Below are 230686 nucleotides of genomic sequence, written 5' to 3' on the forward strand. Positions count from 1 at the left end.
ATAAAAGAGGAACAACCCATGGCAAAGGCCAAGTTTGAAAGAAACAAACCACACGTCAACGTAGGAACCATTGGACACGTTGACCACGGAAAAACAACCCTAACAGCAGCCATCGCAACCGTAGCTGCAAAACACTTTGGTGGTGAAGCAAAAGACTACGCCTCAATTGACAGTGCACCAGAAGAAAAAGCACGTGGTATCACCATTAACACCAGTCACATCGAATATGACACCGAAGCACGTCACTACGCACACGTAGACTGCCCAGGACACGCTGACTACGTTAAAAACATGATTACCGGTGCTGCCCAGATGGACGGTGCAATCTTAGTTGTATCAGCAACAGACGGCCCAATGCCACAAACACGTGAGCACATCCTACTATCACGTCAGGTTGGCGTACCATACATCATGGTATTCATGAACAAATGTGACATGGTAGATGACGAAGAACTACTAGAACTAGTAGAAATGGAAGTACGTGAATTACTAAGTGACTACGACTTCCCAGGTGACGACACCCCAATCATCAAAGGATCTGCCCTAGAAGCCCTAAACGGCTCAGACGGACAATATGGCGAACCAGCAGTAGTAGAACTACTAGAAACCCTAGACAGCTACATCCCAGAGCCAGAGCGTGACATCGACAAAGACTTCCTAATGCCGATTGAAGACGTATTCTCAATCTCAGGACGTGGAACGGTCGTAACAGGACGTGTAGAATCAGGCATCATCAAAGTAGGTGACGAAATCGAAATCGTTGGTATCAAACCTACCACCAAAACAACCTGTACTGGTGTAGAAATGTTCCGCAAACTGCTAGACGAAGGTCGTGCAGGTGAGAACTGTGGTGTACTACTACGTGGTACCAAACGTGAAGACGTACAACGTGGACAAGTATTGGCTAAACCAGGCTCAATCACCCCACACACCAAATTTGACGCAGAAGTATACGTACTAAGCAAAGAAGAAGGTGGACGTCACACGCCATTCCTAAATGGCTACCGTCCACAGTTCTACTTCCGTACCACAGACGTAACAGGTGCTATCACCCTACAAGAAGGCACAGAAATGGTAATGCCAGGTGATAACGTAGAAATGAGCGTAGAGCTAATCCACCCAATCGCGATGGACAAAGGCTTACGTTTCGCTATTCGTGAAGGTGGTCGTACTGTAGGTGCTGGTGTTGTTTCTACAGTAAAAGACTAAGCTGTTAGTAATACACAGTGACTATTAGGCTGTTAAAGCCTAAGATAAAAACCGCATCATTAGTGTGATGCGGTTTTTTTATGCTTTTTTTATTTATTTTGAAGTAAGATTAGAGCGATGATAATCAAAAATATTAAGCAGCTAAATACAGATGAGTTAATGCAAGTATGTCAACAGATTGCAGAGATTGAATTAGAGGTACAGCCAATAGATGCTTGGAGTGCTTCGTTAATCTTAGAGACATTGCGTGAGGCAATGAATCATGGTGTCGTTATTTATAAAGATCAGCAAATCGTTTGTTACTGTTTATATAATTATCTATTTGAAACAGCAGAGATTTTACGTATTGGTACAAAGCCTTATTACCAGAGAAAAGGGTTGGCATCGCAGTTATTGGTACAAATTAAACATAAGTTACAGGTTGTATCTGTAGAGCGTTTATTATTAGAAGTACGAGAAGATAACAGTGGTGCATTAGCTTTATATCATAATTTGGGCTTTAAAGAGATACATAGACGAAAGGGTTACTATCAATCAGCTTTGACAAAAGGTGTCGATGCAATTGTGATGCAGTGTTGTCTTTAATCAGACATGTTTTTTGATTGAGTTTTGTTTTTAATGGGTGTTGTATTTAATATTTCTAGTATTGTGTCACTGTCTGGTGTCTGTTCAAAGTATTGCCATTGTTGATTAATAAACAGCTCAATAGGATAGAAGTCGGCTTTATAACGCATTTTTTTAACACTTGGTATCCAGTAGCCCAAATATAGGTATTGTAGCTGTAGAGCCTTTGCCAGTTCGATTTGTTGTAAGATGCTATAAATCCCTAGGCTACGTTGTTGATAGGTCATTTGGGTTTCAAAGAAGGTATAGACACTTGATAAACCATTGTTAAGTCTGTCAGTAACGGCGACAGCAATTAGTTGTCCAGAGGATTCACGAAATTCAATAAAAAAAGTATCAGTAATGCTATGACATAAGAATTTTTCAAAAGTATGTAGACTCGGGGGGTACATATCACCGTCAGCATGTCGCTCTGTGATGTAGGTGCCATATAAGGAGAAATGTTCTGATGTTGCATGTGAGCTGGGGATAGTGTTTGTGATGACATCAGGATTACGTTTTAAGACTTTTCGAAAGCGGCGGCTCATTTTGAAATGTTGTAAAGGAATGCGTGTCGGAATACATTGGCGACAGTGCATACATTCAGGACGATATATGATGTCACCACTACGTCTATAGCCCTGCTCAACAAGGTGGCTGTAAAGTGAGTTTTCGATATGATCGTGTGTATCTATAGCCACATAGGATAATCTGGCTGCTCTATCTGGTAAGTAGCTACATAGGTGTAGTGGAGAGGTTTGAAAAAAAGTGCTATCAACGTTACGAGCGTGATGTACTGTCATAAATATGCTATCTATCAATGCTGAGAAAGCATGGTTGAAGCAGAGCAATGCTGTGTGTAGGAATCATATAACTGCTTGACCAGATAGTGTTTAAGTTGGTTTTGCTGCCAACTGCTAGTTTGATGATGGATCTGTGTATTAAGATATTGTAAAAACTGAATGCGTGGCATGGTGGTTGCCCCTAAGCTGAGTAGGTGTTCATTAGGCAACTGACAATCAATGAGAGCAACTTCTGTTTGTTGGCATAGATAGTTAAGTCCCCAAAATGCTATTTTTGAGGCGTTCGTTTGTCGATGAAACATAGATTCACCAAAAAACATCGAACCAATTTTTAGCCCATAGAGTCCACCAATGAGTTGTTGCTCATTATTCCATATTTCAATACTATGCGCAAAACCAAGCTGATGTAGCTTGTTGTAAGCGTCTATCATCTCATCGTGAATCCATGTGTCATTGGTATAACTGCGAGGTAGACTACAGGCATGAATGACTTCATCAAAGGCTTGGTTAACAGTAATGCGCCATGTGCTTTTTCGTGCTTGTTTTTGTAAAGATTTGCTTGGCTTGTACTCTTGGGGACTAATGACACAACGAGGCTCAGGACACCACCATGCGATGGGTTCGTCCTCATTAAACCATGGAAATAGTCCTTGTGAGTAGGCGGTAATTAGGGTGGCAGGGCTTAGGTCTGCCCCAACGGCTATCAATCCTGTACCATTTTGGTCTGCTTGGATAGGGTCGGGGAATAGGAAGTGGCATTGGTTGAGTAGCGTATGTAAGTTTAGAGTCATAAGTTTTACTTTGATAAAAAATGTATGCTGCTATGCTATCATTTTTTGGTCATTTTGTTTCTCTTTACTGGTTTGTAAGGGTCATAAAAATTACCAATAAAGGTCAGGTCGTTATATTTTTTATTAGGGTCTGTTTCATGAAAAACTGCCAAACAATAGTAGTATAAGGAGTTGCCTTCAGTAATGCCTTTTTCTTTGGCGGCTTTTACAATTTGCTCATTTGTTTTTTTTGAATTTGTACCGACTTCTTTTACCAAATCTTCAACTGGGATAATCTCATGATTTACTGTGCCATAAGCTGCAAACCAGTCCGTATCTATAAAATTTATGCCAAAATCCTTAAAGGCTGGGCAGTTAGAATCGGGGTCTTCTAACCCTTCTGTATATTCATTAAATTCATCTATGGTTTTATGAGAAGTTCCCATCCAAACGGCTATCATGTCTTTTTTTTCTTCAATCATACTATTTTCCTATATATTGGCTATTGGCATTATTAGTTGTGATTGTATTTTGTCATTTAATCAAAATAAAGAACATAATAAAAAAATTGGCAAGATTGTTATCTTAACCAATTTTTGGTGTTGTATTATCTATACTTGGTTAGGGCCTGTTGAACTTTTACCCCGTTAGGTTGATATCTACAAGGGATACAGCTACTTTTTACTTTCATGTAAAAACTGGTTACATTTGCTTTATTCTGCGTTAATGAACTGGTTAATATCTAGATATTACCTGCGTTCATTGCCTTGACTAAGTCAGATTTTCCTCAATTTTTCCTATGAAGATGAATGTTCAACAGACCCTAGTTAGATAATCATTTTATTTGCTATTTAGTGCTAATGCGTCCAGATATTTTTCAGCATCAAGTGCTGCCATACAGCCTGTACCTGCTGAGGTGATGGCTTGGCGATAAACATGGTCAGCAACATCACCTGCCGCAAATACACCTTCAATGCTGGTTTGGGTGGCATTGCCAGATAGCCCACTATTGACAATGATATAGCCATCTTTCATGTCTAGTTGGTCGTTAAATAGCTCGGTATTGGGTTTGTGTCCGATGGCGATAAAGACACCATGAATGTCTAACTGTTTGCTGCTGCCATCTTGGGTAGATTCAATGATAACGCCATTAACGCCCATATCATCACCCACAACTTCTTTAACAGTATGATTCCATTCTATTTTTACATTGCCATTTTTGGCTTTTTCAAGTAGTTGATCTTGTAATATTTTCTCTGAACGTAGGCTATCACGGCGGTGAATAAGGGTGACTTCACTGGCGATATTGGATAGATATAATGCTTCTTCAACAGCGGTGTTACCACCACCCACGACAGCAACTTTTTGGTCTTTATAGAAGAATCCATCACAAGTAGCACAGGCAGATACGCCTAATCCTTTGAATTTTTCTTCAGATTCTAATCCCAAGTATTGAGCAGATGCACCTGTGGCGATGATAAGAGCATCACAAGTATAGGTATTATTATTGCCTTGTAGTTTAAATGGACGTTCAGTGAGTGTGACACTGTTAATATGATCATAGACCAGCTCTGTACCAAAGCGCTCAGCATGGGCTTTCATACGCTCCATTAGGTCTGGTCCTGTTAGACCATGAGCGTCACCTGGCCAGTTATCAACTTCTGTGGTGGTGGTCAGTTGTCCGCCGACTTGCATCCCTGTGACGATAATAGGGTTTAGATTAGCACGGGCTGCATAGACAGCGGCGGCATAACCAGCAGGTCCTGAGCCTAAAATAATAAGTTTTTCATGGCGTGGTGTTGTTGCGGTATTATCAGACATAAATTATCCTTGTTGTTCATTGTGTCAAGTTTTAGTAACGGTAGTCGTAATATGGGGCTACTTACTGTTAAGTACAATAAGGGTTAATCAATATAATATCAAATGAGATATAGTTAAGATGATGTTGAGCTTTATTGACTGTGTTGGTTGGTAATTGGTTTGTTAGGTAGCTAATAAGACTCGGTAAGCATCTATATTCATTGTAAAATAAGAAATATTTATGATGGAGCATATCAGTATTCTTTATAGAGTGAGCAGATATAAGAAGGTTGGCAGTGTTGTTTGATTGATTCGACTATTTAGCCATACTCGCTTGATGACAAAGTTGCAAAAGTCAGTGATATGGGATATATCGCTGAGTTTAGTTGTTTGTTAGTGGTATTGATGTCTTAGAATGTTATGTAACTCAAATTCAGTTATAGCCCTAGATTTGCTATGATAGCAGGTTACAATAAATTATTAACTTATGAGTTAGGGTAGAGGCAATGTCTTCACAGCGGATACAGTATGCCAAACAAGGTGTTTTTACATTATTGGCAATATTTTTGGCAGCATATATTTTTGTTATCTTGCTGACATATACACCAAATGACCCTAGCTGGTCACATATTAGTAGCGATATGATGTCAGTTAATAATATGGGGGGTGTGACGGGTGCATGGATTGCTGATTTACTTTATACGTTTTTGGGGATGTCAGCTTGGTTGTTATTGGTTTTTATTGCATACGAAGCCATACAAATCTGGTGGCAACGTCAGCAACCAATATGGATATTGCGCATGCTGGCCTATACTTTTTTACTATTGTCTGGCAGTGCTTTATGTGTCTTGGGAAGTAGTTTTCTCGGTATGACAGGGCAATCAGAGCTATTATCTACTGCACAAGCAGTTGCTTTGAATTTACAAGCAGGCGGTGTGATTGGGTATGAAGTTGCCATTCGATTGGCGCATTTATTGACATCCAAAGGTGCATTGGTATTTGCTTTGCTCTTTTTTTTAATCACCATAACTTTTGTGTTTAATATACGCTGGATTGCATTTTTTAGACATTTATTTGGTTTATCGTGGTTGGGCAGTGGTGTTAAAGATAATGCTAACCATGAGCAAGGCTCATACACTAAGATGGGGGATAGTAATACAGAAAATGAGCTGATTGATGAGGATATGCCAGAAGGAAAGTATGGTCAGCTATCTTTGAAGCTCCCTGAGCCTAGTGACTCATCAGAGGCAGTAACACGTCGGACAGAAGTTAAAGATGTCTTGGGTGAGTTTTTGGCAAAGTCTGGGTTACGTGATGCTATTGTTAAGTTTCATGAAGAAGAGGCGGAGCAGTTGCAAGAAAAAAGTGCCAACCCATTAGACTCCCAGCCAGCAGTAAAACAAAAACCATCAGTGGACAGTCCATCTACTCAGCCAGCGTCACAAGAAGGCTCTCAACAGAAGATTGAGCCAAGTTTTGCATGGAATGACCATCAAGTGATTGATGAGCTATTGGTTACAGAAAATCAGGTAGCTGATGTTGAGTCAACTATTGATGAGTCGCAGCAAGTTCAAGCTTATCATGATGAGCCAGCAAAAGATTCGCATCTGTCTTCTACTCCAGTACAAGTAGCATCAACAGATAATGAGAAATGGCATAATACACAAGAAAAAATGACAGATCGGCGATTACAGATCATTATGCCAGAGGAGCAACTCTCTGGGTATGGGGAAGTTGTGGGTGAGGAAGATGGTAGTGAGCTACAAGAGTTGGATCTGACGCCAACAAATACTCCTCCTGCTGACCCAACACAAGCACCACGTGTAATGGATGATGAAATAGCAGATACACAGAAGCCTTCAGTACGATTTGCTGTGCCAGAGGGTGATGCAAGTAATCACATTGTGGATATGGTGCCAGAGGAAGAATATCACCACTTACCAGAAGTTTCAGATGATGAGGCATTTTTTGGGCGTTCTCGTGCCATGCAAACCGCAAAATACCGTGCGCAGTTAACACCGATTCCTGAATTGTCGATATTGGATAAGCCTGATCCTGACCGCAAACCAAGCTATACTGTGGCAGAGCTTGAGCAACTATCTGAGCTTTTAGAGATTAAACTACAAGAGTTTAATGTGAAAGCGGAGGTGGTGAATGCTATCCCTGGTCCTGTGGTTACTCGTTTTGAGGTAGAGCTGGCCGCTGGTGTTAAAGCCAGTAAAGTAACAGGTATTTCACGAGACTTGGCACGCTCATTGTCGATGGCATCGTTGCGTGTGGTCGAAGTGATTCCGGGTAAACCTTATATTGGTATCGAAGTACCCAATAAAAAACGGGAGATGGTACGTTTAATTGAGCTATTGGATACTGAGAAATATAAAGATCCACATGCTCAAATTAGCATGGCAATGGGAAAAGATATTGGTGGTAAGCCTATTATTACTGACTTAGCAAAAGCACCTCATATGTTGGTAGCAGGTACAACAGGTTCGGGGAAGTCTGTATTGGTTAATGCCATGTTACTGTCGATGCTGTTGAAATATAAGCCAGACGAACTACGTATGATTTTGATTGACCCTAAACAGCTAGAGCTTGCTAACTACAATGATATTCCTCATTTATTGACGCCTGTGGTTACAGATATGAATGAGGCGGCAAGTAGTCTGTCATGGTGTGTGGCAGAGATGGAGCGTCGATATCAGTTGATGAGTTTGTTAAAGGTGCGCAAATTAGGTGAGTTTAACAAAAAAGTAGTGGCGGCGGAAAAGGCAGGACGACCTATTATCGATCCATTATGGCGCCCTAATGATAGTGTGAGTATGGATAAAGCACCAAAACTTAAAACCTTACCTCTGATAGTCATTGTTGCTGATGAGTTTGCCGATATGATTATGCAGGTTGGTAAGCAAGCTGAGGAGTTAATCACACGCTTGGCTCAAAAATCACGAGCAGCAGGGATTCATTTAATGCTAGCGACACAGCGTCCTTCAGTGGATGTCATTACAGGGCTTATCAAAGCCAATATTCCTGTTCGTGCTGCGTTACGAGTTAACTCAAAAGTAGATTCTCGTACTATTTTAGATAGTGGCGGTGCAGAAGACATGCTTGGTAATGGTGATATGCTGTTTTTAGGCCCAGGACAGATTGAGCCAGATCGGGTGCATGGTGCCTATGTCAGTGATGAGGAAGTCAATCGAGTGTGTGATGCTTGGCGTGAGCGTGGTGCACCAGATTACATTGATAATATGGCAAGTAACTTTGAGTTGACCAGCCCAAGTAGTAGCTCTGGAAATACCTCTGGTGAGGATGATGACCTTTATGATGAGGCTGTGGCTTTTGTTATGGAGACTCGTAAAGTGTCTGCTTCTAGTATCCAGCGCAAGTTTAGTATTGGCTACAATCGAGCAGCACGTATTGTAGATTCAATGGAAGAGGCAGGGTTGGTTAGCTCAATGGGAAAAAGTGGTAAACGCGAGTTGTTGATTTAGCTGTTTTTATAGGGCTGAGGGTTACTAAGAAAGTCTGCCCCACTTACTCTTACTGAATGCTGAGCTACAAATTAACTAAGGGTTTTAGTTGTTGTAACAGTAAGTGGTGACAGATAATGTATTATAAATAGAAGTTTCTTCTAGTTAACACGAGTCTGGTAATCACCTGTACGTGTGTCTACACGCACGATTTCATTTTGTTGTACAAACAATGGAACACGAACAACCGCACCTGTCTCAAGTTTGGCAGGTTTGCCACCACCACCAGATGTATCACCACGAACACCAGGGTCTGTTTCAATGATTTCTAGCTCAACAAAGTTAGGCGCAGTTACAGATAGTGGAACGCCATTAAATAAAGTAATGGTACATAATGCATTGCTATTTTCTTTTAACCATTGAGCTGCATCACCCATAGCATTTTTGTCAGCTTGTAGCTGTTCAAATGTTTCAGGGTGCATGAAGTGCCAAAACTCACCATCATTGTATAGATAGTTCATTTCAGTGTCGATGACATCAGCACCTTCTAAACTGTCGCCTGATTTGAAAGTTTGTTCTAGCACTTTACCTGTGCGTAGGTTACGTAATTTAACACGGTTAAAGGCTTGACCTTTACCTGGTTTAACAAACTCATTTTCGATGATGGCGCAAGGGTTGCCATCTAGCATTACTTTTAAGCCTGCTTTAAATTCGTTGGTCGAATAACTTGCCACGTTGTACTCCTATTGATAAAAATGCCATATTAAGGTTGCTCATGATAAACCATTTGCCAGCACAAAAAAACCTATCAAATACTCGATTACCTGTTATCAATCAAACTGGGCAAAGTTGGCAACGGCAACTGGCAGATAGTATTGATGATATTGATGAGCTACTAGATATTTTACAGCTATCTGCACTTAAAGCTAGCTTATATTTACCAAAGCAATTTGGACTACGTGTGCCACGTGGATTTGTAAATAAAATGCGTATAGGTGATGCTCATGATCCGTTGTTACAGCAAGTATTGCCTAGAATGCAAGAACAAGTCACTGTGACAGGATATGTCACAGACCCTCTAGCAGAAAATAGTGCCAATCCTATACAAGGACTGTTGCACAAATATCGGTCACGTATATTGGTAACTGTGACTGGTGCATGTGCCATTCATTGCCGTTATTGTTTTCGTCAACACTTTGACTATCAAAGCAACATTCCCAGCAAGCAACAGATGGCAGAAATACATGACTATATTTTGGCACATCCGGAGGTGAATGAGATTATTTTAAGTGGTGGTGATCCGCTTAGCGTATCAAACCGTCGTTTAATAGAGCAACTAAAGGTATTTGAGAGTTTGCCACAGATTACTACCATACGTCTACATACTCGATTGCCAATCGTCATTCCTGAACGTTTAGATGAAGTTTTGCTGGCTTATTTATCTCATAGCCGTTGCAAAATAGTCATGGTATTACACACCAACCATGCAAATGAGGTAGATACTCATACAGCCAATTATTTATCTGAGGCAAAGCAGGCAGGTATTATCTTGTTAAATCAAGCAGTTTTATTGAAAGGAATAAATGATACACTGCAGGCACAGACTGAGCTAAGTCATAAATTATTTAGTGTCGGTATATTGCCTTATTATTTACATATCTTAGATAAGGTATCTGGAGCAGCGCATTTTGATATACCAAAGTATCAAGCAGTCAAGTTATATTGGCAAATGCTGGAAGAATTACCAGGATATTTAGTACCAAAGCTGGTACAAGAGTTGCCTGATCAACCATTTAAAACCCCAGTTGATTTATATCAAAGTAGATGAGTATTTGCTGAACTTTGATTTTTCATTGACAAAAGTTTGGTGAGAAGTTTGGTGAGAAGTTTGAATAACTCATATGGTAGCCATGGCAGTGAATAGCCGATAAATCTACGAAAAAACGGTATGGATGGTATGGTGTTTGTAGTGATGTATTGATTAAAGTAGAGTGTGGTAAGTTGTTAGAGCTTTTTAGCTGATTGTATATGACAGTAAGATACCACTTTAATAGCCACTGTAAGTATTGAAGTGGTGGAGTCAGATTGTAACAGACCCTAGCTATTATTAGCAAAGATTCATCTTCATAGAGTCGTAGCTCTCAAGGATGTGCTTACATCGATTTACCTTCATATATTGGCTTGTTTAACTCAGTTTAGGTGAGTATAGTTTGTTTACCTTCACAGCATAATTAGACATTTATCGTGTATCGTGTGAAAATTATTGGTTTAATTAAGAGAAATACCCATGATCTTATACAATTTTGTTTGGACTTTTCATGCCACTATTTCCTAAATGAACTGCGTTTTGATGTGCCATGGTGTGATAAACAAATATAGAAAAAGACATTCATTGATATATATTTAAAGGTCGGATATGACAACACAAAGCACCCTAAATCTATTGGTAGTTGATGATAACCAGCTTTATGCAGAGCGTATCGTTGCTTTGTTATCTCACTACTATGATGAGGTAAACTTAGGGTTTTTAGATGATAAAGAAGAGTTGTTGCGCTTATTGCGACACTCATGGGATGTTTTGATTTTTGGTAAAGCTTATGATATGGGCTTTACAGATATTGTTGGTATTATTCAAGAACAAGGGATTGATCTGCCTTTAATCTGTTTACTTAATGAAAATATTGCTGCGACTAGTATTAATGAAGAGGGTATGCCAGCAACCATAGATGAAAAAATGGTAAAAGCATTATTAGCAGATAATGAAGCTCAGGTAGTGATTGCAACTTGTATGTTACATAGTAGTTTGGAAGTTCGCCGACAAATGGCTGGATTGAAATATGTACTGTCTGAAGCAGAACAACGTGCCAATATTTTGATTAAAAATTCAAAAAGTGCTGTTGCATATATTGACCAAGGTATACATATCTTTGCCAATGAGCCTTATTTGAAGCTCTTTGGCTTTAGCAATATGGATGAGTTGATGGGTATACCTGTGATTGACCTCATTGCAGGTGGTGAAAATATTAAGGCTTTTAAGCAGTTTTTGCGCCGCTTTGATAAAGGTAATCGGGATAAAGTTGAGTTTAACTTTGAAAGCCGTCGCAAAGATGGTAGTACATTTGAAGCAACACTACAGCTGGCAGCAGCAACTTTTGAAGGAGAGCCAGTGACACAAGTAATTATCCAGCAAAGTGGCGAGGATAATGCTGAAATGGCAAGAAAGCTAGCAGCAGCTGAACGTCGAGATAATTTGACAGGTTTGTTAAACCGTCGAGGGTTTGAAGAAAGGTTTGCCCAAGTTTATGTAGAAGCTAAAGCGGGTAAGACGAATGCAGCATTGCTTTATATCAGCCTTGATGGTATTGGCAAAATCAACTCTAACCTTGGTTTGCAAGGGGTTGATGAGACAGTGAAACAAGTCGGCTATGTGCTTGATGAGACTTTAGATTCAGGGGAGGTTAGTCGTTTTAGTGATAGTAACTTTACCGTACTCTTCCCAGATATTATCCAAAGCAAGTTACTTGAGCAGGCAGAAGCTGTTCGACAAAAAATCAGTGATATGTTAATCGAGATTGGTACTCGAACAGTGACTACGACAGTAACTATTGGTATGGTTATTGTAGATAATACCTCTCCTGATATGAGTGTGTTGATTGATAGAGCAATGGATGCTAGAGAGCAGGCATTTAAGGATAGTGGTAAGGAAGGCAATGCAATTCATTTATATGATCCTAGTCAGCATGCCAGTGAAGATGAAATGGTACTGGCAGAATATTTGCAAAGTGCCTTAACCAATAGTCAGTTTAAGCTCTTATATCAGCCAATTTATGATATTGAGACCGATTCTAGTCATTTCTTTGAGGTTTATTTACGTTTACCTTTGGCAGATGGTACATTGATGACGCCAGATAAGTTCCTTCCTGTGGCGAAAAAATATAACCTGATGGATAAGATTGACCGCTGGGTATTGATTAATACTTGTAAGCAGTTGAGTATCGTACGTAAGCAAATACCCGATGCCAAAGCCTTGGTGCAGTTAACCAGTCAATCATTAGCAAGTAAACAAATAGCAGGTGTGATTAGTCAGTTATTAAAAGCTGTTGGAGGACAAGATGGTGTCTTAACAGTCCAATTTAATGAGCAAGAGCTGGTTGATCATATGGCTGTTGCTAAAAAGCAGTTTTCTATGCTAAAACAAGTTGGGTGTCAAGTCGCAATCCATCACTTTGGCTCAACTGCTAAGACTATTGAAGTCATGGAGTTTGTGCAGCCATCTATGGTGCGCCTTGCTCGCAGCTATGTGAAGAATCTTGGTGATGCAAATAATGTCGAAACTGTTAAATCTCTAATCGCTAAAGTCAATGAACGTTCAACGCCTGCTTTGATGCCTTATATTGAGGATGCTGCTGCGATGTCTGCTGCTTGGAGTGTGGGAGCACGTTATTTACAAGGTTACTATTTGCAAGAGCCATCAGAGAAAATGATGGTGCAGGAGGGTGAGGCAACTTAGTTGATGTGCGTTAATTTATTTTAACGATACTGTTTTAATTGGTTGTTGTCAGTGCTTTATAGGATCTTATTCACTATAATAGCAGGTTAACGTATGTTTGCGTCATAACCTGTTAATAAGATACTACCATGATACAAGATAGCCAGTTGCACCCAACAGCCAAATATCATTTTCAAATCAAGTCTTTACTATTCAACTTCTTACAAAAACAATATTCAACGCTCTTTTTAGTGGCTATATTTTTAGGGATGGCGACTCTATCTGGTTGTGAGCGACAACCACCAGATGAGCGTGCGCCAGTGATATTGCCTGTCTCTCAGTTAGGTAATGCTGAAAATGGCCGTCAACTTTATCATGACTTGTGTGATAAGTGCCATAAGCTGACACCTGGTGTCAATGGAAAAGGTCCACAATTATTGCGAATTTATGGTGCTCCTGCTGGTGCATTGGCTGATTATAAATATAGTGATGAGATAAAAAACTCTGGTTGGGTCTGGGATGAGCAGACTCTTGATAAGTATATTGCTGATGCACAAGAGGCACTACCTGGAAATCGTATGCGTACAGATGGTGTGACAGATGCAACAGAACGTGCTGATATTATTACTTATTTATCTACGATACGAGGTGGAAGTGATGGTGAGTAAAGGTATGTTATGTTAAAATAATAAATTAGGTGATATGTTTAAAGCCTATGTGTGTTATAGAAAAATTTAATAAGTGAATTTTATAAATATTATTTTTGTCTTCTTCTTTGTTTTATAGATAAGTGCCATTAATATTTTGACACTTATCTTTCTTTTTATTATCTGTTTATAAATTTTTTATACATTTAAAGTAATTAAATAAAAGTATTTTAATGATGACAAATTCTATTCGTGTTGATTCGCCCATATCTTCTGATATTAGCCAAAAAACTCAAAGCCTATTAGCTAAGTTAAATGAGATTATTTTAGATAAGTCTCATGTGACCAAGCTGGCACTGACTTGTATCTTAGCAAATGGACATTTGTTGTTACAGGATTTGCCGGGGATGGGTAAAACGACACTGGCTCATGGATTGGCAAATTTATTGGGGTTGCAGTTTAATCGTGTGCAGTTTACCAATGATATGTTGCCTGCAGATATTTTAGGTATGAGTTTGTATCATCAAGCAGAGCATCGGTTTGAGTTTCGTCAAGGACCTATTTTTACACAATTGCTTTTAGCTGATGAGATTAATCGCTCTAGTCCAAAAACACAAAGTGCGTTATTAGAGGCAATGGAAGAAAGACAGGTAACACATGATAGTGAGACTTATGCACTACCTGAGCCTTTTTTTGTGATTGCTACTCAAAATCCAACGCAACAGTCAGGTGTATATCCTCTACCAGAGTCACAGTTGGACCGCTTTTTGATGTGCTTGTCTTTAGGTTATCCTTCAGAGAAGGCGGAGCGAGCACTATTGGCAGGTGAGAATAGACGAGATTTGTTGCAACAGCTATCCGCTATCATGAATAGTGCAGATGTGATACAAGCACAACAGGATGTGAAAACTGTTTTTGTGGCTGATGTGGTGATTGATTATATTTTAAAGCTGGTAGAGACAACACGACAAAGTCAAGAATATCATGGTTTGTCTCCTCGAGCAGTGTTAGCCATTAAGCATGCGTCACAAGCACACGCATATGTTTCAGGTAATATGGAAGTGACGCCAGAAGATGTACAGGCAATTTTCCCTGCAGTTGCAGATCATCGGTTGGGACAGCGATTTATTCCGTTTAATCAGTCAGGTCATAAAATACAACAAACACTGGCTGAGCAGGTGCTGACTAAAACGCCTGTCTTGTCGTCATGACTTTAGCCATTACTCTATTCGTGGTAGAAGTGTTGTAAAAGAAGAAGTTCATTAGCCATGTTTTTCTTCTCAATGGTACTTATTTAACTATATTTAATTATGCCTTTATTTTCTCCCATCACTCGTCCATTTGCTTCAAGATTACAGCGATTTTTTGCAAATCGTGCACCTCATAGTGACCATACAACACTGACCTTACGTAATGTATATATCTTTTTTAGCCGAGAGGGGATGCTCTTTGCTTTATTATTGTTGATTACATTTATTATGGGGGTCAATTATGGTAATAACTTGGTATTGGGGCTGTTCTTTTATTTGATAAGCATTTGGGTAATTAGCTTACATGTGACTTTTGCGCATGTGTCAGGATTGCAGGTTAAGTTAAGAGATATTCAGATGGCAGGTGTGGGTGAGCCTATCTGGGTTACATTAGAAGTTATTAATGATAAGTCCAAGCCTGCTCGGCAAATACAGCTAGAGTTTGATAAAAAGCAGACCATGTCTGTAGAGGAAGGGGCAAGTAAGCAGGTTTTGGCAACGGTAGAAGGGACGACGTTGGTGCGTTTAGCAGTTGCTAGCAATCAACGAGGTCGTTTTGAGCTACCTCGTCTGGTCGTTAGTACGGTGTATCCATTGGGTATTATGCGGGCATGGTCTTATGTTTATTTAGCATCGCCAGCTTGGGTGTATCCAAGGTCATTGCCATTTGAGTGGACGGAGGCAACAAGGGCATTGAGTGATGATGAGAGTGACTGGAGTGCTTATGGTATCAAAGGGCAGAATGATTTTGATACTTTAGATGAATATGTGGCAGGTGAGTCTTTGGCTCGGGTATCATGGGCGCATGTGGCACGAGGTCAGGGAATGTTGACAAAGCAGTTTGCAGATTCAGTAGGTCAAGAAGTGTGCCTAAATTATGCAGATATGCCAGCGATACAACATGAGGATAAGCTATCTCAGTTAGCTTATGCGGTACAAAAGTTTGGGCAGTCTGGTGAGCCTTTTATGATGCTATTACCCAATGAGTCTGCATCATCTCCAGAGGTGCAGTTGGGTCAGGGTGAGCATTATGCACAAGCATGTTTACTAAGGTTGGCAAAAACACCATGAGTTTATTTCAATCCCACTCGGATACTCATCAGCACACTGCCTTATCAAGTGCAAACAACAGCTTTATGACAAAAAATAGCGTCAGTGCAACTGATGGTTTTGAGCGATTGGCTCAGGGTATAACATCGACACCAGCCCAAGATTCTATGGTTTTAGAGTCACCAAAACGATGGTGGCAAAAGCTATTGGGCTTACCTGCTTATTATTGGGTATTAATGGCACAAGTTGTGGTGATTGTTCCTCATGTGAGTCATTTACCTATTTGGCTGATTGTTTATGCGTTATTTGTTATTGTTGCGCAACTGCCAAGAGTAAAGGCGTTACGCTTTGCAAAAAAACGTCTATATCAAGTGGCACAGATATTAGGATTCATAGCAGGCGTTGCTGGATTGTGGCTGAGTTATCAGACAGCCTTTGGTGTAGATGTTGGCGTGGCATTTTTGGTGCTGTGTTTGGTCAGTAAGCTATGGGAGATGTATCAGCGTAGAGATGCTTATATTGTATTAAATTTATCATTTTTTGTGCTGGCATCTTTGTTTTTGATGGACCAAGGTTTGTTAACTACTGCTGAGGTGGTTGTTGGCACATTATGGCTATTGTTTGCATTCATTTCGTTGAATGATGATGGTAATTTATTGGGCAGTGGCCGTTTGCGTAGCTTGGGGTTATTGGCTGGTCAGGCCATTCCTTTATTGATTATTTTATTTTTATTTTTTCCAAGATTGCCTCCCTTATGGTCATTACAGTTGTCTGGACAGCAAGCGACAACGGGTGTAAGTGACAGTATGTCTCCGGGTGATTTTGCCAATTTAAGCCAATCCACGGAGTTGGCATTTCGAGTTGAGTTTGGTACTCAGCCTCCAGCTCAATCACAGATGTATTGGCGAGGGCTAGTATTTAGTGACTTTGATGGGGTAACATGGACACCAAACGCTAATATTCAAACTTGGTGGTCGGGTGATAAGCCGTTATGGTTACAACAAGCATGGCAAACCATACCCAAGAGAGAGCAAGCAGATGCAACCAGCTATCAAGTCATTTTAGAGCCAACCCAAAGAAATTGGTTATATGGTTTGGATTATCCTTATCCAAATCAACGGGGAACAAGTTTAACTTCAAATTTTACATTGCGCTCTTTTCGTCCAGTTGTTCAGCAGTTACGTTATCAGGTACAACGCTATCCACAGATGCGGATAGATACAACGCTATCAGAGCAGGCACGTCAGATTAATTTAAGCATACCTAGTGAAGGTAATAGACGTAGTCAAGAGTGGGCAAAGCAGATGTTTGCGGATGCAGGTAGAGACCCTATACGTTACATAAATGCTATTCAAAACTGGATTGGTAATACTGAGTTTCGCTATACTTTATCACCCCCAGCGTTGCAACAAAATCGTATTGATGAGTTTTTGTTTGAGACAAAAGCTGGGTTTTGTGAGCATTATGCCTCTAGTTTTACTTATTTAATGCGTGCTGTTGGTGTGCCTGCGCGTGTTGTTGCTGGTTATCAAGGTGGTGAGTTAGGGCGTGATGGTAATAGTTGGGAAGTACGGCAAATGGATGCACATGCGTGGAGCGAAGTTTGGCTAGAAGGTCAAGGCTGGGTGCGCATCGACCCAACTGCTTTTGTTGCGCCTGAACGGGTCGAGCAAGGAATGAATGCTTTAACATCTCAGCAAGGCGCTACCATGTTTGGCACAGGGGCAGGTGCGCAAATTAGCTATCAGCAGTTTAGAATGCTTCAAACATTACGCCGTCTGTCTGACCAAGCCAGTTATTATTGGCAAAGAGATGTGGTTGGTTATGACCAAGATAAGCAAAGTAATGCATTGCTACGCTGGTTTAATATTGCCAATATGATGCAACAACTATTATGGATGATAACAGCTTTACTACTGGTGATAGCAACCATTGTCTTTTTAATTTGGTACCGTAGACGTAAAATCTGGAACCCTGTAGATTTACCCTTGGTACAGTTATCAAAACGAGTTGCAAAAGCAGACCCTCAGCTTGCGTATCAGTCTAATGAAGGTATGCTGGCGTGGTTAAGCCGGCTTGAAGAAGTGGCAGATAGTACGGAAGCAAAGCAAGCAGTTATCTTACTAAAACAGGATTATCGCCGTTTGCGTTATGGAAAGTTGAGCAGTATGGATACATCCAGTCAAGCCTATCAACAGGCACTCAAACAGTTACAATATCATGCCAAACAGATTCGTTAAGTGACTGATGTTAAGGCGTGCTTAGGTGGCATATTAAATTATAATCAATTGGATTTAGCAGATGTTTTCATTCTTTATTAGCATGTTTATTACCATGACTATCATGTGGATACTGTTTAAATTTATGTATCCTAAACCACCCAAAGCATTTTTTCCAAAAGAAGGTGATATCACAACACTAAGGTTGTGTAGCTATTGCGGACATGCGCTGGCGCAATATCGAGGTATTGTAGAAAAAAAGCCAGCTTCTTTATTGCCAGAAACTGCACCCATATCATCACTAGAGGAACAGTCGTCGTTCGTTCCTGATACTTCTTCTCAAAAATTGGTGTCTACTGATGATGATAAAGATGCAACAGATACCCCTATAGAGGTATGGGATGAGTGGTTCTTCTGTAATGAGGAACATCAACAAGACTTTCACGCTGGGAAAGTCTATAAGAGGTAGGTTTTAAAAGAAGACCACTCTATAGCTAGATACATTTATATTCTATACCACTATCAAGTTATAACATGGCTTTGGCATCTCTAATCAGTTTATCAATTAGTGATTCAGCCACTTTATCTTGATTATCTTGTGACTTTTTTGCAGTCTCATTGGCATGAATCTTTTCATATAGATTTAGGCAACAAAGTACCAACAAGTTTTCATGGCTAAGCTGGGGCGCCTGTTTGCGTAGGTCTAAGATAAAGTCATTAATATAATTGGTGGCATCTTTTAGCTCTTTTTCTTCATTGGCTGGACAGTTAATAGTATAAGTTTTACCAGATATCATAATATCAACTTTTTTAATGCTGGTATCTATAGAAGATGCGTTTGTATTGATATCATTTTGGGCTTTTGTTTGCTGTGTTTTATCCATGAGTATAATGTACCTGTTTTAATCAATCCGCTTAATCATTGGTTGGATGGCTGTATTTAATGATGCTGATGTTACTCTGCAAGTTATGAGGTTGCTTGATCAATCTTAGTTAGTTGTTTCAACGCAGATTTGGTATGTTCAGCAGCCCGACGGTTTTTTGCTTGTAGTTCTTCATTAAGCTGGGTGAGTTCTTCTATCTGCTGTTGCAACTTATCTTGCTCTTCACCAATCATATGATGTGCTTCTGCCAGTGTTTGATAGCGTGCATCTAGCTCAGCCAGTTTTTTTTGTAGAGCATTACGCTCTGTCTGTAACTGTTCATGCTCAGTTTGCAGTTGCTTATTTTTTCCTTCTGCTTCATCTAGTTTAGCTTTAAGTCCGTTAAACTCATTGATATCAGTAATGGGCTTATTTTGTAGCTTTTTTAGCTCAGCAAGGTGAGTTTGATATTGCTGGTATACCTCTGATAAGGTCTTTTCTAGCGTTTTTAATTTCTCAATCATAGGGTGTCACTTATGGTTAAATCAGTTTTTGGTGAGTGTGTTGGTGCAATGGGCAATTGTCGGTAACATTGATATATTTAGGGTCTGTTGAACATCCCCCCATTGAGTTAGTAATTATAAGGGGTACAGCTATATTTTACTTTCATGTATCAATTGGTTAGATTTTTCCTATGAAGATAAAAGCTCAATAGACTCCTAAAATAAATATTATCATGCCATGTATGCTTTAATAATGCCATATCTGCCCATATTATATCTATAATAAGTTGTTAAAACGTATGTTTCTAGATGTTGTCTGCTAATAAAATTCAAAATTAGTCAGTTTATTCTTGTATTATCTAATGATTTTTTATGATATGGCAATTCTAGGATTCTTTATATTAACGTTTAATTTGGTTTGCTAATTAACAAACACCTAATAGGACTTTGGCATGAATGATAATATCTCTGGCTGGAATGACTGGTCATCAGCGTTTGCTGATTGGACAGATATTAGTATTAGTGAGTTACATGGTTTGATGACAGGTATTATGACAGTTTGTCATGCGCCTGATATGGCAGGTTGGCAGGCTTTATTTTCGGAGTTAAGTCTATCTGAGCCAGATGAGTCAGCATTAACGCTATTAACTGAGGAGGCAGAAGATACTTCTTTTCAGCTGAAAGATAAAGATGATGCTTATGCGTATACCCCTCTTGTACCTGATGATGAGCATGATTTGTATGAACGGGTTTTGGCACTGAAAAACTGGTCAAGTGGTTTTATGACAGGGTTTGGTATGACCAGCAGTACATTAAGTAGTGAAGAAAATGAGATGCTGGCGGATTTAAGTAAGATTGCTAGTATTCGCATTAATCCTGATGATGAGTTTGACGGTGGTGAAGAAGCTTATCTACATTTGTATGAGTTTGCTCGTATGATACCTGTGAGTTTAGCAACCCGTCAGCGTAAACATGTAAAAGAGTTGCCACTGATTGCAGGCTTACCTCTTGATGCCAAAACAGCAACAGAAGTTGCACAGGAACGTGAACAGATGCGTGAGCAGGAGCGTGTGAATAAGCCGATTCCCCCTGTGGTTGATGCTATGAATAGTCATCGTCCTTCTTAGTTCAGAGTTGATGTTTATATTTATATGAAGGCTATACAGTGACATGAGGGTTGATTGGGTATTTGCTCAGTCATTTATAAGGAGATATTGATGAGTCTAAATGTTGTGCACGACTTTCCACGTACAAGTGTCGCATGGCTTCAGCGTTTAATTGGGTTTGATACGGTGAGTAGTCGCTCAAATTTAGTCCTGATTGAGGATGTGCAGGCATTTTGTCGTCATTTAGGACTACAGCCAGTATTGACCCATAATGAAGCTCAAACAAAAGCCAATTTGTTTGTCACTGTACCAGCAACTGCAAATGGTGAAGCAGAATATAGTGGTGGCGTTGTGCTGTCGGGACATACCGATGTTGTGCCAGTAGAAGGGCAGGTATGGTCATCAAACCCCTTTATTGCTGAGGTAAGAGACGGCAAATTATATGGGCGTGGTGCTTGTGATATGAAAGGCTTTATTGCTTGTGCATTGACTTTATTGCCACAGGCAGTGAAGTTAGCAGACGATAAAAAGCTACAGAAGCCATTACACCTTGCATTATCCTTTGATGAAGAAGTGGGTTGTTTGGGTGCACCACTGATTTTGGATGATTTAGCGATGCGTGGCATTGTGCCTGAATATTGTATTGTTGGTGAGCCAAGTGAAATGCAAATGGTGGTGGCACATAAAGGCATTAGTGTTTATCGTTGCTCAGTACATGGTAAGTCGGTACATTCCTCGTTAACCCCACAAGGCGTCAATGCTATCAGTTATGCCAGTCGTTTGATTGGCTTTATTGATGAGTTGGCAAAGTCACTTAGTGAGCGTGATGATTGTGACCACTATTTTGATGTGCCGTTTTCTACTTTATCAGTTGGTACGATACAGGGTGGTACAGCGACTAATATTGTGCCGAATTTGTGTGAATTTACCTTTGATTATCGTAACTTACCACACATGGGGCAAGATGCAATTGTTAAGCCAATTAAACAAAAAATTGCTCACTTAAATCAGCAAATGCAAGCGATTGACCCCAATACTGGCATTGAGTTGAGACAACTTGAAGATGTGCCTGCAATGACAGATGCACAAAGTGCAGAGTTGCAAAAGTTAGTGGCAGGATTGGTGCATGATGATGCGGTTAATAAAGTGGCGTATGCGACAGAGGCTGGGCAGTTTACTAATGCAGGTATTGCAACGGTCATCTGTGGTCCGGGAAGTATTGAGCAGGCACATAAGGCAGATGAGTTTGTGAGTCTTGAGCAGTTGCAACGATGTGATGAGTTTTTGAAGCAATTACTACTTACTATGCAGTATTAAGCTGGAAGATGTGTATCAGTTAGCATACTTTAAAAAAAATATGCTATTGCATTAATCACAACACTTTAAAAAGTTTAGGTTCAACCTTTTCTACTAGCCATACGCCATTTTCTGCCTGATAAAAGGTGATGCCATCATCTGCCATTTGTTTGGCATCAATCTGTAAAATTACCACTTTGCCATAGCGTTGACCAACGTTATGGGCAGTGTCTTTGTCAGCCGATAAATGAACATATTGCCGAGATTTAGGTAATAATCCTTGTTGTAAAATAGGCTCTAAAAAGCGACTGGCAGTGCCATGATATAAAATATCAGGGGGCTGTTTTGCGGTATAACTGCGTTGTACGGTACGTTTGGAGTGTCCCTGTACGGCTCGAATATATTGCTCATCATCGGATAGGGCAAAGCGTTGTTTATTATCATTGGCAACGATGGTTTTGATAATATCAATGCTAAGATGATGATTAAATTGGCGACTTTGATGGGTGTTATTGATAAGCTCATTAATATTTGCCCAACCCTCACTGTCTAAGGTAATACCAATACTATCAGGATGATGACGCAGAATATAACTTAAGAATTTACTATAGTTGGTTAAGCTTTTTTGGTTCATAGTTTTTATGTTTGTCTACTCAATTAATTTTATTATAGCTTTTTAATAGCATTTGTATTTTAGCATTGTTGCTATCTTATATCATTAGACAATAAAAAATAGCCATCAAGTGGATTGATGGCTATCTTAATTTAAGTAAGTTATCTTAAGTCAGTTATCAAGCGTGATATTGCTTTTTATGACTTAATAAACTTTAGCTACGCAGCGCTTTATCAGACTTAGTGGTATCCACTGCTACCTTACTTGGTTTGAGAGGCTTAGGCATACTGACCAGTGCCTCTTTTAATACCTCATCAATGGTAGCAACTGGTTGAATAATCAGACCTTCTTTGACATTATCTGGTATTTCAACCAAGTCACGCTCATTACTCTCAGGAATTAATACCCGTTTAATGCCACCACGGTGGGCTGCCAGAAGTTTCTCTTTTAGCCCACCAATACGTAGCACTTTGCCTCGTAAAGTAACTTCACCTGTCATGGCAATATCAGGGTGAATGGCGATGCCAGTCATTGCTGAGACCAAAGCAGTGGTCAAGGCGATACCCGCAGAAGGACCATCTTTTGGAGTGGCACCCTCTGGCATATGCACATGCACGTCTGTATTTTTAAAGGTCTCATAGTCAATACCCAATGCTTGACCACGTGCGCGCACCACACTCATGGCGGCTCGGATAGACTCTTTCATCACATCGCCAAGTGAGCCAGTATAGACAAACTCACCTTTACCTTGCATAGTGACAGCTTCGATGGTTAGTAGCTCACCACCGACTTGTGTCCAAGCCAGTCCAGTAATACGACCAACTTCTGGCTCTTTTTCTGCCAAACCAAAGTCGTATTTATGAACCCCGAGGTAGTCATCAATATTGTCCTCATTGACGACAGTAGTTTCGATTTTAACTTTTTTCGATGGTTTTACACCGTAAGTTTCGACTGACTCTCGAACCACTTTACGGCAAATTTTATTGACTTCACGCTCGAGATTACGCACCCCAGCTTCACGAGTATAACGCTGGACGATACTGTGTAGGGCTTCTGGTACGATTTCAATCTCGTTCTCTTTTAGACCATTTTGCTTAATCGCTTTAGGTACTAAGTATTTTTGAGCGATATTAACTTTTTCATCTTCGGTATAACCGGGTAGACGAATGACTTCCATACGGTCAAGCAGGGCAGGTGGTATGTCCATGCTGTTTGCCGTACAGATAAACATGACTTGTGATAAGTCCAAGTCCATATCTAGGTAATGGTCGTTAAAACTATTATTCTGTGATGGATCAAGTACTTCTAGCAAAGCAGAAGCTGGGTCACCACGGAAGTCTTGTGCCATTTTATCGATTTCATCAAGCAAAAAGAGCGGGTTTTTGACTTCAACTTTTGCCAAAGACTGTACGATTTTACCCGGCATAGCACCGATATAAGTACGGCGATGCCCACGAATTTCTGCTTCATCACGTACACCACCCAGCGCCATACGTACAAATTTACGTCCGGTAGCACGGGCAATGGATTCACCCAATGAGGTTTTACCCACACCCGGGGGACCAACCAAGCATAAAATCGGACCTCGTAGCTTTTTCACTCGAGATTGTACCGCTAAGTATTCCAAAATGCGGTCTTTGACGTCTTTTAGCCCATAGTGGTCTTCATCAAGTACGGTTTTAGCTTTGTCTAGCTTAATCGAAACTTTGCTGGTAGTGTTCCATGGGGTATCTAATATCCACTCGATATAGTTACGTACCACAGAAGATTCTGAGGAAGCAGGTGGCATCATGCGTAGCTTTTTAAATTCTTGCTCGGCTTTTTTACGTACGTCATCTGGTAAATCTGCCTCTTTAAGGCGTTGCTCTAGCTCGCTAATGTCATCATCTGCATCAAATGCACCATCATTTAAATCAGACAGCTCATTTTTGATGGCTTTCATTTTCTCATTTAAGAAATATTCACGCTGATTGTTTTCCATTTGCTGACGCACAGCATCTTGGATTTCTTGCTCAATAGATTGTTCAGCACTTTGTTTTACCAAGTATTCTGTGAGGGTGTTGATATGAGCGGGTATATCATCCACTTCTAAAAACTGCTGTTTGACTTCCAAGTCCATAGAGACGCGGGTGGAGATAAAATATAACAGCTCAAGTAGGTCTTCGATACGCTCAGCAACACGGGTTAGCTCACGAGAGTTGCGTAGTCGTGCATCCGCATAGGTGGCAAATAGACTGATCAATGTTTTTAGTGCATTGGTCTGCTGTGCCTCATCTAAAGGCATGCTCATATCTGCACGGCTAAAATCTGCGGTTAATAGCTCTTCATGATTATGAACTTGATCAAGATGAGCGCGGTATTCACCTTCAATAAGTACTTTGATACAACCATCATCACTATCATGAGGCATGGTGCTGACAATGCGACAAATTGTCCCGTATTGATATAAATTCTCTTGGTCGATGTCTTCTGTTAAAGAGTCTTTTTGGGCAACAACCAGTACCCGATCGTTGTACTCTGCTTGTGCCAGTTCAACGGCTTTAACGGAAGGAGTACGTCCAACAAATAGGGCAATTTGCATATGTGGATAGACGACCACATCACGCAGTGCTAACAATGGTAGGTGCGTTGGGTCTTTTTCATCATTTTGAGTGCTTATTGCATCAGTATCGATATTAATATCAATGTCCATATTATCTATATCTACTGGAGTTACGGTGTCAGATTTACTCATATAATTTTTCCTCATTAAAACTAAACCCCCAGTCAACATAGACATAGAGTAGATAAGGCTGGGAGCTGAGTTTATGGTGTCTATCCTTGTAAATGGTGTTTGATTATAAAATTACAAGACAATGAACGGAGAAGTTAGGCGAAATACATTAAAAAATCAGGTAATATATACAGTTTGTTTTCAGTATGATTGCTAAGTGTAAAAATGATTATATAACTATTTTTACAGTGTCATTGTATTTTACACAACAATTAATTTTAGTTGAGTAGCAATGTGGTTGAAATTTATTAACTTTTTTAGATAACTTGCAAGAGAAATAGGGCAAAAGTGATGATAAATGCAGTATTACTGGCAGTCGTAGTGATGTTAGGGCTATCTTTGGCTCGAGTACATGTGGTGTTAAGTCTACTGATTGGGGCTGTGGTTGGTGGTTTGGTCGGCGGTCTGGGCTTAGAGGCAACTTTAACCTCTTTTCAAGATGGCATTAAAAATGGGGCAGAAATTGCTCTATCTTATGCATTGCTTGGTGCATTTGCAGTGGCGATTGCTCATTCTGGCTTACCACAGTCATTAGCCAATGGCGTGATTAATCGTATGAATGGGCAGGCAGGGCAAGGCTCTCAAGGCATCTCGGTGAAGTGGTTATTGTTTGCAGGATTGGTATTAATGAGCTGTTTTAGTCAAAATATCATTCCTATTCACATTGCTTTTATTCCACTGATTGTACCGCCATTATTATTGGTATTTAACCGTTTGCAAGTGGATAGACGCTTGCTGGCATGTTTGATGACCTTTGGTTTGGTCAATACTTATATGTTCCTGCCGTATGGGTTTGGGGATATTTACCTTAACCAAATCATGCTAAAAAATGTCGCTGATTCTGGGCTTGATATTGCTAATATTTCAGTAATAAAAGCGATGGCAATTCCTGCTTTGGGCATGGTGTGTGGCTTATTAATCGCCGTATTTATTAGCTATCGTAAGCCCCGCCAATATAAAAATATTGACATTGATCAGCAAGCCCAAGATGAGCTGATTGCCAGTGATAGCTTGAGCCAAACGGCAAATAATGCCCAGCCACAAAGTAAAATGAAAACATTGGTTGCGTTGGGTGCGATTATCACTGCTTTTGTAGTACAGTTATATACCGATTCGTTGTTGTTAGGCTCACTATTTGGGTTTGGTGTGTTTATGGCGACTGGCGTGGTGAAGTGGCGTGAGGCAGATAGCGTATTTAATGAAGGCATCAAACTAATGGCGATGATTGGCTTTATTATGATTACTGCTCAAGGTTTTGCTGAAGTGATGAAAGCCACTGACCAAATTCAGCCATTGGTAGATGGGGCAGCAGCTATGTTTGCAGGCTCAAAAGCGATGGCTGCTTTGGTGATGCTATTAATCGGCTTGGTGGTGACTATGGGGATTGGCTCGTCATTTTCTACCATTCCGATTATTGCCGCTATTTATGTGCCATTGTGTATTTCTCTTGGCTTTTCACCACTGGCAACAGTTGCGATTATTGGTACAGCAGGGGCATTAGGTGATGCAGGCTCACCAGCTTCAGATTCAACCTTAGGGCCTACATCTGGTTTGGCAGTTGATGGTCAACATGACCATATCAAAGATACCGTGATTCCGACCTTTATCCACTATAATATTCCACTGCTGATTTTTGGTTGGATAGCAGCGATGGTGCTGTAGTTTAGGTTTTGTTGAAGTATTAAAGTTTTTAGCGTTTGTTATGGTGATTGTCATGAGCATATTGAATGATTCGATATGCTCTTTTTTATTTTCATTTTTCAGGGGAGACGATGATAGATAAAGACCAAAAGTTTATAAAATATGGTAAAAATAGCAACAATAAGTAGGATAGCAACCCATGCCAGTTGCCAAAGAATAAAAGTACTAATCGGTGGTGGTGCATGTATGCTAAATATACTGACTAAATAAAGATAACTAATAGCAATAATTAGCAACGGTAATAGTTTCCATGTATTTATCAAAACCACCTTATGCCACTGGGTGTTATTAGCCCATCTAATGGCACATCCCACGGCTGGCGTGCTAGCTTTTCTACCACCTGAAAATCATAACACCAGCCAATTTTTAATGGTTTTTTTAAGCCCAATCTGTAAGTATCAGCAAGTGTTGTATCATAGTAGCCACCACCCATACCCATACGATTGCCTTGCTTATCAGCCACTACCAAAGGACAAAAAATCACATCTAATTGCTTTGCCCAAATCAGCTTGCGACTATAAATTTGTGGCATACCCAGTGAATGTGGATAAGTCGCTAAATTACATAATTTATGCCGATGAATGGGAGCAAATCGCATACGCTTATCATGGTTGTTTCGTGTGTTTCCGAATGTACCGACAACGGGTAAATAAGCTTGATAGCCTAAGTGGTAGCACCAATCCAAAATTACTTGTGTGGGCAACTCACCAAAATTATCATAATAAACTGCCACTTTTGCTTTTTTGGGTAAACGTGGGTGCAATGTAGGTAGATATAAACTGGCAAGTTTCGCAAAGTGTTGGCGTTGTTGCTGGCTTAACTGACGGCGGTGTTGGGTAAACATTCGCCGTGGCGGATTACTGAGTTTACTGGTCGCGTCATCTTTTGTGGGAGATAAAAAGCTTTGCATAGTATCCTTGATGATTGTATAAAATATAAGTTATCGTGGGATATTTAAAATAGTTTATTGATACGCCTAGAAACACTCTATTAAAGAAAAAAATATAGAGTCATGCTATCATAAAACGGTTTTATTACCGTATTCGAGGAGTAGATAAAATATTCCTTAAAATACAACAAGCTGTTTAATGTTTAATAAAAGTTACATCCAAACAATAAGGAGACATAATGTCGACTCGTACCGAAAAAGATACCATGGGTAATGTGGAAGTTCCTAGCGATGCTTATTGGGGTGCACAAACCCAGCGTAGCCGTGAAAACTTTAAAATTGGTGGTGAAACCTTACCACGCCCAATGATTGAGGCAATGGCACTGGTTAAAAAAGCGGCTGCCATTACCAATGCTAGTCTAGGTCGTATTGAAGAGAGCCAACGTGACCTTATCGTACAAGCTGCTGATGAAGTGATTAATGGCGGTTTGACTGACCAATTCCCCTTAGTAGTATGGCAAACTGGCTCAGGCACACAGTCTAATATGAATATGAACGAAGTGCTTGCTAATCGTGCCAACGAAATCGCTGGCAATGAGCGTGGCACATACAAGCCCATTCACCCAAATGACCATGTAAACCACGCTCAGTCAACTAACGACAGCTTTCCAACGGCTATTCGTGTTGCGGCTGCTCGCCAAATTAACAGCCTACTTATCCCTGCGGTCAAAGCTTTGCGTGATACTTTAGACAAAAAAGCTAAAGAATTTGACAGCATTGTTAAAATTGGACGTACTCACTTACAAGACGCTACGCCACTGACTTTGGGTCAAGAGTTTAGCGGTTATGTCAGCCAACTTGACCATGCTTTAACCCGTATTGATAATGCCTTACAAGGTTTGTATGAGCTACCTTTAGGTGGTACAGCAGTCGGTACAGGGCTAAACTCGCACCCTGAGTATGCCGTCAAAGCTGCTGAGCAGTTATCAACATTGACTGGCTTGCCATTTGTTACTGCCCCAAATAAATTTGAAGCATTGGCAGCACGTGATGCTGAAGTATTTGCCTCTGGTGCATTAAAAACTTTAGCCGCTAGCTTAAACAAAATTGCTAATGATATCCGCTGGCTAGCTTCTGGTCCTCGCTGCGGTATTGGTGAGATTAAAATCCCAGAAAATGAACCGGGTTCGTCTATCATGCCGGGTAAAGTGAACCCAACACAGTCTGAAGCAATGACCATGGTTGTTGCGCAAGTGATGGGTAATGACACCACTATTAGTGTGGCAGGTGCCTCAGGTAACTTTGAGCTAAACGTCTTTAAGCCAGTGATTGCCTATAACTTATTGCAATCTATCAAGTTACTCGGTGATGCGTGTAACAGCTTTAATGATAACTGTGCAGTGGGTATCGAGCCTGTCAAAGAAAAAATCGACCACTACCTACACAACTCATTGATGTTAGTAACTGCACTTAACCGTCATGTGGGCTATGAAAATGCGGCGAAAATCGCCAAAACAGCCTATAAAGAGGACAAAACGCTTAAACAAGTTGCGGTTGAGCTTGGTTTAATGACTGAAGCTGAGTTTGATGAATGGGTAACTCCAGAAGATATGGTGAACCCTAAATAACTAACTAGTAATTAACTAATAAGTTATGTTGTAAAAATATGACAGCATACAAACTTTGTTGATACTCTAAAAAACTAAAAAGCCCTGATAAATGCAGGGCTTTTTATTAACTTGGTTTTTTATTTATTTAAAACTATAGTCAAAGAATGATTAAACCGCTATGGTGTTAACTGTGTTTATTGTATAAATATACCATCTGTATTTGGTCACCTTATATCTGTTTTACTACTTTTTGACTATAGCTTTAAAAATCGATATGAAATGAAAGGATTTACAATGAATGAGAAAGTGCTATTAGTTGACTTTGAAAAATATGGCAAACTTGCTGTAGATATGTCAGTGAAAATAGCCATTGCCATTATTATATTTCTTATTGGTAAATGGGTAGTTGAAAGACTGGTAAAAATAGCTGATGGAATGATGCAGCGTAGTCATCTTGATGACACCATGGCACGCTTTTTAAGTAATATATTATATGGTGTGTTGCTGGTTTTGGTTGGTATGGCTGCACTAAATGAGATAGGAGTCAATACTACTTCTGCGGTTGCTATTTTAGGGGGTGCAACGGTTGCCGTTGGTATTTCACTCAAAGATCAACTATCTAACTTTGCTGCTGGTGTGGTCATTGTTGTTTTTCGTCCGTTTAGTCGTGGTGACTATATTGAAGTCAATGATACCAAAGGTACTGTTGAGATTATCAATATCCTACATACCCGTTTAATTACCCCAAATAATCATGAGCTTATCATACCCAATAGTAAGATATCGACTACTGAAGTAATCAACTATACTTCCATACCCAACCGTCGTGTTGATGTAGTGGTTGGTATTGGCTATAGTGATGACATTAAAACGGCAAAAGAAATCATGCTAAAAATTGCCCAAGAGCATGAGTTGGTATTTAAAGACCCTGAGCCGATTGTTCGGGTAACTAATTTGGGTGATAGCTCGGTTGATTTAACCATGAATGTTTGGACGACTAATGATGACTGGTGGAAGGCAAACTGTGACTTACTAGAAAAAATCAAATATGCACTTGATGAACAAGGTATTGAAATCCCATTCCCACAACGTAGTGTGCATGTGGTGGGATTAGAAGATATGGTAAAGCAATTACAGGTATCGTCAGCAACTCCTGTGGAGTTGCAAAAGGAACAAGGGGGAGATTACTCATAAGGATTTGGCAATCCAAGTTTTGCCAAAATTTCAATCTCAAAGCCTTCCATCTCATCTTGCTCGGCTTGTCCTAGTTCATGGTCAAAGCCGAGTAGATGTAAAATCCCATGTACCAATAAATGGGTTAAATGTTGTTTGATGGTTTTGCCCTGTTCCTCAGCTTGCGTCACTAATACATCATGGCAAATAATCAACTCACCAAGTGGTAGCTCAGGCATCACCTCTATTAAAGAGGTGGGCAGTTCACTGGGGTACGATAGAATATTGGTGGCGTAATCTTTGCCCCGAGCATCCAAATTTAGCTGTCTGCCTTCCTCTGTATCTGTGATATAAATATCTAACGCTTTATCTTTACTTTGCCATGTTTGGCTATCAACATCCTCATAATAAGGCAACATTAACCCTGAATACATCAGCTCAGAGATATATGCCAATGTAGTTTGAGCAATGGGGGTAAGCAAGTCATCTGTGTAGTATTGTGTTATTAAATCTTGTGTCATTAAATCATCATCAATGCCATCAATGTGGCTGACACTGATGGCAAGCGCTGGCTGTGGCATTGATTTTGATATGGATTGTTGTGATGGTCGTAAAGGTGTATTCATAAAACTTACTTTATATCGCTCTCAGCTTGTTTACGTGCTTGCTCTTCTAAGCGTGCTTGTTTACGTGCTTCTTTTAATGCTTCTTGCTCTTCATCATAGACATCATAAGCCTCAACAATTTTTTGCACCAGTTGATGACGTACCACATCTTTTGAATCAAACTTAGTGATATGAATTTCTTCAATTTTCCCCAAGATTTGTAATGCTTGGGCTAAGCCAGATTTATGACCTCGTGGCAAATCAACCTGAGTAATATCACCTGTAATCACTGCTCTTGAGCCAAAGCCTAAGCGGGTTAAAAACATCTTCATTTGCTCTGGAGTGGTATTTTGTGCTTCATCCAAAATGACAAATGAGTTATTTAATGTACGACCACGCATATAGGCAAGTGGGGCAACTTCGATGATTTGTCGTTCAAGTAATTTGCCCACTTTTTCAAACCCAAGCATTTCGTAAAGAGCATCATATAAAGGACGCAAATAAGGGTCAATTTTTTGGGTTAAATCACCGGGTAAAAAGCCTAATTTTTCGCCTGCTTCTACCGCAGGACGTACCAGCAAAATCCGCTCGATTTCATTACGCTCAAGCATATCAACGGCACAAGCAACGGCAAGGTAAGTTTTACCTGTGCCCGCAGGACCGACCCCAAATGAGACATCAGAAGTTAAAATGCGTTTGACATAATTTTGTTGATTGCCTCCACGAGGCACAATTTTACCCTTGCGAGTGCGTAACGTTGTAGGCGTATAGTCTTTAGGCTCAGCTTGTTGAGTTTCTGGCTGTGCAGATTCATTTTGTTGCTCAGACTCTTGCACTCGTGACATGCTAGATTGAATAATTAAATGCAACTCTTCTGGGCTGATATGTTTGGCAGTTTGTGCTTCATCAGCAAGTTTGTTTAAGATGCGCTCACCACGTTCAATGGCTGTCAAATCACCAGTAAGAGTAAAGTTATGTTGGCGTTGATTAATGTTAATGTCTAAACGGTCTTGAATGTATTTGAGGTGGTTATTGTATTCGCCTAGTAGTGTTTTTAACTGTGAGGCAGTTAGAAAGTCAAGGGAGACATGACGGCTAATAGTAGTATCAGTCAAGTGAGATTCCTTTTATATGATAAATTGAGTTATTTAAATAAAACGTTGGTTATCCAAGTTGGTTTTAAGCTTTATGTAAGTTCAATGCTAGGGGCTGATTAATACAATATGATTAAATGGTGATGATATTTTGGTGATGTTAGGGTCTGTTGAACATTCACCACGTTAAGCTAGTATTGATAAGGGATACAACTATTTTTTACTTTTGTGTAAAAATTGGCTGAATTTGTCTTCTGATGTTAATAAGCAGTGCGTTAATGAACTTGTTAATATCCTGCTGTTATTAACAAAAGCTACCTGCGCTCATTGCCTTGACTAAGTCACTGTTTATTAAAATCAGTATCTCAATTTTTCCTACAAAGTTGAATATTCAACAGACCCTAAGGTTAAACCAGTTGTGCTACAAAAAATTATCAATCTTCTGTGGCAATATGTATTTCATATCATCATTTGTATGATGATTTGTCAACAGAAGTGATAGGGTATTTTTTATTATGGTTGTTTGTATTAAAAATTCAAGCAGGCTTTATCATAACTTCGGTCGTTTTTTGTAAAAGCAGGTGTGCAGTGGTTGGTGTATGATATGTTTAAGGTTAATCTATCATCTAAGTTTGTGATATGACAAATAGGTGTGCCAATCACTATCTAATAAACTGTTTAGATGATTTCACCCACTCTAAAGCCATGATAAAAGTTAGGTAATATACTTATGGAAGCTGTAGAAAAAAATCAAGCTAATTTTCAGACAAAGCAAGCAGATACAATAACAGAAAGCATCACCCAACAAAACGTTCTTATCGTTGGTGGTGGGCATGTGGGTTTATCGTTTGCCTTACTACTGGCACATCATGGCATTGCCAGTACTTTATTAGAAAAAAATCGCTATCCACAGATTAGCCCAGACGATGATAGTCATCGTGAGCAGTATTTGGACTGTCGTAATACCGCCCTATCTCGTAGAACGGTGCAAATTTATCAACAAATTGGCTTATGGCAAGACTTACAAAGCCATGCTTGCCGTATTGATAGTGTACAAATTAGTGAACAAGGCAGTTTTGGTTCGGCACAATTAAAAAGGGAAGAGGAAGGGGTAGAAAGTTTTGGGCAAGTGATGGAAAATGCGTGGCTTGGTCGCAAATTGCTATTGGCAGTACAAGCAAGCCCTTTAATTACCCTCATTGATGGAGCAACTGTTACCGCCATTACACAAAATCCTAGCCAAAAAGAGGTGACTTTAACCTATACACAAGCTGATAAGCAAACCGATACTCAAAATAATCATAGCGATAGCCAAGCTCAGCAATTAACTGCCAGTATGTTGGTGGCATGTGATGGGCGAGATTCGCTGTGTCGGCAGTTATTGGGCATTGGTACAGATGATTATGACTATCAGCAGACTGGTATTGTGGGCGTGGTACAAACTGACAAACCGCATGAGCATATTGCCATCGAACGCTTTAGCCCCGCAGGACCTTTGGCAGTATTACCATTGACTGATAGAGGCGGTGATGGCAACTTACCCACGCAGGCAGGTTATCGGCGGTCGGTGGTGTGGGTATGCCCTAAAGGTGAGGAACAACGCTATCTGGACGATGATGAATATTTTTTGCAAACCCTACAAAAGGCATTTGGGCAACGGGCGGGGCGGTTTATGGCGACAGGCAAGCGAGGGGCATATCCACTTACCCGAGTGTTGGCAAAAAGCCAAGTACAAGGTCGTTGTGTGATTATGGGTAACTCGGCTCATACCTTGCACCCTGTGGCAGGGCAAGGCTTTAACTTATGTATGCGTGATGCTGATGTATTGGCAAAAATGCTGGCAAGACAAGTCATGCAAGGGGAGGATATTGGTGATAGCCGTATGTTGGCACGTTATGAGCAAGCCCGCAAAAAAGACCAAAAACGGGTCATTCGTTTTTGTGATGCGGTGGTGCATGGCTTTACCAATCCCAACCCTGCGGTAAAAATCGCTCGCAACTTGGCATTAATTGCCTTTGATAAACTGCCCAATGTGAAGCCATTGGTTGCCAGTTATGCGATGGGGTTAAAATCTTAGGATTGGTTTTGTATTGAGTGAAATTATAAGAAAAAGGAGCAGTTATGATTTATACAGCGATAGTCAAAGATGGTGGCGTTTTTATTCCCAATATAGAGTCGTTACTTAAAGACAATATCAACGCTAAAAATATTGAGGAAGGTCAGAAAATTAACCTGCATATTTTGCAAGTAACTGAATGTGAGGAAAATGTATCCTCTCAGGATAATATCTCCTCTACTGAACAAAACAGCCCAAACGATAAAACAAAATATAGCCTTGAGCAAGGAGCAGGATTATTTAAACGGTATGGGATTGAAGTTGATATTGAAGATATAGAATATCAGCAAGAAAATCGACAGCAAGCAGTAGTAGAAATGGCAGGACTGCTTAAAGACCATGCTAACCCTGAATTAATGGATTTAGAGGAAACAGCCATTGATATAACTTTTAGCCAATAACATACTTTATGGTAAATCTATCCAATCATTTGATAAAAAAGTAAATAACTATCTAAAAAGACAAAATCCATGACTGACTTTCAAACAACCAAGCCAACCAAACTCAACTCAACCCTTATCATCGGTGGAGGCATTGTCGGAGCGACATTGGCTCTTAAATTGCTACAAGCCAACCTCCCTGTGACCTTGATTGACGCTCGCCCTGCCTTAACCCCTGAGGATTGGCAACGCAAGTTTGCTAAACGAGATGCAAGGGTTTATGCCCTAAGCCTTGCTAGTATTGAGCTATTAAAGCAAGTGGGAGCATGGCAACTTATCAGCCAATCTGCCCGCAAAGCCGACTATTATCAAATGCAGGTTTGGCAACAAGATGGCATGGGAGAGCTAAAATTTGCTGATGAGCATAGCCCAACATTACTTGGCAGTATGGTTGAGCCGTTGGTGATTGAACACGCTTTATATCAACGTTTATACCAATATCAAGACAGCGACTTATTAACTTTAGTTTCAGGGCATAAAGTCACCCAAATGGACTGGTGTGGGCAAAAAATAGGTTATCAAATTACTTTAGATAATCAGCAATGTTATCAAGGCAAATTGTTGGTTGGAGCAGACGGGCGAGGTTCGTTTGTGCGTCAGCAGGCAGGTATTGACTTGGCACATCTGGACTATCAACAAATCGCTATTTGTTGTGCCATTCAAACCGAGAAACCCCATCGAGCCACTGCCCGACAAGCCATGTTACCCACTGGCACACTGGCACTGCTACCGCTTGCCGACATTACTGATGAAGATAAAGCCAATCCGCAACATTGGCAATCGGTGGTTTGGACATTGCCAAAAAATCGTGCCTTAGAATTATTGCAAGATGGGGATAAAGAACGCCTAATTGCTCAAGAATTAGCGTCTGCCAGTGGTTATGAGCTTGGACACATTCAGCAAATTGAATCCATCGCCAGCTTTCCGCTCACTGCTCAACAAGCTGAGCGGTATATTGCAGATAACTTGGTATTGATTGGTGATTCGGCTCATGGTGTACACCCATTAGCAGGGCAGGGGCTAAATTTGGGTATGCTTGATGTGCAGGCATTGTTTGATGGTTTGATGGCAGATTATCAGCGTAGTGGCGGTAAGATTTGGGGACATCGGCAAACACTACAACGTTATGAGCGAGAACGTCGCCCGCATAACAGCATGATGATGCATAGCTTTTCATTGATTAATTGGTTATTTGCAGGAGATTTTGCCCGTTTGCGTCCTGTACAACAGTTACGAAGTGTGGGCGTGCATCAAGTAAGCCAAAATAAATGGCTGATGAAACAGTTAGCCAAAAAAGCCAGTGGGGTTTAAATAAGTAAGGCTTAATTTTCTACCCCGCCAATGCTGAAAAAACGACCATTAATACTGGCGCAACAATATTAATAATAAAACCAAAGCTAATGGCAAGTGGCACTACTGCCAACCCACCTGACTGCTGAATGACAGGTAAGGTAAAATCCAAACTGGTTGCCCCGCCTAATCCCACAGAAGCTGAGGGATAATGGCGCATAAATACTGGGATAAATAACAGGGCAAAAAACTCCCGTATTAAGTCATTAAATAACGCCACACTACCCCAAATTGCTCCAAAGCTATCTGTCATTACAATGGCTGATAGTGAATACCAACCAAAGCCAGAGGCTAATGCCAAACCTTGAAAAATAGAGACCTCAGTAAAGATGGCTGAAAATATCAGCCCAGAGCAAAGTACGGCACCAGTAAAAATAAGGCTGGTTTGTACCCCTCGTTTATTAACCAATACTTGCTTTAGGGTTACACCAGAGCCTTTTAAGGCAATGCCAACCAATAGAATTAATAACATCAGTAAGGCTGTCATGGATTTATCGGGGGGCAAATATGCGGTGGGAAGTAGCTTACCCAAACCTAAGCCAATAAGTACGCAACTAACTTGAATCAGACTGCCTCGAATACTCACTTTTTGCTTAGGTACTTGACTGGTTTTATGAGCGTGCCAAGGCGATAAGCGGTCAAAGAGCATGAGAGCCAGTAACCCTGAGCCGATGGTTAAAACAGCAAGGACGGCAACATATAGTCCGATATTTGCCAGTTGTGAGCTAAGCCCTTGCACTTGTGCCAGCTCAATCCCAACGAGGGTCAATATGATAAATACCAGATACGACAACAGTTTGTCAGAAAGTTGCGTCAGTTTGGGATTGCTGGGTAAGGCAAAGCCAATAAATAATGGGGTTAGTACCAATATTAGAGTCATTAGGCTTTGCATGTATTCATATATCCAGTATTAGAGTGTGTAATGGTAAAAATGTTGGTTTAAACTGTCAAAACAGCAGTAGATTTTATCATAAAATCGGAGTTAACCTATGGTAGCATTGCTTTGGGTAATGAGTGAGATTTTTCAGCCTGATAGCATCAGGTATGATAAAATCGCCATTTTTTTACGGCGAGGTAGTCTGTATGGATACCGAAATTATCAAAATTATATTGGCATTTGTGGTGCTAATAAACCCTTTTAGTGCATTGACACTATTTCTAGATTTGACTCGTGGTTACTCCATGCCAAGTCGACGTAAGGTAGCACAGATTTCTTGTCTAGCGATTTTTGTGACCATTGCCTTTTTTACCATTGCCGGTGAGACATTGCTAAAGGTTTTGGGTATTTCAATTGGCTCATTCCAAGTGGCGGGTGGTATTTTGGTCTTTTTGATTGCCATTAATATGATGAATGGTGAAGGTAACCCAGTGAAGCCTGACCAAGATAACTTTGATGTTGAGCATGTGCACGAAGTCATTCCCAGTACGGCATCAGCAGTTGTACCATTAGCTATTCCAATGATGATAGGACCAGGTGGTATCTCAACTGTGATTATTTACTCATCACAAATATCTGGGTTATGGCGTGTCAGTGCGGTGATTATTGCTGGTTTTTGTATCAGTATCTTTTGTTATCTTTGTTTGATGGCAGCAGGGCGCATCAGTCGCTTCTTAGGGGATACTGGACTTAATATCATGAGCCGTATTATGGGGATGTTGCTGGCAGCAGTGTCGATTGAGATTATCGTCAGTGGTCTAAGAACAATATTTCCCAGTTTGCTATAAACCCAAATATTAAACAAAAACCATCTATTTTTCAGAGCTTAGCCGTACCATAAGTGCCAAGCCAGATAAATCATTAAACATCCTACCAGTGCATCTAAAATATTCCATGCTTTGGGCTTGGCAAATAGTGGTGATAATAGCCGTGCGCCATAGCCTAAAGCAAAAAAGAACATCACGGACGCACTGATAGCCCCAATTGTAAATAATATTTTATTATCTGCTCCTGTAGAAACCATACCAACCAATACCAACGTGTCTAAATAGACATGTGGGTTTAGCCATGTAAAGCCGAAGCATAATAATAAGGATTTTTTAAGGCTACTGACGACTTGTCCATCTGCCATTAGTGCATGTGATTTTGTGATACTGGCATATAAACTTTGTAAGCCATACACCAATAAAAATATAGCACCACCAGCTTTAGCAAATGTTACCAGATTGGGATAGCGAGCAGTAATCGCCCCAAAGCCTGCAACCCCTGCTGAGATAAGCAAGGCATCAGATATTGCACAAAACAGACAAATTGCAAAGACATGCTCACGCTTTAATCCTTGCTTGAGAACAAACGCATTTTGTGAGCCAATAGCAAGTATAAGGGAAAAACTCAGCGCCCATCCAGAGATAAAGTCCGTTGGTATCATTCTGTTACTCAATCAAAAAGATAAAGTTGTTAAGATAAGATATGCAAAGCTGTTAAGCAAGTGATACAGTGATACTTTATCCTGATAATATCAGTCATTATTAGTAAGAAAACTATTGTAAAATGTAGTAATGCCCAAAACTATGGATATTATAAGTATATAAGTATGTACTAAAAGGGGATATATGGTCGTTAGTCTTAATAGAATCTTAAAGTCTTTTGGGCAGTCAGTGAGTGATGAGCAGACTGCTACTGGTAGTCATATGACACAAAGACCAGAGCTTGATTTACCACCCATCCACTATCCGAGTACAGACTCCACTTCTACAGATACAGATATACATAACAAATCTTATCAACATACATTAGACGATGAACGAGCAAATACAGAGCGAGAAAATCAGACACTCAGAGCGCAACGAGTAAGTGATGCTGTCGCACAGGTTAATAATACCCAGTCGCCAACCCCTTTGACTGACCGCTATTTGTTATTACAAAAAAACCGTCGTTATCCACATCGTCCACCTTTTGATCCAGATACACTATGGACACTAAAACATGGAAAATGCCCAATTATGACAGAGTTAATCGATGTGGTAGATGAATCTACATTAAATGCGATGCCAATTGAAGCTGTTGCAATTCTTGATCGTATCAATCAAAAGTTACGTCGTTATCGTGAGTGGTCGCATGAGCTGAATGAAGCACAGGAAGACTGGGTTTGTGAAAAGCAATTTGTAATTGATAAATTAATCCGTGAAAGTATTCCAGAAGCACTACATCATTATGAGCAGTTGCTTCGGTTTAGCCCCTATCGTACTAAGAATAATAAGGTGCAGGGCAATATGACTGCGGGTGATATGTTAACTGATTTATTTTTAGAAATTGACTATGAGTTAGATGAGCTATTAGATGAATTGCATCAAACAGTTGTTAATCGTTTAGCATCGACTCATCGTTATGTTAAAAGTCGTACACAAAGCTAATAGCTGGTAGCAGTGAGTGCCTTTATTCAACGTGAACAATAGACAGTAGTAATCAACGGTAACTTGTAAGGAAAAAATATGAGTCAAATGACAGCGATATTTTTGATGGTGGTTTTATATGGCATCTTGCCTGTTGCTGGCTTGTATTTTGGTTATCGCGGGTTTAAAAAATTAACAGCACCAAAAATGCTGGCATATAAAGCCATGCCTCAATTGGGTTATATTCCTGAAAAAAGTTTGCCAGATGACATCAAACTGACCTTAGAGCAGATAAATCAAAAAGGTGAAAAATTATGCCTTATCTATGGTGATACCAATAATGATGGGGTGATTGATGATAAAGATACAGTAAGTGAAACCTATATCATGATAAAAAATATCATGGATAAACATATTCCCGAAGCCATTGCTGATTATCGCCGTTTAAATGATTTGGATGAAACCCGCACTAATACTAAAAAAATTAAACACTCTAATGTGACAGGTCGACAAGCGTTATTAGAAGTGTTAAATACAGTCAATACTCAGTTTGATGATTTGCTAGAGGCTTCATATCACCAAGACGGACAAAAACTTTTAGTAACCAATCGTTATTTACAACAGCGTTTTGATAATCGAAGCTAAAAACCTGTTTTCACAAGATGCAATATCGTGCAATATCGGATTTTACACAAAAGTAAAATATAGCTATATTCCTTGTAACTATTAGTTTGGTGAAATAAATGTATAACAGAGCCTATGGATATAGGCTCTAAAAGGAAAAAAGAGCGGGAGAAATAGGACAGGTTTACGGAGTAATTAACAGTCTATGTTGCTATTGACAAGTGCGGGTGTATTAACAGCTGGCGTGGTATGGTATTTAGGCAGAAAAGGCTGGCACGCATTCCATCATAGCGTTGGTATTCGTGTCGGGCAAGTGACATATATTGATGATACTCATGCCAGACAGCCTTATATCTTGCCACCTTTAAGCATATTAACCATTGATTCGCAATATTTGCAATACCTGCCTATAGAAATACTGGCACAATTACAGCGTATCGACAGTAAAACGCAAGCATATCAATCTGCTCAGCAAGGACTTGATATCAAGATAAATGAACGGGCTTTATCGGTTGACACTGTGACAGAAGAAGCATTTGTGTTACAAAAGCTGATTTATGAGCGTTTGCCAGAAGTGCTTGCCAGACATCATGCCATTGCCCATCAACAGGCACTACTGGCAATAAATACAGCAATAACAAATAATGTCTCAACAAAAAAGGCTGTGCCAGAGCAACAGCCTAGTAATCAAAAAAATCCTCAAAATAGCCTTTTAGAAGCATTAAATATTGTGCAGTCACTCTTGACTCGTATTGAAAACCTTTTAGATAAGTTAATGAGCCAATTTGAGCAAGCACAACTACACAACCTAAAAGCCATGCAACGTTATCTTGATAGCCGTGATGAAGGATAGTCTTTAGTCGCTATGTTTTGCTAACGGCTTTTATGTGCAGTACGACCACGGCGAGCTTTTAGTGGTTTTTTCTGAATACGTTCTTTTTTGCGCTTGGCGGCACCTTGTAGTCCTGTGCCTTGGCGAGGGCGCAAGTTAACTAAATCAGTCAGGTCATGAATCTCTTTTTTATCCAGCTCAATAAAACGCCCTGTGCGTAGCTCTTTGGGAAGGCTGACTGAGCCATAGCGAGTACGAAGTAATCGGCTAACCTTGAGTTCTTGTGATTCAAACAAACGGCGCACTTCTCGGTTGCGTCCTTCTTTTAGCTTAACGTGATACCACTTATTGACACCGCTACCACCGCCTTCTTGAATATCATCAAATTTTGCCAGACCATCTTCAAGCTCAACACCTGCTGTCAGTTTACTGGCTATCTCAGGGGTCACATCACCGAGTACACGTACCGCATATTCACGTACAATCTCATTTGATGGATGCATTAAGCGGTGCGCCAGCTCGCCATCATTGGTAAATAATAACAGCCCTGTCGAGTTAATATCTAAGCGTCCGACCATCACCCAGCGGTCATGGGTAAGTTTAGGTAGACGGTCAAAGACGGTGGGACGACCCTCTGGGTCATTGGCAGAGCAGATTTCCCCTTCAGGTTTGTAATAAGCCAATACACGGCGACGTTTTTCTTTTTCGGGTTTATATTTAATCAGTCGACCATCCACTCGGATTTCATCGCCATGACTGACTCTGTCACCGATGGTGGCAGGGGTGCTATTAATAGAGACGCGCCCAGATTTGATGACCTCTTCCATCTGTCTTCTTGAGCCAAGCCCCATACGAGCAAGGGCTTTTTGCAGTTTTTCTGTGCCTGCTGTACTGGTTGGGGAAGTATTGCTCTCAGCGTTAGGATTGGAGTTTGGGTTGGGATGGGAATTGTTACTGTGTTCAGACATTTAAGTTTCCTTGAGTCGGTTGGGATACATTTCGCAATGTATACAAAATACAATTATGGTAGGACTATTCTACGCTAATTTACACAGGTTTAGTATGGCTATTGTTTTATATAGTCTGATTACTATTAAGCCACAACAGCGTTAACCTTACTCGATGTATGATATCTACTGTATTTTCACTCGCTTGCCTTGTGGGGTGGGTGTTCGATAATAGTTAGTCATCTTCAACTATATTTTTAATCAGTTTTTTGTATGCCTAGGACAATTTTTTGACTAAGCAATATCTAAGTTTCTAATTGTATTCATTGATAACTTCTGCCAAAGTAGTGATTGTTATTACATTTAGAGTTTATATAATATAGCAATACCAATGATAAATTTACATAAAGTAAAAATAGGAGAATAGAAATGAAAGGGAAAGTATTAAGCTTTTATACCCAGCAAAATCAAGGTTTTATCATGGGTGAGGATGGTCATAAGTATTCATTTTTTGGTACTGGCTGGCAAGAAAATGAAGTACCAAAAGGTGGCGACCAAGTTGAGTTTGTGGTGGATGCCACGGGGCAAGCCATTAATATTGTATATGCTACGTTAGCAACACCTGTGAATCTATTTAAGTCACAGCAAGAAGAACGATATTCAGATGCCTCAGAGAGAAATGCTACTTTAGGTAATGTCTATGCCTCACCAACCTCTCAGGTGTCACCCACTTATAACTCTGCTCAAGATGCCTTATATGCTGAAGAAGAAGGCTATAACTTGATTGATTGGACAAAAAAGTGTCTACAAAATTATGCTAACTTTAATGGACGGGCTAGACGTCAAGAATACTGGTTCTTCTACTTGGCGCAGGTGATTATTAACTTTGTTTTGGGTATGATTTTGGGGATATTGAGTGGGGTGATCGGTGCAGATATGTCATGGGTTGTTAATATTATTGGTCTAGCATTTGCATTACCTACATTTGCAGTAGGGGCAAGACGATTGCATGATATTGGTAAATCTGGGTGGTGGCAATTGTTATGGTTGGTTCTAATCATTGGCTGGATACCATTGATAATTTGGCTGGCTACTGACACCAAGCCTGAACATAACAAATGGGGTGCACCAGCCAGACGCGTTTAGTGAAGAGTTTCTTGCTGTTTCATAATAGTTTCTTGCTATTTAATAGTACTTTGAAAAGAAAACCATCTTGTAAGAAAGATGGTTTTTTATTTTTACATGAAAGTAGAAAGTAGCTGTATCTGTTGTAAATATCAGCTTAACGGGGTGAAACTTCAGATAATGCAGGCAATTCGGGTAACTCATCCAAATTTGCCAATCCAAACGCATCTAAAAATTCATCTGTGGTATGCAGTAGGGCAGGGCGACCAATGGTATCTTTGTAGCCATCCTCTTTTATCCAACCTTTATCAAATAACTGCCGTAAAATATTACTCGATAGCGTCACTCCACGGATTTGCTCAATATCACTACGAGTGACAGGCTGTTTGTAAGCAATCACACTCAGTGTTTCAAGTAAGGCTTGGCTCAGGCTTTCTAAGCGTTGCGGAAATACTTGCTGAATTAAGGGGCTGTATTGATTGTCAATCTGTAAGCGATAGCCACTGGCAGTATTATTGAGCCTAAGCACGCCATGAGACAGACGTTGTTGTAATATTACCAAAGCGGTCTCTAGCTCTTGCTTGGATAAGGATAAATGTTTTTTAAGCTGACTGTCTGTTAATGGCGTTTCAGAAGTATGCAGTAATACTTCGATATGACGACTTAATTCTTCATAACGGGCATGAGATTGGGCAATTTCGGTGTGTTTCATAGGTTGGCTTATAGTTTAGTTCATAGTTTGGTTTTTTGATTTTACAAGTTTATCAATATCTAATAATAACTGACGGGCAGGGTAATATTTCCAGTTTTCAATTATCCTAAATTTTTGATTAGCAGTGGCATGCATGCTTCGATAATATATGTCCCAATAGCTTGCCATTCTACTTTTTTGTCTTTGCCAAAATACAGGGTTTTGCTGGATAAAGTCAGCAATTATATTTGGATGTTTTTGAATAAATGGGGCTGTGTCTAGTTGAACTTCCAATATATACTCACCCAGTAACCTGATGACAAAAGGAACAGCAATATCTGGATAATTGGTATCAGTCAGTAGGTTTAAATGCTTTTGTCGAACAAAGCCATCATAATGGCGAGTATATATACAGTGTATTATGGTTTGCTCAATCTCATTGAAATTTATCCACGAGATATTAGGTGAGGAATATTGTCGATAAAAAAGACAGAGTGTTTCACCTTGATAATAGACATACTCATTTTGTGAGTCAGAAGATGATGGTGAGCCATATTTACCAAGTTCATGTTTTATCAAATATTGCTCGACTTTTTTAGCAGATAAATGATATTGGCTTAAAAATGCAGTGGTTATCATATTGGTTTTACATATATTTTTGATTTTACGCTATCCACTTTAAAGTAAGTGTATTAAATGAGACTTCATGCACTTCGTTATTAGGTACCTCGTTGTCAGGTATTTCGGCAAATCCAATTAACTGCCGTTTCATCAGCTCAAGCACTGCCACAAAACTCACCACCACCCCCAATTTACCTTGAGTAGGGTCAAGAAAATCGCTAAATTTACCACTGCCTTGTTGTGCTAACTGACGGCTAATACTGGCAATACGGTCAGCCAGTGGCACAGGGTCAACTTTAACGGTGTGCATTTGATAATCGGGTTTAAGTTGCATTTTAAGCAAACTTTCTACCAAAATTTCTGGGGCATAATTGGATAGCTGTTTTGCCATCATCTCAGGGTTGGGCAGGCTTGCCAATGCCAAAAATACATCTCGCTCAAGGCGTACCAGTTTATCCAATCGTTGGCTGGCGGTTTTGATTTGGGCGTATTCCTCAAGGCGATGAATCAGCTCAGCTTTGGGGTCACGCTCATCTTCAGGTAGCTCAGGGGCAGGCAATAACAGTTCAGTTTTGATGGCAATCAAGGTCGATGCCATCAGTAAATAATCCCCTGCCAACTCAAAATGGTCAGCGTCAAGCTGTTGAATATAGCTTAAATACTGCTCGGTAATCGGTAAAATGGCGGTATCAGTGATATCAAAGTTATTCTTTTTGACTAAATATAATAAAAAATCCAAAGGTCCTGCAAACTGCTCTAACCAAATGGCAAACGCCTGCGGAGGAATATATAAATCCTCTGGCAGGCTTTCGATGGGGGTTTGGTAGATACGGATATCATGTGGTGTTTCGAGTGCGGTGATCATATATAGTTAACTTTGCCGTACAGCCATAAATAACCCTGCCCCAATATTCAATGTATTACATAGATAACGAGGGTCTTGTTTAAAAGTGGTTATAAAGTCTGCGACTTCATCTGCATGAGATATCACATTATCTACCACTAATATATGACTCACACTAAGAGCATGGTGTAAATACTCAATATAATGATGATAAAACTTACGCTCTGCATCCAAAAAAATAAGCTCAAAAGTTTGTTGATTTTGTTTTAAAAAGCTTTCAGCATCAATGACTTGCAAATCTACTTGATGCGATAAACCAACAGCTTGCAAATGTTGCCAAGCAATCTGGCTACGCTCACTATCAATATCTAATGAGATAAGTTGGGGTTGCAGATTTGTTTGTGAGTCTGACTGTGCAAGATTGTTTAACGCATAAGCCAACCATAAGGTAGAAAAACCTGTTGATGTGCCGATTTCTAGAACCCTAAAGGCTTGTTTGGCAATCACCAAACTGGCTAAAAATTTAGCAGATTCAGGCTCAAGGTGGCGATGGCGTGCCAGTCTGTCTGTTTGTTTATCATCAAACGCTTTATTTTTCTGATACATATTTTCGCAATAATGAATAAAGCGTTGGGTATCGAAGGATTGGTCAGAACTGGTTATGCTCATCGCCTTCTCATTATTTATAAGTAGCAAAATCTAGCTACTTCTTTAATTTTGCCAATGGTTTGATACCAATAGCTCGGCGGGCTTTATCGAGTTGCTTACGGCTATGACGACGCGCTTTTTCTGCCCCCATTAGCAAAATCTCTTCAAGCTCAGCAGGATTTGCCATGAGATGTTCATAACGCTCACGGAATGGGGCAATTTCACCATTAATCTTATTAAATAAAATTTCTTTTGCCTCACCCCAGCCAATACCTGCCTCAAAGCGGGTGCGTAGCTCGCTAATCTCATCAGCAGTAGCAAAGGCTTTATAAATCTCAAAGATGGTTGATTCGTCAGGATTTTTTGGCTCTTCAGGGGCTTGTGAATTGGTGACGATACGCATAATGGCTTTATGCAGTTGTTTTTCCCCGTTTACTTGTGGGTTTAGCTCGCCAAATAACGGAATGGTATTGCCATAACTTTTGCTCATCTTACGTCCATCAAGCCCCGTTAATAAAGGCATGTCATCATTGACCATCTCTTTAGGCAGGGTAAATAGCGACTTATATTTATGGTTAAATGTCCCTGCAATATCACGTGCCATTTCAAGATGTTGGATTTGGTCACGTCCAACAGGTACGTGAGTGGCATTAAACATCAAAATATCAGCCGCCATCAGCACTGGATAGCTAAATAATCCCATGGTAATACCGTGGTCGGGGTCAACATCATTTTTTTCCATATTAATATCAACAGAGGCTTTATAGGCATGCGCTCTATTCATCAAGCCTTTGGCACAAGAGCAGTTTAAAATCCATGCCAGTTCTGGAATCTCAGCGATGTCGGATTGACGATAAAATACCACTCGTTCTGGGTCTAGACCGCAGGCAAGCCATGTAGCGGCAATCATTTTGGTAGACTCATGAATTTGGGCAGGGTCAAAACATTTGATGATGCCATGGTAATCAGCTAAAAAGAAAAATGCTTCATCGTCGCTATTTTGTACGGATTGTATGGCAGGGCGAATGGCACCCACATAGTTACCTAAATGGGGAATGCCTGTGGTGGTAATGCCTGTTAAAATGCGTCTTTTTTCTGTTTGCTCATTTGCTTGTTGGCTGTCTAACGGCTGATTGCTCATAAATTCTCTCTATTTACTTTGTTAAAAAGGTAAAAATTAAAATAATCTTTTAGGGTGGATGGTCGCTTGCATGATAGTTTCTTTACTTTTTCGCCTAACAGACATTATAACAAACTCACTGATTAAGTCAGTCATAATAGCGTGTGCCATCTGCCTGATTTTTAAAACGGCGATGAAACCACATATATTGGGTTGGGTCGATACGAATAAGCCCTTCTAATAACTCATTAATTTTGTTTGCATCGGCGACTTCATCATCACTGGGGTAATCACTCAAAGCTGGAGTAATGGTAATGTGATAATGCGGGCGTTTGCCCCGAGGTAGGTTATCAGGGGTTTGCCGATAAAAATGCACTGCCATGACCGCAGGTGGGTTGTTTTTATCACCAAGTTTGGCAAGTCGGCGTGGGGCAGTAATGGTGGCGGCGGGTACACCAAAAAACTTTGCCATTACTCCATGTGTTAGCCCAAAATCTTGGTCAGGCGTGTACCAAATCACATGTCCTGCTTTGATACTTTTGACCAATTGACGCATGTTTTTATGGTCAATTTGAGTATCAAAAATATGACGGCGGGCATTGTAAATAAGCCATTCTAACAGGGCATTATTTTGTGGACGATAAACACAATCCACCGCAAAAAACTGCGTGCATAACCGACCACCCAAGTCTAACATGGTGTAATGGGCGCCAAGTAATAGCACAGCTTTGCCTTCATTTTGGGCATTAACCAAATGCTGTAAGCCAGAGATAGACATAGTACGGGTAAAAACATTGGGGCGAAACCATGCACACAGGGTCTCAAAAATACCAATACCTTGATTGACAAAAATTTGCTTTGCCATCAGTTCCCGTTCAACTTCAGGCTTTTCTGGAAAAGCCAACTTTAGGTTAATTTTAGTATCTTTTTGACGGCGTTTGCCTAAATGATAAAACAAAATTCCCAATTTTCTCCCAAGCCAAAATTGCCAACGTAAAGGCAGATAAATTAGGGGTAAAATTAGGGCAAGTAATAGCCAAATGCCCCAATATTTTGGGTGCAAAAACTGCCACTGGAAAGGTTGTTTTTCAGCGACATGAGTTTGCTTATGGTTGTCAGTAATACTGGGCATACCCTTTGGAATGGGTGGAGAAGGAGGGAGCTTAGTTTTGCCATGTTGCTGGCTGGTTTGTATAGATTGGGCAGGTGTGGACTGCTTAGGGTCAAACTGTTCAGGAGGCTTGATATTTGGTATTTTTGACATGGTAGTTCAAACTTAGTGACACAATCAATGATGCAGTATCATATATCATGGGGGCGATATTTGCGTTATACAAATTCAAACAGCCTTTGACTGTTAACTTGATACGCTAACATACAGGAGGTTATATATCGCCCTGATATAAAATATGGTCTCAATGCGCTTTAGTTTTGCTCGAGTTCATCCCAGCGCTCAAGTTTTTCCATTAATAGTTCATCAATTTCTGCCAGTCGCTCACTGGCTTTGGTGGCAGACTCTAAGTCTTCAGTAAACCATGAGCCGTCTGCCAGTTTATTTTGCAGTTGCTCTTGTTCAGCTTCTAGTTCAGCAATTTGTTGGGGTAGTGCGTCTAACTCTCGTTGTTCGTTATAACTGAGTTTTCTTTTGCTGGTGTTATTTTTATTTGGACTACTTTTATTAGTAGCATCTTTATTGGTGTTGGCTGAATTTGCCTTGTTTGTTGCGGTTTTTTTCTCTGTGGTTTGCTGTGCGGTTTCGTGTTGTTTTTGTCGAATATAATCTTGATAGCCACCAACATACTCTTGCACAGTGCCTCGACCTTCGTCATCAGTATCAAATACCCATGTTGAAGTGACCACATTATCCATAAATGCACGGTCATGACTAATAAGCAAAATTGTGCCGTTAAAGCTGGCGACGGATTCTTCTAACAGTTCTAATGTTGCCATATCAAGGTCATTGGTTGGCTCATCAAGCACCAAGACATTGGCAGGTTTGAGCAACTGTTTGGCAAGTAATACACGGTTACGCTCCCCACCTGATAAGGCTTTGACTGGGGTTCTGGCACGCTCTGGCGCAAATAAAAAGTCTTGCAAATAGCTCATAATGTGAGTTTTGCGTCCGCCAACCTCAATAAAATCTGAGCCTTCAGAGACATTTTGTGCCACGCTGGCTTCAAGGTCAAGTTGGTCACGTAGTTGGTCAAAAAAGGCAATTTGCAAATTTGTACCTAAGGTAACACTGCCTGTTTTAATCACCTCATCATCAGAGCGGTCTAAAATGGCATTAATTAAGGTAGTTTTACCGACCCCGTTTGCACCAATAATCCCGATTTTATCGCCACGGATAATGGTGGTGCTAAAATTATCTACCAGTACATGACCGTCATATTCAAGGTGCAGATTTTTTACCTTACACACCAGTTTGCCACTTTTTTCACCATCGCTCATGGTGATATTGACATTGCCAACCTGCTCACGGCGTTGTCGGCGTTCTTCTCGCAATGCTTTTAAGGCACGTACTCGCCCTTCATTACGGGTGCGTCTGGCTTTGATACCTTGGCGTATCCAAACTTCTTCTTCTGCCAGTTTTTTATCAAAGTTGGCATTATTTTTTTCTTCAGCAAGTAGCTGTTGTTCTTTTAGCTCTTGATAGCGGGCATAACCGCCAGCCCCTTGCGTCACATCATAACTAGAGAGTTTACCTCGGTCTAGCTCGACAATACGGGTTGCCAGCTTATCAACAAAAGCTCTATCATGGGTAACAAATAACAGGGTCAATCCTTGCCAATCTTTTAAAAACTGCTCTAGCCACTCAATGCTATCGACATCAAGGTGGTTAGTCGGTTCATCCAGAAGCAATAAATCAGGTTTGGTTACCAATGCCCGCGCCAATAACACTCGGCGTTTACGCCCCCCAGAAAGTGAAGATAAATCATCATCAGGATTTAGCCCCATATTGGTGAGTAGGGTAGTGGCTTCTCGTTGCAAATCCCAGCCATGTACCGCATCAATTTCATGTTGCAGTTCTGCCATTTTTTCACAGGCTTTCATATCGCCATTGCTACAGGCATCAACATTTTTTTCGTAGTCGATAAGTAGTTGAGCCGTTTTTTTGCTACCACCCATAACAATGTCTAAAATCCGTCCCTCACTTTCAGGCACATCTTGCTCTAGCATGGCAATACGGACACTGTTATTAATAATCACTTCACCACTATCTGGCTGTATATTGCCATTAATCAGCTTAAATAAGGTGGACTTTCCCTCACCATTACGTCCGATTAAACAGACACGCTCACCTGTATTGATGCTAAAATCAATACCATCTAAAATGGGTGCAACGCCAAATGCCAAGTGGATATCTTTTAAGTGGATTAAAGCCATAGAATGTATCTGTCTTATATGCGGTTAAAATTGTGTTGATTATAGCATGCTCTGTATTTAGAAAGCGCATTATAGGCGATTTGTTCCTACTACAATCTTTTTTTACAACAATATATTAGGTTATAAATGATGGATAATGATACATCAGAACAGCTCATTGCCTTGCAAATTAGTGTGGCACACTTAGAAGACACCATCGAACGACTAGATAATGTGATTGCACAGCAAGACAAGCACATACAAGCCATGCAACGACAATTACAACTGTTATATAAGCATATTGAAGCGAAGCGTGATGATGATGGTATTGCCCCATTTGATTTGTTGGCAGACCGTCCGCCACATTATTAGTTATGGGTTAGAATGAGTAGCAGAATAATGTATATTACTTTTTGGAATAAAAAATAACTTAGAGTTGTAAAAAAAGAAAAATGAGAATAATATTATAACGATATTGTTTTTATATGTAATATTCATTACTATATCAGGGTATCTATTGGAACAATGTAACCTTGCACCCCTGCAATATTTACTATTTACAGCAGGTTGCATCTTAATAATTTGGACGTTTGGAGTATTACACATGACATCCCCTATCTTCTCTTTAAAAACTTTGGCAGTTGCCATTACTTCTATTTCTGTGGCTGGTGTGGCGAGTGCTGCTGGTCTAGATCGCTCAGGACAGGATGTGTCAGCTTTTTTGCAAGATGGCACATATGCTGAGGCATCTTATACCTATATTGATGCGGATGTCACAGGGCATGATAACGCTTATTTGGGTATTGGTGATCTAAAAAAATATGATAAAGGCAATAAAATTGGTGACATTGCTGAGCCTTATGACTTTTTCCGTTATGGGGTAAAAACAGATATTAATGATACCTTTAGTGTCGGTGTCTTGTATGATGAGCCATTTGGTGCGGCCGCTGCTTATAGCGGTAAAAATAACTTTGTATCTGGTGATATAAATGATGCTAATGCATTGGTTAATCAGTTAACTGGCGGTAAGATTACTAGCGCTGCTCAATTGCCAACAGCTATTAGAAGTACTGTTGTTGGAGCGCAACAAGCAGCGGCGGCAGCAAAAACAGCTGCTGAAGGAGCGGCTGCGGCTCAACAAGCAGGTAATGCTGCTCAAGCAGGAGAGCTTGCCAAAAAAGCACAAGAATATAAAGCAAAAGCAGAAGAATTGCAGCAGCAAGCTAAAGGCTTAATCAGTGCAGGTGCAATTTCTGGTGGTATTATTTCTTCAGCAGGAGAAGGGACTAATGTTGAAGTACGTACTCATAATATTACAGGGTTACTTGGTGTAAAACTGGGTGCTGATAAAAACTTACAAGTATATGGTGGTCCAGCATTTCAGCGCTTGGAAGCAGATGTTAAGTTACGTGGTCCAGCCTACCTGACTTCAGCTGGTTATGACGCTCATGTTTCACCAAATGAAGCAGTAGGTTGGGTTGCTGGTGTGGCATATAGCAAACCAGAAATTGGTTTAAAAGCAGCGTTAACATATCGTTCTGAAATAGACCATACAGCTAATATTGCTGAAAATCTACCATCAGTTGCCTATTTACCTGACTCATACCAAGATAGTATTGCCAAAAATGCAGAAAAAAATGGTTTAGGCAGTATTGATATTACCACGCCTGAGTCATTTAACCTTGATTTTCAAACTGGCTTGAACCCAACTACCTTGGCAACGGCTAAGGTACGTTATGTGCCTTGGAGCAAGTTTGAGATTGTACCACCTTTATATAATGCTGCATCAAAAGTGCAACTACATAATGATGAGGGTTTACCTCTAGTGGGCTATGATAAAGATCAGTGGCAAGTAGAAGTTGGTATTGGTAAACGTTTAACACCAGCTTTGGCGGTTTCTGGTACAGTTGGTTGGGATAGTGGTGCGGGTAATCCGGTTACCTCTTTAGGACCAATTGAAGGTTACTATAGTGTCGGTGCAGGTGCAAAATATAACATCACACCAAATTGGGCAATCTCTGCTGGTGGTAAATATCTGATGTTTGGTGATGCTAAAGGTAAACTACCTAATGATAAAGTTGTCAGTAACTTTGAAGATAATAATGGCTATGCTGTTGGTGTGAAGTTATCTTATCAAGATAAATAAACCCAAGCTTTAAATCTTTAAAAGAAAGCTCAGCATAAGTTTATGCTGAGCTTTCTTTGTTTTTATAGGCTGTATAGCAAACAAGCTCGACACTGTAGCTTGTTTAGTAGCTCTTTGACTATATTTATATTTCTCAGACGATTTATATGACAGCCAAGTCTTTGACCATTAACTGTAACGACTGCTGACCATTCCACTCATTGATATCAAGCTCAAAGAGAATATGAACCCGTTGCGCTTGATAGCTCCAAATATTACTATCGTAGTTAAACCAAATTGCATCAATAGGATACTGCACGTGTGGGTACTGTAGTGATAGTTTAAGATGTTTATCCTTTAATATCCGATGTTGAATAACCGTAAAAACACCATCAAATATTGGGGGTGCAAACCCATTTCCCCAGATACTGGCATGCTTTAATATATCAACAAATGCCAGACTAAAGTCTTGTGGTTCAAGCTGTCCATCAGTAAGTTTTTGTTCCTCAAACAGCGTGTTATCCATCTTCTGCATGATGCTTTCAAATGCATCTGCAAAGGCTGTGAAATTTTTACGTTGGATACTTAACCCTGCTGCCATCGCATGACCACCAAAGTGGCTGATAAGTTCTGGGTTCTGTTCAGCAACCTGCTCAATAGCATCACGAATATGAATGCCAGTGATTGAACGTGCTGAGCCTTTAATGATATCTGTATCGCCTGTTTTTTTGGGGTCAGCGGGCGCAAAAATAATACTGGGGCGATAGTAAGTCTCTTTAAGTCGACCTGCAACAATACCAATGACGCCTTGATGCCAGTCATCTTGATAGAGTATAAGGCTCTTGCTAGCAATTTGCTGAGTATTTGTGGTTGTATCTATGGCTGACTCTGCGTTTGGTTGAGCTGATAGTGTCGATATGATGTTATCTGCTTGCTCACGCATGTCGCTTTCAACATGACGGCGGGTTTGATTGAGTTTATCAAGTTGATAGGCAAGCTGGCTGGCAAGTTTTGGGTCATCTGTGGTCAGGCACTCAATGCCAATGCGCATATTATCCATTCGTCCAGCCGCATTGATACGTGGACCAAGTACAAAACCAAAATCTTGAGCTGTTATTTTTTCTGGGTCACGTCCGGCTTGCTCTAGTAGCGCCGAGATACCAGCACAGCAACGTCCCGTACGAATAGCCTGTAATCCATGATGTACTAAAATGCGGTTGTTATGATCGAGCATGCCAACATCAGCAATTGTTCCTAATGCCACTAAGTCAAGATACTGACTAACTTGTGCGCTGGATTTACCAGATTGTCGGCGCTGTTTTGCCAATCTACCAAGCAGATAAAATGCGACTCCAACACCTACTAAAGACTTACTAGCAAAGTGACAGCCAAGCTGATTGGGATTGACAACCGCATCGGCTTTGGGTGTGGGCTTAGTCGTGAGGTGATGGTCAGTGATGATAACGTCAATACCTGCCATTTTGGCTTTATCCACACCTGCATGGCTAGAGATACCATTATCTACAGTGACAATCATATCTGGTTGATAATCGTCTATGGCAAGCTGAACAATCTCTGGAGTTAATCCATAGCCATATTTAAAGCGGTTAGGCACGACAAAGTCAACTTGTGCGCCCATTTGTGATAAAACCCTTAACATCAGTGCAGTGCTGGTTGCACCATCACAGTCAAAGTCACCGACGATTAAGATGCGTTTTTGCTCATCTATAGCGGTATCAAGTAAGTTAACAGCCGTATCTATACCTAATAACTCATCAGCACGCAGTAATGCTGTTAACTGGTGATCAAGCTCATCCCGATGTGTAATACCACGACCAATAAAAAGCCGTGCTAAGGTAGGAGATTCTTTGGCAAGTTCTGCCAAGGTGTCAGGTAGATTATCAGGAAATGTACCTGTATATCGTGGGGTTAAATTTAGCATGTGGGTATTGTACTGTGCTTATCATAATTTATAAATAGCACCTGTTGAATATTCACTGTATTAACCTAATATTAGTATAAGAGATTAGATGGTTATCAGGGTGAATAACTTTATTTGCGAGTCGTTTATGACGATTGTTTGTGATGATTAATTGTTATAACAACGACTGATACTAATTACTCTGATATTAAGTATTCAGTCATCAATAAGCTCAAGTGACTGATAACTTATATTAAACGAACATTAACGGCATTTTACAAAAAGCCTAAAAATGAGCGTATCTTTTCTCTCCTTCTTGTCATTTTCAATACAAAGCATGGGTTGTACAAATGCTAAGACGGAGTAGAATATGCGTCATGTTCGATCCTATTTTATAATTTGTTGTTAATTTTAGTTGTTTAGTCTACTTTAGAGGATATGTTATGAAAACCACACCAGATGTAGAAAAGTTACCAGAAACCATTGATCCAGACTTGGATTTGGAAAAAGTAAGAGCTGAATGTCGAGAGTTGGTAAAAAAACGTGCCAAATATTCGGCAGGGGTAGCCGTGATTCCTGTACCATTTTTAGATGTGGCTGTTGATGCTGGTATGTTGACCCAACTTTTACCTGAAATCAGTCATCGTTTTGGTTTGATTTCAGAGCGTGAAACAGCAATTGATTTAGAAACGAAAGAAGTTTATTGGAAAGAAATACGTGAACGTGCCGTTGAGTTTGCTGGTTTGATGGCAACTCGTGGTATTGTGAAAAAAACCATTCAAGGTTTTGGTGGTCGTATTGTTGCCAAACAAGTGACAAAGTTTGTACCACTTGGTGGTCAGATGGTAGCAGCATCTTTAGGATATATGATTTTCAAAAAGATTGCTTTTGACCACATTGAAGAGTGTTATAAATTAGCAAAAAATATTCAGCAAAAACAGCATGGTAAAAATGTATAAAACAGTTTGTTTAATGATGTTTAGCTGATATTTAAAGTTTAACAATTAACAAAAACCCTCTAAATTCAGATGATTTAGAGGGTTTTTTTAATGAGGGAATGTTTAACAGCCTCTAGTCTTATAGTAGATAGGTTAAGAGTAAGAAACTAATGGCTGACATCGCTGCTGCTGCTGGTAGGGTAATGACCCATGCTAGACCAATAGGTTTCATTAATGACCAGTTGGTATTACGGTTCACCATACCAATACCTAGAACCGCACCAACTAATGTATGAGTACTAGAGACAGGAAGTCCAAGTAAAGATGCGCCCATAACAACGGCAGCGGCGGATAGTTCCGCGGAAAATCCTGATGCTGGGTGCATTTCTGCTAAGTCTGTTCCAACGGTTTGAATGACCTCTTTACCCACAAACCAAAGTCCAACGACTAAGGCAATACCAAAGGTAACCATAACCGTACTAGGAACGGCAGCTTCAGTCGCAATGGCATTATTTCTGATAACATCCATGATGGCTGCAAATGGTCCAACTGCGTTGGCGATGTCATTTGCACCATGACTAAAGGCAAATCCTGAAGCAGTAAAGACCTGCATCCAGCTAAATAAAATAAAGGTGGTACGGGTTAGGTCTTCGGTTTGTTTACCACGCAGGCTCTTAATATAGATAAAGGTTGTTAGCCATATTAGCGCACCTACCATACTAATAATCAAAAAGCTATGTAGAGTAGATAGGGACATATCAATATTCTTTAGACCCTTAAACACGACCATAGCAGTCATCACCATACCACCAAAGGCTGCGATAAATGGTACCCATGTTTTTAGTGCTTTTAATGAGTCTAGGCTTGTGCGTTCATGCTCAATATCATAAAGATTCTGATAATAATCAGTCTCTAACTCGTCACGAGCGGTATCTGGGTGTTTGTATATTTCTTGGTCTCGAATCATTGAAGCGGTATAAGAAACTTGTAATGATTCTGAAAGCTGGTTAAAAAATACTTTATGACGTTTTTTCAGTGCTTTTTTGGCTGACTTAATCTCTGCTAGCTGTGCTTGTGCACGCTCATTATAGGTGAGGATATTAGATTTAATGAGCCCATATAGCATATAGGCAAGGATACCACCAAGTAACGGGGAGAGTACCCATGATACAGCAATTTCTCCTATTTTTGACCACTTAACAGTTGATAGTGCCAGCTCAGGGCCACCGATGTGTATGCCTAGTACAATTGAGCTTCCGACCACACCACCAATGATGGAGTGTGTGGTAGAAACAGGAAGCCCTTTTTTGGTGGCAAACAGTAGCCAAAATGCAGCAGCAATCAGTGCTGATAGCATGATATAGATGAATTGAGTCGGTTCAACTGTCATGCCACCTAGGTCGACGATACCCTTACGAATGGTATCGGTTACCTCACCCCCTGCTAAAATAGCACCAGAAACTTCAAAGATGGCTGCCACAGCAAGGGCTTGAGGAATGGTTAATGTCCCTGCACCAACGGATGTGCCAAATGAGTTGGCAACATCGTTACCGCCAATGTTAAATGCCATAAAGACACCAAACAGTGTCGCAATGACAAATAGAAGGACTTGTTGATGTAGTGTATAGCTAAGCCCCCAGTATAAGAAATATAGCGTCATGACTACTAATATAGATGCAAAAAATATATTGGCAGCAGTTGGCGTTATGGCGGACTGTGGGCTGGAGGTTGTAGAGATGGATTTTTTTTGCATAGTTATATACTGGTATTACGGTTTTTAGTTAAGCTCACGGCGGAGCTGTACGATGGCATGTTCTAGCACTTGTAGTCGAGCGGTACGTTTGTCATTAGTGGCAATCACATGCCAAGGTGCATGTTTACAGTGTGTTCGTGATAGCATGTCGGATGCAGCCTGTACATAGTCTTGCCATTTATCACGATTACGCCAGTCATCTTCTGTTAGCTTAAACTGCTTATGCGGTGTGTTCTGGCGTGCCTCAAAACGTTTGAGCTGTTCTTGCTTATCTATGGCAAGCCAATACTTAATAACAATATAGCCTGCATCATATAACTCTTGTTCAAAACGCATGATTTCATCATAAGCACGTTGCCATGCTGGCTCACTAGCAAAGCCTTCAACTCGCTCAACCAGCACGCGACCATACCAAGTTCGGTCAAAAATGGCAATACGGCTAAGATGGGTGAAATTGTCTTTGGGTAGTCTTGTCCAAAAGCGCCACAGATAAGGATGCTGTAGCTCAATATCGGTTGGTGCGGCGATATTATAAATCTGATATTCACGTGGGTCTAATGGTGAAACCAGACGCTTGATAGAGCCACCTTTACCAGCAGCATCCATACCCTCAAAGGCAAAGATGATATGTCTTTGTCGATTTGAGTTGTCATTACGAGTGCGCAATAGCTGGGCTAAGGTTGCTTGTTTTTCTGCCAGTTGCTCTAGGTATAGGCTTTTTTTCATATCTGGGTCATTGATATGAACCAGCTCATTTGGAATGTCTGCCCACTCAAAAGCGGTGGCTTGTCGCAGATGACCACTCACTTTATGGGCGCTATCTGGATGTTGACTACTGACAATTGCTTGCTGCATAGCTTGCAATACTTCATGCCCAAAAATACGAGATGCTTCTTTGTCGTCACTGCCATCAATGATGACCCAGTCATCTTGGGTGCTAAGTAACTCTCTGGCAACTTTATTAAACGTAGCCAATGCTTTTTTGTCAGCCCAGTCTAAGTGATATAGCCAATGTGGATCATCAATATCATCATTTAGACGAGTGTGAAGTGTTTTGGCATCAATATGAAACCAGCATTTAAGAATTTTTGTATGGTTATTACTAAGGTCGGACTCAAAGGCTTGTAGTTTATGGAGTTGCTTTTGTAAGTATTCGCGCCAGTTATTCCGATTAGGCAGATGCTTGGGCTTTTTCTTAGTAGTAGACTTGACCGCGCCAAGTGCGTATAAAACGGCATATAGCAAGTCTGCATACCAGTTACCAAAATAAGTTAAGACATTGCCATGACGTGGCAGATGGCAAGCATGGTTTTGCCACAGAGTCTCACTGGGTGAGGGTAACTCACTGATAGTAGCGGCTACCTTTAGCAAACGTGGGTCTACCCATTGGCGCAGTTGAGTGACAGCATGTCCTTTACTAGATAGCTCCATACCATTAACCAATACTAACAGTCCGGTTGGCTGACCCTCTAGGCGGGTTTGGCGTAGAGCATATTGCGCTTTGAGTAACGCAATACGCAGTGCGTTATCATCTAGACGAAACTGGCTGAGTGGGTCGGTTTGTATATCAAGACTGGCAAGGTTGGGAGTGCTATAATCAGCGCCTTTTTTAGAGGTGCTATTATGAGCTTTAGAGGTGTTGTTGTGAGTGTTAGAAGGCATAACTCTCCTCTTTATATCGTTATAATACAAGGGTGGATTATCATTGGCATGCTCTATCTATCAATTTTCTGGGTGCATATTAACATTTTATGACAGTGAACGAGTAGAAAACCTGATGAAAATTTGACTGTTTTGTATATAAAGTTGTCCAGAAGAGGAGAACTTTACACTTTAGCTATCTGATGATAACAGATTGGCATTTGTATTCTGTGTGGTTTTCTTTTACTGTGTCGGAGTATTTTGGAGCATTAGTAAAGGTTTATTGTGCATTAATAGATATTTAGTCTGCTCTATTATTTTGTTTTTATTATTTAGGATAAGTTTTATTATGTCTTCTTTGTCAGACTTACAAGTACACTTGAGTCATTTTTGGCAACTACCGTACCATCAAGATAGCGCTTTGGAGCAAAAATTAAATGACGTACAAGCATGGCAACGGCAACGGATGGCACACAGTCATGAAGCACTATTTTCTCAGCCCCAAAATCAGGCAATGGCACACTACTTTATGTACCAGCTTTATGGTGGTGAAGACTTTAAGACCCTTGCAACGCAGTTGGAACGTATTGTGCCAAAAGCACAGAAATTAGAAAAACTTGCGCCAGCATCAGCATTAGAAACAGGGACACTGGGTATTCAGGCGGCCATTACTGCCATTGAGCTGGATATGCACATTGCTCAGTGGCTCTTAGCTCATGACTTGACAGTAAATGAAGAAAATATGCTTAAGGCTTATCAGGGGGTGAATGAAGCACAAGAGCGGCAGGCACAGATTCATTCTTTAAAAGATATCTGCTATCGTATTGATAAATATTTAAACTCATTTATGCTCCAAAAAGCCTTTCAGTTGGCAAAAGGTACTGCATATAAATATAACTACCAGCCCCTTTATGACTTTATTGCATCAGGATTTTCTGCTATGAAGCCATTAAAAAGTGTCTCTGATTTTATTGAGCCATTTTGTGAGCGTGAGTTAGCAATCATTGAGCATGTGCATGAGCCAAACCCTGCGCAATATCAAGGCAAGGTAGACCCATTTGGTGTATGATAGAAGCATCAACTGATAATGGTTATAAAACATAAGTACAACTTAATACATATCGGCATATTTAAGCACTGATATTGTTTTTTATTTTAATAGGATAATGAGATGACAACGCTTCCTGATTCTACTACTCGTGATAGCGCCGCTGATGGCATACAAGATGGCTTAGTAAAAGAGAGCCTAAATAAGCAAGCAACTTTAAACACTCAAGTACAGCAACACATGGTACAACAAGAAATGCAATCAACTGTAAAATCAACAAAAGATAGTGAATTTACTAATATTAATGATTTACCTACAGGTACGCCACAAGGTCAACAACAAACACAAATGGGCGCTGGTGCATCATCTGTATCTCAAAGCAGTCAGGCACAGCATCGTTTTAACCCTCGTGATGATATTAACAATCCGCATACTCCAGATACCGATGGTTTAGAAGAGACCCATTTTGGCTTTCAAAAAGTGAAAAAAGCTGAAAAGCAAGCCCGTGTTGCGGATGTATTTTCGTCGGTAGCAAAAAAATACGACATTATGAATGACTTAATGTCGTTTGGTATTCATCGCTTGTGGAAGCGTTATGCCATCAGCTTATCTGGTGTGCGAGCAGGACAACAGGTTTTGGATATCGCCGGTGGTACAGGCGACTTGGCAAAAGTGTTTAGCCGTGAAGTTGGTCGCTCTGGACATGTGGTATTGTCTGATATTAATGAAGCCATGCTGGATGTTGGGCGTGAGCGCTTGATTAATGCTGGTTGTAATAATGTAGATTTTGTTTTAGCCAATGCTGAGACATTGACCCCATTTGCTGATGAGTCATTTGATTTAGTCACCATCAGTTTTGGTTTGCGTAATGTTACGGATAAAGATGCAGCACTACGAGCTATGTATCGGGTGTTAAAACCAGGTGGACGTTTGTTGGTGTTAGAGTTTTCTAAGCCTGTGTTTGAGCCATTGTCTAAAGCATATGATATTTATTCATTTACTGCCTTACCGTTGATGGGAAAATTAGTAGCCAATGATTCAGAGAGCTATCAATATTTGGCTGAATCTATTCGTATGCATCCTGACCAGAAAACTTTAAAGCAGATGATGGAAAATGCAGGATTTATTCAGTGTGATTATCACAATCTGACAGGTGGCATTGTGGCTGTGCATCGAGGATTTAAAAAATAGCCATCATTACTGACTTATTACAGGTAATTTTTTATGTTAACCGTCCTTATTTTAACAGGCATAGAAAAGCTGATTAATGTTGCCATAGCCAGTGATAAAATTACCCAAGCTGGGTTGCAGCCTTTATCTGGTAAGGTATTGCGTTTGAGCATGCAAGTGCCACAGCTTAACCTTGATGTACTGTTTAATGATGAGCATCTGCGCTTTGAGCCAGTGGCAAGTGCCAGCGTTTTTGAGCCAAAGGGTAGTGAGGTTTTGGCAGATGCTGATGCACATACATATGCTCAACAGTATCAGGCAGGTATTGGGAATGATACACCAGACTGTACCATTCGCGTAGTCAATGTAGCAGAGCTACTAAATTTAATGCGTGAGCCTGAAGGTAACCTGCCAATAGAAGGTGACTATAAGGTACTGATGCAGCTTAAACAGCTCATTGCAGGTTTTGACCCAGATATTTCAGGACAGCTTGAGCCACTCATTGGCGTGACACTTGCGAGCCAATTACACTTATTAATTACACAACTAAAAGGCAGCTTTAAACATACTGCAAAACATGCCTTTGATGATGTGGCAGATTGGGCCAATGATGTTGCTGGTAATGGCAAACCAGACCCAGAGCAGGTGGTAGAGCTAAATGACCTAAAACAACAGTTGCTTAAATTGCGTGCAGATGTGGAGCGAGAAAGCGCCCGTTTAGCCGCAATAAAAGCAGAGCAAGAAAAATTAAAAAAGACGGCTATGGATACACAATCTACAGACTTGAACCTTGAGAAATAATTAATCCAAAGCCTCTTAAGGCTATTAGGTCATAAAATTTTTAGAGTAATATTTACCCATGCTACTATCTCACCGCAAACGCTTGCTGACTTTATGGCGTATCGCTGCTAAATACCGCCTTGATACACACCTACCTGTCGAAGAAGTACCACAGCTTGTACCTGTGGCGAGACTGATTCGTCTGCACTATGCAGCATGGGGCAAACAGCCTCAGCCGAATGCTGTGAAGTTGTCTTTAGAAGAAATGGGAACGCTGTTTTTAAAGCTGGGACAGTTATTATCTACTCGTCGAGATTTAGTTCCTCCTGCCATTATTGAGCAACTGGTACAGTTACAGGATAAGGTAAAGCCTTTTAGTGCCAAGATTGCTATTGCTCAGATTGAAGACAAAAAATATGGCTTAGGGCAACCGACAAGTCAGTTATTTGCGCGTTTTGATAGCAAGCCTTTAGCTGCCGCTTCTATTGCACAAGTACATACAGCCGCTTTGCCTGATGGGCGAGAAGTGGTGGTAAAAGTTGTACGTCCAGATATTCGTAGTACCATCATTGCTGATTTTGAGCTGTTACGTGAGCTGGCACAGTGGGCATCAGCACGTATTGAAGCAGCCAGAGCAGTACGGATTATTGATATTGTCGAAGACTATCGGCAAGTCATGCTTAATGAGTTGGATTTGACCTTCGAGGCAGATAATACCACACAGATGCGTAATAACTTCTTAGGCTCTAGCCTGATGTATGTGCCAGAAGTATATGCTGTAAGCAAAAATGTGATGGTTATGGAGCGTATCGTTGGTGTACCAATCTCTCAAACACAGGTGTTTGATGAGCTGGGGTATGACCGTGCCGCTCTTGCTGAAAAGGGATTGACCATCTTTTTCACCCAAGTCTTTCGGGATAACTTCTTTCATGCCGACATGCATCCGGGTAATGTGTTTGTGGAAGTGGTTATGCCAGAGTTTTTGCAACAAAACCCACAGTTTACACCTCGCTATATTGGGCTAGATTGTGCCATCATGGGTGAGCTATCAAAGGCTGACCAAATGATAGTGGCACGCATGTTATTGTCGGTAATGAATAATAACTTTACCTCATTGGTAGATATTGTGAGTCGTGCTGGCTGGATTCCACCCAATACAGATAAGCATGCATTGACTCGCGATATGCGTCGCACAGTCTCACCCATGCTGGCAAAACCGATTAATGAGATTGATTTTGCGGGTATACTGATGCAGATTTTGGACATTGCCCGTCGTCATCATATGAGTATTCCGCCTCAGTTGATGCTCTTACTTAAAACATTAGTGCATGTAGAAGGTTTGGGTCGGGACTTATATCCACAGCTAGATATATGGTCTTTGGCAAAACCAATTCTAACCGCTTGGGTGAAAGAACAACTTGACCCAGTACGCAATATGCAACAACTTCGTGAGCAGATACCAGAGCTATTACTGGCAACCAGTGAGCTACCCCGACTGATAGACCAGTCTTTACAAAGTATGTCAGCGCAAGGTGCACGCCAAGATGAGCAGATGCGAGAGATTCAGCTTATCCGTGCTGATATGCTGAATGAACGTCGTCGGGACTGGTTTGCATTGTCTGGTTTTGCTGTGAGCATTGCTATTGCCACCCAAGTGGGTTGGTTTGCTCCTTTGTTTTATTTATTTGCCGTATTATTTGTGGTGTGGCGGATATTAGCTTGATAAGCTAAAAATAACTTTATTTACAACTTCCTAACAACTTATTAAAAGTAATAACACAGTGTTAATTTTTACTGCCACAGATTTTGTTACAGTCAAAACTGTATTTCAAAAGCAACTGTATTTCAAAAACAATAGTTGTAGTGTGTGGTAAATCGAAGCGTAACCTATGAGTTTTTCAATATCTCTATCTCTTATAATTCAGGTTTAGCTATCATTTAAATTAAGACTAGATAATAGGAAGGTTTGTTATGAGTGCCAACAACCATCTCCGTTCACAAAATCCAACCCAACAAAACGATGACAATAAACAGCCAGTTAACTTAATACTAGCCCCTTGCTTATTTATCGCCATATTTATTCCTCTACTTACCAATGCGAATGTGCCTGAGTCTATTCAAGTATCACTTGCCATTGTAACAACTGCTGTGCTTCTTGCCATATTATGTATAGCGTGGAGACAAGGTAAATTACGTCTGCCTGTTCTATTATCTTTCGTTGGTTTAGGCAGTGGCTTAATATTTTGGGTATTATTAGTAGAGTAAATAATAAATTTAACTTAAAACTTATCTAGCAAATCAACTCATGTAACTAATGATTCATGTAATTAACGATGTTTACGTCTTGCTACCAAATCAATTTCAGGGAATTTCCAATCATAACGAATTGCCAGCATACGCAAGGTAAAGATGGATAGCATGGTACAGATATCAATGAGCCAACTTGGCATGTCTAAGGCACGCATGATAAAAAATACGCCACCACCAAATAATGCTGCGGTGATATAAATCTCTTGTTGTAGTACCAGTGGTATCTCATTACATATCATGTCGCGGATGATACCACCAACAATAATCGTGATGACACCTAAAAGTAGTGCAACTGGAATATTTGTCCCCATGCTGAGCGCAACTTTGATACCAATTAAAGTAAATGCAGATAGGCCAATGGTATCAGATAGCTTTAAAAACCAATCAACATGGCGTGATTCAGGATGGAAAAAAACCTGAAATAAGATGGATGTGACAGTAATGACCATCAGATAGTTCATATCGACCATCCAAAACAGTGGGTGACGGTCTAAAATGACATCTCGCACGGTACCACCACCGATTGCTGTTACCATAGAAACCAGCAAACAGCCAAACACATCAAAGTTTTTGTGTTTAGCCAAAATTGTTCCTGAAACACTACAAGCAACGATACCAATCATATCAAATAAAAAAATAAGAGATTTTGGGTCAAAGGTGGTGGGTAGTGTTTTGGGTAAATGTTCTGTAAAGCGGTTGGCAAGTGCGGTGGGTAACGCACTATCAAAGACAACTGATTGACTGAGTGTATTGACTAATGTCTCTATTATTAATGTACCTAGCAACATGATAAAATCCAAAAGAAATCTGGTTTAGTCCACCAAGCGTATGGAAGGTAAATGCCAATCAAAACGTAAAGCCAGCACGCGAATGATAAAAATCACACCCAGCATTATAAAGTCATTTAACCCAGTATAAATCCCAAGATAATCTAACAATAAATACACCAGTGCGCCTGCCACACTTGCAGTGATATAAATTTCTCGTTGCAATACTAAAGGAATTTCATTACAAATAATATCACGCAGTAGACCCCCAATAATTGCTGTCCAAACACCCATCATAATGGCAATCATTGGTGAGGCATTCTGTGCTAAGGCAACCTTAAAGCCAATCACACTAAAGGCCGCTAATCCAACTGCATCAAACAGTTTTACGGCGGTATCAATCTTATGATAAAGATGAAAAAATACTTGCAAAATCAGTGAGGTAATGGTGATGACAATCACATAGTTGAGGTCAGTCATCCAAAATAGTGGATGTCTGTCTAGCGCCATATCTCGCAATGTGCCACCGCCGATGGCATTTGCCATAGAGACTAAAATACAGCCTGAAATATCAAAGCCCTTATGCTGTGCCAATAGTGTACCTGCGATGGCACAGGCAATGACGCCCATCATGTCAAATAGGTACAGCAGAGTGTCTGGGGTAAATAGAGAATCAAGCATTGGCATGAGTATGGTTATATGTCAAAAAAGGTGGGCTATGGTAGCAAAAAACTACCAGTAGAGTCGACTCAATTCAGCACAGTTATTTTTAGTTTCTTTTAAAGAATATTTACAGTGGACTATTTAAGTTGTTGTTGTCGCCATGCCAATAATGCTTGCACATCAGACTGGATACCAGCTTGTAATGCTGTGAGATTTGGATAGTTTTTTTCAGCATGTAAAAAGTGCAAAAAGCGAACGTTTAAACGCTTATGATATAGGTCGCCGCTAAAGTTTGGGAAATGTACTTCTAAGCGCCATTCATGAGACTGATTAATCGCAGGACGCACACCAATATTGGCTGCCCCAAATAGGCTATGCTCTCTTAGACCTGATATTCCTGTAAGCTCAGGTGATAGTGCCGCTTGGTCAAATCCTGATTTAATGACTTGATTGTTTTCATCAAGCATCACCACATCGACGCCATAGATACCATGCAGGGCAGGGTTGATACGGTTAAGGCTAATATTGGCTGTTGGATAATGCAGTGTGCGTCCAATTTGGTCACCAGAAATAACTTCCCCAGTCATATTATAGTCATAACCAAGTAAACGGTTCGCTGTTGCTAAGTCGCCTTGATGTAGGCACTGCCGAATCCGAGTTGAGCTGATACGTGCTTGCTCTGTATTTAGCTCACTATTATTGGTATGACTGGCATGGCTACTCTGGTCTGTAACGGTATGTAGATTGGTTACTGCCAAGCCATATTGACGTAAAAACTCACTGTCACCTGTACGGTCATGTCCAAAGCGAAAATCATCACCTAAAACCAATGCTTTCACATTTAGGCGCTGTACCAGAATATCTGCAAACTGTGTGGCAGATAACGAGCGAAACGCATCATCAAAACGGGCAATGACTAAGAAATCCACCCCAGACTCAGCCAAGCGCATTTGTTTCTCCATCAGTGTGGTCAAACGTGCAGGGGCGTTATTCGGGTTACCATTGAGCTTAGCAAAATATTCACGAGGCTGTGGCTCAAATATCATCACCATTGTGGCAAGCTGTTGTGGCTGGGCAATGGCTTTTAGCTTTGCTAGCATGGCTTGATGTCCCAGATGTACCCCGTCAAAGTTACCAATGGTTAAGGCACTGGCAGGTAGGGAGATGTTGGTATCAAGCGCATCAAGGTGATAAATTTTCATAGGCAATCAAGCGTGGTTGGCAAAAGTAAAAATTATAAATTGATAGGGGCTGTTGAAAAGCCCCTAACTTCTTATAGTGACAGTTTGTAGTCGTCGTCACAATATTGCTATGGTCGAATCTGAATCAGTCATTTTTGTCAGAATTATGACTGTATTTTGAGTCTGAATCTGCCATAGATGATGTTTTCAGGCGTCATTATAAAGTAAAATAAGCCATTACTGACAACTATTCAGCCAATCTGCAAATTAAGTCCAACCTTATGACTGCAAAACACGAAACAATACAAGCCAAAATACAAGTGACCAAGCACGGGACAATGCAACAGGTAGTACAAAAGATAGAGCAAAAATCAGCACAGGCACTGGCAATATTAACTGCTGACCATGATATCTATTGTGCAATGCCAGAAGATTTAGCAGATATTGTTTGCATTTATAACCAAAATATTGCCCAAAAACAGGCAACAGCAGATTTGCAACCAGTTAGCATTGCCCAACGGCAGGCGTGGTTTGATGCACATTATCTAGTTAACAATCGTCCTATTTTTGTGGTTAAGAATCATTCTGGAAAAATGGTTGCATGGGGAAGTTTTAGCAACCTATATGACCGTCCTGCCTATCATATCAGTAGTGAGATTAGTATTTATGTTGATAAGGATAGCCAGCGTCAGGGATTGGCAAAACAATTGGTTCTATGGATGCTTGCTATTGCACCTGAGCTGGGGATTCATAATGTGGTGGCATTGATTTTTGCGCATAATCAGCCCAGCATTCGCCTATTTCAAAGCTTAGGGTTTTCACAGTGGGGACAGATGCCCCAAGTCTGTGATATGCAAGGATTTTATGCTGATGTAATCATGCTAGGTAAAGCTGTTATCTCGCCAGTATAGTGAGAAACAGAGTGAGAGATTAACCTGAAATTTTCCATGTACCATGTTCTTTATGTAAGGTAAATGATGCATCATTTCCTTCTTCGTTATTTACAAGATAAAGTAACCCTGTCAGAGTCGCTTGCGTTTTATCCTCATTATAGGTGATGTTTTTTAACACAATCTGACGTACGGTCTGCTGAAAAGTAGGCTGGGTTTTTTCTAGCTCTTGTGCAAAGTTAGGAATACCCTGAACATCATAATACTGGGCGGCATCACTGGCTTTCCCATAATACAGCGTGTTAAGTGCCTGCATTAAGGTTGCTTCTGGTGTTCCTGCGATAAAGTCTGTATTTGACGTTACAGATGCGTTGCTATTTTCTGCATCTGGTGTATCTGTATTTGATTGGGCAATTTTATTGATAACAATATTGGGAGCATCTGCTGGAATGACGCTGGTATCAGCAGGAACAGCAATATTTGCATCAGCAACATCTTCACCTGCTTGTAAGGGTGCAGTTTGCTCAATATCAACTTTTGCCTCTTCAGCAACGTCTTGTGACTTGTTACAAGCTGTTAGCATTAGGGTTGCACAGAGGCTTAATGCTAAGGGTGCGATATAGAGTTTTTTATGGTTTATTTGCATGTTTGTCTCATTTAAAGATGGAATGGATAGGTAGCATCATATCAAATCCAAAGCAAGTGGTAAAATTAGCCATGGCGAAGCTGGCGTGGGCGGAATCCAGTTGCCAGTAAAGCAATACCATATACCGTCGCACCAAGGACACAAATAATCATTAATGCTCCTAAGCGATACCACTGCGCACCAGCGCTAGGGAAATAAGGCAACATAACATATAAGGCAATAATCATTGCCGTATTAGCAATGACAAATTGGATAAACATTTTTTTCCAATGTGATTCGAAACGGAAAATCCCACGCTTTTGTAAAAAGTAATATAGCAATCCTGCATTGACAAATGATGCACCCGTTGTTGCCAGTGCTAAACCGCCATGTAAAGGCAGTTTGATTAAATAAAATAACCCAATAAATAGTAAGCTAAATACAATATTGGCGAAGACAGAAGCGATGCCGACTTTGACTGGTGTTTTGGTATCTTGACGTGCAAAGAATGCTGGGGCAAAAATCTTAATCAGCATAAAGCCCAAAATGCCTCCAGACATACTGCGTAATGCCAGACCACTCATGGATGCATCACTGATGGTAAACTCTCCACGCATAAATAATGCCTGCATAAAGACATCTGATAGCATAAACATGGCAGTCGATGCAGGAATACCAACCAAAATAATCAATCGTGCAGCCCAGTCTAATGTTTTGCGAAACGAGCTATCATCACTTTGTGCATTACTGGCAGACAGACTGGGTAGAATCACTGTACCAATAGCAACACCAATCAGCCCAAGTGGCAACTCACTCATGCGCTCTGCTGTATAAAGCCATGTTACTGAGCCTCCCACCATTAATGAAGCCAACATGGTATTGAGTAGGAGGTTAATTTGTGTGACGGATACCCCAAAAATAGAGGGGAGCATAAGGCGTAAAATACGCTTAACACCATCGTGTTGGAAGTTGACTTTGGGTGCAACCAATAACTTGCGTTTCCAAAGCTGGGGCAGTTGAATCAATAACTGTAATAATCCCGAAACGGCCACCGCATAGCCTAGAGCCATAATGGGCTTGTCCATCATTGGTGCGACAATCAATGCACCACCAATCATACATAAATTGAGCAAGACAGGGGCGAAGGCAGGTGCAGCAAAGCTACCATAGCTCTGTAAAATACTACCAGCAAATGCCGTCATGGATATAAATAAAAGATAAGGGAAGGTTAGGCGCAATAGCTCACTGGCAGTTTCAAATTTTAGCGGGTCATCAGCAAATCCAGGGGCGAATAGAGTAATAACCCAAGGTGCAGCAAGAATGACTACAGCCGTCAGCATGGATAGTACCAGCATCAATACCCCAGATGTACGACTAATCAAAATCTGCACTTCTAATAGAGAAAATCGCTCTTTGTATTCAGAGAGAACAGGAACAAAGGCTTGGCTAAAAGCACCTTCTGCAAACAGTCGCCGTAAAAAGTTTGGAATCTTAAAAGCGACCAAAAAGGCATCCATTAAGCCACCAGCACCAAATACACCCAGTAGCACCATGTCACGTACCAGACCAAGGATACGAGAGAGCATGGTCATAACGCTGACCACCATTGTGGAGCGGAAAAGTCGACTGATTGCCATGAAGTATGAACACCTTAATTGGAAAAACTGAACAAATTATAGCACCAACCCAAATTGGTGATGATGGATTTGTAATGGATTTATGATGAAGTGATGTCTAATGGTTGGTTGTTTCTGTTGTCTGCATCAGTGAAGCAACCATCTGGCGTAGGGTTTGCCAGTCAAAAAACTCACCGGGGTCGGTTTTGCGGTTAGGGGCAATATCACTATGTCCAGTAAGATGACGGCGAGTTTGTGGATAGGCGTGATATATGGCGACAATGACTTGTGCCAACGCTTGATATTGCTCAGTGGTGAATGGCTGGAAATCTGAGCCTTCCATCTCAATACCAATACTATAATCATTGCATGCAGGGCGTCCTAGATAGCTTGAATGTCCCGCATGCCACGCACGTTCATCAAAATTGACAAACTGTGTGATTTGACCGTTACGCTCGATAAATAAATGAGCAGAAACTTCAATACCCTCAATACTTTTAAAATATGGATGGGCATCCCAGTCCAAGCTGTTGGTGAATAATGCTTTTACATAATGTTGTCCGTTGGTATCAGTTTGCGCAAAGCGGTCAGGGGGTAGGCTGATGTTATGAATGACAATGGTATTGATGGTAATATCATCAGGACGTTGGTTAAAATTTGGTGAAGCGAGCCAAGTGGCTGAATCCAGTCGTCCTTGCTCAATTCTCATGGCTGGCGTGCTTTGATGACTGCTATTATTATTCATAAGAAGGGTCTACTATCAATACTATCCGGCAATAAGCCTAGGTGAAAGTTGCCTAAGTTGCAAGTAGGAATTGCAAGTTTATCATCAATCTATTTTAACCTGATTGCATTGTATGTTGTGAATATCAGTTTTAAAATTAGATTTAGAAAAATGGTCTGTTAAAGAAAGATGCAACAAACTTTATATAAGCTATCAATACAAGCTGTTAATAAATAACCATCAATCTTGCCTGAGTGATTATGAAATATAAAGAAATAAAACCTAAGCAAAAACAAAATCAGCAAAGAATATATCATCAAAGAAAGAGCAGTATAACGCAATGGTTTCGTTTAGGATTGCTGGCTGGTGTGGGTGTCTTTATTGTAACGCTTAGCCATGCTCAGCCAGATAGTCCATCATCAGTAGAAAATGAGGCTTTATTATTTGATAAAGTCGATACAGCCCTTTCTGATGTCATGTCTAATGAACCATTATCTGATGCAAGCTCTTATGAAGCGCTTACTCAAAGGTTGAATGAAAGACTGAATGAAAAGCTGATACAAGCACAACAGCGACAGCTTGGTGCAGAGCCAACATGGCGACGATTATTGTATTTATCTACCTCGACAAATCAAAAAAAGGTACAACAGCAACAAGCCCAATTGGCAGAATTAACGCCCTCTTTTTTTGTAAGCTCACAAGGCATGTTAGCACCTCAGGAAGAATTAGAGGCAATGTTAACCCATATGTTTTCTGTGCAAGATATTCAGCGTGGTAATGACTCTGTCCAATGTCGCTTTCCTGCCAGAACTCAATGGCTACGCACACAGCTACAGATTAGCTCTGATGAGTTACCTCAAGCCGATTGCCAAGAGTTTAAAGCGTGGTTATCTCAGATACAGCCTTATCAATTATCTGTAGTATTTGCAGAAGAGTATCTGGATAATCCGGTTTCTAGCTTTGGGCATACAGTGATGCGTGTTGATAATGCTCAAAGTGCGCAAGACCATAGCACGGATGAAGGTGCACATGCGGTCAATTATACCGTTGGAGGTGACCCGAATGACCCCTTTGTTAAATATGCGATGAAGTCTTTTTATGGTGGGTATGCAGGCGTTTTTAGTGTTGAGCCATATAAAGATAAAATGGTGCAATATCATCAAAAAGAAGGGCGTGATACTTGGGAGTATGTCTTAAATCTAACCCCAGAAGAGAGCAGACAAGTGATGCGTCATGTTTGGGAAATTAAGGATTTATCTTTACCTTACTATTTTTTATCAAATAATTGTGCTTATGAATTATTACATTTGATAAACATTGTACGTCCAGAAACAGATTTAACGCAAGGCTTTAGCTTAGCAACCATTCCTGCTGATATTGTTCGACGTTTGGATGAGCAGAATTTAATTGTGGCAACACATTACCGTCCTGCCAATATGACAATCGCTCAAGCACAACAAAATTTAAATCACGACCACCAGCCAATGAGCAATCACAATAGCTTGCCTCCAAACAATTTACCTCCAAACAATCATAGCTCAAATACGGATAATGCCAAGCAGTCAGATAAACAGCAAATAAAGCCAGAAACGGTCACGTCTGTAATCACTTCTGCCATGTTAATTCCTGCTGACAATAATCCATTAGAGGCACATGAGCTAAAACGAGTTGATGTGGGCTTAGGGGTGCAAAATAGTCATCGTTATATGGATGTGGGCTTGCGTGCTGGCTATCATGATGCTTTAGATAGGTCACAAGGATATCCTCAATATTTTGACTATGAAGTATTAGGCGCTCGGGTACGGATGGGCTTAGATGATAGCCAGCATCAGCCATCTAAACAGCAAGGGCAGAAGCTACAGTTACAAGAGCTGACCTTGGTGCGTGGACGCTTGCTCAATCCTGTAAATGTGGTCAAAAATGGCAAGACATGGGGGCTACATATGCAGGCTCGCCAAGTCAGTGAAGGTGTTGGAGAAGTAGATTATAACCAGCATTTAGTAGGTAGTGTTGGCGTGGAGTATGGTTATTCTTTTGCCTATGGTCAGCCAAAGGTTGACTATCAGCAAGGTCAGATACAGCGTATTTCTGGAGAGCGTCCAGCCAATATTTGCTATGCCATGACTACGGCTGGAGCACAGGTTGGTAAGGGTCTGGCAAATGGTTTTCGTATTGGCACAGGTGCTTTAGTGGGTTGTCAACAGCACTGGGGAGAGAAAACACGTGCGCTGGCTGAGCTTTCTGCACCCTATTGGTATCATGGGCATCATGCGAAATCTGGCAGTAGTGGCTATTGGCAACCAACAGCAAGTCTTGGTGTGCAACATGACCTCAGTAAAAACTCTGCCATACGTCTTCAAGCCAATCATACTTGGCAACCTAATGATTTAAAAGATAATAGTGATATACAATTGGCATATTTACACTACTTTTTTTAATGGCTTGTAGGGGTTGCACAGTTACTAAGCATTTATCTATTTTCCATTATGGTTGAGTCTTTATGAATTTATGCAGAAATTTATTGATAAAAGGAATGAGGTATGTCTGATTTAGCACATTTTTTGGTGATTGGTCAGGGTGATATTGGTTTGGCTGTGACTAATAAACTGGCATCACTTGGAAAGCAAGTGACGGGCATGGCAAGAGGTGAGTCACAAGATTATCAGCGCCATCATAGAGCATCGTTTATACAGGCAGATGCCAAGCAGTTATGTGCCAGTCAAATTGCTAGTTTTAGCCATATTGCCATTGTGGTAACGCCTGATGAGTATAATGAGACTGCTTATAAAAATACCTATTTAGGCATTGCTGAGCATATTGCTGGACTGGCTGATGAGTTGCCAAACTTACAATATCTGATTTTTATTTCTTCCACAGGTGTTTATGGGCAGGATAATGGTGAATGGATAGATGAAACGGTATCACCACAGATACCAAGCCGAGGTGGCTCACAATATATATTGCAAGCAGAGCAGGTGTTGCAAAAGCATTTTAAAGAGCGGGCAGTAATCATACGTCCTAGTGGTATTTATGGTAAAGAGCGTCTGATGCGAGTTCGTAAAGCGCAACAGAAAGATAAACCAATCATGCCTCAGTGGGAATGGACAAATCGTATTTTGGATACAGATTTGGTGCAAATTATTACGGAAGTATTGTTACTTGCTAGTGATGACACCAAGGTGTGTCAACTTAAACCAGTTTATATTGCAACAGACTATGTACCAGTGACATCCTATGAGTTGAGCTGTTGGTTATGTCAGCAGTTAGCAACCCAGCCCCCTGAGCCAGAAGCGCAAGAGAATGAGTCGCATGCCCACCCTGTAATGTCAGGCAAGCGCTTACATAGCAATATCCCTTTGCCATGGTTACAATATCCTGACTGGCATGTTGGCTATCGTCATATACTGCAAAGTCTGGATATAAAACAGACATCCTAAATATGGTCAGTGATAAATATTTACATTGATAACAGTTAGGCACGGAAATGATGGCATAGCGCTTGTTGATAAAATGCTGAGTTTTGTTACACTAGAACGTCAAGCAAATAAAAAATAAGCGCTTTAAGGTATGCCACCAAGCTAGGTTGTGTTAGATTTCCAACAAGGGTGACTCAACCTCTGACTCTTATTATTGGTGTATCTTCAAAAAATAAAGGTAGCTACCCGTGCCAGCGAATAACTCAAATGATGATAAAGCCACGAGCAACCAATCTGTGCCATCACCAGCGTCACAGTCATTGAGTGTTGGTGGAAAAAATAGCACTGATAAGTATCGCAATAGGCAAAATAAAGCGCACAACATGCAGAGTGTTACTAATTTAACGACTTCTGCTTTAGCACATTCACAAAATTGCCAAGCGCAGTTGAAAGATAATCACACTACCCATTCTAAAACAACGCATTCTAAGTCAAAGCCATCTAGCATCATTCATCCAAACTTTGACCCAAAACAAACTCCGATTGACCCAGCACGTTCATTATTGGATACACCGCCACCAGTGACTGCTTATCACCGTCAAAAAGTATTCAGTCAGATTTGTGAGCAAATATCCCAAAACAAAGGCACGCTTGAGGTTGATAGACAGCCATATCATAAAATGCAGAATGTTAAACAGGACACTTCATCAAAGCAAAACCTATCAACATTGACAACACAGACAACACAATGCCTATCTCAATGGCAATTGATAGACTCACCTGCACTGGCTTCTTATTTGGAGTTATTACAAGCAGGTGGGCTGATGAAAGTGCCAGCCAGTTTTTATCACAATCCTGATGCTTCACAGGCAGACCCTTTATTACAGCCATTATATCCTTTATCAGCATTGGCATTATCTGTGGATATGGCGGATGTCAGTGCTATTTTGCAACAATACCCAATGTTGACACGCTATGGTATGGCTAAAACTTGTCCTTGCCCCAGCTCTGCAAAATTTGCTCGTCGTTTGGCTGAATATCACCAGCAAAGCAAAGGACAGCTTGAGCCAAGAGAGCTGGCAATGATGATGCCAGAGATGCTAAATGATATTTTTGCGCCAGATTGGGAAGTTATTCTTTATCCCGAGCGTTTTGATAATGGTATAGATAGTTTGGCGACTGATATTCTACCGTGCCGATTGGCGGTGCATGCCCTTAGTCAATGTGATACTCGAAAAACAATTAACCGCAGATTGTCTGCTCAGCAAATTTGCCAATATTTGCGTAGCTATTTACTGAGCCAGTGCCGTTTAAGTAAACATGATACCAGTCAGTATCGCCATATTCGTATATATGAAGGGCATGTCATTATGGCGGGTGTTTTTTTAGGTTGGCAGATACAGATAAGTAGTGATAATGAAGTTTATTTTGCAGTTTCTTCTCGTTCCAGTTTGTTTACCCGCTATCCAAATTTGACCGAATACTATATTAATGGTTGGTCATAGTTCATTGTCTTGATTCAGATATTGTTTATTTAAAGTGTGTCTTCTTAAAGTGTGTCCTTCAACTGTTCTCATAATAGAGGAATGTTTAGCAGACTCTATAATCCCCTTCTAAAATTCGCTAAAATAGCATGTCTCATTAAATAAATGACATCTGAAACCATAAATACCATCATCCTATTTGACCACTCTTAACAATACTCAATCATACTTAAAGGATACGTACCATGACAGCAACATCAACCCCAGCAACTTTTTCAGCCACTGCGTTTATTGAGCTGGCATTAGACAACCAAGTTTTACGATTTGGTGAGTATGTTTTGAAGTCTGGGCGAGTTAGTCCTTATTTTTTTAATGCAGGTCTACTAGCAACGGGGGAGATGTTGTCACTATTAGCAACAGGATATGCTGATGCACTAGCAAAACAAGTACAGGCATCTGCACCAGAGTCAAAATCAGAGTCAGAAGAGCCATTGGTGATTTTTGGAGCTGCGTATAAAGGCATTCCATTTGTTGCGGCGACAGCACAGGCACTATGGCAACAGCACGGTATTAATGCACAATGGGGATATAATCGTAAAGAGGTTAAAGACCACGGCGAGGGTGGCAGTTTAGTCGGTACGGACCTACAAGGTAAATCTGTGTGGGTCATTGATGATGTGATTACCGCAGGTACAGCGATGCGTGAAGTCGTTGGTATTTTATCGGAAGCAGGCGCTCGTATTGCTGGTATTCTGGTTGCCTTAGACCGCAAAGAGCGTGGTCAAAATGAGCTATCTGCCATTCAAGAACTGGCAAGTACATTAAATATTCCTGTGCAAGCATTGGTAGATATTGATGATATCATTGTGTATTTACAGGAAAAAGGTGAAGTAGAAAACCTACAAAAAATGCGTCAATATCGTGAGCAATATGGGGTTTAAAGGGGCAGTTAAACTCATTTGTTTAATCTATACTGCATTATCTATGTTATCTATTTTTAGGAAAGAGTATGTCGCAATCAGCCAATGTTAACACCAAAAGAGCGTTAAATATTTTGGTCATTATGGACCCCATTGAAAAAGTAAATTATAAAAAAGACACCACATTGGCGATGATGTGGGCTGCTCAGGATAGAGGGCATCGATTAGGCTACTGTCAAATTCATGATTTATGGTTAAATCAAGGTCAGTTGATGGTGGATGCACAAGCAGTCACAGTCAGTCGCAACCCTGATGAGTTTTATCAGCTTGATGAAGTGGTAACACAAGCAATTACTGACTACGATGTGATTTTAATGCGTAAAGATCCACCATTTGATATGCGCTTTATTTATAGCACTTATCTATTAGACCATGCCAAAGCTGTAGGGGTGTTGGTTGTCAATGACCCACAAGCGATTCGTGACTGTAATGAAAAGCTATTTGCGACTTGGTTTAGTCAGTATATGAGTCCAACGATTGTCACAAGTAAACAGGTGCATATTCGCCAGTTTATTGCTGAGCAAGGCGATGTGATAGTCAAGCCTCTAGATGGTATGGGTGGGACAGGTATTTTCCGTTTAACCAAAGACAGTCCAAATATTGGTGCAACACTAGAGATGCTGACGGAGCTGGAAACATTACCTATTATGGCTCAGCGCTATTTACCTGAAATCAAAGAGGGCGATAAGCGTATCTTGATTGTGGGTGGTCAGCCAGTTTCTTACTGTTTGGCTCGTATCCCAAGTCAGGGTGAAACTCGAGGAAATCTAGCAGCAGGTGGGCGTGGTGTTGCTATGCCATTAACGGAGCAAGAATTGGCAATTGCCCAAGCCGTTGCGCCAATATTACTAGAAAAAGGGTTATTATTTGTTGGGCTGGATGTGATTGGTAATCGTATTACAGAGATTAACGTAACCAGTCCAACTTGTGTTCGAGAGATTGACAACCAGTGTGGGACAGATATTGCCCAAGACTTTATTGCTGTAGTTGAGCAACAGTATGCGACAAAATATGGCAAAAATGCATGATTAGAGGTGATAGAGCCCAAAATCTAAAGAAAATATTATCGTGTTGTTTAGTCGTTAAAGTTGGCTATTCTCTATTCAGATAGAATCAATAAGATTTTGATACAAATGACCCGCATTATATAGCAATAGCAAGAATGATAATTTGCTATCATTCTGTTGTTTTTTATTTTATAAAAATAGGCAAATTATGAAAAACCCGCAAATATTGATGATGGCAGCAGGAACAGGAGGACATGTGTTCCCTGCGCTGGCGGTTGCTGATGAACTCACTCGCCGAGGAGCAACAGTACACTGGCTAGGTACACCAAATGGTATGGAAAATGATTTGGTGCGACCACATGGTTATGCGTTTCATGCTATCGAAATGCAAGGTCTGCGAGGAAAAGGTATTGGGCGCGTATTAAAAATGCCTTTTACCCTATCTTCAGCAACCATGGCTGCCATTAAAGTCATTAAAGCCAATCAGATAGATGTGGTGGTAGGCTTTGGTGGTTATGTGACGGCACCGGGTGGATTGGCAGCAAAAACGGCGGGTGTCCCACTTATTATTCATGAGCAAAATGCAATTGCTGGCATGAGCAATCGCTATCTTGCCAAAATAGCCAGTAAGGTGCTACAAGCATTTGAAAATACATTTGGTGATGCGACTTCTGGACAGAATCCAAAGCTAAAAACAGTGGGAAACCCTGTCCGTAAAGCCATTTGTGCAATTGAACCACCAGAGGTGCGTTATAATCTAAAAGATGACTCCCCTCTAAAATTGTTAGTAGTAGGTGGCTCATTGGGTGCTCAGGTGTTAAATGAAACCATTCCAGCCGCCTTGGCACTGATTGATAAGCCATTTGTAGTACGCCACCAGTGTGGTCGCAAAAATGTCGAAGCAACCACGACCAGTTATGCACCCATAATGGATAGTCATCATGATATTGAGGTTTTGCCCTTTATTGAAGATATGGCAGATGCGTATGCTTGGGCAGATATTATTGTATGTCGAGCGGGTGCATTGACAGTAACAGAAATTCAAAATGTGGGTTTGGCAGCGATTTTTGTTCCATTACCACATGCTGTTGATGACCATCAAACAGCGAATGCTCGTTATTTAGCAGTGGAAGATGCGGCTTATCTTGTGCCACAAAGCAAGTTTACTGCTAACTATCTACAAGAAATCTTGTTGGATTTGAATCGAGAAAAATGCTTGGAGATGGCAAAACGAGGCAAAGCCTTGGCAAATCCAGGAGCGACGATGGAAGTTGCTGACGAGATATATTCTGTGGTGATGGGTTAATGTTGATAAGTATTTTGCCAAAAATATCTTGTTAAAAACTGGAGCTGCATTGTTTTTACTAAATTGTATTTGTGAATTCAAGTTTTAACCCAATATCTAATTTAAGTTTAATAGTTTATTTGAGAGAGCGTGATGCCAAAGCCTGCCTTATCCAAACGTCTAATAGAAATTCCTGAAATGCGTCGTATTAACTGTATTCACTTTGTGGGTATTGGTGGTGCAGGTATGTGTGGCATTGCCGAGGTGATGAAGAATCAGGGCTATGCTGTGAGTGGTTCTGATATCAAGACCAGCCCTGTAACCCAGCGCCTAGAGAGTATCGGTATTAAAGTATATATTGGACATGACTCTAAAAATATTGCCAATGCTGATGTGGTTGTGGTGTCTTCAGCCATTGACCGTAGTAACCCTGAAGTGCAATCTGCACTGAAGGCTCGCCTGCCAGTGGTACGTCGTGCCGATATGCTAGGTGAGCTGATGCGTTATCGTCATGGTATTGCTGTCGCTGGTGCGCATGGGAAAACCACAACGACCAGCTTATTAACTATGATGATGACAGAAGCGGGTTTTGACCCTACTTATGTCATTGGCGGTAAGCTGAACGCATCTGGAAAAAATGCGTCATTGGGACAAAGCCGATTTTTAATCGCTGAGGCAGATGAGTCAGATGCTTCATTTTTATCACTGCGCCCCATGGCTGCAATTGTCACTAACATTGACCAAGACCATATGGAAACATATGAAAATAGCTTTGATAAACTAAAAGCAGCTTATATACAATTTTTACAGAATATGCCATTTTATGGTTTAGCAGTGGTTTGTGGTGATGATAAAGAGCTATATGCCATGATTGATGACATCGCTCGACCTGTGCAGACATTTGGCTTTTTACCACATAACAATGTGCAAGCAGTGGATGTGGAAGTGGAAGGCACAAAAACTCATTTCACCGTATTGCGCCGTGACCATGAGCCACTTAGGCTGACGCTGAATATTCCAGGGCAACATAACGTTTTAAATGCCCTAGCTGCCATCACCATGGCGACAGATGAGGGCGTTGATGATGCCGCTATTCAGCGTGCATTAGAAAAATTTGCTGGTGTGGGTAGACGCTTTGAGCAGCAAGCCTGTGTGGCAAAAGATGACGGTGATGTGTTATTAATTGATGACTATGGACATCATCCAAAAGAAGTGGAAGCAACGATAGAGGCGGCTAGACAAAGCTATCCTGAGCGTCGCTTAGTGATGCTGTTTCAACCACATCGTTATAGCCGCACTCGTGACTGCTTTGATGACTTTGTGTCTGTCCTCTCTAAAGTCGATGAACTATTGTTAATGGATGTTTATAGTGCTGGAGAATCACCGATTGTTGGTGCAGATACCAAGGCATTAGCTCGTAGTATTCGACTGCGTGGTGAAGTTGAGCCGATGCTGGTGGATAAAGATAATCTAGCACCTGTGATGCAAAGAATCATCAAAGCAGGTGATTTATTGATTACCCAAGGTGCGGGTAACGTTGGGCAAGTTTCACAAGAGCTGGCAGAGAATCAATTATATTTAATCTAGATTAAACCTAGTATGTTTTAGAGAATTATTATTATGAATCAAACGTCTGTATCTACTCAAAACTCTGACTCTGCCACCGCTATTGTCAGTCATGACCCCAGTGTATTCGGTAAAGTTGCTGTGGTTTATGGTGGTACAAGCAATGAACGCTTGGTGTCGCTAGATAGTGGTAGTGCTGTTTTAAAAGCATTGCAAGACTATGGCATTGATGCTGTGCACTTTGACCCTAAAGACCAAGATATCATGTCGCTGACTCAATACGACCGTGTGTTTAATGTTTTACATGGACGTGGTGGAGAAGATGGACAGTTGCAAGGTGTGTTACAGTGGCTAGGTATTCCACAAACTGGCTCTGGTGTATTGGCATCAGCCATTGGCATGGATAAGGTAAGAACCAAACAACTGTGGCATGGGTGTGGGCTTTCGACAGCACCATTTACTGTGTTGACAGCAGATACAGACTGGCAACAGGTTGTAAATACCTTAGGATTGCCAATTATGGTAAAACCTGTGCATGAAGGCTCAAGCATTGGTATGACCAAGGTAAACCATCTAGATGAGCTGCCCAGCGCTTTTGCAACAGCTGCCGCTTGTAGTGATGTGGTGATGGCAGAAAAGTGGATTACTGGGCGAGAATTTACCATTGTCATCATTGATGATGAAGCCTACCCAGTGATTCGACTAGAGCCAGCAGATATCACCAACTTTTATGATTTTGAAGCCAAATATAATCGCAATGATACAGGATATTATATCCCCTGTGGATTATCTGAAGAAGACGAATCCCATCTGCAAGCATTGAGTCTGGCTGCCTTTAAAGCCGTTGATGCCAAAGGTTGGGGACGTATAGATGCCATGCAAGATGAACAGGGAAATTTCTGGTTATTAGAAATTAATACCGTTCCGGGTATGACCAGCCACAGCCTTGTACCGATGGCAGCAAAAGCACGTGGTATGGATTTTCAGGCATTGTGTGTGCATATTTTGGCACAAACACTGGCTTAAATGATGGGTATGGACATGGCTGATTGAATGGCATCTTTTGGATGGAAAAGAAGTAGATTAGCTAGATTGCCTATGGTTTCTATCCCTTAATTATCACCACAAGCTAAAAATATTGTAAATTTGCGTAAATAAGTCTTGAAAACTCAAGAAAACTCTAGGGTTTTATTTTGAAATACGTTAACATTATCAGTTGACAGTTGTTATGCTTCTGCTAATGTATTTTGCAAGTATTTTTAGTTAATGAATCTATAATAACCATATGAATATTTTACTTATGGTGGATAGAATTTATTGCTACCCAATGTTTTATTTATCGAAATGTCGATATTTTATTGATAGAATTGTTTTATTGTCATTCTTCTTTATATTTGAGGAAAAGTCATGTCTCAAACCGTAGAACGTGTGTCGGAGTTAAGTTCAGACGGTGAAAATATATCAGAGACAGATGGTAAAGAAAATACTATGGAAGGTGATAATAAAACTCAAAAAAAGTTTTTGTTAACTTTTCTACCTTCTATCCTACAGACCAAAGCAAATTTAATGATAGCATTAATGATGCTGTGTATCATAGTAGTAGCTATTATTATGGTAGTAAAGAGCCTGTATGAAGTGCCACCTACACAATTGGTTGTTGACCATAGCAACTTAACTCCAGCGCAGTATCAAAGCCTAAATACAGCCATGCAGGGGCAAGAGGTTGGTAATTTTTTTACTACACAACTGCCTGAATTGCGTGATGCAGTAATGCAGTTGCCATGGGTAAATGAAGTAAGTATCCAAAGAGATTGGCATAAAGGTATTGTCGTTTCTGCTTTACCTCGTCAGCCAATCGCAAAGTTTGGTACGGAACGTTTAATTGATGCCAGTGGGCAAGTGTATGTACCAGCAGATAGTCAGATGCTTAAACAGCCAGAGTTTGTGAACCTGCAAGGAGATAGTGAGCAGTCTCCTTTAATTATGCAAATGATGCAACAGGTGAACACATGGTTTGCACCGGCTGGATTAGAAGTACAAGATGTAATTTTATCACCTCGTATGACATGGTTAATTCGATTTAATAACGGTTTAAGAGTTATTGTCGATAATGAAAATACTTATCAGAAGTTGTTTAATGCCAGTCAGATTTTACTCAATCAGCTTGCAGAAAAGCAGGATGAGATTCAGACTTTAGATTTGCGATATAAAAATGGCTTTGCGATTTCATGGAAGTCAGATATGCCTGCATCGTCATCAGGTTTTGGTATACGTGAAGACATTTTAGATGAGCAGGACACATATGTAGATGATGCTAATTTGGCTGATGACATAGATGCAACTTCTATAACGAATATTCCTGATTAATGGTCGATGGCAAGAGTCCGTTAACTAATCAACGATTTGCGCCATTGATACCATCAAGTAGTTTACAAGTAGTGTGTATATTGCTTGATGATGGTACGCTATTATCACAGCGTACTTTTTGTTTATTTGGTCTTCAATAAATTTAGTTTATTTTGCTATAAAAATGATGAAGTACACTATATTTAATTGTTGCCAGATAATTAAGAGAGCTTGTGTAGGCAACGTCATAAAATCAGATACAGCAAACGGTGAGAATAAATCTATCGTCATTCTGTTTCGGTTACCTGTATTATGTACTTTGTACAAGAAGTTATTGCAAAATAGATATTATAATAAGACTATAAAATTACATGATAAAACTTGAAGTTTTATAGTCTTATTATATTAGGATCTTTTGAATATCTACGGTATTAATTTAATATTTATATAGGATATTGTGATATTCTACTCTCGTATAAAATTGGCTACGCTAACTGATGCAAACTAGGTCGTGTGTTAATATCATATGCAGATATTATCTGTATACAAAAAATGATCTGTATGTATAGTATAGTTTTGATTGAAGCACAGCGTTAAAAAATAGTTAGTAGCACTTTTTTCTACGAAGATGAAATAGTCATAGGTTCTATATTATAGATAATACCTTCAACTTTCTGCATATGCTTCTTGGTTTTAGGATCTGTTGAACATTCATCTTCATAGGAAAAATTGAGATACTGATTTTAACAAGCAGTTCCTTAGTCAAGGCGATGAACGCAGGTAATATCTAGATATTAACCAGTTCATTAACGCAGAATAAGGTAAAGTTAGCCAATTTTTACATGAAAGTAAAAAGTAGATGTATCCCTTGCAGATATTAGTCTAACGGGGTGAATATTCAACAGACCCTATAAATTAAGATAGTTTTTACCATTTACGCCTAAGCGTTTTATTTCATTAGTGTTATATCATGAAAAATACAGAAAATCTTGTTGTTGTCCATCTTAGTGCGACTGCTATTTATGCAGTTATCGGGCAAGTAGTGTCTGTAGATGATATCCGTATTATGGGTGTGGGTCATGTAGAAAATGATGATTTTTTTTGCGGACAAATCATACACTGGGATAGGTTAAAGAAGTGTATCAAGCAGGCAATATATAATGCTGAAGAGATGGCAAATTGCCGTGTTCATTCAGTCTGGCTGACATTATCAACACCAGAGCTATTAAGTACAAATAGCTTTGGGACAGTTAAAATTGAAAATGAAACAGTAGAGCATAAAGATATTGTGCAGTGTTTGAGTCTTGCAAAAGAAGCAGATATGCCTAGTAACTATTATCTGATGCATCATTGCCAGCAGGGAATCATGGTCGACTCACAAGAGGCGATGGTTGATGATGCCATTGGTATGTATACCAAAGAAATATCAGTGATGTATCATTTAATGATGATGCCCGTGGCAAGTCGCCAAAATATCCAGCGCTTGATTCAGGCTTGTGATGTGAGTATTGACCATATGCTGTTTGATGCAGTTTCTACGGCAGAATACAGCTTAATGGATAATGAAAAAATACAGGGTGTTTGCCTAATTGATATTGGTGCAAGTACAACCAGTGTGTGTGTTTATCGTGAGAATAAACTGGTATTTACGCATTGTGTACCGTTAGGCAGTCATAATGTGACTATGGATATTTCTGCAGACTTAGAGCTATCAATGGCAGAGGCAGAAAAATTAAAAAAACGTCATGGTACAGTGGATATTCATAGTGTTGATGCCAGTAAGTTTATTATGATTCAACGACATGGAGTCGCTGATGAAATCACAATTAATAGCTTGCAATTGACCAGAATCATTGAAGCACGTTATGAGCATATTTTCCATGAAGTATTTGCTCAGCTTACTCAGGCAGGATTAGTTAGCTTCTTAGACCGTGGTGTTGTGTTATCTGGTGGTGGTAGTCAAATTAAAGGTATAGTGCCATTTGCCAAGCGTTTATTAGGTCTCTCTGTCTATATTACAAATACACACCCTGCGATTACTGCTTATAATCATTTTGATGATGAGAAAAAATTTAAAGATTTGACCGTGCAGATACAAAGTCGTAATTATCAAACAGCATTTGGTGCATTGCTATATAGTCAAAGTGAGCTGTTTCAATATAGTGAGAAAAGTTCACCAGATGCACTCAAACATAGTAAATTTGCTAAGATGAAAAATAGTGTTAATAATATCTTAAAGAGATTTTTATAATATGTTTTTCATTGACACTGTTGATAACATGGCGACCACAGCTCGTCTGTGTAATAATATGGGCAGTTTTTTATAGATAAGCTGATGTATAACCATTTGCTAACATTCTATCTATAAAGATAAATTTAGCCAATTTTGCATGAAAGTGAAAAATAGCTACGTCCCTTGTGGATATTAGCTTGATGGGGCGAATTTTAAACAGCTCCTACTCACTGAAAAAATTGACAGCAGTGAAAACCAAACAAAAAGCGATATAATAGGCACGGATTATATGAACATGTGTGGTTTTATTGCCAAAGATTTTTAAGAGTAGCATTTAAAAGAACAATGTAATTTATTTTAATTTAGTCAAGTATTATTGTATCGCGCGTGCATATAATACTATGACGACAGGAGAGTACTTATTATGTCGAAGTTTACCATGTCTGATGACAGTCAAATTGTCAATAATGGACAAGCACGTTTTACCGTCTTTGGTGTTGGTGGTGGTGGTGGTAATGCGGTAGAGCATATGATACGCCAAGGTGACATCAAACAGGGTGTTTCGTTTGTATGTGCAAATACAGACCGTCAGGCTCTTGACCGCTTAACTGCTGAACATAAGTTACAGCTTGGTGCAAAAACCAATAGAGGTCTGGGTGCGGGTGCTAATCCTGAAGTAGGGCGTGAAGCAGCAGAAAGTGAAGAAGAGGCAATTCGTAAACTGCTTGAAAACTCTGACATGGTATTTATCACCGCAGGTATGGGTGGTGGTACGGGTACAGGCGCAGCTCCAGTTGTTGCTCGTATTGCAAAAGAGATGGAAATCTTAACTGTCGCAGTTGTGACGACTCCATTTAGATTTGAAGGTGGCAAACGTATTAAAGCTGCCAAATCAGGCATTGAGCAGCTAACTAATTTTGTAGACTCTATCATTACTATCCCAAATGATAAGCTAATGAGTGTCTATGGTAATATCTCAATGCAAGATGCGTTTAGAAAAGCTGATGATGTGTTGTTGCAAGCAGTACAGAGTATCGCTGGGACGATTGAACGTCCTGGGGTTATTAATATTGACTTTAATGACGTGCGTACAGCCATGACGGCAAAAGGTCATGCGATGATGGGTATTGGTCGTGCCAGTGGTGATGACCGTGCAAGACAAGCAACAGAAAAAGCAATCCGCTCTCCATTATTAGATAACTTGCGTCTAGAAAATGCAAAAGGTTTGTTGATTAATGTCATTTCGTCAAACACATTATCTTTAGATGAAGTTGGACAAGTTAGTGAGATTGTTGAAAGTATTACAGACGTTGATGAAGGTAATATTTTCTACGGTTATGTTGTTGATGAAGATATGGGCGATGACTTGTATGTTACAGTTATTGCAACAGGTCTGACATTAGATGATGCACCAAAAGAAGAAGCAACGAAAAAAGTCCTATCTGCACATAGTAACCAAGCAGTTGATCCAAATACTCATACCAGTGCATTGAATAGTCAGAAAAAGTCACCTTCACAGCTGTTTCAAGATGGACTGAACAGACCTAGTTCACAGCCTAGTGAGGCACAGACAAAAGTTAGTATTCAAGACTACTTAAAGCGTCAGCAAAATCAGCAAAATCACTAGATGCGTATCTGTTCTACTAGAGCTTGGTGCTAAGGGTACTTCAGTACTGGTATTGGTAGAGGACTAGATTGATAATTTAGTTTATTTTGCATAGAATATTAAGTACGAATAATAATAAAGAAGACTAAGCTTGTAAGAGCTTGGTCTTTTTTATTGAGCATTCAGTAAATGTCTAAGCGTATTGAGATAAATTTGTCTTAGATATGGTATGAAACACAGGTAGCTTAATAAGTTATCAAAGTGGTGTATAAACAAATTGATTAACATGGAGTAAAGTAAGTTTCAGTAATTTTGAAATAAAGTGAAAAATTGTTATGCTCCTTGTAAATATTAACCTGATGGGGTGAATGTTTAGTAGAACCTAGATTGAATACAAAAATATCTGACGATAGATATTAATTTTCTTAACTGTTTTTTAGTATGGGTTCAATGTTATGCTTTGCATTATGTAACAAAGTATGTATAGTCAAAAATCTATTAAATGGCTATGGTGGTACTCTGTGTTCTACGAGTCATACTAACTACACTTAGTTGTCCTATCAACATTTATTATTTTTTGATGATATATATTTTTATTATTGAGAGACTTAAATCTTCAAGTTTGGTCGCTTTTCAAGCATTTAGATGATAAATATAAAGAGAAATCTTATGAAGCAAAGAACCTTAGCATCCTCTATTAGTGCTTCTGGCATAGGTCTGCATAGTGGTCAAGAGGTATTACTGGAGTTGCAACCTAGTGCTGTGAATTCTGGCATTGTTTTTGAGCGTTCAGATTTACCAGAATCTCCACAGATAAGAGCAGATGCACTGTTGGTTCATGATACATTGATGTCATCTAATCTGGTAGAAAATGGTGTCCGAATTGGAACAGTTGAGCATATATTAAGTGCCGTTGCGGGGTTAGGAATTGATAACTTAGTGATTCGGGTATCATCTGCAGAAATTCCTATTATGGATGGTAGTGCGGCACCTTTTATTGATTTATTGCGTCAGGCAGGTATTGAAGAGCAAAGCGCTGATAAAAAGTTTTTGCAGGTAGAAAAACCTATACGAGTGACAGATGGTGATAAATGGGCAGAGTTGCTTCCGTTTTATGGTTATCAGCTAAACTTTGAGATAGATTTTGACCATCCTGCATTTGATAAACGGTATCAGCAAGCTCGTTTAGATTTTTCTAGTGAGAACTTTGTGGAGCAACTCAGTGCAGCCCGTACATTTGGTTTTTTAGATGATATTGAACAGTTGCGTAAGCATAATCTAGCGTTGGGTGGTAGTATGGATAATGCTATCGTGATTGATGATAGTAAGATTATGAATGTTGAAGGGTTGCGTTTTAATGATGAGTTTGTCCGCCATAAGATATTAGATGCAGTTGGCGATTTATCTTTATGTGGTTACAGTCTGCTGGCTCAGTTTAATGCTTATAAATCAGGTCATGCACTCAATAATCAGTTAATACGCAAACTACTGTCTGATGAGAATAACTTCAAAATTGTAACAATTGATGACAAAGATAATTCTCCCATCACCTTTTGGCAGGCTTAAATAGCTGAATTTTTAGCTCAATTGGTATTTTTTTCTATTTATAAGAAACATTCAAGAAAGATATATTTTTAGAAGCTTTTACTCGTTTTTTAAATGATATTCACTTCTGTTTTTGGGGGATGTAGCAGTTACATTCTGTTCTAGCCCCCCAAATTAGATAAGTCTATTTCTCCCTTATTCTTTCCATATCTGCTTTAAAGATAATGTTCTCATCTTATCTTGATAACGTTACTTGGTGAAGCCCTCAAAATAAGCTTGAATTTTTACATAAAATTACATTGTAACAAAATTATGTGTCAGAATTTGCTAGCTTGATGAGAGCTTGTTTGAGTTTCTCATCCGAGGTGACATGGCTGGCTGTGTGTGCTATAGTCTTGCGTGCATTGGCGCTGAGGGCTTTATTACTAAGGTTTTTCGTAGTTTTATAATGAGGAAAATCGCTATGTAGTAAAGTGCTGTTTGTGTCAGTCAAGTGCTTGGTTGTCACTGTGTGAGTGACAATAACATTGATTGAGTTTAGTTGTTGAAATGTAATCGATTGAGACTGAATCAATGGTATAAGTGATGATGAAAGGTATTGCAAGTGATTGGCTGCTGTATGTGAGCCTACAGATAATGTGAGTATATTATCTGTGTAGTTTACAACCCATAGCGTTGCTAGGATTTCTTGTGGTAACCCATCCTCTAAAATTTCCTTAAACTCATTTGTATAGGTAGAGAGCGTTTCTATCTTATCTTGTAAGGTTTGAGGTAATCTTGCTCCTGCTGAGGCTTGTCTATCGGTCAAAGGTGCAAGTTGGTTTGGGGTTTTTCTTTTATGAATCATTTTGTGTTTGGTCATGTCAATATATTTAGCTTATGTGCTTTATCAATATTTAGTCAGTATTTGGTTAAGTTGATAGTTTGTTGAGCTTTGTATCATACATGATTTAGTATCACAAAACTTGATGTAGTCATGAAGTGAATTGTCGTATGACTGTATAGAATGCTTGTTAGCTAGGGCTGATGAGTGATGTTAAAGCGTTATGATTGGTGAGTAAAACGTTTTGTTGAATGAGTCTTTTTAGTTATATAACTATTATACTCTTTTCATTTTATCCAATGTAGTTATTTACTGTGGATACAGCACTTTTTACTCAGTACTTAATAAAATTTTAATAGTTTATTGTCATGCTGTTACCTATTTATAGGTTATTGTAGATTACAATGAGCATGAAGATGAAAGAATGGAAAGTATATGAAAAAATCACTGATAATATTGTCACTTTTTGGTTTAGGTGCTACCCATGCAAACGCATCAGTTGAAGAGTCATTTCCCGCTTATGCGCCTATTTATAGCACTGCCAATGATGATATTAGCGTTGCTAGTGATGATGAAATTAGTCAAGCCATTGAAAACCTAAGTGCACAAGCTCAGCAGAGAGAAGAGCGCTTAGCAGCATTATCAGAAAGATTGTCTCAACAGTCGCAATCGTCGTTTGGAACCTCAGCGAATCAACCTCGAACAAATCAATCTAGCGCAGTATTAGATAGAAATGCTGCTCCAGCCATTGCTGCTGCTAGAGCTGCTCGTGCTGCACATTCACGTAGTACAGGTCGTTGTGCTAGATATGTGCGTCAGGCACTACAGGCTGCTGGTTATGAATTTACACCTAATCCATCAGCATATCAGTATGCGACACGTGGTACATTAGCCAGTGCAGGTTTTGTTAAGGTGAGTAATGATACACCGCCACAAATTGGTGATGTTGTGGTATTTAACCGTTCTGCTAAGCATCGTCATGGACATATCCAGATTTATGATGGTACTGCTTGGGTCTCAGATTTTCGTCAACGTGATATTAACCCATACGGAAGCTCAAGCTACTCTTATACAACTTGGAGAGATGCACGCTATTTAGACAATGCGTCTAATAATGGTATTTATCTAGCGATGTCTGAATAATAGAGTAACTGATGTTAAGGGTTAACTAATCTATTAACAATATATTGCTAGGATGTTTTAAGAAAACCCCAGCCTTTATAAAAAGGCTGGGGTTTTTGTTTGCAATTATGCCTACTTGGTCTTTGTATATTGAGTTTTATAGTTTATGTTGGATGGGTGTCCATAATGAGTTGAGATGAAAGTCTGGTGGTGTAGCATGTTGGGGGGCAAAGTATAAATGTTGTTTGGTGTGCTGGTCTTGCAATATCAGTGCAGGTTGTATGCTAGAGAGACTGTCCCACAAATGCGATAACATATGGATATTGATAGATATATGTCGGTTTAGTGTATGCGGTTCTTCTGGATAGTGGGATGGCGTTTTGCCTTGCAGTAGGATTGGTCTAGGGTCTGCATTTATTTGTAATTCTGGCTTGTACTTATCGGCTAATAGGCAGCTTAGGTGGTTAGGGGGCATGCTATCAGGAGTTCGATAGTTATCGAAATGGTAAAGGGCATAATGGCCACTACTGGCTACGTTAAGCTCTAGATATTCGTTGTGGTGATGTGGGGTATTGTTTTTGTTGCCAGCAACAAAACACTCTAGACAAGTGCTTTGCCATAAGTAGTCTTTTGGTTGTGGATGTTTGCTGATTTTTTCCCAAATGAACCAAGGAAGTGTCTTTGGAGTTTTACACTCATTTAGGTGTATTTGATAATGTAGATTTAGGCGGTGTTGCTGTTGTTGTGAGGTATTAGCAGTCGTTGTAACAATATGAGCCTGTACACTAATCAATGGTAGTAGGCGCTGATGACGTTGCGCCCAGTGTTGAGAGTCTAAATCAGCTACCAGCGTCCATTGTCCAAGGGTTTGTAGCAGATAATAGGGGGTTGTTAGTTGGGTATCCACATCAGTCATCTATAATGAGTGTAAATTAGCAGGATGTATCACTATCTATGGTTATGTAATTATTCACTATAACGAATGAGGTTAGATAGTTTTGGGTTTGCGTTGGGATTACTTTTTAATAGCAATGCCATACGTCCAATGCTATGGATAAGTTGTGACTGCGTTGCTTGCGCCAGTTCATTGCCAAGTGCATCGCGCTCTTGTTTGCTTCCTGCTGGCATTTTAACTTTAATAAGCTCGTGGTCAGTAAGTGCACGTTCAACTTCTTGTAGTAAAGATTCAGTAATACCATTATTACCAATCATCACGATAGGCTTTAGGGCATGTCCAATACCTTTTAAACGACGTAGCTCAGCATTGTCAAGAGTTGCTTTGGATGTGGTGGTTTGAGTCATATCTATTCACTATTTAGAAACGAAAGCTCTATTATAAAGAATCTAGAGCTAACTTGCATTCGATAGTCAAATAATTATGTTACTTACTATGATGTGGTATGAGTTAGTCAGAGTTCCTTTTATATAGTGTTTATATGGCTTTTATATTGAAAGTTTACTTTAGGATTTTATCTGGATATATTTGCAGGATTATTTGTGGTTAATGTCACAGCCCAGTGTTGAAAAATGTTAAACTATTATCAATACAATGATATTGGGTCTGTTGAACGTTCATCTTCATAGGAAAAATTGAGATACTGATTTTAATAAATAGTGTCTTAGTCAAGGCAATGCACATAGGTAGCTCTTGTTAATAAAAGTAGGAATATTAACCAGTTTATTAACGCACTACTTATTAACATCAAAAGGCAAATTTAGCCAATTTTTATATGAAAGTATAAAAGAGCTGTATTTCTTGTAGGTATGAGCCTAATGGGGTGAAAGTTTAACAGACCTTAATAAAGAAAAATCAGATAAGACGGTGAGTTAGTCATCATGGCTAGTTTATCATCTAGCTATTAAGGTTAGTGTGATTAGTGGTATAGTTGGAGGTTGCAGTTGTGGCGACACGCATTAAGAATAAGAAACTTTCAAAAAGCAGTCGAGCATGGATGAAAGAGCATTTGGATGATCACTATGTTCAACTGGCTCAAAAAGAAGGTTATCGTGCGCGTGCTGCTTATAAGTTACTAGAGATTAATGATAAGACTGAGCTGATTAAAAAAGGCATGACAGTCGTTGATTTGGGTAGTGCACCTGGTAGCTGGTCGCAAGTTGCTGCTCAGCTAGTGGGTGATGATGGTACGTTGATTGCTTCTGATATTCTACCAATGGATACGCTTGAAAATGTTACTTTTATTCAAGGTGATTTTCGCGAAGCAGATGTTTTTGAGAAAATTATGGCAGAAGTAGGTAGCCGAGAAGTGGATGTTGTATTATCTGATATGGCACCAAATACTTCAGGTCATACGGCGGTAGATCAGCCACGTATGATGTATTTATGTGAGTTAGCAGTAGATTTTGCTTTGCAAGTGTTACCAGATGGTGGCTCATTAATTATGAAAGTGTTTCAAGGAGAAGGTGAGCAGGCGCTTAGAAAACAGATGCAGACACAGTTTCGTAAAGTGCGCAGTATCAAGCCTGCAGCATCTCGTCCACGTTCAAAAGAAATATTTTGGGTTGCAACTAAATAACATAGCAAGTACAAAATATTGATAGATTCTAAGATGAGTGAGCAATTAGAGGTTATAAATGTGCATTAAGTTGCCAAATTTACTTAACTTTACATCGTAGTTGCTTGAAGAATCTAATCTGTGACCTAATATCTGCTATAGTGGCTTAGCTTTATGTCCAACATTTAAAATGTATGATTAATAGTCATTGCAATGGTTTATAATTGTTGAGTTTATCAGCTAAGTTAACAGACTGAACATTAGATTACTTGTCAGATATTGACGATAACTAGTGATAAAATTTATAGATTTCTGTCTTTAGGTTTTTATCCTTGAGATTTTGTATAAACCACTATAACTTGGTAATACATCATCATAAGATGAGTTGTTATCAGTTAAGAGCTGTAAAGTAAGTAAGATAGTATAAGACCATTTAAATGGTAAATTTTTGAATATATCAAGTAAGGGATGGTATCACTTGTGAGTGACATGGTAAAAAATACCTTATTGTGGTTGGTTGTTATTGGCGTATTGGTGCTAGTATTTAGCAATTTTGATAGCCGTAATGATCCAGACATGCTCAACTACTCAGAGTTTGTGACCCAAGTTACCGAAAATCAGGTAAAAAGTGTCAAGATTGATGGTGAGCAAATCACAGGCGAAAAGAAAAATGGGTCTACTTTTGAGACAGTACGCCCAGCAGTAACAGATCCTGAGCTGATGCCTACTTTACGTGAGCATCAGGTAGAAGTACAGGGAGCCGCACCTGAGCGTCAGGGCATTATGATGCAATTATTAATTGCCAGCTTCCCTGTGCTTCTTATTATTGGCCTGTTCTTGTTCTTTATGCGTAATATGCAAGGCGGCGCTGGTGGACGTGCTGGTGGACCAATGAGCTTTGGTAAGTCAAAAGCAAAAATGCTATCTGAAGATCAGATTAAAGTAAACTTTAATGATGTGGCTGGTTGTGAAGAAGCTAAAGAAGAAGTGGTTGAGGTTGTTGACTTCTTACGTGACCCAGATCGTTTTACCAAGCTTGGTGCGATGATTCCTCGTGGTATTTTAATGGTAGGTCCTCCAGGTACAGGTAAAACTTTGCTTGCAAAAGCCATTGCTGGTGAAGCGAAAGTACCTTTCTTCTCTATCTCAGGCTCAGACTTTGTTGAGATGTTCGTTGGGGTTGGTGCTTCTCGTGTTCGTGATATGTTTGAACAAGCGAAGAAAAATGCACCTTGTATCATCTTTATTGATGAGATTGATGCAGTCGGTCGTCACCGTGGCTCAGGTATGGGTGGTGGTCATGATGAACGTGAGCAAACACTCAACCAGCTATTGGTAGAAATGGATGGTTTTGAGGGTAATGATGGTGTGATTGTCATTGCTGCGACCAACCGTGTGGATGTCTTGGATAAAGCCTTGTTGCGTCCAGGTCGTTTTGACCGTCAGGTTCATGTTGGTCTTCCTGATATTAAAGGACGTGAGCAAATTTTGGCAGTGCATTTAAGAAAATTGCCATCAACAGTTGGTGTTGATATCAATGCTCTTGCACGTGGTACGCCTGGCTTTAGTGGTGCACAGTTGGCAAACTTGGTCAACGAAGCAGCTCTATTTGCGGCGCGTCGTAACAAAGGCAGTGTTGATATGCACGACTTTGAAGATGCTAAAGATAAGCTATATATGGGTCCTGAGCGTAGGTCTATGGTACTTCGTGAAGAAGAGCGTCGTGCTACGGCATATCATGAAGCAGGACACGCATTAGTTGCAGAGATGCTACCAAATACAGCACCTGTACATAAGGTGACCATCATGCCTCGTGGATTTGCATTGGGTGTGACGTGGCAGCTTCCTGAGCATGACCAGACCAGTAAAGATAAAGCAGAGCTTTTAAATGAAATTGCGATTTTATTTGGTGGTCGAATTGCCGAGGAAGTATTTGTTAATCAGAAGTCGACTGGTGCATCTAATGACTTTGAACGGGCAACCAAGATGGCGCGTGCAATGGTAACCAAATATGGTATGTCAGATGCAATGGGTATCATGGTCTATGAAGATGATGACTCTTCTCAGGGCTATTTTAGTAGCTCATCACGTACCATTTCAGAAGCAACGCAACAGAAAGTAGATGAAGAAGTACGTCGAATCTTAGAAGAGCAGTATGATATTGCACGTGAGCTTATTGAAGCTAATCAAGACAAGATGCATGCAATGGTAGATGCACTGATGAAATGGGAAACCATTGACCGTGATCAGTTGCAGGATATCATGGCAGGACGTGATCCACGTGAGCCAAAAGTATATCAGTCTATTGATGTGACACCACAAAAAGTGTCTATTGATAAAGATACAACACCACCACCATTACCAGCTATGTGATAGTAATCTAGTAAGGTGATGCTGTTATATTACTCATCATAAACTGTTATATACATGTCTAATGTTAAAAGAGCCTTTCAGTTATAGAAGGGCTTTTTTATGGAAAAATATCAATGGATATAGCCCTGATGATATAACCCCTATGATTGTTAGGAGTTTAAGGAGTCAAAATGTCATTATTTAATAAATTACCACCCTATCAAGTCAGTTGGCAGGGGCGAGTTTTGGATTTGTCAGAGCCAAAGGTGATGGGGATTTTAAATGTTACACCAGACTCATTTTCTGATGGGGGTAAGTTTAATCAAGTAAAGACTGCATTGGCGCATTGTGAGCAAATGTTGCAGTCGGGTGTTGATATTATTGATATTGGGGCAGAGTCTACTCGTCCAAATGCGAAGCCAATATCTGTGCAAGAGCAACTAAATCGTATTATGCCTATTATTGGTGAAGTGCATCGTATGGTGGGTGATAAAGTATGGATATCAATTGATACCAGTAATCCTCAGGTTATCGAAGCGGCGGTAAATGCAGGAGCAGCAATTTGGAATGATGTCCGAGGGCTAAGAGAGCAAGGTGCTGCACAAATGGCTGCAAATTTACAGATTCCTGTTGTGCTGATGCACATGCGAGGTGAGCCTGATACGATGAACCAGTTGGCTCAGTATGATGATGTACTAGATGACGTGACAGAGGAGTTACAGAGTTGTATTGATAAGGCAAAGCAAGCGGGTGTGAGGCATGAAAATATCATTATTGACATGGGTTTTGGCTTTGCAAAAAACTATGAGCATCATTGCCAATTATTAACCCAATTACAGCATTTTAAAGCATTTGATTTACCAATATTATTTGGTATTTCTCGTAAGCGGTTTTTGGGAGAGGTCTTGAGTAAAAGTGGTGTGCCAGCATGGCAAGAACATACTGCACTAGAGCGTGATGCGGTCGGTATGGCTGCTGCCTTATTGGCTGTACAGCAAGGTGCAAGTATTGTGCGTACACATGATGTGGCGATGACCAAGCAGGCATTGGCACTGTGGTCACAGTTGTCGCAATCAGTATCTTAACTGTCATAAAAAAAATATTCTGACTAGAGGCTATTGAACATTGGAGACACAAAGCACTATTCCATAAGGGCTAAGAATATATTTTGGCAACATCTATAAACACAGTTATGTCCCTTATAAGCAGGGATTTAACGCATGAAAGTAAAAAATAGTTATATCCCTTGTAAATATTAGTCTAACGGGGTGAAAGTTCAACAGACCCTATAGGTTTATGAGATAATAAATAACACACAGTATTGCTATTAATAATGGAGAAGCATATGAGCCACATATCCCCTACGGATGAACAGCGTCGAATCATTTATCAAGCACGTCGAGGGTTGAAAGAGTTAGATTTTTATATTGACCCTTATGTCAAAAATCATTATTTGACTGCCAGTGCAGAAGAGCAAACTGCTTTTGCAAAACTATTGACTTATGAAGACCCAGATTTATTGAATTTCTTTATGGGGCAGGCAAAGCCTGAAGAGCCAGAAGTAGAGGAATTGGTTACTTTATTAAAGTCATATCAAAAGCCTGATAGTTAATAATGATAGAAGAAATGGATACACCCATAGCAGATAATGAATTAGTATTTGAAGAGGCAGAACAATATCATCGTATTGATACTCAAATAGCATCATTTAGTAGCTGGAAGTGGGGTTTTATTGCTTTATATCTTGCTACTTTGATAATGATTGCAGTATTAACTGATGTAACACTGTGGGTAATGTTAGTAATAATCGCTATGAGTGTGATTGCCTTGTTAGGTATGTTTTTGCGTCAGCCACGTTTGGTGCATTTAACATCACCTGTACTATATCATCGTCAAGGTTATCAAGGTGAGCATTGGCAGTTAGTATATGATAAAGCTGAGCATCATGAGCTATGGGAAGCTAAACTCTTACAATGCCGAGATTTTGGAAAATGTTTGATAGTTGAGTTTGCCGTCAGTCATCAACATGATGCACCAGTATCTATTAGTCTTTGGCAAGACCAAATAACCCCAATTTCGTGGCGTCGATTGAAAGCATTGGCTCGTTGGTGACAATTTGCCCCCTATAATAATAAAAATTTGCTATAGTGATATATAGGGTCATCACAATGTATAAATGTCTTTATTTATACAGTGATGCAAAGTTTATAACAAAGGAAATCTTATGAGTCTTTTAGGTAATTTAGTGACACAAGTTGCACGTAGCGCCATGGGTGCTGATGATAATGCACAAGCAACAAACAACCAGTCTTCAGGTGGTGGTCTTGGGGGAATGCTGGGTAGTGTTTTAGGGGGTGGTAATGCACAACAAAATAGCCAAGCCAGCTCTGGAATGGGTGATATCCTAGGCAGTGTTCTGGGTGGTGGCAACAGTGCAAATGGTGCTGGTGGTCTGGGTGCTGTTTTGGGCAGTGTTCTTGGTGGGCAGATGGCTAATAAAGCAGGTGGCGGTAAAGGCATGTTGCTAGCAGCCTTGATGCCCATCGTGTTAGGCTGGATTCAGCGTAACGGTGGATTGTCTGGTGCATTAGGAAAAATAAAAGAACTGGGTTTTGATAAACAAGTCAACTCTTGGATGAGTACACAAGAAAGCAATGAAACACTCAATCCTGATGAAGTAAATCGTTTGTTTGGTGAAGATGAAATTCGTCAAGTAGCAACCCAAACGGGTACTGATGAAAATGAAGTTAAGCAAGGTATTTCTGAATTATTACCTGAAGTCTTTAATCAGTTAACACCTAATGGTGACTTAGGTACAGAGCCTGAAGCCAACCAAGAAATTAATGAAATTTTGCAACAAATCTCTGGTGTATTGTCTAAATAACAGCCATTTTGGCTTTACCCATTAAGCACATCAAAAAGGTCATCTTCGGATGACCTTTTTATATGCCATTTAATTTCTTGCTACTTTTGGTAATGATAGGTATGAATACGCTATAATTCTTATTTGAATCTTAGTTTTTCATAGGGTAGGTCTGTTATGTTTTTGGCAATTGATACCGTTTTTGGACAATGTTCAGTGGCACTGATAAACACCGAAGGTGAGGTGTTAAGTATGGATACCAAAACGGGTAATCGTGAGCAAACTCAGCAAATACTACCAATGATAGATACGGCACTTAAAGAAGCAAATCTACCTTTAACTGAGCTACAAACCCTTATCTTTAACCGAGGTCCAGGGGCGTTTAGTGGTATTCGTATTAATACTGCTGTGGTACAAGCTTTATCTGTTGCACATGATATACCATGCGTGGGTGTCTCTAGCTTACAGGTCTTGGCACAAGCTGGTCATGAACAGCATCAGCTATCGCAATGTTATGCGGTGTTAGATGCCAGAATGCAGCAGGTATATTGTGCGCAATATCAAGAGAGTGCTGGAATGATGGTTCAGGTTGGGCAAAGTCAAGAGCGTTTGGTAGATTATGATAGCCATCTACCATGTGCAATAGCGATGGTTGGTAATGGGGCATCATTACTACAGGCTCAACCTAACCAAGTAATTTATGATGAGATACAGACAGATGCTGCTATCTTAGGACGATTGGGTCGCCTAGCATTTCTACAAAATGGTGGTGTGAGTGCAGAGCAAGCCCTGCCAGTATATTTACGCAACGATGCGTGGAAAACGCTAAAACAACAAAAGGCAAAGGCTTGATTCTTTAATCACTGAATGAATCACTGAAATTCGGGATAAGAAATTTCGATATTTTGGGCACAACCTAAGATTATTAAAAGCTATAAATAGTAATCTATGATAAATGTAGATTACAATCTATATAAAATATCTGGCTCAATAGGATGTGTTTAGAGAGCTGTTATAAATTATCCTAAAATCAAATATATATCATTTATAGGGTCTGTTGAACATTCATCTTCATAGGAAAAATTGAGAAGAATTTGACTTAGTCAAGGCAATGAACTTGTTAATATCGAGATATTAACAAGTTCATTAACGCAGAATAAGACAAATTTAGCCAATTTTTACATGAAAGTAAAAAATAGCTGTATTCCTTGTAGGTATTAGCCTAATGGGGTGAATGTTCAACAGACCCTAGTCAAAGAGTTATTAAACAAAGACTGCTTTGACTGTTTGACTATATCTTATCCCAAAATCTTATCCCAAACAGAGGTAAGCTATATCATTTTTGGTTGAGATGCAGCTACTTTCTTGGGAGAAATCACAAAGCCTACAATGGCCATGATGATTGTTGGTACAATCCAGCCCAGCCCTAAATCTGCCATTGGTAATAATGCCACAACCCCTTGCCATGGCAAATCAGTTGATACAATATTGGCTAATAAATCAGTAAATGCCAATATTGTTGCTGTTCCTACGCCAAATAAATATGTCCAATCACGGTTAGCAATCATTGGCTGTAATAAAGATAGCACCACAAGAGTAATGCTAATGGGGTATAAAAATACCAAAATTGGTACAGCCACTGCTAAAATACTATCCAATCCCAAATTCGAAAATACTGCCCCTGCTATGGTAAATATCAATACATAACGAGGATAGGATAACTTGGGATATAAGCGACTGGCAAAATTAGAACAGGCATTAATCAGTCCGATACATGTGGTCAAACATGCCAGCATCACAATCGTCCCAAATGCCAAATTACCCATATCTCCCATAAGCTGTGTGGCAGCAGTGGATAATAAAACTGCCCCATTATCATAGCCTTCAGGACGATACATTGCTGAGCCTATCCATGCCAAACAAAAATAAATTAGCCCCAAACACGCACCAGCAATCAATGAAGCTTTAATCATGATGCTTACGACTTTCTGATGTGATATGCCACGGTTTTGGGTAGCTTGATTGTTATTAATGACTGCATTGGCAAGCACTGTACCAAATGCCAAAGCAGCTAAAGCATCCATGGTGAAATAGCCTTCAATAATCCCTGCTGATAAGGGATTATGGGCAAACTGCTCAGTGGGTAGATGATTGCTGGGAGTTAAATTAAAAAATGCCAATCCACATAATAGGGTAATAATCAGCAGTAAAATAGGTGTTAAAAACTTACCAATCAGGTCTACCAAATGTCCAGAGTGCAGAGAGGCGAAATAGCAAATGCTAAAAAATACACCCACATAAATCATCAACCCGAAATTATCTGACAAATTAACCATATGGCGAAAGCCCATCTCATAACCGACATTGGCAGCACGTGGAATGCCATACATCGCCCCAATTGATAAATAAATCAAAATGGCAAAAATATAAGCAAAAATGGGGTGAACTCGCCGACCCAAGCCCAACAATCCATCATCTGATTTAGCAATAGCTATCAAAGTGAGCATGGGTAGAGCAATGGCTGTAACAATAAAGCCAATCACCGCAGGGGTAAAACTGTTTCCTGCATTCATGCCAAGCATGGGTGGAAAAATCAGATTACCTGCGCCAAAAAAGAACGACAACAGCATAAAGCCATAGAACAAAGCATGACTAGTCGAAGTATCCTGAGACTTATGAGAAGATGCACTCATCTTTAACTGCCCCTAATTGATTCATTTTAATGATAAAATTTAGGTATATACCATATAAAAAATAGTAATATTATACTTAACTTATCAAAAAATGTTATGCCAGTTTTGCCTTTAAGTAGTCAGATTTTTCAAAATCTTGCATCTTATCTAAACGAAGCAAGTCAACTAAAAAGATAATGTAATCAAACAAATATGGTCAGTGAGGTTATAAACGGATACAAGGCAACTGAGTGTAGGTCTTTGACTGTTTTAACTGTAAGGCTATAGAGAGTTAACCAGATAAATGGGCAATAAATTTTGAGCAATCAATAATGAGCAGTAGATAAAAAAGTAAAAAGCCATCATTTTACTGATGGCTTCTTGTTATGTGTGGCAGTGTAGGTTTGCTATGCTCTATAGTCTGCCTACTATACCAATCTAAACGACTAATCCAAACGTAACAACTCATTGACGGCTGTTTTTGCACGAGTTTGTGCGTCTACTTTTTTAACAATGACGGCACAATACAAGCTGTGTGAGCCATCTTTGGCAGGTAGGCTACCGGGAACAACGACTGAACCTGCTGGTACACGACCATAATGAATCTCACCTGTTTCACGGTCATAAATTTTGGTGGATTGACCAATATAGACACCCATTGAGATTACTGAGCCTTCTTCAACAATCACCCCTTCAACAATCTCAGAGCGAGCACCAATAAAGCAGTTATCCTCAATAATGGTTGGATTGGCTTGCAATGGCTCTAATACACCACCGATACCCACGCCACCTGATAGATGCACATTTTTACCAATTTGCGCACAAGAGCCAACTGTTGCCCAAGTATCAACCATCGCACCTTGGTCAACGTATGCCCCAATATTGACATAAGAGGGCATTAACACCGCACCACGAGCGATAAATGAACCTTTACGAGCCACCGCAGGCGGAACAACACGCACGCCAGCCTCAGCAAACTGCTCAGATGTCCAATCGGCAAACTTGGTAGGGACTTTGTCATAAAACTGCACAAACTCACCACTTGGCATTGGCTCATTATCACGTAGACGGAATGACAGTAATACTGCTTTTTTTGCCCATTGGTTAACGACCCACTCACCGTCCTTTTTTTCAGCAACTCTCAGGCTACCGTTATCCAACTGCTCAAGCACAGACTCAACTGCCTCACGTACGTCTTGTGGCATGGTGCTTGGACTATAATCAGCACGGTTTTCAAAGGCTTGTTCGATGGTATCTTGTAATGACATAAAAGTTCCTATAGTTTAACGATAAAAAAGTGACTTGATAATTACGGGGTTATTGTCGCTAATTCTAAGAAATTTGGCAAATCTCATTGTGTTAATAAGTGCTAAGCTCTTTAGAGTTTCTGACTTGTGATGGAAAGACTAAACAATGTTAGTTAATCGTAAAACCTTACTGTTACCCTTGTTAATAGAAGCCTAACGGGATGAATGTTTTATGGTCTTTGATAACCAATTTAATATATCTTGGTAAACCAATTGATGTTCAACTTCGTGTAATGGCTCATGACGCATATTGGGATACAGATAGTAGTCAATATGGGTAAAGCCTTGTTGTAGTAAGCGTTCGCTCAGTTGTCGAACACCATCACCCATATTTCCAATGGGGTCATCTTCACCACTGACAAACAGCATGGCAAAGTCTTTATCAATGGTTTGCGCCCACTGTTTGTGTAGCCCTCTATGCATCAGTTGCATCAGTGCCATAAAGCCATTATTGGTAAAATCAAAGCCACACAATGGGTCTGCTTCATACGCTTGACGTCCCTCTGAATTGGCACAGACCCATGCAAACTCTGAATCAGCCCGACTTTTACCCAGCTTAAAGTTCAGCACCCTATTCATAGTATTTGCAAAGACAATATTACGCTGTTTGGGTGCAATTTTATTGAGCATCTTTGTCATGGGTAAAAATACGGGTATTAAAGGGTCAAAATCACTCGTTCCCATTAAAATAGCCCCTGCAAACTCACTGGCATGATGCTGTAATACATTGCGTACAATAAACGACCCCATCGAATGTCCCATAATAAAATGTGGTACATCAGGATAATGAGCTTTTATGGCATCTGCCATGATAACCGTATCTTTAAGCAAGGCTTGCATTGGATAACTCGGTGCAAAATAGCCCAGTTCATCCATATTTTCTGCGGTTTTACCATGTCCTAAATGGTCATAAGTTGCTACCATAATGCCATGATTTGCTAAAAACTGTGCAAATTCTATATAGCGTCCACTATGTTCTGTCATACCGTGAGCGATTAATAAAGTAGCTTTGATATCGCTTTGGGGAATAAAAAAAGTATGGTGTAGGGTGTGTTTTTGATCGGCGGATAAAATGGTGGTAGTCATAGTACAATCCTGTGTATTATCAATGAGTAAATGGATAGGGACTCGTTAAATCAAGGTGGATTATTATATTATCAGTTATGCTTATCATGTTTACTGTGCTACAAAGATGATATTTACGTTTGGATTGAGCATCAATACATTAGTATTTCCTTGAACTAATGATAATGACAATATCAGGTAAAGCATTTATTGGTCAATAATCCATCTTAATTTTTTGTAGAGTTACTTTATTATTATTTTTAGAGTTAGAACGAAGCCACATTGCTATTGTCATATAAAAAAAGAATAAAAACTGAAAAAATATTATTGCTAATATTGACTTAACGAGTGTTAATAGTAAGGTTTGCCACCAAGATGGGGTAAATAAAGCCAATGATAATATCGAATGACCGTTCATAAGATAAAATGCAGTGACCATAATGAGTTTTGGTAATATAAATAAAGCAGTAATACCATATAAAATGACATGAAGTACAAAGAAAGTTGTTTGTATTAATGGAGGTTTAATTTTTTGTAAAAAACCATAAAATGAATTTGGCGTTTTAGGTTTAGATGGTGCTTGCCATTTAAAATATGATAAACAGTTTAGACATACTACTTGAGTGTATTTTGTAGCATCTGCATAAGTTCTAGTAACTGGGTCAAAGTTGCTTTTAGGGATATTTTTTGGACGTGGTATGTTATATTTCTCAAAAAATTTAAAATCCAAAACAAGCATAGAGGTTAAGTTAATCATTTGCTGGGAATGACAACAAGGACAGAAATAGATGGTTTCATAACTGGTAAAAATATCTTGATTGGCAGGTTGATTGATGGCGAGCTGACCATTAGCAATAACATAACCAAAAGGATATTTATCCATCTCAGCCAGCTTATCTATTCCTGCATAAACTGGCTTGTTATAATGAGTAAAAGAAAATAAATAATCTTGCTTTCCTTTTGCAGATATGCCTTTAATAATTAAATAAACAAATGATATTGCTATTATAAATGTAAAAAATAAAAATATGATATTGCCATTATTTGACCACTTCATATACAAGAACAGCAATAACATCATAAATGATAATAACCAGTATGTGGGTTTGGTTAAAACTTGCCATTGAAACTGAAAACCAGATTTTTGTGTTGACTTATCAGTATATGTATCAGTAGGTTTTAATAAAATACTTTGCTGACAATGCGGGCAAAACAAAACCCCCTTGCTATTGATGGGGGCAAAAAAGTGTTGACCACAATCGCGATGTGGACAATCATAACCAATATTAACAAGCCATCGCTTAAAAAAACTGCTATTTTTATTGTCTTTTTTTAGTTTATGTTGAGCACTATCGTGTTTTAGATTGTCCATATCATTTGTTTTATTATCCATCATATATTTAGTAGCAATAACTGATAGCTAGGTAGTGATTCTAATATACTATTTTGTAAATAAAAAATAAACTAATTTTAAATAATAACTATGTTTTTGTGTGGGGCTCATCTACTTCAATGATAGAATAAGATTAAACAATGGGAATTGAAGGTTATGGATTTAGCATTATTTGATTTTGATGGCACAATCACTGACAGTGATATGTTCACTAAATTTATCTTTTATGCCACCGAAAAACGTCGGCTCAATTCTGGTATATTCAAACTATTACCTGAGCTGATAGCTTGCAAACAGCGACTTACCCACAGCAGTCGCATTTATAGCAAAACGGTCGCCCATGCCTTTGCTGGCGTATCAGCAGATAAACTTGAGCAACAAGGTATCCGTTTTATGCGTATGGCGATACCCCTGATGATAACGAATTATTAAGCCTTGCCGACCATCGTTATTATCAGTATTTTTAGACATTATTTCCAACTTCAACTGCTTTTTACTACCATTTTTTAAACATTAATACAGGCACACTTTTATGAAAAAAATCTATCTGGTCAGACACGGGCAAAGCCATTCTAATGCAGGCGGTGAGGCGATGATTAATGCTGATATTCCGTTAACCGAACTGGGACAACATCAAGCTGAGCAGGTCGCTTATTGGTTGTATGAAACGCTGGGTGATAACATTGACTCTATTATGGTATCGAAGTTTTTACGTACCCATCAAACCGCCAAGCCGTTAGTAGACAAACTGGGTATTACCCCAACCATTGTTGAAGGCTTACAAGAGTTTGATTATTTAAGCTTTGCCAAAATTGATGGCACTACTTTGGAAGAGCGTCGTCAGATGGCAGAGGACTATTGGCTGACACATAGTCCTGATGAGATGCACGGTGGTGATGCTGAAACTTATCATAATTTTTGTGGTCGGGTTGAGCAAGTGTTGGCATATTTTCGCCAATTACCTACGGGTAATCATGTCGCCTTTACACATGGCTTATGGATTAGTATGCTGATTTGGCAGATTTTGGGACAGACCAAAGATGGTAATCGCACCATGCAAAAATTTGTGCAATTTGAGAGACCAATTCGTACAAAAAATTGTGAAGTGTTTTGTTTAACGCTATTAGATGACAATGATGTTATAAATGGCATTGATGCTATGAGTTTACCGCCAATGATTACCAAAGTGCGAAGCCTTAATTCGATAGATTGAGGCGAATATCACAATCATATATTTGCTTGGATATTATAATTGCCATTTATGTATACATGCCCGATTGTAACTCCCATAACTGTTTAAAAACACCTTCAGTATTTTTTAGATTGTCAGGGGTGTCATCTTGCACCAAAACGCCGTTATCCAATACCAACACTCTATCGACACCATTAATAGAGCCGAGTCGATGAGTAATCATAAAGCTGAGTTTGCCTTTTGAAAGCTGTTTGAAATCATCATAAAGTTTAACTTCGGCTTTTGGGTCTATTGCTGAGGTTGGCTCATCTAAAATAATCATCGAAGTATCAGCATGTAGACAACGCAAAATCGCCAGCCTTTGCCATTGACCCCCTGATAACTCAATACCATCATAAGACTTACCTATCAACGTATCCATAGATAAATCAGCAGGTAATCCTAGCTCATTTGTTATGTTATTTGGGTTTATCACCGAGTCGTGACTCAGTGTGATGTTCTCATTAATGCTCATATTAAACTTAAAAAAATCTTGAAACACCGCCCCAATACACTGACGTAACTCTGAAACTTTATATAAGCGGATATCACGACCATTAATAAGAATTTGCCCTTCGCTTACTTCCCAAAAGCGACAGATAAGATGCACCAGCGTGGATTTCCCTGCCCCATTATGACCAACAATGGCGATGGACTCGCCAATATTTGCCGAAAAACTTATGTTTTGTAGAATGTTTATTTGTGTATTAGGATATTTAAAACCAACATGCACAAACTCAATACGTTCTATGTGCTGTATGGATTGTGTCCCATCTTTGATATCAGATGAATAATCTAAAAAGGTAAAATACTTGTTAAAATAATCCAATATTTCATAAAGCATAGAGCCATGCTGTATCAGCCCTTGCATACGGTTATTTAAGATAAAGATGGACTGCAATAAAATAACGGCTGATGAAACGGTGATGGCGGATGCTTTATTTTGCTCATATAACGAAAATAAAATGACAGCAACCACAATAATACTAATAAACTGAAAAGGAATGGGTTTGGTGAAAATATTAAATTGTGCTTTTGTTAACTCGCCATAGACATTTTGAAAAGCTGTATTATATTTATCTATGATTAAGCCATAGGCATTAAATAGGTGAATGTCCTTTTGTGCCTATCGTGAAAAAGACAGTGAAGAAAAGTAATCCATCAAACGGCTGTGCTTACCTGTTTTCATCAGGGCTTGCCAACTAAATGAAGTCACTTGAAAGTTGATATAGGCAAGGGGAATAAAGGAGATTAAAACGGCAAAGGGAATCCACCATTTAATAGAAAATAACATAAACGACAATGCCAATACGGTGATGACTTCTCTGATGATGGTGACTAAGTTGACTGAAAAGTTAGTCGGTCGAAATTTTGATTGATTTTTTAGAACCGCCGTCGCATCTTGAATCTCTACATTGTCATAAGCGTGTAAGCCATAAAAAGAGGCATTTTTTTGCATGATTTGGCTGATGATGCGATTGGTTACCAGTTGATTGATGTGCGATTGCAGATAATTTACCAAAGGTGTGAGCAAGGTGGGTATCAGCATACTGACACCCCAAAGTGTGATGACAAAGATAATTGAGTTTTGGGTATTGGAAGTGTTAGCGTTGGTAATTTCAAACAAAGAAACAAGCTGAGCTGTAGTATAGACATTAATCGCAGGCATGATACCGATAATCAATAAACAAAGAGCCATTGCACTATTATATTTCGGGCAGGCAAAGAAAACCTCTTTGAACGATCTAAAAAATACACTGATTTTTTTACTCATATTTGATGGTATCCATGGGATATCTTAGAGATGCTCTATTCTATCTTTATATATCATAGATTTGGCAGATCACACTGTTCTTTATACTCTTTTACTATGATTTCTCTGTCAAAATATACCAAAGTCAGTATGAGTAAATAGATAGAAGTTGCTACAAGAAGGCTTGCACTAATATAGTTATACAAAAAATAAGGAATATCATAGCCATTTGTACCTTATATGACTAAAAGAAGAAAGCGGATGCAAAGTCATCGGACATCTCTGTCCATTTATATCATTGGTTAGGTGACTAAGCGGATATAAGCAGACGGTAGGATTGGAGACTGCTATAATGTGAGTCTTAATATATTTAAAACTTAATAATATTATTAATGGTTTTTAATTGTTTGCATGGTTTAAGGGGTGGTTATGTACGATGTGGTTCAGGATTATTATGGTAAGCAGTTGCAAAGTAGTGCCGATTTAAAGACGTCAGCCTGCTGTGATATTAGCCAGTTGCCTGCGTGGTTAAAGCCATTGCTGGGTAATATTCATGATGAAGTGCTTGCCCGTTATTATGGCTGTGGTTTGGTGTGTCCTGCACAGCTTGAGGGCTGTCGAGTGCTGGATTTGGGCTGTGGTACAGGGCGTGATGTGTATGCGTTGGCTCAGCTTGTCGGCGCAAGTGGTGAGGTGGTCGGTGTGGATATGACCCCTGAGCAGTTGGACATTGCCAAAGAATATCAAGCATATCATGCGGAAAAGTTTGGTTATGATAATGTGACTTTTTTGCAGGGCTATATTGAAAAGCTCGATGAATTAGGGCTTGAGGCGGGTAGCTTCGATGTGATTGTGTCCAATTGTGTGATTAATTTATCCCCTGATAAAGAGGCAGTGCTGGCAGGGGTTGAGCGTTTATTAAAGGACGGCGGTGAATTTTATTTTTCAGATGTTTATTCTGACCGCCGTATTCCTGAGAATTTGGTCAATGACCCTGTATTGTATGGTGAGTGCTTGAGTGGGGCATTATATTGGCAGGACTTTATAAGGCTTGCACACTTGGCAGGATTTGCTGACCCACGTTTGGTGGATACTCGTGAGCTTGAGATTACTGATAGTCAGCTTGCCAGTCGTTTGGGTAGTATTCGCTTTTTTTCCACCACTTATCGCTTATTTAAGTTGCCTAAACTTGAGCATGCTCAAGAGGATTATGGGCAAGCGGTGATGTATCAAGGAACAGTAACTCATTGTCCACAGTATTTTGTGTTAGATAATAAGTATCGTTTTGAGACAGGTCGGGCAGTTGTGGTATCTGGTAATACATTTAGTATATTGCAAGGCTCTCGTTTTGCTTCTCATTTTGATTTTTTTGGTAGTTTTTCTCGTCATTTTGGTTGTTTTGAACCAACTAATAAAATATCAGCATATGCTAGCTTAGCACCGTTTGTGTTAGGGGGTGTGCTAAATGGTGAGCAAACCATCAATGATGAGCCAGTTAGTGTGGTAGAGAAGGTAAAAGAAGGTGGCTGTTGTGGTACAGAGGTTAGTGTCTGTCAAACTGAAGGTACAGATGAAGGCGAAAGTGGTAGTGAGCTTGGTGAGGAGAGAGAAATGATTATTAATAATATAGATTTAAAAGATACAGGTTATGAAATTGTACAAGTATTTCCCCCCAAAGTTTTTTCAGTTGCGGAAATTTTAGAAGATATAGAAGAGAATGAGTATTCTCTTTTAGAAAACTATTATAAAGAAGGTTATGAGTTTATTCATTTTCAAGATGAAGAAGTGATTGTAAAAAATGCTCAAGATAAGCGTTTAAGAGTTTTTGGAAAGTATGATCAAGGTTTTTTTGCAACAGATAATGAAGGCTTGGTTTGGTTAACTCCCTTTAGTGAGTCGGTATATGATAGCCCAATTCTCATTAATTCATCATTAAAGAACTTTAGACGGTGTTATTGTTCATTATTATCCATACTTTTTTCGATTGGTGTCAATGGTATTGAAAATACTGAGCAGGTATTGAATGAGTTTAGGAATAATCTGACAAATATAGATCCCATGTCTATTTCATGTATTTTTTATAAAGACTATATTTATGCGATAGAAGAAGATGAAATGCCAGTTCGTTTCAAACCAATAACCTATGTGAAGGCAGGTAGACATTTTAGAGAAGCGTGATAGGTGTAGGGTTGTCTGAATATAAAGCAGTTTTTATTGGCTTTGTTTTGTCTTTATTGTGCGAGTATCCTTGGTTAAGACAGTAGCGTATCGGTGCTTTCAGCTTAACAAAGCTGAGCTTTACCCTTGTGAATGGCGATAATAGGCATCGTGCTGTTTTAGCCACCAGTTCATATTATCTTGACGCGTTTGTCGGAACTGCTCTAGTTTCTGCGTTGTCCATTGATGGCGATGACGCAGACTATCAAGTCCAAATAAAATAGGAACAGATGCCAAAATGCCCAGTCGCCATTTTGGCTTAGGTAACTCTAAGCCATCAGCAATATCATCACCGACTAAGGTACGTGTCACACTGGCATTGACCAGCTCAACAAACTGCCCTTTACGATTGTCTTCACCCATAATTTGGCTCGGTAAGTCATGCAATGCTTTTGCCAATGGTTTGCCCATGCTAAAGTCAAGCTGTTGAATGGATAGGTAAGTATAAATCCATTCCCACGCTTCAGCTTCATTTTTGGGTAAGCGGTGTAAATCTACCCCCATCCAATAACTGGCTAAATTCCATAAATGCAAGATGCCTTGTGCTTCTTCTTCATGAATCTTTGCACCCAGTAGGCGCAATCCTCGCATGATAAGTAATGAAAATTGTAAGTGCGTCGCCACCATATCGGTTTGATTAATGGGAATACCCCAATAAGCACTGTCCCAGTTGTTGTTTGTCTCACTTTTTGTATTGCGGGTCTGATTATTTGGAGGCATTTTCCCCATCAATAATGCTTGACGGACAATGGTATGAATTTGCCGTACTTTGATGGATTGTCGCCAGCCTTCTTGTCCAATGGCTAACACTGTATCTGCCCACTGTTGATGCTGGGTAGGATATTGATATTGACGAATGGCAGGATATTCAGACACGGCTAAGATATAAGCATACGTTCGCATCAGTCTTGGCAAGGCATCATGTGTCAATGCACCTGTGCGAATCAAAGGCAAGGATAAAGCAGGGATACTATAGCCTGCCATCAATGCTACATTACGCAATAGCCAAATCAACATCAAGGGATAACGGCGATAGGCAATCGCACCAACTTCGGCAAGTTTGGGGTCATACCATGTGGGATGCTGAGAAAATTGCTCAACCAATGCCAAAAAGTCCGCTTGTTCTGTTGAAGACTGTTGTAATGAGCTGGGCAGTTGGTCGTGTAAGATGGCATGTTGTAATGGTTTGTTAAAGTGAAAACCAGCAGATACTAAGCGGTCAGTGATGGGGTCAGCGACATCATAGCCTGTCACCATTTGCTGTAATAAAGCATCACGAATAACAAAGTTTTTTGGTAATAGATAACGACGAATACGTTTTAGTACCTGCAAATCAGCATGGTCACTAATCGCCGTCGTTCGCCCATGCCGTTGGTAATGATTCAATTGTGGTGATTTATTGGTTGATAAGGTGGGTTGCATGGACGAATTTTCCTGCCTTATTGAGTGTTGTATTTGTGTATTTTATTTATATGAATCAAATCAACTGGGTAAGTGGCTATTTTTATCAATGCTCACACTACATTGCTCACCAATAAAATGCTCTATCACTTTGATTTTGCCAATAATATGCTGGTTAAATTCTTCTAGCTCTCCACTTGGTACCCATAGCTCTTGATGCACGTCTTTATCACCTGCAAGCTGTACGGGGTAGCGTTTGGCAAACTCATCATCAATATCAAACTCAGTGACAAAGCCGACATAGCCAGACATGGCATCAACAGTATTCCACCGCTCAGCAATTTGGCGGGCATAAGTAATGTTTAACACAGGATAAAAAATAGGTTGCTGTGCTAAGCGAGGTGGAAAAGCATTAAAATCTGCTTCTATGATAAGCTGTAATTCTTTTAAACCAACTGGGCGATAGAGTTTCATAGATTGTCCTAATATTTATTTTAGATATTCATCATAATCAATGTCCTAAAAAAACACCAGCACAAAAAGTTTGTACTGGTGCTTTTATATTTGGTGAATATATCTACACAGTTGCATTGTAGAATTTATCTTTTAACAGTGTCACTAACAGCCAAATTTACCTTCTGCTTCTAACGCCCGTTTACTACGCACAGGTTTGGGGCAGTCTTCACCATAGTATTGGCGGTCAGCAAAGTAGCTTGAGCGTACCATCGGACCTGCCCAAATACTAAAGAAGCCAATCTTTTTCCCATAGTCCATATAGCGTTGGAACTCATCGGGATGCACATAGCGGTCAACTGGAGCGTGGCTTTTACTTGGAGCAAGATACTGCCCGATGGTAATCATATCAACATCATGCGCTTTTAGGTCGTCTAGTAAGGCGTAAACTTCTTCTTCAGTTTCACCCAAGCCCACCATAAACCCACATTTTGTGGCAATATCAGGACGGCGTGCTTTGTATTCTTTAAGCAATGTTAATGAGTGCTGATAGTCTGAACCGGGGCGGAAGGCTTTATATAAGCGAGGTACAGTCTCGATATTATGGTTAAACACATCAGGAGGTGTCTCGCATAATAGGTCTAATGCAATTTCCATGCGCCCACGAAAATCGGGTACTAAAATCTCAATCAAGCAGTTTGGGCTAAGTGCTTTTGACTCATTAATCACATCAACGAAATGCTGAGCGCCACCATCTTTTAAGTCATCTCTATCGACAGAAGTGATGACTGCATATTTTAACCCAAGCCCTTGAATGGTCTCAGCAGTATGGCGTGGTTCATCTTTGTCTAGCTCATTGGGGCGCCCATGTGCCACATCACAAAATGGGCAACGACGGGTACAAATATCACCCATAATCATAAAGGTCGCTGTCCCATCGCCAAAGCATTGGGGAAGGTTAGGGCAGGCGGCCTCTTCACAGACGGTATAGAGCTTTTGCTTACGCAACGTCTTTTTGATACGGTCAACTTCAGCAGGAGAAGACATTTTTACCCGTATCCAGTCAGGTTTCTTTGGTGCTTCTACGGTTGGAATGACCTTAATTGGAATACGTGCGACTTTATCATAGCCACGTAGCTTCTCACCTTTAACCGCCTTTTTGGGTTTAGGTTTTGCCTCTGGAATGTGCGTTTGTACACTTGGTATTCGGGTAGCTGTTTCACGCTTAATCGCAATGTCGCTCATAGGTAAAATATTCCTAACCCTCATATACTTTTAATATATGGGAGTTTATGACTTATTGATTTATTAGGTTTTATAGGGTCTGGTAAACCATTATCACAAGCTTCTTTTACATGAAAGTAACATATCAGCACTGATGACATTAAGAGTCGTCTATACAAAATAGCTATTCAGATAATCCTACTAGATTATTGATGCTGTGAATGTTTAACAGAAACTATTGGCTAGACTGCCTTTTAGCCACAAATGGGACAATTATAACAGATTTATGCTCAAGCGACATGGACAAATCTAGTCCACAGAATAGCCCTGCTCAATCTTAACGTTATGTTGTTTGCACCATATAAATAATGCAGATAAGTCATCAAAATCACGACTTAATAGTGAATAACCATTGTTATTGCGCTCTTGAGCAGTTTTGGGGTGTAGCTCAATGGTTACAAGATAATCATCCTTACTTGTTTTTGATTTTTTTAACTGAAGTAATACATTTTTTTGATATTTGGTGATTACCACTCTATCAATTTGTTGCGGTGTTAGCTTTGGTAAAAACGTTTGTTTTCTTCTTAGTTTTATGGATAACTCATCATTATTTAATTCAATGGAACTGATAAGACTGAAATAAAAAGGTAGGTAAATAATGGTAGAGATAATGATATAAATACCAATAGGCAGAAGAATACTACCAATATTATGATAAAGACTTTGAGTATTTAGCCCTGATAGTCCATTATTTTTGAAAAAATAAACAACCATAATAAATAATGTAATTAAATATATAATCAATATTTTTTTAATTATATTTATTATATTCTTGATAGAATGACCATTACTTTTTAAGATGGCGTTTTTAATGGTTTTATTTTCTAGCACTACTACTTCTCCTTAGAGATTAAGTCTTAATATCTAAACTTTGACTTAAAATTATTACAATAATTTTTTATAAATGATTTTCATTATTATTTGATAAGGATAACAATTTATTTTTAGTGACTACTATTTCAAAAATAAATGATGAATATGACTGGCTGTCACTACTTCATTACAGTTTTATAATTAACATTTTAGTAGTTTTGAGCTATATTAATAGGGATTTTTTAACCTATCCGGCACACTTAACGCAGGTAGTCATTCAGACAACTCACGCGGTGTGCTTATCATCAAACTTATGAGGACGACCATCGTGTTAGAAGCTTATCGCAAACATGTTGCAGAACGTGCAGAACTAGGGACAGTTCCACTGCCACTAAACGAACATCAAGTTGCTGAATTAGTTGAGCTTATTAAAAACCCACCTGAGGGTGAAGCTGACTTTTTGATGGACTTGTTAGAAAATCGCGTACCAGCTGGTGTTGACCAAGCGGCCTATGTAAAAGCGGCATTTTTAGCTGCGATTGTTAAAGGTGAAGCAACTTCACCATTAATTGATAAGAAAAAAGCAGTTGAAATCTTGGGTACAATGCAAGGTGGTTATAACGTGATGCCACTGGTCAATGCTTTGGATGACAAAGAGTTGGCTCAAGAAGCTGCTGAAGCATTAAAGAAAACCTTGTTGGTATTTGATGCCTTTAATGATGTGACTGAAAAAGCCGAAGCGGGTAATGATGTTGCAAAAGAAATTATCCAGTCATGGGCAGATGCAGAGTGGTTCTTAAGCCGTCCAGAAGTACCACAAAAACAAACTTACACAACCTTTAAAGTCACTGGTGAAACCAACACTGACGACTTGTCACCTGCGCAAGATGCGTGGAGTCGCCCAGATATTCCATTGCACTCACTTGCTATGCACAAAAACTCTCGTGACGGCATCACTGCTGATGAGGAAGGCGTACGTGGTCCAATGAAGCTGATTGATGAGCTAAAAGAAAAAGGCTATCCACTTGCTTATGTTGGTGATGTGGTTGGTACAGGCTCTAGCCGTAAATCAGCAACTAACTCAGTGCTTTGGTTAATGGGTGAAGATATTCCAAATGTACCAAACAAACGCGCTGGCGGTTTGGTATTGGGTGGTAAAATTGCCCCAATCTTCTTTAACACCATGGAAGACTCAGGCGCATTGCCAATCGAAAATGTCGATGTCAATGGTCTAGAGATGGGTGATGTGTTTGATATTTATCCCCATGATGGCAAAATCACTAAGCATGATTCTGATGAAGTATTGTCAACCTTTAAACTAAACTCACCAACTTTGTTGGATGAAGTACGTGCTGGTGGACGTATTCCATTAATCGTTGGTCGTGGTTTGACCAATCGTGCGCGTGAATATCTAGGCTTGGGTCACTCTGATGTATTTGCTAAGCCTGAGCAACCTGCTGATACAGGTAAAGGTTATACCTTGGCTCAAAAAATGGTTGGTAAAGCGTGTGGCTTAGAAGGTGTGCGTCCTGGTATGTACTGTGAGCCTAAGATGACTACTGTTGGTAGTCAGGATACTACTGGTCCGATGACTCGTGATGAGCTAAAAGACTTGGCATGTTTGGGCTTCCAAGCAGATTTGGTTATGCAGTCTTTCTGTCACACTGCGGCTTATCCAAAGCCAGTTGACGTAGAAACTCAGCACACTCTACCTGACTTTATCATGAACCGTGGTGGTGTTAGCTTACGCCCAGGTGATGGCATTATCCATAGCTGGTTAAACCGTATGTTGCTACCTGATACTGTCGGTACTGGTGGTGACTCACATACTCGTTTCCCAATGGGTATCTCATTCCCAGCCGGTTCTGGTTTGGTTGCATTTGCTGCGGCAACTGGTGTGATGCCACTTGACATGCCTGAGTCAGTACGTGTTCGCTTTGTTGGTGAGCGTCAGCCCGGTATTACGCTTCGTGATTTGGTACATGCTATCCCATTACAAGCCATTAAAGAAGGCTATTTAACTGTTGATAAGAAAGGCAAAATCAATGAGTTTAATGGTCGCATCCTTGAGATTGAAGGTTTAGAAGATTTAACCGTTGAGCAGGCGTTTGAGCTATCTGATGCTTCTGCTGAGCGTAGTGCTGCTGGCTGTACCATCACTTTGTCAGAAGAGTCAGTGAAAGAGTATCTAAACTCAAACATCACACTATTGAAGTGGATGATTTCTGAAGGTTATGGTGATGCTCGTACTATCAGCCGTCGTATCGAAGCGATGCAAGCTTGGTTAGAAAACCCAAGCCTAATGCGTGCTGATGAAGATGCAGAATATGTGGTGGATATGACCATCGACATGAGCGAAATCAAAGAGCCTATCCTATGCTGTCCAAATGACCCAGATGATGCTAAAACATTAGCAGATGTGGCGGGTGAGCATATTGATGAGGTATTTATTGGTTCATGTATGACTAACATTGGTCACTTCCGTGCCGCTGGTAAACTGCTTAAAGAAGTACCTGCAGGTAGCCTAAAAACTCGTCTATGGATTGCACCACCAACTAAGATGGATGCGCGCCAGTTGATGGAAGAAGGTTACTACAACGTTTATGCTCAAGCAGGTGCACGTACTGAAATGCCCGGCTGTTCACTATGTATGGGTAACCAAGCACGTATTGCACCGAAGTCGACAGCAGTATCAACGTCAACCCGTAACTTCCCGAACCGTCTAGGTCAAGGTGCAAACGTATTCTTAGCATCTGCTGAGCTTGCTTCTGTAGCTGCGGTATTGGGTAAACTACCTACCAATGAAGAATATCAGCAATATGCAGGTATGTTGAACAGTATGGGTGCAGAAGTTTATCGCTATATGAACTTTGACCGTATGGAAGAATATACCGAAGAAGCGGATAAGATTGATGTAGCACAGTTAGCATAAGTGCGTTAAGTTTTTATTAGCTTTTATTTGAATAGCTGTATTAAGCTCTTGTATCACCATGATGCGAGGGCTTTTTTAGTGTAGGGTATGAGTAATAAAAATATAGCGCAAAGGTTGATAGTTTCAGTGTACAATAAGACACTGTAAAAGTTTTGTGATAAATTATTTTGCTATCTACTATCTTGAGAGTAAAAGTAGTAATTAATAAGTCAGAAAGGACAGATATGACAAGTAGGAACAGATTTTCGATACGAAAAAATATTGCTCGTGGGAAACAAGTTGTCGGTATGTTTGGAACAATTGCCGGCGGTATGTCTACTGCTAGAAGAATAGGTGCGTTTAAGTCACCACCAAGAGAGATTTTGCCACGTTATATTCAGATATTTTGTCGTAAGATGGCAAATACATTTGGAGTGACTGTTGTCCAAGTAGAGCCTGTGCCACAGACACATGCTTTATGGGCATCAAACCATGTTTCATGGATGGATATTCCTGTTATGGGTAGTGTGACACCTGCCTTTTTTTTATCAAAATCTGAAATTGCCAACTGGCCAATATTTGGTAAATTAGCAACAGCTGCTGGTACGTTATTTATCCAACGTGGCTCAGGTGACTCTGGTACGATTAGTGAGCAGATGGCTGCATTTTTACGTGAAGGCTATTCTATTTTGTTTTTTCCAGAAGCAACAACTACAGATGGTAAACAAATTAAGCGAATCCATGGCAAGTTGTTACAGTCTGCTATTGATGCTAATAAACCAGTGCAACCTATTGTCGTTTGCTATGTTAATAAGCAAGGTGAGCTGGATGAGTCGATTCCATATTATGGCAAAATGACTATGGCAGAGAGTATTAAAAAAGTGATGGATAGTAGAGATACCACTGCCTATGTATTACCATTAGCGCCATTGGAGACACAAGGAAAAACAAAGTCTAAGTTGACTGATGAGCTACAACAACACATGCAGTCGGGATTGGAAGAGTTGCATCGTCGAGTGCTTAAAAGCAACTCATAGGTTGTATTGCTTAAAGCATAAGTCAGCATAAGTAAGATATAAAAAATCCCCCTAAGTAACTTCATATTTAGGGGGACTATTGCATGTAGACAGAGACGAAAAAGACATTATTTATATTGTTAATAGCCTAAGCTAAATTTTTAGTGCGCTCTCGTGTAGCTGTTGAACATACGCCACTTCATTTTTACTACCCAATACCACAGGAACTCGCTGATGAATATCATTTGGCTCGATGGTTAAAATACGATGTGTGGCATCGGTTGCAGCACCACCTGCTTGTTCAATCAGTAATGCCATGGGGTTGGCTTCATACATTAGGCGTAATTTACCTGCCTTTTTAGGGTCTTTATTGTCAAATGGATACATAAATACACCCCCACGGCATAAAATTCGATGTACATCACCGACCATGGCCGCGACCCAGCGTGTGTTAAAGTCTTTGCCTCGTGTGCCAGATTTGCCCGCTATTACTTCATCGATATATTGTTGCATCGGTTGTTGCCAGTGACGATAGTTTGAGCCATTAATCGCATACTCTTTAGTATCTGCATCAATCTGAACGTGATCTTTAATGAGTAGATAGGCATCTTTATCTGGGTCATAACCAAACATTGCGACGCCATTACCAGTGGTCACTGCCATCATGGTTGCAGGGCCATAAACCAGATAGCCGGCTGCCAGTTGCTTTTCACCGTTTTGTAAAAAGTCTGTATTGGTAATAGGTGAGCCTGAGCGTTGGTACGGTAGGATAGAAAAAATAGTACCCACTGCCATATTAATATCAATGTTTGATGAGCCATCTAATGGGTCAAATAGAACCAAGAGATTGCCAGATTGATTGGCAGGTGTGGCGTCATCGAGCTCTTCACTGGCAACACCTGCGCAGTGTGTGCATTGCGTTAGAGCATCTAGCAGTAAGTTGTTGGCAATAACATCTAGCTTTTTTTGGTCTTCACCTTGAACATTTTGATTACCTGCTTCTCCCAAAATATCAGCAAATGCACCACGTTGTAATAGTTTATTAATGGTTTTGCCCACTTCGGCAATGGTACAAATCACATCATTGACTGCTGTATTGCTAGAGTATTGCTTGAGGTAGTCTGCCAGTATCGTCATCGTTTATTCCTTAAAAATTTGCTTTACATGGTGGAGGAAAGTGCGGTTATCTTCCCAAAAGATTTATGGTGCAATATTAACATGAATTATGCTTTTTCTATTTGCATTGTCTATAATAGGTGAGAAAGATGAGATATGCTTGATGAATAGTCTCCACTATTCTTACCAAAAATCTATGAATAAAGAATGAGCGCTATGACAACAGAATCAATAGAAACACAAATGACGAATGTGTCAAATACACAGGATAAACCACAACATAAGATGGCATATAACGCTACATTGGTACAGCAAAAGCTCAATAGCTCTTTGAGTGAGCCGCAGCTAAATACGGATGGGCATTTACGTCACTTTTTAGGTGTGGAGGGATTAAATAAAGCACAGCTACAGGCAATTATCGCCAAAGCTGAGACTTTTTTTGATGAGCAAGGACAGCTTATTAATCGTCCTGAGCTTGAGGGCTGTACGGTGATGAACTTGTTTTTTGAGCCTTCAACACGTACTCGTACCACCTTTGAGGTCGCTGAAAAGCGTCTTGGGGCAAATGTCCTTAATATCGACATTGCTCGCTCCAGTACCAAAAAAGGTGAGAGTCTGCGCGATACTCTATGGAATTTGCAGGCAATGACAGCAGATATCTTTGTGGTACGTCATTCCGCTTCGGGTGCTGCACATTTTATGGCAACTGAAGTGACACCAGATATTGCTATTATCAATGGGGGTGATGGCTGGCATGCACATCCCACCCAAGGCATGCTTGATATGTTGACCATTCATCGGGAAGCATCAAAACCCTTTGAAGAGCTGTCAGTGGCGATTATTGGTGATATTAAACATTCACGAGTAGCTCGCTCTGATATTAGTGCGTTACAAACATTGGGGGTAACAGATATTCGAGTGATTGCTCCGCGCACCTTATTACCTAAAGGGATAGAGCGTTATGGAGTGAGTGTGTACGAGGATATTGATGCAGGCGTCGCTGACTGTGATGTTTTAATGGGTTTGCGTATTCAAAATGAGCGTATTGGCTCACCCTTACTTGCTTCATCCAGTGAGTACTACAAACATTATGGCATCACACCGGAGCGGGTAGCGAAAGCAAAACCAGATGCGTTGGTAATGCACCCTGGTCCGATGAACCGTGGTATCGAAATAGCTTCTAGTGTTGCTGATGGTGCGCAGTCAGTGATACTAAAACAGGTAAATAATGGTATTGCCATTCGTATGGCAGTATTATCATTGGCAATGCAAGGTCAACGAGAACATCAACAACAAAGAAAAAATCTACGTCAGCAGGGGGAGAAATAACAAATGCAATCGAATAGCACACTAAATAATCTATTACCAAGCCCATTTGATACTGCTGAAGTATTACAAAAAGTCGCGACAATACAGCAAGCAGATAGCAATACAGAGCAGTGGCTATTACCACCATTAGTCGACTTGTGTGCCAGACTGCGTGAGCCGGGTCAACAGCAACACGGCACACTGCAAACAGAAGGTAGAGCTGCCCGTGAAAATGGATTTTTGCATGTCGTTGTGCCACCAGATACTGACCCTGTATTAGAAAATGGCTCACTGTTAAAAGGTTTGCGTGAGCGGGCTTTACAAGATGGTGGAATTCATCTGCATGTTTTGGGAGCATTAACGGCTGGGTTATCAGGCGAGCGTCCAGCCAATGTGGCGGGTTTGCAACGTGGTGGTTGTATCGCTGTCTCTAATGCTGGCAGACCTTTTAGCAATGACTTGGTGATGCTACGTACATTAGAGTACGCTGCAACCTTTGGCTTAAAAGTATTTTTCTATCCCAATGAGCCAAGTCTATCCGCAGGTGGTGTGGCACATGAGGGCTATATTGCTTCATTTCATGGGTTGCAAGGTATTCCGTGGATAGCAGAAACAGTTGCCTTATCCAAACAGTTATTGATGGTAGAAGAGACGGGTATCTCAGCACATTTTAGCCAACTGACTTGTAAGTCTTCGGTTGATTTAATGCGCTGGGCAAAAGAAAATGGACTGCCTGTCACCTGTGATGTGGCGATGCATCAACTACATTTGACTGATGATAACCTTGAAGGCTTTAATGCCTTAGCTTATGTGATGCCACCACTGCGTAGTAACACAGACCAACAGGCATTGCGACAGGGGTTAAAAGAAGGAGTGATTGATGCGATTTGTAGTCATCATGAGCCATTAAACCTCAGTGCTAAGCAAGCTCCTTTTGCTGAAAGTACACCAGGGATTTCAAACTTTGATACCTTTATGGCATTAGGCTGTGCTTTAGTACGTGATGGTGTATTGACACCGACTGAGCTGGTTGAAAAAATTTGTATTAATCCTGCCAAAATTGCTGGCATTACTGAGCAGTATGAGCAGATAGGTGGTGCTGTATTGGTTGACCCTGAGTTATCATGGCAAGTATCTGAACAAGCAATGGTATCACATGGTAAAAATACGCCGTTTATTGGTCAAACATTGACTGGAAAAGTAGTGGAGACGTTTTTTGAGTAAGTCTTCAAACTCAGCATCCTCAAAACCTAATGATTCAAAATCAAGCGAATCAGAGCAGAAACAAATAGCTGAGTCCGAAAACAAGCGAAGCCTTGTTGTAGAATCAAGTACAGCAATGGCAATCAAAGATGAAGAAGATGGCGCTCAAGCCAGTAAATCTATCAAAATGGTTGCCATTTATGAGCTACTTAAAGGTGTGGGTGCATTGTTTGGTGCTGTGGCATTATGGCTATGGCACCAAAATATTAACTCATGGCTAATGAGTCTTTCGAATACTTGGCATTATTATTTTGGGCAGTTATTGCTCAATCAGGTCAATGAAGTGATTCATTTGGCAGAGAATGCAAGTCGTCATTGGTTGGCGGGTGTGGTACTGATTGTGGGCTATGCAAGTATTCGATTTTTAGAGGCTTATGGACTTTGGAAAGATAAAATCTGGGCGTATTGGTTTAGTGTGTTGGGCTATGGATTGTTTATTCCAATTGAGCTGTATTACCTAATAACAGGGGTATTTGACTGGTTTAAATTAGCCATTTTTGTTTTAAATGTTGTGATTGTTATTGTGGTTTATCGCAATATGAAACGTAAAGGGTTGATATAGTTTTTAGCTTCATTAAGCCATCTTTTATATCTTATAATCTTAGCTTTTTTATAGCTAGATATTCATTTATTTCTACGATATTTATAAGTAAACATTCATAATAAAAAACTTTAGTCTTTCCTTCTTAATTTTTGTAACTGTTAATGACTGTTATGTCACAGAATGTAAAATAATTGTATGTTTAATATACAATTATTTCAGTATAATATTGCCTCCTAAATAATATACAGATATTTATGCTTTTATTATCCTTTAACAACCTGTAATCAACCGTTTGTCTGTATTGCTGTTATTTAAATTGGAATCTTAAGAGTAAATAAAGTGAGTCTATCAATGCGATACCTAAAAAAACCAGTTTTACTTAGCACATTAATAACAATGAGTTTACTGACCTCAGCTTGTGGGGGTGGTGGTGCAGATACGCATCAAGATAAATCTATCAATCAGAATAAAGATAATAATAGTGGTGCTGTGGCTGAAACAGACCCTAAAACCGAAACAGACCCTAAAACCGAAACAAACCCTAAAACCGAAACAAACCCTAAAACTGAAACAGACCCTAAAACCGAAACAGACCCTAAAACTGAAACAGACCCTAAAACTGAAACAGACCCTAAAACTGAAACAGACCCTAAAACCGAAACAGACCCTAAAACTGAAACAAACCCTAAAACTGAAACAGACCCTAAAACTGAAACAGACCCTAAAACTGAAACAGACCCTAAAACCGAAACAGACCCTAAAACTGAAACAGACCCTAAAACTGAAACAGACCCTAAAACTGAAACAGACCCTAAAACTGAAACAGACCCTAAAACTGAAACAGACCCTAAAACTGAAACAAACCCTAAAACTGAGCTAAGTGCACAAGAAAAACAAACTTTGCGTATTAATCATGCCTTAAACACAGGTGATGCCACGGCCTTAGTACCTGAGCAAGATAATAAAGTGTTACTCAGTGAAGCACAAACATTGCTAAAAGTACAACAACAAAAATTACAGCACATACTTCGGCAGATTTTGACTCAAAAAGATGGGGTACCACTAAATCCAGCCTTACAGATTAGTAATAATAGTGTGCGTATCATTCCCCAAGATATCATACATACCGCACCTTTGATGCAGTCTGATGCAGGCTTACCAATGGCATCTATCTCCATTGCGGGTCAGGGTAGGGGACTAGGATATGGTATAGATATTCTTCATCATGTAACTAAAGAGGTAAGCTACCTCCCTCATCAGCCAATTTTGGACAATGCATTACGTTGGTTGTTGACAGGTGATGCTCATCAACGCCCACAAAAAGTGAAGATTGCCACGCAGGCTTATAATGCTGATTTTGTAAAATCATATTTGCAGTTTCATTTAAATACGCAAGTCGAGGTTTTGACCTGTCAGCCATTGGCAGAGGATAGTCAATGTTGGCAACAGGCAGATTTAATCGTTTTTGGTTCAGGTACCCCAGCGACTCAAGCGACCAGTGCAAGAGTTAAACAAATGATGGACAGTGGTAAGGCTGTATTGTATCTAGCAAGTAACTGGGCCAGTGGTAATAGTGCACAGGCAGTTGGAGCAGGAATGGGGCTTAGTGCCAGTGGTTATGGTGGTAACTATTGGGAGAAGGAAGAGAGTCGCCGTATCACCAGTGAGCGGACATTGGAAAATAGCCTAAGCATTGCTAATCGTAGCAGTGATTTGATTAAGTTGTTGCAAGCATTACAACAGCCCCAATTGATAACCACTACCGAATTTAATGGCAATCACCCTTGGATTATCAGTATTCAAAAAGCTCAACAGGTTCTTAACCGTATCAATGGTTCTGGTCAGTCTGTTTTTGCCAGTGGCAATGTGAATGACAACAAACTATGGCGGTATTTAACATTGTTGGCGGATAATTATCGTCATGACGTCACCTATACGGATACTCATAAAGCAAAAGATTTAGAGAGGTTTGTACATACCTATATTGCTGATTCTTGGTTGGATTTTAATCGTCAGCATGTAACTGCTTTGCCACAAGGGGCAGGTGACTATATGCCTGCAACTGCCAAAAATATACCAGTAAGTGATGAATGGGAGACCATTACTATAACCATTCCACAAACACATGGTATTACCTTGATTGGTCGAGCTAGTATTCCAAGCCATGCCGTTGAGATAGAGGTAGTTGGTGATGCAGGGGCAGACTTAAAAGTACAGACCAGCTTTCTGCGTCAAACAGGCTCACCATTTTCTGATAAAGGTTATACTCGACCACGTCGCCCTAATAGCATTGCTATCCCACTCAATAAAGAGCATTCCACTGTATTTAACTCACCTTTTGGTGGCCCTTTGATGCTAAATTATCATGGTGCAACAGCAGGTAGTAAGGTAACTTTGCGCATTAAAGGTAGTGCTAAATATGCACATATTGACTTTACTCAACCCGTATCTGATGCACAAATAAATGAAGCGATTACTGCATTACAGCGTCAAGATTTTGGTTGGAACACCTTTAAGTTTACCGGAGGTGAGATTCAGCAAATTACCCCATATGCGATAAAGGCAATCGGTCATAGTGATGCCCGTACTTATATTGACCATATTCGACAGGTGGTGTTTGATAGTAATCACATTGCTAATGGTTATAATAATATGCCTTTGGATACACAGACGATACAGCGTTGTCAGCAGTTAGGTTGGGATTGCCGTAGTGATGTGCATCGTGCGCCTAATGTCCAGCATTTTGTGGGTTGGATGGCACAGTGTGGTTATCTATGTTCAGGACAGCCTGTTGATGCTTATACTGGCGTCGGTACAGGCTGGGGTTGGGTACATGAGTTGGGACATAATACAGTACAACGTGTGCTAAATCTGACCTTCCCAAGTACCGAAACAGGTAAAACCATTGGTTGTGCAGTGGAGTGTGATAATAATCACTTAGCAGGCTTGAGCATGCTTAGAAAGTATGCTCTATTTGGTGAAGATGATAACGGTGGACGCTTTGCACATTGGACGATTTATCAGCAGGTTGCTAGCGCTCGAGCAAGTAATTTGACAGGTGAGGCACTTAGAGCCAAAGTTGAAAAAAATATTTGGGACGGCAATGGCTATGCCAATAATAGTGGTAAACTGGCATTTGCAGTGCAACAGTCGTTTTTATTTACGCAACTAAATCAGCATAAAGCTCAGCCTGATATACAGGGTGTATTTGAATATTTCCGTTTGTTAAATATCGGGACTCGTTTGCTTGGTCAGTTAGATATGAAGACAACAACAGCCGAGCAAAAAGCAAGTTTAGGTCTGGGTGCTTATGAAGATAAAAACATCAGTAATATTGACCTAAACTATATTTTAACCTCAAAGATAATTGGCTATGATATGAAGGCAGTATATGAGATGTATGGTTTACCCATCTCTAATAAAGCGCATCAATCTGTGGCAATGTTACAGTTAGCTGATGCACCGTTGAAATTTTATGCGCTACCCAAAAACCGAGCCAATCATCTTGATGAAGGACAATGGGTAACTCTACCTGCCACAGGTCATTTACCAGTTTATCCTTACTAATGGATGCTATAGTCAGCGAATTTATAAACTGATATAAGGCAGGCGAGTGCAGATAGTATGGTTGTATAGCAAATAAGGTCAAGACCATAGCTGTTTAGTCATACAGTGTTGATTGTTGCTTTTTGAGTATTGCCCTTTGAATATAGCTAAAATCGCTTAAATCCTTGATAAAACAAAGCCTCCTTATATATAAGGAGGCTTTGTTTTTATATTTTATTGCTATCTTTTATGAAATTTAACTGTTTATTGGTGCATTTGCGCCAATAAACCACGCATCTTTATCAATATCACGGCTTGCACTTGTAAATAAATCAGCCGTGTCTTCATCACCGGCTTCATTAGCTACTTCAATGGCCTTACGTAATGTTTCTGCAACTTTTTTGTAGCGATTGGTGAGCTCACGAACGTGTTGCGATACTTCAGTAATATCCGTAGGGTAATCTTCTAAAATAGAGTCTTTAACAACTCGGCTTGCAAGACCATTTGGCTGACCACCTAAGATAACGATACGTTCAGCGATGGTGTCAGAAATTTCACGTAGGCGATCTGTTGTTTCATCTAACAACTTATGGACACCAATAAAGCCTGTACCTTGTAAGTTCCAGTGGCATTGTTTGCCATCTAATGTTAAATCAATGACATTTGCCAAGTTAGCATTAAGTAACTCAACCATTTTTGTTGCTGTATCATTATCTAAGCCACTTGCGTAACGCTCTCTCATGTTATTTTCCTTTTTATATATTTATGTTTAAATCTTAATTGATATATTTTTCTCAATATCTTGAGTTTGGCAAAGAGTTTTGCTTAATAGTTACTTATCAATAAATACTTATTTAGCTTAACTCTTATTAATCATAGCAATTATTATTAATCAAAAAAATATCGGTTATTAGGTGTTTGATATACTTAATGTTGCTAATTGTAAGGCTTTATAAAAGCCTGACTAATTTATTGATTTTATGCGTTATTGATTTTAAGTAATATGTAGTAGATAACATTTCAGTTCTTTGCTTTATTGATATACATAGGGTTTATGGCATATCTGTATTTGTTTAAAAAGAGACAAAGATGAAAATTTTAACCAAATTAATGAACAAAATATGGCATTCCAATGCAGATAAACAGTCATCTGGTTTTGTTGACAAGCAAGGCAATATGCGTACCCAAGCAGAGCTTGAGCAGTGGATAAATGTAGAGTCAAAGCAGTGGCTCAAAGGCTTTGGCTATGAAATAAACTGGTATATGCTAAAAGAGGCAGAGTTGGTTGCGAAGGATATCAGCTTAGATGGGCTTGCCAATGCCATTAATATACAGCAACAACAGCCAATGTCATGGAATGACGGTGTGAGTCATGCCTATGATTTCTCACTACAAGATAGGCGTTGCCGAGTTTTTATTACTCCTGCCGTTGATGGTTGGATCTATATTATTAGCAGTGAGTCTGAACATTTGGATTTATTAGAAGATGTCTTGCCAACGGTAGATTTGGATTATTATGCCTTTGGCAGTTATCGGGTTTGTGGTGCAGTGGCGTGGCGACAAGTCAAATCAGGTAACACGATACGTTATTTTAGTTATGCCGATGGGGTGGTCTATCATAATGAAGGAGAGCAAACGGTAGAAGAGGCTAAATTAAACCTACTCAACCTATCTGGCTTAGATAATGAGCAAGCAGTTGATACTATGTTTGCTGAAGAGGAAAAAATTGACTCAAATACCCATGCAAATACTACAGCCACCATCAATTTCCCCGATGAAGAAGATGTCATGCGGTTGTGTGCAGCATGGACGGGTGAGGATATAAATAAGTTCGATGACTATCCCAGTAGTATCATCAGTGAGCAGGGAATCGCAGGATATCTATAGTCAACGAACTACTAAACAGCTACGGTGTTGCCCTCGTTTGCTGTACAACCGTACTATCTTCACTCGGTCGCCTTGTATCTGTTTTAGACTTCGTTGACTATATCGTAAGTTGTATATATTTATTAGCGTTATTGAGCGTCAGTTATTGGGCGGAACTGTTAATCAGCTAACTGTGCTGATTAACTATCTTAACTTAACTATGCCGACGTCTAATCACCCATTTAAAAATCAACTTGGCAACGATAATTACCACAAAAACAACAATGACAAATACCCACAGTCCATTGCCTTGCAGGTGCTGTTGATAAGCAGATGCCAGATAAGCAGATAGCCCCATTGCCATTAATAATGAGCCCCAACGGATAAAGGGTAGGGCTTTATTTTTGTGCTGTGGAAAGGTGAGGGCATAGTCGCTAGAAAAGCTATATAGCACCATTGCCAATATCCAAATAATGGCGAGAAATATATCCATAAGGTTGGTTTACTCTGGGTTATTTAGGTTGTTTGGGTTATACAGTGAGATATTTATTTGTTACGTCTTGCCAGCATGTTTTGAGCAAGTCTTCAGATGGCTGATGATACTCAATCATTTTGCTTAAAACAAAGTCGTCACTAGATTGCTGACTGGCTGTATTATAGCTGACCTTATTATAATATAGCATTGCCCCATTTTCTAATATGACCACAATTTCATTTTTATCTTGGTAAATATTTTGAATTTCAATTTTAATCAAGCTATCAATAAATTTTATAAAATGAGTATCTATATTGTTTATAAATTCTGAAAACAACAGTAAGTTTTTTAAAGCTTTATCTTTAATTCCATCTATATTATCAATTTCAATTTGTTGGTAAATTTTATTATCTGTAATGTTATCAATCATACAAATACGATAGCCAGAATAATAAAAATAATAGATGACTGATTGTGGTGAGGGAAGGTGTTTATCACAAAACATTTCATCACAATAGTCACCAAGGTGTGCTATATCCGTTTCTAAAAAATCAAAATAACCATTTCTAATAAATTCTGATATAACAAAGGACTGTCTAAAGTCGTGATTCATAAACTCATCTTTTTACTTTTTACCCTGCTGTTCACTCACAATCTCTTGTTGTACCGCTAAAATAAAATTATGACCAAAACGGCTAGGGTGGGTTTGGTCGCTGAGTTTATTTTGCAAAGACTGTCGCCAAAAAATCATCACCCCACCGAGCCAAAATAGAAAACTACCAATGGTAAACATCAACGCAGATAAATTATCAATCTGTGTTTGGTCAATCGGCATTTTATAATGTTGCAAATAAGGAATGGTGGCAAAAACAAACAATGCCGAGCCAACAATAAAGGTCACCAAAGTAAAATTAAATAACTGCAAATAAGTAAACGAAGGGGCAGAGGGCAGTTGTAATAAATTGGCACAACCACCAATCACAAATAAAATCGAACCAATAATAAAGCACCAAGACCCCAAAATAGCATCATCTATCTGTGATAAAAAACAAAAACTGCCAACGGTAAATAACACACTACCAAATACATAATTAATATTAGCCACTTTTTCGATAATGTCTGCTTTGCTATGGGTTGGGTGCAATCGCCAATAGGCTTGGGTTTCTAGCAAATCATGACCAGTGACAATCAAATACAAGATTGAGCCAATAATAAATAGCCAAACGCCAATATCCTGATAGTGACTAAATACAGGAAAAAACAGCACACTGCCTAAAACAAATAAAATACCGCCAATTTTATACATCCATGCACTAAACACCGTCCATGACAGGTTAAAAATACTGTTTCTATTATCTGATAGGCGTTCACGACTGGTGACTAGGTGGGGCATAGATTGTCCAAATTGGGTTTGCAAAATGATGTGAGTAGGGCAGATTTTTACTATAACTATAATAGTAGGTAGACTATAACATACAATCCATTATTTGCATTTCCCCTTTAAGCGATAACCTGCAACACCACTTTAAACCCCAGCCAAACACCCCCATATCTGATGAAACTCAATAAAAAAAGAATCCCAAATTATGCGTATGCCCGAACCCCGTTCCTCTCGTCAATTAAACCAACTTGCCAGCCAACTACAAAACGAAGCCGAAATCACTGGTGTCAACGCTTCAGGCACACAAATTGCGAGCCGAGCCTTTGAGATGGTCACCGATTTTGCACCCGCAGGCGACCAACCGCAAGCCATCGAAAAGCTAGTAAATGGTGTTGAGGCGGGCATGGACAATCAGCTATTGCTTGGGGTCACAGGCTCAGGCAAAACCTACACCATGGCAAAGGTTATTAGCCAATGCCAACGCCCAACCATCATCATGGCACACAACAAAACCTTAGCAGCCCAGCTTTATGGTGAATTTAAAGCCTTTTTCCCCAACAATGCAGTGGAATATTTTGTCAGTTATTATGACTACTATCAGCCCGAGGCTTACGTTGCTGCCAGTGATACCTTTATCGAAAAAGACAGTGCCATTAACGACCACATCGACCAAATGCGACTGTCTGCCACAAGGGCATTGCTAGAGCGTCGTGATGCCATTATTGTTGCCTCAGTGTCCTCCATTTATGGTTTGGGTGACCCCGAAAGCTACCTAAAAATGCTACTGCATATCGTGGTTGGTGACAGAGTTGACCGCACCGCGATGATAAAGCGACTGGTGGAGCTACAATATATCCGTAACGAACTGGACTTTGGGCGGGGTACTTATCGTTTACGCGGTGAACTACTCGACATCTATCCTGCTGAATCAGAACAGCTTGCCGTTCGTATCAGCATGTTTGACGATGAAATCGAGAAAATCACATGGTTTGACCCACTCACTGGTAAAAATGTGCGTAGTGTGCCACGTATTACCATCTATCCCAAATCACATTATGTTACCCCCCGAGAACGCCTAGAGGCTGCCAGCCATACCATTCGAGATGAGCTAGAAGAACGTCTGGAATATTTTCGAGACAATAACAAACTTATCGAGGCTCAACGTATCAAAGAGCGGACTCAATACGACCTTGAGATGATACAACAGCTTGGCTACTGTAACGGCATTGAAAACTACTCTCGCCACCTCTCAGGGCGACCTGCTGGCGAAGCACCACCCACCCTTTTTGACTATATTCCACCAGACGCCCTATTATTTATTGACGAATCGCATGTCACCGTACCGCAAATCGGAGCGATGTATAAAGGCGACCGCTCACGCAAAGAAAACCTGATTAATTATGGCTTTCGCCTGCCCAGTGCCATTGACAACCGCCCAATGAAATTTGAAGAATGGGAACGCATTCGTCCTGCCACCATCTTTGTTACCGCCACCCCTGCCCAATACGAGCTTGAGCAAAGCGAGCAAGTGGTCGAACAAGTGGTGCGACCCACAGGACTCATCGACCCTGAAATCGAAATCCGCCCCGTTCTTACCCAAGTCGATGACGTATTATCCGAGATTACCAAACGCCGAGAGTTGGACGAGCGGGTGCTTATCACCACCTTGACCAAACGCATGGCAGAGGATTTGACCAGCTACCTAAAAGAATACGACATCAAAGTCGCCTATCTACACTCAGACATCGACACTGTTGAGCGTATGCAAATCATTCACGAACTACGCACAGGCGTACATGACGTATTGGTCGGCATTAACCTATTGCGTGAAGGCTTGGACATGCCCGAAGTGTCACTGGTTGCCATTTTTGATGCGGACAAAGAAGGCTTTTTACGCTCAGAGCGCTCACTGATTCAGACCATTGGTCGAGCCGCCCGCCACATCAACGGTAAAGCCATTCTCTATGCTGACCGCATTACTCCAAGCATGGAAAAAGCCATCGAAGAAACCGACCGTCGCCGCGAAAAACAAATCGCCTTTAACCTAGAGCACAACATCACCCCCACCTCGGCAAGACGCAGTATCACCGACAAGATTGACACAGGCGAAGTTGAGGAAGAATTAAACGACAACCAGTCTATCCCCAGTAGCAGTGGCTTACCTGATGTTGATATTGAAATCTTGCGTAGCCCTGATTTACTTGCCAAAGAAATCAACCGTCTAGAAAAAGAAATGAAACAGCTATCGCGTGACTTAAAATTTGAAGAAGCAGCAAAAGTACGTGATAAAGTATTGGAGTTAAAAGAATATATAGTGCAGTGATGGGGTTTTCTAAGTTTTTATTTTAAGTAGCTAATCCCGCTTTCCGCTCATATCTACCCGACTAGGCGAGGCGGTGGCACGAGCTGATAGATTGCTGTTGCCTCGACACTCTCTCAGACTCTAGCCACGCAACTCGCCTAGCCGAGTAGGATAACCGCTACAATCGGGGCTAAAAAGCCTTGCCATACCAAAGCTCACGACTTATTAAACCTTAGTTAAGAGATAGTTATACAGGGAATGACAGTTATGGACTATCAACAACATTTGCCACAGATAGAGCGACTAAAAAGCAAACTTACGATAATTAGACAAAAGATTAATGACCATGACTATTCTTTTAGTAGTGATAAATATAGTCAAAAGAACTTGATGCAGACTCTGAAATTTACCTATCAGAAACATGGCTTTAAGCTAAATCCACCAGTATCTTTAGAAACCCTTCGTGCGTTTGAACAACAAGCAGGCATTAGTTTACCCAGCGAATATGGCGCATTTTTACATTATATGGGTAATGGTGGTGCAGGAGTGGGTTATGGTATCTATCCACTCGGTACACATTTGGATACTTATATTGATAATGGGTTGAATTATTTAAAAGTACCATCAAAACTCAATTCAACCTTTAATCAAGAGCTGTGGAGTCAAGAAGTTATTCCCTATATTTTTGTTGAAGACTTAGCAGACCAAGACTATACGACTCAAGATGTAATACATGAAAAAAGAATGGTTGAGTATTATTCTGGACTGATTTGTATTGCTACAGAAGGGTGTGGTAGTTGTTATGCATTAATCGTTTCAGGCTCATATTATGGTAAAGTGATTTATGCTCCATTTGATTATAATATTTGTCCTGATTTTGCTGAACAGGCAGATTTCTTAACATGGTATGAGACATGGTTAGATATATTTTTATAAGTTAATAAAACGACATTTAAGCCGAATATATCACAATCAACTTATCAATTAGATGACAGTAAGATGTAGTTAGCAAAGCGTAACCCAAAAAAATAATATTAATCATAGCAATAGGTATGTTATGCAGTTTTTAACACACCCGATAAGTACTAAAATTCTATACTATAGCGGTTAAATTTTTTACTCATGGTTATCCTTCTTTGGGAAGGATACCCTATTATTGGTTGTCTAAGTTTGCTATGCCCCTATAGACCGCGAAATACCTTTTACAAATTTAATTATCCATTCGATTCGTTACAAACGGATCGAATGGATCAAAAATCAAATGGATTAAATAAAATAGATTTTTCTGTATTTATCGCTTCATCTACAAATGATATTATTTTCTCTACCTCATCTTGAAATTTATTTTCCGAGGTCAAATAATTATTTAGATCTTGCTTTAACTCATATAATGAATCTCCAAAATATAGATCAAAATCAACATAACTAAGTTCAGATAGAATTGGATAAGTCGCAGAGTCTAATATAAAGAAAGATTCTGCAAGTGCTTTGTTAATTTTGAACTCTTTAATTCTTCTCATATTATCAGGACAATATCTATTCCTATCCCATAAGTAAACATAATACATAATAAACTCCTATCTAAAATATGTTCGTTCGACCAGGGAACGTATTTACTAAATCCACCAAAATCGTATCAATTATAAAAAGAAGTATGTTACACAGCTTCTAGTATGTTCTATAAATACTGTCAATAGAATTGACAAGAGAGAAGAAAGTTAGGTTAACTAATTTATATCATTTGTCTTTATTATTTTATTAACATTTATATATTATATAATGGTGAGTAGTATAAGTGCTATTTATTATATAGTATGCCTGCTATAAATCCACCACAGAGTTAACCTTTAGTCTCACTCTACATACTAAGTGTAATATCCTCATTTGGTGCCTTGTATCTATTTTAATATTCTTTGACTAGGGTCTGTTGAACATTCATCTTCATAGGATAAATTTAGTCAATTTTTACATGAAAGTAAAAAGTCGCTTTATCCCTTGTAGATATTAGCCTAACGGGGAAAGTTCAACAGACCCTATATTAAGCCCATCCCATATTTACCCCATCTTCTGTCATTAATCTGACATAAAATCGACTTATTTTTGTCATATATTTTCAGTAAATTGTTAAATCAACCTTATAAACAACAGTATTTCTGAATCAACATTAACATTAATATAGGTAGTCAATAGATGACAAAAAATACAACTTCTCAACCATCCAAACGACTTTTCCCCAAAGTGCTTTGTTCTTTATTTGTACCAGCCATGCTATTAACAGCATGTTCTAACTCAAGTTCCACCTCTGAAAACCAAACCACTGCCACCGATAATGATACACAAACCAGTGCAAGCAGTAGCTTAGCTGAGGGTCTAAGCGTTGAGCAACTCATCGAAAAAGCCAAATCAGAAGGAGAGGTTAACAGCTTGGGTATGCCAGATACTTGGGCAAACTGGAAAGAAACTTGGGAAGACTTAAATACCCAATATGGATTAAAACATCAAGATACGGACATGAGCTCAGCACAAGAAATTGCTAAGTTTTTGGCAGAAAAAGACAATGCAACGGCGGATATCGGTGATGTGGGCGCGACTTTTGCTCCTGTTGCAGTAGAAAAAGGAGTCACCCTTCCATATAAGCCAACCACTTGGGAGCAAGTGCCTGACTGGGCAAAAGACAATGACGGTAACTGGCTGATTGCCTATACAGGTACGATTGCATTTATCGCTGATAAGCAAAAAGTTGACAAAATTCCTACCAGTTGGGACGAGTTAAAGAATTCAAAATACAAAGTAACCATTGGTGATGTTTCAGTTGCCAGTCAAGCGGTCAATGGTGTATTAGCGGCTAACTATGCTTTAGGTGGTAATGAGGCAGATTTGACACCAGCATTGAATTACTTTGCTGACTTGGCAAAACAAAAACGCTTAGGTGTTGTTGATCCAACAGTTGCTAATCTTGAGAAAGGAGAGGTAGAAGTAGCTGTTGTTTGGGACTTTAATGGACTCAACTATCGTGACCAAATTGATAAAAGTCGTTTTGATGTTCTTATCCCAAGTGATGGCTCAGTAACTTCAGGCTACTCTACCATTATTAATAAATATGCTAAGCATCCTTATGCTGCCATGCTTGCTCGTGAGTTTATTTTGTCTGATAAAGGTCAGCTAAACCTAGCTCGTGGCTATGCTCGCCCTATTCGTATTGAGCATTTAGATGTTCCTGCTGATGTACAAGACAAACTATTACCACAGGCACAATACACCAATGCAAAACCTGTGACCGATGTGACAGCGTGGGAGAAAAGCTCTGCTCAATTACCACAATTATGGCAAGAGCAAGTGCTGATTCATCAATAACCAGCTAATAGCTATTACGTTGAGTAAGTGGTTGAGTAAGTGAAGTAGCGGTTATTAGCTGCAAACAAGTTAAAAAATAGTTGCTAATACAACAGGTATTGTTGGTGTTACTTCACTTCTCTGATGCTCATTCGCATAGTTTTATATGGCTCAGGGTCTGCTGAATATTCATTCACTCATTGGTTCAATAACGTCAATGGGGACAGTAAGATTCTACTTTTGTTTAAAAATTAACTCAATTTGTGTTATTCCTGTTGGTAATTATAAATGGCTGTATCTCATACAAATCATCAAACATCAGACACGGGGGTCATTTTAGTTGTCTTAGATGGTCTAAATGCCACCGTCGGTTTAGAGTGTATGGGCTTTTTGCAAGGATTATGTGAGGTGGGGCGAGGCAGTGCCTACACGTTATCTTGTGAGTTGCCTTCTATGTCTCGCCCCTTATACGAATGTATTTTGACTGGTATACGCCCGATTGATAGTGGTATTTATCATAATCAAATTGTGCGTCTAAGCACAGAGCAAAGTATCTTTCATTATGCGACACAAGCGGGAAAAACCACAGCGGCCGCCGCTTATCACTGGGTTAGTGAGCTTTATAACAAAGCACCATTTGTCGCTGCAACTGACCGTCATGTGGCGAATAAAAACCTACCCATTCAATATGGTCATTTTTATTATGCTGACCATTATCCCGATTCACATTTATTTGATGATGCCGAACACCTACGCTTGACTTATCAGCCAGATTTTATGTTGGTACATCCGATGAATATTGATGATACGGGGCATAAGCATGGGCTAGATAGTAGCCAATATCGCAATGCTGCCCGTATGGCAGATATGTATCTGTCTAATTATTTGACGGCTTGGTTAGATGCAGGTTATCAGGTATTGGTCACAGCTGATCATGGTATGAATAATGACTACAGTCATGGTGGGGTGTTGGCTGAAGAGCGACTCGTCCCTTTGTATGTCTTTGGTGATGCTTTTTCACATGCCGATAGTATTCATATTAGCCAAACCCAAATTTGTGGCACGATTTGCAATATTTTAGGCGTGGCACATGACAAGCCCGTCTGTCAGGAGATATTACAATGACAATGGACTTATTAGACTCGCAAGCCCTATCGACCATCACAAAAACACCCAAACAGCCAAAACCAGCCAAAGCCAAACCACATATGGCTGTATTGTCCTCTTATCTGGTATTGTTGCCTTTTTTTATTTTGGTGGTTTTGTTTTTGCTAGCACCACTTGGCTGGGTCGTTATTAATGCGTTTAAAGATGATACAGGGGGCTATACTTTTGCGTATATGTCACGCATTTTTAGCAATGCGTTTTATATGCAGTCCATTAGCAATTCGCTAAAGCTTAGCCTTTATAGTAGCGTTCTCGGTTTATTGATTGGGCTACAAGGTGCGTATTCTTTATATAGTATTAGAGATAGTCGGCTGGGTAGGGCACTGGTATCGTTTAATAGCTTATTAAGCAACTTTAGTGGTGTGCCATTGGCATTTGCCATGATGATTGTCTTTGGTTCAAGTGGTGTGGTGACTTTGATTTTGTCACGCTTAGGTATTGATGATTTGGTTGATATCTATTCTTACCAAGGCATTATGCTCAGTTATGTTTATTTTCAAATTCCTTTGGCAATTTTACTGCTTTACCCTGCCATTGAGAGTCTAAAAAAGGACTGGCAGGAAAGTGCTTATTTGTTAGGGGCGTCATTTAGCCAGTATTTTCTCAAAGTAGGTCTGCCTGTGCTAGCACCAGCATTAATGGGGACGTTTATCATTTTGTTTGCCAATGCGTTGGGGGCGTATGCCACAGCTTATGCTCTCACCTCAGGTAGCTTGAATATCTTACCGATTCGTATTTCTTCATTAATTGCAGGGAATTTAACGCTTGAGCCAAATATGGCGGCGGCTTTGGCATTGATATTGGTTGTACTCATGGCGGTGATTACGGCTGTACATCAATACCTATTACATAAATATAAGCTATAACGTAGCCGTCATCATATCTAGGAGGTCGATATGCACAGCCAACCATCAAAAATGTTTCATACAACTTTGCTACTCATTTTGATGTTGATAATGATGATACCTGTGGTTGCCACTGCCATTTATGCGGTGTCAGGTGATTGGTCTCGTACCATATTGCCAGAGTCTTGGACGTTGCAGTGGCTTATCCAAATCTGGACAGAGCCTCGATTTTTGGTCGCTTGTTTATATTCAGTGTTGTTATGCACGCTGACTGCTATTGCCAGTATTGTGATTATTTTTCCTGTGGTATTGGCAGTACATACCACACACCCACACTTAGAGAAGTGGGTCAGCTTAATATTGATATTGCCTTTTACTCTACCGCCTGTGGTTGCCTCAATTGGGGTATTACAGCTGTATTCAGGCATTTTAAGCAGTAAGATTGGGACGTTTTTTATTTTATCAGGCTGTTATTTTACCATTGCCTTACCGTTTGTTTATCGCTCATTAGACAATAATTTACGAGCCATCGGGGTCAAAGACTTATTGGAGTCATCTGCCTTATTAGGGGCAAATAAATGGCAAACAATTTGGCATGTGTTGATACCCAATTTAAAACGTGGCTTTATTGTGGCATTTTTTATCTCTATCGCATTTTTAATTGGGGAGTTTGTCTTTATCAATATCTTGGCAGGCGGGCATTTCGAGACCATTCAAACTTATTTGTATACCTTAAAAAATCTATCAGGGCATCTTAGTAGTGCTGTCGTTATTTCATATTTTGTCATATTAGTACTCATCACCTTATTGGTCAGTTGGATGAGTCGGGAGAGAGTATCATGAGTCATTTGGTTATTGAGCAGGCACACAAAGCATTTGGCGATTTGGTGGTGATTGACACCCTAAATTTACAAGTAAAACAAGGGCAGTTTTTGACATTATTAGGTCCTTCTGGCTGTGGTAAATCCACATTGCTACGTTGTATTGCTGGGCTAGAGGAGTTAGACTCAGGCAGTATTATGCTGGCAAACCAAGATATTACCCATAGCAAACCGCAAAAACGTAACATCGCTATGGTGTTTCAACATTATGCGTTATTTCCTAATATGACGGTGGCACAAAATATTGAATTTGGATTAAAAATTAAAAAAATGCCTGCCGATAGACGCGCGCAAAAAGTTCAAGAAATGTTGCGTCTGGTGGAGCTGTCTGACTTTGCGAAGCAAAAGCCCAGTGCTTTGTCAGGTGGACAAAAGCAACGTGTTGCACTGGCTCGTGGGTTGATTATGGAGCCAAGTTTGCTACTGCTAGATGAGCCATTATCAGCACTAGATGCCAAAATTCGCAAAAGCTTGCGTAGTCAGATACGTGATATTCAAAAAGAGCTTAATTTGACTACGATTTTTGTGACGCATGACCAAGAAGAAGCCTTAGCCATGTCAGATGAAGTGGTGCTACTAAATCGTGGTCGTATTGAGCAACACACCAGTCCAGAGCGTCTATATAATACCCCCAATAGCAAATTTACCGCAGGCTTTATTGGTAACTACAATATGGGCGCATTTGTCTCATTACGTGAGTATTTTCAAGCTGACACACCTCTGGTTATTCGTCCTGAAGCTATCCAAATTGATACAGAAAAAGGTGATATTGCTGCCATTATTACCAATCGTACGTTATTAGGTAGTGTGGTGCGATATCAGGTCAAAACAGCACACAATGAAATCTTAAATGTGGATGTACTCAATTATGGTGCGGTCAGCCAGCTGAGTATTGATACGCCTGTGTATTTGACCATTCCGTTATCTGAAGTCATTCGACTGGATAAAAATAGCGTACATGATGGCAATATTATTCCAGCTATTGATTCAGGCTCTCAGACAGACTTACAGTCTACTGAACAGACAGCTTATGTAGGGCAAGCAACGACTAATGACAACTCAAAAGAAAAGCAGAAAATCTATGACTGATTTGGTTATTTTTGATTTAGACCATACCCTAATTGCCGATGACTCAGATGTATTGTGGGTGGGCTATTTATATGAGCAAGGTTTGCTAGATGATGCGTTTATGCGGACGCGAGATGCTTATTTTGATGATTATCAAGCTGGCACACTAGATATTGATGCTTTTTTAACCTTTCAACTGGCGATATTGGCGAAGTTTGATAAGCAGCAACTTGATGCGTTATATCAGCCGTTTTTTCAGCAGCATATCCTTCCAAAAATCTACCCTGAAGCAGTGACACTGATTGAGCAACATCAAGCTCGTGGTGATACTTTGCTATTATTATCAGCGACCAATGAATTTATCATCACCCCAATCGCTCACCACTTGGGTATAAAAAACGTCATTGGAGTTGCCTTAGAGACTGACTCACAAGGTAATTTTACCGGATGTTATCTTGGTGTACCAAGCTTTCAACAGGGCAAAGTCACCCGCTTGCAGCAGTGGCTTGCTAATCAAAATAAATGCTTACAAGACTATGAAAATAGCTATTTTTATAGTGACTCTCGTAATGATATTCCATTGCTCAATTTGGTTGACTGTCCGATAGCAACCAACCCTGATAAGCAACTTTTAATAACTGCTCAAAACAAAGGCTGGCAAGTTATTCACTTTGCACCTATTTCTATATAGTAGATAGAAATAGTGAGCGAAGTTATAAACCGCTACAAGGCAGGGCAAGTGCGTGCAGATAGTATGCTTATATAACAAACCGAGCCAGCTTTGTTGCTACGTTACTCAAGACAGTTATCCAGCTCATTGACGATAGCTATTTACTCATAATACTGCCATAGCAACTTTGCAATGACTTAGCGACGACTCTGGCGACCAGTTGAGTGCGGTATTGTGAGTCGATGGTAGCATTGGTCATATCAGCAAAGCTGATGTGTTGTGGCGCTTGTTCACTGACACAGCCACAGACTCTGCTTTGTATATTCTCAGCTTGCTCAGTAGTCATCGCAACTTTGGCAATCTGCCAAACCTGTTGCTGATTCATCTCACTACGGCATTTATTATCAACGGCAACTTTGAGTACATTCATACCAATGTTTGAGGCAGTGTTCATAGCATCACCAGCATTTTGATTGCCAGTTGATGCACAACCAGATAAGGCAAGCGTGATACATAAAGCTGTGGCTATAGACGCTATAGAGGTGATTTTTGAAGTTGAGTTGTGGTTCACGGAATTCTCCTTTAATAGTTAAAGCGAATAGAAAATAGTTTTATATTCCATAATGGAATAATTAATATGCAATCCATCACATCTTATTGGTACATGAGTTTGTTAACATAATGGGCAACAGCATAGGGGAAGCTAATAACCCTGAATGCCCAAGCAAATAGATGTTAATGCAATTTTATACGTTTACAACTGATAAATCATTCTTTAAAACTGTTCATTAATTGATAAGGAAAAAATATCATGGCACATTTACGTTTAGGTGACACTGCTCCAAACTTTGATGCTCCAACCACTGAAGGTGATATCAATTTTTATGATTGGGCTGGTGATAGCTGGGTAGTACTATTCTCGCATCCTGCGGACTATACACCAGTATGTACTACTGAGTTGGGTCGTACGGCTGCTCTAGGTGGTGAGTTCCAAAAACGCAATGTTAAACCCATTGCTTTGTCTGTAGATAGTGTAGATGATCATAACGGCTGGTCAAAAGATATCGAAGAGACTCAAGGTACTGCGGTCAACTTCCCCATCATTGCTGATGAAAGTCGTACCGTTGCTGACTTGTATGACATGATTCATCCTAATGCTGATAATACAGCGACAGTGCGTAGTGTATTTATCATTGATCCAAACAAAAAAGTGCGCCTTATTTTAACTTATCCAGCAAGCTGTGGACGCAACTTTGATGAAATCATTCGTGTGATTGATGGCTTACAGTTATCTGATGAATACAATATTGCAACACCTGTAGATTGGAAAGATGGTGATGATGTTATCATTCCACCTAGTGTGAAAAATGAAGATATCCCCGCCAATTATCCAAAAGGACATACTGAAATTAAGCCATATCTACGCACCACACCTGCGCCGAATAAATAATAGATTGTCTATATTGTATTGATTTTTATACAAAAGAGACATAATCCTATGTTAATAGAAACCCTGCATTACTATTTTGCAGGGTTTTTTACGTTTGTACTAAAGTAGTTTATTCATAGAAGTTGTTATACTAAATTTGATGTTTTAGGTTTTAAACACAGTTTATTTAAAAACCATTGTAGGACAATATAACCTTTATAAAGGGAAAAGGATAAAAACATGAAAAAGCTATATTTATCTCGTCTCGCACCAAACCCTCGCAAACCGATTATTTTGATGGCATCAAAAGGTCTAAATATTGATGACATACATGATATCGAAGTGATTGATATGGATATTGCCCAAGGTGATCATCTAACAGAAGAGTTTACTCGTATTAACCCGTTAAAGCTGTTGCCTGTTTTGGTATTAGAAGATGGTACTGTACTCAATGATTCGCAGGCAATTTGTGAATACCTTGACCGTGTGTATGGTGAGCGCTCAGTGATGGGTAATGATGTGGTACATCGTGCTAAAGTTTGCTCAATGCGACGTATTGCTGAGCTTGAGGTGTTATATCCATTGATGATGGGCTTTCAGCATTCTCACCCTTCCAAAGCACATCGAGTAGATCAAGTACCTGAGTTTGCCCCGAAGTCGGTTCAGCGTGCAGTTGATGCATTGCCTTATTTTGAAAATATCCTCAAAGAAAAGCAATATTTGGTTAATGACCAACTCAGCTATGCTGATATTGTGCTTTACATTGCTCTTGATTTTGCGAAGTTGCAAAAAGTTGATCCAATGGCACAAGGTGAAGGGATTGCTCGTTTTTATAACATGATGAATGAGCAGTTTGGATTAAAAAAGATGAATCCTGAAAAGTAAGGTTTAATTTTTTAATAGTCTATTCAACAAAATAGAGGAAATAGATAATGAATATATCTTCAAAAGTTATGATGTTATCAGCCATCAGTGCAGTATTTGCATTAAGTGGCTGTCAAAATCTATCTTTTGCAACAGGGACAACAGCAGTGAATGATACCAAACCTGCACATACACAAGCACCTGTTTCGTATGAAACTTTGAGTCATTACAACTGGACATTGGTGAGTGCGGTAGATAGAAATAATCAGTCTTTACCCGCATTGAGTGCCATTAAAGACCAAGTGATACTGCAATTTGGTCAGCAAAATGGACATAATGTCACACGATATAGTGTTGGTTGTAATAATATGGTTGGTCAGTATACCCTAAGCAATAATGTGCTTAATATTGCTAATGTTAGACAAACTATGATGGGCTGTGGTGAGCTAAGTGGAGCAGAAAGCCTGTTGAATAGCTTGATGCAAGGCTCTAGCCAGTTGACAGTACAAGGAACACAAGAGCCTGTATTGACTCAGATTACTAATGATAATGCCACTTTAGTGTGGAAAGGCGTATTGACCTCACAAGCAAAATACAACCAGCAGGGTGATACAGTGTTTTGGGAAGTGAGCCATGAGGCACAGTTATGCTCTCCTGCCAGTACCAAAGTTTGTTTAAAGGTTCGTCCTGTAGAGTATGATAACCAAGGTATCAAAACTGGTGAGGGTAACTGGTCTATATTTGGTGGTGTGATTGATGGCTATACCCATAATGATAGCGCCGATGAAGTATTACGTCTTAAACGCTATGTTGTTGACCCTAGCGATGTGAAAGGTAAGCAGTTTGCCTATGTATTGGATAGCGTGGTCGAGACTACATTTATTGACAAATAGGTAATTACATAGGTAGTTATAAGTACAGACTAAAAGCAAGGGCGTTTAGCGCAGATGGGCGACATCTTCTTCGCTCAAGCGCCAGCGCCCTTTTTTCTTCGATGAGCCACGACCTCGTAATGCAGCATTGGCAAGTAACTTTCCCATAGAGTGACTAGAATGAGCGTGGCAAATGGCACAAGCCAATCCATCAGCGGCATCCGCTTGTGGTGTGACATCAAGCTGTAGAATACGGCAAACCATCTCTTGAACTTGCGTTTTATCAGCCGCTCCATAACCACATACAGACTGCTTAATTTGACGTGCTGTATATTCAGATACCTCTAAATCTAAAGCAACTAAGGCCGCAATGGCGGCGCCACGAGCCTGCCCAAGCTTGAGTGCTGAGTCAGGGTTTTCTGCCATAAATACCTGCTCAACGGCAGCATGAATTGGCTCATTAGCATATTTCAGATGATGCTGGGTAATACGAGTGATACCCTTAAAAATACGCTTGAGACGCTCTGGCATCTCTTTGGTCTCAGTGCGGATAGTACCTGCATCAAGATAGCGCAGTTTATCACCAGCTTGATGGATGATGCCATAGCCTGTCATGCGTGATCCAGGGTCGATACCGATGATAATCGCCATATAGAAGAGCCTTAGATTAAAAATCCCAACGGAAATATAAAAAAAGTAAAAATAGAATAACGAAATTATGTTCAAAGACAGTGTTTTGATTTGATAGTATACCAATCAATCCCCATATACGTAAGAATAAGCAAATTTACTATGGATTAGAGGTTAGGTGTTGTGAGTTTGAGCCACCTAAATTTTACTTTAAACTGTTATTTGATGACTTAATTTTGGCTTTTTAGTTAATTTTTTACTTATATAGTTTTATACAGGACGAGGTGTTATGGGTCAGATTGTTGGCATTGCCATCGTATGGTTTATTATTGAAATGTTATTGTGGTATCTGATTGCTCAGTTTATCAGTGGCTGGTGGGTCTTTGCTTGGTTTATTGTGGCAGCCGTGATTGGTGTGACATTAATTCGTAAAGGGATGGCAACACTTAATCCGATGGCACAACAGATGAAAGCTGGTGGTATGATGAATCCAGCCATGCGTCCACCAGAAAATACCATGATAAAGTCAGTCGCTATGGCAGTCGCAGGATTCTTATTGTTAGTTCCGGGTATTTTATCTGATATATTGGCTCTTTTAGTCATCTTGCCACCAGTACAGCGCAAACTAAAAGACATGGCAAATAACTATGTTATGAACAATCAGCAAAAAATGATGGACATGATGGCAAGACAAATGGGTGGACAGAATCCATTTGGTGGCATGGGTGGTATGGGAGGCATGAATGGCAATGCTCAAAACCCATTTGGCAATAGCAATCCTTTTGGTAATATGAATGGTACGCAGTCAAATAGTCCTTTTGGTGATATGTTTAAGCAACATACCACAGTTGATGGTTCAGCCAAACCAGTACAAAAGGATGTTAAAAAAATCACTAAGTCAGCGAATGATGACTAACAAGAGACAAGCTAGGCTCTGTTGAGTTATTAGATAACGGATGGAGTAGTTAATGGATAACTAAGAGCTAAGCAAGACGCAGCGAAGATGTAAATAATAAAAAACCCTTATCAGTTCAAATCGTGATAAGGGTTTTTTTATAACCATGATTTGGTCAATATATCTGCTTAATTTAGCTAGAATTTATCAGAAAATCAGGATAGGTAATAAAATACGGATAATAAGTAGTACCAGAGTACCGCTGTGAGATGGGAACCCATGAACCGTGAAGTTCAGGGCGGATGTGTCATTGTCTCATTAGGTTTCCTGATACACTGCATGCAGTGCAGGCCTACCTGTTAAAACAATAGGTAGCACATCCTATTATTACATTATCGGCTCAGGGAATATCATCCACTGGCGAGTACTCCAGATACTCACTATGTTAGCGAATCTGTGCCTTGATTGCAAATTCAGGATAGTATGGTTTGTATGACCTTAGTAACGCTTATTGTCATTTTTATATTTACTATGAGTGATTTATAAAGTTCAGCTTCCTTATTAAGTCAATGGATAAAAAAATGTTCATTAATTTAGGAAGTATAGTCATCATATTTTACACATTGATGACAAAAGGTGATGGTAAAAGCTGATGATACATCTTGATAGATGTTGTTTAAGTTCAGCAGTTAAAATGTGAGCATAGTTTAGGTTTGGTTACTTTCTTCAAACAGCTCTGTTTTATTAAAAGTAAGGGTTATGTGGTAGAATTAGCAGGTAATACTTGTTGGTGCTGTGTTTTTAGTTATTAACTGGATGATTTAGCTAATAGGATATCTTCATATATGCTAGAAGTGATATTCAGAAAGTCTTAGAGTTTGAATGACTGCGCTTTAAATACACAACATTATCAAGCTTTTCCTTATTTTTCGTGTTTTGAATTCATGCTTTAGTTATAGGAGTAGTGGTGCATGGCAACTGCAAAGAACAATGATAAAAAAATTCCTCACGTTGTTATGATTTTAGACGGTTTCGGGTATCGTGAAGAAGAGCAGGACAATGCCATTGCGGCAGCAAACACTCCCAACTTAGATAAAATTTATAAAACTTATCCGCATGGTCTGATTTCTGGTTCAGGTGAGGATGTTGGATTGCCAGAAGGGCAGTTTGGCAACTCAGAAGTGGGGCATATGAACTTGGGAGCAGGGCGAATCTTATTCCAAGACTCAACACGTATTTCTCGTGAAATCCAAAGTCGTGAATTTTATAAAAATGAGGCACTGGTCGGTGCTGTCAAAGCGGCAAATGACGCTGGTGGTGATGTTCATATCATGGGGCTATTGTCTGATGGGGGCGTGCATGCACACCAAGACCATATTGAAGCGATGTGTCACTCAGCAGTGGTTCATGGTGCCAAAAATGTATATGTGCATTGTTTTTTAGATGGGCGTGATACTCCACCAAAGTCTGCGGATAAATATATCCAGCGTTTGCGTGATTTTCTAAATGAGCTAAATACACATTATGAGGGTAAAGTACAAATTGCCAGCATTATTGGTCGCTACTTTGCGATGGATAGAGATAAGCGTTGGGATAGGGTGCAAAAAGCGTATGAGCTGATGACTGAAGGCAAAGCTGAGCGTATGGCAACTCGAGCTGATGGTGCGATTCAAGCAGCATATAAAGCCCGTGAGACCGATGAGTTCGTCAGTGCCACCACGGTCATTGAGCATGGTGAGACACCATTTACAGTGAAAGATAATGACGCAGTTATCTTTATGAACTTTAGGGCAGACCGTGCGCGGGAGTTGGCGCAAGCATTTGTGTTACCTGATCATGAGTTCTCAGGATTCCCTCGTCATAATCGTCCTTTACTATCGGCATTTGTGATGCTGACAAAATATTCAGATGAATTGGCTGAAAATAGTAAAACCTCTATCGCATATTATCCGACGGAGCTGCATAATACTTTAGGAGAGTATCTACAAAATCAAAATAAGACTCAGCTTAGAATTGCAGAAACAGAAAAATATGCCCATGTTACCTTTTTCTTTAGTGGAGGTCGTGAAGTAGAGTATGAAGGAGAAGATAGAATATTAATTCCTTCTCCTGATGTAGCAACTTATGATCTTAAGCCTGAGATGAGCGCACCAGAAGTCACTGATGCGTTAAAGGAAGCGATTGAGTCTGGTAAATACGATGTTTTGGTCGTTAACTATGCCAATGCAGATATGGTTGGGCACACAGGTGTCTTTGACGCTGCTGTCAAAGCAGTTGAAGCGCTGGATACCTCTATTGGTACAATTGCAGATGCAGTAATAGCAGCTGGTGGACATATGCTGATTACCGCAGATCATGGAAACTGTGAGCAAATGCAAGATTATGATAGTGGGCAAGTACATACCCAGCATACGACTGAGCATGTGCCTTTAGTTTATATTGGTGATAAAAATGTCCAAGTGCGTAAAGGTGGACGCTTATGTGATGTTGCCCCAACAGTGTTATTTTTAATGGGACTAGAGCAACCAGAAGAGATGACTGGTAAGAATCTGCTGATACCAACCGTGTAATGGTGCTTAATATTAATGGCGATTAAGATAATGAACGCTACCTCGATATGCTCTACCATGTTTGCCTCAGTAGTGGCTAAAAAATTTAAACCATTATTTTTAGCTGTTAGTCTGGGGTTGACTGCCAGTATGCCAATGTATGCGCACAGTATAACTGCTATTTCTGATTCTAACAGTATGCTAGCATTTGTGGCTGATGATGTTGCTGAGTCTTTTGATGAAGAAGAGATGGGGGATCTTATTGATGAGGAAGAAGACAATACCCTTGATCCTACTTCTGACGTCAGTAACCTTGTAGATACAGGCAATCAAAGTATTCGTCGTAGTGACCGTTATTTATCAAATAACCCATCAAATGATCCCATTGAGCAAGTAGCGTTAAATGCCATTTCTCCTGAAACACTAAAAACTTTTGTACAGGTAATAGACTTGGTACGTCGCCAATATGTTGAGCCTGTAAATGATGATGTCCTGTTTAATGATGCTATTAGTGGAATGTTGCATAAATTGGATACACATGCCGAGTTTTTAGATGCAGAAGCTTATGATAATTTGAGAGCATTTACAGCGGGTGATATTGGGCATGTGGGCATACATGCCCAATATGATGCCACAGCTGGACAATGGGTCGTGAGTAGCATTGATAGAAACTCACCAGCAGCAGCTGCGGGTATTGCTGTCGGAGATTATTTGCATCAGATTAATAATTTCAAGCTGAATACTGAAATGAAACCATTAGATATTGAGCAGATGCTATCGGGTATTGCAGGCTCTCAGGTGGATGTAACATTTTCGCAAGCTGGTCGTGCAAAGCGTATGGTAACCTTACAACGTAACTTAGCTGAGCAACAGCATGTCAGTATAGAAGTAGAAGATAGCATTGCGATTATCCGTTTGCCCATTTTCCAAAATAATACTGCTCAGCAGATCCTCAAAGCGCTTAATCAGTTAACAGTACCCATTACTGGTGTATTATTAGACATACGCAATAATCCTGGTGGTGTATTGGAGTCGGCAGTTGATGTTGCCAGTCTGTTTATGGATGATACGGTGATTGTGCAGGTACAAGGTAGAGAAGGTGAACCTCAAAAGCTTGTGACTCGAGGCACACCAATTTTAACAGATTTACCGGTGGTGATATTACAGAATCGTTATTCCGCTTCAGCGGCTGAAGTATTGGCAAGCAGTTTACAAAGTAATCATCGAGCAACGGTCGTCGGTGAGCGTAGCTATGGTAAAGGTTCAGTGCAGTCAGTATTGCCTTTAAATGATGAGCAGGCGATTAAGCTGACAGTGGCTCATTATTTAACCGCAGATGGTGAGAAAATTGATGGCATAGGTGTGACGCCAGATATTGAGCTATCAGAAAACAGTAGCTTATGGAAGACACAAGCAGTGACGATTCTACTTTCCAAAGATCGTGATCTAGGATTGCGGTTTACTGAGCCTGAAGGTAGCCTACCAGTAAAAAATGATTACTGAGGAATAAAATATCCCATCCTGATGGTTTGTTCACAGGTAGAGGAAATCACTTCCTCTACTTGCAAGATGCTAAGGCATAGCGGTTAGTCATCATCCCCTGAACCATCAATCCCCAGCTTTTTCATACGATAGCGTAATGAGCGAAAAGAAGTACCTAATAACTGAGCAGCCTTGGTCTTATTCCAGTTGGTTTTTTCTAATGCAATAATAATAATTTGCTTCTCTTTGGCTTGTAAATAGGCTTCAAGTCCTTCATCTGGCAGTTTAGACTGGGCATTCAAGTCAGTATTATTTTTTGAATTCTGCGTTGATGCAGACAAGCCTGCTGTTTGTTGCGTACTGGCTTTGGCTGGCTGTTTGGAGCTTTCTTGCTGATCACTTTCCTGCTTCGCTTGAGGTGTTGGAGCACCGGTAAAGTTTGCCTGTATTTGGGTAATAAACTGCGATGATGCTGTATAGCAGGATGCAGGTGAGGCATTGGTAGTATTGCTATCTTGACGTGCCACAGAAGACGCATTCGGCTGAGCAGTCTGCGTTGCTGCTGTGGATGGTTGATTGATGGCAGGAGCAACCAAAGTCTCACCACTTGTATTGCTATTGGGTGTCAGCCCCAAATGCGGTGCATCAATCACTGAATCTTCTGCCAATGTGATGGCACGCTCTAAAAGGTTTCTGAGTTCACGGACATTACCTTCGTAATGGTGGCTTTGTAAGGCTTTGATAGCGGCATCACTGAGCGTCAAGGGTTGCTCAATTTGCCAGTCTTGCATGATTTTATCTAAAAAATAATGGGCCAAAAGGGCGATGTCATTATCACGTTCATTGAGAGTAGGAAGTTTTAACTCAATGACATTGATACGATAGAATAAATCTTGGCGAAAGCTGCCTTGTTGTACCAGTTTATTTAAGTCTTTATGGGTAGCCGATAATAAGCGAATATCGACAGGGACTTCTTTTGTATCACCAATAGCACGAACCGTTTTTTCTTGTATGGCACGTAGCAGCTTGACCTGCATGGCAAGTGGTAAGTCAGCAACTTCATCTAAAAACAGTGTTCCACCATCTGCCTGCTGAAATAGCCCTTGTTTATCTGTTGTAGCACCTGTAAAGCTGCCTTTTTTGTGTCCAAAAAATTCAGACTCCATCAACTCTGCAGGAATAGCACCACAGTTAACAGGCACAAAGCTGCCTTCTCGACGAGGACTGAGTTCATGTATCAGTTTGGCGACGACCTCTTTACCTGTCCCTGATTCTCCCCATAAAAAAACAGGCGCTTGTGAGCGTGCTAATTTTACAATGGTAGATTTTAGCTGTTTAATCGCATTAGATTCTCCAATAAGATGAGTATCTAATAATTCTTCTACAGGTGATTTTTTTGAAGGCTGTGGTGGGTTTTCCTCAATTTCGGCAGTGACTCGTAGTGCATGTTCAATGAGTTGACGTAATCTAGGCAGCTCTAGTGGTTTATTGACAAAGTCAAATGCGCCAAGCTTGAGAGCCTCTATGGCTAGGTCCATATTACCGTGTGCTGTGATGACAGCAACAGGAATACTTAAGTTGGAGTCAGAGATGTAACGAACAAGATCTAAGCCTGAGCCATCTGGTAGGCGTAAATCTGTCAGACAAAAGTCATAAGTATTATTCTCTAAATAGTTATATGCCGTTGATAAATCATAAGCAACATCGCTTTTTATGCCCATTCTGGTCAGTGTTAGTTGCATTAGTCGGCAAAGGTCTACTTCATCATCAATGACAAGGGCAGTGGCGGACATAGGATATCTCTTAATTTTGAATGAAAGTATTTAAAATAATTATATTATAAGTACTTAATTAGTTGTTTATATTAATTAAGCTTGGCATAGTGATGTCTTTTGGAGTAAGTCACTAATTGCTAAATTTCTAATCAAAGAGCTACTAAACGGCTACAATATTGACCTCGTTTGCTGTACAACTGTACTGTCTGTACTATATTGTTTAGATTTAGTCATCTTGTACCTATTTTAGATTTCTTTGACGATAGTTTAATGGGTAGCTTTTGAGTACATATTGATTCTAAATGGATAAAAAAGTCATGTTTAATGTTATCGGTTGATATTTAAGCATGGTGTAGTTGGGCTGGGCAAAGCGCTTAGCATCATTAACTTAGTATCATTAAAAAGGTATATTTATCTATAAGACTGTATACGATTGTGTGATGATATACTCTGTTTAGAGTTATTGTCTGGTCATATGGTTTTCATTTATTTATCAGTTATTTGGTAGCTATTTACTATTTGCTGGTTTATTAGATGATAAATGCTGGCAAGTCATATTAGAAACCTGTGGCATGATAAGTCTAAAGCATGTTTTTTCATGCTCTGGAATATAAACTAAGCGAGCATGATTGGCTTCTGAAAATGCTTGTGATAGATACAAGCCTAAACCAGTCCCTTCATTATCTGTAGTAAAAAAAGGGTGAAATAAGTTCGGTAATTGCGACTCGTTTACACCGGCACCATCATCTAGTACATCTATTATAACATCGTTTTCTATACAAGAAACCTCTAGCTCTACATAAGCATGTGAATGAGATTTGCTGCTGAAGCGTAGTCCGTTATTAATTAAATTAATCAAAATTTGTTCGAGTTGATGGGGGTCAAAATAAATATGTGTGTCACATTTTGCAGTTAAAAAAACATCATGTTGTTGGTAGTGATCATTTAAAAACTCTTGAAGCCAAGGAATAATGGCAAAGTCAGTCTGGTCTGGTTTGGTCTGTCGAGATAACTTTAAGATGTCTTCGATGATACGGTTGACCCGTTTGGTTTGTTTAAATATCATCTGATAAAGCTCAGCATTACCTTGATTTTTTTGTAATAAGGCATGGTATTCTTTGCTTAAATTTTCATTGGATGCGAGACTATTGGAGTTATCTAGTGATTCTTGGGCATCTTCAATTAACATTTCACTGGCTTGTGATATGGCAGCTAGAGGATTGCGAATTTCATGTGCAATGCTGGCAGTGAGCTGTCCTAGGGAGGCTAATTTTAGCTGCTGTGCATTGGTCTGCTCACGGCGCATGTCTTCAATCAATATTAATAAACTGGCATCTTGTAGCTGCGTCGCACTTAAGCGTAGCTTGTCAGTGACTGTACTGGGGTCAGTGAGGTGATATACCCACTGTGAGCGGTTAAGTCTAGAGGCGGTGTCTATCCATTGCTGTAATTCGGGATGTTGCGTGGTAATTTTGTGACCAATAAAATCATGCAACTCTTTTCCTGTAAGTGCTAAGGTTAAATTGGGTACGATATTTAGTAGATAAACCGCCGCCTCATTACATAGTACGACTTGTTTTTGTTGGTCGAAGACCATGACACCGCTGCTCATCTTACTAATGACTTCTTGGTTAACTGCATGCAGTTTTTCTACTTCAATAGCATGTGCAGCAGCAATCTGCTCAACTAATGCCAGTCTTTTTGAGATAGACCAACTGATAAAACCAACGCCTAAAAAGCTTAATGAGAGTAATAGAGCATCACCAAAGTTAGACAAGCTCATGCTATTAGTAATGGCATAGAAAAACTGTTGGTAAATAACAAAAATAATAGCAAGTAGGGTAACAATGATGCCCTGATAGGTAGGTAAAAGCATAAAGCTTGCAGCAACGACCACCATATATAGCATGGTTGTCTGCAAGTCGGGTGTTCCATTGGTATATAGCAGTAAACTGAGAACCACCACATCCACAACCAGACCAACACTCAGCTGTCGTCTAGAAGCATGAGGATTAAAGAAGAATAGCCCTAATAAGATGATGCTAAAAATACAGTAAAATAATAAGATGGTCTGCTGTAAGAATGAAGGCAATACAATTGCGATTTTATCGTCTTCAAAGATTAAAGCGTAGTTGGATAAAAATAGAAATAAACTAATAACAAAACGATAGATACTATAAATTAATCCAAGCTTACGCAGCTGTGTTGTAGGCAGTAGAGCAGTTTGCTGAATGGTTGGTCGTACAATTGGTCTAATGTAGTGCTTTAAGGTGTTCCAGTTCATAGTAGCCAGCTTATCAGACTTCAGCAAAGTTTAAGGTTGTATTAAGCCATGTCGCATGGCTAGATGAGTGAGTTTGACATCACTGTCAACACCGACTTTTTCATAAATACGATAGCGGTAAGTGTTAATGGTTTTGACACTGACAAAAAGCTGATCTGCTATCTGTTGCGCACTTTGGCAGTTAACAACCATCATAGCAACCTGTTTTTCACGCTCACTGAGTAAGTCAAATGGTGAGCCATCATTTTCTGATAGTAGTACTTCTGCCAGTTGTTCAGCGACATCGCTACTAAAATAACGCCCACCTTGGTGTACTTTTTTGATAGCACGTATCATCTCATCAAGTGGTGTACCTTTGGTGATATATCCATGTACTCCAGCTTTTAAAAGCATGGATGGATAAGGCTGAGCAGACAAACTGCTAACCGCTAATATTTTGACGCCTGTATTTAGTTGTACTAAGCGTTTAGTCGCTTCGACACCACCAATATTAGGCATGTTCACATCAAGTAATACGACATCGGGACTATGGCTTTTGACCATTTTAATGGCTGTTTCGCCATTTTCTGCTTCTCCAATAACATCAATGTCAGGGCTATCTGCCAGCATTCTACTAATACCCATACGGACTAAATCATGGTCATCAACGACTAAAACTCGGATCATATAACTACTCACTTTTGTTGTGCTGGCTAATTCTTACAGATATGTAAATATATATTGCTAGTATACAAACCTATTGTAGAAAAATTTCATTATTGGTAGATTTGAAACGCTTAGAAACATCTGATGGTTAACCTAAAACGTAATTGGTGGTAATATTATCTAATATAATACCCTTACCTTTACTTTATATCTCATACTTTTGATGTATTTTCAAATATAACAAGGAACTTCCATGATAAGCTCAGACTTTACGCCTCGTCAATTGGCGTCTATCTTTGCATTGTGCTGTGGCGCAATGATTTCTACTAGCGCCGTAGCCGCGCTCACAATTAGTGAACCAAGCCCAAGTTATGGAACGGCACGTATTAGTATGGGAGGAGCTGATAGCCTATCACAAGCTCGTACAATTATGTACTCTAATAATACTACAGGTCAAAGTAGTAATGTCGCCACAACGGTCAGACGTGTTGATAATGGCTATAGTAATATTAATAAGGGCAACTATACAAATACTACTTATGCATCAAACTATAATAATATATATAGTAGTAATAACCACTATTATGACCCTTTGAGTATTACGACAGGTTCACGGGGTGCAGTAGTCTTAGATTTGAGTACAAATACACCTATTTATGAAAAAAATGCCAACGTTGCCCGTCCCATTGCATCTATTACTAAGTTAATGACAGCGATGGTCATACTTGATGGTGGGCAGAGTATGAATGAAGAAATTATCATTCAAAGTGCTGATGTGGCAAAAAAATACTATAGTAACTATGAAAAAACTTCCGGTACTAACTTAAAAGTAGGAGATAGACTCAATCGTGCTGAATTGTTATTGATGATGCTAATGAAGTCAGAAAATCCAGCAGGTAAAGCATTAGCACGAAGTTACCCAGGTGGATATAATGCTTTTGTGCGAGCAATGAATCAAAAAGCACAGTCATTAGGCATGACATCCGCATTTTTTGGTGACCCAACTGGATTGGATGTCCGTAATGTTGCTTCCCCCAATGACTTAGTGAAGATGGTACGTGCTGCTGGTAACTATGAAGTGATTCGTCGATTCACGACCACACCCAGTTATGATTTCTTTGTTGCAAATTATTCTGAGGGCAATCGTCGCTACCTTGCCCGTAATACTAACTATTTAGTGCGTGATGCTATTTATCCTATTGGTATTTCAAAAACTGGATTTATTAATGAAGCGGGGCGTTGTGTGGTGATGGAGACGATGGTAAATAATCGTCCTTCTATTATTGTACTACTAGGGGCAAACAGTTCAGCGACTCGTTGGAGTGATGCTGAAAATATTTTAAATAGTCTTGCATTAAGACGTACTATCTAAAAGACAAAACATATTAGTAATAAAAAACCTTGAGCATTATCTCAAGGTTTTTTTATCGCTATTTTTTAACTAAAGTTTTTACATAAGTCCTATGCTTATTTTTTGATTACCCCAAACCATGTCAATTCAGATGGGGTGAATTCTAAGTCGATGGCAGGTTTTAAGCTGGCAGATTTGGGGTCAATGATGGCAATTTGTTTTTTACCAGCATTTAACACATAGACATTATTACTATTGGGGTTAACAACAAGTTTTGGACCGCCATGCCCACCATCTTTGACACCATCGCTGATAACATCAAGGGTTTTGATGGGTTTAAAGTTTTGAGCCACATCCAAAATGGTGACTTTGCCTAAGTCATCAAGTAGTAGTAAATAGTTACCAGTGCTGTCAAACTCATAGCTTAACACTTTACGCTCTTTGTCTGTCGTCCAAGTGATGGCAGAAAACTCTTTAGTGACAGGATTAATCAAATGTGGTTGACCACATGCCGTACCCACCAAAAACTCATGATGGGGGCTGGTGGCAAATGAGCCGATACGAGATGGATAAGCAGGTCGACCAGGGCGTTGACATTGATTGTTACTAATACTGGCAGGGTTAAGTAGTTTTTCTGAGGTAAACTCATTATCAACTTTATGTACACTCACCACACCATCGCCACAAGCAAATACGCTGTAATCACCTGCACTGCCACTACCATGTAGGCTTGGACAAGCAGTGGGTAGCTCTTGGTGCTTGTGATAATGGTCGTTATGTTGTTGATAGACCACAACTCTGTCAGCAAGTGGGCTACCTGTACTTTCTAGGCGAGCGGTGGTAATGATATACTCTCCTTGAGCCTCTGCTGTACCATGCATATTAGGGGTGAGTTTTTGATAAGGCAGTTTGCCTTTATCAATACCCTCATCTGTGACTAAGACAAAGCCTGCTGGCTTAATATATTTGTCCACAGGATTACCTTGTTCGCCTTTACCATCAAAAAATAATCCTGCCTGTGTGCCATGTGTTTGATAATGGTTGGGGGTAAAGTAAGGTAAACTTGTCAACATTTTACGAACTTCACCAGCATAAGCGTGGTCATGGTCACCATGGTCTTCAACCCGTAAGCCACTGTGATAAAAGTTGACTAGATTATCTTGGCGGTTTAATGCTAGGGCATATTTGCCCTCTGGGCTGGTTTGTAGGGCATCAATATGTCCAGCATTTCCAAAAGTCTGGATAATTTTGTTTTGAGCAATGCTGTAGACATAAGCCGTATCACTGTCGTGGTCAGTGATAAGTAGTCGTCCTTGAGCAACTTCTGCATCCACCCCTTCATCATGATGGTGATGGTGGTCGTGATGATGGTCAACCGTTGCATTGGCTCGGTCTTCTGATGAGCCACAAGCGGTTAGGGTGCTGATGGTTAAGCCACCAAATAAGGCAAAAGCGATGGCTTTGGTTAATGGGTGTTTAGTAAGCGTTATATTTAGCATAATCAACTCCAAATATAGATGGATTAAATATTAAAAACTCATGAAAGCAATTAATTAATGTTGATGTCCATGATCATGACCGTCATGATTATGGTGGTCGTGGTCGTGGTCGTGGTCGTGGTCGTGGTCGTGGTCGTGGTCGTGGTCGTGGTCGTGGTCGTGGTCGTGGTCGTGGTCGTGGTCGTGGTCGTGGTCGTGGTCGTGGTTGTCAGTGCTGTCTGTAGCCTGTCCAACATTGACAAAACGGATACCATCTGAGCTAAAGATAAGTGTGGTTTGTTGGTCAGAGCTTGGGCGTAAACCCATGATGGTTAGGTTGTTTGGTAAGCTAAAGTAGCTTAAAACGTATCCTTTGTCGTCTTTATGGCTATCATGGTCATGGTCGTGACCCTCGTGTCCGTGGTCATGCCCATGATGGTGGTGATGGTGTCCACCTTCGCCGTTTTCGATGGTCTCTTGGGTTGCCATTTGTGCCAGTTTCTTAACTTTGTGACCATCTAATACTGCAAATTCTCCTGCTTTTGAGGCAATGACCATACGGCTATCTTTTAAGACTGCCAAATAGCTGGGACGGAAATTAATGCCATCTTGGTCAAAAATAAGAGGTACAGAGTATTCAAATTTTTCGTTATCAAAGTCTGCTGGGCTGATGGCATGAATGTGGCTTGATACTGGCTCAAAGATAAAGGCAGTGCCATCATCAGCAACTGATAGCTGTGGTTGGCTAGCATCAAAGTTTTCATCAAAGTAGTCTGTATTTGGAATATTAAACTGCTCAATAAATAAGGCATCGCCATGTTGATGGAAGTGGTCATTATGACGGTCAAAGCGGTAAAGTTGTCCGATGGCATCTAGTACATAAAGCATATTGCCTTGTGGGTTGTAGCTGATAGCAATCGCAGGATAGTTGTCTGTCCAGTTGCTAATTGGTTTAACAGTCAGTGTTTTGTCGTCAATAATGACAGGCTGATTGTCTTGAATGGCAACCAGTAATTCACCTGATTTATCTTTTTGTAGTTGATTAATGGGTTTGCTAAGCTCGTTGATGCAATAGACGGCTGAATGCCCATTGCGTAGGCTTTGTGCGTTACATTTGTCATCACTCTCAAGCTGTTTGGCAGTGGCTCGGTCGGTGATGGTAATACTCATTAGTTTGTTATCTTCACAGGTAAAAATAAACTTACCTGCACTGGTGATACTGTCAGTTGCTCCTGCACACATGCTATCGACATAAAGAGATTCTATGTATTGCATGGGCTTGGTAGTATCAGGTTGTTTCCAAATGGTTAAGCGATTTTGTTCTTTATCTTCAGGGTAGGGCGATTGCTCATCAAAAATACGCTCATAGCTGATGGCATAATCATTTAGGCTTTCTGCCATACCAATACTGTGACCTGAAATCGCTCCTGAAAGTCGAGTTGTTTGAAAGTTTACTCGCTCACCACTGCTCATTTGACTGGGGTCAAAGCGTAAAAAACGGGCAGAAAATGGGCTGTCTTTATCGCCAAAAAAGACATTGGTCACGTTGCCATCATAACGTACACTAGACACCAATGGGTTATCCTCGGTAATCATAGGTGTGTTGGCATAAAAGGTGGGTTCGCTATTGGCATGTTCATGATGGTGGTCATGGTCATTATGGTCATGTCCTTCGTGGTCGTGGTTATGGTCATGACTGTGACTGACTGTCGCTGTTTTACGGTCATCCGCTGAGCCACAAGCGGTTAATGTACTGATGGTTAAGCCACCAAATAAGGCAAAAGCGATGGCTTGGGTGATGGCTTGGCTTAATGGGTTTTTGCGTAACATAACATTGTCCTTTGTATAAACTGTTCAATAATGAAAAATAGATGGGGTTTATTCCTTACCCTTAATCACATCTTTGCCATAGCTTTTGGCAACAGAATTACCATAGATACTGAGCGTTGTACCTGCATTGGCTAAACGGTCAATATCAGCTTTGGCACTATCGTCTAATTTGTTAACGTTCAGCTCTAAGGTTTTAAGCATAGGTACTTGTACTAGACCTGCTAAGCTGTTGATTTGGTTATAGTCTGCTTTGAGTAAATCAAGTTTTGCTAAGTTTGCAAAGGCAGATAAGTTGGTTAGTTTATTACCCGTTAAATAGACGGTTTTTAGCTCATGGTTTTGGCTTAATACAGGCAGTGTGGTTAGTTTATTTTCCATTAAGCCCAGCTCAGTGAGTGTGGTTAAGCCAGATAAGGCACTGGCATCGCTGATGGCGTTATAGTTTAAGTTCAGCACTTGTAGTTTGGGCAAGCTGTTAACAAAACTGATGTCTTGCACGTTGTTACTGTCAGCTGATACATGAGTTAAATTGGGGTAACGACTTAAAAAGCTTAAATCAGTCGCAGGTTTGTCTTTTGGCTTATCGTTATTTTGGTCATCATTGTGGTCAACAAAGTTATCAGACAAATTGATATTGGTGAGTTTTGGTAGATTTGCCAAAAAGTCATAATTACGAATACCCGTGCCTGCCACACTTAAGGTTTCCAGATTAGGGAATTTACTGACAATCAATGAGCTATCAGGTACAGGGGCATAGTCTAGATACAATTCTTTAACCCCAGTAAAATACTGTAAACCATTAATCTGCAATGGGTTTTTTTCATCATACAAGACTAAAGTGCTGACACCTGCCAGATATTTTTGTACGTTCTCTTGGCTTGGATTGTCATAATCAAATGCAACCGTTGAGGGTGCGGTTTGCAAGCTATCAAGCAATGATTGGTTATCAATACCAGCATCTTTAAATGCCAAGGTTTTTAATTGGGCTTTGTTATAGCCCAACTGCACATCGTATAAGCCATCATTACAGCTAAGTAATGTACCGTTAGGGTGTGATAATAGGGCTTGTGGCGTAGAGCAAGTCAGCGAAGTTTGTTTAAGCTGTTGGTAATGTCCGTCTTTTTTCTCATAGCCTAAAATCTGACCTGAAATTACCACCAGCACTTGTGAGCCTGTGGGTTCAACAGCAATATGAGTTTGGGCAGGGTTGCCAGCAGTTTTGATAGCAGTTAGCTCGTGGTAATCAATGGCTTTTGAATTGCCCAATTCATATTCATCAAATGCCACAAATCCAGCAGGTGTGGTGTTATCACCTGCAAAGGCAATCGCTGAGCTGGTGCTGTATTGCTCAAGGCTATTGCGATAGCTATTTGCCATTGGGTTGGGCTTTTTGATAGTTTGTGGTGACCAGTTTGGTGGTGCAATCACAGGGTCACTGTGGTCACCATGTGACTGTAGATAAAGCCCACCATCTAAAAAGGTGAGTTGGTCTTTGCTGTCATCATCGTTATCACTAATAAGTACGGCATAGCGGTGATTGGCAGTGCTTGCTAAACCAGTAATGGGATAGTTGAGGCTGGTATTACTAATAATATCACTTTCGGTAAGTTCGGCGTTGCCTGCCAAATTGGCTTTGATAACTGCCAGTTTCTGTTCGCCTGTATTGGTTTTTCCTGTCACAATCCAGCGACCTTGCTCTAAGCTGTTAAACTGCTGACCTGAGTCAGGGTGGTGAGCAAGGGTTTCTTTTTTGGTTGCCTCATTAATCACTGCCCCAACCCATGTAATATGCTCAGGGGTAAAGTCCAAAATAGACTGCTGACCGCCAATATTAGTGGCGACTGCTTGGCTGTTAAAGTCTTTATCTTGCACAATTTGTAGTAACTGCCCTTTGGTGCTATCAAAGACATAAGGCAGTTTTTGATTGGGGTTGTTAACAAAATTTAGAGTGCTATTGATACCCACAGTATTTAAAGTGCTGGGGTCGCCGTGTCCATGAAAATGGTCGCCATGACTACCAAAAATAGATAGACGGTTTTTATCATCAAGCACATAGACATTTAGCCCCAAACTGGTGATATCCACCACATTAGCGTCAGCAATCCAGTCTTCTAATGGTTTAATAGGATTAGCAACGCTTTCATCAGTGATGTTGACAGCATAGTAAGGTTGACCATTGGCGATACCGACAATCACAGGTAGGGCAGGGTTACTGGTTAATTTTGAAAACTGTAATGAGTCTGCAAATAATTCCCGAGCTGATAATGGGTAATCCCCTTTATATGGATAGCGTTTGTTAACATTAACTGAGCCTGCCTCATCACCATAATCATGGTCATGCCCGTGTCCATCATGGTCGTGGTCGTGTCCATGTCCGTCATGATCATGATCGTGTCCGTGGTCATGGTCATGATGATGGTGGTCATGACTATGTCCATATAAACTTTCTTTACGTTCATCAGCACTGCCACCACAGCCTGTTAAAGTTACGCTGGCAAGGGTTGCAGTTAAGGCAAAGGCTAATGAGCGATGTAAAATAGAATGACGAAATTTCATAATAAAGCCCTATAATTTTTGATAATTAGTAGAAAATCATTAAACAAATCACTAAAACCGATAAGTAATCCCTGCGTTGACCGAACGCTCAGGCATGGGTACATGCTCTACCAAATATGAGGAATGGTTATACGCCAATTCATTTAAGATGTTTGATACTTTTACAAAGGCGGTGTAGTCATGAATACTGGGGCTGTGATAGACCAGCTTGGCGTCTAGCATGTTGTAGCTGGGCGTTTTGGTTTCAAAATCAGCAATTTTATCTTGCTCAAAGCGGTGATAGCCTGATAGCACCACATCAAACTGTCCAACTTGAGCAGTGATGTCACCACCAACACGAGGGGCAGATAAACGAGGGGCATATTTACGCTCTAAACTATTATCTTCAAGCTCAATCAATGCCAAATCAGCAAAACCACCAACACTCAACATATTATTAAAGTGATAACGGGCTTTGACCTCACCGCCATAATGTTTGGCATCGGTTTGGCTATAATCCACCAGCTTAAATCCTGCTGATTCCCCTGATGTCACCACATCTTGGGTTTTGGCATAGATATAATCGTTAGTTTGGTTATAAAACCCTGTGATACTGGCATCAAAGCCTGATTGTTTGCCCGTAGTAGTACGATTGCTATCACGGTTGTTAAAGCGATAGGTCAGCTCAATGCCATTGGTTTTTTCAGGATTGAGATTGAGGTTGCCACGCTCCCATGTGTTGGTTGCTAAGTGAGCACCATTGGCAAACAGCTCTTGAGGGGCAGGCAAGCGTTGGGTATGGCTAATACGTGCAGATACTTGGCTATTGGGGCTAAGGTATTTACCACCCTCTAGGCTAACGGATGTACCCGCATAAGACTTGCTGATATTGTGCTGGGTGTCCTCAATATTTTTAAACTCTTGGCGACCACCAAATTCTACATACCACGGTGCTTTGTTTGCAGGCAGTGCCATCGGGTTTTGGGTGAGATTGCTTGTGCCACCATGACTGTGGTCATGTCCTGCATGAGCATTGGTTTTTGAGGCAAATTTATCCTGATTATTGATGTCACTGGCATAATATGTGGGGGCTAACCGCTCAACAAAATAAACCCCAACTTGATTGCTATTGGTTTTAGGCAGATAACCCTCTAAGCCCACCGCCGAAAACTCACTACGATTGACATCAACCCCGACCATACCTTTCATAAAGCCCAGATTGCCTGTTTTATAAGTCGCATGAGTGGCATCCACTCGACCACTTAACGCCTTATTGGCAAAGGTTGTACCTGCCACACCTTCGTCAATCTCATCGTGTTTATAATCGGTATAGCTGGCTTTGGCACTGATTTTATCAACGCCAATCATTGGTGTTTGCTTTTCACCATAAAGTTGATAGACATCAGATTTTAAATCGACATAAGGTGGCTCACCATGATGATGGTGATGATGATGCCCAGCACAACTTAGCTTGGTTGGGTTGTTTTTATCAGGGCTACACTGGTTATGCACATGAAAGGGCAAGCCATATTCAGAGGCTTGACGTTGATATGATGCCCCAAAATAACTGCCATCATCTAACACATAAGATGCCCCAACACTGGCATTATCTTGGGTGTACCAACTGTTATTAATCTCTGGCGTATCCCAATGAGGTACTTGGATATTGCCTTGGTCAGTTTTTTGCACACTACTGGTTAATACAAGATTATCGCCAATAGTGCCTACCAACTCACCATACGCCAAATAGCCATCAGTCGCCTGCTGACCAACGACTGTCACCTTACCATTTAGGCGGGCAGGGGGGCGTGTGCTACGAATATTGTCATTCACCACATTGACCACACCGCCAATTGCTCCGCCACCATACATCAATGCAGATGTACCCTTGATAACTTCCACCTGTTTTGCTCCAACCACAGGGACAGACACCTGATGGTCTGGTGAAATTTGTGACGCATCTTGTACCGTCAAGCCGTTTTGAACCACTGCCACCCGAGGGGCGGTTTGTCCACGAATAATCGGACGGCTTGCCCCTTGTCCAAAGGTATCAGAAGATACCCCTGCCTCACCTGCAATCATATCGCCCAAGGTGCTGGCAGGTTGTTGCTCAAGGTCGCTTTCGGTTAGAACACTGGTCGCCGTTGCCATCTCGCCTGCCTGAGCTTGTAGCGGACTGGCGGTGATAATGACAGGCTCAAAGCTCATTGTAGGCTGTCCATCTTCTGTAACCTCAACAGTTTGTGCCATGCTGAGAGAAGGTATCATGCCCAGTGTCATTGTTGCCATTGCCAAAGCTAATGGAGTAGGTCGGTGTAAATAGCTAAAAGTTAGCACAGCACATCTCCTAAACAGTTGTATAGATAGATTTATGAAAATGATATAACATTACATAATAATGAATTAAGATTATAATTGTAATAATATAACATTACAACAGGTTGGAGAAATAAATGATGCAATAAGAAAGAGATAGGCAAAAAAAAGGCAAAAAAAACCACCTCTATTGAGGAGATAGAGATGGTGGGAGAGACGAACAATTCAGAAGATAAAATTTCACAAACCTGTGCTGGTGAGTGTTGGTTAGTTGTATTTTATATTAACGATTAGCAACAGGTGAAAACCTAAAACCCCCGAGCCTTATCAGGTGTTGTTGTATCAAAAATTTGGAAAGCGCTATTTGCACCTGTACGCACTACTTTGCCATCAATGACTGCACTGGCTTCAAAATCAATACCACCACCTGCATTTTCACCACTAACAAAGTTCGGTAATGTCAGAGCATGAATTTTTAGCTGTTTATTGTGAACTGCTGTATCTGCTTTGGTTAATCTTTGACCACGAGGCTTGATAACTTCCCCTTCTGCTAAAGGCTGACTGGGATTATCATAGATAATATCTAAGTCTAACAATACAGCTTGTGACAATTGTGCCTGCCCATTGCTAACAGGAATACCAATCAGTGCTTTACTACCACGATGAACCATACGGTTATCAACAATAGCACCATCTCTAACTCGACCTTCAGATGCCAAAGAGCTGGTACGGTTAATGACCATCAGTTTATAGCCAGCAACAGGCGTACTGGCTTGCCCAGAATAAATATCATCAACCAATTCAGGAGCAGTGCCATCAGCATTGGTTAATAAACGAGCAGATGTTTCAGCAATCGGATAGTTATTATTGTCAATGGTTAAAAAGCGCTTATTTGCATATTGGCTGTTGGTATGGTTAATAGTATTTGCATTTGCTATTGGTTGGGAGGCTTGCCCAGCTAGAGCGGACTCAAGTGGCATTGTGTTGTTACAACCTGCTAGTGCAAAGGCGAAACAGACAGCAGAGAAGGTGATACATTTGGGTAGATGTTGGTATATATATTTTGTCATTATCATAGTAACTCCAAGTGATTTCTTGTGTTCAATGCTTTTAGTAAAGAAATTAAAGAATGATGTTAAGTCTAAGTTATTGATAATGATTACCATTTTTCTTATTATTGCGCTAAAATGGCTTGCTGTCAATGGCTATTTTTAACTTTGTATTGAACGGCTTAATATTCGTTAATGATAGATGCTATAACTTTTTAGTTGTGTTAATAGAGTGCGTCATTAATGGCACAGTAGAAAAAAGAATGGCGGTGGTGTTTGTAAAGAATATCTTGATGAATGGAATTTTTAATAGATGCTAATATAAAAGACATACGTTTGTTAATTTTAGTCTATGGGTGATTTGATATGCTTCCGATTGTTGTAGAAAATGTAATAACAAAGGACAATCCTAATACAATGATTGTTAATCCTGTAAAACCAAAATTTAAGTTTGGTAAAATATTAGAGCTGTAAATAAATAACATAAAACCAGCAACAAACATTGACCACATTAATAATGTGGCGAAAAAATATCCTATAGAATCTATAAATGAAAGAAAACGAGATATCTTTATTAACTTTTTATCCAGTGCTGTAAGAAAAATGGGTGCAATAGGTAATAACCAAGAAAAAGGGCTTAAAGGTATAAAGCCTGATGGTGCTTCTGTAACACTGATAACAATAATAAAAGGGATGACGATATTAAATGCTACTAGAAATAAAGCAAAATAACTGCTAACTCCAACAATAAATATATTTTTATTTTGCATTCTTGCCATAGATAAAAACAAATTTAGCCCTGCTAAGTTTGCCAAAAAATACAAAAATGATTCACTATAAAGGTTATCTGTCAAAGGTTTATTTTGGCTAAATGATAGCCAAAATGTATAAATTACAAAAGCCAAAATACTACTGTTATATAGCCAGTTTTTCTTAAACTCATTATCTTCCTGATCTTGAGATAAGTTTGCAAAGAATTTAAACTGCAACTGCCAAAAAATATAACCAATAGTTAAAACAACAAAAATACCCACACTATCATAGGAAAAGTTCAGCCAATTGCCTTGTGCTAATACCCAAAATAAACTCATAAAAATAGCAATCAATCCTGCCATTAATCCAAAGTCAATTGGACGAATAAACCAGCCAAATACCCAGCGCTGTAATGCCTGCATTTGTGGATGCTGTTGCCAGTATTTAGCGGTTAATTTGTTGTTGTCATTAACTTGTGGACTGTGTTGCTGATAAAACTGTAATTCATCGTTTAATTGTTTAAGTTGCTCAGCAAGAGGTCGTGCTTTATAGGGCAGTAACATTTGATTAAAAAACAGCCAACGATTAGGAGTGCGAAATTCGCCATCTATTTTCAAATGCCAATGTTGATATACGTCAGGATAGTGACTGGCTAAATATTGTAACCAGTTGGCAGGGCTCTGAAAAAAGCTAAAGTGTTGGTATAAGTTATTCAAATGTTCTAATTGATACCACGGATATTGCGAGTGTTGCCAATGATTTAAATATTTATCCCAGCCAAACTGTGATTTGGCAAATTGATAGCTATCAGGATAGATGGCAGGTTGCTCAGCAAACCAACTCAATAGCTGTTCTTCAAAGTCATTTTGTTCGTCTAAGGGACATTGTTTTAATTGTTGTATTTGCTTGGTTAATAGTTCATAGAGGTGTTGGTCTTTATTAAATTTTTGATTATTCAGCACGTTTTGCCATTCGCGTTGCCAATCAGTAAGTTGCCAATGAGTAAATGCGGTCACCTTTTCATAGATAGGCGTTGCATTGTTTGTATTTGTATCGTCCAAATCAGTAGTGGTGTCCATTTCAGTAAAGAATGGACTGTTTTCATCAGTATAAGTTTCTACATTGATATTTATATCAGCAATATCAATAACCAGTGTTTGCTGGTTTGGGGAGGTGGTATTGACTGAGTAATTTAGAGTAACGTTTTTATCCACTTCATTTGTATTTTTATCATCATTACCACGATTGCTATTATCATGATTTGTGGTCGTTTCTGCATGATGGTTTGAGTCGTTGTATGTATTTGTAACACTGATTTGCTTATCGTCTGTTTCTTCTTCATCTGCAAAATCATACCAATATCGAGTTTCTAACGCTTGCTCATAGGCAGACCGCAGTTGTCGAAATCCATCAGGATTTTTATCAGGTTTATTGTGCTTTAGCTGTTTGGCGTAGGCTTTTTTGATGACAGCCTCATCATTGGTGGGTTCAATCCCTAAAATTTGCCAACATGAATCATTTGTCATACGTAATACCTAATACCTAAATAAATCACCACTAAAACCAGTTGTCTTGTTCAAGCTGGTCTAAACTTTTGTTAATCTCGCTATTGGCTTTACGAATTTGTTGTGGGTCTTGGCTATCTAGTACGCTTTCATACCAGCCAATTAAGCGGGCAAGTTGTGTACGCTCATAGCCAAGACGCTGAGCATATAGCCGTTCGGCACGTGCTAAAATACTGCGGTTTTGGGCTTGGTCACGTGGATGGATTTTTAGATTGGCAAGTTTATCACGAGAGTTTTCAATCTCTTGGTTGCTCAGTTGTTTTGCCCCATTTTGGATAACCAAGTTATAGCTGTCATTGGTTTCGGTAATATTAATATCAACCTCAAGCAAGCCGTTAACATCATAAGAAAAGCGTACTTCAATGGGAAGCTCACAAGCTTTGCCTCGATGGCTGGCAGGTAGGGTAATGCTCAGTTCACCCAGTTTAATATTGTCACGAGTCAGACGAGCCTCACCTTGATAAATATTAAATTGCACTTCAGTTTGGTTATTGTGTACAGGATAAAAAGTATGCACTTTACTGGTGGGAATCACTGTGTTGCGCTCAATAATTGGGGCAAATATACCATGCTGATATTGATTTTCACGAATCTCTAAAGAGGTATCCACTCCCATAGAATAAGGGGCAACATCGGTTAAAATCACTTCATCAAGAGCAGCATCTTCGGCGACTAGCCCAGCTTGAATGGCAGCACCAATAGCAATGGTTTCATCAGGATTTAAGTTAACAGCAGGGAAACGCCCTAGTAAGCGCGTCATTAGTTGGCGAAATACTGGCATCCGTGTTGCTCCACCGACCAGCACCACATCATCTAACTCTTTAATACGTAGTTTTGCATCACGAATTGCCCGTTCAATGGGGTCACGAAATCTTTGAAATAAAGGTTCACATAATTTTTCAAATTCACTTTCTTTGATTGTCCATGTATAGGGCGTATTTTCAATAGTTAGTGACATGGTGGCTTGTTTTTGGTGGGTCAATGTACGTTTACAGGCTTCAGCTTCACCATGCAATAAGGATAAGTAAGGCTGCCAAAATTCTGCATTTGTATCTTGTTGTTGCTTAATAAACCCTTGTATTAGTATTTCAGTGAAATCCTCACCACCTAGACTATTATCGCCAGCACTGGCACGTACTTCCATAATGCCTGAGAATAACTCTAACAAGGTGACATCAAAAGTACCACCACCCAAATCTAACACCAAAAACTTACAATCATCATTTTTCTCATGCAAACCATAAGCCATAGCGGCTGCTGTCGGCTCATTGAGCAGACGACGTACGCTTAACCCTGCCATTTGTGCGGCGTTTTTGGTGGCTTGGCGTTGATGGTCATTAAAATAGGCAGGGACAGTAATGACGGCATCAGTGACAGGCTCACCCAAATAGGCTTCAGCATCGGCTTTGAGTGATTTTAATACCAATGCAGATAATTCTTCAGCACTAAATTGATGCGATGCACCTAAGCGAAAGTTTTTTTGACTGCCCATAAAGCGTTTAAACACACTTGCTGTCTGCTCAGGATGACTAATCAAACGCTCTTTGGCAGATTGTCCGACCAATATACTGCCATCTTTATCGACACTCACTACCGATGGGGTTAAAGTTTGCCCTAATGAATTAGGAATCAAGGTGGCTTTTCCATCTTGCCAAATGGCGACTAAACTGTTGGTTGTACCAAGGTCAATGCCGATAATCATAACAGTATCCAATCATGTATCAGGTGAGAAGAATAATACTAACTCTATTTTTTGTAAATTTTAAGGATTATTAAACTTTAATACAATCTAGGTATGATACACCTGCTTTTTCTACTCAGGCATCTTATTTTTAGGTAACATTGTTTGCACAGAATGGATAGACCATAACAACCACCCAATCAATGCAACTAATACCAGCATACTTAGAGCACTACCTTCCAGCCCAAACTTCCCCCCTGTTAACCACATTGGCATATCAGGGTTAACCGTAGCGTTTAGTACACTCACAGGCACAGCAATACCACTGACTGCAAAGCCATACAGACTGGCCTGTGTCCAGTTCCATAGCCCATGAAAACCAATACTGACCCATAAACTATTAAACCGTAAATACAATAAAGAAAACATAACCCCTGCCAAAAAGATATTTACCAAGGGTATCCAATTTAAATCAGGATTGGCAAGGTGAAACAGCACAAATAGCAACGCATTGCCAATGACCCCTGCAGTTACGCCCCAACGGCTGGCAATCTCAGGCAATAAAAACCCACGACTAATCACCTCTTCGACACCACCTTGAAAGATAAACATCACCAGCGTAAATGCCAACAGTCCCCACCAAGAGCCAGTGAGTGCAGGTAAATTGCTGGTGAGTGATACGGCTTCATTACCATAAATAACAAGCAATATGCCCAGTGGCATACTTAGGCTCACAAAGCCTAATACAGCCCCGAGTAAAAACTTTGGTAAGCGACCATAAGGCTTACGGCGATATTTTGTGGTCATGGGCTTTAGCGGAGACAAGCCAATACGTTGTAAAAAGTTAATACGAGGTTGAGCCAGATAATTAGGAAGTTTTGTAGAGTTCAGAGGATTGAGTGAGTTATGAGAATGAGCGATGTTACTATCATTAGCAAGCAAAGAAGGCTGTTTTCTCGTGCGTAACCAGAGCCAACCTCGCCACCATCCCCATAATAAGAGTAACTGTGCCATAAACTGCATCACAGCCCCAGAATAAAACAGCCAGCCTTGACCAATATCACTATCAGGAAAGGGTAACAAATACACCAATAGATAAGCAAAACCACCAATAATTGACCAAATAGAAGTCAAAACACAAGCAATGACAGGATGCACAGTCGCTCGGCGGTGTTGATGTAACCAGTTAATCACGGGATAAGGTGTATCAGAAATATGGTGTGGTTGGTAGGACTGGTTGGATTGGTTAGATTGATGAAGTTGATGAGATTGATAAGACGGGGGCTGGTTGATAGACATACATCACCTGTTATTTATTAGCTGATATTTAAATAATTATTTATAATACTCTTGATACTGTTATTTATATCATGATGACGATTTGATATAACGAACTATCATAGGCTTTTTTTAGTGCAGTTTATTGCCTATTTTGTTGTTTTAACTTATAAAGATTAAATAGTATAAGGAGTTAGTCATGCAGTCTTACAAAAAATCTCGTACAGTACAGAAATTAGAACGCTTTGGGCGTATTCTGGCATTGATGGTGGGTGTGGGTAGTGTTTCAGCCATCTCTGGCATCGCTCAAGCCCAAACCGTTTGGGTGGATGTACGTACCCCAGCAGAATTTGCCACAGGGCATGTGGTGAACGCTAAAAACTTACCGTATGAAAACATCGTTAGCCTTGCCGTTGCTCAAGGTTATGATAAAGATGATACCATTTTATTATATTGTCGCTCAGGTCATCGGGCAGGTATTGCCAGACGCTCACTACTAGGTGCGGGCTATCAAAATGTGCAGAACCTTGGTGGCTTTGATGATTTAGTAGAAACAGGAGCAGTTAAGGTGAATCAAAACTAGCTATCAAAAAGGACTAGGATGCCATGCCAGTATTTTTACGGACAGCTCATCATGCAGACATTCCAGCAGTTGAGAGGTTACTAAATCAATGTTATCGCAGTGACCAAGGTTGGACAAATGAATCTCACCTGATTGCAGGTATACGCACCACCCAAACTGAGCTACAGCAAGTCATTGATGACGATAGCCATTATCTATTTGTTTATCCACAGACAGACAACGGACAGCGAAACGGTATAGAAACAGGTAAAATGCTGGCATGTATTGCAGTCAAATTTGAGCATGCTCTTAACCCTAAAAACGTACCCATTGCCTATATTGGTATGTTTGCCGTTCACCCTGAGCATCAAGGGCAAGGTGTGGGTGACACCTTATTACAAGCAGTGGAAACCTTTGCCCACCGCCACCTTGGTACTCGCAATGGCAATGGCAACGAAAACACCAAACAAGCCTATCAACTACAAATGAGTGTCCTAGAGCAACGCCCTGAACTATTAGCCTATTATCAGCGTCGAGGTTACCAGCCCACAGGTGAAATCATTCCATTTCCTGAAGATGGTAATAATGGCGAACCACGACAAAAGGGCTTAACATTGAGGGTATTAGCCAAACAAACAGGGTGATTTTTAACAGAGTTCTTTTGAATCGTAGCCAATCTTGCTGTCCGCTTGTATCTGCCAGCCTAGGCGAGGCGGTGGCACGAGCTGAGACATTGCTGTTACCTCGACACTATCTCAGACTCTAGCCACCGCAACTCGCCCAGACTGGCAGGATACCGCTACCATCAAGGCTAGCGGTAACATCTATTATCTTGTAATGATTTATCGTATTTATAACTTTCTAATTGAAAATCTCCCTTTTTTCAAAGGAAGATTTAGACAGAGTATCTACCTACCCAAGGGCAGTATAAGTTCTTATTTCAAATTTTGGTCAGATTTGCTGTCTTGCCAATAACCTTGAATTTTCTTATAAAACTCATCAAACTCTTGCTCATTATTAAAGCTAGATTTGGGAATAATATGAATAGCTTTAATAATATAAAATGATAGAGGCACATGTATAATTAAAAGCTTAGAACTTGTTTGAATTTTTTTTATTTCTGAATAGTGATATATTGTATTATTAACTTCAGTTTTTTCTCTTATACCTTGAGAAAATATAGTATATATATGCTGTCCTAACACACCTTTTTTGATGTAAGCATAGAGAAATCCAAATATTAATGTAAAAATAATACCAACCATTATGCAACTGACAGTAACTATTAGACTATATAAGATAGCTAAGCAAACTGCTAAAATTAATTTAATAGAGATATTTAGTTGCATTATAAAATATAAAAAATTAAATATAAAAATAATTAAGATAGATATTTTAAATGTTTTTGTGTTTAAAGCGATGAATTGAGCTTTAACCAGATCCCAATGAGTAATATTAACTGTGACTTTCATGATACTTCCTTATAATACACATGCTTAAACTGAATACACCGTAATTGACTTATCCTTATCCTTATTATTCAATTTGTTGTCAGCCTCTTTTGTCGTATTAGCCAAAATATCCGTCCCTATTATTGCATCTTCCATTGTATCTGAAACTGCTCTGCGAGCCATAAACTGTGTCTCTAACGTCTTGCGTATATCTGCCAGTTTTTCTACTTTATCATCACGATAAAAAATATTAAAACTCTCAAACGGTATCATCTTGCCATCAGGCTGGGCAAAGTGGATACAGGACTTTTTTAACGCCCGAATATCTAGATTTTGTGCATCCATAAACTGCACAATCATCACCCGAAACACATTATCATAGCTTAAATGTGGGGCATTAATCTTAGGCAGACAGCACAGCAATTCTGATAAACAATCCGCTTGCGACTCAGGTGAATGATTGGTACTGAGCACTTTAATGAGCTGATTTTTGGCTTGTGCTTGCACATCAGGATTTTGCTCAAATAAGATGGTATTGCCACCACCATTCATAATCACATCAGGGGTCAGATAACGGGTGAGGGGAGTGACTTCAACAGGTGCGGGAATGGTTGGTGTGCTTGTATGATTTGCATCATGATTATTATACGTCTTTAACGCATAACCCATCGCCAATGTATCAGGGTTACAAGGAACAGGCACAATGTCATCTAAAGTAAATACCGTTGACTGCTCAGCGATTTGCCGACGCATCTGTGAGATGGTTAAGCGTTGCTTACTGGCATCCAGCAAGGCATCATCTAGCCCAATACGCCCCGATTCTGATAACGGCTGAAAGCTGACCCCACGCACACAACGATAACTTAAACCATGCTCAATGATACGTCCCATCTCGCCATCATTGAGTCTTTTTTTAATTGTCGCCACAAGGGTAGTGGATAGGTTATGGGTTTCCAAATTAGCAAGGGCTTGCTGATGAATACGGGCAAGGTTTGCCCCACGTAATACATGAATATGAGCATCATCAAGCGAGTCAAACTGTAGATAAATTTCTAAGCCTTGCACTTTAGCACTATTCTGATTTTTTAACCGATACGCATAGTCAGCAAGACGTGTAACAAACTCAGGCTCTTTTGCCAAGCGGATACCATTGGTATTAATCATCACATGGCGAATGGGCAGGGTTTGGATATAATCCAAAATTGCAAATAGCTCAGGATGCAAAGTTGGCTCACCACCAGAGAGTTGCACCACATCAGGCTCACCTTCACAGGCGACCACCGTATCCAGCATCGCTTTGACGGTTGCTAAAGACTTATATTTATAGGACAGGTGCGGTAGATTGACTTCTCGGCTCATACCCGAGTCAGCAAAGCACACAGGGCAATCGAGATTACACACATCGGTAATCTCAACAATGGTTAAGCACGAGTGTTGCATGTGGTCAGGACACAATCCACAGTCATAGGGGCAACCATATTGCATCGGTGTGCTAAAAGTCTCTGGCATCTCAGGGCGTTTGACATACACTTCTCGGCACGAGCGATAATAGTCCACATCGTCCATCATTAGCACCCGTTCATTGCCATGCACAGGACACCATTTATCCATATACACATGGTTGTTTTTAAAGATGATTTTGGCTTCCACAGGATACAGACAGGTGCTACAGACTGAGCTTGTGGTGTCATAAAACTCATAAGGGCGATTTTTGCGTGACATTAGCTATCCTTGTTACCGTAGTTATGGTATATCTTTAACGGCTGAGGTTGTTGGCTGACTTACTTAATTTGTTTTTGGTTGGTTGAGTTATCTTGAAAGAATCAACGGAGTTTATTAAGACATTCTTTTTTCATTACAGTATCTTTTAAAAAGAAGCTGTCCCATCTATTTTACTGTGGTTGTTTTTTTAACCACATTAAACGCCTTACATCTCGCCACACAAACGGTAAATAGCAGACCACTGCCAGCAAGCATGCCCATTGTATCCCTGATAGCCCAAACCAATAAGCATAAGGGACAGGTTTAATGCCATCAACCAACAATCGCCACAGCATGTAGCTGATAAACAACACTTTAAAACTCAGCCCGCTGACTGCTTTGAGTTTAGGATAAGCACAGTAAAAGAAAATCAGCATGGTCATTGCCCACACCATATCATAAAGCTGGGTAGGATGACGCAATATACCATCGCCAAAATCAATACCCCAAGGCAGGCTGGTTGCCACCCCATAAGTACCATCATGTAGCCCTGCCAAATAGCAACCAGTACGCCCAACGATTAGCCCCAAACAAAACGGCACAATAAATAAATCACCCGTTGAATAGCGAATACCCGCCAGTTTTTTGGCAATTTCAATACCAATTAGTCCGCCAATCATACCACCAACAATGGTCTGTCCCAATGCCAGTGACATTACCCCAAATTTTGACCATGCTTGTGGTACTTCTATTAAAAACAACAGCTTATTGCCAATGCTTGCTCCCAAAATACAGCCAATGGCAACCACAAAGCTCTCTTTGGATAAAATACCTGCTTGCTGTGGTGAGTTTGGGTTATTTTTAACATAATGTTTTTTAATCAGCCGATAGCTTTGTACACCAACAATCAGTGCCAGCCATTCAAATATAAAATGGACAATATGTGCTGTTTGTGCGGAGAGGGGGAAATAGGGAATGTTCATGCTTGGTGCTAGAAAGAAGATGATAGCTGATTAGCACACCAGCCAAAACCAACACAAAAAATCAATCCTGAAACTATCATCATTATTTTAGCTTGTTTGAGTATTGGTTCACGCTCTATTTTATCTTGCTTGTTTAGACCAACCATAAGAATAATAAACCCAAGTAAAAAAATAGCAATACAGATAAACATCATAGGTAGAAATAAGACTCCCATTAGGTTATTTAATCCTTATATCTGGTTTTCTGTTTTATGACTTTTTAATTAAAAAAGTCGATAACAATACCCACTACCGACTAAGAACATTAAAATACTTATGATGCCAATGATTTTAAAAAAAGGGTCTGTTTTTTTGCGGTCTACATTAAAGATACGACATATTGTAAAAATAATACCCAATATCACCATGATAGCTAAACTGAAGAAAACTAAAATGACGCCTGTCCACCCTGTCTCATTCATTTCTAACCCTTTTAAAGGATACTATGAGCAATATACTTTATCACAGGTTTTTGTAAACTATGATGTCTTAAAATTATATAAAATATTTAACCGTAAAAAATATACCAATACTTAATAAAATAAAGGCAATCAGTAGTAACCTTTGAAACCACGGAAACAGTTGTTGTTTAGTCGCCACCTCATTAGAGGTCGCATATCCAACCAAACAAATCAGGCTACCCACCAGTGTCATGATGCCAAAACCTATAGGCAGTATAGAAAAATAAAGTGATATCATGGCAGTGTATCCAATGAAGTGGCAATATGATTGATTTAAGATAACAAGATATGACTTATGAACATACTTATTGTACCCGACTCATTTAAAGAAAGCCTGAGAGCCATTGAAGTCTGTCATGCAATCAAATCAGGCTTTAGCCGAGTGTTTGCTCAGGCAAATTATACCTTATTACCAATGGCAGATGGAGGAGAAGGCACCTCTGATGTTTTATCATATGTGCTGGGTGGTCGCTGGAAGCAAGTGATGCTTCATGACCCATTGATGCGTCCAATATCTGCAAAATATTTGCTACTACCTGATGCAACTGCCGTTATTGAAGTCGCGCAAGCGTGCGGTTTGCACTTACTTACCAAAGCTGAAAGAAATCCACTGCTTACCAGTAGTTATGGTGTTGGAGAGCTAATCGCTGATGCACTGGCTGAGGGCGTAAAGCATATTATTATTGGGCTTGGAGGTAGTGCGACCAATGATGCTGGTGCTGGTATGTTAACAGCACTTGGTATGGAGTTTTTAGATGCACAAGCAAGCCCATTACCACAAGGTGGTGCTGAGCTTATCAACTTACAACAGATAAAAGCTGGAAATATTCATCCCAAAATAGCCAGCACAACCTTTGAAGTAGCGTGTGATGTCAATAATCCTTTATGTGGCGATAAGGGTGCAAGTGCTGTGTTTGCCCCTCAAAAAGGAGCAAAGCCACAAGATATTCCCATACTTGATCAATCACTAGCACACTTTGCCCAAATCTGTAGCCAGCATGGCTATCCTTCATACCAGAATGTGTCAGGTGCAGGTTCAGCAGGTGGTTTGGGTTATGGGTTGATGACTTTTTGTGATGCTCAGTTAAAATCTGGCTTTGATATGCTGGCTGAACGTGTTAACTTATCCCAACAGATTGCTAATGCAGACCTTGTTATTACAGGGGAAGGACAGCTTGATGCTCAAAGCTCAATGGGCAAAGTAGTCGGTGGTATCTCTAGGCTTGCCAAGCAGTATAATGTTCCTGTGATTGCTATTTGTGGTAGTGTTGATAGTTATGACCCACAATCTACTATTCAAAGCTCAGCCTTTGATGTGGTTATGCCTAGTATTCAAAAACTTGATAGCCTTGAGCAGATACTGACCAATGCACATCATAATATTGAAACGACCGCTATGAATCTGGCATCTGCTATGCAATTATGGCAGGGGTTGTTATGATGACTGAAGCACTTTAACCAACGCTCTTAATGTATTTATCTCACTGTCTTTTTGGGTAATGATTTCTTCTTTATGTTCGAGCATCAGTTTTAATTTTTCATTTTCTACACTTAATGCTTGAGCATCACCATAGTAGTTTGAGCTATACATACTATTTTCACTGATGAGACAAATTAAGTTTTTGTTTTCCAATAAATCTCCTGCTGAAATCCCTAATATATCAGCAATCTGTTGTAAGCGTTTGACACCTAAGTTACTTTCTCCACGCTCAATCTTTGCATAGCCATTTTTAGACATTCCCATACGTTCCGCCATATCTTCTTGTGACCAGTTTTTTTGTTCTCGTAATTGGCGAATGGTTTCTTGTACTGTCATATAGCCCCCATAAATCCCTATTAGATTATATGTATTGTTAGAGAGTAGTGACAAGATAAAGCCATGACTGCTTTATTTGTCTTTGTTGTATTATGTTTTAATATTAAAGTTGAGATAATATTAAATAGGCATTTTGTCATTTTCTCCAATCTTCCTCATATTAGCGATTACCTGTTATCGACTATTTTCAATCTATTTTATTATGAAAATACCAATAATATTAGATGCTATCTGGACTTTATATCATATAAACCATAGGTATTTCACAAGAAAAAATATTAGATTATCTATAGTATTATTTAATAAAAGTTTTGAATAGTGGTTAAGATTAAGATTTTACTAAGAATTTCTTCTCTTTAGATGGTATTTATAATAGTAATACTTCAATATTACACAATTAGACAGAAGATTTAGAATCTGCTGATAACTTTAAATGAAGCAAGTATTATGCCAAAGATGGTAAGTGTGGGGAATAGGAAGAGAAATAGGAAGTGGCGTAGATTTTATATAGAAAAGGGTTTTGGCTATAGCCTAGAGCCAGCTCAATAAAAAATTGGCACAAAGTCAAACTTGTTTGTAATACTTGCTTTTATAAGTGATACCTTCATTCATTTTTCTTGTAACAGTATTATTTTAAATTGACTAGGGTCTGTTGAACATTCATTTTCATAGGAAAAATTGAGATAAGTTTGTCTTAGTCAAGGCAATGAACGCAGGTAATATCGATATATTAGCCAGTTCATTAACGCAGAATAAGGCAAATTTAGCCAATTTTTACATGAAAGTAAAAAATAGCTTATCCCTTGTAAGTATTAGCCTAACGGGGTGAATGTTCAACAGACCCTATATACCTAGCAGGTTAAGATAAGTAAATAAAAAAAGGATACTATTTTGTATCCTTTTTTATATAAATTGATGACTGGTAATATGTTGCTATTTATCTTTATTTCCCCAACATCCCCTTCAAAAACTGCCCTGTAAACGACTCCTTAACCTCTGCGACTTGTTCAGGTGTACCCGTTGCGACAATTTCACCACCGCCACTGCCCCCCTCAGGGCCTAAATCAACAATCCAATCTGCCGTTTTTATCACGTCCAAATTATGCTCAATTACTACGATGGTATTGCCTTTATCACGCAACGCATGCAGGATACTCAGCAGTTTAGCAATATCATGGAAGTGCAAGCCAGTGGTTGGCTCATCAAGGATATATAGCGTTTGCCCTGTATCCCGTTTTGCCAGCTCACGAGCCAGTTTTACCCGCTGTGCCTCACCACCAGAGAGGGTAGGGGCGGATTGTCCCAAACGAATATAGCTAAGCCCCACATCCATCAATGCCTCAAGACGGCGATGAATCGGTGGAATGGCTGAGAAAAACTCTGTTGCGTCCTCGACCGTCATATCCAGCACATCGCTGATGGTTTTACCTTTATAGTGGATTTCTAAGGTTTCTCGATTGTAGCGTTTGCCATGACAGCTATCACATGGCACGTACATATCAGGTAAAAAGTGCATTTCCACTTTGATTAAGCCGTCACCCTGACAAGTCTCACAGCGTCCACCTTTGACATTAAAGCTAAAACGCCCTGCCTTATAGCCCCTTGCCCGAGCTTCTGGGGTTTGAGCAAATAAATCTCGAATCGGTGTAAATACGCCCGTATAAGTAGCAGGATTTGAGCGAGGTGTACGCCCTATCGGGCTTTGGTCAATATCGACCATCTTATCTAAATGCTCTAACCCTGTAATACTCTCAAAGCTCTCTGGTACTAAGGTTGAGGCGTTATTTAACTGTGTTCCTGCCAATGGCATCAGCGTGCGGTTAATCAAGGTTGATTTACCTGAGCCTGACACCCCTGTAATACAAGTCATCACCCCTACAGGAATGCTTAAATCGACACTTTTTAGATTGTTTCCTGTTGCCCCTTTTAGCTCAATATAAAGGCTTTTGCTTTGTTTACGTTTGTGCTTTGCAGGCTCAATGGTTTTGGCTTGATGGCGTACTTTGGGGACGGCGATTTGCTTTTCACCTGATAGATACTGACCTGTCAGCGATTCTTTATTTTTAGCAATATCTTTTGCCGAGCCTTGAGCAATCACTCGCCCGCCATGTACCCCTGCACCGACACCAATGTCGATAATATAATCTGCTTGGCGGATTGCGTCCTCATCATGCTCGACTACCAGTACCGTATTACCTAAATCACGCAGTCTGGTTAGCGTTTTAAGCAAGCGGTCGTTATCACGTTGGTGCAAGCCGATAGATGGCTCATCAAGTACATACATTACCCCCATCAAGCCTGCTCCGATTTGACTGGCAAGGCGGATACGTTGAGCCTCACCACCTGATAAGGTTTCGGCTGAGCGGGCAAGGGTCAGATAATCCAAACCCACACTGACCAAAAAGCTTAACCGTTCATTGATTTCCTTAAAAATCTTACTGGCAATTTCCCCTTTTGCCCCTGTCATTTTTAGGTTGGCATAATATTCGGAGGCATCACCGATGGATAACTGCACAATATCCGCAATATTTTTATCATCGACCAATACATGACGGGCGATTTCGTTAAGTCTTGCCCCATCGCAGACATTACAGGTGGTATCAGCCAGATATTTTGCCAACTCATCACGCACCAGATTGCTTTGTGTTTTGGCATAACGGCGTTCTAAATAGGGCAGTACCCCTTCAAAAGCCGTGGTCTTTTTGGTTTTGCGACCTCGCTCATCGGTAAAATGAAACAATAACTTTTCATCACCTGAACCTTGCAAAATAATGTCTTTATGCTTTTTAGATAGCTTTTGCCAAGGGCTATCCATATCAATATTAAAATGCTCACAAACAGTGGTTAGCAAGCCAAAATAATAAGCATGACGTTTGTCCCAGCCGTTAATTGCCCCTTGATTTAATGACTTATCAGGGTGGGTAATCAGTTTATCAGCAGAAAAATACTGACGTTTGCCCAAGCCATCACAAGATGGACACGCCCCATAAGGATTGTTAAAACTAAACAAACGTGGCTCTAACTCTGACACCGCTCGGTCACAAATAGGGCAAGAGTGTTTAGCCGAAAATAACTGGTCAACTTGTGGCTCATCATTTTTAGTATCAGAATTATCAGAGCTGTTTGGATTGCCGTCCATATAATGCAAAATTGCAAGGTTATTACCCAATCGCAATGCCGTCTCCAAACTCTCAGCGACCCGATTGCCCAAATCATCACGCACCTTAAAGCGGTCAACCACCACCTCGATGGTATGCTTTTTATTTTTCTCAAGGGCAGGTAGCTCGTCCATATCATAGACTTGACCATCGACCCGCACCCGAATAAAGCCTTGCCCAACCAACTGCTCAAGTAATACCACATGCTCGCCTTTACGCTCACGCACCACAGGGGTAAGTATCATCAGCTTCGTACCTTCAGGCAAAGCCATAATCTCATCGACCATCTCGGTTATGGTTTGAGCGACCATTGGCTCATGATGCACAGGGCAATAAGGCGTACCCACCCGAGCATAAAGCAGACGCAAATAATCGTAAATTTCAGTAATCGTACCGACCGTTGAGCGGGGGTTATGGTTGGTAGATTTTTGCTCAATGGCGATGGCAGGGGATAAGCCCTCAATGCTATCGACTTCTGGCTTATCCATCTGCGATAAAAACTGGCGTGCATATGCTGATAGACTTTCTACATAACGGCGTTGTCCTTCAGCATACAGCGTATCAAATGCCAAAGAGGACTTGCCCGACCCTGACAGCCCTGTAATGACCACAAACTTATCACGAGGAATATCAAGGTCAATATTTTTTAGATTGTGCGTTCTTGCACCGCGGATTTTGATGTGTTCATGTGCCATAGGGAGTATCTCTTGCAGAGTCAGTTTAAACAGAATGAGTTTTGAATCTAAGTAGTATAAAATACATTTTTAATACAAAAAAATATAAGTATTTTTTATTGATGCCATGGGAAAAAACCCTTAGGAATATGAACTATCTATTGGCACTTTAGTAAATTATTCAAGGCTTCTTAACAAACAAAAACGATGTGGAGCAGTGAACAACAAAAATAATAAACATTTACATTATGTGCAAAATTGTACATAATTAAAACATTAAGCAACAAATTTTATAAATTTCCTTTTATAAATACCTGCTTTTTATACCAGTGCTGAAAAATAAGCTAGTAAAACTTAATATGAGTCATCAATCATATTTTTCACATATATAGATTATTATCATTAACTTGATTATCAAGAAAGTTAATTGTGAAGTAAGTTGTCGGGTTATTTTTCAGGTTTGGTTCTTCTTATTTACCTGTTTACATAAGTGATCTCTTCTATGAACTCCTCATTTAATAGCAATGCATTAAAGGCAATTGCTTCACCAAATAGTGCCAAATGTACAGTTGGTATGTTTATCCGTTCTCCTCTGAGTATTGTCATTGGCTTATTGATGTCTCAAACTGCACTGGCAGAAGAGGCACCTACTGTAGAGCTGGAAGAAGTTGTGATTTCAGCAGGTCCTAGAGATGCGACAGAAGCCAGCAAAAAAGTCGTTACTGCTAAAGATATCCAAGACAATCAAATCAATAGCCAAAAAGACCTTGTTCGTTATAACCCAGAAGTCAGTGTGGCTGAAGTGGGTCGTTATGGCTCAAAAGGTTTTGCTATTCGTGGTGTAGATGGTAACCGAGTTGCTATGAGCTATGATGGTGTAAGCTTACCTGACCAACAGATTAATGAGTTATTCTCTCCCTATGGCTATATGTATGAAGGTCGTTTTAGCCCTGACACAGAGATGTTATCTGATGTTGATTTACAAGTTGGTGCAGACTCTTTTTCCTCAGGTAGTGGCGCAGTTGGTGGTGCTGTTAATTATAAAAGTAAAGACCCTGTTGACTTATTACATGGTAGTGAGCAGATCGGCGGTTATGTAAAGACAGGCTATACCAGTAAAAATGAAGAGGCTGTGGGTGCAGTTGGACTGGCTGGTAAAGTAGGTAAATTTGAGGCTTTAATTAACTATGCATATCGTGAAGGGCATGAGTTAAAAAATCATCGTATGCTACCTTTTAATAAGGATAAACTAAATCCAGCCTATGACTTTGAAGGTGATCCAGATTATCGTTATCCACAGGATGGCACACCTATTAGTGATAAAGCAGCAATTTTACCTGACCCACAACACTATGAAAGCCATGCTGCTTTAGCAAAACTTTATTACCATCCTAGTGAAGAACATAGAATTGGTATTCAAGGTAGCTATCAGTATAGTGCAAATAAGTCTAATCACTTTACAAAAAATACAACTTCAGATCGACGTATTGGCTATGATGAAGGAGAGTTAAAAGGAGTAGGGGTAAATTATCGTTACTTGCCATTTGATAGTCAGTGGATTGATGAAGTTAAGGCAGATGTTAATTATCAGCATATTATTGGTGCGGCAAATACGTATGTTTATAGTCAGCCTTATACAGCAGATTTGCTATGGATTAACGAATATCGCCCGCAGTATGATACAACCACACAACTGAATGTTGAAGGACACTTACTACCTATAGAAACTGGAAGTTTAGGTAGTCATACTGTATCGGTAGTAGGTAGCTATGCAAATACAGATCATGAGCTTATTTTAAAAGAGTGGAATAAATTTTATAAAGCTGGTGATTATGGTTTTAAGTTTCTCGGTCCATCAGTAAAAAAAGATGTATATAGTGTTGCTATTGCAGATGATATAAAAGTTAATGACAAACTTAATGCAAAAATTGGTATTCGCTATGATAATCATCATTATCAGCCTTATATGACAGATATTGATACATATGCTATAAACCATACAGGACAACAATATGTCATCAGACTTCAATATGAAAAAGGTGACTTAACCAAGCCACGTCGTATGAGCAATCTAGGTGGTTTATTAGCTCTTAACTATAAGCTAACCCCCCATTGGCAAGCAGGCTATAAGGTCTCAACAGGATTTTTGGCACCATCATTAAGTCAAATGTATTCTGCATACAATATACAAGGTGTAACTTTAACAACTAATCCACATTTAAATCCTGAAAAATCTTTAAATCATGAACTTTCATTGCAGGGTAACTTTGATACCTTTAGTGTGAATACAACAGGGTTTTATACAGATTATAGTGATTTCATTAAAACTGTTTATCATGACAAAATCACAGAATGTGATAAAAATGGTCAAAACTGTACTGAACAATATGGTACATTTGTTTCTGCTGAAAATATTGGTAAGGCAAAAACTTATGGTGTTCGCTTGGGCGGTGTATGGGATATTTCAAAAATCATAGATATAAATGGACAGCTAAAGTTAACTGGTGATATTAGTTATGCTAAAGACAGTAGCGATAAAGGTATCAACTTATTGGCAACAGAACCATTAAATGGCGTATTAGGACTAGAATACCACCCTGCTACAGATGACTATCAGCTTCATGCAAAAATGCGATATGTGGGTGCTAAAAAACCAGAGGATGCAAAAGTAATTGATAAATACAATCAACTTACTCCTTATGAACATATTGATGCTAGTAAGTCTACCTTTGTTTATGATTTATATGGTAGTAAATCATTTGATAATGGCTTTAAGTTTTCAGCTGGTATATACAATGTTTTTGATCAAAAATATATACCTTGGAGTAACTTACGTATGTTAGCAGATCTAAATGTTAATACAATGGTTGATGATAAAGGACGAGGTCTTGAGCGTTATACTGCACCGGGTCGTAACTATGCTGTTGCACTGACTTATGAGTTTTAAAAGTAGTATAAACAAACAACTTGCAATTAAAAAACGCTGGAATAGATATTCCAGCGTTTTTTATTACTTTCAAAAAATGCAAAGATAAAAATATTAGGTATCAGGCATCTGGTAGACGAGCCATCCAGATAGCAGTTGCCAAGCAAATAGCAGATGTTACCCATGCCAGCCATAGTAAGCTACTGTCTTGTAGGCGGTAAAACAACATCATGCAAGAGGCTGTCATCATTGTCCATGCCAGATATTTCCCGTAGCGTGGAATAGCACGTTTTTGTTGCCAATCAGTAACCATCTTGCCAAAGACTTTATGATTGATAAGCCATTGATGAAATCTATCTGAGCCTTTTGCCCAGCAAGCAGCTGCTAAGAGTACAAAGGGTGTGGTCGGTAATACTGGTAACACAACACCAATCATACCTAAAGCAAAAAATAATGTGCCTAAAAATAAAAATAACCAGCGGATAAAACGGTTACTATGTACTTGGCTGGTCTGAGATAAGTTGGCAGTATCTCCATAATCAATAGTGGAAATAGTATCATTTTTGACAGCAATATTTTGTGAGTCTTGAGGATATTTGGTAGTCATGATTGTTATATCTAAAAAAGGGTTGTGTCAGCACTGGATGGATTACTTATATAAATAGCAATATTTGTATGAGTAATCTATCTTTTATATGATAGAAATAATATAAAAATATAAGTGTGTTGTAATTAATTAATGATTAATGCTGGATATTTATAAAAAACATAAAACACCGATGTGCCAGTGCAGCATCGGTGCTAGTCTCTTATTAGGTAACGTAGTAAAATATATTTAATTAAGACATATCTTTTACTAAGAGAATATAGCGAGCTCTTTTTTCTTTATATACATCACTGTATTTACCTTCATCTGTTTCGCCAATAGCAATGCCATCACGGGTTACCTGATTGGGAGTGCCTTCTGCTAAATCTAAAGCATAGACAAAATTAGCAGATTTACGGCTTTTCTCATTCTGTGCTTCTTGCTCTTCTAATGGTAAAGGTTCTCCCCAGCTTGGTTTTTGATAAGGAATATAGGCAACAGGGGTTGATGACCAAATATAAGGGCTTGATACTTCAGGTATATATTTTGCAGGTATTTGGGGGTTGAGACATGTCCAACCTGCTTGGTCTGTCATTCTACCCCATTCATCTTCAGTACAAGTCTGACCTGCATGCTCAGCTTGAGGAACCCATTTTCCATAATCTGGTTTCTCTCTAGTTTCTTCATGGTTGTAGAATCTTAAATTTTTAGCAAATGGGAATACACTGGTATTGATTGCAGGAAATACTTGTGTGGTTTCTGTAATACTCACTAGTTCTTTTATATTAGGCAGTCGCCAGCCATCTTTAGCTTGTAGCTGGGTAGCATCAATAGCTGCTTGCCAGCTGGTAAACTCAGTTGGTTCACCTTGACAAGCACCATCAGTAAAGGTTTGTCCTACTAGACAGCGAGACCATATTAACTGACTGGCTTTATCTGTTGCATTCGCTTGTTCTAGTGTGTAGACATCAGTAGGATTGTCAGCAGTAAACTCAGCAGGAGCATCCACTGGAGCAATGCTAGGTTCAGGCATAAGTTCAGCAGCTATTGCTGTTCCTGCTATTAAAGCTACTCCAACAAACAAGTAGGATTTGATATGTTGGCGGTCATTTTTATAAATTGTCATTACTTATTTCCTTGAAAAATTAAATATCAATATTTTGAGTTGATGTTATGGTTGAGGTGTCTCACCATTACTAACCAAAATAACTCCCGCACTGTTCCATGAACTTGTTGGATCTGACTTGCTAAATGACCCGTCATTATATACTGTCCATATTCTATCAAATTGATAACTACCATCTGCTGTTTTACTGACTGCAGGTGAGCTTGTCCATATACCCGATGAAGGTAGATTATCAGGATTACTAAATAGCCAATCGGCGTGTAATGCTTTATTACCAGCTTTTGAGCCTAGATTGACTATATTAAAGATCTCAAAGCGAGTTGGTAGACGCCAGTTTGTTAGACCACATAGGTTTTGTGTATTGGCATGGATAACATACTGTTCAGTTGAGCAAATATCGCCAGCAAGTCCACAACCGTCTTGTCCTTCATTTTTTCCAGTATCTTTAATTCCTGTTTGAGTTTGGCTGTTATAGTAGCCATATTCATATTTAGCATCTTGAAAATCTTTATCTTCTTGCTTTTCATTAAAGGTTTTGCGCTCCCAAACTAGCCCTGTCACATTATCTTTGACGCATCGCCATTGTGTAGCATTTACAGGTAGTTCTTGCCCCTCATCATCAAGTTTGGTAAAAGAAAAACCTGCAATTCCATCTACTTCATCTGTGTCTGTATTATCACGGCCTATATTACAATCTTGGCCTTCTTTAGACATGCAGTCAGTATCGTTCCCCACAGTTTGTCCAGAGAAAGTAACACCTGTATCGTTTAACAAGGTACGTTTTGCTGGCTCTGCTACATAATTACTAATAGTTGCTGTACCTGATGATAGCCCTTTAAATAATGGTAGCTGACTATCATTTAATAGATTAATGTTAAAAGTTTTTGATGTCTTCGGCTCTTCACCAATTAAAGTAATAGGGATAGTGACACTATCTTGTCCTTTTTTAATGACAACAAAATTATTCTTTGGAAGAGTATAGTCCACACCCTCTCTAGCTGTTCCTGGAACTACTTCAAAAAATACTTTGGTATCTTGGGTTACAGCTTGCTTAGGGCTAGTGCTAACAGTGAAGTCTAGAGTAGTTTCAGCATTGCCTTTAATAGCTGTTGCATTTGAGATTTGTAAACCTAAGTCTGTATTTTTTACTGTACTTTCTGTTGTCGTAACTTCACCTAGTTTTGCACCACCAGTTGGTTCAGATAATATGATAGTTATTTTTCGGTCTTCAGTTGCTTGATTATCTGACTTTAATGGAATTTTTAAATCAATCTGTGGTTTTTCTGAGGTTAATGTCAGGGTTCCTGATTGTTGACTCGGATCTTTTAATAAATCTAATATGCTATCAGTTGAGCCATTTTCTTCCAGTTGATACTTTATAGTTACTGGTTTGCCTGCTTTTAAGGTAGTAATATCTTTTACTGTCACTATATAAGATAGTTCCCCATCTCCTTCAGAAGTACTGTAGCTAAAATTGATTAGTGAAATTTCAGGTGTTTTATTATCAGTGTTACTTTCAGAGCTTGTATGACTGGAAGGTAGGGTTGGTTTATCATCAACACCACAACCAGCAAGCATCAGACATGACAAGCTAGCAGCCAGCAGGGTAGGGATTTTTGAATGTGAGGTTACTTTCATAAGTTTTCCTTAAATTTTTTACCTTGGGATAAGGTATAATTGTTAAGTATCAGGACAGGATGACTATAGATACTATAGAATATTAGAGAGATCTCACATTTTGATAGCCCTAAACAAAATGTTGTGTAACGTATTTATGGTAACTAGATTATTGAAAAAGTGATTTGTTAAAAAGTCTTTACCAATCGTTTACATATCTCTACAAATAGAGTACCATTTATAAGCAAACAAGTAAATGATAATTACTATTAATTTTTAGTTTTTGTTTCAAGAATGTTTGTCTTTTAATTTGGTTTTTATATGTAACTATATGAATATATGACTGATTTTAGAGAGTGGGTGATATTAATTATTTATTTTTTATTATCTACTAAAATGATGCCAAATATCTCATTATTTTTTTTATAAAATAAACCAAAGACTTATGTATCAATAAGTCTAAGTTCTAGCAATTAATATTTCCACATTATGAAGGATAGTAAGATGAGCGAAAGCAATCAAGATAGTGCTTTAACTTTTAGTGAAGAATTAAAAAAGCACTCTAGAGTAACCCATGACAGTGTTGATGAATTAGTTATGTCAATGCAACCATTTGCATCTGTTGAAAATTATGGCAGATTTTTACAAGCTCAGCATGAGTTTCATGAAACGTTACGTGATATTTACCAAGATGATCAGCTAAATAAAGAGTTAGAAGCTCTAAATGAGCTAGCAAGAGCTGATATGGTAAATAAAGATATGCAAACTCTTAATGTACAACCTGCTCAGATAGAGATTGCTCGTCCAGCACCAACAGGCGCAAATCGCCTTGGTTGGTTGTATTGTGCCGAAGGGTCAAATGTCGGTGCTGCTATTTTGTATAAAGAAGCAGGCAAGATTGAGTTAACTGATGAGCATGGTGCAGCTCACTTGGCAGCACATCCTGATGGACGTATGCGTCACTGGCGTGCATTTAAAGAAAAACTAGATAATCTAAAACTTAATGACGAAGAAAAAGCACAAGCAATGCAAGGTTCTGATGAGGCATTCGCTTATTTTAAATCTTTGATTCATGCAGTATATGCAGGTAGTAAGTAAAAATACTTCTCTATCTAAAAGTATAAGAGTGTCAGTTTGTTACATCCATATTTGTATTTAATGCTTGTGAAAAAATGACATGTCCTCATTGTAGGTTTGGTTGTTTAATATAATAAAGTAGTTTGATGAATGTCAGGCTACTTTATTTTGTATCTATCTGTTTATATTGATAATATCTCTGGTAAATCATAAGTTTTGAAATATACCTCACAGATATTCTTTCTGTATCTTCTATAAACTTCAATATGGTCGATAAGTGATTAATAGATATATTTAAAATATGGAGATGATTGATATTAGGAGAAAGCCTCTAGGGAGGTTGGATATATGTCTAAGTAATTATATTTAAAGGTTATTTATAGCAAGATGCCAGATTGATGATAATGATTAAGAAACTAATAATTATTGAATGGTTATATTATTAGCGCAATAATTGATGGTAGTAATGGTTTATCATTTAGTTATTGCTTTTAAATTATTTGTGACTTATCTAATATCTAGATATTGCTATTGATTGGTATGATGATATAAGTGAGCTAATTGAAGAGTTGCACTTTAACTGTTCTAATCAAAATAAAAGTACAATAGGTTTTTATGAATAAATCTGTATAACAGCATGATTGATAATCATTATCTGTTATTACAGTGTGTATAGGTCTTTTGAGTAGCGAAAATTGGCTTCTTAGACTATAGTGTCTTTTTTTTATGAGTAATACTGCAATAGGGCGGTAATGTATGAATCATGTAGAAAAGCGCGCCATTGCTGGCGTTGGTGGTATCTTTGCCTTGCGTATGTTTGGGCTGTTTATGATAGTCCCTGTTTTTTCGGTATATGGTGATCAGTATACTCATGCAACCCCCTTTTTGATTGGTCTGGCGGTTGGTATCTATGGATTAGGGCAAGCCCTGTTTCAGATTCCAATAAGCTTGGCAGCAGATAAGTTCCCTCGTAAGCCAATGATTCTATTTGGGTTGGTCTTATTTGCATTGGGAGGCATACTGGCGGCGACAGCGGATAGTATTTATCAAGTAATTATTGGTAGAGCATTGGCAGGTAGTGGTGCAGTATCTGCAGTATTAATGGCTTTATTGGCAGATGTAACTCGAGAGCAGACACGCACCAAAGCGATGGCAACGATGGGCTTGACCATTGCGACCTCGATCATGTTAGCATTTGCATTTGGTCCAATGTTTGTTGATGTGCTTGATATTTCAGGGTTATTTTGGCTAACAGTTGTATTAGCATTGATAGCAATGGCTTTACTGGCAGTGATTCCTACACCAGTGCGTGTGTTAAAACATAATTTAGCAGATAAGTCGATTGGAGAACAGCTTAAAGATGTGGTCACGATTGGTGATTTGAATCGGTTGCATTTTGGAATATTTGCACTACATTTAACCATGACTGCGATTTTTGTGATTTTGCCACAGCAGTTGTCTGCGGTATTGGGTCTAAATGTACGCCAACAGGGCTATGTATATTTGCCATTGCTCTTTATTGGTTTTGCCATTGCGATCCCTTTTATTATTATTGCGGAAAAACGCAAAAAAATGCGAGAAGTATTTATTGCTGCAGTGGCATTGATGGTTATTGCATTAGGTGGCTTAGCACTGGCGTATCAATGGGGTGCGGGTATTATCATTAGTCTTGGCCTGTACTTTATTGGTTTTAATCTCTTGGAAGCAACCATCCCTTCATGGATATCTAAAAAAGCACCAGTTGCAAATAAAGCAACAGCAATGGGACTGAATTCATCTAGTCAGTTCTTTGGTGCTTTTGTTGGTGGGGCATTAGGTGGTATTTTGTTGACACATAGCCCTGCTTTAGCATGGAGTATATTGGCATTGGTTATGGCGACTGCCTTATTTTTTATTTTTACCATTGATCATCCGCCTTATTTGACCAGTGCAACACTAAGCATTCCAGAAAATATTGATATTCATCGTTGGTCACAGCAAGTTATGTCAATTGATGGTGTTGATGATATTGTGGTGATGGATAAGGAGGGTGTAGCATACCTGAAGGTGGATAAGCATCAAATGGATGATGCTGCACGACAGCAGTTGTCGAGTCTAACTCCAACAGTGCTAGATATCTAAGGTAAATTTAGGTAAAGTAACATCATTGTATTTCTAGGAATTAAATTTGTGTAGCCTATCCTTATGAAAGGTAGTGTCTATTTACTATATAAATCAAATTTAAGAATGTTATATTGTTTGCATAGATACATGTTTTGCATCTATGGTAAGTATATGACATTTATAAAAACTTACAATTTTTATCTTTTAAAAGGATATAACTATGCGTGGTATTAATAAAGTCATTATCGTTGGTAATTTAGGTGCAGATCCTGAGTCTCATCAATTTAGTAATGGTGGTAGTGTTACAAATATCTCTGTTGCGACATCTGAACAATGGACAGATAAACAGACAGGTGAGAAACGGGAAGCCACAGAATGGCATCGTATTGTGCTATTTAATCGTCTAGGTGAGATTGCCGCTCAATATTTGCGTAAAGGAAGCAAGGTTTATATTGAAGGTAGCCTACGTACTCGCAAGTGGCAAGACCAAAATGGTCAAGACCGTTATACAACTGAAATACGTGCTGACCAAATGCAAATGTTAGACAGTGTTGGTTCAAATCAAAATGGATATCAGGGAGGCTATCAAAATAACCAGTCTCAAAATAATAACTTTGGTCAATCCAATAACTTTGGTATGAATCAATCTCAGCAAGGTGGTTATCAAAATCAATCTGCACCTCAAAATACTGGTGCTTATAATAACCAAGCTCCTCAAAACAGCTTTGCTAATAATGCCCCTAATGTACAACAAGGGCAACCACAAAACACATCCACAGCAAATGTTCCAAATAATAATGCACCAATGTCAGATGCGCCTGTAGATGATGATATACCGTTTTAGAATGTATCTTTAGGTTCATGCAGTAGTCAAAGCCTTCAAAGCTTATACTGGACGGATCTGAAATACCTAGCTTAAAGTGTTTGTTGAATTAGAAAGCCTTACTATATTGTAGTTGGGCTTTTTTTGTATTAGGTAATAAAACTATAAGTAAGATACCATTCTTAATATAGATTATAGTAATAATCTGAAGGAATGAGAAAGAGATAAATATATAATACTCGTAGATAGTACGAAGCTATTTTTATTTTATAGTAGGGCTATCAAAGATTTTTTATTATAAATTTTGTTACGGATTTCTATCAAACTGTACTTTTATTCCATAAAAATTTGAATTAATTGCAAATAAACTGTATTTAAGTATCAGTTATTTAAAACAATAAAGCTGTTTTAAAGTTGAAAATTAATATATAATTACCAGCAGATTAGCCATAGTTAGAAAGATAGTGTTAGTATATGGGATAGCTTTTATAGTTTATTGTATTTATTAAGCAATTTTATTTAAAAAAATCCTAACTTTGTTATAGAATATATAGCGCTATCATGATGGTTTATCTACCATAGGTAGTATGTTATGGTTTATTTATATCAGTCTGATATATTAGTTAGTTTTATTTTAGTATAATCTACTAAATTGAAGGACTATGATATTGCTAGGATCGTTGTGAATAAGCTATAAAACATAGGGATATATTAAAGCAAGTGTAAGTATGTTGAGTGATGTATTAGTAATAAAACATACTTAGATGGTCATAGATAGAAAATGGTGCTAGCCATTTGTATTACTGCCATAAGTTTAATGATGACTTATTTTATTGTTATGCTTATTTGCTATATATTTATTCTTATCGTTATTTCAAAAATATTTTTTAACCCAGACTATAGGTAGGGCAAATAATGAGTAAACTTACAGCCGCAGATTTAGCAAAACTTGATGTTGATGAGCTTTTAGCTCTTTCTGAAAATGCAAAGCAATTAATTGTTGAAAAGCAACATCAGCGTTTATTTGATGCTTATCGTCAATTTGAACAAATTGCTGAACAGTGCGATGCTAGCATTGATGAGATTTTAGAAGCGGGTGAGCAGCTAGAAAGAGAGCGTAATATTAAATATCGCAACCCTAATAATGCAGATGAGACTTGGATTGGTCGCGGACGCAAACCAACTTGGTTGGTCGAAGCTTTAGAGCAAGGCAAAAAGCTTGAAGACTTTGCAGTCTAATATATTCATTAGACTATTATTGTACTGATTTAATGAATGAGTCAATAAAGCAAGATTAGGGCATGATAGATATCCTATCATGTCCAGATCTATGTTTATTTAAAGTATGACAATTCTTTTTCTATAATATATGACCACTTTATATGCTTATGATAGTCGTGGAAAAGTTATCCAGCCGACTGTTTAGCTAACCTCAAAAAACAATCACTTAAAACAATTAAGATAAAAAATTATAAAAATAGTATGAGTAACCATACTTTCTCTGTTAAAATCTGACCAATTTTTTATTTAAGAGCCTCCATCATCTTCTAATTTGTTTTGACCTGAAAGTGTTCACTCGTTAATATGGACATTTTTTAATCAACAGTGATAGTAACACTGGTTTGTTGTATTGGCTGTTGTTACATATGTGCTCTTAGATTTCTCTACAGCTTTGTAATATAGGCATCTATAATTGTGGCTTTGAAGACCGTTGCATCCTCAGCTAATCAAAAACCTCGACCATGGAAGATATGGTGGTTGGTTGCTATTGTGATATTGTTGCTTTGTATTCTAGTTCAGATACCAGCAATATGGCTATTAGGTAAGTTTGCACCTGATTCAAAGCTGATTCAGCAAGTGTCGGGGAATTTATGGCATGGTTCAGCCATTGTTCAGCTGCCACCTGAGCTGTCAGCCAATCCTTCATCAGTGGTTACTGGTTCGGTTATGTGGCAGTGGCGTCCTTGGGCTTTATTTTTAGGAAAGGTAGGCATGGATGTTGAGATTGAGTCCGGACAGACGCGATTACAAGGACAGATTAATCGTAGTTTTAGTCAGTGGCAGTTGCAAGATTGGTCAGGAAAAATTGATAAGCAAACATTGTCTTCTGTAGTAAATTGGCAACTTCCAGATGCACCAATACAGATTAATGCACTTTCTTTAAGTTATGATAAGTCAGTGGGTTTTGAGGATGTTGATGGACAGCTGACTTGGGTTGGTGGAGAGATGGGCTATCCTAGTGGAAACAAGATATATCAGATTTTATTGCCAGCAATGCGTGCTGATATTAGTAATGAGAATAAAGATAATAAACAAGTTATTCATGCCAATCTTGTAGATAATAATAATAAGCGCCTTGGCGACTTGTATATTGATAATGATGCGATGTTAGATGTGAGCTTGACGCAAAGATTTTTGGAAAATATGCCAGAATATAGTGGTAGTGCGCCCGCAGATACAGCCGTTGTGAGTGTGCGTCAGCCTCTTTTGGGTGGTCAGTCATGACTACTTCAGCAAGTCAAATAGCTAAGTCGGCGATCGTATGGGTGAACCGACTGTCAGGTTGGTTATTATTATTAGCAATTATTTGGTTGTGCTGGAGTGTTGCCCGTATTCTTTGGCTGATTTTAGCCCCGCCTGTAGCACCAGCTTTACCTCTTTTAGAAAAACAGCCACCCCCAGTATTATCTACAAATACCAGTAATGCTTTGACTATCTTCGAGAATGAACCAAGTCAGCCTGCAACTCCAAAACGTCCACCACCACAAGTTACCCTGAAGGGTGTCATGATAGCGCAGCCAAGTGATCTATCTTCAGCAATGCTTGAAGTAGAGGGAAAAGTAGCGAATTATCGTATTGGTAAGTTTTTGGCAGACACAGGGTATAAGCTGATAGATGTTTCATGGAATCAGGTCATTATTGCTGATGATAGTGACAATCAAGTTGTTATTGATATGCCTCCACCATTAGAGTTAAATCAAAATACAGCTGGGGCTAGTAATAGTCGTGGTATTGGTAACCATCGTTTGTCTGCATCGTCTGGTGCTTCAGTAACTACAAATAATCGCCTTGATGAGCAGATGGCACTAGATGCATTGGATACGGATGGAGCATTAGAAGGTTTTCAAGCTGAAGGTGGTATCGAAGCACCAGAGCAAACAGAACCGGATGTGAATGCTTCTTTGAATCAAGCCACAGAAGAACTAAAACAAAATCCTGCCAGTTATTTAAGTCGTATGGGTGTGATGGCGACAGGAGAAGGCTATCAGGTCACAGAAGCCATGCCAGCACATATCCGTGATAGGTTGGGTCTTGAGGCTGGAGATAGAGTATTGTCTGTAAATGGGCAGAATGTGGGTAGTAATCCTGCGGCAGATGCCGATTTACTGCAACAAGTGAAGCAGTCGGGTGAAGCTCAAATTGAGGTGAGACGTGGCGATCAGGTGATTAATATTCGTCAGCAGTTTTAATGGCTTATTTTAGCAGTCTATATATTTATATGCCTTAAGTCGAGTTTTAGATGTTGTAAACACAGTAGTGTTGATTGAGTGTGATGAGACTACTTTGTGTGTGGAAGCTATATTTTACTTTTAGGTGAAAATTGGCTACATTTTTCCAACGAAGATGAAGATTGAGCATACCCTAATTATAGTCGGATAAAGACAGTGGATAATGATGATAAGGTTTAAATTACACAATTTTGGTATCGATTCTTTGCACGCATTGCAACGGAATTTTTTAGATCGTTATCAATGGCAAAAGAAGGCTGAAAGTAGCAGTGGTCGCAAGCATACTTTGCGTCTGTTGTGTTTATCGACTTCATTATGGATGGCATCATTGCATCCTGCTTATGCAGAAAGTTGGAAGGTCAATCTACAGGATGCTGATATTAAGGCTTTTATTAATGAAGTGGCAACGATTACTAACCAAAACTTTGTGTTAGATCCTCGTATTAATGGTAATGTGACCGTCATTTCTAATCGTGCTTTATCAAAAGAAGAAGTCTACCAGCTATTTTTAGGTGTGATGCAGGTCAATGGGATCGCAGCTATTGATACAGGGACAACCGTTAAGCTAGTACCTGATACTGTCGCAAAGCAGACTGGTATAGAGGTTGATTTGCGAGGTGATAGTGTTGGTGAAGCCATGAAGACGCGGATTGTCTATTTGAGCAATACACCAGCAGCAGAGATATTAACCGTTATTAGACCCTTAATGCCTCAGTCTGCGCATGCAGCCGCTGTTCCAGGAGTCAATGCGTTAGTATTGTCTGATCGTGCAGAGAACCTAAACCAAATTACGGCACTGGTTAGAGATTTAGACAGTGATAGTAATGATATTTTAAGCGTGATACCTTTGCGTCATGTTGATGCTGAGCGTATGATGGATTTGATTAGCAATCTGACGGGAACAGCAAGTGACAATGGTACAACAGGAAGTCAGCTAAAAATTATTGCTGATACTGCCAGTGATCGTTTATTAGTCAAAGGCAGCCCTGAGACGATTGCACAGATTCAAGAGATGGTAAACCAGCTAGATACGATGCCATCTCGACGATTAAGTGGTTTGAGAGTATTTCGTCTTAAATATGCCAGCGCTAGTCATATTGCCGAAATGTTACGTGGTTTATTATCAAACCAATCACTCAATAGTACAGGCGCTGTATCTACACTTGAGTCTGCTTCGCTCCTTGATGGAAGCAGTAATTCTTCGGCAACTACCAGTAGTGCATCATCAGGGTTAAGCTCTGCTAGTAGTACAGCTTCCTCAGGTAGTCGAGCCAGTTCGGGTTCGGCTGGGTCATCTTCTGTAGGTAGTGGTTCACGTCCATTTAGTATCATTGCTGATGAAACCCAGAACTCTGTGATTATTAATGCTGAGCCTGAGTTGATGGCAGAGATTGAAGAAGCTATTAATCAGTTAGATACACGACGTGCGCAGGTATTGATTCAGGCTGCGATTGTTGAAGTATCAGGTAATGATGCCAAACAGCTGGGTGTACAGTGGGCATTAGGTAATGCTAACAGTGGCTATGGAGTGGTGAACTTTAATAATGTGGGTGTGAGTGCAACGGCATTGGCTACAGCAGCACTTACTGGTGGCGCAAGTAGTGCTGCAAGTTCCATTGCAGGTGCCTTACTGGGTATGGGTAATGTAAATAAGGACTCCAATGGTAATACCCAGTTTTATGGTGCAGTTTTACAAGCACTGGATTCTACAAATAGTGCTAACTTATTGTCGATGCCGTCTATATTGACACTGGATAATGAAAAAGCCAGTATTTTGGTGGGGCAGAATGTTCCTTTCGTTACAGGCTCTTATACCACAAGTGGTAGCTCGTCTAATAACCCCTTTCAAACAATTGAGCGTAAAGATGTCGGGATTAATTTAAATGTTATTCCTCATATTGGTGAAAATGGAACAGTGCGTTTAGAGGTCTCACAAGAAGTATCTTCTGTCGTGAATGGTTCAGCAAGCAATGCCAGTGGCTTAGTGACAAATAAAAGCTTGATTAATACGACAATTTTAGCAGATGATCAGCAAACCATCGCTCTTGGTGGATTAATGCGTGATAATACAACCAATGGTCAGCAAAAAGTACCTGGTTTAGGTGATATTCCATTTGTTGGACGATTATTCCGTTCAGATAATACTAAGACAGATAAAAGTAACTTAATTATCTTTTTACAACCAACGATTTTACGAGATGGTGGTGCAGTGGCAAGTGTGACTGAGCGCACCTATAATCAGATGCGAGTTATGAAGTTGGTTATTGACAAAAATGGTACGATTAAAAAAATACCATTATCTGGCGCTCAAGGTTGGGAGAGTTATGATAATAATGGCTATAAACTGATGCCTTTAAACCCAATGACAAACTCAACAATAAATATAGAGCAGGTACGCTCATCAGATGTCCAGAAAGTGACGACAGAAACAGAAGCTGGTCTGGCAACTAAGGAAGCTGTGGTATTGCCAGCTAGCACAACCTACCAACAAGCACCAATAATTGAATCGCCAGTATTAATTGAGTCTGTGCCAGAGTCATATTCTGAGCCACCACCTGTTTATCCAGCAGACATGTCAAATTTGGGTAGTCCAGAGTTACACTCAGAAGAAGCAACTATTGTAGATATTGAGGATAGTCAGATTACAGAATAAGTTATCAATTAGTTTTTATCTCATTACGTTGATGCTGTCCCATTATTGTATAAATAATGGGCAGTTTTTATTTATGAATACCGAAATATGTTGAAGAATTATGCAGTAAGTGCAAATTATTTCTAAAAATATGATATGAGTCATGTTACTTTACAAACAAATGTCATTAGTAACATACTTATACATATCGTCCAGATAAATTTAGTTAACATAGTCAAATATATATGTTACTAGATAAAAATAAGTTTGTATTTTTATATAATTGAATTGTTCAATAGTAAAAGCTAAAACGATTGAGAGGAGAAATGCTTGTGCGTAAAGCATCAATAATAAAGCTCAGCTTGGTAGGATTGGCACTCTTATTAATTCCTCGGCGAAGTAGTACAGCCAACGGCTATATAACCATGAGGCAATCTAGTGGTCAGAAGTATCACCGTATTCAGAAAAATAGAGATACTTCAAGTCAGTAACGTCAGATTTGCTTGGTTGTTTATTTATATGTTTTATCATAAGTCAGTGATGGTGCGTTTGAAACAGTGGTTATTTGGTTATCATAAGCGACAAAGCTGGTGGCAGGGAAGTTTTGGTGTCAGTTTATTGGGCATAGTTATGCTAGGTGGTCTCTCTGGTTGTGATAAAGCCCCACAAGAGCCAAGAGAGTTGCAAGAGGATCTAGTTACTGAGACAAGTAGTCGTAGTATACCAACAATACAGTCAGATGAACTGCCTAAGCTTGCAGAGTTATCAAAATTGCAGAAAGGTAGTACTTCTAGTGTTGACCAAGAGCTATATACTAGCTTAGTTCTAGAAGATGCGTTCATTTCTCCACACCTACAGGCAAACTTATACCAGACAATAGCACAAACCCCTAATTGTCAGTTTGAGATAAACGAAGATAGTGCTATGAGCTTGGCACAGACGGCAAATACGTTAGGAAGTCAGCAGTGTCGTTATCTTGAGTTAAATACTTTATTGTTTTCTCCCTCACAGCCGTGGCTTGAAAATATCATGTGGAAGACAATAGCACAGCATATTGCTCCAGAAACTTCATTAAGTGGTGAAAAGGATATCGCAAAAACTTTTGTACGTATGCTGTTAAGACAGGTAAAGGGACAGCATAAAGGCACAGTAGATTTACCTGTTTATCAGTTTATACAGACAAACTTTTATCTCAATAAAAATCAGACTGGATATTTTAATATTGCTTCTGTACAACAACGCTTTAATTACTCTCCTAGGTTAGATTATGTTTATTATGCCATGGTTGATATGGCAAATAATAAGCAACTATCATTAAAAGATATACTTAAAGAGCAATATGTTATAGAAGATTTATTATCTGTCTTACAAAAGGCAACAAAAAAGTTTGATGCTCAACCTGCATTGACAGACAAGATTCCACTTCCCATTGATTTTCCTGCACAGTGGTATTTAGATGGAGACGGGTTACACTTGCTCTATCAGCCAGGGGAAATTGTAGATATGGATATGCCAGCGTTGAAGACAGATACTGTGGCTGAGAATCTAACTGAGCGTAAGGCATCATCAGAGCCAGATAGACAGAATGAGATTGTGGAGCTGTATGTACCTTATACATTGATTCAGCCGTTACTTAAACCACGTTATGTAATTAATACGACTAAGCAGGATAGTAATAATAACCATGATACCGACAATAAGAGCAAAGCAGTGATAGAGGTACGCCATCTTTCTTATTAGTTAGGGGTAGGGCGTGGTTAGTAGTAAAGAGAACAAAAGAAAAGGCCAATCAAGTATGATTAGCCTTACCGATGCAACTTTTATAGGGTTAAATTTTTATCATATTATCCATCTTTGTTTTCTATCTCACGGCTGATTAATGTACCCACACCTTTTGTGGTGAAAATTTCAAGTAAAGTGGCATTGGGAACTCGACCATCAACAATGACTGCACTTTTGACACCACCACGCACAGCATCTAAAGCACATTGAATTTTTGGAATCATACCACCTGAAATTGTGCCGTCAGCTATCAGATCATCTACTTTTTTGGGTGTTAAGCCTGTTACCACTTCACCATCTTTACCCAAAACTCCTTTGATATTGGTGAGTAACATCAGTTTTTCTGCTTGCAGAAATTCAGCAACTCTACCAGCTACTAAGTCTGCATTAATATTATAGCTGTTACCCTCATTATCGACACCCAGTGGTGCAATGACGGGAATAAAGTTTGAGCGGATTAACATCATAATAACGTCTTTATTGACACTGACGACTTCACCAACATAACCTAAATCAATGGCTTGCTCACTGCCATCATCATTCTTTTTGTTCATCAGCAGTTTTTTTGCACGAATCAAGTTGGCATCTTTACCAGTTAGACCAATTGCTCGTCCGCCGTGTTTATTAATGAGACTGACAATAGATTTATTAACACTACCACCTAAGACCATCTCGACCACATCCATGGTGTCTTTATCAGTGACTCGCATGCCATCAATACGTTGTGATTGTCTGCCCAGCTCTTTAAGTAAGTTATCTACCTGAGGACCGCCACCATGTACTACAACAGGATGTAAACCAACGGTCTTCAATAAGACAACATCACGAGCAAATGAGCTTTCCAGAGCAGGATCTGTCATGGCGTTACCGCCATATTTGACCACAATGATTTTATCTTCAAAGCGTTGGATATAGGGTAGGGCAGTGGTGAGTACTTCTGCGGTGGTTTTGGCTTCAGCAAGATTTAAGGACATAGTGGGTTCCTAATATTGATTAATATAGAGCATTGTAAACACATCATATGCCCTAAAACTTTTTATTTTATAACTTTATATTTTATACAGTTGGACAGATATTGGCTATCTGCTTGGCAAAGTCTGGGTCAAATTGATGACATAGAGACACAAAATATTGTTGTACCTTTGTTAGGTCATCAAGGGTGTCACCTGCAAAGCGTACTGTAAAGCTGTGACTGGTATTTGATTGACGAATGATACCAAAGCCATGAGAAAAGTCCAAACGTATACCATCAATACAGGTTAGGGTTGTTTTTTTGGGTAGTATATTTTCGGATAGGTCAGTCTGTTGGCTTTTACTGGATGCAGAGTTGCACAACTGCTGACATAATTGACGCAATTGTATCAGTAGTGGATGGTCTTTAGTGTTAGTATTATTTGTAGATTTGGTTTGTTTTGGCGATGATAGTTGTATGGTAGAAGAAGGGGGTAAGGGTAGGTAGATATCAGCAGTGCTAACCATTGTCGGTAGTTCATCCACAATATCTGCCAAGCTTTGTTTTGATTGTTGTGATTTACGAGTGAGCCAGTTTAATAGGCGCAATCCTGCGTACATGGCATCATCATGTAAGACAAAAAAGCCATCATTAAATAAAAAATGCCCTGATAGCTCACCTGCAAAAATGGCATGGCTACCACCAGTTTGTAAGGCTTTACGCATGAGGCTACTACCTGTTCTACTCATGGTTGGTTGCGCTTTTAGACCAGTGATAAGTTTGGGCAGATGGTGTGAGCACTTCACATCAAAAATGACTTCTGGTATCTGCTTGCTGTTAGCAAATTGTTTTGTATGTTTGCTTTCAAAAATAGCAACTTGTGCCAATAAATAGAGTAGATGGTCAGGCGCGATGAGCCTGCCTGTATTATCAACGACCATCAAGCGGTCGCCATCACCATCAAAGGCAAGTCCAATATCAGCATCATGTTGTATGATGGCTTGTTGCAGTTGTTGTAGGCGGTTTTCTTCAGCAGGGTCAGGGTTGCCTAGTGGGAATGTACCATCGGGGTAGTCATTTAAGCAAATAACCTGCTGACAAAATTGTTCAAATAACTGCTGGGCATACAGACTGGTTGCCCCATTTAGGCAATCCAAAACAACTCGAATGGGTAGTTTCTCGGAGGTTGTATTATCTACGTTGTTAGTAGGATTGTAGGGCTGGTTAATGGTTTTTAGGGCATTATCAATACGGGTAATATAACGTGTTGCAATTTCATTATTATTTGGATTGTTAGGTGATGCTTTGAGTGCTTTGGCTGAATTTAAGGTTGGGTATTTGGTGAGGGTATCTTGCTGTGCTAGTTGTAATAACTGCTGATATAACGCCTGAATGTCTGCACTACTAGGAGATTCTCCTGCTACCAGCCACTTTATTCCATGCACATCTTTTGCTGAATGACTGGCAGTCACCATCAGTCCATGTCCTGAGTACTGCTCTGCCCAATATGCCATGATGGGTGTGGTGACTAAGCCTAGCCAAAGAACTTCAATATTTTGTTGTTGCAGTGCAGAGGCGAGTTGATGGGCAATGTCCAAACTGCCATAACGCACATCATAACCAATCACCACTTGTTTGGCACAATGCTTGGCAAACAGTTGGGCAAATGTTTGGGCTAAATAATAGACAAACTCATCGGTAAAGTATTGGTAGTCACCACGAATGTCATAGGCACGAAATAGGCGTTGTTGTTGTCTAAAGTCGTATGGGCTATTTCTAGCAGTGTTTTTTTTTACTTGAGTATTATTTGACTGAATACTAATACTTGGATGCTTGATTGTTTTATTATCAGTAGTTGTGATAGTTCGGCACATGTTTATTCCCTCCTAGCATATCCTAACTTAAATTTCTTCTAAAAATGTTGCAGAACTTTTGCTAAAAGGTGTGATAAACTCAACAGTCAATTTTTATATTTTATAACAAGTTAGATATCATTCTACCTCGTGCAAATATTAACTTAACGAGATAAACGTTCCACATTATCTAAAAGGGTAGTATAAAAAATAACTGTTGACTATAGTACAAATGAACTATTATTGCCTGCCAGAATGTCCAAAGCCTCCAGCACCACGTGCACTGATATCACTAAATTCATCAACAATATCAAACTCAGGGCGAGCGATAGGTACAACCATATATTGAGCCATACGCTCGGCAGGTTGTAAGATAAAATCGGTGTCACTACGATTCCAGATACTGACCATCAATTCACCTTGATAATCAGCATCAATTAACCCCACCAAATTTCCTAAGACAATACCATGTTTATGTCCTAACCCTGAACGAGGTAGAATCAGCCCTGCAAAATTAGGGTCAGCAATATAAATGGCAAGCCCTGTCTTAATAAGGTGGGTTTCACCTGCTTTGATGGCAAGTGGCTCATCAATACATGCCCGCAAATCAATGCCGGCTGAGCCATCAGTAGCACGAGTGGGCATGGGAAAATCTGGGTGAGTGCCGATTTTTGGGTTTAAAATTTTAACTTGTACAGATTGCATAAGACTTCCTAGATTTCAAATGTCATTATAAGAGCTACAATATTAATAAACTTGCTAATCCTAAAAAGGATAAAAATCCGACAATATCAGTGACTGTGGTTAAGATTACTGAAGCAGAAAGGGCAGGGTCAATATTCATTTTCTTTAATAATAAAGGAATACTAATGCCTGATACATTGGCAACGGTCATATTAATAGCAATAGCAAGACCAATAACCATACTGATGGTCAAGTCTTTAAACCATACTTGAGCAATTACTGCCATAATCACCGCCCAAATCACACCATTAATTGCTCCGACCCACAGCTCTTTATTAAATAGCCACCAACGGTTTGAACCACCAATTTGACCCATTGCCAATCCTCGAATCACGACGGTTAGGGTCTGGCTACCAGAGATACCACCCATACTGGCAACGACAGGCATCAGTACAGCGAGTGCCACCACTTGTGAAAGTACTGCTTCAAATTGTCCGATGACCGCAGCAGCTAATAGCGCTGTTCCTAGATTAATGCCCAGCCAAATACTACGACTTTTAGCACTGGTAATAATGGGAGCAAATAGCTCTTCATCATCACTGACACCTGCCAAATGTTTCATTGTACTATCGACATCATCTTGGATAATTTCCATGATGTCTTCAGCATTTAATTGCCCAACCAATTCACCAAAACTGTTTACTACAGGGGCGAAACGAATATCTTCGGCACGGAAGATGGCGGCTGCATCTTGGATATCCATGCGGTCATGAATGGTGATGGCAGGGTCAATCCATTCTGAAACTAAGGACTCTTGAGGGTACTTAATTAAGTCTACCAAACTTAGTAGTCCAAGTAATTGTTGCGTTTTATCAACCACTAACAGCTCTTGGGTTTGGTCATCTAGTAAGTCTTCTGTATGGCGTAAATAGTTTTGGACATCAGCCAAACTGATATTATCTTGAATCTGAATGGTGTCAGGGTCCATATAGTCCCCCACTTCCCAATCTTCATAGGTATCAAGCTTGTTGACCTGAATGCGTACGTCTTCATCAAGGGTTGCCATGATTTCAGCACGTACTTCATCATCAACGGTGTCTAAAATCTCAGCAATATCTTGGGCGTCAAGGTCTTCAGCAAGTGTTTCAATTTCGCTGGCTTGCATGTTTGCCATCAGTGAAGGACGAATGTCATCCTCAACTTCGGCTAAAACTTCCCCTTTGATATCTAGGGGTACTTGTTGCCAGATATCTTGGCGGTCATTGCTGGGGAATGACTCTAATAGGTTGGCAATTTCATACTCGGACTGTTCTGCCAAAAACTCTGCCATTGCCTCGGTATCTTCACTGGCAACCAAAGATTGTAAATAAATCAGTTTTTCTTCGGCATTGAGTGAAGTGGTATTTGTTTGGCTGTGGTCTGTATGTGGCATGATGGCTAGTTTCCAGTGGTTGTGCTATTGGTTGCTCAGTGATACGTTACAATAAATTATAGTCAAGAACTATTTAACGGCTACAGTGTATTGTTTGCTGGTTGGGTAAGCATTATTTTTGCTATAGCTATTTCTGCTTTAATAAGGCTCGAATATTAGCAAGATATTCATCAGCAACTTTTTGTGGGTCTTTTTGTGCCTTTTGTTTTTTGGCTTTGGCTGGCCAGTTGATATGGTCTTCAGGTAGCTCTTCTAAAAAGCGACTTTCTGTAGTCGGACGCATTTGTCCACCTGAGCGACGCTGAGCAGCAAGTGTCAGTGTGAGTTCACGTCTGGCACGTGTGATACCGACATACATTAAACGGCGCTCTTCTTCTACTGTCTCCGCTATGATGGAGTTGCGATGCGGTAGCAACTCTTCTTCTAAGCCCATGATATAGACGTAATTAAACTCTAAGCCCTTGGCAGCATGGAGGGTCATTAGATTGACTTTGTTGGTATTTTCTTCTTCTTGTTGCTGCTCTAGCATATCCAGCAGTACCAACTTACGAATGACCGATTCAATGTTACGTTCATCGTCATCTTCTGCACGGTTAATCAGTGCTTGAATACTGTTATACAGTGCTTCAATATTATCCAGACGGTTTTTTTCTTGTTGTGGTGTTTTTGCTTCACTTCTGACTACATCAATATAGCCTGTCTCGTCAATCATCTGCCGAACTACGGGGACAGGGTCAGGGTGTTGGTCAAGCTCACGGGTATAATGCTCAATAAAGTCACCAAATTCTTTTAGTGAGGCATGTGCTTTTTTGGGTAGAACATGTGCTAGACCACCATGTGTGCAAGAGGCAAGCAGTGAGATGCTATGTTCTTGTGCAAACAGTCCTAGCTTTTCTAAGGTAGCAGGACCCATGCCTCGTTTTGGTGTGTTGATAATACGTAAAAAAGCACTGTCATCCTCGGGGTTTAAAATTACCCGCAGATAGCCCATGATGTCTTTGATTTCACTACGAGCAAAAAATGACGTACCACCCGAGAGCTTATAGGGCACTTGCAGTTGGCGCAGTTGTGCCTCAAGCATACGTGCCTGAAAGTTACTGCGATATAGCACCGCATAGTCTTCCCATTCGTTACCAAAGCGCAGTTTATGAGTGACAATTTCTTTAGCAACCCGTTCTGCTTCATCGTCATCATTACGGCAGTTAATAATGCGGATTTTTTCGCCTTCACCTTTGTCTGACCACAGTGCTTTTTCAAACAAATGCTCATTATTGGTAATCACCGAGTTGGCAGCATTTAAAATGCGGCTGGTAGAGCGGTAATTTTGCTCCAGTTTGATGACCTTTAATTTAGGAAAGTCCTCTTTTAGCAATGCCATATTTTCAGGCTTTGCCCCACGCCATGCGTAGATGGATTGGTCATCATCACCAACGACAGTAAAGCGCCCTTGTATCCCAACAATTAACTTAATCAGCTCATATTGAGCAGTGTTGGTGTCTTGATATTCATCAACCAATAGATAGCGGATACGATTTTGCCATTTGTCACGCAGTTGTGTGTTTTCTCGTAAAATTTTGGTTGGTAGCACAATCAAATCATCAAAATCTACCGCATTATAAGCACGTAGATTACGCTCATATAAGGCATAGAGATTGGCAAAAATCATGTCTTCAGGGTCAGTTAAGGTCTCTACAGCCTTATCAGGCTCTATTAAGTCATTTTTCCAATCAGAAATCATTTTGATGGCTTTGCCGACCAGCTCTCGACTTTCTGCCCCTGACAAATTGTCACGCATCATCAGCTCCATCAATAGCCGTTTGCTATCGTCAGAGTCCATGATAGAAAAGTTACCTTTTAATGGCGTGTGCAACAGTTCATAGCGCAAAAACTGTAAGCCAAACTGGTGGAAAGTGGATACTGTCAAGCCACGTGTTTTTTCACTTGGCAGTAGTTTGCTAACCCGTGCTTTCATTTCACGGGCCGCTTTATTGGTAAAGGTCACTGCGGTGATGCGCTCGGCTGGCATGTTGCACTGCTCAATCAGATAGGCAATTTTACGTGTGATGACTGAGGTTTTGCCTGAGCCTGCTCCAGCCAAGACCAGTAGTGGCCCCGATACATACGTCATTGCCTCAAGCTGTCTGGGATTGAGTTGGCTCATAAAACTAACCTATTGTTGATGATTTAATAATTTGGCTATATAAATATGAATAAATAAGAGATGGCTTATTATAGTGGTTGATTGTTAAATAACAACCGATATCACTGCATTTAGGGAATGAATCGTAGGAAAAGTAAAGTGAGAATCATCTATGAAGATAGTATACGGGTTGAAATGGTTAACGATACCTATGTGGTGACCGAATTGCGTTATCAACGTGCCAAAGAATCATTGATTCGGCGTGTATTAATGATGTTTGGGCATCTTGTTTTTCCTATTTTTTTACTGATAGCAGGATTGGCTGTTTGGTCTGGCTTTACTTATTCAACGATCATCTCTTGTCAAAGACTATCTACCCTAGATGGTATAAAGAATCCTACTAATAATACAAGTGTCACCGCAGAATGTCAGGTAAGTAGAGATTACTTGTTACGCAGTGATGAAGTTATTGTACAGTGGCAATCTGTCAGTGGTGTTCGGGTAGTTCCAAGCCATGAGACGTGTTTTGTTGAGTTGGTATTACCAAACAATCAAAGCCTGCCATTAAGTTCTCATTCTAGCTCAACGCAATGTACTGCTTATACTAAGATTAGAGAGATGAACCAATATATTCAGCTACCTAGACAGTATTGGGAAAATAATAATGCCAAAAATGTGTCATTTGGAGGTAGTGTGTTGCCATGGATAGGTGGTGGGGTGTTGATATTTTTGGGGATTGCTATGATTAAATACATGATGTCTCCGGGACTTTTGACTCAAATTATCATTGATAAACATCGCCATAAGATGACCATTGACTATCTAACCATATTTGGCAGTTATCAGCGAGTCATTAAGTTTTCTGATATTGTTGACATTATATTTTTGGCAAAATTGAACAGTGATACTGAACAAATGAAAGTACAAAAACATGAAATACGGCTGGCAAATAGTAAGCCGATTGATGTGCTAATTTGCTATGACCATGATGAGATGTTGGCTGTTCATCAAGAAATGAAACAGTGGATAGGATTGGGTTAGTCTGGTTTTGTTTGTGTAGATAAATAAATTTGCCGATATTTCTTTTGCAAAGAATGCTGACGTTCTTTGAGTTTATCTGGATTTTGCAATAAATTAGGATTACGAATAAATGCAGTGAGGGTTGTGGCTTGCTCAAGATTTAGTGTATCAAGTGGCTGATTAAAATAAAACTGTGACAGTTGCTGACAGCCTTTTATATCACCAACTCTACCTCGTGTATCTGTATATTTACCAAACCACTGCAACTTACAAATTATGGTGTTTTTTTCTGACTCACTTAAGCGTATTGCCATAAAATACGTTACCATCATTTTACGAAAGGTCTTTGATAGGTTATGTTTTGTGTTTATCGGAATGGTGTTAGCTGTATCTAGAAAGATTAAATCAGTCACATAACTGTCTTTATGATGATGACAAGATGGCTGATTATTTTTTCTATTCTCATCACAATAAAACAGCACATTCATCATCATCGTAACATTATGGGGGAGTTGGTGGTTTTCTAGTTTGGCTTGGGTAAGTAACTGTTTGGTATATTGTTGGTAGGGTCGAATATTTTGTAGATAATAATAAACAAAGCTACCCAATAGCAATAACAGCAATGATAAGCATATCAAAGCTAGAAAACCACCGACCTGTTTTAACTTAACTGGCATTTAACATTCTAGCCGCATCTAAGGCAAAATAAGTTAAGATACCATCTGCCCCTGCTCGGCGAAAGCCAATCAGTGACTCTAAGATGACCGCTTCAGATAGCCAACCATTTTGTATCGCTGCCATATGCATGGCATATTCCCCTGAGACTTGATAGGCAAAGGTTGGCACACCAAAGGTGTCTTTGACCTCACGGATTAAGTCCAAATACGGCTGACCGGGTTTGACCATTACCATATCTGCCCCTTCACTGATATCCATTGCTACCTCATGCAATGCCTCAGCACGATTGCCAAAGTCCATTTGATATTGCTTTTTATGGCCGCCTTTTAGATTGCCTGCACTGCCAACGGCATCACGGAAAGGGCCATAATAAGCAGAAGCATATTTTGCTGAATATGCCATGATGGCTGTATTAACAAAGCCGTCAGATTCTAAGCCTTCGCGAATGGCTTTGATACGCCCATCCATCATATCACTCGGTGAGATGATATCTGCTCCAGCGTTGGCATGGGCAAGGGCTTGTTTCACCAGTATTTCTACCGTATCATCATTGACCACATAGCCTGTATCATCTAATACACCATCTTGACCATGTGAGGTGTAGGGGTCGAGTGCCACATCGGTCATTACCACCATTTCTGGCAGGGCATCTTTTAGTGCTTTGACTGCTCGGCAGGCTAGCCCATTAGGGTCAAATGCTGCATGACCATCTTCGGTTTTTAAACTGCCATCAATGACAGGAAAAATATCAACAGTGGTTACGCCCTCTGCCAGTAATTCTTTGGCATAATCAATCAATAAATCAATCGACAGCCGTTCTACCTTTGGCATACTTTTGACTGCCTCACGTTGGTTTGTGCCTTCTAATACAAATACAGGGGCAATTAAGTGTTTGGGGTGTAATTCAGCCTCACGTATCATTGCGCGGACGTTATCATTAAAACGTAGGCGACGTAGGCGAGTATGGGGATATTGGCGGTTAAAGGTATAGCTCATGGGATATCCTTTGTTTATCAATGTGTTAAGTCAAGAAAGTAAAGGTGAAAATAAAAAGAATTATGGTAAAATCATGATTTACATTATAGCCTAAGGAAGGTCTTATGACGACTCATACTGATGGAACAGAAACAATTGATGAACATTCAGACTTAATGAATGAGGAAGAATTTTCTTCCGTCATGGATGATAATAAGCCAGCGTCAGCCATGGATGAGCATGAGTCTCGGCGACTGGATATTGCTGGACAAAGACTAGTAGATGCCTTTAATCATAGCCCTTATCTGAGTTTTAATCAGATGAAGATGTGCTTTGAAGACGATACCATTCGTTGTTATTTGGATGCCAGAGATGAACTTATTGGTAATGTAAACTTTAATATTTTACATGGTGGTGTTGCAGCTACGATGTTAGATAGTGTCGGTGGTATTGTGGCAATGCTAGAAATCTATCGTCGCAATCAAGGTGAGTTAAGTGAACAAGTTAAAAAAATCAGTCGCTTGGCAACTGTAGATTTGCGTATTGATTACATAGCGCCTGGAACAGGAAAACAGTTTATTGCCAGTGCAGAGGTGATTCGTATGGGGCGTAAAGGTTGTACATCACGTATGCAGATGGTTAATGATGAAGGTAAGTTAATCGCTGTTGGTATTGCAAGTTTCGCATTTTAGTAGGGCTGGCTGGCGACATAGTCAGCAATATATAGATAAAGAAAGTAGGGCTGTTTTGACTAACAGCCCTTTTTTATAGTTTGAGCACTCTATTGTGGTGAGTCTGTAGCAGTCTCTGGTATCGGAGCTTGATCCTCTCTTACTACCTCTTCTGTAACAACTGGCTGCTCAATTAGCACTTCTTCTTGTGGCATAGTTACTTGTTGCACTTCCACAATGGCTGAATCTGGCTGACTATCATTATTCAGGTCAACGGTTGCAAGGGTTTGAGTATCTACAACGGTAACAGGAGAAACCATCTCAATGGCTTTAGCCTGTTCAAGGCTGACAACAGATGCTGAGCTTGCAGATTCTACGGCTTCTTTGACAACGGTTTCATCAGATTTCGGTGTCAAAATATTAACCAAGTTGCGATGTTGTGGGGTAGGAATTCCAATCGGCTCAATTAAGTTAGCCCCACCACCTAATACACGGTATAGGTCAATTTGGTTAGTCAGCTTTTCTTGCTCAAGGGTCAAGATATTCTGCTGGGTAGAGAATAACGAGCGCTGTGCATCTAATACGCTCAGATAGTCGTCAACCTGAGCGATATAACGAGCCTCAGAGATGTTGTATAGCTCATCATAATTTTTTTGCAGACGATATTGTGAGGCAAGACGCTGATTTAGAGTAGCGGTATTGACCAATACATCGTTAACTTCACGGAAAGCTGTTTGAATGGCTTTTTCATAGTTATTAAGTGCTTGTTCACGCTCCACTTGTGCCACTTCATAATTTGCATCCAAGCGTCCTGCATCAAAAATAGGCACGCTGATAGAAGGACCAAATGACCAACTGGATGCAGAGCTTTTTAATAAGCTGCTTAAATCACTACTAGAATAGCCCAACTGTCCAGTTAGGCTGATGCTGGGGTAGTAAGCCGTTCTAGCTACCTCAATATTAGCTCCAGCAGCTTTTAAGTTATATTCTGCTTGCAAGATATCTGGGCGATAGCGTAATAGCTCGCTAGGTAATCCGGGTCCGGTTACTTTGTCTGTGACAATTTTAGGCACAGCAGGTGCTGGCATCAGCTCAGCTGGAATTGGCATACCAATTAAATATTGTAGGGCGTTTTTTGCTTTTTCAATATTACCCTGAGCTTCTAATATGGCTGTGTGTGCATTTTCAGCAGCGACCTCTGCTTGTAAGGAAGGAGCTTTAGAATCTATACCAGCAGCAAGTCGTGCCTTGGTGATACGTAAAGATTCTGCTCGGGTAACATAGGTTTGTTGTGCAAGTTCCAGTTGCTTTAATTGATAGCTTAGGTTGACATAATTGGTGGCAATACTACTGATTAAACCAACTTGCACAGTGTCTTTAGCTGCTGTGGTTGCTAAAAAGCCTTGCAAGGCTTGTTCTTTCATATTGGCAATTTTGCCCCAGAAATCTAGCTCATAGTTTGACATACCTAGATTGACACTATAACCACCATGCGGGTTCTTATCGACTGCATTATTTGCAGAGCGATTATAGCCACCACTGCCATTGATACTGACTGAGTCGCCATTATCAGCAATACGGTATTGAGCTCGTGCTTTTTTAATTGCTAACGTTGCGTCATGGATATCTTTATTATTCGCTAGACCAAGAGCAATCAGCGCTTTTAGTTTTTCGTCAGTATAAAAGTCTTGCCAGCGTAGAGCTGCTTGATTGCTTGGTTGCATACCATTATTCCCAGCGACTAATGGGTAGTTGTCTGTAATGGGAATATTAGGATGAGCAACCACAGGTGCATTTTGTGCAGGTGGAATACTATTACAAGCTGTCATACTGGCAACTAAAGCAGTGACACCTGCCAAACGAAACCACGTAGTATAGGTATAACGATGGTTTGAGTAGAATTTGACAATCGTCATTATAAATTTTCTCCAGAATGGGTTGGCTGTGGCTTCAATGGTTTATTATGAACTTTATTTGGAAATACGGAGCGTACCCAAATATAAAACATTGGAATAAAGAAGATGCCTAGGAAAGTGGCACTAAGCACACCACCTAAGACACTGGTACCAATAGCATTTTGACTGCCTGAACCTGCACCTGTGGCAATAAATAATGGCACAACGCCAATACCAAAGGCAAGTGAGGTCATGATAATTGGACGCAAACGCTGTCGAGCAGCCGTCATGACCGATTCTTTAAGACTGAAGCCAGCTTCTTGATATTCTTTAGCAAATTCAATGATTAAGATAGCATTTTTAGCAGACAAACCGACCACCGTCAATAAGCCAACTTGTAAATAAACGTCATTGGCAAAGTCTCGTCCCCATGTCATTAAGGCAGCACCCAAGACACCCAGTGGAATGACTAACATCACTGCAAAAGGAATGGACCAGCTTTCATACAATGCCGCCAGACACAAAAATACAACTAAGATAGATAATGCATATAGCATGGGGGCTTGGTCACCTGATTTTTTCTCTTCAAGTGACATACCAGTCCACTCATAATCAACCCCTGCAGGTAGCTGTGCAACCATCTGCTCCATTGCCGTCATGGCATCTCCAGAGCTGAGTCCGGGTGTGGCTGAGCCCTGCAACTTCATTGAAGAGAAGCTGTTATAACGGGTGAGCCTTGGTGAGCCATAAGTCCATTCTGTACTGGTAAAGGCACCAAAGGGAATCATCTCATTAGAGTTATTGCGCACCGACCATTTACCAATATCTTCAGGATTGGTACGACTATTGGGCTGTCCTTGGACAAAAACACGTTTAATCCGACCTCTATCAACAAAGTCATTGACATAAGTAGAACCCCAAGCTGTGGTTAATACCCCATTAATGTCTTGCATCGACAAGCCATAAGCTGCCGCTTGGTCTTGATTAATATTAACTTTAAGCTGAGGCGCATCTTCTTGCCCACTTGGACGTATCTGACCGATGGTCTCATTTTGCATTGCCATCCCGATTAGCATATTGCGAGCATCAGTGAGGGCTTCATGTCCAATATTACCAGTGTCTTGTAGTATTAATTCAAAACCACTGGCTTCTCCAAGCTCAGGAATGGCAGGTGGAATGGTACTATAAACTGTTGCTTTATTAAACTGAGTAAAGAAGTAGCCATTGGCTTTTTCAGCAATGGTTTTTGCCGAGTTTGCTTCACCAAGGCGTTCACTCCAATCAGTGAGGCGCACAAAGGCGATACCCATATTTTGTCCTGCACCTGCAAAACTAAAGCCAGAGACAGTAAAAATATCTGAAACATTGTTTTTTTCTTGAGTCTCAAAGTATTCTGTCACTGTGTGCATGACATCTTGTGTTTCCTCCAGTGTTGAGCCTGATGGCAGTTGCACTAAGGTAAGCATGATGCCTTGGTCTTCATCAGGTAAAAATGAACCCGGAATTCGCATAAATACAGCTACTAACAAGCCAATAATAAGCACATAAGGAATAAGGTATAACCACTTTAAACCAAAGCTTTTACCAACAAAGTGTTCATAACGTTTGCTTAAGGTATAAAAGCTACGGTTAAACCATGCAAAAAATCCTTTACGATTTTCATCTTGTTTATCATGGCTTTTGCCACGTTTTAAGATAGTGACACACAGGGCTGGAGTAAAAATCAAAGCCACAATGGCAGATAAGGTCATACTACTAATCAGCGTAATGGCAAATTGGCGATAAATCACCCCAGTTGAGCCACCGAAGAATGCCATGGGTACAAAGACAGCCGATAAGATGACTGCAATACCGATGACCACTTTGCTAATCTCTCGCATACTCTCTAAAGTAGCATCTTTGACAGAAATGTCAGGATTTTCCTCAAGTAGTCGCTCAACGTTTTCTACTACCACAATGGCATCATCGACTAATAGACCAATAGATAATACCATCGCAAACATGGTTAATACATTGATACTAAAGCCAACCGTATAAAGTATGCCAAAAGTACCTAGTAATACGACAGGGACAGCAAGTGTGGGAATGATGGTGGCACGCCAGTTTTGTAAAAACAAGAACATGACTAAAAATACCAACACAATGGCTTCTAGTAGAGTATGAGCCACTTGCTCAATTGACAATTTAACAAAAGGTGTGGTGTCGTAGGGTACTTTGACTTCTAGACCAGAGGGAAAGTTTTTCTCTAGCTCAGCCATGCGCTCGGCAACGGCAGCACGAGTATCTAGGGCATTTGCTCCTGAGGCTAGGGCAATTCCCATACCCGCAGCAGGTTTTCCATTATAGGAAGATATCATACTATAGTCTTCACTACCAATTTCAACCTTTGCCACATCACCCAAACGGACTTGCGCACCGGCTGTATCTGTTTTTAGTAAGATATTTTTAAATTCATCAGGTGTTTGCAGATAGCTTTGAACCGTTACTGTGGCATTAATAACTTGTTGCTCAGTATCAGCAGGTGCTTGTCCTAGTTGTCCTGCAGACACTTGGGCATTTTGTGCTTGTATGGCATGGATAATGTCTGATGGCATTAGGTGGTAGTTGCGTAGGCTTTCAGGGTCAAGCCAAATGCGCATGGCATAAGGTGAGCCAAAAACGGTGACATCACCAACCCCTTCTACACGGCTTATCTGATCAATAATATTAGAATTAATATAATCAGCAATATCTGCTCTATCCATATTGCCGTTAGTTGAGATAAATGCTTGCACCATCAAAAAACCACTGGATGATTTGGCAACATTAATCCCTTGTCTTTGTACGATTTGAGGCAGCTGACTGGTGGCGGCTTGTAGTTTGTTTTGCACCTGTACTTGAGCTTGGTCAGGGTCAACGCCATTTTCAAAGGTTAGGGTAATTGAAGCAGAGCCATTTGATGAGCTGGATGATGACATATACATTAAGCCATCTAGCCCTTTCATACGTTGCTCAATGATTTGTACCACAGAATCTTCTAATGTTTGTGCATTAGCACCAGGATAGGTGGCACTGATGGTAATGGTTGGTGGAGCAATACGGGGATACTGCTCGATGGGCAGTTTGATAACTGCAATGACACCCATCACCATGATTAAAATAGCTATCACCCAAGCAAAAATAGGGCGATGAATAAAAAACTTTGACATCATACGCTCCTAGTTTGTTTGTGTTGACGCTTTATTATTATCTGTCGTAGCGCTACTTGTGTTCTCTGAAGTCTCTTTGTTTGCTGTTGGTGCAACAGGACCTTGACCAGAATTAGGTTTAATTTGATTGCTAGGTGCTGTACCTGCCTGAGCATTACCACCTTCTGGACTTACTGGTTTTGCGACTACTTGTTGCTCAGGGCGTACTTTTGCACCACCTATAATGACCACTTTTTCACCAGCTTTTAGTCCATCAGTGACAATCCATTTATTTCCAAAAGTACCATCTATGGTGACAGGACGCACTTGAATTTTACTTTCTGCATCCACGATATAAACCTGTGCATCACCTTTAGGTGTACGCATTACCGCACTTTGGGGCAACAAAACAGCGTTATTAAGTACACCTTGAGTTAGCTTGGCAGTAACGAACATACCTGGAAGCAACAAGGTGTGCTCATTTGGGAAAACTGCTCTTAATGTCACACCGCCTGTGTCAGCGTTAACCTTAGCATCTATCAAGGAAAGCTGTCCCATTGCTGGATACACAGAATTATCCTCTAGTATTAGCTCAACGATGCTACTGCCTGCTTGTAGCTGTCCTGCTGCTTGTTGTTGTTTTAGCTTGAGTAAATCGGCAGATGATTGACTGATATCAACATAGATGGGATTGAGCTGCTCAATGGTGACTAAAGGCTCACCCTGATTGGCACTGACCAATGCACCAGCAGTGACACTTGATAGACCTGTTTTTCCAGAAATGGGCGCACGTACAATGGTACGACTATAATCAAGCTCACTGGCGTTTAGGTTCGCTTGTGCCGTTTCTATCGCCGCTTGTGCATTTGCCACGCCTGCTTGTGCAGTTTTATAACTAGTCTGTGCTTGTTGGAATTGCTGTTGGGAAATAGCGTTGATTTCTACCAAAGGCTGTAGTCTTTGCAAGTCACTACTGGCTTGTTGTAGTAATGCTTGCTGATTTGCTAAATTTGCATAAGCCTGTTTAACCGCAGCCTCACCACTAGCCTTAGCAGATTGATAGTTATCGATATTGATACGGTATAAGGGTTGTCCTTTTTGTACCATACTGCCTTCTTGAAATAAGACCTCATCAATAATACCTGACGCTTGCGGACGTACTTCTGCACTTTGATAAGCAGCAGTTCGTCCAGCGAAGGTCTGCTGTAAGGGAACAGATTGGAATTGGACAGGCATTACATCAACCACACTAGGAGGCGGTGCTTGTTGCTCAGTAGGAGCTTGTTCTGTATTGTTACGGTTACAACCAACAAGTGTCATACTGGTAGTAGCCATCAGAAAAGAGACTAACACAAGGGGAGCGTATTTCATTCGATTCCTCGGAATGTACTTAATTTTAGATTTTAGTGAGTTAGAAAGGGGTTGATGGGCAATAGCTAGCAAAAAATGCAGATACGCTGTAGTTTAATAATCATGATTAAATGAATAAGACTAAGAGCAAGTGTGAAGTGGCACATGATTGCTATTTTAATAAGTGGAAACATTACCCTAATATTACAGTTATATTGACTATCATAGACTAGAAGTTACTTGAATTGCCATCAAAGAAGCATTAAGAAACATTAAGAAAGGTAACAAAGTTTACAAAAACAAGTCTATAAGCCAGTCATGAGCTTTTATTTTTCTTTCTATTTATATCTTATATTTAGCATCACTTCTATATGGAGCTATTATAACTGATGGTAGTTGTAATCAAACAATAGAAAGGTAAGCGCTAGAGTCAGCTTGCCTTTACCTATATAAAATAATAAATAATATAGAAACTATAACTATAATATAAAATTATAATAAACGAGCGCTTGCCAGCTCTGTAAGTTGCCATAGGCCCTGTAGATAGGGGCTATCTTGTGATACAGGCAGTTGTTTTAAAGCCTCTTGAGCAAGACGAGTTTCTTCTAATGCACGCTCACGACAATAACTAAGCGCACCAGACTGCTGTACTAGGTCTATTAATGCTTGCACATTGGATGTTTTACCAGTTTGCACAGCAATACGTAGCTGATCATAGCTAGTTGGATTACTATCTTTAAGTAAAGATAGCGCTTTAATAGTTGGCAAAGTAGGCTTGCCCTCTGCCAAATCATCACCAAGATTTTTACCCATCACTGCGCTATCACCACTGTAATCAAGTACATCATCAATAATTTGGAATGCATTACCAAAGTGCTGACCAAATTTAGCAAAAGCATCCATAAACTCTGGTTTGTCGTGCAAGATAGCCACACCTTGAGTTGCCATCATAAATAAGCGTGATGTTTTACCATCAATAATACGCATATAATCATCTTCAGTGGCAGCAGGATTATGTTGATGTTGTAGCTGTAATACTTCACCTTCTGCAATATCACAGGTGCCATCAGAAAATAGCTTGAGTAAGGGTAGACTGTTAAAATCGACAAGTAAGTTAAATGCTCGAGCGATGAGATAATCCCCTACCAAAACAGCAGTGGCATTATCCCAAGTGGCATTTGCTGTTGGTTTACCACGACGTAAGCCTGATTCATCAATCACATCATCATGTACCAAAGTTGCAGTATGTAGCATCTCTGTAATGGCGGCCAAGTGCATTGCAGGTTGTGATTGGATATCGGCACATAGTCGCGAGCAGAGCAAAGTAATTAATGGACGCATACGCTTACCACCAGCATCAATCACATGCTGAGACACACTCATCACAAGCTGAACCTTAGAGTTTAAGTTACCAAAGACTTGTTTATCCATAATGGCAAAGTCTTGAGCAACAATAGACTGGATATCAGCATAAGAGGGTATAGAATGTGAAGATGTCTGAGTCATGAAAGGCCACTTAGTATTGTGATGGTGGTAAATTAAAAGAATTAAGAAACTGGGGCAGTGGACTGTAAAGCAGGTCAGTCCTGACTGTTTCAAACTATAAGTAGTTCATATTATAGTTATAACCCATTATATAGCAATGGTAAATCCTAACAAAAAATAGAGCAGAGGGTATCCATAGCCAACTCAATGAGAAATTATAATGACTTCTTGCAATCAGTTATAAAATTGCGTACAATTTCGCCTTTATATTTTTCCCTGTCGTGTTCGTTAGAAAAGCGTTGCCATTACGGTAACCACGGCACACGGGTTAAACGGAGCCTAAGATGTACGCAGTAATTAAAAGTGGTGGTAAACAACATCGCGTCAGTGTCGATGAAACATTGAAAGTTGAGCTATTAAAAGCAGAAAAAGGCGAGACAATTAAGATTGAAGATGTCTTAATGGTTGTCGATGGCTCAGATGTAAAAGTTGGTCAGCCTATCGTTGAAGGTGCTAGTGTTGAAGCTGAAGTGGTTGAGCATGGTCGCGGTGAAAAAATTCGCATCATCAAGCACAAACGTCGTAAGCATTATCACAAAGAGCAAGGTCATCGTCAGTGGTACACTTTGCTAAAAATCAAAGCAATTAACGCCTAATTTTAAGACGCTATTTGCTTTTGATGCATAAACGATAAGTCATATTTACAAGGAGATTTTCTCATGGCACATAAAAAGGCCGCAGGTTCAACTCGAAACGGACGTGATTCTAACCCTAAAATGCTTGGCGTAAAAGTATTTGGTGGTCAGGATGTCGTCGCTGGTAACATCATCGTTCGTCAACGTGGTACAGAATTCCATCCTGGCGTTGGTGTTGGTATGGGACGTGACCATACACTATTTGCATTGACAGATGGTGTGGTTAAATTTGAGACAAAAGGTCAATTTAACCGTCGCTATGTATCAGTACAGTCTGCTTAATTGTTGATTAGTAGGCTAAGCGATTAGCTGTATAGACTGTTTGATAACGCATTATCAAAAAGCCTTTATCATAAAACTATGATAAAGGCTTTTGTTTATTCTGGTTCTGTATTATGTAGTAGCATTTGTTGTATTTTTAAATTTTTCCACTATAGAGAGTTACATAGCAGTAGTGTTCTTTGCAATTTAAAACTAGCTGTGTAAGAAAAAAACTGTCAAAATTCATCTTATCTAAACAGCTTTTATGTATTAGGCATTTTGCTGGCTATTTTTTATGGTTAAAGAATTTTGAAACCGTTAAGGTGTTGCTCTCAGTCTCCTTGTATCTGTTTGAGACTTCTTCGACTATAGCTGAGCTTAATGGTTAGATTTTATAATTTTTAGATTTTATAATTTAAGGAATAAACGATGACAAAGAACATGATGAAAGCAGTACTAGGTAGTACTTTAATGGGAGCAGTATTGTTTTCTGCACCAATACTGACAGTGACTCAAACAGCAAATGCAGCAGCTACAGACAATCTTAATGCAGCCGAGAAGTTGAGTCCTCTACTGAGTGGTGTAAAAAGTATGACAGCAAACTTTACTCAGACGACGCAGGGTGCAGGCGCGCGTAATGGCAACTTCTCTGGTACAATGAGTGTACAGCGCCCAAATCAGTTCCGTTGGCAGACTGCATCACCTGCTGAGCAGTTGATTGTTGCTAATGGTGATACGTTATGGGTATATGATAAAGACTTAAAACAAGCAACAAAGCAAAATGTTGATAGACAGGTCGGTAATACACCAGCACTGCTATTATCAGGTGATCCGAAACGTATCGCTGAGAATTTTAAGGTTACTCAGCCAAATACCAGTCGTAACTATTTTGAGCTATATCCAAAATCTAGCAATGCAAATTTCCAAAAGTTAGGCATTAGCTTCAACTCAGGTAAGCCTGTGCGTATGGTTTTAATTGATAGCTTAGGGCAGACAACGTCAATTAGATTTAGCAATGTACGTCTCAATGGTAATATCAGTGCATCGAAGTTTTCATTTACGCCACCAGAAGGTGTGGATGTGATTAATCAGTAGATAATTAGCTAGGGGCTGTTGAACATTCATCTTCATAGGAAAAATTGAGAAAAATTTGACTTAGTCAAGGCAATGAACGCAGAATAAGGCAAATTCAGCCAATTTTTACATGAAAGTAAAAAATAGCTGTATGTCTTGTAGGTATTAGCCTAACGGGGTGAATGTTCAACAGACCCTACTATATCGATACATTTTTTTTCAAAATATCAAATATAATCATATGGATATGAAGGCTGCTTTTAATAAGAAGTAGCCTTTTTTCTTGTGCAGCCTAGGTGTGTAAAGGCTTTCACTGTTTTAATAAAGCAAAAATAGTGACTTATAGTTTTTATGAAAAACTGGCTTTTGTCTTTTAAAAAAAGTATAGTAGTATTTCGTATTTATGCCAGTTATTGCAAAAGCTCGGTTAATAGTTTTTATTTATTAGATAAATCACAAATTTACATATTTTTATATTATATGTAATCAACAGTGGATAGCGTGGTTTTTTTACTGATAGTAATAATAAATAAAAGTCATCGACCCAGTGAATATGCGCTATAGCCAGCGAGTATTAAATTATAATTATATTTACTCAAATGTATGTCATCAATGATGCCATCATTTAAGTCTCATATAATGCCCCTCTGTTTGCCTACTCTATCGTCTGTATAGAAGACAGCAGTGGTATGTCAAAATAAGGATTTATGCCTTGTTGTGACATACTTGGTTGGTCAATGGCTATCATCACACGTTCCCCTTTGCACTTGACTGGTGCTATCTTTTTATCATGACTTATTAACATCTTAGCGCGTCTTAAATGTCGTGAGGAGCGTTCATCATGATGTCTGCCTTTAATTGGTCAGCACTTGCTTTTATTCTAGCAGCCATTGGCTTGGTTATCTTTATGCTGGTTGTGCCTCGTCTATTAGGGGGACGCTCTCAAGGCTCGCAAAAAGAAGAAATATTTGAGTCAGGTGTTGTTGGTGCTGGTAATGCACGTATTAGGCTGTCTGCCAAGTTCTACTTAGTTGCCATCTTCTTTGTTATTTTCGATTTAGAAGCATTGTATTTATATGCCTATGCTGTGTCTGTTAAAGAGGCAGGCTGGGCAGGGTTTATTACGGCTGCAACTTTTGTGGTTGATTTATTAATTGGTTTGATTTATGCGTTAAGTTTGGGGGCTTTAAATTGGGCCCCAGCAGATAAACGCCGTAAAAAGCAGCGCCTTCAGTCCGCACCTGTTGGATTTAATTTGGCAGATATCACACGTTTTAATGGTATTGATGAGCTGCATACTGATCCAACAGGGAAAGTGCCAGCACAGTCGTCTGGACAGATTAATGTCTCTAATGATATTGCAGCCAATCGTGCGCATTTAGCTAATATTGATCATATTAATAAGACGGGACATATTACCAGTGTGGACTTTACAGATACCTCTGTAAAAAAGACTTAAAAACTAAATATTTAAGACAGTTGTTTCTGCAAGAATATTAAGATATTTATTTGATTTTCTTGATGATTAAAATAGAGTTGGATTCATAATAATTTTTATTAAAAAGTTTTTTGATAGATTGTTTTTGTAGCTAAGTTTTTGATAAATAGTAGTTTGTTTGTTATTTCGTTATGGTTTCGCCATTTAAGATAGGTTGTGTGTCATGAAATATACCTTAACCCGTGCTAATCCCGATGCAGATACTTATCCTGCGCAGACTCGTCAGACGGTAAATGACCCGATAGAAGATGAGGTCAATAAGAATGTCTTTATGGGTAAGCTTGAGGAGATGGTGAACGCGTCTGCGAATTGGGGACGTAAAAATTCACTTTGGCCATTTAATTTTGGGACATCATGTTGCTATGTTGAGTATGCGACAACATTGACAGCCGTACATGATTTGTCTCGCTTTGGTGCAGAGGTGATTCGTGCTTCCCCTCGTCAGGCTGATGTGATGATTGTCGCTGGTACGTGTTTTATTAAGATGGCACCTGTTATTCAGCGTTTATATGAGCAAATGCTTGAGCCTAAATGGGTGATTTCGATGGGTGCATGTGCTAATTCAGGCGGTATGTACGATATTTATTCGGTGGTACAAGGGGTCGATAAAATTATTCCTGTTGATGTTTATGTACCGGGATGTCCACCTCGTCCAGAGGCCTTGATACAGGCATTGATGTTGTTACAGGAGTCGATTAGCAAAGAGCGTCGTCCACTGGGTATTCATGTGAAGGATCAGGGTATATATCAACCACAAATGCTACCAGAGCGAGACCGCAAACAGGCAGATCGTATTGCTGTTAAAAATTTGCGTAGCCCAGATAGTATTTAATGAGTTGTTGTAGAGCTTGGTAGCGTTTTTTGGTGTTGTTATAAGGTGATTAAGGGAAGCCACATTTATGGTTATGGCAGTGAATAATCAAGATAGTAATCATAGTGCTGATGCGCAGTCAGTACCGGCGGTGTTACGTGAGCTGGGCCATAAGTTTTCTGGAAAGTTTGTGCAACAAGCAACCGCAGATGGTATTCCCACAATTTGGGTTGCTCGTGAAGACGTATTCAATATTTTAATGTTTTTGCGTACGCTACCTAAGCCATATGTCATGTTATTAGATTTGTCGGCGGTTGATGAGCGCTTGCGTCAGCACCGTCAAGGGCTTCCAGCCAGTGATTTTACAGTGTTTTATCACTTGATGTCACTTGAGCGTAATAGTGATATTCGCGTGAAAGTAGCATTATTTGAGGATGATTTAAAGACACCAACTGCAACTAAAATCTGGCCAAATGCCAATTGGTATGAGCGTGAAGTGTGGGATATGTTTGGTATCGTTTTTGACGGTCACCCACATTTAACCCGTATTTTACTGCCAAAATATTGGGAAGGACATCCTCTGCGTAAAGAATATCATGCTCGGGCAACGGAATTTACGCCTTATTTTCTAAACGCTGCCAAACAGCAGTTTGAGCAAGAAAACTTACGCTTTGTCCCAGAAGAGTGGGGAATGAAACGCTCTGGGCGTGATGAAGATTTTATGTTTTTGAACATTGGTCCAAACCATCCTTCGGCTCATGGTGCATTTCGTTTGGTGTTACAGCTAGATGGTGAGGAAATCATCGACTGTATCCCTGATATCGGTTATCACCATCGTGGCGCTGAAAAGATGGCAGAACGGCAAACGTGGCATTCATTTATCCCTTATACCGATAGGATTGACTATTTGGGTGGGGTAATGAATGAGCTGCCTTATGTGATGGCGGTAGAAAAGCTGGCAGGTATTACTGTACCAGATAGGGCAATGACCATTCGTATTATGATGAGTGAGTTTTTCCGTATCACCAATAATCTGCTGTATTTTGGTACGTTTATTCAAGATGCTGGTGGTATGACCCCTGTTTTTTATATGTTTACTGACCGTCAAAAAGCCTATGATGTGATTGAGGCGGTGACTGGTTATCGTATGCATCCTGCATGGTTCCGTATCGGTGGTACGGCGGCTGATTTGCCACGTGGTTGGCATAAGTTGGTGCGAGAGTTTTTGGATTGGATGCCAAAGCGCCTTGACGAATATGTGAAGGCGGCAATGAAAAATACGGTACTACAAGGACGTACACAAAATGTCGCTCAATATGATGCCAAGCAAGCATTGGCTTGGGGTGTGACAGGGGCAGGTTTGCGAGCCACTGGTGTTGAGTTTGACCTGCGTAAAGCCCGTCCTTATATGGGTTATGAGAATTTTGAGTTCGAAATCCCTGTATTTTATAACGGTGATGCTTATGACCGTTGTATGGTTAAAATTGAGGAAATTCGTCAGTCACTGCGTATCATTCGTCAGTGTCTCGATAATATGCCTGAAGGTCCTTATAAAGCCAGCCACCCATTGGCAGTACCGCCACCTAAAGACCGTACTTTAAATGACATTGAAACCTTGATTAACCACTTTATTTCGGTGTCTTGGGGACCGGTGATGCCAGCAGGTGAGTCGTGCATGATGGTCGAAGGTGTCAAAGGGATTAACAGTTATTATGTCACTTCTGACAAATCGACCATGAGCTATCGTACCCGTATTCGTACACCGACATTTGCACATCTGCAACAAATGCCATCAGTGATTAATGGTTCGTTGGTATCAGATGCGATTATTTATTTAGCCAGTATTGATATTGTGATGGCGGATTCTGACCGTTAGTTTTAGTAAGACAAATAGCAATAGTTAGTAGCCTTATCCGTAGGGAAAGATATAGCAATGATTAAAATTGTTTCTGACAAAGCCCCAAAAGTTGATATAGCCAGTATTTTGACTGAGCAGGAAATTGATGCGATACATGAGTATATGCACCATTATCCACAGGCTCGGGCAGCCTCATTGGACGCTTTAAAATATGTACAGCGTCGTAATGGCTGGGTGAACGATGCTCAGGTGAATGCGATTGCCAATATTTTAGATGTGCCAGTGACAGATATTGAAGGGGTGGCAACTTTTTTTAATCGTATTTATCGCTCGCCTGTGGGTCGACATGTGATTTTGATATGTGATTCGATTGCTTGTTATTTGACTGGCTATGAAGCACTGGCAGCTGAGCTAAAAAATCAGCTTGGTATTGAGTATGGTCAGACGACCAGCGATGGACGTTTTACTTTATTACCCATTTGTTGTTTGGGCAATTGTGATAAAGGCCCTGCGGTATTGATTGATGAGGATACCTATGGACCCGTTCAGCCAGAGGAAGTTGCACAGTTATTGGAGCTATACGCATGAGTCAGACTATCGCCGAACAGATTGCCAGCCGCCAAGCAGGAAAAGCACCAAGCCAGCTTAATAGCCAACGTATCCCCATTTATGGTGATAAAGAGCAGGCTACGATAGAGACTAAGCCTTTGACATGGCGTTTAGCACATCATGATGCTGTCTTAGATTTGCAGACGTATCAAACGTTACGAGGCTTTGAAGGGTTAAAAAATGCCTTAGAAACAGATCATAAAGATGTTGCTAATATGATTAAGGCTGCAAACGTACGTGGGCGTGGTGGTGCAGGTTTTAATGCAGGGTTAAAGTGGTCGTTTATGTCACCTCCAGATGGTGGCCCTCGCTATTTGATTTGTAATGCTGATGAGATGGAGCCGGGGACATTCAAAGACCGCCTGCTAATGGAGCGCCTACCTTTTCAATTAATCGAAGGCATGCTCATTACTGCTTATGCAATCGGGGCATCATCAGGATATATATTTATCCGTGGCGAGTATATCTTAGCGGCAGAGCGTTTAAGTCGTGCTATTGATGAGTTGCTTGCCAATAATCTGCTTGGTGACAATATTTTAGGCACTGATTTTAGTTTTGACTTACATGTGCATACAGGGGCAGGGCGTTATATTTGTGGTGAAGAAACAGCACTGATTAACTGTTTAGAAGGTCGCCGTGCTAACCCTCGTACCAAGCCCCCTTTTCCACAGATTTCTGGGGCATGGGGTCGTCCAACAGTGGTTAACAATGTTGAGACGCTTAGTAATATGCCAGCGATTATGGTAAATGGTGTTGATTGGTATCAAGAGCTACCCAAATCATTGGGACGTAGTGAAACACCCGGAACCAAAATCTTTGGTTGCTCAGGTCTGGTCAATGATGCAGGCTTGTGGGAGTTGCCTTTTGGTTATACGGCACGTGAGATTATTGAAGACTTTGCAGGCGGGATGAAAGATGGACGCACCCTCAAAGCATGGTTGCCCGGTGGTGCATCGACAGATTTTTTGACCACAGAGCATTTAGATACCCCAATGGACTTTGATGCGATTCAAAAAGCGGGCAGTCGTATGGGGACTGGGCTAATTATGGTGGTTGATGAGTCTCAAGATATGGTGGCATTGCTACAAAACTTAGAGACCTTCTTTCAGCGTGAATCTTGTGGGTGGTGTACGCCGTGTCGTGATGGTTTGCCGTGGGGTGTGAAGTTATTAACAGCGATTAATCATGGTCAAGGTCAGCTTGGTGATGTCGAAAAACTACAAGGTTTGACCCGTGATTTATGGCTAGGTAAAACTTTTTGTGCGCATGCTCCGGGTGCAATGGAGCCTTTGATGAGTGCACTGAAATATTTCCGTCATGAATTTGATAGCAAGATTGAGCAGGCGGTTGGGGTTCAGGCAATAGATGCAGTAAAGTCTGCAAAAAAACAGCCAGCTAAACCAGTGAAAGAAGCGGTTAGCCAGTAAATAGATTGACATGAGTTCTGTACAATGGAATGAACGAGCCATGGTAAAACATCACTTAACCAATAAACTAGCTCAAACAGTTGTCTTGGGAATGCCGATTGGGCTATCAGCCGTCTTAATTTCAATATTATCAGGGTGTGTGACTGCTCAACATACTACTTATCCTAATGGTGAGAGAAATACTGATATAAAGAGAGGTATTTTGATAGATCATTACACAGTTTTTGATGATGGTACAGCGATAGATAATGATACTCGTATGATGTGGTCACGCTGTAGTATTGGGCAAACGTGGAATGGTAAAACCTGTATTGGTGAAGCAAATAAATATACGTGGAATGAAGCAGTTGATGCTGTTAAGCAGTTAAATACTGAAAATTATTTGGGTTATGACGATTGGCAAATGCCACATATCGAAGATTTACATAGTCTGATTTATTGTAATAAAGGATTTGTAGAGATGCGAAACATTCCAACAAAAATGAATACTGAAAAACAGGTTGGATGGTTTTGTCAAGGTGGTGATTATGGATACCAAAAGCCCACGATTAATCAACAGGCATTTCCCAATACAATAAAACGTTTTTATTGGTCATCTTCGGTACAACAAGATGATTATATGTGGGGAATATATTTTGATGATGGTTATTCTCTTTATCATAAAAAGCATGATAGACACTATGTACGCCCCATACGTTTAGTACAGTAATAGCAATAGTTTTTAGATAAATTGATATAAAGTGTTATTAAAATTAGCAAGCGATAGCAAGCAAAATGACCTTTGTTATTTATGTGTGAGTAAAGCCATAAAATGGTGCAATCTAGGCATAAATGACAAGTTTTAGATAACAGAGAGATACAAATGGCAGTCATTCATATTGATGGAAAAACGGTCGAAGTTGATGGAGCAGACAATCTGTTGCAAGCTTGTTTGTCTTTAGGTATCGACGTTCCCTATTTTTGTTATCATCCTGCGTTAGGCTCAGTGGGGTCGTGCCGTCAATGTGCGGTCAAGCAGTTTAATAATAAAGAAGACATGGAGTCTGGGCGTGGACGTTTGGTAATGTCTTGTATGGTTGCCCCGACTGATGATATGTATATCTCAATCGACGATAAAGAGGCAAAAGAGTTTCGCCAGTCTATCGTTGAGTTTTTAATGACCAATCACCCCCATGACTGTCCAACTTGTGAAGAGGGTGGTCATTGTCATTTACAAGACATGACTTATATGTCTGGACATAATCAGCGTCGTTATCGCTTTACCAAACGTACGCATCAAAACCAAGATCTAGGTCCTTTTATTGCCCATGAGATGAACCGTTGTATCGCTTGCTATCGCTGTGTCCGCTTTTATAAAGATTATGCAGGTGGTGAAGATTTAGGGGTCTATGCGTCTAATAATCGTGTGTATTTTGGACGTGATAAAGATGGACAGTTTGAAAGTGAGTTTTCAGGAAATTTAACTGAAGTTTGCCCGACAGGTGTGTTTACTGATAAAACCCATTCTGAGCGTTATAATCGTAAATGGGATATGCAATATGCCCCAAGTGTTTGTCATGGCTGTTCGGCAGGGTGCAATATTTCACCAGGTGAGCGTTATGGGGAGTTGCGCCGTATTGAAAATCGTTATAACGGTGAGGTAAATCGTTATTTCTTATGTGATTTGGGGCGTTTTGGCTATGGTTATGTGAACCGTAAAGACCGTCCTATCCAAGCAATTGAGCGTATTAATGATAAAAACGTCAAGATTAATATTGATTATGCGCTTGATGAGACAGTGAAGCGTTTAAAAGATAAAAAAGTGATTGGTATTGGGTCGCCTCGTGCCAGTTTAGAGACCAATTTTGCTTTAAAAAAACTGGTTGGTTTTGATAAGTTTTCAACGGGATTAAATAGTCATCAGCAACAGTTGGTTGAAAAGTGTATTGAGGTATTGTCCACTGAAGACATTCATAACCCAAGTATTACTGAGATAGAATCTCATGACGCTGTTTTGATATTGGGTGAAGACATTACTCAGACTTCATCACGGGTAGCATTGGCAGTACGTCAGGCTGCAAAAAATAAAGCAGTAAAAATGGCGGCTGCGTTAAAAACTCAAGAGTGGTTAGCAGAGCCAGTACAGCGTATCGGTCAAAAAGAATATAGCCCTGTCTATATTATTGATGCTGTGCAAACTAAGCTAGATGATATTAGTAAAGTGAGCTGTGTGGCAACACCAGAGGATATTACCAAACTTGGCTATGCCATTGCTGAGCAGATTAATCATTTGTCTGATGATTTAGAGCAGATTAAGCAATCTGGAGGTACATGCGAAGTAGTAAATGATGAAGCATCACATGATATTAATTCAGATGCAGATTTAGATGCTATGACAGAGCTGGCAAGACAAATAGCTTATGACTTAGTGACTGCTGATAAACCCTTGGTTGTCTCTGGTACAAGTCTATTTAATGTCTCTATCATTGAGGCGGCTGCACAAGTAACACAAGCATTAACCAGTAAGCGTCAAGCAATCAAAACAACTGAGCTTGAGCATATAGAAATTCACAATGCCAGAGTGCGGGCGCAACAAGAGCAACCAGCAGTAGACAAAGAGCTAGAGGCGAAAGCGAAGCAAAGTGATACAGCTCAAGTAACAAGAGATACTAAAGAAAATTTAGAGCTTAAGCAGGAAGATACAGCTTACCGTAATCAAGCAAGTATTTATCTAAGTGTGCCAGATGCCAATAGTATTGGAGTATGTTTGCTAGGTGGTCAGTCTGTAGAGACATTATTGGCAAGTGAGTTTGATGCTGTGGTTGTGGCAGAGAATCAATTAACTGATGCCATTGATGTTTCACGACTGGCTGACTTATTAGAGAATAAAACAGTCATTGCTTTAGATCATCAGTTTTTAGCTTGGCATCAGTTTGTTGATTTGGTATTACCCGCAGCAAGTTTTGCTGAAGCTGATGGTACGTTGGTATCTGCTGAGGGACGAGCGCAACGCTTCTTCCAAGTATATGACAGTAACTACTATCATCCAATGAGTGGTATTAAGGAAGGTTGGCGTTGGTTGCATGCAGTACAAGCAAACTTAGAAGGCTTGCCTATTGACTGGACACAGTTGGATGATGTGATTAGTGCATTGATAGATAGCCATCCGCATTTGCATGGTATTCGTCAAGCAGCCCCTGAAGCAGATTATCGAATCAGTGGATTGAAAATTGCTCGTGAGCCACGCCGTTATTCTGGGCGAACCGCCATGCGTGCGCCGATTTCAGTACATGAACCGATGCAGCCAAAAGATATTGATACGGGTTTGACTTTCTCAATGGAAGGTTACACTGGAGAGCAAACGGATAGCTCAATGATTCCTTTTGCATGGTCGGCTGGCTGGAACTCGCCACAAGCATGGAATAAATATCAAGATAAGGTGGGCGGTCATCTGAAAAAGGGAGACCCTGGAGTGAGGTTGTTTGACCTTATTGAGGCTGAGCAACGGTTGCCAAAACGTGAATATGTCGCACCTGCACAAACCTTCCCTGTTAAGACCAGTATGTTCCAAGGTCGTGCCAAACTTGTCCCTGTCTATAATATTTTTGCTAAATCTGCGATGGCGTATCGTAGTCCTTTAATTGCCTCACAAATGCCTGAAGCTACTTTTTATGTTTCTGCGGAGGATGCAGAGCATTGGCAAGTGTCAGAAGAGGACTGGTTAGCAATCACCACAGATGGTGTACGTATAGAGTTGCCAGTACAGATTGTGCCTTATTTGGCAGAAGGGTGTATTGGTTATCCAGTTGGACAAGTGCCGATTATTCATGGCAATTTGCCAGCATCTGTAATCAAAATAGACCCACCGCAAATCAACGAAATACATGAAACAGCGGATATGGTAGAAGATTCTTTAACAACACAAACAACGGCTACTCAGGGGGCATGACCATGCAAGTAACTCGTATCATTCCTGATGTGCCTAGTTTCTTGGCAGGTAGTATGAGCTATGCTACTTGGTCGACATTATTTATGGTAGCACAGGCATTAGTTATCTTTTTGTCTGTGGTGATTGTGGCTGCTTTGATGATTATCTATGAGCGCCGTATGCTCGCATTATGGCAGGATAGATATGGCCCTAATCGGGTAGGACCTTTTGGGTCATTACAGCTGGTTGCTGATATGCTCAAAATCTTCTTTAAGGAAGACTGGACACCAAAGTTTGCTGATAAGTTTATGTTTACTCTAGCGCCAGCTATTGCCATGTTTACGGCTCTGGCATCATTTGCCATTATTCCTATCTCACCAACACTTGGTGTTGCTGACTGGAACATTGGTATTTTATTTTTCTTTGCCATGGCAGGTATGGCAGTTTATGCGGTGATGTTTGGTGGTTGGGCATCAGCAAATAAATACTCTTTACTAGGTGGCTTGCGCTCAGCAGCACAGACGATTAGTTATGAAGTGTTTTTAGGCTTGTCATTGATGGGTATTGTGGCTATGACAGGCTCATTCAATTTGCGTGAGATTGTTGAAGCACAATCTGGTGGCTTATTGCACTGGAATGTCTTTCCACAGTTCTTGGGCTTTTTGACCTTTGTGGTTGCAGGTGTGGCTGTGACTCACCGTCATCCGTTTGACCAGCCAGAGGCAGAGCAAGAGCTGGCGGAAGGTTATCATGTTGAATATTCAGGTATGAAGTTTGGTATGTTCTTTATTGGTGAGTATGTCAATGTGGTGCTGATTTCAGCCTTGATGACTTGTTTGTTCTTTGGTGGTTGGATGCCATTAATAGATACAGGTTTTACCATATTGCCACCTGCTTTTTGGTTTATGATTAAGACATTGTTTTTTATGACCATGTTTGTCTTGGCGCGGGGCTCTTTGATGCGCCCACGCTATGATCAGGTGATGAATTTTGGTTGGAAAGTATGTCTACCAGTTACTTTGGTTAATTTATTGGCAACAGCAGCCATTATCTTATTGGTTCAATAAGTAAATTTTTTGTAAAAAATGCAAAGGAAAATTCCATGTTAACAGCATTTTTCACTGCTTTGAAAAAAACGGTCATAGGCATATTTACTATTGTCCGCTCAATGTGGATGGTGAATAGTCATGCGTTACGTCCTCGAGATACGATTTTGTATCCAGAGCAGCCCGTTCCAGTTCCACCCAGATTTCGTGGACGTATTGTCTTAACTCGTGACCCTGATGGTGATGAGCGCTGTGTGGCATGTAATCTGTGTGCGGTGGCGTGTCCAGTTGGCTGTATTTCATTACAAAAAGCAGAGCGTGAAGATGGACGCTGGTATCCTGAGTTTTTCCGTATCAACTTCTCACGCTGTGTCTTTTGTGGTATGTGTGAGGAAGCTTGTCCAACCACAGCGATTCAGCTAACACCAGATTTTGAGCTGGGTGAGTATGTACGTCAAAACTTGGTCTATGAAAAAGAGCATTTGCTGATTTCTGGTCCGGGTAAATATCCAGATTATAACTATTATCGAGTAACAGGAATGGCGATTGCTGAAAAGCCAAAAGGGGCGGCACAAAATGAAGCACCACCAGTTGATTTAAGGAGCTTGTTGCCATGACCAGTTTTTTACATTTTTTTGATAATACAGCATTGGTTGGCTTTTATTCGCTAGCGATTGTTGCGATTGTTGCCAGTTTGCGAGTAGTTATTCATGCCAATCCAGTACATGCCATTTTATCAATGATTGTATCGTTACTGGCAGTGGCAGGCATCTTCTTTATTCTCGGTGCACCATTTGCAGGTGCATTGGAAGTGATTGTCTATGCAGGGGCAATTTTAGTGCTGTTTGTCTTTGTGATAATGATGCTGAACTTGGGTGCGGCAAATGATGCCCGTGAAAGTCGTTGGTTATCGGCTCAAGTATGGGCAGTACCAACAGGATTGGCATTGATTATTGCTTTGGTGCTGTTCTCCATGATTGGCTTGGGAACATCTAATCCAAGTATTGATGGCTCAATGGCGATGGTGGCACAAGATACAGTATCTGCAAAGGCAGTGGGGGCAACTTTATTTACACAATATATGTTGTTAGTTGAGGTTGCCGCGATGTTGCTATTAGCGGCTTTAGTGGCAGCTTATCACTTGGGTAAAAAAGCTTTGGATGATGAGAATATTAGTCATAGCAGCCAGCAGTTTCAGCCCAGTGTTGGCAGTATCTCTGAGTATGATAATGAGGATGCTAGTGATGCGGTAGAGATGGCTAAGCCGTATGTATATCAGCCAGTGGATGCCAAAAGCTTTAAGGAAAAAGTTCAAAAAAATAAGATTCAGACAGCAGTTGAGGAGAAGCACTGATGGCACAATCTGCGTTACAGGCTTCACAAAGTCCGACTGAATCATCAGCCCAGCCATTTGCTCATGAGCTATCCATTCATCAAGGTGGTGAGGCTCAAGCAGGTATAGAAATGATGCCATCGACACATTCCAATGGATTTACAGCATCAGAAGCAGTGACAGGTATCCCGATGGGGCATGGATTGGCATTGGCAGGTATTTTATTTGCGATTGGTCTATGTGGGGTAATGGTTCGGCGTAATTTCTTATTTATGCTGATGAGCCTTGAGATTATGATGAATGCAGCTGCATTGGCTTTTGTAGTGGCAGGCAGTCGCTGGGCAAGTCCTGATGGACAAGTTATGTTTATTTTTATTTTGACGTTAGCGGCAGCAGAGGCTTCGATTGGATTGGCGA

General features: G+C 39.9%; 189 protein-coding genes, 1 other RNA gene and 2 pseudogenes (1 of these 192 cut by a window edge). 106 read left to right on the forward strand and 86 right to left on the reverse strand.

Annotation, left to right across the window (positions count from 1 at the left end; genetic code table 11):
- Window positions 1-18 precede the first annotated feature (18 nt).
- A complete protein-coding gene (gene tuf / locus FHK88_RS12335; RefSeq protein WP_227429433.1) occupies window positions 19-1209 on the forward strand; it encodes an elongation factor Tu in 1191 nt (396 codons plus the stop codon).
- Between the two features lie 117 nt (window positions 1210-1326).
- Complete coding sequence (gene rimI / locus FHK88_RS12340; RefSeq protein WP_227431021.1) at window positions 1327-1794, forward strand: ribosomal protein S18-alanine N-acetyltransferase; 468 nt, start codon at window positions 1327-1329, stop codon at window positions 1792-1794.
- Here the strand turns inward: rimI and FHK88_RS12345 are convergent.
- From FHK88_RS12345 to trxB, 4 genes are all read right to left on the reverse strand, one after another.
- Window positions 1791-2615 carry an arginyltransferase gene (locus tag FHK88_RS12345; RefSeq protein WP_227431022.1) on the reverse strand — a complete coding sequence of 275 codons (825 nt, stop codon included), beginning with the start codon at window positions 2613-2615 and terminating at the stop codon, window positions 1791-1793. The genes rimI and FHK88_RS12345 overlap by 4 nt on opposite strands.
- 14 nt (window positions 2616-2629) lie before the next feature.
- Entirely contained in the window at window positions 2630-3406 is a 777-nt protein-coding gene (gene aat, locus FHK88_RS12350) for a leucyl/phenylalanyl-tRNA--protein transferase (protein WP_227431023.1), read from the reverse strand.
- A 38-nt stretch (window positions 3407-3444) separates the two neighbouring features.
- Complete coding sequence (locus FHK88_RS12355; protein ID WP_227431024.1) at window positions 3445-3867, reverse strand: immunity 22 family protein; 423 nt, start codon at window positions 3865-3867, stop codon at window positions 3445-3447.
- Window positions 3868-4225: 358 nt separating this feature from the next.
- Complete coding sequence (gene trxB / locus FHK88_RS12360) at window positions 4226-5206, reverse strand: thioredoxin-disulfide reductase (RefSeq protein ID WP_227431025.1); 981 nt, start codon at window positions 5204-5206, stop codon at window positions 4226-4228.
- Between the two features lie 485 nt (window positions 5207-5691).
- Between trxB and FHK88_RS14590 the strand changes: the two are divergent.
- A pseudogene (locus FHK88_RS14590) lies at window positions 5692-6195 on the forward strand (DNA translocase FtsK 4TM domain-containing protein); the annotation flags it as partial.
- Window positions 6196-7161: 966 nt separating this feature from the next.
- A pseudogene (locus tag FHK88_RS14595) lies at window positions 7162-8673 on the forward strand (DNA translocase FtsK); the annotation flags it as partial.
- Between the two features lie 140 nt (window positions 8674-8813).
- Here the strand turns inward: FHK88_RS14595 and efp are convergent.
- A complete protein-coding gene (efp, locus tag FHK88_RS12370) occupies window positions 8814-9386 on the reverse strand; it encodes an elongation factor P (protein ID WP_227431027.1) in 573 nt (190 codons plus the stop codon).
- A gap of 41 nt (window positions 9387-9427) precedes the next feature.
- Between efp and epmB the strand changes: the two genes are divergently transcribed.
- From epmB to FHK88_RS12405, 7 genes are all read left to right on the forward strand, one after another.
- The gene (gene epmB / locus FHK88_RS12375) at window positions 9428-10480 is read left to right on the forward strand and encodes an EF-P beta-lysylation protein EpmB (protein ID WP_227431028.1); all 1053 of its coding nucleotides are present in this window, start codon (window positions 9428-9430) and stop codon (window positions 10478-10480) included.
- Window positions 10481-11068: 588 nt separating this feature from the next.
- On the forward strand, window positions 11069-13162 hold the full coding sequence (locus FHK88_RS12380) for an EAL domain-containing protein (RefSeq protein ID WP_227431029.1): 2094 nt from the start codon (window positions 11069-11071) through the stop codon (window positions 13160-13162).
- Between the two features lie 128 nt (window positions 13163-13290).
- Window positions 13291-13809 (forward strand): c-type cytochrome, encoded by a 519-nt coding sequence (locus FHK88_RS12385; protein ID WP_227431030.1) that lies wholly within the window; start codon window positions 13291-13293, stop codon window positions 13807-13809.
- Between the two features lie 215 nt (window positions 13810-14024).
- A complete protein-coding gene (locus tag FHK88_RS12390) occupies window positions 14025-14999 on the forward strand; it encodes an AAA family ATPase (RefSeq protein WP_227431238.1) in 975 nt (324 codons plus the stop codon).
- Window positions 15000-15098: 99 nt separating this feature from the next.
- Window positions 15099-16109 (forward strand): DUF58 domain-containing protein, encoded by a 1011-nt coding sequence (locus tag FHK88_RS12395; RefSeq protein WP_227431031.1) that lies wholly within the window; start codon window positions 15099-15101, stop codon window positions 16107-16109.
- On the forward strand, window positions 16106-18328 hold the full coding sequence (locus tag FHK88_RS12400) for a transglutaminaseTgpA domain-containing protein (RefSeq protein WP_227431032.1): 2223 nt from the start codon (window positions 16106-16108) through the stop codon (window positions 18326-18328). Before FHK88_RS12395 ends, FHK88_RS12400 begins: the two co-directional genes overlap by 4 nt.
- 61 nt (window positions 18329-18389) lie before the next feature.
- On the forward strand, window positions 18390-18776 hold the full coding sequence (locus FHK88_RS12405; protein ID WP_227431033.1) for a hypothetical protein: 387 nt from the start codon (window positions 18390-18392) through the stop codon (window positions 18774-18776).
- A gap of 58 nt (window positions 18777-18834) precedes the next feature.
- Here FHK88_RS12405 and FHK88_RS12410 read toward each other — a convergent pair whose 3' ends face one another.
- Both FHK88_RS12410 and FHK88_RS12415 read right to left on the reverse strand, forming a co-directional pair.
- Window positions 18835-19191 carry a cell division protein ZapA gene (locus tag FHK88_RS12410; protein ID WP_227431034.1) on the reverse strand — a complete coding sequence of 119 codons (357 nt, stop codon included), beginning with the start codon at window positions 19189-19191 and terminating at the stop codon, window positions 18835-18837.
- A gap of 83 nt (window positions 19192-19274) precedes the next feature.
- Window positions 19275-19694: a hypothetical protein gene (locus FHK88_RS12415; RefSeq protein ID WP_227431035.1), complete on the reverse strand. Its 420-nt coding sequence runs from the start codon at window positions 19692-19694 to the stop codon at window positions 19275-19277.
- 431 nt (window positions 19695-20125) lie between these two features.
- Between FHK88_RS12415 and FHK88_RS12420 the strand changes: the two genes are divergently transcribed.
- Entirely contained in the window at window positions 20126-20800 is a 675-nt protein-coding gene (locus FHK88_RS12420; protein ID WP_227431036.1) for a UPF0149 family protein, read from the forward strand.
- A gap of 90 nt (window positions 20801-20890) precedes the next feature.
- On the forward strand, window positions 20891-22096 hold the full coding sequence (argE, locus tag FHK88_RS12425) for an acetylornithine deacetylase (protein WP_227431037.1): 1206 nt from the start codon (window positions 20891-20893) through the stop codon (window positions 22094-22096).
- A gap of 55 nt (window positions 22097-22151) precedes the next feature.
- Here the strand turns inward: argE and FHK88_RS12430 are convergent, their stop codons facing one another.
- Window positions 22152-22709 carry an RNA 2'-phosphotransferase gene (locus FHK88_RS12430; RefSeq protein ID WP_227431038.1) on the reverse strand — a complete coding sequence of 186 codons (558 nt, stop codon included), beginning with the start codon at window positions 22707-22709 and terminating at the stop codon, window positions 22152-22154.
- Between the two features lie 193 nt (window positions 22710-22902).
- On the reverse strand, window positions 22903-25380 hold the full coding sequence (gene lon, locus FHK88_RS12435) for an endopeptidase La (protein WP_227431239.1): 2478 nt from the start codon (window positions 25378-25380) through the stop codon (window positions 22903-22905).
- A 372-nt stretch (window positions 25381-25752) separates the two neighbouring features.
- Here lon and FHK88_RS12440 point away from each other — a divergent pair, with 372 nt between their 5' ends.
- Window positions 25753-27123 (forward strand): Na+/H+ antiporter family protein, encoded by a 1371-nt coding sequence (locus FHK88_RS12440; protein WP_227431039.1) that lies wholly within the window; start codon window positions 25753-25755, stop codon window positions 27121-27123.
- A gap of 298 nt (window positions 27124-27421) precedes the next feature.
- On the opposite strand, the gene FHK88_RS12445 is transcribed toward FHK88_RS12440, so the two are convergent.
- Window positions 27422-28072: a 5-formyltetrahydrofolate cyclo-ligase gene (locus FHK88_RS12445; protein ID WP_227431040.1), complete on the reverse strand. Its 651-nt coding sequence runs from the start codon at window positions 28070-28072 to the stop codon at window positions 27422-27424.
- A 218-nt stretch (window positions 28073-28290) separates the two neighbouring features.
- On the opposite strand from FHK88_RS12445, the gene fumC reads away from it, so the two are divergent.
- Both fumC and FHK88_RS12455 read left to right on the forward strand, forming a co-directional pair.
- A complete protein-coding gene (fumC, locus tag FHK88_RS12450; protein WP_227431041.1) occupies window positions 28291-29679 on the forward strand; it encodes a class II fumarate hydratase in 1389 nt (462 codons plus the stop codon).
- A 276-nt stretch (window positions 29680-29955) separates the two neighbouring features.
- On the forward strand, window positions 29956-30855 hold the full coding sequence (locus tag FHK88_RS12455) for a mechanosensitive ion channel family protein (RefSeq protein WP_227431042.1): 900 nt from the start codon (window positions 29956-29958) through the stop codon (window positions 30853-30855).
- Here the strand turns inward: FHK88_RS12455 and ybeY are convergent.
- Entirely contained in the window at window positions 30846-31355 is a 510-nt protein-coding gene (gene ybeY, locus FHK88_RS12460) for an rRNA maturation RNase YbeY (RefSeq protein WP_413680530.1), read from the reverse strand. The genes FHK88_RS12455 and ybeY overlap by 10 nt on opposite strands.
- 110 nt (window positions 31356-31465) lie before the next feature.
- A complete protein-coding gene (locus FHK88_RS12465) occupies window positions 31466-32554 on the reverse strand; it encodes a PhoH family protein (RefSeq protein WP_227431044.1) in 1089 nt (362 codons plus the stop codon).
- Between the two features lie 709 nt (window positions 32555-33263).
- Here FHK88_RS12465 and FHK88_RS12470 point away from each other — a divergent pair.
- The 3 genes from FHK88_RS12470 to FHK88_RS12480 all read left to right on the forward strand — a co-directional run bounded on the left by FHK88_RS12470 (window position 33264) and on the right by FHK88_RS12480 (window position 36400).
- Window positions 33264-34610 carry a UbiH/UbiF/VisC/COQ6 family ubiquinone biosynthesis hydroxylase gene (locus FHK88_RS12470; protein WP_227431045.1) on the forward strand — a complete coding sequence of 449 codons (1347 nt, stop codon included), beginning with the start codon at window positions 33264-33266 and terminating at the stop codon, window positions 34608-34610.
- Between the two features lie 44 nt (window positions 34611-34654).
- Entirely contained in the window at window positions 34655-35050 is a 396-nt protein-coding gene (locus tag FHK88_RS12475) for a hypothetical protein (RefSeq protein WP_227431046.1), read from the forward strand.
- A gap of 69 nt (window positions 35051-35119) precedes the next feature.
- Window positions 35120-36400: an FAD-dependent monooxygenase gene (locus FHK88_RS12480; RefSeq protein WP_227431047.1), complete on the forward strand. Its 1281-nt coding sequence runs from the start codon at window positions 35120-35122 to the stop codon at window positions 36398-36400.
- 19 nt (window positions 36401-36419) lie between these two features.
- On the opposite strand, the gene FHK88_RS12485 is transcribed toward FHK88_RS12480, so the two are convergent.
- Window positions 36420-37331, reverse strand: a complete 912-nt coding sequence (locus tag FHK88_RS12485) for a lysine exporter LysO family protein (RefSeq protein ID WP_227431048.1) — start codon at window positions 37329-37331, stop codon at window positions 36420-36422.
- A gap of 191 nt (window positions 37332-37522) precedes the next feature.
- Between FHK88_RS12485 and FHK88_RS12490 the strand changes: the two genes are divergently transcribed.
- The gene (locus tag FHK88_RS12490) at window positions 37523-38164 is read left to right on the forward strand and encodes a MarC family protein (RefSeq protein WP_227431049.1); all 642 of its coding nucleotides are present in this window, start codon (window positions 37523-37525) and stop codon (window positions 38162-38164) included.
- 38 nt (window positions 38165-38202) lie between these two features.
- Here the strand turns inward: FHK88_RS12490 and FHK88_RS12495 are convergent, their stop codons facing one another.
- The gene (locus FHK88_RS12495) at window positions 38203-38805 is read right to left on the reverse strand and encodes a LysE/ArgO family amino acid transporter (RefSeq protein WP_227431050.1); all 603 of its coding nucleotides are present in this window, start codon (window positions 38803-38805) and stop codon (window positions 38203-38205) included.
- A 184-nt stretch (window positions 38806-38989) separates the two neighbouring features.
- Between FHK88_RS12495 and FHK88_RS12500 the strand changes: the two genes are divergently transcribed.
- From FHK88_RS12500 to FHK88_RS12510, 3 genes are all read left to right on the forward strand, one after another.
- Window positions 38990-39790, forward strand: coding sequence for a hypothetical protein (locus tag FHK88_RS12500; protein ID WP_227431051.1), 801 nt, complete (start codon window positions 38990-38992; stop codon window positions 39788-39790).
- Between the two features lie 78 nt (window positions 39791-39868).
- On the forward strand, window positions 39869-40414 hold the full coding sequence (locus FHK88_RS12505) for a hypothetical protein (protein ID WP_227431052.1): 546 nt from the start codon (window positions 39869-39871) through the stop codon (window positions 40412-40414).
- Window positions 40415-40598: 184 nt separating this feature from the next.
- Window positions 40599-41246, forward strand: coding sequence for a hypothetical protein (locus FHK88_RS12510; protein ID WP_227431053.1), 648 nt, complete (start codon window positions 40599-40601; stop codon window positions 41244-41246).
- A gap of 20 nt (window positions 41247-41266) precedes the next feature.
- On the opposite strand, the gene rluB is transcribed toward FHK88_RS12510, so the two are convergent.
- Window positions 41267-42193 (reverse strand): 23S rRNA pseudouridine(2605) synthase RluB, encoded by a 927-nt coding sequence (rluB, locus tag FHK88_RS12515; RefSeq protein WP_227431054.1) that lies wholly within the window; start codon window positions 42191-42193, stop codon window positions 41267-41269.
- Between the two features lie 408 nt (window positions 42194-42601).
- Between rluB and FHK88_RS12520 the strand changes: the two genes are divergently transcribed.
- Window positions 42602-43318, forward strand: a complete 717-nt coding sequence (locus FHK88_RS12520) for a DUF805 domain-containing protein (protein ID WP_227431055.1) — start codon at window positions 42602-42604, stop codon at window positions 43316-43318.
- A 136-nt stretch (window positions 43319-43454) separates the two neighbouring features.
- Here FHK88_RS12520 and scpB read toward each other — a convergent pair whose 3' ends face one another.
- From scpB to FHK88_RS12555, 7 genes are all read right to left on the reverse strand, one after another.
- Window positions 43455-44009: an SMC-Scp complex subunit ScpB gene (gene scpB, locus FHK88_RS12525; protein WP_227431056.1), complete on the reverse strand. Its 555-nt coding sequence runs from the start codon at window positions 44007-44009 to the stop codon at window positions 43455-43457.
- Window positions 44010-44024: 15 nt separating this feature from the next.
- Entirely contained in the window at window positions 44025-44627 is a 603-nt protein-coding gene (locus FHK88_RS12530; RefSeq protein ID WP_227431057.1) for a hypothetical protein, read from the reverse strand.
- A 25-nt stretch (window positions 44628-44652) separates the two neighbouring features.
- Complete coding sequence (locus tag FHK88_RS12535) at window positions 44653-45474, reverse strand: segregation and condensation protein A (RefSeq protein ID WP_227431058.1); 822 nt, start codon at window positions 45472-45474, stop codon at window positions 44653-44655.
- Between the two features lie 6 nt (window positions 45475-45480).
- Window positions 45481-46122, reverse strand: a complete 642-nt coding sequence (locus FHK88_RS12540; RefSeq protein ID WP_227431059.1) for an O-methyltransferase — start codon at window positions 46120-46122, stop codon at window positions 45481-45483.
- A 34-nt stretch (window positions 46123-46156) separates the two neighbouring features.
- Window positions 46157-47242, reverse strand: coding sequence for a tryptophan--tRNA ligase (gene trpS / locus FHK88_RS12545; RefSeq protein ID WP_227431060.1), 1086 nt, complete (start codon window positions 47240-47242; stop codon window positions 46157-46159).
- A 127-nt stretch (window positions 47243-47369) separates the two neighbouring features.
- A complete protein-coding gene (locus tag FHK88_RS12550; protein ID WP_227431240.1) occupies window positions 47370-48353 on the reverse strand; it encodes a lipid A biosynthesis acyltransferase in 984 nt (327 codons plus the stop codon).
- Between the two features lie 293 nt (window positions 48354-48646).
- Window positions 48647-50608, reverse strand: coding sequence for an ATP-binding cassette domain-containing protein (locus FHK88_RS12555; RefSeq protein WP_227431061.1), 1962 nt, complete (start codon window positions 50606-50608; stop codon window positions 48647-48649).
- Window positions 50609-50734: 126 nt separating this feature from the next.
- Here FHK88_RS12555 and FHK88_RS12560 point away from each other — a divergent pair, with 126 nt between their 5' ends.
- Both FHK88_RS12560 and FHK88_RS12565 read left to right on the forward strand, forming a co-directional pair.
- Window positions 50735-50959, forward strand: a complete 225-nt coding sequence (locus FHK88_RS12560) for a SlyX family protein (RefSeq protein WP_227431062.1) — start codon at window positions 50735-50737, stop codon at window positions 50957-50959.
- Window positions 50960-51191: 232 nt separating this feature from the next.
- On the forward strand, window positions 51192-52733 hold the full coding sequence (locus tag FHK88_RS12565; protein ID WP_227431063.1) for an outer membrane protein transport protein: 1542 nt from the start codon (window positions 51192-51194) through the stop codon (window positions 52731-52733).
- 142 nt (window positions 52734-52875) lie between these two features.
- Here the strand turns inward: FHK88_RS12565 and recJ are convergent, their stop codons facing one another.
- On the reverse strand, window positions 52876-54654 hold the full coding sequence (gene recJ / locus FHK88_RS12570; protein ID WP_227431064.1) for a single-stranded-DNA-specific exonuclease RecJ: 1779 nt from the start codon (window positions 54652-54654) through the stop codon (window positions 52876-52878).
- Window positions 54655-55076: 422 nt separating this feature from the next.
- Here recJ and FHK88_RS12575 point away from each other — a divergent pair, with 422 nt between their 5' ends.
- Entirely contained in the window at window positions 55077-55592 is a 516-nt protein-coding gene (locus tag FHK88_RS12575; protein ID WP_227431065.1) for a hypothetical protein, read from the forward strand.
- Between the two features lie 118 nt (window positions 55593-55710).
- Here the strand turns inward: FHK88_RS12575 and FHK88_RS12580 are convergent, their stop codons facing one another.
- Window positions 55711-57324: an inorganic phosphate transporter gene (locus tag FHK88_RS12580; protein ID WP_227431066.1), complete on the reverse strand. Its 1614-nt coding sequence runs from the start codon at window positions 57322-57324 to the stop codon at window positions 55711-55713.
- 24 nt (window positions 57325-57348) lie between these two features.
- A complete protein-coding gene (locus FHK88_RS12585; protein WP_227431067.1) occupies window positions 57349-58986 on the reverse strand; it encodes an ATPase in 1638 nt (545 codons plus the stop codon).
- A gap of 328 nt (window positions 58987-59314) precedes the next feature.
- On the opposite strand from FHK88_RS12585, the gene FHK88_RS12590 reads away from it, so the two are divergent.
- From FHK88_RS12590 to FHK88_RS12610, 5 genes are all read left to right on the forward strand, one after another.
- The gene (locus FHK88_RS12590) at window positions 59315-60034 is read left to right on the forward strand and encodes an FFLEELY motif protein (RefSeq protein WP_227431068.1); all 720 of its coding nucleotides are present in this window, start codon (window positions 59315-59317) and stop codon (window positions 60032-60034) included.
- Window positions 60035-60268: 234 nt separating this feature from the next.
- Window positions 60269-61204 carry a bifunctional demethylmenaquinone methyltransferase/2-methoxy-6-polyprenyl-1,4-benzoquinol methylase UbiE gene (gene ubiE / locus FHK88_RS12595; RefSeq protein ID WP_227431241.1) on the forward strand — a complete coding sequence of 312 codons (936 nt, stop codon included), beginning with the start codon at window positions 60269-60271 and terminating at the stop codon, window positions 61202-61204.
- Window positions 61205-61237: 33 nt separating this feature from the next.
- Entirely contained in the window at window positions 61238-61984 is a 747-nt protein-coding gene (locus FHK88_RS12600; protein ID WP_227431069.1) for an SCP2 domain-containing protein, read from the forward strand.
- 58 nt (window positions 61985-62042) lie between these two features.
- Window positions 62043-63686, forward strand: a complete 1644-nt coding sequence (locus tag FHK88_RS12605) for an ABC1 kinase family protein (RefSeq protein ID WP_227431070.1) — start codon at window positions 62043-62045, stop codon at window positions 63684-63686.
- 248 nt (window positions 63687-63934) lie between these two features.
- Window positions 63935-64228: a hypothetical protein gene (locus tag FHK88_RS12610; protein ID WP_227431071.1), complete on the forward strand. Its 294-nt coding sequence runs from the start codon at window positions 63935-63937 to the stop codon at window positions 64226-64228.
- 62 nt (window positions 64229-64290) lie between these two features.
- Here the strand turns inward: FHK88_RS12610 and FHK88_RS12615 are convergent, their stop codons facing one another.
- From FHK88_RS12615 to ribF, 3 genes are all read right to left on the reverse strand, one after another.
- Window positions 64291-64896, reverse strand: coding sequence for a trimeric intracellular cation channel family protein (locus FHK88_RS12615; RefSeq protein WP_227431242.1), 606 nt, complete (start codon window positions 64894-64896; stop codon window positions 64291-64293).
- 189 nt (window positions 64897-65085) lie between these two features.
- Window positions 65086-65721: a trimeric intracellular cation channel family protein gene (locus tag FHK88_RS12620; RefSeq protein ID WP_227431243.1), complete on the reverse strand. Its 636-nt coding sequence runs from the start codon at window positions 65719-65721 to the stop codon at window positions 65086-65088.
- A 119-nt stretch (window positions 65722-65840) separates the two neighbouring features.
- On the reverse strand, window positions 65841-66905 hold the full coding sequence (gene ribF / locus FHK88_RS12625) for a riboflavin biosynthesis protein RibF (protein WP_227431072.1): 1065 nt from the start codon (window positions 66903-66905) through the stop codon (window positions 65841-65843).
- A 260-nt stretch (window positions 66906-67165) separates the two neighbouring features.
- Between ribF and FHK88_RS12630 the strand changes: the two genes are divergently transcribed.
- Window positions 67166-67795, forward strand: a complete 630-nt coding sequence (locus FHK88_RS12630; RefSeq protein WP_264480683.1) for a GNAT family N-acetyltransferase — start codon at window positions 67166-67168, stop codon at window positions 67793-67795.
- 19 nt (window positions 67796-67814) lie between these two features.
- On the opposite strand, the gene FHK88_RS12635 is transcribed toward FHK88_RS12630, so the two are convergent.
- The 3 genes from FHK88_RS12635 to ampD form a co-directional block, all read right to left on the reverse strand.
- Window positions 67815-68420 (reverse strand): hypothetical protein, encoded by a 606-nt coding sequence (locus FHK88_RS12635; protein WP_227431073.1) that lies wholly within the window; start codon window positions 68418-68420, stop codon window positions 67815-67817.
- A gap of 65 nt (window positions 68421-68485) precedes the next feature.
- Complete coding sequence (gene murJ / locus FHK88_RS12640) at window positions 68486-70036, reverse strand: murein biosynthesis integral membrane protein MurJ (RefSeq protein WP_227431074.1); 1551 nt, start codon at window positions 70034-70036, stop codon at window positions 68486-68488.
- A 97-nt stretch (window positions 70037-70133) separates the two neighbouring features.
- Window positions 70134-70760, reverse strand: a complete 627-nt coding sequence (ampD, locus tag FHK88_RS12645; protein WP_227431075.1) for a 1,6-anhydro-N-acetylmuramyl-L-alanine amidase AmpD — start codon at window positions 70758-70760, stop codon at window positions 70134-70136.
- Between the two features lie 239 nt (window positions 70761-70999).
- Between ampD and FHK88_RS12650 the strand changes: the two genes are divergently transcribed.
- The 12 genes from FHK88_RS12650 to lpxC all read left to right on the forward strand — a co-directional run bounded on the left by FHK88_RS12650 (window position 71000) and on the right by lpxC (window position 88228).
- Complete coding sequence (locus tag FHK88_RS12650) at window positions 71000-73177, forward strand: DUF4105 domain-containing protein (protein WP_227431076.1); 2178 nt, start codon at window positions 71000-71002, stop codon at window positions 73175-73177.
- A gap of 102 nt (window positions 73178-73279) precedes the next feature.
- Window positions 73280-74176 carry an NAD-dependent epimerase/dehydratase family protein gene (locus tag FHK88_RS12655; RefSeq protein ID WP_227431077.1) on the forward strand — a complete coding sequence of 299 codons (897 nt, stop codon included), beginning with the start codon at window positions 73280-73282 and terminating at the stop codon, window positions 74174-74176.
- A gap of 227 nt (window positions 74177-74403) precedes the next feature.
- Entirely contained in the window at window positions 74404-75660 is a 1257-nt protein-coding gene (locus tag FHK88_RS12660; protein WP_227431078.1) for a hypothetical protein, read from the forward strand.
- A 224-nt stretch (window positions 75661-75884) separates the two neighbouring features.
- Window positions 75885-76580, forward strand: a complete 696-nt coding sequence (pyrE, locus tag FHK88_RS12665; RefSeq protein WP_227431079.1) for an orotate phosphoribosyltransferase — start codon at window positions 75885-75887, stop codon at window positions 76578-76580.
- 68 nt (window positions 76581-76648) lie between these two features.
- Complete coding sequence (gene gshB / locus FHK88_RS12670) at window positions 76649-77647, forward strand: glutathione synthase (RefSeq protein ID WP_227431080.1); 999 nt, start codon at window positions 76649-76651, stop codon at window positions 77645-77647.
- A 187-nt stretch (window positions 77648-77834) separates the two neighbouring features.
- A complete protein-coding gene (gene murG, locus FHK88_RS12675; protein ID WP_227431081.1) occupies window positions 77835-78932 on the forward strand; it encodes an undecaprenyldiphospho-muramoylpentapeptide beta-N-acetylglucosaminyltransferase in 1098 nt (365 codons plus the stop codon).
- A 132-nt stretch (window positions 78933-79064) separates the two neighbouring features.
- The gene (gene murC, locus FHK88_RS12680; RefSeq protein WP_227431082.1) at window positions 79065-80498 is read left to right on the forward strand and encodes a UDP-N-acetylmuramate--L-alanine ligase; all 1434 of its coding nucleotides are present in this window, start codon (window positions 79065-79067) and stop codon (window positions 80496-80498) included.
- A gap of 33 nt (window positions 80499-80531) precedes the next feature.
- A complete protein-coding gene (locus tag FHK88_RS12685; RefSeq protein WP_227431083.1) occupies window positions 80532-81503 on the forward strand; it encodes a D-alanine--D-alanine ligase in 972 nt (323 codons plus the stop codon).
- A 381-nt stretch (window positions 81504-81884) separates the two neighbouring features.
- Window positions 81885-82844, forward strand: coding sequence for a cell division protein FtsQ/DivIB (locus FHK88_RS12690; RefSeq protein ID WP_227431084.1), 960 nt, complete (start codon window positions 81885-81887; stop codon window positions 82842-82844).
- A 949-nt stretch (window positions 82845-83793) separates the two neighbouring features.
- On the forward strand, window positions 83794-85074 hold the full coding sequence (ftsA, locus tag FHK88_RS12695; protein ID WP_227431085.1) for a cell division protein FtsA: 1281 nt from the start codon (window positions 83794-83796) through the stop codon (window positions 85072-85074).
- A 406-nt stretch (window positions 85075-85480) separates the two neighbouring features.
- Window positions 85481-86683, forward strand: coding sequence for a cell division protein FtsZ (ftsZ, locus tag FHK88_RS12700; protein WP_227431086.1), 1203 nt, complete (start codon window positions 85481-85483; stop codon window positions 86681-86683).
- 648 nt (window positions 86684-87331) lie between these two features.
- The gene (gene lpxC, locus FHK88_RS12705; protein ID WP_227431087.1) at window positions 87332-88228 is read left to right on the forward strand and encodes a UDP-3-O-acyl-N-acetylglucosamine deacetylase; all 897 of its coding nucleotides are present in this window, start codon (window positions 87332-87334) and stop codon (window positions 88226-88228) included.
- Window positions 88229-88517: 289 nt separating this feature from the next.
- On the opposite strand, the gene FHK88_RS12710 is transcribed toward lpxC, so the two are convergent.
- Window positions 88518-89069: a hypothetical protein gene (locus FHK88_RS12710; RefSeq protein ID WP_227431088.1), complete on the reverse strand. Its 552-nt coding sequence runs from the start codon at window positions 89067-89069 to the stop codon at window positions 88518-88520.
- A gap of 396 nt (window positions 89070-89465) precedes the next feature.
- On the opposite strand from FHK88_RS12710, the gene FHK88_RS12715 reads away from it, so the two are divergent.
- A complete protein-coding gene (locus FHK88_RS12715; RefSeq protein ID WP_227431089.1) occupies window positions 89466-90173 on the forward strand; it encodes a CHAP domain-containing protein in 708 nt (235 codons plus the stop codon).
- Window positions 90174-90309: 136 nt separating this feature from the next.
- On the opposite strand, the gene FHK88_RS12720 is transcribed toward FHK88_RS12715, so the two are convergent.
- Complete coding sequence (locus FHK88_RS12720) at window positions 90310-91059, reverse strand: hypothetical protein (protein WP_227431090.1); 750 nt, start codon at window positions 91057-91059, stop codon at window positions 90310-90312.
- 59 nt (window positions 91060-91118) lie between these two features.
- Complete coding sequence (locus FHK88_RS12725; protein WP_227431091.1) at window positions 91119-91454, reverse strand: YhbY family RNA-binding protein; 336 nt, start codon at window positions 91452-91454, stop codon at window positions 91119-91121.
- Window positions 91455-92053: 599 nt separating this feature from the next.
- Between FHK88_RS12725 and FHK88_RS12730 the strand changes: the two genes are divergently transcribed.
- The 7 genes from FHK88_RS12730 (at window position 92054) to tsaB (ending at window position 98732) form a co-directional block, all read left to right on the forward strand.
- On the forward strand, window positions 92054-92686 hold the full coding sequence (locus tag FHK88_RS12730) for an RlmE family RNA methyltransferase (protein ID WP_227431092.1): 633 nt from the start codon (window positions 92054-92056) through the stop codon (window positions 92684-92686).
- 468 nt (window positions 92687-93154) lie between these two features.
- Window positions 93155-95038 carry an ATP-dependent zinc metalloprotease FtsH gene (ftsH, locus tag FHK88_RS12735; protein ID WP_227431245.1) on the forward strand — a complete coding sequence of 628 codons (1884 nt, stop codon included), beginning with the start codon at window positions 93155-93157 and terminating at the stop codon, window positions 95036-95038.
- A gap of 170 nt (window positions 95039-95208) precedes the next feature.
- Window positions 95209-96102 (forward strand): dihydropteroate synthase, encoded by an 894-nt coding sequence (folP, locus tag FHK88_RS12740; protein WP_227431093.1) that lies wholly within the window; start codon window positions 95209-95211, stop codon window positions 96100-96102.
- A 260-nt stretch (window positions 96103-96362) separates the two neighbouring features.
- Window positions 96363-96629 (forward strand): succinate dehydrogenase assembly factor 2, encoded by a 267-nt coding sequence (locus FHK88_RS12745; protein WP_227431094.1) that lies wholly within the window; start codon window positions 96363-96365, stop codon window positions 96627-96629.
- Between the two features lie 14 nt (window positions 96630-96643).
- Window positions 96644-97129: a hypothetical protein gene (locus FHK88_RS12750; RefSeq protein WP_227431095.1), complete on the forward strand. Its 486-nt coding sequence runs from the start codon at window positions 96644-96646 to the stop codon at window positions 97127-97129.
- A gap of 112 nt (window positions 97130-97241) precedes the next feature.
- Window positions 97242-97901: a YidB family protein gene (locus FHK88_RS12755; RefSeq protein WP_227431096.1), complete on the forward strand. Its 660-nt coding sequence runs from the start codon at window positions 97242-97244 to the stop codon at window positions 97899-97901.
- A gap of 156 nt (window positions 97902-98057) precedes the next feature.
- On the forward strand, window positions 98058-98732 hold the full coding sequence (gene tsaB / locus FHK88_RS12760; RefSeq protein ID WP_227431097.1) for a tRNA (adenosine(37)-N6)-threonylcarbamoyltransferase complex dimerization subunit type 1 TsaB: 675 nt from the start codon (window positions 98058-98060) through the stop codon (window positions 98730-98732).
- Between the two features lie 479 nt (window positions 98733-99211).
- Here tsaB and brnQ read toward each other — a convergent pair whose 3' ends face one another.
- From brnQ to FHK88_RS12780, 4 genes are all read right to left on the reverse strand, one after another.
- Window positions 99212-100573, reverse strand: coding sequence for a branched-chain amino acid transport system II carrier protein (brnQ, locus tag FHK88_RS12765; RefSeq protein ID WP_227431098.1), 1362 nt, complete (start codon window positions 100571-100573; stop codon window positions 99212-99214).
- A gap of 425 nt (window positions 100574-100998) precedes the next feature.
- Window positions 100999-101820, reverse strand: a complete 822-nt coding sequence (gene dapD / locus FHK88_RS12770) for a 2,3,4,5-tetrahydropyridine-2,6-dicarboxylate N-succinyltransferase (RefSeq protein ID WP_227431099.1) — start codon at window positions 101818-101820, stop codon at window positions 100999-101001.
- A 192-nt stretch (window positions 101821-102012) separates the two neighbouring features.
- Complete coding sequence (locus FHK88_RS12775; RefSeq protein WP_227431100.1) at window positions 102013-102945, reverse strand: alpha/beta fold hydrolase; 933 nt, start codon at window positions 102943-102945, stop codon at window positions 102013-102015.
- A 193-nt stretch (window positions 102946-103138) separates the two neighbouring features.
- The gene (locus tag FHK88_RS12780; RefSeq protein ID WP_227431101.1) at window positions 103139-104320 is read right to left on the reverse strand and encodes a hypothetical protein; all 1182 of its coding nucleotides are present in this window, start codon (window positions 104318-104320) and stop codon (window positions 103139-103141) included.
- Between the two features lie 153 nt (window positions 104321-104473).
- Here FHK88_RS12780 and FHK88_RS12785 point away from each other — a divergent pair, with 153 nt between their 5' ends.
- Both FHK88_RS12785 and FHK88_RS12790 read left to right on the forward strand, forming a co-directional pair.
- Window positions 104474-104749 carry a haloacid dehalogenase-like hydrolase gene (locus FHK88_RS12785; protein ID WP_227431102.1) on the forward strand — a complete coding sequence of 92 codons (276 nt, stop codon included), beginning with the start codon at window positions 104474-104476 and terminating at the stop codon, window positions 104747-104749.
- Between the two features lie 100 nt (window positions 104750-104849).
- Window positions 104850-105530, forward strand: a complete 681-nt coding sequence (locus tag FHK88_RS12790) for a histidine phosphatase family protein (RefSeq protein WP_227431103.1) — start codon at window positions 104850-104852, stop codon at window positions 105528-105530.
- Window positions 105531-105576: 46 nt separating this feature from the next.
- Here FHK88_RS12790 and FHK88_RS12795 read toward each other — a convergent pair whose 3' ends face one another.
- Window positions 105577-106527 (reverse strand): ATP-binding cassette domain-containing protein, encoded by a 951-nt coding sequence (locus FHK88_RS12795; protein WP_227431104.1) that lies wholly within the window; start codon window positions 106525-106527, stop codon window positions 105577-105579.
- Between the two features lie 147 nt (window positions 106528-106674).
- The gene (locus FHK88_RS12800; protein ID WP_227431105.1) at window positions 106675-107322 is read right to left on the reverse strand and encodes a hypothetical protein; all 648 of its coding nucleotides are present in this window, start codon (window positions 107320-107322) and stop codon (window positions 106675-106677) included.
- Between the two features lie 408 nt (window positions 107323-107730).
- Between FHK88_RS12800 and FHK88_RS14270 the strand changes: the two genes are divergently transcribed.
- Window positions 107731-109479 carry a methyltransferase domain-containing protein gene (locus FHK88_RS14270; RefSeq protein ID WP_264480684.1) on the forward strand — a complete coding sequence of 583 codons (1749 nt, stop codon included), beginning with the start codon at window positions 107731-107733 and terminating at the stop codon, window positions 109477-109479.
- Window positions 109480-109599: 120 nt separating this feature from the next.
- Here FHK88_RS14270 and FHK88_RS12810 read toward each other — a convergent pair whose 3' ends face one another.
- The 4 genes from FHK88_RS12810 to FHK88_RS12825 form a co-directional block, all read right to left on the reverse strand.
- A complete protein-coding gene (locus FHK88_RS12810) occupies window positions 109600-110940 on the reverse strand; it encodes an oxygenase MpaB family protein (RefSeq protein ID WP_227431106.1) in 1341 nt (446 codons plus the stop codon).
- A gap of 60 nt (window positions 110941-111000) precedes the next feature.
- On the reverse strand, window positions 111001-111393 hold the full coding sequence (locus tag FHK88_RS12815) for an ADP-ribosylation/crystallin J1 (RefSeq protein ID WP_227431107.1): 393 nt from the start codon (window positions 111391-111393) through the stop codon (window positions 111001-111003).
- Between the two features lie 144 nt (window positions 111394-111537).
- Window positions 111538-112617 (reverse strand): lipoyl synthase, encoded by a 1080-nt coding sequence (gene lipA / locus FHK88_RS12820; protein ID WP_227431108.1) that lies wholly within the window; start codon window positions 112615-112617, stop codon window positions 111538-111540.
- 288 nt (window positions 112618-112905) lie between these two features.
- Entirely contained in the window at window positions 112906-113487 is a 582-nt protein-coding gene (locus FHK88_RS12825; RefSeq protein WP_227431109.1) for a hypothetical protein, read from the reverse strand.
- Between the two features lie 310 nt (window positions 113488-113797).
- Here FHK88_RS12825 and acnB point away from each other — a divergent pair, with 310 nt between their 5' ends.
- The gene (gene acnB / locus FHK88_RS12830; RefSeq protein WP_227431246.1) at window positions 113798-116401 is read left to right on the forward strand and encodes a bifunctional aconitate hydratase 2/2-methylisocitrate dehydratase; all 2604 of its coding nucleotides are present in this window, start codon (window positions 113798-113800) and stop codon (window positions 116399-116401) included.
- Window positions 116402-116625: 224 nt separating this feature from the next.
- Entirely contained in the window at window positions 116626-117417 is a 792-nt protein-coding gene (locus FHK88_RS12835; RefSeq protein ID WP_227431110.1) for a lysophospholipid acyltransferase family protein, read from the forward strand.
- A gap of 132 nt (window positions 117418-117549) precedes the next feature.
- On the opposite strand, the gene FHK88_RS12840 is transcribed toward FHK88_RS12835, so the two are convergent.
- Window positions 117550-118533: a class 1 fructose-bisphosphatase gene (locus tag FHK88_RS12840; protein ID WP_227431111.1), complete on the reverse strand. Its 984-nt coding sequence runs from the start codon at window positions 118531-118533 to the stop codon at window positions 117550-117552.
- Between the two features lie 264 nt (window positions 118534-118797).
- Here FHK88_RS12840 and FHK88_RS12845 point away from each other — a divergent pair, with 264 nt between their 5' ends.
- The 4 genes from FHK88_RS12845 to FHK88_RS12860 all read left to right on the forward strand — a co-directional run bounded on the left by FHK88_RS12845 (window position 118798) and on the right by FHK88_RS12860 (window position 125194).
- The gene (locus tag FHK88_RS12845; protein ID WP_227431247.1) at window positions 118798-119841 is read left to right on the forward strand and encodes an aspartate carbamoyltransferase catalytic subunit; all 1044 of its coding nucleotides are present in this window, start codon (window positions 118798-118800) and stop codon (window positions 119839-119841) included.
- Window positions 119842-119844: 3 nt separating this feature from the next.
- Entirely contained in the window at window positions 119845-121044 is a 1200-nt protein-coding gene (locus FHK88_RS12850) for a dihydroorotase (RefSeq protein ID WP_227431112.1), read from the forward strand.
- Complete coding sequence (locus tag FHK88_RS12855; protein ID WP_227431113.1) at window positions 121037-121645, forward strand: DUF2127 domain-containing protein; 609 nt, start codon at window positions 121037-121039, stop codon at window positions 121643-121645. The genes FHK88_RS12850 and FHK88_RS12855 overlap by 8 nt, the downstream gene beginning before the upstream one ends.
- A gap of 378 nt (window positions 121646-122023) precedes the next feature.
- Window positions 122024-125194 carry an ImpA family metalloprotease gene (locus FHK88_RS12860; RefSeq protein ID WP_227431114.1) on the forward strand — a complete coding sequence of 1057 codons (3171 nt, stop codon included), beginning with the start codon at window positions 122024-122026 and terminating at the stop codon, window positions 125192-125194.
- Between the two features lie 235 nt (window positions 125195-125429).
- Here FHK88_RS12860 and dps read toward each other — a convergent pair whose 3' ends face one another.
- Window positions 125430-125915, reverse strand: coding sequence for a DNA starvation/stationary phase protection protein Dps (gene dps, locus FHK88_RS12865; protein WP_227431115.1), 486 nt, complete (start codon window positions 125913-125915; stop codon window positions 125430-125432).
- Window positions 125916-126262: 347 nt separating this feature from the next.
- Between dps and FHK88_RS12870 the strand changes: the two genes are divergently transcribed.
- Window positions 126263-127060, forward strand: coding sequence for a hypothetical protein (locus FHK88_RS12870; RefSeq protein WP_227431116.1), 798 nt, complete (start codon window positions 126263-126265; stop codon window positions 127058-127060).
- 193 nt (window positions 127061-127253) lie between these two features.
- On the opposite strand, the gene FHK88_RS12875 is transcribed toward FHK88_RS12870, so the two are convergent.
- Genes FHK88_RS12875 through FHK88_RS12885 form a run of 3 tightly spaced genes read right to left on the reverse strand, consistent with a single transcriptional unit; the run spans window position 127254 to window position 128907 of the window.
- Window positions 127254-127532: a hypothetical protein gene (locus tag FHK88_RS12875; protein ID WP_227431117.1), complete on the reverse strand. Its 279-nt coding sequence runs from the start codon at window positions 127530-127532 to the stop codon at window positions 127254-127256.
- Between the two features lie 37 nt (window positions 127533-127569).
- Window positions 127570-128127: a hypothetical protein gene (locus tag FHK88_RS12880; protein ID WP_227431118.1), complete on the reverse strand. Its 558-nt coding sequence runs from the start codon at window positions 128125-128127 to the stop codon at window positions 127570-127572.
- Between the two features lie 12 nt (window positions 128128-128139).
- Window positions 128140-128907 carry a YrhK family protein gene (locus FHK88_RS12885; RefSeq protein ID WP_227431119.1) on the reverse strand — a complete coding sequence of 256 codons (768 nt, stop codon included), beginning with the start codon at window positions 128905-128907 and terminating at the stop codon, window positions 128140-128142.
- A 193-nt stretch (window positions 128908-129100) separates the two neighbouring features.
- Between FHK88_RS12885 and uvrB the strand changes: the two genes are divergently transcribed.
- Window positions 129101-131218 (forward strand): excinuclease ABC subunit UvrB, encoded by a 2118-nt coding sequence (gene uvrB, locus FHK88_RS12890; RefSeq protein ID WP_227431120.1) that lies wholly within the window; start codon window positions 129101-129103, stop codon window positions 131216-131218.
- 246 nt (window positions 131219-131464) lie between these two features.
- Window positions 131465-132133 (forward strand): SMI1/KNR4 family protein, encoded by a 669-nt coding sequence (locus FHK88_RS12895; RefSeq protein WP_227431121.1) that lies wholly within the window; start codon window positions 131465-131467, stop codon window positions 132131-132133.
- A gap of 314 nt (window positions 132134-132447) precedes the next feature.
- Here FHK88_RS12895 and FHK88_RS12900 read toward each other — a convergent pair whose 3' ends face one another.
- Window positions 132448-132765 (reverse strand): hypothetical protein, encoded by a 318-nt coding sequence (locus FHK88_RS12900; protein WP_227431122.1) that lies wholly within the window; start codon window positions 132763-132765, stop codon window positions 132448-132450.
- Between the two features lie 622 nt (window positions 132766-133387).
- On the opposite strand from FHK88_RS12900, the gene FHK88_RS12905 reads away from it, so the two are divergent.
- The 6 genes from FHK88_RS12905 (at window position 133388) to FHK88_RS12930 (ending at window position 139182) form a co-directional block, all read left to right on the forward strand.
- Window positions 133388-134551, forward strand: a complete 1164-nt coding sequence (locus tag FHK88_RS12905) for an ABC transporter substrate-binding protein (RefSeq protein WP_227431123.1) — start codon at window positions 133388-133390, stop codon at window positions 134549-134551.
- Window positions 134552-134818: 267 nt separating this feature from the next.
- Window positions 134819-135655, forward strand: coding sequence for an alkaline phosphatase family protein (locus tag FHK88_RS12910; protein ID WP_227431124.1), 837 nt, complete (start codon window positions 134819-134821; stop codon window positions 135653-135655).
- Entirely contained in the window at window positions 135652-136563 is a 912-nt protein-coding gene (locus tag FHK88_RS12915) for an ABC transporter permease (protein ID WP_264480686.1), read from the forward strand. Before FHK88_RS12910 ends, FHK88_RS12915 begins: the two co-directional genes overlap by 4 nt.
- A gap of 30 nt (window positions 136564-136593) precedes the next feature.
- Window positions 136594-137385 carry an ABC transporter permease gene (locus tag FHK88_RS12920; protein ID WP_227431125.1) on the forward strand — a complete coding sequence of 264 codons (792 nt, stop codon included), beginning with the start codon at window positions 136594-136596 and terminating at the stop codon, window positions 137383-137385.
- Window positions 137382-138512, forward strand: a complete 1131-nt coding sequence (locus tag FHK88_RS12925; protein WP_227431126.1) for an ABC transporter ATP-binding protein — start codon at window positions 137382-137384, stop codon at window positions 138510-138512. The genes FHK88_RS12920 and FHK88_RS12925 overlap by 4 nt, the downstream gene beginning before the upstream one ends.
- Window positions 138505-139182 carry an HAD family hydrolase gene (locus tag FHK88_RS12930; RefSeq protein WP_227431127.1) on the forward strand — a complete coding sequence of 226 codons (678 nt, stop codon included), beginning with the start codon at window positions 138505-138507 and terminating at the stop codon, window positions 139180-139182. The genes FHK88_RS12925 and FHK88_RS12930 overlap by 8 nt, the downstream gene beginning before the upstream one ends.
- A gap of 136 nt (window positions 139183-139318) precedes the next feature.
- On the opposite strand, the gene FHK88_RS12935 is transcribed toward FHK88_RS12930, so the two are convergent.
- The gene (locus FHK88_RS12935; RefSeq protein ID WP_227431128.1) at window positions 139319-139732 is read right to left on the reverse strand and encodes a hypothetical protein; all 414 of its coding nucleotides are present in this window, start codon (window positions 139730-139732) and stop codon (window positions 139319-139321) included.
- A 240-nt stretch (window positions 139733-139972) separates the two neighbouring features.
- Between FHK88_RS12935 and FHK88_RS12940 the strand changes: the two genes are divergently transcribed.
- The 3 genes from FHK88_RS12940 (at window position 139973) to FHK88_RS12950 (ending at window position 142347) form a co-directional block, all read left to right on the forward strand.
- Window positions 139973-140611, forward strand: coding sequence for a peroxiredoxin (locus FHK88_RS12940; RefSeq protein ID WP_227431129.1), 639 nt, complete (start codon window positions 139973-139975; stop codon window positions 140609-140611).
- 219 nt (window positions 140612-140830) lie between these two features.
- The gene (locus FHK88_RS12945) at window positions 140831-141475 is read left to right on the forward strand and encodes a glutathione S-transferase family protein (protein ID WP_227431130.1); all 645 of its coding nucleotides are present in this window, start codon (window positions 140831-140833) and stop codon (window positions 141473-141475) included.
- Between the two features lie 47 nt (window positions 141476-141522).
- Window positions 141523-142347, forward strand: a complete 825-nt coding sequence (locus FHK88_RS12950; protein WP_227431131.1) for an META domain-containing protein — start codon at window positions 141523-141525, stop codon at window positions 142345-142347.
- Between the two features lie 45 nt (window positions 142348-142392).
- Here the strand turns inward: FHK88_RS12950 and ruvC are convergent, their stop codons facing one another.
- On the reverse strand, window positions 142393-142977 hold the full coding sequence (gene ruvC, locus FHK88_RS12955) for a crossover junction endodeoxyribonuclease RuvC (RefSeq protein WP_227431132.1): 585 nt from the start codon (window positions 142975-142977) through the stop codon (window positions 142393-142395).
- A 268-nt stretch (window positions 142978-143245) separates the two neighbouring features.
- On the opposite strand from ruvC, the gene FHK88_RS12960 reads away from it, so the two are divergent.
- Window positions 143246-143872: an FxsA family protein gene (locus FHK88_RS12960; RefSeq protein WP_227431133.1), complete on the forward strand. Its 627-nt coding sequence runs from the start codon at window positions 143246-143248 to the stop codon at window positions 143870-143872.
- A gap of 224 nt (window positions 143873-144096) precedes the next feature.
- On the opposite strand, the gene ssrS is transcribed toward FHK88_RS12960, so the two are convergent.
- Window positions 144097-144290, reverse strand: a non-coding RNA gene (ssrS, locus tag FHK88_RS12965) — 6S RNA.
- A gap of 532 nt (window positions 144291-144822) precedes the next feature.
- Here ssrS and gpmI point away from each other — a divergent pair.
- Entirely contained in the window at window positions 144823-146421 is a 1599-nt protein-coding gene (gpmI, locus tag FHK88_RS12970; protein ID WP_227431134.1) for a 2,3-bisphosphoglycerate-independent phosphoglycerate mutase, read from the forward strand.
- A gap of 30 nt (window positions 146422-146451) precedes the next feature.
- On the forward strand, window positions 146452-147903 hold the full coding sequence (locus tag FHK88_RS12975) for a S41 family peptidase (protein ID WP_227431135.1): 1452 nt from the start codon (window positions 146452-146454) through the stop codon (window positions 147901-147903).
- Window positions 147904-147986: 83 nt separating this feature from the next.
- On the opposite strand, the gene FHK88_RS12980 is transcribed toward FHK88_RS12975, so the two are convergent.
- The 3 genes from FHK88_RS12980 to FHK88_RS12990 form a co-directional block, all read right to left on the reverse strand.
- Entirely contained in the window at window positions 147987-149675 is a 1689-nt protein-coding gene (locus FHK88_RS12980; RefSeq protein WP_227431136.1) for a sigma-54-dependent transcriptional regulator, read from the reverse strand.
- A gap of 490 nt (window positions 149676-150165) precedes the next feature.
- On the reverse strand, window positions 150166-151941 hold the full coding sequence (locus FHK88_RS12985; protein ID WP_227431137.1) for a sensor histidine kinase: 1776 nt from the start codon (window positions 151939-151941) through the stop codon (window positions 150166-150168).
- Between the two features lie 30 nt (window positions 151942-151971).
- Window positions 151972-152607 carry a response regulator gene (locus FHK88_RS12990; protein ID WP_227431138.1) on the reverse strand — a complete coding sequence of 212 codons (636 nt, stop codon included), beginning with the start codon at window positions 152605-152607 and terminating at the stop codon, window positions 151972-151974.
- A gap of 232 nt (window positions 152608-152839) precedes the next feature.
- Here FHK88_RS12990 and FHK88_RS12995 point away from each other — a divergent pair, with 232 nt between their 5' ends.
- Window positions 152840-153958 (forward strand): serine hydrolase, encoded by a 1119-nt coding sequence (locus FHK88_RS12995; protein WP_227431139.1) that lies wholly within the window; start codon window positions 152840-152842, stop codon window positions 153956-153958.
- 95 nt (window positions 153959-154053) lie between these two features.
- Here the strand turns inward: FHK88_RS12995 and FHK88_RS13000 are convergent, their stop codons facing one another.
- The 8 genes from FHK88_RS13000 to FHK88_RS13035 all read right to left on the reverse strand — a co-directional run bounded on the left by FHK88_RS13000 (window position 154054) and on the right by FHK88_RS13035 (window position 168443).
- Complete coding sequence (locus FHK88_RS13000; protein ID WP_227431140.1) at window positions 154054-155436, reverse strand: hypothetical protein; 1383 nt, start codon at window positions 155434-155436, stop codon at window positions 154054-154056.
- A 54-nt stretch (window positions 155437-155490) separates the two neighbouring features.
- The gene (locus FHK88_RS13005) at window positions 155491-157245 is read right to left on the reverse strand and encodes a hypothetical protein (RefSeq protein ID WP_227431141.1); all 1755 of its coding nucleotides are present in this window, start codon (window positions 157243-157245) and stop codon (window positions 155491-155493) included.
- A gap of 48 nt (window positions 157246-157293) precedes the next feature.
- Window positions 157294-159801, reverse strand: a complete 2508-nt coding sequence (locus FHK88_RS13010) for a leucine-rich repeat domain-containing protein (protein ID WP_227431142.1) — start codon at window positions 159799-159801, stop codon at window positions 157294-157296.
- Window positions 159802-159852: 51 nt separating this feature from the next.
- Window positions 159853-162117, reverse strand: a complete 2265-nt coding sequence (locus FHK88_RS13015; protein ID WP_227431143.1) for a TonB-dependent receptor — start codon at window positions 162115-162117, stop codon at window positions 159853-159855.
- A gap of 287 nt (window positions 162118-162404) precedes the next feature.
- Window positions 162405-163172: a hypothetical protein gene (locus tag FHK88_RS13020; protein WP_227431144.1), complete on the reverse strand. Its 768-nt coding sequence runs from the start codon at window positions 163170-163172 to the stop codon at window positions 162405-162407.
- Window positions 163173-163495: 323 nt separating this feature from the next.
- A complete protein-coding gene (locus FHK88_RS13025; RefSeq protein WP_227431145.1) occupies window positions 163496-165424 on the reverse strand; it encodes a hypothetical protein in 1929 nt (642 codons plus the stop codon).
- 31 nt (window positions 165425-165455) lie between these two features.
- Window positions 165456-167165: a molecular chaperone HscC gene (locus tag FHK88_RS13030; protein WP_227431146.1), complete on the reverse strand. Its 1710-nt coding sequence runs from the start codon at window positions 167163-167165 to the stop codon at window positions 165456-165458.
- Window positions 167166-167276: 111 nt separating this feature from the next.
- On the reverse strand, window positions 167277-168443 hold the full coding sequence (locus FHK88_RS13035) for a CPBP family intramembrane glutamic endopeptidase (RefSeq protein WP_227431147.1): 1167 nt from the start codon (window positions 168441-168443) through the stop codon (window positions 167277-167279).
- A 178-nt stretch (window positions 168444-168621) separates the two neighbouring features.
- Between FHK88_RS13035 and FHK88_RS13040 the strand changes: the two genes are divergently transcribed.
- The gene (locus FHK88_RS13040) at window positions 168622-169005 is read left to right on the forward strand and encodes a rhodanese-like domain-containing protein (protein ID WP_227431148.1); all 384 of its coding nucleotides are present in this window, start codon (window positions 168622-168624) and stop codon (window positions 169003-169005) included.
- A gap of 23 nt (window positions 169006-169028) precedes the next feature.
- Window positions 169029-169628, forward strand: a complete 600-nt coding sequence (locus FHK88_RS13045; RefSeq protein ID WP_227431149.1) for a GNAT family N-acetyltransferase — start codon at window positions 169029-169031, stop codon at window positions 169626-169628.
- 291 nt (window positions 169629-169919) lie between these two features.
- Here the strand turns inward: FHK88_RS13045 and FHK88_RS13050 are convergent, their stop codons facing one another.
- The 5 genes from FHK88_RS13050 to FHK88_RS13070 all read right to left on the reverse strand — a co-directional run bounded on the left by FHK88_RS13050 (window position 169920) and on the right by FHK88_RS13070 (window position 173857).
- Complete coding sequence (locus tag FHK88_RS13050; RefSeq protein ID WP_227431150.1) at window positions 169920-170456, reverse strand: YcxB family protein; 537 nt, start codon at window positions 170454-170456, stop codon at window positions 169920-169922.
- Between the two features lie 24 nt (window positions 170457-170480).
- Window positions 170481-172157 carry a radical SAM protein gene (locus FHK88_RS13055; RefSeq protein WP_227431151.1) on the reverse strand — a complete coding sequence of 559 codons (1677 nt, stop codon included), beginning with the start codon at window positions 172155-172157 and terminating at the stop codon, window positions 170481-170483.
- Between the two features lie 170 nt (window positions 172158-172327).
- Window positions 172328-173119 (reverse strand): prolipoprotein diacylglyceryl transferase family protein, encoded by a 792-nt coding sequence (locus tag FHK88_RS13060; protein WP_227431152.1) that lies wholly within the window; start codon window positions 173117-173119, stop codon window positions 172328-172330.
- A gap of 8 nt (window positions 173120-173127) precedes the next feature.
- Entirely contained in the window at window positions 173128-173334 is a 207-nt protein-coding gene (locus FHK88_RS13065; protein ID WP_227431153.1) for a hypothetical protein, read from the reverse strand.
- Between the two features lie 319 nt (window positions 173335-173653).
- Window positions 173654-173857 (reverse strand): hypothetical protein, encoded by a 204-nt coding sequence (locus FHK88_RS13070; protein ID WP_227431154.1) that lies wholly within the window; start codon window positions 173855-173857, stop codon window positions 173654-173656.
- 57 nt (window positions 173858-173914) lie between these two features.
- On the opposite strand from FHK88_RS13070, the gene FHK88_RS13075 reads away from it, so the two are divergent.
- The gene (locus FHK88_RS13075) at window positions 173915-175060 is read left to right on the forward strand and encodes a glycerate kinase (RefSeq protein WP_227431155.1); all 1146 of its coding nucleotides are present in this window, start codon (window positions 173915-173917) and stop codon (window positions 175058-175060) included.
- Here the strand turns inward: FHK88_RS13075 and FHK88_RS13080 are convergent.
- Together FHK88_RS13080 and uvrA are read right to left on the reverse strand one after the other, a co-directional pair.
- Window positions 175055-175435, reverse strand: coding sequence for a helix-turn-helix domain-containing protein (locus FHK88_RS13080; protein ID WP_227431156.1), 381 nt, complete (start codon window positions 175433-175435; stop codon window positions 175055-175057). The genes FHK88_RS13075 and FHK88_RS13080 overlap by 6 nt on opposite strands.
- A 943-nt stretch (window positions 175436-176378) precedes the next feature.
- Entirely contained in the window at window positions 176379-179288 is a 2910-nt protein-coding gene (gene uvrA, locus FHK88_RS13085) for an excinuclease ABC subunit UvrA (protein WP_227431157.1), read from the reverse strand.
- Window positions 179289-179769: 481 nt separating this feature from the next.
- On the opposite strand from uvrA, the gene FHK88_RS13090 reads away from it, so the two are divergent.
- On the forward strand, window positions 179770-182214 hold the full coding sequence (locus FHK88_RS13090) for a TonB-dependent hemoglobin/transferrin/lactoferrin family receptor (RefSeq protein ID WP_227431158.1): 2445 nt from the start codon (window positions 179770-179772) through the stop codon (window positions 182212-182214).
- A 100-nt stretch (window positions 182215-182314) separates the two neighbouring features.
- Here the strand turns inward: FHK88_RS13090 and FHK88_RS13095 are convergent, their stop codons facing one another.
- From FHK88_RS13095 to FHK88_RS13105, 3 genes are all read right to left on the reverse strand, one after another.
- A complete protein-coding gene (locus FHK88_RS13095; RefSeq protein WP_264480687.1) occupies window positions 182315-182800 on the reverse strand; it encodes a YbaN family protein in 486 nt (161 codons plus the stop codon).
- Between the two features lie 232 nt (window positions 182801-183032).
- The gene (locus FHK88_RS13100) at window positions 183033-183905 is read right to left on the reverse strand and encodes a DUF1566 domain-containing protein (protein ID WP_227431159.1); all 873 of its coding nucleotides are present in this window, start codon (window positions 183903-183905) and stop codon (window positions 183033-183035) included.
- A 45-nt stretch (window positions 183906-183950) separates the two neighbouring features.
- Window positions 183951-185543 (reverse strand): DUF1566 domain-containing protein, encoded by a 1593-nt coding sequence (locus tag FHK88_RS13105; RefSeq protein ID WP_227431160.1) that lies wholly within the window; start codon window positions 185541-185543, stop codon window positions 183951-183953.
- Window positions 185544-186026: 483 nt separating this feature from the next.
- Here FHK88_RS13105 and FHK88_RS13110 point away from each other — a divergent pair, with 483 nt between their 5' ends.
- The 8 genes from FHK88_RS13110 (at window position 186027) to FHK88_RS13145 (ending at window position 197406) form a co-directional block, all read left to right on the forward strand.
- Window positions 186027-186620 (forward strand): biliverdin-producing heme oxygenase, encoded by a 594-nt coding sequence (locus FHK88_RS13110; RefSeq protein ID WP_227431161.1) that lies wholly within the window; start codon window positions 186027-186029, stop codon window positions 186618-186620.
- Between the two features lie 735 nt (window positions 186621-187355).
- Window positions 187356-188720: an MFS transporter gene (locus FHK88_RS13115; protein ID WP_227431162.1), complete on the forward strand. Its 1365-nt coding sequence runs from the start codon at window positions 187356-187358 to the stop codon at window positions 188718-188720.
- Window positions 188721-188922: 202 nt separating this feature from the next.
- A complete protein-coding gene (gene ssb / locus FHK88_RS13120) occupies window positions 188923-189546 on the forward strand; it encodes a single-stranded DNA-binding protein (protein ID WP_264480688.1) in 624 nt (207 codons plus the stop codon).
- An 894-nt stretch (window positions 189547-190440) separates the two neighbouring features.
- On the forward strand, window positions 190441-190764 hold the full coding sequence (locus FHK88_RS13125) for an H-NS family nucleoid-associated regulatory protein (RefSeq protein ID WP_227431163.1): 324 nt from the start codon (window positions 190441-190443) through the stop codon (window positions 190762-190764).
- Between the two features lie 456 nt (window positions 190765-191220).
- A complete protein-coding gene (gene gspN / locus FHK88_RS13130) occupies window positions 191221-192030 on the forward strand; it encodes a type II secretion system protein N (protein WP_227431164.1) in 810 nt (269 codons plus the stop codon).
- Window positions 192027-192995 carry a type II secretion system protein N gene (locus FHK88_RS13135; protein WP_227431165.1) on the forward strand — a complete coding sequence of 323 codons (969 nt, stop codon included), beginning with the start codon at window positions 192027-192029 and terminating at the stop codon, window positions 192993-192995. The genes gspN and FHK88_RS13135 overlap by 4 nt, the downstream gene beginning before the upstream one ends.
- 325 nt (window positions 192996-193320) lie before the next feature.
- On the forward strand, window positions 193321-195687 hold the full coding sequence (gene gspD / locus FHK88_RS13140; protein WP_413680532.1) for a type II secretion system secretin GspD: 2367 nt from the start codon (window positions 193321-193323) through the stop codon (window positions 195685-195687).
- Window positions 195688-196185: 498 nt separating this feature from the next.
- Window positions 196186-197406 (forward strand): RsiV family protein, encoded by a 1221-nt coding sequence (locus tag FHK88_RS13145; RefSeq protein WP_227431167.1) that lies wholly within the window; start codon window positions 196186-196188, stop codon window positions 197404-197406.
- A 104-nt stretch (window positions 197407-197510) separates the two neighbouring features.
- Here the strand turns inward: FHK88_RS13145 and argB are convergent, their stop codons facing one another.
- From argB to FHK88_RS13170, 5 genes are all read right to left on the reverse strand, one after another.
- Window positions 197511-198422 carry an acetylglutamate kinase gene (gene argB / locus FHK88_RS13150; protein WP_227431168.1) on the reverse strand — a complete coding sequence of 304 codons (912 nt, stop codon included), beginning with the start codon at window positions 198420-198422 and terminating at the stop codon, window positions 197511-197513.
- Window positions 198423-198504: 82 nt separating this feature from the next.
- Entirely contained in the window at window positions 198505-200274 is a 1770-nt protein-coding gene (locus tag FHK88_RS13155) for a phosphomannomutase/phosphoglucomutase (protein WP_227431169.1), read from the reverse strand.
- 219 nt (window positions 200275-200493) lie between these two features.
- Window positions 200494-200958: a dUTP diphosphatase gene (gene dut / locus FHK88_RS13160; RefSeq protein WP_227431170.1), complete on the reverse strand. Its 465-nt coding sequence runs from the start codon at window positions 200956-200958 to the stop codon at window positions 200494-200496.
- A gap of 34 nt (window positions 200959-200992) precedes the next feature.
- On the reverse strand, window positions 200993-202369 hold the full coding sequence (gene mgtE, locus FHK88_RS13165) for a magnesium transporter (protein ID WP_227431171.1): 1377 nt from the start codon (window positions 202367-202369) through the stop codon (window positions 200993-200995).
- Window positions 202370-202496: 127 nt separating this feature from the next.
- Window positions 202497-204530: a UvrD-helicase domain-containing protein gene (locus tag FHK88_RS13170; protein WP_227431172.1), complete on the reverse strand. Its 2034-nt coding sequence runs from the start codon at window positions 204528-204530 to the stop codon at window positions 202497-202499.
- Window positions 204531-204668: 138 nt separating this feature from the next.
- Here FHK88_RS13170 and FHK88_RS13175 point away from each other — a divergent pair, with 138 nt between their 5' ends.
- A complete protein-coding gene (locus FHK88_RS13175; RefSeq protein WP_227431173.1) occupies window positions 204669-205550 on the forward strand; it encodes a hypothetical protein in 882 nt (293 codons plus the stop codon).
- Here the strand turns inward: FHK88_RS13175 and FHK88_RS13180 are convergent.
- Window positions 205547-206206: a transglycosylase domain-containing protein gene (locus FHK88_RS13180; RefSeq protein ID WP_227431174.1), complete on the reverse strand. Its 660-nt coding sequence runs from the start codon at window positions 206204-206206 to the stop codon at window positions 205547-205549. The genes FHK88_RS13175 and FHK88_RS13180 overlap by 4 nt on opposite strands.
- Window positions 206196-207203 (reverse strand): porphobilinogen synthase, encoded by a 1008-nt coding sequence (hemB, locus tag FHK88_RS13185; protein ID WP_227431175.1) that lies wholly within the window; start codon window positions 207201-207203, stop codon window positions 206196-206198. Before hemB ends, FHK88_RS13180 begins: the two co-directional genes overlap by 11 nt.
- A gap of 209 nt (window positions 207204-207412) precedes the next feature.
- Between hemB and FHK88_RS13190 the strand changes: the two genes are divergently transcribed.
- On the forward strand, window positions 207413-207874 hold the full coding sequence (locus FHK88_RS13190) for a thioesterase family protein (protein ID WP_227431251.1): 462 nt from the start codon (window positions 207413-207415) through the stop codon (window positions 207872-207874).
- A gap of 89 nt (window positions 207875-207963) precedes the next feature.
- Here the strand turns inward: FHK88_RS13190 and FHK88_RS13195 are convergent, their stop codons facing one another.
- The 4 genes from FHK88_RS13195 to FHK88_RS13210 form a co-directional block, all read right to left on the reverse strand.
- Window positions 207964-209769: an efflux transporter outer membrane subunit gene (locus FHK88_RS13195; RefSeq protein ID WP_227431176.1), complete on the reverse strand. Its 1806-nt coding sequence runs from the start codon at window positions 209767-209769 to the stop codon at window positions 207964-207966.
- Window positions 209769-212936: an efflux RND transporter permease subunit gene (locus FHK88_RS13200; protein WP_227431252.1), complete on the reverse strand. Its 3168-nt coding sequence runs from the start codon at window positions 212934-212936 to the stop codon at window positions 209769-209771. Before FHK88_RS13200 ends, FHK88_RS13195 begins: the two co-directional genes overlap by 1 nt.
- 9 nt (window positions 212937-212945) lie before the next feature.
- Window positions 212946-214286: an efflux RND transporter periplasmic adaptor subunit gene (locus tag FHK88_RS13205; protein WP_227431177.1), complete on the reverse strand. Its 1341-nt coding sequence runs from the start codon at window positions 214284-214286 to the stop codon at window positions 212946-212948.
- 471 nt (window positions 214287-214757) lie between these two features.
- Complete coding sequence (locus FHK88_RS13210) at window positions 214758-215771, reverse strand: polyprenyl synthetase family protein (RefSeq protein ID WP_227431178.1); 1014 nt, start codon at window positions 215769-215771, stop codon at window positions 214758-214760.
- Between the two features lie 323 nt (window positions 215772-216094).
- On the opposite strand from FHK88_RS13210, the gene rplU reads away from it, so the two are divergent.
- The 3 genes from rplU (at window position 216095) to lolA (ending at window position 217801) form a co-directional block, all read left to right on the forward strand.
- Entirely contained in the window at window positions 216095-216406 is a 312-nt protein-coding gene (rplU, locus tag FHK88_RS13215) for a 50S ribosomal protein L21 (protein ID WP_227431179.1), read from the forward strand.
- Window positions 216407-216469: 63 nt separating this feature from the next.
- Entirely contained in the window at window positions 216470-216727 is a 258-nt protein-coding gene (gene rpmA / locus FHK88_RS13220; protein WP_227431180.1) for a 50S ribosomal protein L27, read from the forward strand.
- A 408-nt stretch (window positions 216728-217135) separates the two neighbouring features.
- Entirely contained in the window at window positions 217136-217801 is a 666-nt protein-coding gene (gene lolA, locus FHK88_RS13225; RefSeq protein WP_227431181.1) for an outer membrane lipoprotein chaperone LolA, read from the forward strand.
- Window positions 217802-218435: 634 nt separating this feature from the next.
- Here lolA and FHK88_RS13230 read toward each other — a convergent pair.
- Window positions 218436-218585, reverse strand: a complete 150-nt coding sequence (locus tag FHK88_RS13230) for a hypothetical protein (protein ID WP_227431182.1) — start codon at window positions 218583-218585, stop codon at window positions 218436-218438.
- Between the two features lie 39 nt (window positions 218586-218624).
- Here FHK88_RS13230 and ndhC point away from each other — a divergent pair, with 39 nt between their 5' ends.
- From ndhC to nuoK, 11 genes are all read left to right on the forward strand, one after another.
- A complete protein-coding gene (gene ndhC, locus FHK88_RS13235; RefSeq protein WP_227431253.1) occupies window positions 218625-219239 on the forward strand; it encodes an NADH-quinone oxidoreductase subunit A in 615 nt (204 codons plus the stop codon).
- Between the two features lie 202 nt (window positions 219240-219441).
- On the forward strand, window positions 219442-220110 hold the full coding sequence (locus FHK88_RS13240; RefSeq protein ID WP_227431183.1) for a NuoB/complex I 20 kDa subunit family protein: 669 nt from the start codon (window positions 219442-219444) through the stop codon (window positions 220108-220110).
- Between the two features lie 67 nt (window positions 220111-220177).
- Window positions 220178-221965, forward strand: a complete 1788-nt coding sequence (gene nuoC, locus FHK88_RS13245; protein WP_227431184.1) for an NADH-quinone oxidoreductase subunit C/D — start codon at window positions 220178-220180, stop codon at window positions 221963-221965.
- A 60-nt stretch (window positions 221966-222025) separates the two neighbouring features.
- Window positions 222026-222535 carry an NADH-quinone oxidoreductase subunit NuoE gene (gene nuoE, locus FHK88_RS13250; protein ID WP_227431254.1) on the forward strand — a complete coding sequence of 170 codons (510 nt, stop codon included), beginning with the start codon at window positions 222026-222028 and terminating at the stop codon, window positions 222533-222535.
- A complete protein-coding gene (gene nuoF / locus FHK88_RS13255) occupies window positions 222532-223983 on the forward strand; it encodes an NADH-quinone oxidoreductase subunit NuoF (protein WP_227431185.1) in 1452 nt (483 codons plus the stop codon). Before nuoE ends, nuoF begins: the two co-directional genes overlap by 4 nt.
- 10 nt (window positions 223984-223993) lie before the next feature.
- Window positions 223994-224692: a DUF1566 domain-containing protein gene (locus FHK88_RS13260; RefSeq protein ID WP_227431186.1), complete on the forward strand. Its 699-nt coding sequence runs from the start codon at window positions 223994-223996 to the stop codon at window positions 224690-224692.
- Between the two features lie 153 nt (window positions 224693-224845).
- Entirely contained in the window at window positions 224846-227911 is a 3066-nt protein-coding gene (gene nuoG, locus FHK88_RS13265) for an NADH-quinone oxidoreductase subunit NuoG (protein WP_227431187.1), read from the forward strand.
- Window positions 227912-227964: 53 nt separating this feature from the next.
- Window positions 227965-228957: an NADH-quinone oxidoreductase subunit NuoH gene (gene nuoH, locus FHK88_RS13270; RefSeq protein WP_227431255.1), complete on the forward strand. Its 993-nt coding sequence runs from the start codon at window positions 227965-227967 to the stop codon at window positions 228955-228957.
- 35 nt (window positions 228958-228992) lie between these two features.
- Window positions 228993-229553, forward strand: a complete 561-nt coding sequence (gene nuoI / locus FHK88_RS13275; protein ID WP_227431188.1) for an NADH-quinone oxidoreductase subunit NuoI — start codon at window positions 228993-228995, stop codon at window positions 229551-229553.
- On the forward strand, window positions 229550-230290 hold the full coding sequence (gene nuoJ / locus FHK88_RS13280; RefSeq protein WP_227431189.1) for an NADH-quinone oxidoreductase subunit J: 741 nt from the start codon (window positions 229550-229552) through the stop codon (window positions 230288-230290). The genes nuoI and nuoJ overlap by 4 nt, the downstream gene beginning before the upstream one ends.
- Before the next feature lie 113 nt (window positions 230291-230403).
- Window positions 230404-230686, forward strand: partial view of an NADH-quinone oxidoreductase subunit NuoK gene (gene nuoK / locus FHK88_RS13285; RefSeq protein WP_264480694.1) — the 5' portion only. The gene runs 68 nt beyond the window's last position; 283 of the gene's 351 nt are visible here — the first part of the coding sequence; its start codon is at window positions 230404-230406; its stop codon lies off the right edge, out of view.

The sequence above is a fragment of the Psychrobacter sp. I-STPA6b genome (genome assembly GCF_020662265.1).
Taxonomy (GTDB): Bacteria; Pseudomonadota; Gammaproteobacteria; order Pseudomonadales; family Moraxellaceae; genus Psychrobacter.

What these genes read in the sequence shown, in the direction of transcription:
- FHK88_RS13035 (WP_227431147.1), bottom strand. Translation starts at nt 168,443, where the DNA reads ATGTCTATCAACCAGCCCCCGTCTTATCAATCTCATCAACTTCATCAA.
- FHK88_RS12385 (WP_227431030.1), top strand. Translation starts at nt 13,291, where the DNA reads ATGATACAAGATAGCCAGTTGCACCCAACAGCCAAATATCATTTTCAA.
- FHK88_RS12880 (WP_227431118.1), bottom strand. Translation starts at nt 128,127, where the DNA reads ATGAATCACGACTTTAGACAGTCCTTTGTTATATCAGAATTTATTAGA.
- FHK88_RS13050 (WP_227431150.1), bottom strand. Translation starts at nt 170,456, where the DNA reads ATGAAAGTCACAGTTAATATTACTCATTGGGATCTGGTTAAAGCTCAA.
- FHK88_RS12995 (WP_227431139.1), top strand. Translation starts at nt 152,840, where the DNA reads ATGATAAGCTCAGACTTTACGCCTCGTCAATTGGCGTCTATCTTTGCA.
- rimI (WP_227431021.1), top strand. Translation starts at nt 1,327, where the DNA reads ATGATAATCAAAAATATTAAGCAGCTAAATACAGATGAGTTAATGCAA.
- FHK88_RS12345 (WP_227431022.1), bottom strand. Translation starts at nt 2,615, where the DNA reads ATGACAGTACATCACGCTCGTAACGTTGATAGCACTTTTTTTCAAACC.
- FHK88_RS13190 (WP_227431251.1), top strand. Translation starts at nt 207,413, where the DNA reads ATGGATGAGCATGAGTCTCGGCGACTGGATATTGCTGGACAAAGACTA.
- FHK88_RS12565 (WP_227431063.1), top strand. Translation starts at nt 51,192, where the DNA reads ATGACATCCCCTATCTTCTCTTTAAAAACTTTGGCAGTTGCCATTACT.
- FHK88_RS12915 (WP_264480686.1), top strand. Translation starts at nt 135,652, where the DNA reads ATGACAATGGACTTATTAGACTCGCAAGCCCTATCGACCATCACAAAA.
- FHK88_RS12800 (WP_227431105.1), bottom strand. Translation starts at nt 107,322, where the DNA reads ATGAGTAAAAAAATCAGTGTATTTTTTAGATCGTTCAAAGAGGTTTTC.
- FHK88_RS12725 (WP_227431091.1), bottom strand. Translation starts at nt 91,454, where the DNA reads ATGACTCAAACCACCACATCCAAAGCAACTCTTGACAATGCTGAGCTA.
- FHK88_RS12900 (WP_227431122.1), bottom strand. Translation starts at nt 132,765, where the DNA reads ATGTATTATGTTTACTTATGGGATAGGAATAGATATTGTCCTGATAAT.
- FHK88_RS13065 (WP_227431153.1), bottom strand. Translation starts at nt 173,334, where the DNA reads ATGGGAGTCTTATTTCTACCTATGATGTTTATCTGTATTGCTATTTTT.
- FHK88_RS12975 (WP_227431135.1), top strand. Translation starts at nt 146,452, where the DNA reads ATGAACGCTACCTCGATATGCTCTACCATGTTTGCCTCAGTAGTGGCT.
- FHK88_RS12420 (WP_227431036.1), top strand. Translation starts at nt 20,126, where the DNA reads ATGAATGATAATATCTCTGGCTGGAATGACTGGTCATCAGCGTTTGCT.
- lipA (WP_227431108.1), bottom strand. Translation starts at nt 112,617, where the DNA reads ATGAGCGACATTGCGATTAAGCGTGAAACAGCTACCCGAATACCAAGT.
- ftsZ (WP_227431086.1), top strand. Translation starts at nt 85,481, where the DNA reads ATGTCGAAGTTTACCATGTCTGATGACAGTCAAATTGTCAATAATGGA.
- tuf (WP_227429433.1), top strand. Translation starts at nt 19, where the DNA reads ATGGCAAAGGCCAAGTTTGAAAGAAACAAACCACACGTCAACGTAGGA.
- FHK88_RS12920 (WP_227431125.1), top strand. Translation starts at nt 136,594, where the DNA reads ATGCACAGCCAACCATCAAAAATGTTTCATACAACTTTGCTACTCATT.
- lpxC (WP_227431087.1), top strand. Translation starts at nt 87,332, where the DNA reads ATGAAGCAAAGAACCTTAGCATCCTCTATTAGTGCTTCTGGCATAGGT.
- FHK88_RS12990 (WP_227431138.1), bottom strand. Translation starts at nt 152,607, where the DNA reads ATGATCCGAGTTTTAGTCGTTGATGACCATGATTTAGTCCGTATGGGT.
- FHK88_RS13155 (WP_227431169.1), bottom strand. Translation starts at nt 200,274, where the DNA reads ATGTGCCGAACTATCACAACTACTGATAATAAAACAATCAAGCATCCA.
- FHK88_RS12690 (WP_227431084.1), top strand. Translation starts at nt 81,885, where the DNA reads ATGTCTCAAACCGTAGAACGTGTGTCGGAGTTAAGTTCAGACGGTGAA.
- FHK88_RS12600 (WP_227431069.1), top strand. Translation starts at nt 61,238, where the DNA reads ATGTTAACCGTCCTTATTTTAACAGGCATAGAAAAGCTGATTAATGTT.
- FHK88_RS12540 (WP_227431059.1), bottom strand. Translation starts at nt 46,122, where the DNA reads ATGAGCATAACCAGTTCTGACCAATCCTTCGATACCCAACGCTTTATT.
- hemB (WP_227431175.1), bottom strand. Translation starts at nt 207,203, where the DNA reads ATGAGCTATACCTTTAACCGCCAATATCCCCATACTCGCCTACGTCGC.
- FHK88_RS13125 (WP_227431163.1), top strand. Translation starts at nt 190,441, where the DNA reads ATGAGTAAACTTACAGCCGCAGATTTAGCAAAACTTGATGTTGATGAG.
- FHK88_RS12635 (WP_227431073.1), bottom strand. Translation starts at nt 68,420, where the DNA reads ATGCAAATAAACCATAAAAAACTCTATATCGCACCCTTAGCATTAAGC.
- nuoC (WP_227431184.1), top strand. Translation starts at nt 220,178, where the DNA reads ATGGTTATGGCAGTGAATAATCAAGATAGTAATCATAGTGCTGATGCG.
- trxB (WP_227431025.1), bottom strand. Translation starts at nt 5,206, where the DNA reads ATGTCTGATAATACCGCAACAACACCACGCCATGAAAAACTTATTATT.
- rpmA (WP_227431180.1), top strand. Translation starts at nt 216,470, where the DNA reads ATGGCACATAAAAAGGCCGCAGGTTCAACTCGAAACGGACGTGATTCT.
- FHK88_RS12445 (WP_227431040.1), bottom strand. Translation starts at nt 28,072, where the DNA reads ATGCAAAGCTTTTTATCTCCCACAAAAGATGACGCGACCAGTAAACTC.
- rluB (WP_227431054.1), bottom strand. Translation starts at nt 42,193, where the DNA reads ATGTCTGAACACAGTAACAATTCCCATCCCAACCCAAACTCCAATCCT.
- ruvC (WP_227431132.1), bottom strand. Translation starts at nt 142,977, where the DNA reads ATGGCGATTATCATCGGTATCGACCCTGGATCACGCATGACAGGCTAT.
- FHK88_RS12650 (WP_227431076.1), top strand. Translation starts at nt 71,000, where the DNA reads ATGAAATATAAAGAAATAAAACCTAAGCAAAAACAAAATCAGCAAAGA.
- FHK88_RS12560 (WP_227431062.1), top strand. Translation starts at nt 50,735, where the DNA reads ATGATGGATAATGATACATCAGAACAGCTCATTGCCTTGCAAATTAGT.
- dapD (WP_227431099.1), bottom strand. Translation starts at nt 101,820, where the DNA reads ATGTCATTACAAGATACCATCGAACAAGCCTTTGAAAACCGTGCTGAT.
- FHK88_RS12585 (WP_227431067.1), bottom strand. Translation starts at nt 58,986, where the DNA reads ATGCCTTCTAACACTCACAACAACACCTCTAAAGCTCATAATAGCACC.
- FHK88_RS12980 (WP_227431136.1), bottom strand. Translation starts at nt 149,675, where the DNA reads ATGTCCGCCACTGCCCTTGTCATTGATGATGAAGTAGACCTTTGCCGA.
- murG (WP_227431081.1), top strand. Translation starts at nt 77,835, where the DNA reads ATGAAAAACCCGCAAATATTGATGATGGCAGCAGGAACAGGAGGACAT.
- FHK88_RS13135 (WP_227431165.1), top strand. Translation starts at nt 192,027, where the DNA reads ATGACTACTTCAGCAAGTCAAATAGCTAAGTCGGCGATCGTATGGGTG.
- FHK88_RS13070 (WP_227431154.1), bottom strand. Translation starts at nt 173,857, where the DNA reads ATGATATCACTTTATTTTTCTATACTGCCTATAGGTTTTGGCATCATG.
- uvrB (WP_227431120.1), top strand. Translation starts at nt 129,101, where the DNA reads ATGCGTATGCCCGAACCCCGTTCCTCTCGTCAATTAAACCAACTTGCC.
- FHK88_RS12520 (WP_227431055.1), top strand. Translation starts at nt 42,602, where the DNA reads ATGAAAGGGAAAGTATTAAGCTTTTATACCCAGCAAAATCAAGGTTTT.
- folP (WP_227431093.1), top strand. Translation starts at nt 95,209, where the DNA reads ATGTCATTATTTAATAAATTACCACCCTATCAAGTCAGTTGGCAGGGG.
- FHK88_RS12510 (WP_227431053.1), top strand. Translation starts at nt 40,599, where the DNA reads ATGTTGCTATTGACAAGTGCGGGTGTATTAACAGCTGGCGTGGTATGG.
- ndhC (WP_227431253.1), top strand. Translation starts at nt 218,625, where the DNA reads ATGTCTGCCTTTAATTGGTCAGCACTTGCTTTTATTCTAGCAGCCATT.
- FHK88_RS12605 (WP_227431070.1), top strand. Translation starts at nt 62,043, where the DNA reads ATGCTACTATCTCACCGCAAACGCTTGCTGACTTTATGGCGTATCGCT.
- FHK88_RS14270 (WP_264480684.1), top strand. Translation starts at nt 107,731, where the DNA reads ATGTACGATGTGGTTCAGGATTATTATGGTAAGCAGTTGCAAAGTAGT.
- FHK88_RS13095 (WP_264480687.1), bottom strand. Translation starts at nt 182,800, where the DNA reads ATGACTACCAAATATCCTCAAGACTCACAAAATATTGCTGTCAAAAAT.
- FHK88_RS12655 (WP_227431077.1), top strand. Translation starts at nt 73,280, where the DNA reads ATGTCTGATTTAGCACATTTTTTGGTGATTGGTCAGGGTGATATTGGT.
- FHK88_RS12950 (WP_227431131.1), top strand. Translation starts at nt 141,523, where the DNA reads ATGAATATATCTTCAAAAGTTATGATGTTATCAGCCATCAGTGCAGTA.
- FHK88_RS12790 (WP_227431103.1), top strand. Translation starts at nt 104,850, where the DNA reads ATGAAAAAAATCTATCTGGTCAGACACGGGCAAAGCCATTCTAATGCA.
- mgtE (WP_227431171.1), bottom strand. Translation starts at nt 202,369, where the DNA reads ATGCCACATACAGACCACAGCCAAACAAATACCACTTCACTCAATGCC.
- FHK88_RS12400 (WP_227431032.1), top strand. Translation starts at nt 16,106, where the DNA reads ATGAGTTTATTTCAATCCCACTCGGATACTCATCAGCACACTGCCTTA.
- FHK88_RS12685 (WP_227431083.1), top strand. Translation starts at nt 80,532, where the DNA reads ATGAATCAAACGTCTGTATCTACTCAAAACTCTGACTCTGCCACCGCT.
- FHK88_RS12610 (WP_227431071.1), top strand. Translation starts at nt 63,935, where the DNA reads ATGAGTGCCAACAACCATCTCCGTTCACAAAATCCAACCCAACAAAAC.
- dps (WP_227431115.1), bottom strand. Translation starts at nt 125,915, where the DNA reads ATGAGAGAGCGTTACGCAAGTGGCTTAGATAATGATACAGCAACAAAA.
- FHK88_RS12410 (WP_227431034.1), bottom strand. Translation starts at nt 19,191, where the DNA reads ATGGATAAAACACAGCAAACAAAAGCCCAAAATGATATCAATACAAAC.
- FHK88_RS12630 (WP_264480683.1), top strand. Translation starts at nt 67,166, where the DNA reads ATGACTGCAAAACACGAAACAATACAAGCCAAAATACAAGTGACCAAG.
- FHK88_RS12960 (WP_227431133.1), top strand. Translation starts at nt 143,246, where the DNA reads ATGGGTCAGATTGTTGGCATTGCCATCGTATGGTTTATTATTGAAATG.
- FHK88_RS13000 (WP_227431140.1), bottom strand. Translation starts at nt 155,436, where the DNA reads ATGCTAAATATAACGCTTACTAAACACCCATTAACCAAAGCCATCGCT.
- FHK88_RS13170 (WP_227431172.1), bottom strand. Translation starts at nt 204,530, where the DNA reads ATGAGCCAACTCAATCCCAGACAGCTTGAGGCAATGACGTATGTATCG.
- FHK88_RS12620 (WP_227431243.1), bottom strand. Translation starts at nt 65,721, where the DNA reads ATGCTTGATTCTCTATTTACCCCAGACACTCTGCTGTACCTATTTGAC.
- argE (WP_227431037.1), top strand. Translation starts at nt 20,891, where the DNA reads ATGAGTCTAAATGTTGTGCACGACTTTCCACGTACAAGTGTCGCATGG.
- FHK88_RS12530 (WP_227431057.1), bottom strand. Translation starts at nt 44,627, where the DNA reads ATGATAACCACTGCATTTTTAAGCCAATATCATTTATCTGCTAAAAAA.
- FHK88_RS12895 (WP_227431121.1), top strand. Translation starts at nt 131,465, where the DNA reads ATGGACTATCAACAACATTTGCCACAGATAGAGCGACTAAAAAGCAAA.
- FHK88_RS12455 (WP_227431042.1), top strand. Translation starts at nt 29,956, where the DNA reads ATGAATGAGAAAGTGCTATTAGTTGACTTTGAAAAATATGGCAAACTT.
- FHK88_RS12390 (WP_227431238.1), top strand. Translation starts at nt 14,025, where the DNA reads ATGACAAATTCTATTCGTGTTGATTCGCCCATATCTTCTGATATTAGC.
- FHK88_RS13200 (WP_227431252.1), bottom strand. Translation starts at nt 212,936, where the DNA reads ATGTCAAAGTTTTTTATTCATCGCCCTATTTTTGCTTGGGTGATAGCT.
- scpB (WP_227431056.1), bottom strand. Translation starts at nt 44,009, where the DNA reads ATGAAACACACCGAAATTGCCCAATCTCATGCCCGTTATGAAGAATTA.
- FHK88_RS12775 (WP_227431100.1), bottom strand. Translation starts at nt 102,945, where the DNA reads ATGACTACCACCATTTTATCCGCCGATCAAAAACACACCCTACACCAT.
- ftsA (WP_227431085.1), top strand. Translation starts at nt 83,794, where the DNA reads ATGAAAAATACAGAAAATCTTGTTGTTGTCCATCTTAGTGCGACTGCT.
- FHK88_RS12505 (WP_227431052.1), top strand. Translation starts at nt 39,869, where the DNA reads ATGAGTCAAATGACAGCGATATTTTTGATGGTGGTTTTATATGGCATC.
- FHK88_RS12405 (WP_227431033.1), top strand. Translation starts at nt 18,390, where the DNA reads ATGTTTTCATTCTTTATTAGCATGTTTATTACCATGACTATCATGTGG.
- FHK88_RS13210 (WP_227431178.1), bottom strand. Translation starts at nt 215,771, where the DNA reads ATGACTCAGACATCTTCACATTCTATACCCTCTTATGCTGATATCCAG.
- nuoG (WP_227431187.1), top strand. Translation starts at nt 224,846, where the DNA reads ATGGCAGTCATTCATATTGATGGAAAAACGGTCGAAGTTGATGGAGCA.
- FHK88_RS12860 (WP_227431114.1), top strand. Translation starts at nt 122,024, where the DNA reads ATGAGTTTACTGACCTCAGCTTGTGGGGGTGGTGGTGCAGATACGCAT.
- FHK88_RS13090 (WP_227431158.1), top strand. Translation starts at nt 179,770, where the DNA reads ATGAACTCCTCATTTAATAGCAATGCATTAAAGGCAATTGCTTCACCA.
- FHK88_RS12355 (WP_227431024.1), bottom strand. Translation starts at nt 3,867, where the DNA reads ATGATTGAAGAAAAAAAAGACATGATAGCCGTTTGGATGGGAACTTCT.
- FHK88_RS13030 (WP_227431146.1), bottom strand. Translation starts at nt 167,165, where the DNA reads ATGATTATCGGCATTGACCTTGGTACAACCAACAGTTTAGTCGCCATT.
- FHK88_RS13060 (WP_227431152.1), bottom strand. Translation starts at nt 173,119, where the DNA reads ATGAACATTCCCTATTTCCCCCTCTCCGCACAAACAGCACATATTGTC.
- FHK88_RS12925 (WP_227431126.1), top strand. Translation starts at nt 137,382, where the DNA reads ATGAGTCATTTGGTTATTGAGCAGGCACACAAAGCATTTGGCGATTTG.
- epmB (WP_227431028.1), top strand. Translation starts at nt 9,428, where the DNA reads ATGATAAACCATTTGCCAGCACAAAAAAACCTATCAAATACTCGATTA.
- FHK88_RS12480 (WP_227431047.1), top strand. Translation starts at nt 35,120, where the DNA reads ATGACTGACTTTCAAACAACCAAGCCAACCAAACTCAACTCAACCCTT.
- FHK88_RS13010 (WP_227431142.1), bottom strand. Translation starts at nt 159,801, where the DNA reads ATGAAATTTCGTCATTCTATTTTACATCGCTCATTAGCCTTTGCCTTA.
- brnQ (WP_227431098.1), bottom strand. Translation starts at nt 100,573, where the DNA reads ATGAGTGCATCTTCTCATAAGTCTCAGGATACTTCGACTAGTCATGCT.
- FHK88_RS12745 (WP_227431094.1), top strand. Translation starts at nt 96,363, where the DNA reads ATGAGCCACATATCCCCTACGGATGAACAGCGTCGAATCATTTATCAA.
- FHK88_RS12780 (WP_227431101.1), bottom strand. Translation starts at nt 104,320, where the DNA reads ATGATGGATAATAAAACAAATGATATGGACAATCTAAAACACGATAGT.
- FHK88_RS12710 (WP_227431088.1), bottom strand. Translation starts at nt 89,069, where the DNA reads ATGACCAAACACAAAATGATTCATAAAAGAAAAACCCCAAACCAACTT.
- dut (WP_227431170.1), bottom strand. Translation starts at nt 200,958, where the DNA reads ATGCAATCTGTACAAGTTAAAATTTTAAACCCAAAAATCGGCACTCAC.
- FHK88_RS12945 (WP_227431130.1), top strand. Translation starts at nt 140,831, where the DNA reads ATGAAAAAGCTATATTTATCTCGTCTCGCACCAAACCCTCGCAAACCG.
- FHK88_RS12755 (WP_227431096.1), top strand. Translation starts at nt 97,242, where the DNA reads ATGAGTCTTTTAGGTAATTTAGTGACACAAGTTGCACGTAGCGCCATG.
- FHK88_RS12575 (WP_227431065.1), top strand. Translation starts at nt 55,077, where the DNA reads ATGAAAACCACACCAGATGTAGAAAAGTTACCAGAAACCATTGATCCA.
- ftsH (WP_227431245.1), top strand. Translation starts at nt 93,155, where the DNA reads ATGGTAAAAAATACCTTATTGTGGTTGGTTGTTATTGGCGTATTGGTG.
- FHK88_RS13075 (WP_227431155.1), top strand. Translation starts at nt 173,915, where the DNA reads ATGAACATACTTATTGTACCCGACTCATTTAAAGAAAGCCTGAGAGCC.
- FHK88_RS12940 (WP_227431129.1), top strand. Translation starts at nt 139,973, where the DNA reads ATGGCACATTTACGTTTAGGTGACACTGCTCCAAACTTTGATGCTCCA.
- FHK88_RS12580 (WP_227431066.1), bottom strand. Translation starts at nt 57,324, where the DNA reads ATGCAAAAAAAATCCATCTCTACAACCTCCAGCCCACAGTCCGCCATA.
- FHK88_RS12415 (WP_227431035.1), bottom strand. Translation starts at nt 19,694, where the DNA reads ATGATTGAGAAATTAAAAACGCTAGAAAAGACCTTATCAGAGGTATAC.
- nuoI (WP_227431188.1), top strand. Translation starts at nt 228,993, where the DNA reads ATGTTAACAGCATTTTTCACTGCTTTGAAAAAAACGGTCATAGGCATA.
- FHK88_RS12815 (WP_227431107.1), bottom strand. Translation starts at nt 111,393, where the DNA reads ATGAAACTCTATCGCCCAGTTGGTTTAAAAGAATTACAGCTTATCATA.
- ribF (WP_227431072.1), bottom strand. Translation starts at nt 66,905, where the DNA reads ATGAAAATTTATCACCTTGATGCGCTTGATACCAACATCTCCCTACCT.
- FHK88_RS12490 (WP_227431049.1), top strand. Translation starts at nt 37,523, where the DNA reads ATGGATACCGAAATTATCAAAATTATATTGGCATTTGTGGTGCTAATA.
- FHK88_RS12905 (WP_227431123.1), top strand. Translation starts at nt 133,388, where the DNA reads ATGACAAAAAATACAACTTCTCAACCATCCAAACGACTTTTCCCCAAA.
- FHK88_RS12885 (WP_227431119.1), bottom strand. Translation starts at nt 128,907, where the DNA reads ATGCCCCACCTAGTCACCAGTCGTGAACGCCTATCAGATAATAGAAAC.
- murJ (WP_227431074.1), bottom strand. Translation starts at nt 70,036, where the DNA reads ATGGCAATCAGTCGACTTTTCCGCTCCACAATGGTGGTCAGCGTTATG.
- lon (WP_227431239.1), bottom strand. Translation starts at nt 25,380, where the DNA reads ATGGACATTGATATTAATATCGATACTGATGCAATAAGCACTCAAAAT.
- FHK88_RS12500 (WP_227431051.1), top strand. Translation starts at nt 38,990, where the DNA reads ATGGTCGTTAGTCTTAATAGAATCTTAAAGTCTTTTGGGCAGTCAGTG.
- FHK88_RS12380 (WP_227431029.1), top strand. Translation starts at nt 11,069, where the DNA reads ATGACAACACAAAGCACCCTAAATCTATTGGTAGTTGATGATAACCAG.
- FHK88_RS12835 (WP_227431110.1), top strand. Translation starts at nt 116,626, where the DNA reads ATGACAAGTAGGAACAGATTTTCGATACGAAAAAATATTGCTCGTGGG.
- pyrE (WP_227431079.1), top strand. Translation starts at nt 75,885, where the DNA reads ATGACAGCAACATCAACCCCAGCAACTTTTTCAGCCACTGCGTTTATT.
- nuoF (WP_227431185.1), top strand. Translation starts at nt 222,532, where the DNA reads ATGAGTCAGACTATCGCCGAACAGATTGCCAGCCGCCAAGCAGGAAAA.
- FHK88_RS12485 (WP_227431048.1), bottom strand. Translation starts at nt 37,331, where the DNA reads ATGCAAAGCCTAATGACTCTAATATTGGTACTAACCCCATTATTTATT.
- FHK88_RS13195 (WP_227431176.1), bottom strand. Translation starts at nt 209,769, where the DNA reads ATGACGATTGTCAAATTCTACTCAAACCATCGTTATACCTATACTACG.
- FHK88_RS13020 (WP_227431144.1), bottom strand. Translation starts at nt 163,172, where the DNA reads ATGATAATGACAAAATATATATACCAACATCTACCCAAATGTATCACC.
- FHK88_RS13025 (WP_227431145.1), bottom strand. Translation starts at nt 165,424, where the DNA reads ATGACAAATGATTCATGTTGGCAAATTTTAGGGATTGAACCCACCAAT.
- FHK88_RS12495 (WP_227431050.1), bottom strand. Translation starts at nt 38,805, where the DNA reads ATGATACCAACGGACTTTATCTCTGGATGGGCGCTGAGTTTTTCCCTT.
- FHK88_RS13180 (WP_227431174.1), bottom strand. Translation starts at nt 206,206, where the DNA reads ATGCCAGTTAAGTTAAAACAGGTCGGTGGTTTTCTAGCTTTGATATGC.
- murC (WP_227431082.1), top strand. Translation starts at nt 79,065, where the DNA reads ATGCCAAAGCCTGCCTTATCCAAACGTCTAATAGAAATTCCTGAAATG.
- FHK88_RS12535 (WP_227431058.1), bottom strand. Translation starts at nt 45,474, where the DNA reads ATGATCACCGCACTCGAAACACCACATGATATCCGTATCTACCAAACC.
- FHK88_RS13240 (WP_227431183.1), top strand. Translation starts at nt 219,442, where the DNA reads ATGAAATATACCTTAACCCGTGCTAATCCCGATGCAGATACTTATCCT.
- FHK88_RS12470 (WP_227431045.1), top strand. Translation starts at nt 33,264, where the DNA reads ATGGAAGCTGTAGAAAAAAATCAAGCTAATTTTCAGACAAAGCAAGCA.
- FHK88_RS13005 (WP_227431141.1), bottom strand. Translation starts at nt 157,245, where the DNA reads ATGTTACGCAAAAACCCATTAAGCCAAGCCATCACCCAAGCCATCGCT.
- FHK88_RS12845 (WP_227431247.1), top strand. Translation starts at nt 118,798, where the DNA reads ATGGCATATAACGCTACATTGGTACAGCAAAAGCTCAATAGCTCTTTG.
- gpmI (WP_227431134.1), top strand. Translation starts at nt 144,823, where the DNA reads ATGGCAACTGCAAAGAACAATGATAAAAAAATTCCTCACGTTGTTATG.
- gshB (WP_227431080.1), top strand. Translation starts at nt 76,649, where the DNA reads ATGTCGCAATCAGCCAATGTTAACACCAAAAGAGCGTTAAATATTTTG.
- FHK88_RS12840 (WP_227431111.1), bottom strand. Translation starts at nt 118,533, where the DNA reads ATGACGATACTGGCAGACTACCTCAAGCAATACTCTAGCAATACAGCA.
- FHK88_RS12750 (WP_227431095.1), top strand. Translation starts at nt 96,644, where the DNA reads ATGGATACACCCATAGCAGATAATGAATTAGTATTTGAAGAGGCAGAA.
- ubiE (WP_227431241.1), top strand. Translation starts at nt 60,269, where the DNA reads ATGCAATCAACTGTAAAATCAACAAAAGATAGTGAATTTACTAATATT.
- FHK88_RS13230 (WP_227431182.1), bottom strand. Translation starts at nt 218,585, where the DNA reads ATGTTAATAAGTCATGATAAAAAGATAGCACCAGTCAAGTGCAAAGGG.
- FHK88_RS12875 (WP_227431117.1), bottom strand. Translation starts at nt 127,532, where the DNA reads ATGGATATATTTCTCGCCATTATTTGGATATTGGCAATGGTGCTATAT.
- nuoH (WP_227431255.1), top strand. Translation starts at nt 227,965, where the DNA reads ATGAGCTATGCTACTTGGTCGACATTATTTATGGTAGCACAGGCATTA.
- ybeY (WP_413680530.1), bottom strand. Translation starts at nt 31,355, where the DNA reads ATGACACAAGATTTAATAACACAATACTACACAGATGACTTGCTTACC.
- rplU (WP_227431179.1), top strand. Translation starts at nt 216,095, where the DNA reads ATGTACGCAGTAATTAAAAGTGGTGGTAAACAACATCGCGTCAGTGTC.
- FHK88_RS13145 (WP_227431167.1), top strand. Translation starts at nt 196,186, where the DNA reads ATGTTTTATCATAAGTCAGTGATGGTGCGTTTGAAACAGTGGTTATTT.
- FHK88_RS12590 (WP_227431068.1), top strand. Translation starts at nt 59,315, where the DNA reads ATGTCTTCTTTGTCAGACTTACAAGTACACTTGAGTCATTTTTGGCAA.
- nuoJ (WP_227431189.1), top strand. Translation starts at nt 229,550, where the DNA reads ATGACCAGTTTTTTACATTTTTTTGATAATACAGCATTGGTTGGCTTT.
- FHK88_RS12810 (WP_227431106.1), bottom strand. Translation starts at nt 110,940, where the DNA reads ATGCAACCCACCTTATCAACCAATAAATCACCACAATTGAATCATTAC.
- FHK88_RS13110 (WP_227431161.1), top strand. Translation starts at nt 186,027, where the DNA reads ATGAGCGAAAGCAATCAAGATAGTGCTTTAACTTTTAGTGAAGAATTA.
- FHK88_RS13105 (WP_227431160.1), bottom strand. Translation starts at nt 185,543, where the DNA reads ATGAAAGTAACCTCACATTCAAAAATCCCTACCCTGCTGGCTGCTAGC.
- FHK88_RS12785 (WP_227431102.1), top strand. Translation starts at nt 104,474, where the DNA reads ATGGATTTAGCATTATTTGATTTTGATGGCACAATCACTGACAGTGAT.
- FHK88_RS12440 (WP_227431039.1), top strand. Translation starts at nt 25,753, where the DNA reads ATGATAAATGCAGTATTACTGGCAGTCGTAGTGATGTTAGGGCTATCT.
- fumC (WP_227431041.1), top strand. Translation starts at nt 28,291, where the DNA reads ATGTCGACTCGTACCGAAAAAGATACCATGGGTAATGTGGAAGTTCCT.
- ssb (WP_264480688.1), top strand. Translation starts at nt 188,923, where the DNA reads ATGCGTGGTATTAATAAAGTCATTATCGTTGGTAATTTAGGTGCAGAT.
- FHK88_RS12430 (WP_227431038.1), bottom strand. Translation starts at nt 22,709, where the DNA reads ATGAACCAAAAAAGCTTAACCAACTATAGTAAATTCTTAAGTTATATT.
- FHK88_RS13205 (WP_227431177.1), bottom strand. Translation starts at nt 214,286, where the DNA reads ATGAAATACGCTCCCCTTGTGTTAGTCTCTTTTCTGATGGCTACTACC.
- FHK88_RS12550 (WP_227431240.1), bottom strand. Translation starts at nt 48,353, where the DNA reads ATGCCCAGTATTACTGACAACCATAAGCAAACTCATGTCGCTGAAAAA.
- FHK88_RS13080 (WP_227431156.1), bottom strand. Translation starts at nt 175,435, where the DNA reads ATGACAGTACAAGAAACCATTCGCCAATTACGAGAACAAAAAAACTGG.
- argB (WP_227431168.1), bottom strand. Translation starts at nt 198,422, where the DNA reads ATGTCCTTAAATCTTGCTGAAGCCAAAACCACCGCAGAAGTACTCACC.
- FHK88_RS12555 (WP_227431061.1), bottom strand. Translation starts at nt 50,608, where the DNA reads ATGGCTTTAATCCACTTAAAAGATATCCACTTGGCATTTGGCGTTGCA.
- FHK88_RS12715 (WP_227431089.1), top strand. Translation starts at nt 89,466, where the DNA reads ATGAAAAAATCACTGATAATATTGTCACTTTTTGGTTTAGGTGCTACC.
- uvrA (WP_227431157.1), bottom strand. Translation starts at nt 179,288, where the DNA reads ATGGCACATGAACACATCAAAATCCGCGGTGCAAGAACGCACAATCTA.
- aat (WP_227431023.1), bottom strand. Translation starts at nt 3,406, where the DNA reads ATGACTCTAAACTTACATACGCTACTCAACCAATGCCACTTCCTATTC.
- FHK88_RS12910 (WP_227431124.1), top strand. Translation starts at nt 134,819, where the DNA reads ATGGCTGTATCTCATACAAATCATCAAACATCAGACACGGGGGTCATT.
- FHK88_RS12930 (WP_227431127.1), top strand. Translation starts at nt 138,505, where the DNA reads ATGACTGATTTGGTTATTTTTGATTTAGACCATACCCTAATTGCCGAT.
- FHK88_RS12850 (WP_227431112.1), top strand. Translation starts at nt 119,845, where the DNA reads ATGCAATCGAATAGCACACTAAATAATCTATTACCAAGCCCATTTGAT.
- FHK88_RS13040 (WP_227431148.1), top strand. Translation starts at nt 168,622, where the DNA reads ATGCAGTCTTACAAAAAATCTCGTACAGTACAGAAATTAGAACGCTTT.
- lolA (WP_227431181.1), top strand. Translation starts at nt 217,136, where the DNA reads ATGACAAAGAACATGATGAAAGCAGTACTAGGTAGTACTTTAATGGGA.
- FHK88_RS12870 (WP_227431116.1), top strand. Translation starts at nt 126,263, where the DNA reads ATGAAAATTTTAACCAAATTAATGAACAAAATATGGCATTCCAATGCA.
- FHK88_RS13115 (WP_227431162.1), top strand. Translation starts at nt 187,356, where the DNA reads ATGAATCATGTAGAAAAGCGCGCCATTGCTGGCGTTGGTGGTATCTTT.
- tsaB (WP_227431097.1), top strand. Translation starts at nt 98,058, where the DNA reads ATGTTTTTGGCAATTGATACCGTTTTTGGACAATGTTCAGTGGCACTG.
- FHK88_RS13055 (WP_227431151.1), bottom strand. Translation starts at nt 172,157, where the DNA reads ATGTCACGCAAAAATCGCCCTTATGAGTTTTATGACACCACAAGCTCA.
- FHK88_RS13100 (WP_227431159.1), bottom strand. Translation starts at nt 183,905, where the DNA reads ATGACAATTTATAAAAATGACCGCCAACATATCAAATCCTACTTGTTT.
- FHK88_RS12615 (WP_227431242.1), bottom strand. Translation starts at nt 64,896, where the DNA reads ATGATTGGTATCGTTGCTTGTAGTGTTTCAGGAACAATTTTGGCTAAA.
- FHK88_RS12475 (WP_227431046.1), top strand. Translation starts at nt 34,655, where the DNA reads ATGATTTATACAGCGATAGTCAAAGATGGTGGCGTTTTTATTCCCAAT.
- ampD (WP_227431075.1), bottom strand. Translation starts at nt 70,760, where the DNA reads ATGAATAATAATAGCAGTCATCAAAGCACGCCAGCCATGAGAATTGAG.
- FHK88_RS12395 (WP_227431031.1), top strand. Translation starts at nt 15,099, where the DNA reads ATGCCTTTATTTTCTCCCATCACTCGTCCATTTGCTTCAAGATTACAG.
- trpS (WP_227431060.1), bottom strand. Translation starts at nt 47,242, where the DNA reads ATGAGCAATCAGCCGTTAGACAGCCAACAAGCAAATGAGCAAACAGAA.
- FHK88_RS13260 (WP_227431186.1), top strand. Translation starts at nt 223,994, where the DNA reads ATGAGTTCTGTACAATGGAATGAACGAGCCATGGTAAAACATCACTTA.
- FHK88_RS13045 (WP_227431149.1), top strand. Translation starts at nt 169,029, where the DNA reads ATGCCAGTATTTTTACGGACAGCTCATCATGCAGACATTCCAGCAGTT.
- FHK88_RS12985 (WP_227431137.1), bottom strand. Translation starts at nt 151,941, where the DNA reads ATGAACTGGAACACCTTAAAGCACTACATTAGACCAATTGTACGACCA.
- recJ (WP_227431064.1), bottom strand. Translation starts at nt 54,654, where the DNA reads ATGCTAAATTTAACCCCACGATATACAGGTACATTTCCTGATAATCTA.